This is a genomic window from Streptomyces sp. LaPpAH-108 (assembly GCF_000373625.1).
Classification (GTDB): domain Bacteria; phylum Actinomycetota; class Actinomycetes; order Streptomycetales; family Streptomycetaceae; genus Streptomyces.
Map to the genome: position 1 here is coordinate 169,923 of NZ_KB891993.1, position 224,569 is coordinate 394,491.

General features: G+C 71.7%; 212 protein-coding genes, 6 pseudogenes and 2 riboswitches (1 of these 220 running past the window's edge). Of the genes and pseudogenes, 120 read left to right on the forward strand and 98 right to left on the reverse strand.

The genetic code is table 11. The features are described 5' to 3' along the window. Positions 1 to 272, forward strand: the 3' portion of a protein-coding gene (locus B079_RS0112185) for a mycothiol transferase (RefSeq protein ID WP_018546083.1). The gene continues 244 nt to the left of window position 1, outside the view; 272 of the gene's 516 nt are visible here — the last part of the coding sequence; the start codon falls outside the window, past its left edge; its stop codon occupies positions 270 to 272. Here the strand turns inward: B079_RS0112185 and B079_RS0112190 are convergent. Both B079_RS0112190 and B079_RS0112195 read right to left on the reverse strand, forming a co-directional pair. Beyond that, positions 236 to 1,324, reverse strand: coding sequence for an adenosine deaminase (locus tag B079_RS0112190; RefSeq protein ID WP_018546084.1), 1,089 nt, complete (start codon positions 1,322 to 1,324; stop codon positions 236 to 238). The two genes, B079_RS0112185 and B079_RS0112190, sit on opposite strands and share 37 nt — an antisense overlap. Before the next feature lie 46 nt (positions 1,325 to 1,370). Further along, positions 1,371 to 1,763, reverse strand: a complete 393-nt coding sequence (locus tag B079_RS0112195; protein ID WP_018546085.1) for a VOC family protein — start codon at positions 1,761 to 1,763, stop codon at positions 1,371 to 1,373. A 139-nt stretch (positions 1,764 to 1,902) separates the two neighbouring features. Here B079_RS0112195 and B079_RS0112200 point away from each other — a divergent pair, with 139 nt between their 5' ends. Together B079_RS0112200 and B079_RS0112205 are read left to right on the forward strand one after the other, a co-directional pair. Then, positions 1,903 to 2,823 carry an aldo/keto reductase gene (locus tag B079_RS0112200; protein WP_018546086.1) on the forward strand — a complete coding sequence of 307 codons (921 nt, stop codon included), beginning with the start codon at positions 1,903 to 1,905 and terminating at the stop codon, positions 2,821 to 2,823. Between the two features lie 11 nt (positions 2,824 to 2,834). After that, on the forward strand, positions 2,835 to 3,866 hold the full coding sequence (locus B079_RS0112205; protein ID WP_018546087.1) for an acyl-CoA dehydrogenase family protein: 1,032 nt from the start codon (positions 2,835 to 2,837) through the stop codon (positions 3,864 to 3,866). 13 nt (positions 3,867 to 3,879) lie between these two features. Here the strand turns inward: B079_RS0112205 and B079_RS0112210 are convergent, their stop codons facing one another. From B079_RS0112210 to B079_RS0112220, 3 genes are all read right to left on the reverse strand, one after another. Next, positions 3,880 to 4,398, reverse strand: coding sequence for a DUF3291 domain-containing protein (locus B079_RS0112210; RefSeq protein ID WP_018546088.1), 519 nt, complete (start codon positions 4,396 to 4,398; stop codon positions 3,880 to 3,882). Positions 4,399 to 4,726: 328 nt separating this feature from the next. Then, positions 4,727 to 4,930 (reverse strand): hypothetical protein, encoded by a 204-nt coding sequence (locus tag B079_RS0112215; protein WP_018546089.1) that lies wholly within the window; start codon positions 4,928 to 4,930, stop codon positions 4,727 to 4,729. A gap of 101 nt (positions 4,931 to 5,031) precedes the next feature. After that, positions 5,032 to 6,024, reverse strand: a complete 993-nt coding sequence (locus tag B079_RS0112220; RefSeq protein WP_018546090.1) for an ArsR/SmtB family transcription factor — start codon at positions 6,022 to 6,024, stop codon at positions 5,032 to 5,034. A 69-nt stretch (positions 6,025 to 6,093) separates the two neighbouring features. Here B079_RS0112220 and B079_RS0112225 point away from each other — a divergent pair, with 69 nt between their 5' ends. Then, complete coding sequence (locus B079_RS0112225; protein WP_018546091.1) at positions 6,094 to 6,993, forward strand: aldo/keto reductase; 900 nt, start codon at positions 6,094 to 6,096, stop codon at positions 6,991 to 6,993. 38 nt (positions 6,994 to 7,031) lie between these two features. Here the strand turns inward: B079_RS0112225 and B079_RS35505 are convergent, their stop codons facing one another. Next, complete coding sequence (locus B079_RS35505; protein ID WP_018546092.1) at positions 7,032 to 7,199, reverse strand: hypothetical protein; 168 nt, start codon at positions 7,197 to 7,199, stop codon at positions 7,032 to 7,034. A gap of 291 nt (positions 7,200 to 7,490) precedes the next feature. Here B079_RS35505 and B079_RS31805 point away from each other — a divergent pair, with 291 nt between their 5' ends. Continuing rightward, positions 7,491 to 9,047, forward strand: coding sequence for an SDR family oxidoreductase (locus B079_RS31805; RefSeq protein ID WP_018546093.1), 1,557 nt, complete (start codon positions 7,491 to 7,493; stop codon positions 9,045 to 9,047). Between the two features lie 128 nt (positions 9,048 to 9,175). Beyond that, complete coding sequence (locus tag B079_RS0112240; RefSeq protein ID WP_018546094.1) at positions 9,176 to 10,549, forward strand: cryptochrome/photolyase family protein; 1,374 nt, start codon at positions 9,176 to 9,178, stop codon at positions 10,547 to 10,549. A 29-nt stretch (positions 10,550 to 10,578) separates the two neighbouring features. Here B079_RS0112240 and B079_RS0112245 read toward each other — a convergent pair whose 3' ends face one another. Then, a complete protein-coding gene (locus tag B079_RS0112245) occupies positions 10,579 to 11,604 on the reverse strand; it encodes a MerR family transcriptional regulator (protein WP_018546095.1) in 1,026 nt (341 codons plus the stop codon). 94 nt (positions 11,605 to 11,698) lie between these two features. Between B079_RS0112245 and B079_RS31810 the strand changes: the two genes are divergently transcribed. Together B079_RS31810 and B079_RS0112255 are read left to right on the forward strand one after the other, a co-directional pair. Then, the gene (locus B079_RS31810; protein ID WP_018546096.1) at positions 11,699 to 12,355 is read left to right on the forward strand and encodes a sigma-70 family RNA polymerase sigma factor; all 657 of its coding nucleotides are present in this window, start codon (positions 11,699 to 11,701) and stop codon (positions 12,353 to 12,355) included. A gap of 315 nt (positions 12,356 to 12,670) precedes the next feature. Beyond that, positions 12,671 to 12,934, forward strand: a complete 264-nt coding sequence (locus B079_RS0112255; protein WP_018546097.1) for a GlsB/YeaQ/YmgE family stress response membrane protein — start codon at positions 12,671 to 12,673, stop codon at positions 12,932 to 12,934. An 83-nt stretch (positions 12,935 to 13,017) separates the two neighbouring features. Here the strand turns inward: B079_RS0112255 and B079_RS0112260 are convergent, their stop codons facing one another. The 3 genes from B079_RS0112260 to B079_RS36440 all read right to left on the reverse strand — a co-directional run bounded on the left by B079_RS0112260 (position 13,018) and on the right by B079_RS36440 (position 15,714). Then, positions 13,018 to 13,794 carry a GNAT family N-acetyltransferase gene (locus tag B079_RS0112260; protein ID WP_018546098.1) on the reverse strand — a complete coding sequence of 259 codons (777 nt, stop codon included), beginning with the start codon at positions 13,792 to 13,794 and terminating at the stop codon, positions 13,018 to 13,020. 72 nt (positions 13,795 to 13,866) lie between these two features. Continuing rightward, on the reverse strand, positions 13,867 to 14,721 hold the full coding sequence (locus B079_RS0112265) for a GNAT family N-acetyltransferase (RefSeq protein WP_018546099.1): 855 nt from the start codon (positions 14,719 to 14,721) through the stop codon (positions 13,867 to 13,869). Between the two features lie 273 nt (positions 14,722 to 14,994). After that, the gene (locus B079_RS36440) at positions 14,995 to 15,714 is read right to left on the reverse strand and encodes a chaplin (protein ID WP_018546100.1); all 720 of its coding nucleotides are present in this window, start codon (positions 15,712 to 15,714) and stop codon (positions 14,995 to 14,997) included. A gap of 364 nt (positions 15,715 to 16,078) precedes the next feature. Between B079_RS36440 and B079_RS0112275 the strand changes: the two genes are divergently transcribed. The 3 genes from B079_RS0112275 (at position 16,079) to B079_RS0112285 (ending at position 20,069) form a co-directional block, all read left to right on the forward strand. Further along, positions 16,079 to 17,755: an alpha/beta hydrolase gene (locus B079_RS0112275; protein WP_018546101.1), complete on the forward strand. Its 1,677-nt coding sequence runs from the start codon at positions 16,079 to 16,081 to the stop codon at positions 17,753 to 17,755. A gap of 146 nt (positions 17,756 to 17,901) precedes the next feature. After that, on the forward strand, positions 17,902 to 18,417 hold the full coding sequence (locus B079_RS0112280) for a DUF4232 domain-containing protein (protein ID WP_026248619.1): 516 nt from the start codon (positions 17,902 to 17,904) through the stop codon (positions 18,415 to 18,417). Between the two features lie 302 nt (positions 18,418 to 18,719). Continuing rightward, positions 18,720 to 20,069, forward strand: coding sequence for a PP2C family protein-serine/threonine phosphatase (locus tag B079_RS0112285; RefSeq protein WP_018546103.1), 1,350 nt, complete (start codon positions 18,720 to 18,722; stop codon positions 20,067 to 20,069). Between the two features lie 9 nt (positions 20,070 to 20,078). On the opposite strand, the gene B079_RS0112290 is transcribed toward B079_RS0112285, so the two are convergent. Further along, a complete protein-coding gene (locus tag B079_RS0112290; protein WP_018546104.1) occupies positions 20,079 to 21,563 on the reverse strand; it encodes a hypothetical protein in 1,485 nt (494 codons plus the stop codon). 257 nt (positions 21,564 to 21,820) lie between these two features. Here B079_RS0112290 and B079_RS0112295 point away from each other — a divergent pair, with 257 nt between their 5' ends. Further along, positions 21,821 to 22,957, forward strand: a complete 1,137-nt coding sequence (locus B079_RS0112295) for an aminoglycoside phosphotransferase family protein (RefSeq protein ID WP_026248620.1) — start codon at positions 21,821 to 21,823, stop codon at positions 22,955 to 22,957. 246 nt (positions 22,958 to 23,203) lie between these two features. Then, the gene (locus B079_RS0112300; RefSeq protein ID WP_018546106.1) at positions 23,204 to 25,177 is read left to right on the forward strand and encodes an N-acetylmuramoyl-L-alanine amidase; all 1,974 of its coding nucleotides are present in this window, start codon (positions 23,204 to 23,206) and stop codon (positions 25,175 to 25,177) included. Positions 25,178 to 25,186: 9 nt separating this feature from the next. On the opposite strand, the gene B079_RS0112305 is transcribed toward B079_RS0112300, so the two are convergent. From B079_RS0112305 to B079_RS0112315, 3 genes are all read right to left on the reverse strand, one after another. Continuing rightward, positions 25,187 to 25,684, reverse strand: coding sequence for a hypothetical protein (locus tag B079_RS0112305; RefSeq protein ID WP_018546107.1), 498 nt, complete (start codon positions 25,682 to 25,684; stop codon positions 25,187 to 25,189). A gap of 108 nt (positions 25,685 to 25,792) precedes the next feature. Then, positions 25,793 to 26,692, reverse strand: a complete 900-nt coding sequence (locus B079_RS0112310) for a universal stress protein (RefSeq protein WP_018546108.1) — start codon at positions 26,690 to 26,692, stop codon at positions 25,793 to 25,795. A gap of 144 nt (positions 26,693 to 26,836) precedes the next feature. Next, positions 26,837 to 27,079, reverse strand: a complete 243-nt coding sequence (locus B079_RS0112315) for a DUF397 domain-containing protein (protein ID WP_018546109.1) — start codon at positions 27,077 to 27,079, stop codon at positions 26,837 to 26,839. Positions 27,080 to 27,322: 243 nt separating this feature from the next. Between B079_RS0112315 and paaK the strand changes: the two genes are divergently transcribed. Further along, positions 27,323 to 28,618: a phenylacetate--CoA ligase PaaK gene (gene paaK, locus B079_RS0112320; protein ID WP_018546110.1), complete on the forward strand. Its 1,296-nt coding sequence runs from the start codon at positions 27,323 to 27,325 to the stop codon at positions 28,616 to 28,618. A 31-nt stretch (positions 28,619 to 28,649) separates the two neighbouring features. Here paaK and B079_RS0112325 read toward each other — a convergent pair whose 3' ends face one another. The 3 genes from B079_RS0112325 to B079_RS0112335 form a co-directional block, all read right to left on the reverse strand. After that, positions 28,650 to 30,146, reverse strand: coding sequence for an acyl-CoA synthetase (locus B079_RS0112325; protein ID WP_018546111.1), 1,497 nt, complete (start codon positions 30,144 to 30,146; stop codon positions 28,650 to 28,652). A 102-nt stretch (positions 30,147 to 30,248) separates the two neighbouring features. Further along, positions 30,249 to 31,808 carry a phytoene desaturase family protein gene (locus B079_RS0112330; RefSeq protein WP_026248621.1) on the reverse strand — a complete coding sequence of 520 codons (1,560 nt, stop codon included), beginning with the start codon at positions 31,806 to 31,808 and terminating at the stop codon, positions 30,249 to 30,251. An 83-nt stretch (positions 31,809 to 31,891) separates the two neighbouring features. Continuing rightward, positions 31,892 to 32,269 carry a hypothetical protein gene (locus B079_RS0112335; protein ID WP_026248622.1) on the reverse strand — a complete coding sequence of 126 codons (378 nt, stop codon included), beginning with the start codon at positions 32,267 to 32,269 and terminating at the stop codon, positions 31,892 to 31,894. A gap of 133 nt (positions 32,270 to 32,402) precedes the next feature. On the opposite strand from B079_RS0112335, the gene B079_RS0112340 reads away from it, so the two are divergent. After that, on the forward strand, positions 32,403 to 32,768 hold the full coding sequence (locus B079_RS0112340) for a DUF6479 family protein (protein ID WP_026248623.1): 366 nt from the start codon (positions 32,403 to 32,405) through the stop codon (positions 32,766 to 32,768). A gap of 110 nt (positions 32,769 to 32,878) precedes the next feature. Here B079_RS0112340 and B079_RS31815 read toward each other — a convergent pair whose 3' ends face one another. Continuing rightward, positions 32,879 to 33,142, reverse strand: a complete 264-nt coding sequence (locus B079_RS31815) for a DUF6479 family protein (RefSeq protein WP_018546115.1) — start codon at positions 33,140 to 33,142, stop codon at positions 32,879 to 32,881. Between the two features lie 131 nt (positions 33,143 to 33,273). Between B079_RS31815 and B079_RS0112350 the strand changes: the two genes are divergently transcribed. Beyond that, the gene (locus B079_RS0112350) at positions 33,274 to 33,939 is read left to right on the forward strand and encodes a phosphoribosyltransferase (RefSeq protein WP_018546116.1); all 666 of its coding nucleotides are present in this window, start codon (positions 33,274 to 33,276) and stop codon (positions 33,937 to 33,939) included. Positions 33,940 to 34,245: 306 nt separating this feature from the next. Then, positions 34,246 to 35,109, forward strand: coding sequence for a helix-turn-helix domain-containing protein (locus B079_RS0112355; RefSeq protein WP_018546117.1), 864 nt, complete (start codon positions 34,246 to 34,248; stop codon positions 35,107 to 35,109). Positions 35,110 to 35,129: 20 nt separating this feature from the next. On the opposite strand, the gene B079_RS0112360 is transcribed toward B079_RS0112355, so the two are convergent. Both B079_RS0112360 and B079_RS0112365 read right to left on the reverse strand, forming a co-directional pair. Continuing rightward, positions 35,130 to 35,969, reverse strand: a complete 840-nt coding sequence (locus tag B079_RS0112360; RefSeq protein ID WP_018546118.1) for an SAM-dependent methyltransferase — start codon at positions 35,967 to 35,969, stop codon at positions 35,130 to 35,132. A 241-nt stretch (positions 35,970 to 36,210) separates the two neighbouring features. Continuing rightward, positions 36,211 to 36,432 (reverse strand): DUF397 domain-containing protein, encoded by a 222-nt coding sequence (locus B079_RS0112365; RefSeq protein WP_234016782.1) that lies wholly within the window; start codon positions 36,430 to 36,432, stop codon positions 36,211 to 36,213. Between the two features lie 567 nt (positions 36,433 to 36,999). Between B079_RS0112365 and B079_RS0112370 the strand changes: the two genes are divergently transcribed. The 4 genes from B079_RS0112370 (at position 37,000) to B079_RS31830 (ending at position 39,645) form a co-directional block, all read left to right on the forward strand. Next, a complete protein-coding gene (locus B079_RS0112370) occupies positions 37,000 to 37,305 on the forward strand; it encodes a hypothetical protein (protein ID WP_158684973.1) in 306 nt (101 codons plus the stop codon). A gap of 43 nt (positions 37,306 to 37,348) precedes the next feature. Next, entirely contained in the window at positions 37,349 to 37,576 is a 228-nt protein-coding gene (locus B079_RS31820) for a helix-turn-helix domain-containing protein (RefSeq protein WP_018546121.1), read from the forward strand. An 855-nt stretch (positions 37,577 to 38,431) separates the two neighbouring features. Further along, positions 38,432 to 38,683, forward strand: a complete 252-nt coding sequence (locus tag B079_RS31825) for a hypothetical protein (protein WP_051095117.1) — start codon at positions 38,432 to 38,434, stop codon at positions 38,681 to 38,683. A 74-nt stretch (positions 38,684 to 38,757) separates the two neighbouring features. After that, positions 38,758 to 39,645 carry a helix-turn-helix domain-containing protein gene (locus tag B079_RS31830; RefSeq protein ID WP_051095069.1) on the forward strand — a complete coding sequence of 296 codons (888 nt, stop codon included), beginning with the start codon at positions 38,758 to 38,760 and terminating at the stop codon, positions 39,643 to 39,645. Between the two features lie 247 nt (positions 39,646 to 39,892). Here the strand turns inward: B079_RS31830 and B079_RS31835 are convergent, their stop codons facing one another. Continuing rightward, positions 39,893 to 40,696, reverse strand: a complete 804-nt coding sequence (locus tag B079_RS31835) for a glycosyltransferase family 2 protein (protein WP_018546126.1) — start codon at positions 40,694 to 40,696, stop codon at positions 39,893 to 39,895. An 83-nt stretch (positions 40,697 to 40,779) separates the two neighbouring features. Between B079_RS31835 and B079_RS0112400 the strand changes: the two genes are divergently transcribed. Further along, a complete protein-coding gene (locus B079_RS0112400; RefSeq protein ID WP_018546127.1) occupies positions 40,780 to 41,760 on the forward strand; it encodes an NAD(P)H-quinone oxidoreductase in 981 nt (326 codons plus the stop codon). 106 nt (positions 41,761 to 41,866) lie between these two features. Continuing rightward, positions 41,867 to 43,027 (forward strand): NAD-dependent formate dehydrogenase, encoded by a 1,161-nt coding sequence (locus B079_RS0112405; protein WP_018546128.1) that lies wholly within the window; start codon positions 41,867 to 41,869, stop codon positions 43,025 to 43,027. Positions 43,028 to 43,048: 21 nt separating this feature from the next. Here B079_RS0112405 and B079_RS0112410 read toward each other — a convergent pair whose 3' ends face one another. Then, complete coding sequence (locus B079_RS0112410) at positions 43,049 to 43,747, reverse strand: type 1 glutamine amidotransferase domain-containing protein (RefSeq protein ID WP_026248625.1); 699 nt, start codon at positions 43,745 to 43,747, stop codon at positions 43,049 to 43,051. Between the two features lie 21 nt (positions 43,748 to 43,768). Then, positions 43,769 to 44,788, reverse strand: coding sequence for an LLM class flavin-dependent oxidoreductase (locus B079_RS0112415; RefSeq protein WP_018546130.1), 1,020 nt, complete (start codon positions 44,786 to 44,788; stop codon positions 43,769 to 43,771). Between the two features lie 184 nt (positions 44,789 to 44,972). On the opposite strand from B079_RS0112415, the gene B079_RS0112420 reads away from it, so the two are divergent. Next, a complete protein-coding gene (locus B079_RS0112420; protein WP_026248626.1) occupies positions 44,973 to 45,914 on the forward strand; it encodes a quinone oxidoreductase family protein in 942 nt (313 codons plus the stop codon). Positions 45,915 to 45,939: 25 nt separating this feature from the next. Here B079_RS0112420 and B079_RS0112425 read toward each other — a convergent pair whose 3' ends face one another. Beyond that, positions 45,940 to 46,407, reverse strand: a complete 468-nt coding sequence (locus B079_RS0112425; protein WP_018546132.1) for a hypothetical protein — start codon at positions 46,405 to 46,407, stop codon at positions 45,940 to 45,942. Between the two features lie 208 nt (positions 46,408 to 46,615). On the opposite strand from B079_RS0112425, the gene B079_RS0112430 reads away from it, so the two are divergent. The 5 genes from B079_RS0112430 (at position 46,616) to B079_RS31840 (ending at position 49,734) form a co-directional block, all read left to right on the forward strand. Then, on the forward strand, positions 46,616 to 47,431 hold the full coding sequence (locus B079_RS0112430) for a DUF427 domain-containing protein (RefSeq protein WP_018546133.1): 816 nt from the start codon (positions 46,616 to 46,618) through the stop codon (positions 47,429 to 47,431). A 143-nt stretch (positions 47,432 to 47,574) separates the two neighbouring features. Continuing rightward, positions 47,575 to 48,000, forward strand: a complete 426-nt coding sequence (locus tag B079_RS0112435) for a hypothetical protein (RefSeq protein ID WP_018546134.1) — start codon at positions 47,575 to 47,577, stop codon at positions 47,998 to 48,000. Further along, the gene (locus tag B079_RS0112440; protein WP_018546135.1) at positions 47,997 to 48,617 is read left to right on the forward strand and encodes a class F sortase; all 621 of its coding nucleotides are present in this window, start codon (positions 47,997 to 47,999) and stop codon (positions 48,615 to 48,617) included. The genes B079_RS0112435 and B079_RS0112440 overlap by 4 nt, the downstream gene beginning before the upstream one ends. A gap of 120 nt (positions 48,618 to 48,737) precedes the next feature. After that, positions 48,738 to 49,229, forward strand: a complete 492-nt coding sequence (locus tag B079_RS0112445; RefSeq protein ID WP_018546136.1) for an RNA polymerase sigma factor — start codon at positions 48,738 to 48,740, stop codon at positions 49,227 to 49,229. Next, positions 49,213 to 49,734, forward strand: a complete 522-nt coding sequence (locus tag B079_RS31840; RefSeq protein ID WP_018546137.1) for a hypothetical protein — start codon at positions 49,213 to 49,215, stop codon at positions 49,732 to 49,734. Before B079_RS0112445 ends, B079_RS31840 begins: the two co-directional genes overlap by 17 nt. 103 nt (positions 49,735 to 49,837) lie before the next feature. On the opposite strand, the gene B079_RS0112455 is transcribed toward B079_RS31840, so the two are convergent. Next, a complete protein-coding gene (locus tag B079_RS0112455; RefSeq protein ID WP_018546138.1) occupies positions 49,838 to 51,277 on the reverse strand; it encodes a short-chain fatty acyl-CoA regulator family protein in 1,440 nt (479 codons plus the stop codon). 384 nt (positions 51,278 to 51,661) lie between these two features. Between B079_RS0112455 and aceA the strand changes: the two genes are divergently transcribed. From aceA to thiI, 7 genes are all read left to right on the forward strand, one after another. Then, positions 51,662 to 52,945, forward strand: coding sequence for an isocitrate lyase (gene aceA, locus B079_RS0112460; protein ID WP_018546139.1), 1,284 nt, complete (start codon positions 51,662 to 51,664; stop codon positions 52,943 to 52,945). Positions 52,946 to 53,026: 81 nt separating this feature from the next. After that, a complete protein-coding gene (gene aceB / locus B079_RS0112465; RefSeq protein ID WP_018546140.1) occupies positions 53,027 to 54,619 on the forward strand; it encodes a malate synthase A in 1,593 nt (530 codons plus the stop codon). Further along, complete coding sequence (locus B079_RS0112470; RefSeq protein ID WP_018546141.1) at positions 54,616 to 55,485, forward strand: 3-hydroxybutyryl-CoA dehydrogenase; 870 nt, start codon at positions 54,616 to 54,618, stop codon at positions 55,483 to 55,485. Before aceB ends, B079_RS0112470 begins: the two co-directional genes overlap by 4 nt. A gap of 190 nt (positions 55,486 to 55,675) precedes the next feature. Continuing rightward, positions 55,676 to 55,900, forward strand: a riboswitch (cobalamin riboswitch). 170 nt (positions 55,901 to 56,070) lie between these two features. Then, on the forward strand, positions 56,071 to 56,499 hold the full coding sequence (nrdI, locus tag B079_RS31845; protein ID WP_018546142.1) for a class Ib ribonucleoside-diphosphate reductase assembly flavoprotein NrdI: 429 nt from the start codon (positions 56,071 to 56,073) through the stop codon (positions 56,497 to 56,499). Next, entirely contained in the window at positions 56,496 to 58,673 is a 2,178-nt protein-coding gene (gene nrdE / locus B079_RS0112480; RefSeq protein WP_037801543.1) for a class 1b ribonucleoside-diphosphate reductase subunit alpha, read from the forward strand. Before nrdI ends, nrdE begins: the two co-directional genes overlap by 4 nt. A 32-nt stretch (positions 58,674 to 58,705) precedes the next feature. Then, positions 58,706 to 59,728 carry a class 1b ribonucleoside-diphosphate reductase subunit beta gene (gene nrdF, locus B079_RS31850; RefSeq protein ID WP_078495953.1) on the forward strand — a complete coding sequence of 341 codons (1,023 nt, stop codon included), beginning with the start codon at positions 58,706 to 58,708 and terminating at the stop codon, positions 59,726 to 59,728. Positions 59,729 to 59,737: 9 nt separating this feature from the next. Continuing rightward, positions 59,738 to 60,988 (forward strand): tRNA uracil 4-sulfurtransferase ThiI, encoded by a 1,251-nt coding sequence (gene thiI / locus B079_RS0112490; RefSeq protein WP_051095073.1) that lies wholly within the window; start codon positions 59,738 to 59,740, stop codon positions 60,986 to 60,988. On the opposite strand, the gene B079_RS0112495 is transcribed toward thiI, so the two are convergent. Genes B079_RS0112495 through B079_RS0112505 form a run of 3 tightly spaced genes read right to left on the reverse strand, consistent with a single transcriptional unit; the run spans position 60,985 to position 64,568 of the window. Then, positions 60,985 to 62,121 carry a bifunctional 2-methylcitrate synthase/citrate synthase gene (locus B079_RS0112495; protein WP_018546146.1) on the reverse strand — a complete coding sequence of 379 codons (1,137 nt, stop codon included), beginning with the start codon at positions 62,119 to 62,121 and terminating at the stop codon, positions 60,985 to 60,987. The two genes, thiI and B079_RS0112495, sit on opposite strands and share 4 nt — an antisense overlap. Positions 62,122 to 62,154: 33 nt before the next feature. Next, on the reverse strand, positions 62,155 to 63,060 hold the full coding sequence (gene prpB / locus B079_RS0112500; RefSeq protein ID WP_018546147.1) for a methylisocitrate lyase: 906 nt from the start codon (positions 63,058 to 63,060) through the stop codon (positions 62,155 to 62,157). Continuing rightward, positions 63,060 to 64,568: an MmgE/PrpD family protein gene (locus tag B079_RS0112505; protein ID WP_018546148.1), complete on the reverse strand. Its 1,509-nt coding sequence runs from the start codon at positions 64,566 to 64,568 to the stop codon at positions 63,060 to 63,062. Before B079_RS0112505 ends, prpB begins: the two co-directional genes overlap by 1 nt. Before the next feature lie 204 nt (positions 64,569 to 64,772). Between B079_RS0112505 and B079_RS0112510 the strand changes: the two genes are divergently transcribed. After that, positions 64,773 to 66,215 (forward strand): short-chain fatty acyl-CoA regulator family protein, encoded by a 1,443-nt coding sequence (locus B079_RS0112510; RefSeq protein ID WP_018546149.1) that lies wholly within the window; start codon positions 64,773 to 64,775, stop codon positions 66,213 to 66,215. A 33-nt stretch (positions 66,216 to 66,248) separates the two neighbouring features. Here B079_RS0112510 and B079_RS0112515 read toward each other — a convergent pair whose 3' ends face one another. From B079_RS0112515 to B079_RS35820, 6 genes and pseudogenes are all read right to left on the reverse strand, one after another. Continuing rightward, positions 66,249 to 67,028 (reverse strand): enoyl-CoA hydratase, encoded by a 780-nt coding sequence (locus B079_RS0112515; RefSeq protein ID WP_018546150.1) that lies wholly within the window; start codon positions 67,026 to 67,028, stop codon positions 66,249 to 66,251. Next, complete coding sequence (gene mmsB, locus B079_RS0112520) at positions 67,025 to 67,921, reverse strand: 3-hydroxyisobutyrate dehydrogenase (RefSeq protein WP_026248627.1); 897 nt, start codon at positions 67,919 to 67,921, stop codon at positions 67,025 to 67,027. Before mmsB ends, B079_RS0112515 begins: the two co-directional genes overlap by 4 nt. Beyond that, a complete protein-coding gene (locus tag B079_RS0112525; protein ID WP_018546152.1) occupies positions 67,918 to 68,982 on the reverse strand; it encodes an enoyl-CoA hydratase/isomerase family protein in 1,065 nt (354 codons plus the stop codon). The genes mmsB and B079_RS0112525 overlap by 4 nt, the downstream gene beginning before the upstream one ends. Continuing rightward, positions 68,979 to 70,127, reverse strand: a complete 1,149-nt coding sequence (locus tag B079_RS0112530; protein WP_018546153.1) for an acyl-CoA dehydrogenase family protein — start codon at positions 70,125 to 70,127, stop codon at positions 68,979 to 68,981. The genes B079_RS0112525 and B079_RS0112530 overlap by 4 nt, the downstream gene beginning before the upstream one ends. Before the next feature lie 6 nt (positions 70,128 to 70,133). After that, complete coding sequence (locus B079_RS0112535; RefSeq protein WP_018546154.1) at positions 70,134 to 71,657, reverse strand: CoA-acylating methylmalonate-semialdehyde dehydrogenase; 1,524 nt, start codon at positions 71,655 to 71,657, stop codon at positions 70,134 to 70,136. A 232-nt stretch (positions 71,658 to 71,889) separates the two neighbouring features. Then, positions 71,890 to 72,071: riboswitch (cobalamin riboswitch) on the reverse strand. A 186-nt stretch (positions 72,072 to 72,257) separates the two neighbouring features. Beyond that, positions 72,258 to 72,404 (reverse strand): annotated as a pseudogene (locus B079_RS35820) (peptidase C39 family protein); the annotation flags it as partial. 846 nt (positions 72,405 to 73,250) lie between these two features. Between B079_RS35820 and B079_RS0112540 the strand changes: the two are divergent. Beyond that, positions 73,251 to 74,282, forward strand: a complete 1,032-nt coding sequence (locus B079_RS0112540) for an NAD-dependent epimerase/dehydratase family protein (RefSeq protein WP_018546155.1) — start codon at positions 73,251 to 73,253, stop codon at positions 74,280 to 74,282. A 3-nt stretch (positions 74,283 to 74,285) separates the two neighbouring features. Here B079_RS0112540 and B079_RS0112545 read toward each other — a convergent pair whose 3' ends face one another. Beyond that, positions 74,286 to 75,692 (reverse strand): tetratricopeptide repeat protein, encoded by a 1,407-nt coding sequence (locus B079_RS0112545; RefSeq protein ID WP_018546156.1) that lies wholly within the window; start codon positions 75,690 to 75,692, stop codon positions 74,286 to 74,288. Positions 75,693 to 75,922: 230 nt separating this feature from the next. Between B079_RS0112545 and B079_RS0112550 the strand changes: the two genes are divergently transcribed. The 13 genes from B079_RS0112550 (at position 75,923) to B079_RS0112615 (ending at position 89,690) form a co-directional block, all read left to right on the forward strand. Beyond that, positions 75,923 to 76,399 (forward strand): ATP-binding protein, encoded by a 477-nt coding sequence (locus B079_RS0112550; protein ID WP_018546157.1) that lies wholly within the window; start codon positions 75,923 to 75,925, stop codon positions 76,397 to 76,399. Next, positions 76,357 to 76,890, forward strand: a complete 534-nt coding sequence (locus B079_RS0112555; protein WP_158684974.1) for a hypothetical protein — start codon at positions 76,357 to 76,359, stop codon at positions 76,888 to 76,890. The genes B079_RS0112550 and B079_RS0112555 overlap by 43 nt, the downstream gene beginning before the upstream one ends. 361 nt (positions 76,891 to 77,251) lie before the next feature. After that, positions 77,252 to 78,493, forward strand: a complete 1,242-nt coding sequence (locus tag B079_RS31860) for a GntR family transcriptional regulator (RefSeq protein WP_018546160.1) — start codon at positions 77,252 to 77,254, stop codon at positions 78,491 to 78,493. 27 nt (positions 78,494 to 78,520) lie between these two features. Continuing rightward, positions 78,521 to 78,970 carry a DUF6082 family protein gene (locus tag B079_RS0112570; protein ID WP_018546161.1) on the forward strand — a complete coding sequence of 150 codons (450 nt, stop codon included), beginning with the start codon at positions 78,521 to 78,523 and terminating at the stop codon, positions 78,968 to 78,970. Between the two features lie 162 nt (positions 78,971 to 79,132). Continuing rightward, positions 79,133 to 80,197: a radical SAM protein gene (locus B079_RS0112575; protein ID WP_018546162.1), complete on the forward strand. Its 1,065-nt coding sequence runs from the start codon at positions 79,133 to 79,135 to the stop codon at positions 80,195 to 80,197. Beyond that, positions 80,197 to 81,360, forward strand: coding sequence for an enolase C-terminal domain-like protein (locus B079_RS0112580; RefSeq protein ID WP_018546163.1), 1,164 nt, complete (start codon positions 80,197 to 80,199; stop codon positions 81,358 to 81,360). The genes B079_RS0112575 and B079_RS0112580 overlap by 1 nt, the downstream gene beginning before the upstream one ends. Further along, entirely contained in the window at positions 81,357 to 82,067 is a 711-nt protein-coding gene (locus tag B079_RS0112585) for an HAD family hydrolase (protein ID WP_026248631.1), read from the forward strand. Before B079_RS0112580 ends, B079_RS0112585 begins: the two co-directional genes overlap by 4 nt. Further along, complete coding sequence (locus B079_RS0112590; RefSeq protein ID WP_018546165.1) at positions 82,067 to 83,224, forward strand: hypothetical protein; 1,158 nt, start codon at positions 82,067 to 82,069, stop codon at positions 83,222 to 83,224. Before B079_RS0112585 ends, B079_RS0112590 begins: the two co-directional genes overlap by 1 nt. Position 83,225: 1 nt before the next feature. After that, positions 83,226 to 84,776, forward strand: coding sequence for a hypothetical protein (locus B079_RS0112595; RefSeq protein ID WP_018546166.1), 1,551 nt, complete (start codon positions 83,226 to 83,228; stop codon positions 84,774 to 84,776). Further along, positions 84,773 to 85,624 (forward strand): phytanoyl-CoA dioxygenase family protein, encoded by an 852-nt coding sequence (locus B079_RS0112600; RefSeq protein WP_018546167.1) that lies wholly within the window; start codon positions 84,773 to 84,775, stop codon positions 85,622 to 85,624. The genes B079_RS0112595 and B079_RS0112600 overlap by 4 nt, the downstream gene beginning before the upstream one ends. Before the next feature lie 44 nt (positions 85,625 to 85,668). Beyond that, positions 85,669 to 86,475 (forward strand): class I SAM-dependent methyltransferase, encoded by an 807-nt coding sequence (locus B079_RS0112605; RefSeq protein WP_018546168.1) that lies wholly within the window; start codon positions 85,669 to 85,671, stop codon positions 86,473 to 86,475. 178 nt (positions 86,476 to 86,653) lie between these two features. Next, positions 86,654 to 87,427 (forward strand): hypothetical protein, encoded by a 774-nt coding sequence (locus tag B079_RS33240; protein WP_158684975.1) that lies wholly within the window; start codon positions 86,654 to 86,656, stop codon positions 87,425 to 87,427. 193 nt (positions 87,428 to 87,620) lie between these two features. Continuing rightward, positions 87,621 to 89,690 carry a toll/interleukin-1 receptor domain-containing protein gene (locus B079_RS0112615; protein WP_018546170.1) on the forward strand — a complete coding sequence of 690 codons (2,070 nt, stop codon included), beginning with the start codon at positions 87,621 to 87,623 and terminating at the stop codon, positions 89,688 to 89,690. Between the two features lie 233 nt (positions 89,691 to 89,923). Here B079_RS0112615 and B079_RS0112620 read toward each other — a convergent pair. Beyond that, positions 89,924 to 90,469 (reverse strand): annotated as a pseudogene (locus B079_RS0112620) (superoxide dismutase); the annotation flags it as partial. A 77-nt stretch (positions 90,470 to 90,546) separates the two neighbouring features. Here B079_RS0112620 and B079_RS0112625 point away from each other — a divergent pair. Both B079_RS0112625 and tsaD read left to right on the forward strand, forming a co-directional pair. Continuing rightward, on the forward strand, positions 90,547 to 90,987 hold the full coding sequence (locus tag B079_RS0112625) for a Fur family transcriptional regulator (RefSeq protein WP_018546172.1): 441 nt from the start codon (positions 90,547 to 90,549) through the stop codon (positions 90,985 to 90,987). A 116-nt stretch (positions 90,988 to 91,103) separates the two neighbouring features. After that, positions 91,104 to 92,156 (forward strand): tRNA (adenosine(37)-N6)-threonylcarbamoyltransferase complex transferase subunit TsaD, encoded by a 1,053-nt coding sequence (gene tsaD, locus B079_RS0112630; RefSeq protein ID WP_018546173.1) that lies wholly within the window; start codon positions 91,104 to 91,106, stop codon positions 92,154 to 92,156. A gap of 92 nt (positions 92,157 to 92,248) precedes the next feature. Here the strand turns inward: tsaD and B079_RS31870 are convergent, their stop codons facing one another. Genes B079_RS31870 through B079_RS0112645 form a run of 3 tightly spaced genes read right to left on the reverse strand, consistent with a single transcriptional unit; the run spans position 92,249 to position 94,265 of the window. Next, complete coding sequence (locus tag B079_RS31870; RefSeq protein WP_018546174.1) at positions 92,249 to 92,950, reverse strand: phosphatase PAP2 family protein; 702 nt, start codon at positions 92,948 to 92,950, stop codon at positions 92,249 to 92,251. An 11-nt stretch (positions 92,951 to 92,961) separates the two neighbouring features. After that, positions 92,962 to 93,588, reverse strand: a complete 627-nt coding sequence (locus B079_RS0112640) for a phosphatase PAP2 family protein (protein WP_018546175.1) — start codon at positions 93,586 to 93,588, stop codon at positions 92,962 to 92,964. Continuing rightward, entirely contained in the window at positions 93,588 to 94,265 is a 678-nt protein-coding gene (locus tag B079_RS0112645) for a DedA family protein (RefSeq protein ID WP_018546176.1), read from the reverse strand. The genes B079_RS0112640 and B079_RS0112645 overlap by 1 nt, the downstream gene beginning before the upstream one ends. Before the next feature lie 163 nt (positions 94,266 to 94,428). On the opposite strand from B079_RS0112645, the gene B079_RS0112650 reads away from it, so the two are divergent. The 5 genes and pseudogenes from B079_RS0112650 to B079_RS0112670 all read left to right on the forward strand — a co-directional run bounded on the left by B079_RS0112650 (position 94,429) and on the right by B079_RS0112670 (position 98,572). Continuing rightward, complete coding sequence (locus B079_RS0112650; protein ID WP_018546177.1) at positions 94,429 to 94,800, forward strand: BlaI/MecI/CopY family transcriptional regulator; 372 nt, start codon at positions 94,429 to 94,431, stop codon at positions 94,798 to 94,800. After that, complete coding sequence (locus B079_RS0112655) at positions 94,797 to 95,738, forward strand: M48 family metalloprotease (RefSeq protein WP_018546178.1); 942 nt, start codon at positions 94,797 to 94,799, stop codon at positions 95,736 to 95,738. Before B079_RS0112650 ends, B079_RS0112655 begins: the two co-directional genes overlap by 4 nt. Positions 95,739 to 95,937: 199 nt before the next feature. Beyond that, positions 95,938 to 96,726, forward strand: a pseudogene (locus B079_RS31875) (ABC transporter permease); the annotation flags it as partial. Between the two features lie 170 nt (positions 96,727 to 96,896). Then, on the forward strand, positions 96,897 to 97,541 hold the full coding sequence (locus B079_RS31880) for a hypothetical protein (protein ID WP_037801486.1): 645 nt from the start codon (positions 96,897 to 96,899) through the stop codon (positions 97,539 to 97,541). 14 nt (positions 97,542 to 97,555) lie between these two features. Next, complete coding sequence (locus B079_RS0112670; RefSeq protein WP_037801487.1) at positions 97,556 to 98,572, forward strand: iron-siderophore ABC transporter substrate-binding protein; 1,017 nt, start codon at positions 97,556 to 97,558, stop codon at positions 98,570 to 98,572. A 71-nt stretch (positions 98,573 to 98,643) separates the two neighbouring features. Here B079_RS0112670 and B079_RS0112675 read toward each other — a convergent pair whose 3' ends face one another. Together B079_RS0112675 and B079_RS0112680 are read right to left on the reverse strand one after the other, a co-directional pair. Next, positions 98,644 to 100,125, reverse strand: coding sequence for a hypothetical protein (locus B079_RS0112675; RefSeq protein WP_018546182.1), 1,482 nt, complete (start codon positions 100,123 to 100,125; stop codon positions 98,644 to 98,646). A 44-nt stretch (positions 100,126 to 100,169) separates the two neighbouring features. Beyond that, on the reverse strand, positions 100,170 to 101,459 hold the full coding sequence (locus tag B079_RS0112680) for a glycosyltransferase family 4 protein (protein WP_051095075.1): 1,290 nt from the start codon (positions 101,457 to 101,459) through the stop codon (positions 100,170 to 100,172). A gap of 242 nt (positions 101,460 to 101,701) precedes the next feature. On the opposite strand from B079_RS0112680, the gene B079_RS0112685 reads away from it, so the two are divergent. The 7 genes from B079_RS0112685 to B079_RS35830 all read left to right on the forward strand — a co-directional run bounded on the left by B079_RS0112685 (position 101,702) and on the right by B079_RS35830 (position 107,503). Beyond that, a complete protein-coding gene (locus tag B079_RS0112685) occupies positions 101,702 to 102,679 on the forward strand; it encodes an ATP-binding cassette domain-containing protein (protein ID WP_018546184.1) in 978 nt (325 codons plus the stop codon). Further along, complete coding sequence (locus tag B079_RS0112690) at positions 102,676 to 103,515, forward strand: ABC transporter permease (protein ID WP_018546185.1); 840 nt, start codon at positions 102,676 to 102,678, stop codon at positions 103,513 to 103,515. The genes B079_RS0112685 and B079_RS0112690 overlap by 4 nt, the downstream gene beginning before the upstream one ends. A 19-nt stretch (positions 103,516 to 103,534) precedes the next feature. Next, the gene (locus B079_RS0112695; RefSeq protein WP_018546186.1) at positions 103,535 to 104,845 is read left to right on the forward strand and encodes a sensor histidine kinase; all 1,311 of its coding nucleotides are present in this window, start codon (positions 103,535 to 103,537) and stop codon (positions 104,843 to 104,845) included. 168 nt (positions 104,846 to 105,013) lie between these two features. Beyond that, positions 105,014 to 105,838 carry a membrane protein gene (locus B079_RS31885; RefSeq protein WP_037801555.1) on the forward strand — a complete coding sequence of 275 codons (825 nt, stop codon included), beginning with the start codon at positions 105,014 to 105,016 and terminating at the stop codon, positions 105,836 to 105,838. A 30-nt stretch (positions 105,839 to 105,868) separates the two neighbouring features. Further along, positions 105,869 to 106,708, forward strand: a complete 840-nt coding sequence (locus B079_RS0112705) for a membrane protein (RefSeq protein WP_018546188.1) — start codon at positions 105,869 to 105,871, stop codon at positions 106,706 to 106,708. Between the two features lie 157 nt (positions 106,709 to 106,865). Then, positions 106,866 to 107,138 (forward strand): hypothetical protein, encoded by a 273-nt coding sequence (locus tag B079_RS35825; protein ID WP_234016783.1) that lies wholly within the window; start codon positions 106,866 to 106,868, stop codon positions 107,136 to 107,138. A gap of 5 nt (positions 107,139 to 107,143) precedes the next feature. Further along, the gene (locus B079_RS35830) at positions 107,144 to 107,503 is read left to right on the forward strand and encodes a hypothetical protein (protein ID WP_234016784.1); all 360 of its coding nucleotides are present in this window, start codon (positions 107,144 to 107,146) and stop codon (positions 107,501 to 107,503) included. On the opposite strand, the gene B079_RS0112715 is transcribed toward B079_RS35830, so the two are convergent. The 6 genes from B079_RS0112715 to B079_RS0112740 form a co-directional block, all read right to left on the reverse strand. Next, positions 107,484 to 108,848, reverse strand: coding sequence for a sensor histidine kinase (locus tag B079_RS0112715; RefSeq protein WP_018546189.1), 1,365 nt, complete (start codon positions 108,846 to 108,848; stop codon positions 107,484 to 107,486). The genes B079_RS35830 and B079_RS0112715 overlap by 20 nt on opposite strands. Then, the gene (locus B079_RS0112720; RefSeq protein WP_018546190.1) at positions 108,845 to 109,507 is read right to left on the reverse strand and encodes a response regulator transcription factor; all 663 of its coding nucleotides are present in this window, start codon (positions 109,505 to 109,507) and stop codon (positions 108,845 to 108,847) included. The genes B079_RS0112715 and B079_RS0112720 overlap by 4 nt, the downstream gene beginning before the upstream one ends. A 199-nt stretch (positions 109,508 to 109,706) precedes the next feature. Then, a complete protein-coding gene (locus tag B079_RS0112725; protein WP_018546191.1) occupies positions 109,707 to 111,197 on the reverse strand; it encodes an ABC transporter ATP-binding protein in 1,491 nt (496 codons plus the stop codon). Then, entirely contained in the window at positions 111,194 to 112,039 is an 846-nt protein-coding gene (locus B079_RS0112730; RefSeq protein ID WP_018546192.1) for an ABC transporter permease, read from the reverse strand. Before B079_RS0112730 ends, B079_RS0112725 begins: the two co-directional genes overlap by 4 nt. Then, on the reverse strand, positions 112,036 to 113,043 hold the full coding sequence (locus B079_RS0112735) for an ABC transporter permease (RefSeq protein ID WP_018546193.1): 1,008 nt from the start codon (positions 113,041 to 113,043) through the stop codon (positions 112,036 to 112,038). The genes B079_RS0112730 and B079_RS0112735 overlap by 4 nt, the downstream gene beginning before the upstream one ends. After that, complete coding sequence (locus B079_RS0112740) at positions 113,040 to 114,599, reverse strand: ABC transporter substrate-binding protein (protein ID WP_026248635.1); 1,560 nt, start codon at positions 114,597 to 114,599, stop codon at positions 113,040 to 113,042. Before B079_RS0112740 ends, B079_RS0112735 begins: the two co-directional genes overlap by 4 nt. 376 nt (positions 114,600 to 114,975) lie before the next feature. On the opposite strand from B079_RS0112740, the gene B079_RS0112745 reads away from it, so the two are divergent. The 5 genes from B079_RS0112745 to B079_RS31895 are packed head-to-tail and all read left to right on the forward strand — an operon-like array spanning position 114,976 to position 120,826. Continuing rightward, positions 114,976 to 115,965, forward strand: coding sequence for a TauD/TfdA family dioxygenase (locus B079_RS0112745; RefSeq protein WP_018546195.1), 990 nt, complete (start codon positions 114,976 to 114,978; stop codon positions 115,963 to 115,965). A gap of 26 nt (positions 115,966 to 115,991) precedes the next feature. After that, positions 115,992 to 116,987 (forward strand): ornithine cyclodeaminase, encoded by a 996-nt coding sequence (locus tag B079_RS0112750; RefSeq protein WP_018546196.1) that lies wholly within the window; start codon positions 115,992 to 115,994, stop codon positions 116,985 to 116,987. Beyond that, on the forward strand, positions 116,984 to 118,348 hold the full coding sequence (locus B079_RS0112755; protein ID WP_018546197.1) for a hypothetical protein: 1,365 nt from the start codon (positions 116,984 to 116,986) through the stop codon (positions 118,346 to 118,348). The genes B079_RS0112750 and B079_RS0112755 overlap by 4 nt, the downstream gene beginning before the upstream one ends. Positions 118,349 to 118,394: 46 nt before the next feature. Next, positions 118,395 to 119,426: a cysteine synthase family protein gene (locus tag B079_RS0112760; RefSeq protein ID WP_018546198.1), complete on the forward strand. Its 1,032-nt coding sequence runs from the start codon at positions 118,395 to 118,397 to the stop codon at positions 119,424 to 119,426. A 5-nt stretch (positions 119,427 to 119,431) separates the two neighbouring features. Beyond that, positions 119,432 to 120,826, forward strand: coding sequence for an MATE family efflux transporter (locus B079_RS31895; RefSeq protein ID WP_018546199.1), 1,395 nt, complete (start codon positions 119,432 to 119,434; stop codon positions 120,824 to 120,826). Positions 120,827 to 120,877: 51 nt separating this feature from the next. Here B079_RS31895 and B079_RS0112770 read toward each other — a convergent pair whose 3' ends face one another. The 4 genes from B079_RS0112770 to rpmB form a co-directional block, all read right to left on the reverse strand. Then, positions 120,878 to 121,822 carry a M56 family metallopeptidase gene (locus tag B079_RS0112770; protein ID WP_018546200.1) on the reverse strand — a complete coding sequence of 315 codons (945 nt, stop codon included), beginning with the start codon at positions 121,820 to 121,822 and terminating at the stop codon, positions 120,878 to 120,880. Continuing rightward, complete coding sequence (locus tag B079_RS0112775) at positions 121,819 to 122,202, reverse strand: BlaI/MecI/CopY family transcriptional regulator (RefSeq protein WP_018546201.1); 384 nt, start codon at positions 122,200 to 122,202, stop codon at positions 121,819 to 121,821. The genes B079_RS0112770 and B079_RS0112775 overlap by 4 nt, the downstream gene beginning before the upstream one ends. A gap of 369 nt (positions 122,203 to 122,571) precedes the next feature. Beyond that, entirely contained in the window at positions 122,572 to 122,877 is a 306-nt protein-coding gene (rpsN, locus tag B079_RS0112780) for a 30S ribosomal protein S14 (protein WP_018546202.1), read from the reverse strand. After that, entirely contained in the window at positions 122,877 to 123,113 is a 237-nt protein-coding gene (gene rpmB, locus B079_RS0112785; RefSeq protein ID WP_018546203.1) for a 50S ribosomal protein L28, read from the reverse strand. Before rpmB ends, rpsN begins: the two co-directional genes overlap by 1 nt. Before the next feature lie 68 nt (positions 123,114 to 123,181). Here rpmB and rpmG point away from each other — a divergent pair, with 68 nt between their 5' ends. The 5 genes from rpmG (at position 123,182) to B079_RS35510 (ending at position 125,645) form a co-directional block, all read left to right on the forward strand. Then, positions 123,182 to 123,346: a 50S ribosomal protein L33 gene (gene rpmG, locus B079_RS0112790; protein WP_018546204.1), complete on the forward strand. Its 165-nt coding sequence runs from the start codon at positions 123,182 to 123,184 to the stop codon at positions 123,344 to 123,346. Positions 123,347 to 123,375: 29 nt separating this feature from the next. Continuing rightward, positions 123,376 to 123,630 (forward strand): type B 50S ribosomal protein L31, encoded by a 255-nt coding sequence (locus tag B079_RS0112795; protein WP_018546205.1) that lies wholly within the window; start codon positions 123,376 to 123,378, stop codon positions 123,628 to 123,630. Further along, on the forward strand, positions 123,630 to 124,781 hold the full coding sequence (locus B079_RS0112800) for a CobW family GTP-binding protein (RefSeq protein ID WP_018546206.1): 1,152 nt from the start codon (positions 123,630 to 123,632) through the stop codon (positions 124,779 to 124,781). The genes B079_RS0112795 and B079_RS0112800 overlap by 1 nt, the downstream gene beginning before the upstream one ends. Before the next feature lie 37 nt (positions 124,782 to 124,818). Further along, complete coding sequence (gene rpsR, locus B079_RS0112805; protein ID WP_018546207.1) at positions 124,819 to 125,055, forward strand: 30S ribosomal protein S18; 237 nt, start codon at positions 124,819 to 124,821, stop codon at positions 125,053 to 125,055. A gap of 191 nt (positions 125,056 to 125,246) precedes the next feature. Continuing rightward, positions 125,247 to 125,645, forward strand: a complete 399-nt coding sequence (locus B079_RS35510; RefSeq protein WP_018546208.1) for a hypothetical protein — start codon at positions 125,247 to 125,249, stop codon at positions 125,643 to 125,645. A gap of 331 nt (positions 125,646 to 125,976) precedes the next feature. Here B079_RS35510 and B079_RS35840 read toward each other — a convergent pair whose 3' ends face one another. Continuing rightward, positions 125,977 to 126,606, reverse strand: a complete 630-nt coding sequence (locus B079_RS35840) for a GTP-binding protein (protein ID WP_026248638.1) — start codon at positions 126,604 to 126,606, stop codon at positions 125,977 to 125,979. Between the two features lie 412 nt (positions 126,607 to 127,018). On the opposite strand from B079_RS35840, the gene B079_RS0112825 reads away from it, so the two are divergent. The 8 genes from B079_RS0112825 to B079_RS0112860 all read left to right on the forward strand — a co-directional run bounded on the left by B079_RS0112825 (position 127,019) and on the right by B079_RS0112860 (position 135,569). Continuing rightward, complete coding sequence (locus B079_RS0112825; protein WP_018546210.1) at positions 127,019 to 127,672, forward strand: choice-of-anchor M domain-containing protein; 654 nt, start codon at positions 127,019 to 127,021, stop codon at positions 127,670 to 127,672. A 14-nt stretch (positions 127,673 to 127,686) separates the two neighbouring features. Beyond that, entirely contained in the window at positions 127,687 to 128,334 is a 648-nt protein-coding gene (locus tag B079_RS0112830) for a choice-of-anchor M domain-containing protein (protein ID WP_026248639.1), read from the forward strand. Between the two features lie 181 nt (positions 128,335 to 128,515). After that, complete coding sequence (locus B079_RS0112835) at positions 128,516 to 130,018, forward strand: Y4yA family PLP-dependent enzyme (protein WP_018546212.1); 1,503 nt, start codon at positions 128,516 to 128,518, stop codon at positions 130,016 to 130,018. Beyond that, positions 130,015 to 131,352: a pyridoxal-phosphate dependent enzyme gene (locus tag B079_RS0112840; RefSeq protein WP_018546213.1), complete on the forward strand. Its 1,338-nt coding sequence runs from the start codon at positions 130,015 to 130,017 to the stop codon at positions 131,350 to 131,352. The genes B079_RS0112835 and B079_RS0112840 overlap by 4 nt, the downstream gene beginning before the upstream one ends. 56 nt (positions 131,353 to 131,408) lie before the next feature. Beyond that, positions 131,409 to 132,572 carry an aminotransferase class V-fold PLP-dependent enzyme gene (locus B079_RS0112845; RefSeq protein ID WP_051095120.1) on the forward strand — a complete coding sequence of 388 codons (1,164 nt, stop codon included), beginning with the start codon at positions 131,409 to 131,411 and terminating at the stop codon, positions 132,570 to 132,572. Positions 132,573 to 132,652: 80 nt separating this feature from the next. Further along, the gene (locus B079_RS0112850; protein WP_018546215.1) at positions 132,653 to 133,414 is read left to right on the forward strand and encodes a class I SAM-dependent methyltransferase; all 762 of its coding nucleotides are present in this window, start codon (positions 132,653 to 132,655) and stop codon (positions 133,412 to 133,414) included. Between the two features lie 514 nt (positions 133,415 to 133,928). Continuing rightward, positions 133,929 to 134,657: a hypothetical protein gene (locus B079_RS33255; protein ID WP_051095078.1), complete on the forward strand. Its 729-nt coding sequence runs from the start codon at positions 133,929 to 133,931 to the stop codon at positions 134,655 to 134,657. 261 nt (positions 134,658 to 134,918) lie between these two features. Beyond that, positions 134,919 to 135,569, forward strand: a complete 651-nt coding sequence (locus tag B079_RS0112860) for a GNAT family N-acetyltransferase (RefSeq protein ID WP_026248640.1) — start codon at positions 134,919 to 134,921, stop codon at positions 135,567 to 135,569. A 152-nt stretch (positions 135,570 to 135,721) separates the two neighbouring features. Here the strand turns inward: B079_RS0112860 and B079_RS0112865 are convergent, their stop codons facing one another. The 7 genes from B079_RS0112865 to B079_RS33260 all read right to left on the reverse strand — a co-directional run bounded on the left by B079_RS0112865 (position 135,722) and on the right by B079_RS33260 (position 143,756). After that, complete coding sequence (locus B079_RS0112865) at positions 135,722 to 136,282, reverse strand: GNAT family N-acetyltransferase (protein WP_018546217.1); 561 nt, start codon at positions 136,280 to 136,282, stop codon at positions 135,722 to 135,724. Between the two features lie 35 nt (positions 136,283 to 136,317). After that, positions 136,318 to 137,265 (reverse strand): anchored repeat-type ABC transporter permease subunit, encoded by a 948-nt coding sequence (locus tag B079_RS0112870; protein ID WP_018546218.1) that lies wholly within the window; start codon positions 137,263 to 137,265, stop codon positions 136,318 to 136,320. Beyond that, entirely contained in the window at positions 137,262 to 138,017 is a 756-nt protein-coding gene (locus B079_RS0112875) for an anchored repeat-type ABC transporter ATP-binding subunit (RefSeq protein WP_018546219.1), read from the reverse strand. The genes B079_RS0112870 and B079_RS0112875 overlap by 4 nt, the downstream gene beginning before the upstream one ends. After that, entirely contained in the window at positions 138,014 to 138,949 is a 936-nt protein-coding gene (locus B079_RS0112880; protein WP_018546220.1) for a TIGR03773 family transporter-associated surface protein, read from the reverse strand. The genes B079_RS0112875 and B079_RS0112880 overlap by 4 nt, the downstream gene beginning before the upstream one ends. Then, positions 138,946 to 140,517: an anchored repeat ABC transporter, substrate-binding protein gene (locus tag B079_RS0112885; protein WP_018546221.1), complete on the reverse strand. Its 1,572-nt coding sequence runs from the start codon at positions 140,515 to 140,517 to the stop codon at positions 138,946 to 138,948. The genes B079_RS0112880 and B079_RS0112885 overlap by 4 nt, the downstream gene beginning before the upstream one ends. Before the next feature lie 105 nt (positions 140,518 to 140,622). Then, positions 140,623 to 142,383 (reverse strand): TIGR03773 family transporter-associated surface protein, encoded by a 1,761-nt coding sequence (locus tag B079_RS0112890; protein ID WP_106432296.1) that lies wholly within the window; start codon positions 142,381 to 142,383, stop codon positions 140,623 to 140,625. A 134-nt stretch (positions 142,384 to 142,517) separates the two neighbouring features. Further along, positions 142,518 to 143,756: a choice-of-anchor M domain-containing protein gene (locus tag B079_RS33260; protein ID WP_158684976.1), complete on the reverse strand. Its 1,239-nt coding sequence runs from the start codon at positions 143,754 to 143,756 to the stop codon at positions 142,518 to 142,520. Between the two features lie 402 nt (positions 143,757 to 144,158). On the opposite strand from B079_RS33260, the gene rpmF reads away from it, so the two are divergent. From rpmF to B079_RS0112930, 7 genes are all read left to right on the forward strand, one after another. After that, the gene (rpmF, locus tag B079_RS0112900; RefSeq protein ID WP_018546223.1) at positions 144,159 to 144,329 is read left to right on the forward strand and encodes a 50S ribosomal protein L32; all 171 of its coding nucleotides are present in this window, start codon (positions 144,159 to 144,161) and stop codon (positions 144,327 to 144,329) included. A 6-nt stretch (positions 144,330 to 144,335) separates the two neighbouring features. After that, entirely contained in the window at positions 144,336 to 145,508 is a 1,173-nt protein-coding gene (locus tag B079_RS0112905) for a GTP-binding protein (protein ID WP_018546224.1), read from the forward strand. 152 nt (positions 145,509 to 145,660) lie between these two features. Then, entirely contained in the window at positions 145,661 to 146,098 is a 438-nt protein-coding gene (locus B079_RS31915; RefSeq protein WP_018546225.1) for a Fur family transcriptional regulator, read from the forward strand. 151 nt (positions 146,099 to 146,249) lie between these two features. Beyond that, on the forward strand, positions 146,250 to 147,182 hold the full coding sequence (locus tag B079_RS0112915; RefSeq protein ID WP_018546226.1) for a metal ABC transporter solute-binding protein, Zn/Mn family: 933 nt from the start codon (positions 146,250 to 146,252) through the stop codon (positions 147,180 to 147,182). A gap of 44 nt (positions 147,183 to 147,226) precedes the next feature. Further along, complete coding sequence (locus tag B079_RS0112920) at positions 147,227 to 148,075, forward strand: metal ABC transporter ATP-binding protein (protein ID WP_018546227.1); 849 nt, start codon at positions 147,227 to 147,229, stop codon at positions 148,073 to 148,075. Continuing rightward, positions 148,072 to 148,953 (forward strand): metal ABC transporter permease, encoded by an 882-nt coding sequence (locus tag B079_RS0112925; RefSeq protein WP_018546228.1) that lies wholly within the window; start codon positions 148,072 to 148,074, stop codon positions 148,951 to 148,953. The genes B079_RS0112920 and B079_RS0112925 overlap by 4 nt, the downstream gene beginning before the upstream one ends. A 49-nt stretch (positions 148,954 to 149,002) precedes the next feature. Further along, positions 149,003 to 150,301 (forward strand): YibE/F family protein, encoded by a 1,299-nt coding sequence (locus B079_RS0112930; RefSeq protein WP_018546229.1) that lies wholly within the window; start codon positions 149,003 to 149,005, stop codon positions 150,299 to 150,301. Positions 150,302 to 150,357: 56 nt separating this feature from the next. Here B079_RS0112930 and B079_RS0112935 read toward each other — a convergent pair whose 3' ends face one another. Then, positions 150,358 to 151,488, reverse strand: a complete 1,131-nt coding sequence (locus B079_RS0112935; protein ID WP_018546230.1) for a PP2C family protein-serine/threonine phosphatase — start codon at positions 151,486 to 151,488, stop codon at positions 150,358 to 150,360. Positions 151,489 to 152,088: 600 nt separating this feature from the next. Here B079_RS0112935 and dhaK point away from each other — a divergent pair. The 3 genes from dhaK (at position 152,089) to B079_RS0112950 (ending at position 154,210) form a co-directional block, all read left to right on the forward strand. Continuing rightward, positions 152,089 to 153,081, forward strand: a complete 993-nt coding sequence (gene dhaK, locus B079_RS0112940; RefSeq protein ID WP_018546231.1) for a dihydroxyacetone kinase subunit DhaK — start codon at positions 152,089 to 152,091, stop codon at positions 153,079 to 153,081. Between the two features lie 117 nt (positions 153,082 to 153,198). Continuing rightward, positions 153,199 to 153,807, forward strand: a complete 609-nt coding sequence (dhaL, locus tag B079_RS0112945; RefSeq protein ID WP_018546232.1) for a dihydroxyacetone kinase subunit DhaL — start codon at positions 153,199 to 153,201, stop codon at positions 153,805 to 153,807. After that, positions 153,800 to 154,210: a PTS-dependent dihydroxyacetone kinase phosphotransferase subunit DhaM gene (locus B079_RS0112950; protein ID WP_018546233.1), complete on the forward strand. Its 411-nt coding sequence runs from the start codon at positions 153,800 to 153,802 to the stop codon at positions 154,208 to 154,210. Before dhaL ends, B079_RS0112950 begins: the two co-directional genes overlap by 8 nt. Before the next feature lie 123 nt (positions 154,211 to 154,333). Here the strand turns inward: B079_RS0112950 and B079_RS0112955 are convergent, their stop codons facing one another. After that, the gene (locus tag B079_RS0112955; protein ID WP_018546234.1) at positions 154,334 to 155,035 is read right to left on the reverse strand and encodes a glycoside hydrolase family 75 protein; all 702 of its coding nucleotides are present in this window, start codon (positions 155,033 to 155,035) and stop codon (positions 154,334 to 154,336) included. A 368-nt stretch (positions 155,036 to 155,403) separates the two neighbouring features. Here B079_RS0112955 and B079_RS0112960 point away from each other — a divergent pair, with 368 nt between their 5' ends. Together B079_RS0112960 and B079_RS31920 are read left to right on the forward strand one after the other, a co-directional pair. After that, a complete protein-coding gene (locus B079_RS0112960) occupies positions 155,404 to 156,384 on the forward strand; it encodes a fibronectin type III domain-containing protein (protein WP_018546235.1) in 981 nt (326 codons plus the stop codon). 190 nt (positions 156,385 to 156,574) lie between these two features. Next, positions 156,575 to 157,252 carry a hypothetical protein gene (locus B079_RS31920; protein ID WP_037801488.1) on the forward strand — a complete coding sequence of 226 codons (678 nt, stop codon included), beginning with the start codon at positions 156,575 to 156,577 and terminating at the stop codon, positions 157,250 to 157,252. 59 nt (positions 157,253 to 157,311) lie between these two features. Here the strand turns inward: B079_RS31920 and B079_RS0112975 are convergent, their stop codons facing one another. Together B079_RS0112975 and B079_RS0112980 are read right to left on the reverse strand one after the other, a co-directional pair. Next, on the reverse strand, positions 157,312 to 157,875 hold the full coding sequence (locus B079_RS0112975) for a PadR family transcriptional regulator (RefSeq protein ID WP_018546238.1): 564 nt from the start codon (positions 157,873 to 157,875) through the stop codon (positions 157,312 to 157,314). A gap of 25 nt (positions 157,876 to 157,900) precedes the next feature. Then, positions 157,901 to 159,916 carry an NADPH-dependent 2,4-dienoyl-CoA reductase gene (locus tag B079_RS0112980; RefSeq protein ID WP_018546239.1) on the reverse strand — a complete coding sequence of 672 codons (2,016 nt, stop codon included), beginning with the start codon at positions 159,914 to 159,916 and terminating at the stop codon, positions 157,901 to 157,903. A 152-nt stretch (positions 159,917 to 160,068) separates the two neighbouring features. On the opposite strand from B079_RS0112980, the gene B079_RS0112985 reads away from it, so the two are divergent. After that, positions 160,069 to 160,461 carry a tautomerase family protein gene (locus tag B079_RS0112985; RefSeq protein ID WP_018546240.1) on the forward strand — a complete coding sequence of 131 codons (393 nt, stop codon included), beginning with the start codon at positions 160,069 to 160,071 and terminating at the stop codon, positions 160,459 to 160,461. A gap of 33 nt (positions 160,462 to 160,494) precedes the next feature. On the opposite strand, the gene B079_RS0112990 is transcribed toward B079_RS0112985, so the two are convergent. Together B079_RS0112990 and B079_RS0112995 are read right to left on the reverse strand one after the other, a co-directional pair. After that, entirely contained in the window at positions 160,495 to 160,866 is a 372-nt protein-coding gene (locus tag B079_RS0112990; RefSeq protein WP_018546241.1) for a hypothetical protein, read from the reverse strand. Between the two features lie 152 nt (positions 160,867 to 161,018). Then, positions 161,019 to 161,897 carry a hypothetical protein gene (locus B079_RS0112995; protein WP_018546242.1) on the reverse strand — a complete coding sequence of 293 codons (879 nt, stop codon included), beginning with the start codon at positions 161,895 to 161,897 and terminating at the stop codon, positions 161,019 to 161,021. 325 nt (positions 161,898 to 162,222) lie between these two features. Between B079_RS0112995 and B079_RS0113000 the strand changes: the two genes are divergently transcribed. Next, the gene (locus tag B079_RS0113000; protein ID WP_018546243.1) at positions 162,223 to 164,301 is read left to right on the forward strand and encodes a SpoIIE family protein phosphatase; all 2,079 of its coding nucleotides are present in this window, start codon (positions 162,223 to 162,225) and stop codon (positions 164,299 to 164,301) included. Between the two features lie 58 nt (positions 164,302 to 164,359). Here the strand turns inward: B079_RS0113000 and B079_RS0113005 are convergent, their stop codons facing one another. Next, positions 164,360 to 165,439, reverse strand: a complete 1,080-nt coding sequence (locus tag B079_RS0113005) for a hypothetical protein (RefSeq protein ID WP_018546244.1) — start codon at positions 165,437 to 165,439, stop codon at positions 164,360 to 164,362. A gap of 96 nt (positions 165,440 to 165,535) precedes the next feature. Here B079_RS0113005 and B079_RS0113010 point away from each other — a divergent pair, with 96 nt between their 5' ends. After that, the gene (locus tag B079_RS0113010; RefSeq protein WP_018546245.1) at positions 165,536 to 165,976 is read left to right on the forward strand and encodes a MarR family winged helix-turn-helix transcriptional regulator; all 441 of its coding nucleotides are present in this window, start codon (positions 165,536 to 165,538) and stop codon (positions 165,974 to 165,976) included. A gap of 87 nt (positions 165,977 to 166,063) precedes the next feature. Here the strand turns inward: B079_RS0113010 and B079_RS0113015 are convergent, their stop codons facing one another. Beyond that, complete coding sequence (locus B079_RS0113015; protein ID WP_018546246.1) at positions 166,064 to 166,864, reverse strand: GNAT family N-acetyltransferase; 801 nt, start codon at positions 166,862 to 166,864, stop codon at positions 166,064 to 166,066. A 357-nt stretch (positions 166,865 to 167,221) separates the two neighbouring features. Here B079_RS0113015 and B079_RS0113020 point away from each other — a divergent pair, with 357 nt between their 5' ends. After that, the gene (locus tag B079_RS0113020; protein WP_018546247.1) at positions 167,222 to 167,806 is read left to right on the forward strand and encodes a DUF3592 domain-containing protein; all 585 of its coding nucleotides are present in this window, start codon (positions 167,222 to 167,224) and stop codon (positions 167,804 to 167,806) included. Between the two features lie 57 nt (positions 167,807 to 167,863). Here the strand turns inward: B079_RS0113020 and B079_RS0113025 are convergent, their stop codons facing one another. Further along, entirely contained in the window at positions 167,864 to 169,393 is a 1,530-nt protein-coding gene (locus B079_RS0113025; protein ID WP_018546248.1) for an FAD-dependent oxidoreductase, read from the reverse strand. A gap of 83 nt (positions 169,394 to 169,476) precedes the next feature. On the opposite strand from B079_RS0113025, the gene B079_RS0113030 reads away from it, so the two are divergent. Both B079_RS0113030 and B079_RS0113035 read left to right on the forward strand, forming a co-directional pair. After that, positions 169,477 to 170,118: a TetR/AcrR family transcriptional regulator gene (locus B079_RS0113030; protein ID WP_018546249.1), complete on the forward strand. Its 642-nt coding sequence runs from the start codon at positions 169,477 to 169,479 to the stop codon at positions 170,116 to 170,118. A gap of 138 nt (positions 170,119 to 170,256) precedes the next feature. Next, on the forward strand, positions 170,257 to 171,000 hold the full coding sequence (locus tag B079_RS0113035) for a GntR family transcriptional regulator (RefSeq protein ID WP_018546250.1): 744 nt from the start codon (positions 170,257 to 170,259) through the stop codon (positions 170,998 to 171,000). Here the strand turns inward: B079_RS0113035 and B079_RS0113040 are convergent. Both B079_RS0113040 and B079_RS0113045 read right to left on the reverse strand, forming a co-directional pair. Then, positions 170,978 to 171,730, reverse strand: a complete 753-nt coding sequence (locus tag B079_RS0113040) for a class I SAM-dependent methyltransferase (RefSeq protein WP_018546251.1) — start codon at positions 171,728 to 171,730, stop codon at positions 170,978 to 170,980. The genes B079_RS0113035 and B079_RS0113040 overlap by 23 nt on opposite strands. A gap of 33 nt (positions 171,731 to 171,763) precedes the next feature. Beyond that, a complete protein-coding gene (locus B079_RS0113045) occupies positions 171,764 to 172,669 on the reverse strand; it encodes a hypothetical protein (protein ID WP_234016785.1) in 906 nt (301 codons plus the stop codon). A 257-nt stretch (positions 172,670 to 172,926) separates the two neighbouring features. Between B079_RS0113045 and B079_RS31925 the strand changes: the two genes are divergently transcribed. Further along, entirely contained in the window at positions 172,927 to 174,111 is a 1,185-nt protein-coding gene (locus B079_RS31925; protein ID WP_037801489.1) for a D-alanyl-D-alanine carboxypeptidase family protein, read from the forward strand. 57 nt (positions 174,112 to 174,168) lie between these two features. Here the strand turns inward: B079_RS31925 and B079_RS0113055 are convergent, their stop codons facing one another. The 4 genes from B079_RS0113055 to B079_RS0113070 all read right to left on the reverse strand — a co-directional run bounded on the left by B079_RS0113055 (position 174,169) and on the right by B079_RS0113070 (position 177,500). Then, complete coding sequence (locus tag B079_RS0113055; RefSeq protein ID WP_018546254.1) at positions 174,169 to 175,185, reverse strand: asparaginase; 1,017 nt, start codon at positions 175,183 to 175,185, stop codon at positions 174,169 to 174,171. A 41-nt stretch (positions 175,186 to 175,226) separates the two neighbouring features. Continuing rightward, entirely contained in the window at positions 175,227 to 175,883 is a 657-nt protein-coding gene (locus tag B079_RS0113060) for a FadR/GntR family transcriptional regulator (protein ID WP_018546255.1), read from the reverse strand. 173 nt (positions 175,884 to 176,056) lie between these two features. Next, positions 176,057 to 176,893 carry an undecaprenyl-diphosphate phosphatase gene (locus B079_RS0113065; RefSeq protein WP_018546256.1) on the reverse strand — a complete coding sequence of 279 codons (837 nt, stop codon included), beginning with the start codon at positions 176,891 to 176,893 and terminating at the stop codon, positions 176,057 to 176,059. A gap of 316 nt (positions 176,894 to 177,209) precedes the next feature. Next, positions 177,210 to 177,500: a hypothetical protein gene (locus B079_RS0113070; protein WP_018546257.1), complete on the reverse strand. Its 291-nt coding sequence runs from the start codon at positions 177,498 to 177,500 to the stop codon at positions 177,210 to 177,212. Positions 177,501 to 177,731: 231 nt separating this feature from the next. On the opposite strand from B079_RS0113070, the gene B079_RS0113075 reads away from it, so the two are divergent. After that, positions 177,732 to 178,127, forward strand: coding sequence for a MarR family winged helix-turn-helix transcriptional regulator (locus B079_RS0113075; RefSeq protein ID WP_018546258.1), 396 nt, complete (start codon positions 177,732 to 177,734; stop codon positions 178,125 to 178,127). 190 nt (positions 178,128 to 178,317) lie between these two features. On the opposite strand, the gene B079_RS0113080 is transcribed toward B079_RS0113075, so the two are convergent. The 5 genes and pseudogenes from B079_RS0113080 to B079_RS36545 form a co-directional block, all read right to left on the reverse strand. Continuing rightward, positions 178,318 to 178,716: an SseB family protein gene (locus B079_RS0113080; RefSeq protein ID WP_018546259.1), complete on the reverse strand. Its 399-nt coding sequence runs from the start codon at positions 178,714 to 178,716 to the stop codon at positions 178,318 to 178,320. Between the two features lie 149 nt (positions 178,717 to 178,865). Beyond that, positions 178,866 to 179,445, reverse strand: a pseudogene (locus B079_RS33905) (cysteine hydrolase family protein). Continuing rightward, positions 179,442 to 180,941, reverse strand: coding sequence for a purine-cytosine permease family protein (locus B079_RS0113090; protein ID WP_018546261.1), 1,500 nt, complete (start codon positions 180,939 to 180,941; stop codon positions 179,442 to 179,444). Before B079_RS0113090 ends, B079_RS33905 begins: the two are co-directional and overlap by 4 nt. Positions 180,942 to 181,059: 118 nt before the next feature. Next, positions 181,060 to 182,459: pseudogene (locus B079_RS31930) on the reverse strand (purine-cytosine permease family protein); the annotation flags it as partial. Further along, positions 182,453 to 182,602 (reverse strand): hypothetical protein, encoded by a 150-nt coding sequence (locus B079_RS36545; RefSeq protein WP_420705770.1) that lies wholly within the window; start codon positions 182,600 to 182,602, stop codon positions 182,453 to 182,455. The gene B079_RS36545 and the pseudogene B079_RS31930, both read right to left, overlap by 7 nt. A 19-nt stretch (positions 182,603 to 182,621) precedes the next feature. Between B079_RS36545 and B079_RS0113100 the strand changes: the two genes are divergently transcribed. Then, a complete protein-coding gene (locus tag B079_RS0113100) occupies positions 182,622 to 183,083 on the forward strand; it encodes a MarR family winged helix-turn-helix transcriptional regulator (RefSeq protein ID WP_026248644.1) in 462 nt (153 codons plus the stop codon). Between the two features lie 81 nt (positions 183,084 to 183,164). Then, on the forward strand, positions 183,165 to 184,886 hold the full coding sequence (locus tag B079_RS0113105; RefSeq protein ID WP_018546263.1) for an MFS transporter: 1,722 nt from the start codon (positions 183,165 to 183,167) through the stop codon (positions 184,884 to 184,886). A gap of 81 nt (positions 184,887 to 184,967) precedes the next feature. Here the strand turns inward: B079_RS0113105 and B079_RS0113110 are convergent, their stop codons facing one another. Beyond that, positions 184,968 to 185,675, reverse strand: coding sequence for an FAD binding domain-containing protein (locus B079_RS0113110; protein ID WP_018546264.1), 708 nt, complete (start codon positions 185,673 to 185,675; stop codon positions 184,968 to 184,970). 325 nt (positions 185,676 to 186,000) lie between these two features. On the opposite strand from B079_RS0113110, the pseudogene B079_RS31935 reads away from it, so the two are divergent. Continuing rightward, positions 186,001 to 186,462 (forward strand): annotated as a pseudogene (locus B079_RS31935) (GNAT family N-acetyltransferase). 66 nt (positions 186,463 to 186,528) lie between these two features. Here the strand turns inward: B079_RS31935 and B079_RS0113120 are convergent. The 4 genes from B079_RS0113120 to B079_RS31940 all read right to left on the reverse strand — a co-directional run bounded on the left by B079_RS0113120 (position 186,529) and on the right by B079_RS31940 (position 191,167). Beyond that, positions 186,529 to 188,595 (reverse strand): iron ABC transporter permease, encoded by a 2,067-nt coding sequence (locus tag B079_RS0113120; protein ID WP_026248645.1) that lies wholly within the window; start codon positions 188,593 to 188,595, stop codon positions 186,529 to 186,531. Between the two features lie 4 nt (positions 188,596 to 188,599). Beyond that, positions 188,600 to 189,577 (reverse strand): ABC transporter substrate-binding protein, encoded by a 978-nt coding sequence (locus tag B079_RS0113125; RefSeq protein ID WP_018546268.1) that lies wholly within the window; start codon positions 189,575 to 189,577, stop codon positions 188,600 to 188,602. Then, positions 189,574 to 190,512 (reverse strand): ABC transporter ATP-binding protein, encoded by a 939-nt coding sequence (locus tag B079_RS0113130; protein WP_026248646.1) that lies wholly within the window; start codon positions 190,510 to 190,512, stop codon positions 189,574 to 189,576. Before B079_RS0113130 ends, B079_RS0113125 begins: the two co-directional genes overlap by 4 nt. 64 nt (positions 190,513 to 190,576) lie before the next feature. After that, a complete protein-coding gene (locus B079_RS31940; protein ID WP_018546270.1) occupies positions 190,577 to 191,167 on the reverse strand; it encodes an MSMEG_1061 family FMN-dependent PPOX-type flavoprotein in 591 nt (196 codons plus the stop codon). 128 nt (positions 191,168 to 191,295) lie between these two features. Between B079_RS31940 and B079_RS31945 the strand changes: the two genes are divergently transcribed. Further along, complete coding sequence (locus B079_RS31945; protein WP_158684977.1) at positions 191,296 to 192,087, forward strand: winged helix DNA-binding domain-containing protein; 792 nt, start codon at positions 191,296 to 191,298, stop codon at positions 192,085 to 192,087. Here B079_RS31945 and B079_RS0113145 read toward each other — a convergent pair. Further along, on the reverse strand, positions 192,041 to 192,445 hold the full coding sequence (locus B079_RS0113145) for a winged helix-turn-helix transcriptional regulator (protein WP_018546272.1): 405 nt from the start codon (positions 192,443 to 192,445) through the stop codon (positions 192,041 to 192,043). The genes B079_RS31945 and B079_RS0113145 overlap by 47 nt on opposite strands. 107 nt (positions 192,446 to 192,552) lie before the next feature. Here B079_RS0113145 and B079_RS0113150 point away from each other — a divergent pair, with 107 nt between their 5' ends. After that, complete coding sequence (locus B079_RS0113150; protein WP_018546273.1) at positions 192,553 to 193,197, forward strand: NAD(P)-dependent oxidoreductase; 645 nt, start codon at positions 192,553 to 192,555, stop codon at positions 193,195 to 193,197. Positions 193,198 to 193,205: 8 nt separating this feature from the next. On the opposite strand, the gene B079_RS0113155 is transcribed toward B079_RS0113150, so the two are convergent. Then, a complete protein-coding gene (locus tag B079_RS0113155) occupies positions 193,206 to 193,589 on the reverse strand; it encodes a hypothetical protein (RefSeq protein ID WP_018546274.1) in 384 nt (127 codons plus the stop codon). Positions 193,590 to 193,681: 92 nt separating this feature from the next. Here B079_RS0113155 and sigJ point away from each other — a divergent pair, with 92 nt between their 5' ends. Continuing rightward, on the forward strand, positions 193,682 to 194,581 hold the full coding sequence (gene sigJ / locus B079_RS0113160; RefSeq protein WP_018546275.1) for an RNA polymerase sigma factor SigJ: 900 nt from the start codon (positions 193,682 to 193,684) through the stop codon (positions 194,579 to 194,581). A 38-nt stretch (positions 194,582 to 194,619) separates the two neighbouring features. Here sigJ and B079_RS0113165 read toward each other — a convergent pair whose 3' ends face one another. Next, complete coding sequence (locus tag B079_RS0113165; RefSeq protein WP_018546276.1) at positions 194,620 to 195,408, reverse strand: SAM-dependent methyltransferase; 789 nt, start codon at positions 195,406 to 195,408, stop codon at positions 194,620 to 194,622. A 433-nt stretch (positions 195,409 to 195,841) separates the two neighbouring features. Between B079_RS0113165 and B079_RS31950 the strand changes: the two genes are divergently transcribed. From B079_RS31950 to B079_RS0113180, 3 genes are all read left to right on the forward strand, one after another. After that, positions 195,842 to 198,322, forward strand: a complete 2,481-nt coding sequence (locus B079_RS31950) for a transglycosylase domain-containing protein (RefSeq protein WP_018546277.1) — start codon at positions 195,842 to 195,844, stop codon at positions 198,320 to 198,322. Positions 198,323 to 198,394: 72 nt separating this feature from the next. Further along, positions 198,395 to 199,663: a hypothetical protein gene (locus tag B079_RS0113175; protein WP_018546278.1), complete on the forward strand. Its 1,269-nt coding sequence runs from the start codon at positions 198,395 to 198,397 to the stop codon at positions 199,661 to 199,663. 196 nt (positions 199,664 to 199,859) lie between these two features. Continuing rightward, positions 199,860 to 200,975 (forward strand): amidase domain-containing protein, encoded by a 1,116-nt coding sequence (locus B079_RS0113180; protein WP_018546279.1) that lies wholly within the window; start codon positions 199,860 to 199,862, stop codon positions 200,973 to 200,975. Between the two features lie 131 nt (positions 200,976 to 201,106). Here B079_RS0113180 and B079_RS0113185 read toward each other — a convergent pair whose 3' ends face one another. Both B079_RS0113185 and B079_RS0113190 read right to left on the reverse strand, forming a co-directional pair. Continuing rightward, positions 201,107 to 201,868 (reverse strand): IclR family transcriptional regulator, encoded by a 762-nt coding sequence (locus B079_RS0113185; RefSeq protein WP_234016786.1) that lies wholly within the window; start codon positions 201,866 to 201,868, stop codon positions 201,107 to 201,109. Between the two features lie 91 nt (positions 201,869 to 201,959). Next, complete coding sequence (locus B079_RS0113190; RefSeq protein WP_051095082.1) at positions 201,960 to 203,285, reverse strand: MFS transporter; 1,326 nt, start codon at positions 203,283 to 203,285, stop codon at positions 201,960 to 201,962. Between the two features lie 74 nt (positions 203,286 to 203,359). On the opposite strand from B079_RS0113190, the gene B079_RS0113195 reads away from it, so the two are divergent. The 6 genes from B079_RS0113195 (at position 203,360) to B079_RS0113220 (ending at position 211,283) form a co-directional block, all read left to right on the forward strand. Beyond that, positions 203,360 to 204,310, forward strand: a complete 951-nt coding sequence (locus tag B079_RS0113195) for a 2-hydroxyacid dehydrogenase (RefSeq protein WP_234016787.1) — start codon at positions 203,360 to 203,362, stop codon at positions 204,308 to 204,310. 313 nt (positions 204,311 to 204,623) lie between these two features. Further along, the gene (locus B079_RS0113200; RefSeq protein WP_018546283.1) at positions 204,624 to 206,861 is read left to right on the forward strand and encodes a catalase; all 2,238 of its coding nucleotides are present in this window, start codon (positions 204,624 to 204,626) and stop codon (positions 206,859 to 206,861) included. A 99-nt stretch (positions 206,862 to 206,960) separates the two neighbouring features. Then, a complete protein-coding gene (locus B079_RS0113205; protein WP_018546284.1) occupies positions 206,961 to 207,932 on the forward strand; it encodes an LLM class F420-dependent oxidoreductase in 972 nt (323 codons plus the stop codon). Between the two features lie 140 nt (positions 207,933 to 208,072). Next, entirely contained in the window at positions 208,073 to 208,573 is a 501-nt protein-coding gene (locus B079_RS0113210; protein WP_018546285.1) for an SRPBCC family protein, read from the forward strand. Next, positions 208,566 to 210,173: a phytoene desaturase family protein gene (locus B079_RS0113215; RefSeq protein ID WP_018546286.1), complete on the forward strand. Its 1,608-nt coding sequence runs from the start codon at positions 208,566 to 208,568 to the stop codon at positions 210,171 to 210,173. Before B079_RS0113210 ends, B079_RS0113215 begins: the two co-directional genes overlap by 8 nt. A 129-nt stretch (positions 210,174 to 210,302) precedes the next feature. Beyond that, positions 210,303 to 211,283, forward strand: a complete 981-nt coding sequence (locus tag B079_RS0113220; protein ID WP_018546287.1) for a Dyp-type peroxidase — start codon at positions 210,303 to 210,305, stop codon at positions 211,281 to 211,283. On the opposite strand, the gene B079_RS0113225 is transcribed toward B079_RS0113220, so the two are convergent. Beyond that, on the reverse strand, positions 211,264 to 212,220 hold the full coding sequence (locus B079_RS0113225; RefSeq protein ID WP_037801491.1) for an EamA family transporter: 957 nt from the start codon (positions 212,218 to 212,220) through the stop codon (positions 211,264 to 211,266). The two genes, B079_RS0113220 and B079_RS0113225, sit on opposite strands and share 20 nt — an antisense overlap. Before the next feature lie 39 nt (positions 212,221 to 212,259). Here B079_RS0113225 and B079_RS0113230 point away from each other — a divergent pair, with 39 nt between their 5' ends. Further along, positions 212,260 to 212,772, forward strand: a complete 513-nt coding sequence (locus B079_RS0113230; RefSeq protein ID WP_018546289.1) for a MarR family winged helix-turn-helix transcriptional regulator — start codon at positions 212,260 to 212,262, stop codon at positions 212,770 to 212,772. Positions 212,773 to 212,774: 2 nt separating this feature from the next. Here the strand turns inward: B079_RS0113230 and B079_RS0113235 are convergent, their stop codons facing one another. The 8 genes from B079_RS0113235 to B079_RS0113270 all read right to left on the reverse strand — a co-directional run bounded on the left by B079_RS0113235 (position 212,775) and on the right by B079_RS0113270 (position 222,424). Next, complete coding sequence (locus B079_RS0113235; protein WP_018546290.1) at positions 212,775 to 213,902, reverse strand: WxL protein peptidoglycan domain-containing protein; 1,128 nt, start codon at positions 213,900 to 213,902, stop codon at positions 212,775 to 212,777. 142 nt (positions 213,903 to 214,044) lie between these two features. After that, positions 214,045 to 215,472 (reverse strand): HtaA domain-containing protein, encoded by a 1,428-nt coding sequence (locus tag B079_RS33265; RefSeq protein WP_018546291.1) that lies wholly within the window; start codon positions 215,470 to 215,472, stop codon positions 214,045 to 214,047. Positions 215,473 to 215,613: 141 nt separating this feature from the next. Continuing rightward, the gene (locus B079_RS33270) at positions 215,614 to 217,458 is read right to left on the reverse strand and encodes an HtaA domain-containing protein (protein ID WP_018546292.1); all 1,845 of its coding nucleotides are present in this window, start codon (positions 217,456 to 217,458) and stop codon (positions 215,614 to 215,616) included. Then, positions 217,455 to 218,396 (reverse strand): hypothetical protein, encoded by a 942-nt coding sequence (locus B079_RS33275; protein ID WP_018546293.1) that lies wholly within the window; start codon positions 218,394 to 218,396, stop codon positions 217,455 to 217,457. The genes B079_RS33270 and B079_RS33275 overlap by 4 nt, the downstream gene beginning before the upstream one ends. Next, on the reverse strand, positions 218,393 to 219,256 hold the full coding sequence (locus tag B079_RS0113255) for a heme ABC transporter ATP-binding protein (protein WP_018546294.1): 864 nt from the start codon (positions 219,254 to 219,256) through the stop codon (positions 218,393 to 218,395). Before B079_RS0113255 ends, B079_RS33275 begins: the two co-directional genes overlap by 4 nt. Then, entirely contained in the window at positions 219,253 to 220,380 is a 1,128-nt protein-coding gene (locus B079_RS0113260; RefSeq protein WP_018546295.1) for a FecCD family ABC transporter permease, read from the reverse strand. Before B079_RS0113260 ends, B079_RS0113255 begins: the two co-directional genes overlap by 4 nt. Then, positions 220,377 to 221,585, reverse strand: a complete 1,209-nt coding sequence (locus tag B079_RS0113265) for a heme/hemin ABC transporter substrate-binding protein (RefSeq protein WP_018546296.1) — start codon at positions 221,583 to 221,585, stop codon at positions 220,377 to 220,379. The genes B079_RS0113260 and B079_RS0113265 overlap by 4 nt, the downstream gene beginning before the upstream one ends. A 185-nt stretch (positions 221,586 to 221,770) precedes the next feature. Then, positions 221,771 to 222,424: a heme oxygenase (biliverdin-producing) gene (locus tag B079_RS0113270; RefSeq protein WP_026248649.1), complete on the reverse strand. Its 654-nt coding sequence runs from the start codon at positions 222,422 to 222,424 to the stop codon at positions 221,771 to 221,773. A 194-nt stretch (positions 222,425 to 222,618) separates the two neighbouring features. Between B079_RS0113270 and B079_RS0113275 the strand changes: the two genes are divergently transcribed. After that, complete coding sequence (locus tag B079_RS0113275) at positions 222,619 to 224,553, forward strand: hypothetical protein (RefSeq protein WP_018546298.1); 1,935 nt, start codon at positions 222,619 to 222,621, stop codon at positions 224,551 to 224,553. Positions 224,554 to 224,569 lie beyond the last annotated feature (16 nt).

The window sequence follows — 224,569 nt, forward strand, 5'->3', positions numbered from 1 at the left end:
ACGACACCGGCTACGGGCACTCCCCGGCGCAGGTCGCCAAGGTCCGGGTGGACTCGGCGGACCTGCTGACCGGGTACTACGACGCGGTGCACGAGCAGAGCCTGAAGGCGCTGCGCTCGGTCACGGCGGGCGACCTGGAGCGGGTGGTGGACGAGCGCTGGAGCCCGCCGGTCACGCTCGGGGTGCGCCTGGTGAGCGTCCTGTCCGACGATCTCCAGCACGTCGGACAGGCCGCCTACGCACGCGGGCTGCTGCAGACGGCGTCCGCGTAGCCCGGCAGGATCACGTCCTCGAGGAGGGCCTTGCGCTCGTCGAACGGGATGAACGCGCTCTTGACGGCGTTCACCGTGACCGTGCGCAGGTCCTCGGCCGTCCAGCCCGCCTCCTCGACGAGCAGGGACATCTCGCGGGTCATCGTGGTGCCGGAGACCAGCCGGTTGTCGGTGTTGAGGGTGACCCGGAAGCCGAGGTCCTTCAGCGCGGTGACGGGGTGCTCGGCGATGGAGGTTGCGCAGCCCGTCTGGAGGTTGGAGGTGGGGCACATCTCCAGGGCGATACGGCGGTCGCGCACCCACCCGGCGAGGCGGCCGAGCTTGCCGTCCACGATGTCCTCGGTGAGGCGGACGCCGTGGCCGATGCGCTGGGCGCCGCACACCTGGAGGGCCTGGTGGACGCTGGGCAGGCCGTACGCCTCGCCCGCGTGGATGGTGAACGGCACGCTCTCGCGGCGCAGCAGTTCGAAGGCGGCGAGGTGGTCGGCGGGCGGGAAGCCGTCCTCGGCGCCCGCGATGTCGAAGCCGACGACGCCCGCGTCCCGGTAGGCGACGGCCAGCTCGGCGGCCTCCTGAACGCGGTCGAACATCCGCATCCCGCACAGCAGGGTGCCCACGCGCACGGGCGTCCCGGCGGCTGCCGCCTTGGCCATACCGGAGGCAAGGCCCTCCTGCACGGTCTCCACGACCTCGCGCATCGTGAGCCCGCCCTGGGTGTTCAGTTCCGGGGCGTAGCGCACCTCGCCGTAGACCACGCCGTCGGCGGCGAGGTCGAGGACGTACTCCTCGGCGACGCGCAGCAGGCCCTCACGGTTCTGCAGGACGGCGAGGGTGTGCTCGAAGGTGCCTATGTAGCGCACCAGGTCGCCGGAGTTGGCGGCCTCCACGTACCAGGCGGCCAGCTCGTCGGGGTCGGTGGTGGGCAGGGTGTGGCCCACCGAGGCCGCGAGGTCGACGAGCGTGGCGGGGCGCAGACCGCCGTCGAGGTGGTCGTGCAGCACGGCCTTGGGGAGCCGGCGGAGGGTGTCGGTGTCGATGCGGGGCGCGGTCATGGCGTGCTTCCTCGGCGGATCGTGCGGGGGTGCGGGATGCGGGGGTTCAGGCGGCGGGCTGGAGGAGGTCCCAGCGGTTGCCGTAGAGGTCCTGGAAGACGGCGACGGAGCCGTAGGACTCGTGGCGGGGCTCCTCCAGGAAGGTCACCCCGGCGGCGGTCATGCGCGCGTGGTCGCGGGCGAAGTCGTCGGTGTGCAGGAAGAAGCCGACCCGGCCGCCGGTCTGGTCACCGACGCGGGCGCGCTGGGCGTCGTCCTTGGCGCGGGCGAGCAGCAGTCCGGTGCCGTCGTCGCCCTCGCCGGGTACGACCACGACCCAGCGGGCGCCGTCGGGGCGGGGCTCGTCCTCGGCGAGGCGGAAGCCCAGGGCCTCGGTGTAGAAGCGGATGGCCTCGTCGTAGTCGTCCACGACAAGGGTGACCAGGGCAACGCGTCGCATCGGGGCCTTCCGGTGAGGGTGGTTAGCGGGAGAGGTTATACGTAAAACCTGACGTGCGCCAGTCACCTCCGGCGGGAAGCGCGGGACGCCCCGGGGGAAACCCCGCGTCCCGTCCGCTCCGCTGTGGCACACTCCGCCGATGACCGCCGAAACGATCACCGCCGCCGCGTCGGGCACCTTCCGGCTCGGCGACTTCCCCGTCCACCGCACCGGCTTCGGCACCATGCGCCTGACGGGCAGCTCCGCCTTCCACGAGGGCACCCCGAGCGACCGGGCGCGTTCGATCGCCGTGCTGCGCCGGGCCCGCGAACTCGGGGTGAACCACATCGACACGGCCGCGTTCTACTTCTCCGCGCTCCGCTCGGCCAACGAACTGCTCAACACCGCGCTGGCCCCGTACCCCGACGATCTGCTCATCGCCACCAAGGTCGGCCCGTTCCGCGAGCAGGACGGCGGGTGGGGCACCTCCGCGCGCCCGGACCAGCTGCGCGGCCAGGTCGAGGAGAACCTGCGCCAGCTCGGCCGCGACCATCTCGACCTCGTCTACCTGCGCCGGATGCGGCAGGACTCCATAGCCGAGCACTTCGGCGCGCTCGCCGAGCTGCGCGAGGCGGGCCTGATCCGGCACCTCGGGATCTCCGCCGTGCGGCCACGGCACCTCACCGAGGCACTGGAGATCGCCCCCGTCGTCTCCGTGCAGCAGCGGTACGCGCTCGACCTGCCCGATCCCGGCACCGACACGCTCCTGGAGATGTGCCGGGAGCGCGGGATCGCCTTCGTGCCGTACTACGCCGTCGCGGGCGAGGGCGGTGAGCACGGTGCCGTCGCCGCGCGGGCCGAGGCCGAGGTGGCGGAGACCGCCCGCGCGCACGGGGTGCGCCCGGCCCAGATCCGTACCGCCTGGACCCTGCACCAGGGCCCGCACGTCCTCGCGATCACCGGCACCGGCAACCCGGACCACCTGGTCGAGAACATCGCGGCGGGCGCCCTGAGGCTGACCGCGGAGGAACTGACCCGGCTGAACGCCCTGCACCGCGAAGCGAGCCGCCCCGCCGGGTGAGAATCGTCGGTATGACGATCACCACGCATCCGCTCGTCGCCCGCGCCCGGCACCTCGCCGACTCGCTGCTGGAACCCGAGGCCGCCCGGGTGGATCAGGAGGGGGTGCCCGCCGGTCACATCGAGGCGGTCAAACGGTCGGGGCTGCTGGGGGTGACGGCGCCGGTCGAGTACGGCGGCGCGGGGGCGCCTGCGGCCGTGCTGCGGGAGACGGCGGAGATCCTGGCCGGGGCGTGCTGCTCGACGTGGTTCGTGCAGACGCAGCACCACACGCCGGTGCAGACCCTGGTCCGGGGTGAACCGGCCGCGCGGGAGCGGCTGTTGGGCCCGTTGTCGCGCGGGGAGCTGCTGTCCGGGGTGGCGTACGCGCATCTGCGGGCCTATCCGAGGACTCCGGTGCGGGTACGGCGGCAGGACGGCTGGTGGCGGTTCGACGGCAGCGTGCCCTGGTTCACGGGGTGGGGTCTGAACGACCTGATGCTGCTGGCCGGGGTGACCGAGGACGACGAGGTCCTGTTCGCCTTCGTCGAGGCCCGTGAGCAGCCCGGGCTCCGGGCCTCGGCACCGATGCGGCTCGCGGCGCTCTCCGCCGCCCGTACGGTGTCGCTGGAGCTGGACGGCCTCCGGGTGCCCGAGGACGCGGTGGCCCTGCGCATCCCGTACGCCCAGTGGGCCCCCGCCGACCGCGCCAAGACCCTGAACACCAACCCGGCGGTCTTCGGCCTCGCCTCCGCCGCGCTGTCCCTCCTGGACAACCGTACGGCCGCCCCGCTCCGCGCCCGCCTCGCCGAACTCCGCCACCGCGCCTACGCCTTGGCCGACCACCCCGAGCCACTGGAACGCGCCGAGGAACGGCTCGCCGTACGCGCCGAGGCGTACGCCGCCCTCACCGAGGCGACCACGGCGGCGGTCGTGACCGGCGGCGGCCGAGCCATGTCCCTCACCTCCCGCGCCCAACGCCTCGCCCGCGAGGGGCTGTTCCTCCTGGTCCAGGGCCAGACGGCGGAGACCCGGGAGGCGCATCTGCGGGCGCTGGCGGGCTGAGGGCCGCCCTTCCTCAGCGGTCGGCTCCGTCCGGGCCGAACGCGTCGTGGAAGGTGAAGGCGTGCGGTGCGGGGCCGTGGTCGTGGAGGTGTTCCAGCCGGGAGACCCCGTCGCGCCAGGTGGGGGTCACATCGTCGGCGACCCACCAGAAGACGTAATTCGGATGTGCTGTCCGCTCGAACCAGTCGTACCGCCTGGCCATCGCCTCGCGGTGCAGGCCGGTATAGACGGCGTCGAAGGCGGGGCGCAGGTCGGTCCAGAGGGAGAGGGAAGCGGCCAGGGCGGTGGTGTCCGCCGTACGGCCCTTGCCGTACCAGGCCGGTACGGCGAACTCGCCCCACGCACCCCAGTCCGCCTCGAAGAGCCCGCCCCGGTCGCCGTCCGCCGCTTCGGCGTGCGCGAGATATCCGGGGTGCCGGCTGATCTCCGGGTAGACGGCCGCACCGATGTCGTAGAACTCGCGGGTGAGCGGCGAGGGATCGGCGAGCGGTGACTTCAGGACACCGAAGGTGTACAGCGCGAGATGGGGCATGCGTGTCTCCCGGGGGCAAGGGTGCGTGGGGCGTGACCGGCTCGTCCCGTCACGGGCGGCTCAGCCTGAAGGAACTCCTGGGCGACCGGGACCGGTTGCCGAGGACCAGGTGAAGGTAGCCGCCTCCGCGGGCCCTGTCGAAGTTGCGTTTTCCCTCGCCAAATGGCCTCTCGCAGGGGCCACTTGCGGGCGGGCGCACAGGTGGTGCTCACCCACCTCGGCAGTCAGAGCGCGTAGGGCCAGACCGTGACACGGCCCCGGCCCATACGGACCGGGTCTCGACGGAGTCGGCTCTACCGCCTCTACTCTGACCAGCACCCCGCCCCGTTCATCGGCCCTCCTCCGGCGCCGACCGCCGGTCGGCAAGGCGCTCCTGGTCGGCGGCGTTCCCGGTGCGGGCCTCGGTGCGGTGACCCCGTTCCAGATAGTCCCGGACGATCAGTTCGACCGCGTCCTGCGGACTCCTCGTACCGGCCAGCAGCATGACCTCGATGGCCAGATCGCTGTCCAGACTGATGGTGACCTTCGCCATGACCCCTCCTGACAGGATTCCTGTTCAGCCTATCCACGATCAGCGGCCGTCAGTCGGTCATGGGGAGGCGGCGGCACCCAGGTCAGCGGAACAGGGCGCCGTCAGCCCGACACCGCGTCGAGCAGGCTCTCCGCGACAGCCGTACGGGCGTACAGCACAGAGCGTCCCGCTCGATGAGCGCTCACCAGACCCGCGTCGCGCAGCGCGGTGAGGTACTGGGACACCCCCGCCGGGGAGAGCCCCGTGCGGTGGGCGAGTTCGGTGGTGGAGGCCGGGGTGTCCAGTTCGGTCAGCAACAGGGTGCGGGAGCGGCCGAGGACGGGGGTGAGGGCGCGGCTGCCGGTGGTGGGCCGCGTCTGCCACAGGGCGCCGACGCCCCGGGCCGGGTAGGCGAGTTGGGGCGGGTCCGGTGGGCTGACCTGGGTGCGCAGGCCGGGGCCGGTGAAGGCGGAGGGGATCAGCAGCAGTCCCGAACCCACGGACGGGCGCGGCATGTTCCGTTTCCGGCGGACCAGTCTGAGCGCGTTGTCGTCCCAACTCATCGTGGGATGCAGGTCGTTGAAGAGGCGACCCGCGCCGTGCTCGGCGACCGTACGGGCCCGGTGGAAGACATCGGCGTCCAGTACGGCCCTGATCCGCGCCCAGTAGGGGGCGAGTGCCAGTTCCCAGTACGTCTCGATCTCCTGGACGACCTTGGCCAGGCGGCCTGCCGGGTCGGCGCGCAGGCTCGACAGCCGTGGGCCGAGATGCCCCTGGTGGCGGGCGAGATGGTCGAGGTCCCGCCGTACCCGGTCGGGAGACGACGCCCGGATCGCGTCCCACTCCGCCGCCGGGGCGGGGGCCGGAAGCGCGGGCGCCGGGGTGAGGAAGTCGGGCACATAGCCGGACGGTCCGATCAGCTCGGCGAGCCATCCCCGGTCCAGACCGGCGGCCAGCACCCGCGACCGCGTCTGCTCGATCCACGGCCGGTGCACCGGGTGCGCGGTGTTCGAGGTCAGCAGCCGGAAGCTGGGTGCGACCTCCCACATGGGCGAGACGGCGAACCGTACGTTCGCCAGGTCGTTCGCCGAGAACGCCAGCTCCGCCACGACCATCACCCCCCGAGGATTCACACATCTCTTAATCAATGGCCCGTCAGACTACCCCGCGCCGATCATCCCGCCATGACCTCACAGACGATCACCGCGGCGGCATCGGGCACCTGGAAGCTCGGCGACCGCACGGTCCACCGGCTCGGCTTCGGCACGATGCGCCTCCCCCAGTACGGCGAAGCGCTCGTCCCCGACGCCGTCCCGCGCGACCGCGACCAGGCGCTCCAGGTGCTGCGCCGGGCGGTCGAACTCGGCGTGAACCACATCGACACCGCCGCGTTCTACTTCTCCCCCCTGCGCTCCGCCAACGAGCTGATCGACCGCGCCCTCGCGCCCTACCCGGACGACCTCGTCATCGCCACCAAGGTCGGCCCCGGCCGCGACCTCTCGGGCGACTGGCTGCCCCACGCCACACCGGCACAGCTGCGCGGCCAGGTGGAGGAGAACCTGCGCCAGCTCGGCCGCGACCACCTCGACGTCGTCAACCTGCGCATCGTCGGCACCGACTCCCTCGCCGACCGCTTCGGCACGCTCGCGGACCTCCGCCAGGCCGGACTCATCCGCCACCTCGGCCTGTCCAACATCCGCCCCCACCACCTCACCGAGGCCCAGGCCATCGCACCGGTGGTCTGCGTCCAGAACATGTACGGCATCGGCGCGTCACCCGAACAGGAAGAACTCCTGCGGATCTGCGGCGAACAGGGCATCGCGTTCGTGCCGTTCTACTCGATCGCGGGCACCGGACGCACGACCGGCGCCCCCGCACGGGACAGCGACCGGGTGCACGCCGTCGCCCGTGCCCACGGGGTGAGCACCGCCCAGGTCCGGCTGGCGTGGACACTCCACCAGGGCCCGCACGTCCTGGCCATCCCCGGCACCGGCGACCTCGGCCACCTCGCCGAGAACGTGGCGGCAGGCTCCCTGCGCCTCACCGAGGACGAACTGACCGACCTCCGCCACGGCACCGCCTGAGACACCGCCGAAGCCGGTGAGCCCACCGCGCCCTCGGCTCAGTCCTCGCCCCGCTTCTCCAGGACCACGAGGAAACTGTCCGACTCCAGGTCCATCACCACGGTCACGGGACGGCCCTCCGCGCGGCGGGCCGCGGCGTACTCCTCCGCGGGCCAGGATCCACGGGGCGAGCCTGCGGGGAACCGCTCCAGCACCTTCGCGACCATGGCGGCGGACACCTCCGGAGAACGAGGGGACGTACGACGGGACCGTACGACGTGTACTCCCCCGTCTGCCCCGGAAAGCGACGGCCACGCACCGTACGCCGGTCGGTCCCGGACCGCGACTTCGACAGGCGCCGTCCGCGCGGCGCGGGCACGCTGGGCGGAGGGCGCCACTCGTCCGGACGGAGCACGCATCCGGAGAACGCCGCCGAAAAGAAGCACAAGAGGGCGGGGGACGAGAAGGGGCGGGGACAACGCCACGGCAGATCACACCGACGCGGAGGACCCGGCACGATGAACGACGACCACGCCACGGGCGACGCCCCGCTCTGCCTCGTGACCGGTGCCACCGGCTACATCGGCGGCCGTCTGGTGCCGGAGCTGCTGGCGGCCGGGTACCGAGTGCGCTGTCTCGCCCGCACCCCGCGCAAGCTGCGCGACCATCCGTGGGCCGGGCAGGTGGAGATCGTCCAGGGCGATGTCACCGACCCGGAGTCGACGGCCGAGGCGATGCGGGGCGTCGACGTGGCGTACTACCTGGTGCACGCGCTCGGCACCGGCGACGACTTCGAGGCGACCGATCGCCGCGCGGCCCGTACCTTCGGCAAGGAGGCCAAGGCCGCCGGGGTGCGCCGGATCGTCTATCTCGGCGGGCTCACCCCGGCCGACGTGCCCGAGGGCGAACTCTCCCCGCACCTCAGGTCGCGGGCCGAGGTGGGCCGCATCCTGCTGTCCTCGGGCGTGCCGACGGCCGTACTGCGCGCGGCGGTGATCATCGGCTCGGGCTCGGCCTCCTTCGAGATGCTGCGCTATCTCACCGAGCGGCTGCCCGTGATGGTCACCCCGAGCTGGGTGCACACCCGTATCCAGCCGATCGGTGTGGAGGACGTGCTGCGGCTGCTGGTCGGCTGCGCGAGCCTGCCCCCGGACGTCAGCCGCGCCTTCGACATCGGGGGCCCGGACGTGCTCACGTACCGCGAGATGATGCTGCGGTACGCGCAGGTCGCGCACCTCCCCCACCGGCTCATCCTGTCGGTGCCGATGCTGACACCGGGCCTGTCCAGCCACTGGGTCGGGCTCGTGACGCCGGTGCCCGCGTCCATCGCCCGGCCGCTGACCGAGTCGCTGCGGCACGAGGTGGTGTGCCGGGAGCACGACATCCGCCGGTATCTGCCCGAGCCGCCGGGGCATCCGTACGGCTTCGACGCGGCGGTGCGGCTCGCGCTGCGCCGGGTGCGGGAGGCCAAGGTGGACACGCGCTGGTCGTCGGCGGCCGTGCCGGGCGCCCCGAGCGAGCCGCTGCCCACCGACCCCGACTGGGCGGGCGGCAGCCTCTACTCCGACGAGCGCGAGACGGTGGTCGATGCCCCGGTGCGCGCCCTGTGGCGGGTGATCGAGGGCGTGGGCGGCGACAACGGCTGGTACTCCTTCCCGCTGGCCTGGAGCCTGCGGGGCTGGCTGGACCGCGCGATGGGCGGGGTCGGGCTGCGCCGGGGCCGCCGGGACGCCGAGCGGCTGCGGGTGGGCGACTCGCTGGACTTCTGGCGGGTGGAGGAGGTCGAGCCGGAGCATCTGCTGCGGCTGCGGGCCGAGATGCGGCTGCCGGGTCTCGCCTGGCTGGAGATGTACTCCTTCCCGGACGGCGACGGCCGCAGCCGCTACCGCCAGCGCGCCCTGTTCCATCCGCGCGGGCTGCTCGGCCAGGCGTACTGGTGGGCGGTCTCGCCGTTCCACGCGCTCGTGTTCGGCGGCATGGTCCGCAACATCGCGCGCGCCGCGTGCCGGGAGCCCGAGGACCGCGCGAAGTCACCGGCCCTGCGGCGGCGTAGGAGCCCGGCCGGGCGGCGCTGAACGGGCGCCCGCCGAAGGAACCCTCCCCCGGGTGCGTCCGCCGGGCGCCCCCGGCCGGAAGAGTCAGCGTCCGTACCCGCTCGTCCGAACCGCCTGTTCGCCCGAACCGCCTGCTCCGGAGCCGCCCGATGAACACCTCGGTCGTCCTGTTCACCGCCGACCTGCGTCTGCACGACCATCCGCCGCTGCGCGCGGCCCTGGACGGCTCGCGTCAGGTCGTCCCCCTCTTCGTGCGCGACCCGGCCATGGCCGCCGCGCACGACGCGCCCAACCGGCAGGCGTTCCTCGCCGACTGTCTGCGCGACCTGGACGCCGGGCTGCGCGAGCGCGGCGGACGGCTCGTGGTGCGCTCGGGCGACGTGGTGGAGCAGGTATGCAAGGTGGTCGCGGAGGCCGACGCCGACGAGGTGCATCTGTCGGCCGACGTGAGCGCGTACGCCCAGCGGCGCGAGCAGCGGCTGCGCGACGCGCTGGAGGCGGACGGGCGCAGGCTGCACGTGCACGAGACGGTGACGGGGGCGGTGGCGCCCGGCGCGGTGACCCCGGCGTCCTCGGACCACTTCGCGGTGTTCACGCCGTACTTCCGCCAGTGGTCGGGCGAGCGGCTGCGGGACGCGGTGGCCGCGCCGCGCGTGGTGCGGGTGCCGGAGCACGTCGGTTCCGAGGAGCCGCCGTCCCGGTCCGCCGTCGCGGGCGTCTCCCCCGGGCTGGCGGAGGGCGGCGAGACGGAGGGCCGCAGGCGGCTGACCGCGTGGCTGCGCTCGGGGGTCGGCGCGTACGAGGACCGGCACGACGACCTGGCGGGCGACGCCACGTCCCGGCTTTCCCCGCATCTGCACTTCGGCACGTTGTCCGCGATCGAGCTGGTGCACCGGGCACGGAAGGCGGGCGGCGCGGGCGCGGAGGCGTTCGTACGGCAGCTCGCCTGGCGGGACTTCCACCGCCAGGTGCTGGCCGCCCGCCCGGCCGCCTCGCACGCCGACTACCGCACCAAGCACGACCGTTGGCGCTCGGGCAGCGCGGCCGAGGCCGACATCGAGGCATGGCGCGAGGGCCGCACCGGCTACCCGGTGGTGGACGCGGCGATGCGCCAACTGCGGTACGAGGGCTGGATGCACAACCGGGGACGGCTGCTGACGGCGAGCTTCCTGGCCAAGACCTTGTACGTCGACTGGCGGGTGGGCGCCCGGCACTTCCTCGATCTGCTGGTCGACGGCGACATCGCCAACAACCAGCTCAACTGGCAGTGGATGGCGGGCACCGGCACGGACACCCGCCCCAACCGCGTCCTCAACCCGGTCACGCAAGCCAGGCGATACGACCCCGACGGCGCGTATGTACGGCGCTGGGTCGAGGAGTTGGCGGAGATCGAGGGCCCTGCGGTGCACGAGCCGTGGAAGCTGAGCGACCCGGACCGGGCGGCCGTCGGCAACTACCCGGACCCGATCGTGGAACTCCCCGACGGGCTGGCCCGGTTCAAGCACGCGCGGGGACGTGACTGAGCGTCAGGAAGGATCAACAGGCCCTCGGATCATCCCTGTTGATCGATTCCGTACGCCGTCGTCAGGGTGGTCAGCGCGTCGGCGAGACCGGTCGGGCGGACCATGCCCCGGGTGGGACGACCGCTCCAGCCGGGTCCGCCGAGCAGGACCCGAGGCTGGGCGCGGGCGCCGCGTACGCCCCACGCGGTGGCCGCGATGTGCCGGGCGAGCTGCGGGGCCGCCGTGGCACGGGCCTGGGCCCACAGCACGACCGCCGCCGGGCCGAGCCGTCGTACGGCCGCGCCGAGCGCGTCGGCCGGGACGGCGGCGCCGAACATGCGGGTGGGGATGGCACTTTGGGCGAGCGACGCGTTGAGCGCTTCCAGCGGGAGGGTGTGCTGTTCGTCGGGGACGCAGGCCAGCAGGACCGGGGCGACGGACGCGCCCACGGGAGCGGTGTGATGGCGCAGCGCGGTGGAGACGTGCCAGGACAGCAGGTGTTCCACCTCGACGTAACGGTCCCCGGAGGACGCCCACTTGCGGCCTACGGCGTGCAACGCGGGCGCCATCACGTCCTGCCAGGCAGCGGTGAGGCCGAACTCGGTGATGGCGCGGTCCAGTTGCCGCGCGACAGCGGGGGCGTCCAGGCGGACGGCCGCGCGGGCGAGCCCCCGGCACTCCTGGCGTACGTCGCCGAGGGGCAGCGCACCGGCGGCCCGGGAACGCGGGGCACTCCGCGCCACGGACGACGCGACGGCCGGGGCGTTCGCGTGCGCCCGGTCCCTGGCGGCGCGGGCCGCCTCGGCGGGCGGCACGCCGGACGCGGTGAGGCGGCACATCGCCTCCAGGACGGCCACGTCGTCCGGGGCCCAGCGCCGGTGGCGGCCGTCGGCGCGGGCGGCCGGGCCGATGCCGTAGCGCCGGTCCCAGGAGCGCAGCGTGGTGGGCGAGACGCCGAGCCTGCGGGCGAGGGCGCCGGTGGTCAGGCCCGCGTCGGCGGACGCGGGGCGCGCTGACGGCGGCGGCCCGGCGTCCAGGTCCAGGTCCGGTCCGGTGCGCACCGGTTTGTCGTCCATACGGCGACTATACGACGCAGAATCGATGCGAGTTGTGGGTGCCCGCGCCCGGCTCACACGATGGCGGAACCGTCGTCCGTGAGGAGCCGAGGTCATGTCCCCGTATCCGGCCGCGCCCGCCGCCGCCCCAGCCGTTCCCGCCGCCTCCCGGTGGGCCGCGGCCGAGGAGTCGTACGGCGACCAGGAGATCGCGCGGGGCCTGGTGGCGGGCGACGAGCGCTGTCTGGCCGCCGCCTATCACCGCTGGTCGCCGCTGGTGTACACGCTGGCGCGGCGGGCGCTCGGGAACGCCGGGGAGGCGGAGGACGTGACCCAGCAGGTGTTCCTCGGTGTGTGGCGGGGCCGGGCGGGCTACCGCCCGGAGCGGGGGCCGCTGCCCGGCTGGATCGTCGGCATCACCCGGCGCAAGATCGCCGACGCGCTGGCCGCGCGCACCCGGCGCGGCGAGCTGGTCACGGCGGCGGGGACGACGCTGCCGGGCCCCACGGCCGCCCCGGAGCCGGAGTCGGCGCTGGACCGGGTGCTGGTCCGGCGGGAGCTGGGGCGCCTCCCGGCGGCGCAGCGGCGCGTGCTGTACCTGGCGTTCTACGAGGACCTCACCCAGCCGCAGATCGCGGCCCGCACGGGGTGGCCGCTGGGCACGGTGAAGAGCCACGCGCGCCGGGGTCTGCACCGGCTGCGGTGCGGGATCGAGCGGCCGGAACCGGCTTCCGCAGACAATCCCGCCCACCCCCTACACACAGGGCCATAAAAGGCGCAAAATATGAGGAACAGCGGTGCTGCACCGCTCACCCCACCAGCGCGGTCCAGCCCCGCACTACGCGAGGGAAGGGAGCACACGCTGATATCGCAGGACAACGAAGGACGCGAGGCCGGTTCGCCCGGGCGGACCGGCCTCCCCCATGCCCTGCGGACCGGCCTCCCTCCTGCCCTGCGGAAGGCGCCGCCCCCGCCCTGCGGCGGACGCCGATGATCCGATTCCGGCCGGAGCCCGCTCCGGGGGACTGCCTCCGGTTACAGCGGGCACATGCCAAGGCAGCGAGGGCCCGGACCCGGAGGGGTGGATATGGAAATCTCAGGCATCATCAGCGCCATAATCATCGGCATCATCATCGGCGTGCTCGGCAGGCTGGTCGTACCCGGCCGCCAGCACATCGGCATTCTGCTGACCATCGTCGTCGGCATCGTGGCCGCCCTGCTGGGCTCCGCGATCGCGGCCGGGCTCGGGGTGGCGGACACCGACGGGCCCGACTGGATCGAATGGCTGATCCAGATCGCCCTGGCGGCAGCGGGTGTCGCGGCGCTCGACCGGTCGCGGAGTCGCCGCTGACCGAACCGGCGTCACGTCCCTTGAGAGATGACGAGAGCTGACGACGACGGGGCGTGACGTCCCACTGGTCCACCGACGGGACGTCACGCCCCGTACAGATAGGGGGTCGTGGTGGTCAGCGCCCGGAAGCCGAGCCGCCGCAGGACGGGGCGGCTCATGTCCGAGGCGTCGACCTGGAGATAGCGGCAGCCGTGCGCTGCGGCGGTACGGGCGCGGTGGGCGACCAGGGTGCGGTAGATGCCCCGGCCGCGCCACCGCGTCACCGTGCCGCCGCCCCACAGTCCCGCGAACGAGGTCCCCGGCACGATCTCCAGGCGGGCCGCGGAGACCGGTTCGTCCCCGGCGAGCGCGACCACCGCGAGAACGGTTCCGGGGTCGGCGGCGTGCTGTGCGAGCAGCTGGTGCCGCAGCCGGGTGCCGTCGGTCCCGAACGCCTCCTCGTGCACGCGCACGACGAGTTCGATCCCGGCCTCGTCGGTGGCCCGGACGACCCGCACCCCGGCGGGCGGTTCGGTGTCCTGGGCCACGCGGGCGGTCTCGGCGACCATCACGGTCTCCTCGTCCTCGGCCCGGAACCCGGCGGCCCTGAGCCGCTCGCCGAGATCGGCCGGCCGGTCGTGGCCGTAGAGCTTCCACTCGAATTCCTGGCCGAGGCCGGTGAAGCGGGCGATCTGCTCCTCGATGGCCCGGTGCGCGCCCGCCGCGTCGAGTCCCGACCAGAGGACGGCGTTCCACCCGCCCGCCTCGGACACCTGGCGCACCACGGCGCCGGTCCGCTCGATCCGCGCACCCGGCCCGTCGGCCCGCGCGCCCTCACGCATCTCCCGGTCGTACGCGGCCAGTACCGCTGTGTCGTCCATGGGCTCACTCCAGCAGCCGACTCCCGCGCGGGCAACGGAAATTCGCCCGCGCGGGAAGACGCCTCGGAGCGGTCAGCCGAGTTCGAGCGTCGCGACGCCGAAGACCCGGTCCAGGGCGTGCTCGCGGACCGGTCCGGTGTACATGCGGGCGGTCTCGAAGGAGGGGGTCAGGCCCAGGTCGAGCGCCAGGGCGACGGCCGCCTTGTTCGGTTCGGGGACGTCGACGGCGATCTGCTCTCCGGCGGCCTCGGCCGCGAGCGCGGTCAGCAGGGCGCGGGCGTCGTCGGCGGTGTCCGCGAAGAGCGGGCCGACGCGCGGGCAGTCGTGCCCGGGCCGGATCACGCCGTAGCCGGTGAGGCGCCCGGCGTCCTCGCGGACAAAGGCACGGTGGCCGGGCAGGGTCAGCCACTCGGCGAGGAAGCGGGGGCGGTCGGCCGGGGTGCAGGCGCTGTCGTAGGCGCTGACGGCGGCGAGGTCGGCGGCCTCGGCGGGGCGTACGCCCTCGGGGACGGCGCCGGTGGGGGCGGGCCCGGTGTAGCGGGCGGTGCGGTGGGCGAGTTCGAAGCCGGAGCGACGGTAGTTGTCCTGCTGGGCGACCACGCCGTCCAGGCCGACGGTGCGGGTGCCCGCGTGCGCGAGGGCGGTCTTCCAGGTGGCGAGCCCGTGTCCCTGGCCGCGCAGGTCGGGGCGGACGAGGTAGCAGCCGAGGAAGGCGTAGTCGGCGCCGTAGTTGACCACGGAGACGGCCGAGACCGGCTCGCCGTCGATCCGGCCGAGGAAGAAGCCCTCGGGGTCCTGGGCGAAGAAGGCGGGTCCGTCGGACAGGCCCGGGTTCCAGCCCTCCGCCGCGGCCCACGCGCTGATCACCGGCCAGTCGGCGAGGGTGGCCTGGGTGACGACGAGATCCTGGGGGGCCGGTGACGTCATCGGTGCGCTCCATTTCTGGGGGCGCGCGGATCGTCCCGGCGTACGGGCGCGCTCCGCGCGGGTGGGACCACGGACGGTGCGACGGCGCGTCGCACCCGCCGCATCCTTCCCGATCCCGCGTGCGCACGCCACGCCGGTTTTCGCGCATGACCGAAGTCAACGGGTCAGCTGTGTGCGGTTGTTGAGGGCACGTCCGGCGGGCCCGGCTCCGCCGTCCATGTCAAAGGCCCCACCGAGGCCGGTCGCGTCCGGTGGGGCCGTGCGCCGGCCCGGTCAGCCGACGCGGGTCGGCCGGAAGCGGCGGTACAGGGCCGCTCCGGCGACGATGAACGCCGCGCTGCCCGCGAGCGCCGGGGCCGTCGCGTCCGTACCCGTGTGCGCGAGGGTGCCCTCGGGCGGGGCCGCGGGGGTGTGCGGCTTGGGGTGGGACTTCGGCGGGGCCGGGGGTTCCGGCGTGGCCGGGGGCTCGGTGGGGGGCGGGGTGACCGGCGGGGTCACCGGCGGGGGCGTGGTCTCCACCGGACCGTTCTGGCAGTGGTTGCCGAAGGCCGGGTTGGCCACTCCCACGACGTCGACACTGTTGCCGCACGCGTTCACCGGCACGTCCACGGGCAGCTGGATGCCATTGCCCGAGAGCACGCCGGGCGAGCCGTGCGTGACGCTGTGCGCCGAGGAACCGGACGTGGCCGTGCCGACACCGGCATGGGCGGAACCGCCCGAGGTGCCGGAGCCGGAGCCGCTGCCGTCGCTTTCGGAGTCAGCACCGGTGTTCGCGCAGGAGTTGCCCATCGCCGGGTTGAGAAGCCCGACCACGTTCACCGTGTTGCCGCACGCGTTCACCGGCACGCTCACCGGGAGCTGGACGGTGTTGCCGGAGAGCACACCGGGCGAGCCCACCGCAGCGCCGTCGGCAGAGGCGCCGCCGGCCGCGAAGGCGGCGGACACCGGCATCGCCATGGCCATCGCGCCGGAAGCGGCGGCCACACCGATCACACCGTTACGGGTAGCCCGTTTCATAGGTTTGCCTGCCTTCCAGAGATCGTCGCGGGCAGTCGCCCGCACCACATAGAACGCGGCCGGACCATCCGAGTTATGGCTATTCCTGCTTTCACCCCATCGAGTGGCCCGGTCCATCGAATGGCTTGACGCCGCCCGAACGGGGCAAAAGCGCGCCTTCAACCGCCACGATCCGGTCATGAACGCGTCCAAAATCGAGCAGGCCGCCGGGCGCGGGACAGGCAGGGTACGGCCCCCGGCAGCCCCGCGCCCGCCGGGAGGCGGCGGTCGCGGGGCCCGCTTATCGTGAGGACGGCGCGGCTCCAGATCCCCCGGTCGGCCGCGTCCCGGGAGGCGATCGATGCCGGCGAAGCTGACCAGACGACCCGCCCTGCGACGCGGCGCGAGCGCCGGAGTCCTCACCCTCGCGCTGCTCGGCGCCGGGCTGCCCGTCGCGGCGGCCGACACGAAGGCCGACACTCCCGCGCCCGGGCTGTCCCGCTTCTACGAGCAGAAGGTGGCCTGGGGCGCCTGCGAGGGCCCGGACATGCCCCGGGACCTCCAGTGCGGCAAGGTCACCGTCCCGCTCGACTACGCCCACCCCGGCGGCGCCACCCTCGATCTGGCGCTGGCCCGCTACCGGGCGACCGGGAAACAGCACGGCTCGCTGCTGCTGAACTTCGGCGGCCCGGGGGCACCGGGCGTCGCCCAGCTCGCCGTGAGCGGCAAGGCCTTCATGGACCTGACCAACGGGTACGACGTGGTCACCTTCGACCCGCGCGGCGTCGGCCGCTCCTCCCCCGTCAGCTGCGGCGCGGGCCAGGACCCGGCGGCGGACGCGGCGGCCTCCGACTCCGACCTGGACATCCGCCGCCCGCAGACGCTGCTGACCCGGCTGCGGCAGTCCGCCGAGCTGTGCGCCAAGTACTCCGGACCGGTCCTCAAGCACATGGGCACCGTCGACGCGGCCCGCGACATGGACGTGATCCGCCAGGCGCTGGGCCGCAAGAAGCTGGACTACCTGGGCTTCTCGTACGGCACCCGGCTCGGCGCGGTCTACGCGGCCCAGTTCCCGCACAAGGTCGGGCACATCGCCCTGGACGGCGTGGACACGCTCACCGAGCCGCTGTCCGAGCAGGGCAGGGCCGGTGCCGAGGGGCAGCAGACGGCGCTGGACTCCTTCGTGGACTGGTGCACGGACGACGTGGGCTGTCCCTTCGGGCAGGACCCGCGGGCGGCCCGCGACCAGGTGGTGCAGCTGGTGCGCTCGCTCGACGCGAACCCGGTCCCCACGGACTTCGGCGGCACCTTCTCGGGCCAGGACCTGGTGGGCGCGATCGGGCAGGGCCTGTACAGCAAGCAGCTCTGGCCGTCGCTGGAGCGCGCGCTGGCCTCCCTGGTCGAGGACGGCGACACCCGCCGCGTCCTCAGCTTCGCCACCGGCGGGATCACCGCGTCACCGCGCACCGACGGCGGCGCGAACGGGAACGGGAACGGGAACGGCAGCGGAAGCGGCGGCAAGGGCGGACAGCACACCGGTCTGGTGAACCCCCAGGACGTGCCGGTCGACAACCTGCCCGCCGCGCTGCTGGCGATCAACTGTGCCGACGACCCCGACCGCCCCTCGGAGGCCCGCGTCACCAAGGACCTCAAGGACCTGCGCTCCTCCTACGACGAGGCGTCCCCGGTCTTCGGCCGCTACCGCCTCACCCAGCTGCTGATGTGCTACGGCCGCCCCAAGGGCACGGACTACATCCGCGACGAGGTGAAGGACGTGCCGTCCGCCCGGATGCTGCTGATCGGCACGCGCGGCGACCCGGCGACGCCGTACCGCTGGACCGTGGAGACGGCGAAGCGGCTGGGCGACGCGGCCGTGGTGCTCGACAACAAGGGCGACGGCCACACCGGTTACGCCTCCTCCAAGTGTGTGCACCGCAAGGTCGACGACTTCCTGCTGTACGGCTCGCTGCCGCCGAACGGCAGTTCCTGCCCGGCGGACGGGAACTCCTGGAGTTCGCCCGTGGAGGGCGACGAGTGAGCCGCGCCGGGAAGGGTGACAGGTGTAGCGCAATCGGGTCACAGTGCCGATTCCGGTACAACCTCTCAGGCCGGACCGCCGTCCTACCGGTCGGGCGGACCGTGGTCCGCCAGGCCGTGCCGTCGACCGTGATCAGGGAGTCCGTCATGCGTATCCGAGCCCTCGCCGCCGCTTCCGCCGTCCTCGCCTCCGGGGCCGTGCTGCTGACCGCACCGGCCGGGCACGCGGCCCCCGCCCGGGTCGCCCCGTGCACCCAGGGTGAACTGACCGTGCGGGCCGCGGCGGTGGCCGCCGAGCGCACCGTGGTCCGGTTCTCGGTGACCAACCGGGGCGGTCGCGCCTGCACCGTGGAGCGGGTGCCCGTGATCAGCTTCGGCGGTCTGGACGGGGCCGCGCTGCCGGTGCCGGACGGCGGTTCGGGCACGTACCGGATCGGCGCCCGGGAGACCGCGTACGGGGCCGTGCGGACCATCGGCGATCCGGCGGACCCGGAGGCGCGCCGGGCGGACTCGGTCTATGTGGCCGACGCGTCCGGGCGCTGGGGCGGTGTGTTCTCCGCCGGGCGGCTGGGCACCGGTACCCGGGTCCTGGTGTGGGAGCCGGTGACGACGTGGTGGCAGCCGAGCAGCGCGGCGGCGGACCAGGCGATTGGTCTCGGCTGACGGTCGGTCCCGGCCGGCCGCGAGACACCCCCTTTCACTCCCGAACACACGACCACCGAACGCGCGGCCGGACACCCGGCCGCGCCACTCTCCGGTGGGTCAAATGCCTTAGCTCTCCTACGACTTGATACCCCCGGCCCGTACACCCGAACCCCCCGAGGACCACGCCGGGAAGACTCTGACATATGCCAGAAGCACCCTCGCATCAGGTGTTGCCAAATCCCTTACGGCCGGTCGCGGGCTGTGCGACAGTCGTAGCGGTTCCACCGTTCTCGGCCGTACCGTTCCCATCGGAGTGCGTCATGCCGTCCCCTGTCTCCGCGGACCGCCCAGCCGCCCAGCCGCCCGGACGCGGCTCGGTCGAGGCGCTCATCTCGCAGACGCGGCGGCTCAAGGGCGACATGGCCGCCGTACGACGCGGCACCCCGGCCGACGGATCGGACCCGCAGGAACGCTGGCAGCGCGCCCTGTACGAACTGGCCCTGCACCAACTCGACGACCTCGACGCCCACTTGGCCCAGCTCCGGGACGGCCCGGACCCGCGACGCCCCGAGAGCGACGGTGACTCGCTGCTCGGCCGGGTCGGCAGCGCGGAGTGGAACCTCCTGACGGACGCGGCGAGTTGGTCGGCCGAGCTGTACGGCATCCTCGGGCTCGACCCGGCCGTCCCCGCCCTCACCCTGGACGAACTCCCGTCCCTGGTGCACGAGGAGGACCGGCCCCGGCTCACCGCGATGGTGACGGCCTGCCTGGTGGACGCCAAGCCGATCGACGGCGAGTTCCGTGTCGTACGGCCCGACGCCTCCGTGCGCACCGTGCACATGATGGGCGAGCCCGTGCTGGACGCGGGCGGCGGCACCGTCTCGATGTGGGCCGTGGTCCGCGACGTCAGCGAACTGCGGCGCCGGGGACGGACGGTGCGCGAGACCGGCGACTCCTTACGCCTGCGCCAACGACCCCCGGCCCCGTCAGGCGAAACCTTGCTGCCGCCGTGGAGCGAACCCGCCCACCACGGCACGGGCCCGCTCGACATCGCCGCCCGGCACCTGCCCTCCGAGTCGGTCGCCACGGCGGGCGGCGACTGGTGCGACGCCCTCGAACTACCGGACGGCGCCTCCCTGTTGAGCGCCGGTGACCTCACCGGACAGCACGGCAGCCCGGTCCCGGCCGTGGCCGTCCTGCTCGGTGCCGTACGCGGCATGGCCCTGTCCGGCACCGGCCCCGGCCCCCTGCTCACCGTGCTCGACCAGGTGCTCGGCGCCTCCGCGCCGCCCGCCACGCTCAGCGGCGCCGTCTGCTGCCACTACGCGCCCGGGAACCGCACCCTCACTTGGGCGCGCACCGGCCACCCCGCCCCGCTGCTGTTCCGCGACGGGACGGGGCACGTGCTGACCGCACCGGACGACGCGCCCGGGACCGCCGGAGGGCAGGCCGAAGTCACCCTGGAACAGGGCGATCTGCTCCTGCTGCACACCGAGGGACTGCTCCTCGGCGCCGGTGGGCCCACGGCACTGGACCGGCTGCTCGGACTCGGCCCGCTCCTGGCCGCGGCGTCCACCGCGCCGGAGTGCGCGCGGATCGTCGCCGAGGCGTTCGGCACGACGGGACGGGCCTACGACGCCTGCCTGCTGGTGGCCAGGGTCACCGCCTAGCGGCCGGTCTCAGGTCTCCGCGCTCCTCCCCCGCTGCTTGGGCAGCGCCATTCTGATCTCCTCCCGCAGTTCGTGGATCCTCGGGTAGCCCGCGTACTCCGCGCTGAGCCGGTACATCTGACGCAGCCGGTCCCAGGTGCGGCGCGAGGAGTTGGCGCCCATCGCCATGAGGGCGAGCCGGGCGTACCGGTCGGCCTGCTCGGGGTCGTCGGCGATGAAGCAGGCCGAGGCCATGGAGAGATGGTCGAAGATCTTCGACCGCTCCCGTCCGTCGACCCTCAGCGCCAGGGCCTTCTCGGCGTAGTACTGGGCGTGTACGGCGGCGCCCGGGTCGAACTCGGCCAGCGTGCGGTAGGCCAGGGCCTGCATCCCGTACAGATCCTCGTCCTTGAAGGTCTGCATCCAGTCGGGCTGGCCCTCGTCCCGGCGGTCGGAGATGAAGAGGTCCTCCGCCTGGCCGAGCGTGCGCCGCATCGCCTGGCCCTTGCCCATCGCGGCCTGCGCCCACGCCTCGATGGTGTGGAACATCGCCTTCGTACGCGGCTGGAGTCGTTCCCCCGAGCCGGAGTGGGCGAGCTTCATCAGATCCAGGGCGTCGTCGGGCCGGCCCAGGTGCACCATCTGGCGGGCGGCCCGGGACAGGGCCTCCCCGGCGCGCGGCCGGTCACCGCCCTCGTGCGCGGCGTGCGCGGCGATGACGAAGTACTTCTGTGCCGTGGGTTCCAGGCCCACGTCGTGCGACATCCAGCCCGCGAGGACCGCGAGGTTGGCCGCGACGCCCCACAGGCGCCGCTGGAGTTGGGGTGGGTGATGGTAGGCGAGCATGCCGCCCACCTCGTTGAGCTGGCCCACGACCGCCTTGCGCTGGAGGCCGCCGCCGCGTGCCGCGTCCCAGGCGCGGAACACCGTGACGGAGTTCTCCAGTTCCTCGACCTCCTGCGTCCCGATGGGGGCGGCCTCGTAGCGGTCGAACCCGGCGGGGTCGGCGTGCAGGGGATCGTCGAAGACGGGGGCGTCGGCCTTCAGGGCAGGGTCGGTGTGCAGCCAGTCACGCATGGAACTGCTGAGTGTGGCTCCCGCGGTGAGCACGGCACCCGCGCCCACCAAGCCGCGTCGGTTGAGCATGAGGTCCATTCCCGTGAATTCGGTGAGGACCGCGGCGGTCCGTCCGGGCGTCCACAGCACGCCGTCGGGATGATCCGAGTTCCCGTCGCCCTGCCGTTTCCCCGCACGCCCGTGCCGTACCAGACCGAGGTCCTCGATGGTCACGACACGGCCGAGTCGCTCGGTGAACAGAGCCGCCAGCACCCTCGGCACCGGATCGCGCGGGATCTCTCCCATGTCGATCCAACGCCGCACCCGCGAGGTGTCGGTCGACAGCTGGGGGTGGCCCATGGCCGCCGCCTGCCGGTTGACCAGTCTCGCGAGTTCGCCCTTCGACCAGCCGGCCAGGCCGAACAGGTCAGCGAAGCGGGTGTTGGGTTGTCCGCTCACGTCAAGCCCCCAGGTTCTCGGCTGAGTTGACAGTAGCCCCGTGCCGGTTGCCGGGCGACTATTCGCCAGGGTTCGCCAGGGTGCGCCAGATGGTGTGCCAGTGGACATCGGGTGTCAGGTAGGAAAGCGCCACCCCGACCCGGTCACCCCGGGACATTCCCCAGGGTGTTCCGGAAGGCCGGGCCGGGCGGCGCGCGTACCCAGTTCATGGACTACAGGACAGGCACCGCAGGCACACGAAGGGATCTGTATCTCCCATGTACGCAGCATCGTCCTCCGTGTCCGCCCCGCCCCGGCCCCCGCGTCCCCGCCCGGCGGGCGGCGGACCGTATCTCGACCCGGCGGCGCGGCCCGGAACATCCGTGCCGGTCGTGGGCCGCGCAGCGCGCATCCCGGGCCAGCCCGGCGCGCAGCCGCTCAGCGGCAGACTGGACCTGTCCGGCCCCCAGGGGGCCCAACTGCGCGGCGCCATCAACGCCGTGCACCGCATCTGCCCGGAGTTCGCCCCGGTGCAGGTACTGCGCCGCACCGGACGCTCCGTCACCCTCGTGGGGACGGCGGGCCGCAGCACGGCCGTGGCGAAGTGTCTGCTGGACCACGCGCCCTCCTGGGCCGAGCGCGTCCGGCACGAGATAGCGGCATACCGCTCGTTCGTCCGGCACCGCCCCCCGGTGCGGGTGCCGAGGCTGATCGCGGCGGACCCGGACAACTGCACACTGGTGATCGAGCGGGTGCCCGGCCGGGTGGCCTCGCTCCAGCGCCACCCGATGGACGCCCCGGCCCGCCCGGACATCCGGACCGCGCTCGGCGCCGTCTGCCGGCTCAACGCCTGGCGCCCCCCGGCGGGCACCTTCGACGCCCCCCTGGACTACGCGGACCGCATCAACCGCTACCACGAGCTGGGGCTGCTCACCGACCGCGACCTGGGCGACCTCCAGAAGCTGCTGCACGGCATCGCGCACTCGTCGGGACGCCAGGGCATGGGCCAGTTCTGCCACGGCAACGCCCTGCTGTCGAACATCCTGCTCTCCCCGACGGGCCCGGTCCTGGTCGACTGGGAGCACGCGGGCTGGTACCTGCCGGGGTACGACCTGGCCACTCTGTGGCTCGCCCTCGGCAGTGCCCCGGACGCCCGGCGGCACATCAGCCAGATCGCCCAGCTCGGCGGCCCCGCCTCGCGCGACGCCTTCCTGGTGAACCTGATGCTGGTGCTGACCCGGGAGATCCGCACCTACGAGACGGCCCTGCAGCGTTCGATGCACGAGACGGCTCCGGCCGCGGCCCGGGTGGGCGGCGTGCCGAGCGGGGAGGAACAGCGGCTGCTGCTGCGGCGCCTGCACGACGACTGCCATATGGCCCGGCAGGCCGTGCGGGCGGCGGTGGGCACCCGCTGACACGGACTCCGCGGTGCGCCCGGAGCGGCGGCGCACCGCGGATCCTCCCTTCCGGGGCGGCCACTGGTCTACTCCACTGACGCCCCGCAGGCCCGCCACCCACCATCGCGAAACTCGCCGGACCCAGCTGTGACATGGGAAATCGCCTTCCCGAGGGCATGATTGACGGATCGTCGGCCAGCCGGTACCACTGACCCAGCTCGGCGCCGCCCGCCCCGCCACGCCCGCCCGTCACAGGAGGCCGCATTGCGAGGATTCGCCACCGACCCGACGTCCGCACCCGGCCGCAGACGGCTGAACCGCACCACCGGCGCCCTCGCGGGCGCCGTCCTGCTGTTGCCGCTGCTCGGCGCGGCCCCGTCCTCCGGCGCGGCCCCCGCGCCGTCGGACGGTGATCTCCAGCGTGCCTTCGCCGCCGCCTCGGCCGAGTACCACGTGCCGCAGAGCCTGCTGCTGGCCGTCTCCTACCTCCAGTCCCGCTGGGACACCCACGCCGGTGCCCCCAGCGTGAGCGGCGGGTACGGCCCGATGCATCTGACCGATGCCCGTACGGCGCTCGACGCCACCGAGCACTACGCCGAGGGCGCCGAGGACCCGCGCGGCGACAGCGCCCGCGCTCCCCTGCACCCGCGCGCCGAGGCGCCGCCCGCCTCGGCGCTCCCGGCCCGTCTGACCACGCTGCGCCGCGCGGCGGAGCTGACCGGCCTGCCCGCCGCCGAGCTGCGCACCGACCCGGCGGCCAACATCGCCGGGGGCGCCGCCCTGCTCGCGGCCGAGCAGAAGCAGCTGGGCCAGAAGTCCGGTGCCGATCCGGCCGCGTGGTACGGCGCGGTGGCCCGCTTCTCCGGCGCCGACGACTCGGCGACGGCTGCCGCGTACGCGAACGACGTGTTCGATGTGCTGCGCACCGGCGAGTCCCGCACCACCGACGACGGCCAGCGGGTCACCCTGAAGGCCGCCCCCGGGGTGCGCGGCGACACCGCCCAGCTGAAGCGGACCGGTCTGCGCGCACCGAAGACCGACGGCGTGGAGTGCCCGGCCTCGGTGTCCTGTGTGTCGGTCCCGGCGCCGTACGAGCAGTTCGGGGACGACGACTACGGCAACCACGACCTGGGCGACCGCCCGGCCTCGCAGCGGATCAAGTACATCGTCATCCATGACACCGAGGGCGGCTGGGACGGGGTGATGAACCTGATCCAGGACCCCACCTATGTGTCCTGGAACTACACGATCCGCTCCACCGATGGTCTGATCGCCCAGCATGTGAAGGCGAAGGACGTGGCCTGGCACGCGGGCAACTGGGACGTCAACGCCCGGTCCGTCGGCATCGAGCACGAGGGCTTCCTGACCGCGCCGGACGCCTGGTACACGGAGGCGATGTACCGCTCCTCGGCCCGTCTGGTGCGCTATCTGTCGCGGACGTACGGCATCCCGCTGGACCGGCAGCACATCCTCGGCCACGACAACGTGCCGGGGCCGACCGCCTCGACGGTGCCCGGGATGCACACCGACCCGGGCCCGTACTGGGACTGGCGGCACTACTTCCAGCTGCTCGGCCACCCGTTCAGGGCGACGGGCACCGCCCGCTCCGGACTGGTGACGATCCGGCCGGACTACGCGGCCAACCAGCCGGTGTACACGGGCTGCGACACGGCCGCCGCCTCCTGCCCGGCACACGGCTCCGGCGAGGTGCGGCTGTACACGGACCACGACGTGAACGCCCCGCTGGTCAAGGACGTGGGCCTCGGCACCGCGCCGACGACCGGGGTGAACGATCTGTCCTCACGGGTCTCCACCGGCCAGCAGTACGCGGTCGCGGACCGCTGGGGCGACTGGACGGCGATCTGGTACCTCGGCCAGAAGGCGTGGTTCCAGAACCCGAAGCGGCACGCGACGGCGGTCCCCGCGTCCGGGTTCACGATCACCCCGAAGGACGGCCTCACGAGTGTCCCGGTGTACGGCCGGGCGTACCCGGAGAAGGAGGCGTACCCGGCGGGCGTCCCGGCCCAGTCCGTGGTGACGCTGCCGTACACGATCCCGGCCGGGCAGAAGTACGTCGTCGGTGACGAGATGCCGGGCGAGTACTACTACGCGGTCACCTTCACCGAGGACTCCCACCAGGTGGTCGTCGGCAAGGACCTGTACTACGAGATCCAGTACGGCCACCGGGTGGGGTTCGTCCGCACGGCCGATGTGACACTGGCGGCCACGCGCCGCTGAGGCCGGGCCTCAGCCCTGCTGGAACAGCTCCGCCGGGAGCGGTTTCAGCAGGGCGTACAGGTCGTCGGTGATGGGCCGGTCCCAGGCGGCGATCGTGACGAGCACGCCGTCGCTGCGGTCGAACTGCACGCAGGAGATACGGCTCTCGGAGAGCTTGAGGCGGCGCACGATCAGCAGGTTGTCGCCCTGGAGGACGGGGGTGTCCTCGGTGCCGACGACGGTGACCTCCTCGTCGTTCTCCAGCGCGAGCAGCAGCTGGGCGACCTCGAAGGGAATCTCGCCCTCGGCGGTCTCGCGGGCCGGGGAGCCCTCGGGAAGGTTGCCGATGATCATGGCCGGGCCGCGCCCGCCGAACAGGTCGTAGCGCAGGAAGACACCCTGGCAGGTGCCGTCGGGAGCGGGCAGCAGGCCCGCGCCGAGGTTGCCCGGCCAGTCGCCCGGGTCCATGGCCAGCACGTCGAAATCGGGGCCGGCGGGGGTTGCGCTGCGGCGGCGGAGGAACGACATGCGGCAATGGTACGTGCCCGGGAGCGCGCGGCGGCGTGCGGGCGCCCTCCCGGAACGGCCGCGTGTGGCGGGGCTCGCGGACTCCGCGTCGTCCGTGGCCCCTGCGGGTCACTCGTCCGTGGGAACGGGCGGTACGACGGCGACCGGGCAGGCCGCGTGGAGCAGCACGGCGTGGGTGACCGAGCCGAGCATGGGGGCGGGGGCGAGCGGGCGGCGCCGGTGGCGGCCGACGACCACCAGATCGGCTCCGGCGGAGGCGCCGACGAGCAGTCCGGCGGCGCCGCCGGGCAGTGCCTCGGTGTCGGTGCGCACGCCGGGGTGGCGCTCGCGGTAGGGCGCGAGACAGGTGTCGGCGAGCGCGCGGGTCTCGGTCTCGACGGCGGCCTGGTCGACGGCCGGGGGCACCAGTTGGCCGGGCGCGGACCAGGACTGCACCGGCCACGGGTAGGCGGCGATCACCTGCACGCGGGCGTCGCGCAGCTCGGCCGCGGCGAACGCGAAGTCGAGGGACGCCTCGTCGGGGTGGTCGACATGCAGTCCGACGACCACGCGGGGGCCGGGCTCGGCCGGTTCGGCGTCCACCTCGCGGCCGGGCCGGGGCACGACGACCACGGGGCAGGGGGCGTCGCGGGCGGCGGCCACGCCGTTGGAGCCGAGCAGCAGTCCGGTGAAGCCGCCCCGGCCGCGTGAGCCGAGGACGAGCAGCTGGGCGTCGGCGCCGAGTTCGGGCAGGACGGCGGCGGGGGCGCCCTCGACGGTCACGTACTCGGTCTCGGGGACGTCCTCGCGGTCGCGCAGCAGGGTGCGCACCTCGTCGAGGACGGGATCGCCGTCCTGCTCGGTGTCGTCGGCGACCAGCACATCCTCCTGGCCCCAGGGGGCGTACTGGCGTACGTGCACGATCCGCAGCGGTGCCGCGCGGCGGCGGGCGTCGTCCAGCGCCCACTCCAGTGCGCGCACGCTGTCCTCGGAACCGTCCACCGCCGCGATGACCGGCGCAGCGCTCATCGTCCTCACCTCCGGAACACGACCTACCCCTGTCGGGGCCAGCGTGGCTCAGCCGCCCGCTGCGGCGGCCCGCCCCTGCTCGCGTGTCCGGAAATCGGGCGCGAACACCCCCGGTTCGGCTCCGGGCGTCCCGGCGAGAGGCGCTCAGGTCAGGTCGAACTCCCCGGCGCGGGCGCCGGAGACGAAGGCGCCCCATTCGGCGGGGGTGAAGATCAGGGAGGGGCTTTCCGTGCGGTGGCTGTTGCGCATCGCGACGAAGCCCTCCACGAAGGCGATCTCGACGTCCCCCAGGCCGCGGCTGCCGGAGCGCCACTGCGCCTCGCTGAGATCCAGGTCCGGCTTGTCCCAGTCCGCGAGCGGCTGCCGCTGGGTGATGCTCTCGGCCACGTCCGTGCTCCTCCCGGTTCGTCGTCCGCGAGTCAGCCTAGCGACCGGTCCGGGTGGCGGACAGGCCACGTGAGGGGGACGTTCGGGCGGCGCGCGCCGCCTGGCGCGCGCCCCTGGGAAAAATCCGGGTCTCTGCCTCTTGCCTCGGACCCGCTGGCCTGAATTACTTGCCTCGAAGGAAACGACCGAATGATCGGTCGTCCGTAATGCGTATGTGCGTGGCGTGTGAGGGGGCCTTTTCCGATGACGGACACGGCGGATCTGCTCGACGCGGGCGAACGGCTCGGACTCGACGAGCTGCGCGCCCTCCAGCTGGAGCGCCTGCGCGCCACGCTGCGGCACGCCTACGAGCACGTGCCCTTCTACCGGGAGTCCTTCGACAAGGCCGGGGTCCGTCCGGAGGACTGCCGCTCGCTGGCCGACCTCGCGCGTTTCCCGTTCACCGTCAAGAGCGACCTGAGAGAGAACTACCCGTACGGCATGTTCGCCGTCCCCCGCGAGCGCATCCGCCGTCTGCACGCCTCCAGCGGCACCACGGGCCTGCCCACGGTGGTGGGCTACACCGAGGGCGACCTCTCCCTGTGGGCCGACCTGGTGGCGCGCTCGATCCGCGCGGCGGGCGGCCGTCCCGGAGACGTGGTCCATGTGGCGTACGGCTACGGCCTGTTCACCGGCGGCCTCGGCGCGCACTACGGCGCCGAGCGCCTGGGCTGTACGGTCGTGCCCGCCTCCGGGGGCATGACGGCGCGGCAGGTGCGGCTGATCCAGGACCTGGAACCCCGCGTCATCATGGTCACGCCGTCGTACATGCTCACGCTGCTCGACGAGTTCGAGCGCCAGGGCGTGGACCCGCGCGGCACCTCGCTGCGGGTCGGGATCTTCGGGGCCGAGCCGTGGACGGAGGAGATGCGGCGGGAGATCGAGGAGCGGTTCGCGATCGACGCCGTGGACATCTACGGCCTGTCGGAGGTGATCGGTCCCGGCGTGGCCCAGGAGTGCGCCGAGACCAAGGACGGTCTCCATGTGTGGGAGGACCACTTCTATCCGGAGGTCGTCGACCCGGTCACCGGTGAGGTGCTGCCGGAGGGCGAGCCGGGCGAGCTGGTGTTCACCTCGCTGACGAAGGAGGCGATGCCGATCGTCCGGTACCGCACCCGGGATCTGACCCGGCTGCTGCCGGGCACGGCGCGGGCGTTCCGCCGGATGGAGAAGATCACCGGCCGCAGCGACGACATGGTGATCCTGCGCGGGGTCAATGTGTTCCCGACCCAGTTCGAGGAGATCGTGCTGCGCACGCCCGGGGTCGCGCCGCACTTCCAGCTCCGGCTGACCCGCGAGGGGCGGCTCGACGCGCTCACCGTGCGCGCCGAAGCCCGGCCCGGTGCCACCCCCGAGGCGCGGGAGGCGGCGGCCCGGTCGATCGCCGCCGCGGCGAAGGACGGCATCGGGGTGTCGGTGGCCGTGGAGATCGTGGAACCGGAGTCCCTGGAGCGCTCGGTGGGGAAAATACGCCGGATCGTGGATCTGCGACCGCGCTAGCGCCGGGCCGCCGTTCGGTCCCGGCCGCCGTTCAGTCGCCGAACCTGTCCCGCAGCTCCCGCTTGAGGATCTTGCCGCTGGCGTTGCGGGGCAGCTCGGTGACGAAGAGGACCCGCTTGGGCGCCTTGAACGCGGGCAGTGTCTCGCGGACATGGGCGACGAGCTGGTCCTCGGTGACCTCGCCGCGCGGGACGACGACCGCGGTGACGGCCTCGATCCACCGCTCGTCGGGCAGCCCGATCACGGCGGCCTCGGCCACGCCCTCGTGGGTGTAGAGGGCGTCCTCGACCTGGCGGGAGGCGACCAGGACGCCACCGGAGTTGATGACGTCCTTCACCCGGTCGACGATCGTGAAGTAGCCGTGCGCGTCCCGGACCGCGAGGTCCCCGGAGTGGAACCAGCCGTCACGGAAGGCGGCGGCGGTCTCCTCGGGCTTGTCCCAGTAGCCCTCGCACAGCTGCGGGGAGCGGTAGACGATCTCGCCGGGCGTCCCGTCGGGCACGTCTTCGCCGTCCTCGTCCACCACCCGGGCGTCCACGAACAGCACGGTACGGCCGCAGGAGTCGAGCCTGCCCTTGTGCTCGGTGGGCGCCAGCACGGTGGCGAGCGGGCCGATCTCGCTCTGCCCGAAGCAGTTGTAGAGCGCGAGCTTCGGCAGGCGTTCGCGCAGCCGCTCCAGGACGGGCACCGGCATGATCGAGGCGCCGTAGTACGCCTTGCGCAGACCGGTGAGATCGCGGTCGGCGAAGTCGGGCCGGTTGGTCAGCGCGATCCACACGGTGGGCGGGGCGAAGAGACTGTCGGCGCGGCCCTCCTCGATCAGGTCGAAGAGGCGGTCACCGTCGGGCGTGTCCAGGACGATGTTGGTCGCACCCACCGCGAGATAGGGCAGCAGGAAGACGTGCAGCTGCGCCGAGTGGTAGAGCGGCAGCGCGTGCACGGGCAGGTCACCGGCGCTCAGGTCCAGGGCGGTGATCGCGCTCAGGTACTCGTGGACCAGCGCCCGGTGGGTCATCATCGCGCCCTTGGGCAGCGCGGTGGTCCCGGAGGTGTAGAGCAGCTGCACCAGATCCTCGGTGCGCGGCTCGGGCCCGTCGTAGGGCTCGGTGCCGGGCAGCCGGGCGAGGAGGGAGTCGTCGGCGTCACGCAGGGGCAGCTGCCGTACGTCCGGCGGGAGTTGCGCGGCGAGGGCCGGGTCGGTGAGCACCAGGGCGCTGTCCGACTGGCCGAGGATGTAGGCGAGGTCGTCGCCGGTCAGGTGCTGGTTGACGGGCACATGGACCAGGCCCGCGCGGGCGCAGGCGAGGAAGGTGATCAGGTAGGCGTCGGAGTTGTGGCCGTAGGCGGCCACCCGGTCACCGGGGACAAGACCCTCGGCGAGCAGCAGGGCGGCGGCGCGGGAGACGGCGTCGTCCAGTTCCGCGTACGTCCAGGTCCGTTCCCCGTACTCCAGCGCGACGCGCGCCGGGACGCGTCGGGCGCTGCGCCGCAGCACCCCGTCGACCGTGCTGCCCTGTCCCTGTGTCATGTCAGCCGATCCTGGGGCCGACCGGCCCCGAGGTCAAGATCCTCGGGGCCCGGCCGGGCGGTCGCCGGGGTGTCGCCCGGCCCGTCGCCCAGGATGGTGCTCCTACTCCCCCAGGACGGCCATCGCCGCGTTGTGCCCGGGTACGCCGCTGACCCCGCCGCCGCGCACCGCGCCCGCGCCGCACAGCAGGACGTTGGCGTGCCGGGTCTCCACGCCCCAGCGGCCGGTGTCCTCCTGGGCGTAGGGCCAGGACAGGGCGCGGTGGAAGATGTTGCCGCCGGGCAGCCCGAGGTCGCGTTCGAGGTCGAGCGGGGTCTTCGCCTCGATGCAGGGGCGGCCTTCGGCGTCGGTGGCGAGGCAGTCCGCGAGGGGTTCGGCGAGGTGGGCGTCGAGCTGGGCGAGGGTGGCCTTGAGCAGTTCGTCGCGTACGGCGTCGTTGTCGTCGGCGAAGAGCCGGGCCGGGGTGTGCAGGCCGAAGAGGGTGAGGGTCTGGTAGCCGCGTGCGGCGAGGTCCGGGCCAAGGATGCTCGGGTCGGTCAGGGAGTGGCAGTAGATCTCCGAGGGCGGCGCGGCCGGGAGTTCACCGGCAGCGGCCTGGGCGTGGGCGGTGGCGAGCTGGCCGTAGCCCTCGGCGATGTGGAAGGTCCCGGCGAAGGCCTCGCGGGGGTCGACCGCGCTGTCGCGGAGCCTGGGCAGCCGCTTGAGCAGCATGTTCACCTTGAGCTGGGCGCCCTCGGCGGGTTCGGGGGCGGTGTCCCCGGTGAGCGCGGCCAGCTCGCGTGGGGAGGCGTTGACCAGGACGTGCCGGGCGACGGCGGTGCCTTCTCCGTCGGCGGTGCGGTAGGTGATCTCGGCGGTCTGCCCGTCGGTGTCGATGCGGACGGCCTCGTGCCCGGTGGCGATGACGGCTCCGGCGGTGCGGGCCGCGTCGGCGAGGGTGTCGGTGAGCGCGCCCATGCCGCCGACGGGCACGTCCCAGGCTCCGGTTCCGCCGCCGATGACGTGGTAGAGGAAGCAGCGGTTCTGGGCGAGGGAGGTGTCGTGGGCGTCCGCGAAGGTGCCGATCAGGGCGTCGGTGAGGACGACGCCCCGGACCAGGTCGTCGCCGAAGTTCTCCTCGATCGTGACGCCGATCGGCTCCTCGAACAGGGCCCGCCAGGCGGTCTCGTCGTCCACCCGGCGGCGCAACTCCTCGCGGGTGGGCAGCGGTTCGGTGAGCGTGGGGAAGACGCGTTCGGCGAGCTGTCCCGTCATGCCGTAGAAGCGCTGCCAGGCGGCGTACTCGCGCTCGCCGCCGGTCAGCGCGGCGAACGCCTCGCGCGTGCGCTCCTCCCCGCCGCCGACGAGCAGCCCGGTGGCGCGTCCGCCGCGCTCGGCCGGTGTGTACGAGGAGATGGTCCGGCCCTGGATGCGGAAGTCCAGGCCGAGATCGCGCACGATCTTGTCCGGCAGCAGGCTGACCAGGTAGGAGTAGCGCGACAGCCGGGCGTCGACCCCGGCGAACGGGCGGGTGGAGACGGCGGCTCCGCCGGTGTGGTCCAGCCGCTCAAGCACCAGTACGGAGCGGCCGGCCCGGGCCAGATAGGCGGCGGCGACCAGGCCGTTGTGTCCGCCGCCGACGATCACGGCGTCGTACGTCCGGGTTCCCTCGTGTGCAGGCATGGTTCTTGGTAACACGGGATGATCTTCGGCGGATAGGGGTGCGGTGGCGGAGTGCGTGCGAGACCCGGATCGCGCGGGGCGCGTCAGTCGAGGGCGGCCATGAAGGCCGTGCACGCCTCGGCGCAGGTGCGGCACGCCGACGCGGCGGCCTCGGCGCCGGTCAGCCCCTCGAAGGCGTGGACCCCCTCCAGGCAGACGGAGCGGCACCACTCCAGCTGGAGCCTGATCCGGGTCTCGGTGCCGTCGACCTCCACGCTGCCGTCCTCGGACAGCAGATGGCAGGTCGTGTCGCAGACCTCCGCGCACATGATCCCGATCCGCCGCGCGGAGCCGTACGCGCCCACGAGGCTCGCGCGCACCGCGCACTCACGGGCGCACTCGGCACACGCCTGCGCACAGGCGAAGCGGTCCTCCAGGAACTGGTAGGGCGCGTCTCGCGGGGGCGGCGGCGGTGTCGTCACAAGGGGTCGGGTAGCCGTGGCGAGGCGGCGTAAACGCGTCGCCGCGCTGCCGGGCGGGACCGTCACGGTGGGGAGGTGATCCGCCACCCATAGCGTCATGTTCATACCGATTTGTACGGGGTATTCCGGTCGTATGAGTACTCCAATGGTCCAGCTGGCTGCGCCGAGCGGCCTGCTGAGTCTCGTACTGTTCGTGATCGCCGTCGCACTGCTCGCGCTACTGGGCGGCGGCTTCTGGATCACCTCCCGCATCAAGCAGAGCGAGCCGCCCCGGCCACGTCCGGAGGAACAGCCCCATCTGCCACCGGAAGGTGCCGTTCGGGAGGTTCAGGAGAACCGAGAGCCGGACGAGGTCCCGCAGACGCCCAAGGGCGGGCGCCCGCTGACCCCGTACGAGCTGTCCAACATGCACACGAGGCCCAGCACGGCGAAGGAGCGCCCGCGCTGGAGCAAGGGTTCGAGCGGTTCCTTCGGGGGCGGGGGGCTGGGCGCCCACTGAGGGCACGTCCGGCGGCCGGTCTGGGGGCGAGAGCCCGATGACGGCGGTGGAGCGGGGTACGCCCCGCTCCACCGCCGATCCGTTGTGTGCGCGGCAGATCGTGTACGCGATCAGTCCTGCGCGCGCTGGTCCTGCACGTCGTTCTCGGCCTGGTTCCGGGCGTCCGGGGTGCTCCAGCCGGCGCCCTCGCGGCTCTCGATGCCGCCCCGGCGCGCCTGGGAGCCGGGGGCCGGTGTCGACACACGGCGCTCGCGCGCCCGTCGGCTGCCGAGCCAGAAGCCGCCGATCAATACCACGGCGACGAGCACCCCCGCCACGAGGAACCACAGCGAGCCGTCCCCGGACAGTGCGATGTATTCGGCGGAGTTGTTCATGGGATGCCGGTTACCCCGGCGCACGCCGATCATCCCGCCGGGCCGTCCGACCGGGGGCGGGTTTGGCGCCCGCCCTACGGGAAACCCCGGACATGCGTCCGCAGGAGTCGCCGGAAGGCAGGTGACCGCCCATGCGATTCCCCGACCGCCGCCGCGCCGGCCAGGAACTGGGCGTCCGGCTGACGGAGTGGGCCGCCGAAGGCGACCTGGTCGAGCCCGTCGTCCTGGCGCTGCCCCGGGGCGGTGTCCCGGTGGCGGCCGAGGTCGCCCGGGCCCTCGGAGCCCCGCTCGACATCCTGGTGGCCCGCAAGATCGGCGTACCGGGCCACCCGGAGACCGGCATCGGCGCGATCGTGGGCGACGGCCCCCCGCTGTTCGACCGCCGCGCACTGACGATGCTCGGCCTCGGCGAGGGCGAACTCGCCCCGGACGTGGCCCGCGAACGCACCGAACTCCACCGCCGGGAGCGCCTCTACCGCGGCGACCGTCCCCCGCCCGGCCTCTCCGGCCGCACCGTGATCCTCGTGGACGACGGCCTGGCCACCGGCGCCACCGCCCGCGCCGCCCTCCACCATCTGCGCACCCACTCCCCCGCCCGGCTGATCCTCGCCGTCCCCGTCGGCGCCCCCAGCGCGGTCACCGACCTCCGCCAGATCGCCGACGACGTCATCTGCCTCCACACACCCTCCGCCTTCCAGGCGGTCGGCCAGTGGTACGACGACTTCGACCAGGTCGGCGACGAGGAGGTCCTTCGGGCTCTGGAGGAGGCGTGGGCGGACAGCAGGTCGTCGGGGTGACGACTCGCCCGCATCGCGCCAACTCGCGCCACGGCGAGCCATGTTGACTCGTACCGCCCCGCCTCTCGACTCTGAGTAGTGGGCGCGGGTAACAGTCACGGGCTGGGTGAGTTCAGGCCGTACACCTGCGCATAATTGGACTTTTAGTCGATTCCCCCTCCAGCGAGGGCGACGACGGGCACTATGTGTGCCCTGGGCATCACAGTGAGTCCATGAAATCAAGGAGCACAGGTGGTCAAGCAGTTGCCCATCGCCGCCGGGGAGCCTGATGAGGGCTCCGGTCAGAAGGCAGGGCGTAGGGGAGCAGTGCGCTACCTTCAGAACGAGGCAGCGCCGTTCGCGGCACGCATGATGATGGGCAGCGCCCTGCGCCGTCATCGGGAGGCCGTTGGTCTGAGCGCGGGTGAGGTGGCCCGGCAGTTGGAGGGTTCACCCTCGAAGGTGAGCCGGATCGAATCCGGCACGATATCCCCCAAACAGCAGGACCTGTTGAAGTTCTTCTCGCTGTACAAGATCACGGACCCGGAAGAGCAGATGCGGCTGTTCGAGCTGGCCGTGGCCGCCCACAAGCCCGCCTGGTGGCAGTCCTGGTCGACGGTCGCGCCGAAGTATCTGCAAGCCGTGGTCAGCTTCGAGGACATGGCCACCCGGATCAGGTCCTTCGAACCCCTCTATCTGCACGGCCTGTTGCAGACCCCCGAATACGCCCGGGCGCTGATCGAGCGAGGTCGTGGGCCCAAGAGCGGGCACGACGAACTGGTCCGGTTTCGCGCTGAACGCCACGAGCGGTTCACTTCGGCGCCGGACAAGAAGCTGCTCTGCGTCGTGGACGAGGCCACGCTGGGACGCTACGTCGGATCGGCGGAGATCATGCGCGGACAGCTGAAGCACTTGATCGCACTGACACAAGATCCTCGCTTCCAGCTCCACCTCGCCCCGTCCCACGACTACAGCGTGCACGTCGAACTCGGCCCCACGACCATCTTCGACTTCGCGGGCCGTCTGCCCACGATCGCTTTCGCGGAGGGGTACGACGGGGGCCTGGTCATCGAGGACGAGCAGATGGTGGACCGCCGGGTGAAGGCGTTCGACGTGCTCGTCGCCCGCTCGCTCGCACCTCACGCGACGAGACGGCGGCTGCAGCACATCCTGGACACCAACCGCTACTGACGACCAAGGCCCCGGCGCCGTCAGAGCTTTCGCGCGACGCCGGCGTAAAGGGACACCAACTCGTCAGCGATGAAGCCCGGTTCGCTGTCGGCCTGCGGACGCCACTGGTGCGCCAGCACCACTTCGGGATCGACGAGTTCGAGACCGTCGAAGAAGCGCAGGACCTCCGCCCGGGTGCGCACCTGGGCGGGCGTTCCGCGTTGCGCGTAGGTGTCGATGATGGCCTGCCACGTCTCGGGGGCGAAGTCGCCCGTGCAGTGGGTCAGGCTCAGGTAGGAGCCGGGCACCAGCCGGTCCATGAAGCTGCGGACGACGTCGTACGGCCCCCGGTCATCGGGGATGAAGTGGAGCAGCGCGTGGAGGCTGAGGCCGACCGGCTGGCCGAAATCCACGATGTTCTCCGCCTCGACCGCGGCAAAGACCGCCTCGGGACCGGTGGCGTCCGCCTGGACGAAACAGGTTCGGCCCTCCGATGTGCCGGTGAGCAGTTCGTCCGCGTAGACGAGGACGATCGGGTCGTTGTCGATGTAGACGACCCGGCACTCCGGGGCGACGTCCTGGACCACTTCGTGCAGATTGGGAGCCGTGGGGATTCCCGTCCCGACATCGATGAACTGCCGCACTCCTTGCTCCGCCAAGTACCGCGCGGCGCGGTGCATGTAAGCGCGGTTCACACGGGCTATGGTCTCGATCGCCGGAAACAGCCGGATCACCGCTTGGGCCGCCTCACGGTCCACGGCGTAGTTGGTCTTGCCGCCCAAGTAATAGTCGTACATCCGCGCACTGTGCGCCTGATCCTGCTTCAAGAACAGCTCGTTGTTGTCCCGCCCGTGCCCTTGCGCGGCGCGCTCCCCCACCATGCTCCTCCCCGGCATCCACGGCCACCCGTCCCCGCCGGGTGCGGAATGCACTTGCATTATCCCCATCCGTACCGGCCGTTCCGCAGAGATGTCCACAGCTGAACGATTTTCTCGACATCTCGAACACATGCCGTTGCCCAGGCGACGGTACGGACGAAACGAACGTGACCCCAGACAGAGGCCGCCGGGAAACACCGACCGCGAAGGCGGTCGGCATCTCCCAGCGGCCCGGTCGGCTGCCTCAGAGGTCGCCGCTGTCGACGGCGGTGACGAACGCGGCGGCCGTCCCCTTCGACACCGCCATCACCGGACCGCCCTGATCCTTGGAGTCGCGGAAGAGCACGTGGTCACCGCCCGGTTCGGCGACCTCCACGCACGACCCCTCCGGAAGGCTGTACGAACTCTTCCGCCATGCGACACCGGCCCACTCCGGGCTGCGCCGCTCCATACCCGTCGGTTTCATCACCGGACGACCTCCTGCGGTGAACGAACTCCCCGTTGCCGGGATGCAATTGCATCACGGCCCGACTTTGGGAGGATCACCGCTCCACACGCCATGTATGCATGGTTGAAGCAACAATGTCTCGAATCCGCTGGCCCACTCCTCATGCAAGTGCGCCCCATGGCCCCTCGACTTCGGGGCATCGTGGGCTCCACTGGCAAAATACTCTGGAATATGCGCCTGGCATAGGAAATGATCTAGGTGTTTCGTACGCCCTAAGAAAAGATGACGAGTTCCTCCGTGATGCCGGGGCTCTCAGCAGCAGAAGAAGGGGGCGCATAAAAGGGGCGCACGCTCCCGGGAAATCGAACGCGCCCTCCGGCTGCGGTCATGAATACGCCTCGCGGTCGAGTCACCGAAAGAACTGGCATTGCCATGTTCTGCCGCTCAAGTGGATTCCAAAAGGCGGGAGTTCGGCCTAGCGTCCGTCGTGCCCGGCGATGCGCCGAGCGGCACAGGGCCCCGGCTGATGACGGCGAATCACTGCACCGGGGCCCGGTGTCCACGATTCCTCCAAGGAGGCCCGCCATGACCCCCTCCCCTCGGCGACGACGCCGTAAACCGCGCCACGCCCGCCCACGTCGTATGCGCCTGAGCCGCCTGTGCCCGCTCTGCGTGATCGACGGGCTCGAAACCCTCACCGGCCCCGCCGGGCAGCTGCTCCTCACCCACGAGTCCGGGCACTGGACCAACACCGCGGTGAGCGCCGGCCTTCTCCTCCTGCGCTCGGTGGGGCGCCCCTGCCCCCACACGGCCGACACCCCCACCCGACCCGCACCCGACCCGGATCGTCCCCACGAATCCGGCGCCCGCGAGGCCCTCGATGTCACCTGATTCCAGCCACACATGGAGCAGCCCGGCCCACATCGGCCACGTCATGGACCGAGTCCGCAGGCAGGCCGCTCTCACCCCGGAAGTCCTCGCCCGCAAAACCGGCACGGCCCTCGACCACCTCGCCGGCATCCTCTCCGGCCACCACTTCCCCACCCGCCGCTTCACCCTCACCTACGCCAAAGCCTGCGGCGCCGACCCCCAAGTCCTCCTCCTGGTCTGGGAGAACGAACACGACCGCCGAAGCACGCCGTCCCACCCGGGGAGGAGCTAGTGCCCCCAGATCACAGTCAGCAGGACACCACGGCCCCCGTCGACGACAAGACGCGGGAGGGCTCGCCCGCGCACGAGGCGTCGAGGTCGACGCCCCGGTCTTCCGGGGCACCCCAGGCCATCTCCGATCGGGCCTGCCTCCTGGATGGCGCATCGGGCGCGCAATTCATTGGAACGCGTGCGAATGCTCTCAACAGAAAGCGACATAACGCCCATTACTGGAAGTGGACTCTCCATCTCGGCGGCAGGGCATATCGTCGTCCCTGCGATGTCGACTCACTCGATCGACAGGTGCAACTCACCGCATCGGCACATGAGTTCGTGGTCATGCCACACCCATCGATGCACAGGAGGACGCACGTGGACAACGGGGAGTCTCGCGGAAACGGTAGGGGGCCGACGAAGGTCTTACTCGCGTTCCTGTCAGCGCTGATCATCCGCTTCGCCGGAGACTGGTTCAGCGACTGGAGGAAGCGGCACGGCCTGTAGGTCGACCCCCGACCACCCTTCACTGACCGCCAACGCGGCCAGCGGGACGGGTCTCGCGAACCCGCCCACCTGGGGTCGCGCCTTGCCGGGCGCGGCCCCACACTCATGTCGACAGCCGCAATCTACGTTGATGCGTACCGCTGTTCAATCGGCGAGACGGTCAAGCCATGCCCCGCCCGCTCCAGCACCTTAGCGTCTCCCCGCACACGCGGGGGTGGGCTTCTCAGCAAGTCCTTCGCGCAAGTTCGCGCAAACTTCGCGCTACTGGCCTCAGGAAGCCGCAAGTATCCGCAAGCAGCTTGGCGTCACGGTGCGCGATCACTCACCCTCGTAGGGTCAAGACGTCCCCGGCCGCATGGAGGTTTTCGTGGCTCTGCACTTGCTGTGCAAGGACCCTGAGAGTCCGAACAATGGCAGTCCCACGCTCTACTACGACGACGAAACGGGCAGTTACCTGCTCCAGTCATGGAAGGTCAACGACCTCTCACGGTTGGCCTCCATGGCCGTTCCTGACCACGAGACGGTCGTCGAGTTCCCCGCAAGACTGCTCGCACTGTTCCCGAGCCACGACACCATGCCGCACAAATCCGCAAACAATCCCGGGAATAAGACGGGATGAATATCTAAAAGGCGGGGCAATCCGGGCATTCGTGCGGTTAGAGGCTGCGTGCGGGAACACTGCACACTGTCCGCATGCCTACCTCGTCAAGAGTCCGGGAAGCCCGACTCGCCCTGGGACAGCGGTTACGTGCGTTGCGGCAGAAGCACGACCTCACGTCACGTGAACTGGCGCGTCTGTGCGGGTGGCACGAGTCGAAGTGCAGCCGTATCGAGAACGGCCACACCGCCGCGTCCCTGGCGGACATCAGAGCGTGGGCACAGGCTTGCGGTGAAGACGCCGCTGCGGCTGAACTCATCGACATCGCCCGGGGCATCGACGGCATGTACGTCGAGTGGCGAGCCATGGAGCGTGCCGGACTGAAGGGCGCCCAGGAGAGCGTCCTCCCGCTCTGGGAGCAGACGCGCCGGTTCAAGGCGTACGCCCAGAATCTGATTCCGGGGCCGTTGCAGAGCCGCGCCTACACCCAGGCCGTTCTCTCCGGTATCCGAGAACGCCGTGGTCTGCCCGACGATGTGGAAGCCGCCGTCGTCACCCGCATGGACAAACAGAAGGTCCTCAGCGAAAGGGGAAAGCAGTTCGAGATCGTGCTGGAGGAGGCGGTCCTCTACCGGCGCGTAGGGCCTCAGGAGGTCATGATCGAGCAGCTGAGCCGCCTGTTGGAGGCCAGCGTGCTCCCTTCTGTCTCCCTTGGGATCATCCCGATGAACGCCAGCCGCAGCCTCATGCCGCCGGTCGAGGACTTCTGGGTGTTCGACGACCGCCAGGTGAACGTCGAACTTGTCTCCGCGTTCCTCACCATCAGGCATGGAAGTGAAGTCAGGCGCTATCTCGACGATTTCGCGCGCTTGACCGAGCTGGCATACCGAGGGGGGCCCGCCCTCACCCTCATAGCCGCAGCCATCAATTCCTACGCCCGCTCGCACGGGGAATCCCGAAGGGCGGGTCCTGTGGACGAATAGCAGAACGGAGAGCCAGAGTTGCAGCCCAGACGGCCGGGGCGCCATGACGACCGCTCCAGCATCTTCGACACCCGGGCGCACTTGTACGTCAGGGAGCACCCCTTCGCCGCCATCGGCACGGCCGCTCTGACCGTCGTCGGCCTCGCGCTGGTCGGCACCTTCACCAGCCCCACCGGCCGGCCGCCGGACGGTCCTGTCGCCTCGACACATACCGCGGCCGTGCACCACGGCCGCGCATCCGGCCACGTCAGACCACAGGCGGTCGCCCCGCCCGGGTCAGTCGCCAGACCGTCCGCCAGGACATCGGGCGCCGCTCACCGTGACCCCCGCGCAGCCCCTCCGCGAAGCCCTTGAGACAGACGGTCAGGTTTCCGGAGGTGCGCAGGCGCCACAGGGTGAGGGTGGTCCAAGTGGTGAGGTAGAGGGGGATCAAGGGGACGGGGAGGCGGCGCAGGGCGAGCCAGACTCGGTTGCGGGCGACCAGGCGGTAGTAGGGGGCGTGGCGGGCGGGGTTCGTCGCTGGGTGGTGGACCTCGATGTCGGCGGCGTACCAGCCGGTGCGGCCGAGGTTCCAGAGCCGCCAGGAGAGGTCGACGCCCTCGTGGAAGAGGAAGAAGTGGCCGGGCCAGCCGCCGACGGCGTCGAAGTCCGCCCGTCGTACGAGGACGACGCCCTCGGCCATGACGGTGACGACGCCGGAGCGTCGGGCGTCGCGTGAGCGTAGCCGGGGCACCCAGCGGCCCAGGGTCTCGCCGGTGGCGGGGTCGGCGATGCGGGGCTGGACGTAGGCGGCGTCCGGGTGCCGGTCGGACGCGGCGATCAGCCGGGTGAGGGTGTGCGGGTCGGGGAGGACCGCGTCGTTGTCGAAGAACAGCACGAATTCGGCACCACCGGCCGCCAGCGCGTCGGCTCCCACGTTGTGGCCCTCCGGGATACCCGTGTTCGCCACGAGCGCGACGCTCCGTACACCCTCGGGTACGTCGTCCGGTTCCACACCGTTCCCGACGATCACCACGCGCAGGTCCACGTCCTGCTGAGCGAGGACCGACACAGGTGGCGCAATTCGCGAACACGATCAACCGGGGCGAAACGGCCTCCCCGGGAGACGCCCCTCGCGGAGGTACCGTCGCCGCCATGCACGCGATCACGATTTCCGAACCCGGTGGGCCCGAGAAGCTGACCTGGACCGAGGTGCCCGATCCGGTGCCCGGTGAGGGCGAGGTGCTGGTCGATGTGGTGGCGGCGGCCGTCAACCGCGCCGACATCATGCAGCGCCAGGGGGTGTACGACCCGCCGCCCGGCGCTTCCGTCTACCCCGGTCTGGAGTGCTCCGGGAAGGTCGCCGCGCTCGGGCCCGGCGTCTCCGGCTGGTCCGTCGGCGACGAGGTGTGCGCACTGCTCACGGGTGGTGGCTACGCCCAGAAGGTCGCCGTTCCGGCCGGTCAGCTGCTTCCCGTGCCCAAGGGCGTCAGCCTGGTGCAGGCCGCCGCGCTGCCCGAAGTGGCGTGCACCGTCTGGTCCAACGTCTTCATGGTGGCCCATCTGCGCGCGGGCGAGGTGCTGCTGGTGCAGGGCGGCGCCGGTGGTATCGGGACGATGGCGATCCAGCTGGCCAAGGCCATCGGCGCCCGGGTCGCGGTGACGGCCGGTTCGAAGGCGAAGCTGGATTTCTGCGCCGAGCTGGGCGCGGACATCCTGATCGACTATCACGAGCAGGACTTCGTCACCGAGATCAAGCGGGCCACGGACGGCGCGGGCACCGATGTCATCCTCGACAACATGGGCGGCGGCGCGTACCTGGACCGCAACGTCCAGGCCCTCGCCGTCAACGGACGCCTCGCGATCATCGGCCTTCAGGGCGGCACCAAGGGTGAGCTGAACATCGCCGCCCTGCTGATGAGGGAGGGGACCGTCACCGCGACCTCGCTGCGGTCCCGGCCGCTGAAGGAGAAGGCCGCCATCGTCGCGGGCGTACGCGAGCACGTCTGGCCGCTGATCGCGTCGGGGAAGGTACGGCCCGTCATCGACCGCGAACTGCCGATGACCGACGCCGCCGAGGCACATCGCGTGATGGACGAGAGCCACATCGGCAAGGTGCTGCTCACCGCGCCGTAGCGGCTCGACGGTTTCTTCGACTTCTTCGACAGGCGCCCCCTTACGTGCACTGTTAGGGTCACGCCGAACACCCAGAGTAATCACCCTTACCGTGAAGGGTTCGCTGATGGCGACGGTTCTGTGCGTCCTTTATCCCGACCCCCAGTCCGGATATCCACCGGTCTACGCCCGGGACGAGATCCCGGAGGTCCCCTGGTACCCGAACGGCCGACCGGCACCCGCCCCGCAGGGTCCGCTGGGATTCAAGCCGGGGGAACTCGTCGGCTGCGTCTCGGGGGAACTCGGGCTGCGTGGTTACCTCGAAAAGCTCGGCCATGAATTCATCGTGACGAGCGACAAGGACGGTGAGCAGTCCGAGTTCGAGAAGTATCTTCCCGAGGCCGAGATCGTCATCTCGCAGCCGTTCTGGCCCGCGTATCTCACGAAGGAGCGCATCGCCAAGGCGTCGAAGCTGAAGCTGGCGCTCACGGCGGGGATCGGCTCCGATCACGTCGATCTGCGGGCCGCCGCGCAGGCGGGGGTGACCGTCGCCGAGGTCACGGGCTCGAACAGCATCAGCGTGGCCGAGCACGTCGTCATGATGATCCTGTCCCAGGTCCGCAACTACCTTCCGGCGCACACCATTTCGGCCGGTGGCGTCTGGAACATCGCGGACTGCGTGGAGCGCGGCTACGACGTGCAGGGCATGAAGTACGGGGCGGTCGGGGCGGGTCGGATCGGGCTGGCCGTGCTGGAGCGGCTGAAGCCGTTCGGTCTGGAGCTGCACTATCACCAGCGGCATCCGCTCGATCCGCAGACCGAGAAGGAGTTGGGCCTCACCTACCACGCCGATCTGGAGTCGATGATCCGCGACATCGACATCGTGAGCCTCCAATTGCCGCTGTATCCGTCGACGGAGAACATGCTGGACGCGGAGATGTTCGGCAAGATGAAGCGCGGGACGTACGTCATCAATTGCGGGCGTGCGCGGCTGGTGGACCGTGACGCCGTGGTCGACGCTCTCAAGTCCGGTCAGATCGCCGGTTATGCGGGGGACGTGTGGTATCCCGAGCCCGCGCCGCTCGATCACCCCTGGCGCACCATGCAGTTCAACGGAATGACACCGCACATCGCCGGAACGACGCTTTCCGCACAGGCGCGTTATGCCGCCGGAACCCTCGATATCCTGCAGTGCTATTTCGAGGGGCGTCCGATGTGCGAGGAATACCTCATCATCGACGGCGGAAATCTCGCGGGCGCGGGAGCCCAGTCGTACGAGCTGGGCTGATCGGCTCCCGCGCTCACGCTTTCAGTGGCTGTTGAGCATGGAGACGACCTTTTCGGCCAGCGGCCCGGCGGAGGCCGGGTTCTGGCCGGAGAGGAGGTTGCCGTCGACGATGACGTGCGGTGCCCAGGCCTTGACGTCCTCGACCGTGCCGCCGCGTGACCTGATCACGTTCTCCAGCAGCCAGGGGGCGAGTTCCGCGGTGCCGTTGAGTTTTTCCTCCTCGTTGCTGAACGCGGCCATGGTGCGGCCCTCGAAGAGCCAGCGGCCACCCGGCAGGCTCGCCGAGAGCAGCGCGGCCGGGCCGTGGCAGACCGGCGCGATGATCTTCTTGACGGCTTCGGCCTCCTGGAGGATCCGGCCCAGGTCGGGGTCGTAGGCCAGGTCTTCCATCGGGGTGTGGCCGCCGGGGATGAAGATCGCGTCGTACAGGTCGACGTCGACCTCGGACAGCGGCAGCGGGCTGGCGAGTTCCGCCGCGTGTTCCTCGATGTACGCGGCGTACCGGGGCGCCTCGGGGCCCGCGACCTCGGGCTTGAGGCTCACCGGGTCGGGGACGGGCTTGCCGCCGTCGGGGGCCGCGATGTCCACGGTGAATCCGGCCTCGGTGAGGATGCGGTGCGGGACCACGAACTCCTCGGCCCAGTAGCCGCTCGGGTGCTTCGTGCCGTTGGCGAGCGTCCAGTAGTCGACGCCCGACAGCACCATCAGGATCCTTGCCATGATCGCCGTCACTTCCTCGGGTCAGTCGGCGCGGTCCAGACCCCATGCCTCGGCGAGCAGCGCGAACGAACGCGACCGGTGCGCGGGGTCGTGCGTATAGGTGGTGATGATCAGCTCGTCCACCTCCAGGTCCGCGACGATCGCCGTCAGCTCGGCGACGACCGTCTCCGGCGACCCGACCGCGCGCACCTGCTGGAAGTCGTCGACGAAGTGCGCGACCTCGTGGCTGAGCACGGCCGCCAGGTCCTCGACCGGGGGTTGCAGCGGGCCGCGTCGGCCGGTGTAGATGCCCGCGGCCATCTGCTGGGCCGTGGTGAACAGGAAGCGCGCCTCGTCGTCGGTCGGCGCGACGAGCACGTTGACGCCCGCCATGGCGTACGGCCGCTTGATCTCGGCGGTGCTGAAGTCCGTCGAGAAGCGTGACCGGTACAGCGCCAGCGCCTGGTGCCGCAGCTGGGGCGCGAAGTGCGAGGCGAAGGCGTACGGCAGGCCCAGGTAGGCGGCGACGGCGGCGCCGTCGAGGCTCGATCCGAGCATCCAGAGCGGGACCTCGGTGCCCCGGCCGGGCAGCGCCTTCACCGCTCCCGGGGCCGCGTCGCGGGAGCCGAGATAGCGGTGCAGTTCCACGACGTCCTCGACGAACGTGTCGGTGGCGGCGGCGCCCCGGCGCAGGGCGGCGGCCGTGGTCGGGTCCGTGCCGGGGGCACGGCCGAGTCCGAGGTCGATGCGGTCGCCGTACATCTCGGCGAGCGTGCCGTAGTACTCCGCCACCATCAGGGGGCTGTGGTTGGGCAGCATCACGCCGCCCGAGCCCAGCCGGATGCGTTCGGTGTGCTCGGCGGCGCGGCCGATGAGCAGCGAGGTCGCGGAGGAGGCGAACGTGACGACGTTGTGGTGCTCGGCGTACCAGTAGCGGTGATAGCCGAGCGAGTCGGCGAGGCGGGCCAGTTCCACGGACTGGTTCAGCGCGGTGGTCGTGTCGGTGCCGGAGGCGACGGGCACGAGGTCGAGGATCGACAGCGGAACGCGCGAGGTTGTCATACCGGCTCGGTCCTTCGTGGCTGTTTCGATGCACGCCCTGCGGACAGACCACGGACAGCGCTCGATCGGAATGCCCGTGCTCGGATTCGGCGCCACAATCTTCGGAAGGGAGTCCCTTCACTGCGAAGGTGTCACACGCCGGACCGGCGCGCAAACAGAGCCTGCGAAGGCACGGAGGTGGGCAGTGCGAGCAGTCGTGATGAAGCGGTACGGAGGGCCTGAGGTCCTAAAGGTCGAGGACGTTCCGGAGCCGGGCGTCGAACCGGAGCACCGGCGCATCGAGGTGACCCGCTCGGGGGTCAACTTCGCGGATCTGCTGGTCCGGGAGGACGACTATCTCACCAGTGTGCCGTTGCCCTTCGTCCCGGGGAACGAGGTCGTCGGCCGCTCGGACGGGGAACGCGTGGCCGCGCTGATGCGGGGCGGGGGCTACGCGCAGGTCTCCCGGGCGCGGCTCGCCACCACGTTCCCGGTCCCGGACGACATCGACGACGAGACGGCGCTGGCGCTCACCCTCCAGGGACAGAGCGCCTGGCACCTGCTGCACACGGTGCTGCGGGTGCGGTCCGGGGAGACCGTGATCGTCCCGGCGGCGGCCGGAGGCGTCGGCTCGCTCGCCGTCCAGCTCGCCAAGCGGGCGGGGGCGCGGGTGGTGGCGATGGCGGGGACACCGGAGAAGCGGGCGTTCGCCGCGGAGCTGGGGGCGGACGCCGTCGTGGACAGCCGGTCCGGCACCCTCGCCGACGATCTCGCCGAGGCGGCGGACGGCGGCGCGGACGCCGCGCTGGAGATGACCGGCGGCGACACCTTCCGCGCCACGATGGACGCCCTCGCTCCCCTGGGCCGCCTGGCCGTGTACGGCGGCGCCGCCACCATGGAGACCACCATCGACACCCGGGAACTCATGTCCACCGGCAAGTCCGTCCAGGGCTTCTGGCTCCCCCTCCTCTACGACAACCGCCACACCCTGACCGAGGCGGCGCACGACCTCTTCGCGGCGGTCCGGTCCGGGGAGCTACGAGTTCCCCCTGTCACCGTCTATCCACTGACCGAGGCGGCCCGGGCCCAGGAGGATCTGCGGGCGCGGCGGACGGTGGGGAAGGTGGCGTTGGATCCGGGGCGGTGAGAACGGGGCTTGCGGGTCCGGCGCCTCAGCTGTGCCGCTTGAGGGTCGCGAGGTCGCAGCTGTCGGGGTCACCGACGAATTCGTAGAGGTGTGGGTTGTCTCGGCTGCCGCCGATGTAGAGACCGTTTCCGTAGGAGCCGCCCTCGGCATCGCTGTCCCGGTAGCCGCTGATCTTGTGAAAGCTGAAGGAGACGGGCCAGTCGGTGTCGTGGGCGGGAGTCAGCTCCCAGGTTCCGCTTCCGGTCCTGCTCCAGGGGTCGCCGTCGGCGTCGTCGAGATCTGTGGGCCAGCCGACCGTCGTGAAGGTTCCGTCGGCGCGGAGAGTCAGCCGTGAGGCGGAGTTCTTATAGGTGCCGACCAGGTCCCGCGTGTTCAGTCCCCTGGGTCTCTGGTCCGCCCCCGGGCATGAGGAGGATCGGCCTGAGCATCCGATCGTGCTCACCGATGCTGCCAGGATCAGCGTGCACGCGAGGCCGAACAGCCTGCGGTTCATATCTGCCCCCACCCATGAGACTCGATTCGATCAGTGTCGCAGTGCGGCGGCGGGTGTCCGGCGGCAGGCCAGGACGTCGGGCAGGCGGGGAAGACGACGTCGGGTGATGGTCTGATGGACTCGACGGACGAAGGGCGCGGCGGGGCGCGGGAGCCGCGCCGCTGGTGTCGTCCGGTCACCGTGTGAGCCAGTCGAAGGAGTTCCGGTCATGACCGCGTTCCCCAGCGTTCCGAGCGTCAGGTCCACCCCCGAAGGCATCCGGTGGGTGCCCTCCGAGCGCTGGGTGCGCGGCCGGGCGGGCGGCAGCATGGTCGTGGACAGCAGGCGTCCCGTCCTCGTGTGGGAGCCCGGAACGCCGGTGCCGCTGTACGCGTTCCCGCGCGAGGAGGTCCGGGAGGATCTGCTCCGCCCGGCGAAGAACCCGCCGCCGCAGGGCACGCACAGCGGATCGCGGGTCTTCTACGACCTGGCGGCCGACGGCGGCCTGCGGGAGAACGCCGCCTGGACCTTCCCGTCCGAGGACCTGGCCGGGTACATCGCCTTCGAGTGGTTCGCTCGGGTGGGCCGGGGCCTGGACCACTGGTACGAGGAGGAAGAGGAGATCTTCGTCCACCCCCGCGACCCGTACAAGCGGGTGGACGCCATCCAGAGCAGCCGCCACGTCCAGGTCGCGATCGACGGCACGGTCGTCGCCGACACCCGCCGCCTGGTGCTGCTCTTCGAGACCGGCCTGCCGACGCGGTACTACATTCCGCGCGAGGACGTACGCCTGGACCTGTTCGAGCCCACCGACCACAGCACCGCGTGCCCGTACAAGGGCACCGCCGCGTACTGGTCCTGGCGGGGTGAGGGCGATGTCCCGCCGAATGTCCTCTGGAGCTACCCCCACCCGCTGCCCGCCGTCGGCGCCGTCCAGGACCTCCTCGCCTTCTACAACGAGGCGGTCGACATCACCGTGGACGGCGAGCCCCTGGAGCGCCCCGTCACCCCCTTCACCAGGCGGTCGCCGGGCGCGGATTCCTGAACCCGCCGCGCCGGATGAGGGTCACCTCCGGCGACTTTGCCAACCCTTTACAACCCAGGCCGCCCCTGTCTCGTCTCTCCGCTCGATCCATCACGCAGCCGCCCCGGCCACCCGCCGGGCCGGCCGACGAAAGAGAGCGATTCATGCGCCGAACAGTCCTCAGCGCCACGGCGGCGGCCTGCGTCGCCGTGCTGGCGAGCACGGTGCCCGCGTTCGCCCACGGGGCGACCCCGACCGCCCGCCCCTCCGTACCGTCCACCTCCGTCCCCTCGGCGCGGCCGAGCGCTCCCGGCGGCGACGAGCCGAGCGCGGTCCCGACCCGGGTGCCGAGCGCGGTCCCCAGCCAAAAGCCGGGCGCGGCGCCGACCCCCGTGCCGTCCGTCGCGCCCGGCAAGGGCCGCGGTCAGGTCGCCGTCGTGCCCAGCGGCGCTCCCGACACCGGTGTGACCACCGGATCGACCGGCTCCGACCGGAGCACCACGCTGATCGGTGGCGGTACCGCCGGTGCCCTCGCGGTGGGCGGCGCGGCCGTCTTCCTCGTGCGCCGCCGACGGGCGACCGGGGCATGACCCGCTTCTCCAGGCGCGCGTTCGTCGTGGCCGCGCTGGTCCCCCTGCTCGCGAGCTGCGTCGGCCACGACGGCACCGGAGTCTCCGCCGGGCGCCCCGTGGACACGCACGCGACCGCACCGTCCTCCGCCGGTACGTCGAACTCCCCTGAGGAGAGCGGCCGTTCGGTACCCGCGCGGCTGCGGATCCCCGGGATCGGCGTCGACACCCCGGTCATGCGGCTCGGGCTGGACCAGGACGGCGGCGTGCAGGTGCCGCCGATCACCGCGCACGACCGGGCGGGCTGGTACGAGAACTCCCCGACGCCCGGCCGGACCGGTCCGTCGGTGATCCTCGGCCATGTCACGGTCGGCGCGTACGGCGACGGCGTCTTCCGCCACCTCGACCGGCTGCACCGGGGCGACGGGATCACGGTGCGCCTGGAGAACGGCACGTCGGCCCGGTTCACGGTCACTTCCGTACAGACCGTCGCCAAGGCCGACTTCCCCACGAAGGCGGTCTACGGCGACGTCGACCGGCCCGAGTTGCGGCTCATCACGTGCGGCGGACCCCGTACCGGCGACGGCTATCGCGACAACGTGATCGTCTTCGCCGCGTCGAGCACCGCGCACCGCTGACCGGTCGCCGCCCGCACGGTCCCGGGCCGACGGAACGTACGCCGTCGGCCCGGGGTCCTACTCGTGGGTGCCCCGGACCCGCCCGGCCCGGAAAAGCGCCCGATCCCCCCATGGAGAACGTTGAAACGGTCCCGAGAGAAGGCGGCGGCAGAGCTGTTCGCCGCCCTCTACCCGCGCCTGGCCGGCTGGTGCCGTCGTCTGGTCGACGACGACGAGACGGCCCACGAGATCGCCTCGGAGGCGTTCACCCGCCTCTGGGCCCGCTGGACGTCCGTGGCGGAGCCCCGGGGCTTCCTCTACGTCACGGCCGCCAACCTCGTCCGGGACCACTGGCGCCGCATGGAGCGCGAGCGCAGGGCCATGCGCCGCGCCACCGTGGAGGCGTCCGTCCAGCCGCCCGCCGAACAGGCCGACCCCTCGGTCCGCCTGCTCGTCCAGGCGCTCCCCGAACGGCTGCGCATACCGACCCTGCTGCACTACTACGCTGACGTGCCGATCCGGGAGGTGGCCGTGCTGACCGGGCGCAAGGAAGGGACCGTCAAGGCCGACCTGCACGCGGCCCGTGAACTGCTCCGCGCCCATCTGAGGAGAAGCCTTGACCACATTCAGTGACGACGGTCCGGACTTCGGCCCCGAGGACCCCCTCGCCGTCATCATGCGCCCGCCCGCCGCGCACCTCGCGCCTCCCCCGGGCCGGTACGAGGAGATCCGCCGGGGCGCGGCCCGCCGCCGCATCCTGCGCACCGCCGTCGGCGCGGGCGCGGCCTGCGCGGTCGCCGCTCTGCTCGCCGTACCGCTGCTGCGTACGGCCCACGAGGCCCCCGCGACCCCGACGGTCCCGCTGGCCCCGCCGCCCGCGAGCAGCCCCACGACGGTGCCGAGCCCGGCCGTGCCGAGCCCGGCCCGGTCGGCTCCCCCGGACGCCGCCCCCGGCTCCGCCACGCAGACGCCGACGGTTCCCACGCGCCGTACGGCTGCCACCGTCTCCCCCTCCGCCGTGCCGTCGGGGCGCCCTGTGTCGGCCCCGGCGGCACGCTCGCGCGGGGCCGTGCCGTCGACGGACCCCGCGCGGCCCGGGGGTGCCGTGACGGCTTCGCCTTCGCGCGGGAGTGGCTGAAGTCCCGGACGAGCGTGGCGCTTTCGGGCGGCGGCTGGTGTCGCTTCCGCTGTCGCGTTGATCAACGGGCCCGCTGGACCGGCGGGTTGAGCTGTCGGACGCCTCATCTCATGGCGGAATCTGGTGCGTTGACGGGCGCCGTCGCGTCGTCCTCGGCCGGATACGGCACGAAGGTGCTGCTGTTCTGGTCGATGCGCAGGGGACGCCCCAGGGGTGGCGCCGCCCGCTGGGAGCAGTCGAGTCGTTCGCAGACGCGGCAGCCCATGCCGATCGGGGTGGCCGCGGAGGTGCGGGACAGGTCGAGGCCGTCGGAGTAGACGAGCCGGTGGGCGTGGCGGATCTCGCAGCCGAGTCCGACGGCGAAGGTCTTGCCGGGTTCGCCCCAGCCGCCGCCGTGCCGGGTGATGGCCCGCGCGGTCCACAAGTACCGCTGTCCGTCGGGCATTTCGGCGACCTGGACGTGGATGCGGCGGGGGGCGGCGAACGCGTCGTAGACGTTCCACAGGGGACAGGTGCCGCCGGCCCGGGAGAAGTGGAAGCCGGTGGCGGACTGCCGTTTGGACATGTTGCCCGCCCGGTCGACCCGGACGAAGGAGAAGGGAACCCCGCGCAGGCGCGGGCGTTGGAGGGTGCTGAGCCGGTGGCAGACGGTCTCGTAGCCGACGCCGTGGTGGTCGGTGAGGCGTTCGATGTCGTAGCGCGCGTCCTCGGCGGCGGCGTGGAACGCGGTGTACGGCAGGATCAGCGCGGCGGCGAAGTAATGGGCGATGCCGATGCGGGCCAGGGCGTGCGTGGGTGAGCCGGGCTCGAAGTCCTCGGCGGCCAGCAGGGCGAGGTCGTCACCGTGTTCCAGCAGGGCCAGTTGGGTCGCCATGCGGAAGGCGCGCTGACCGGGGCGCAGCCGTGCGGACAGGTGGAGGGTGCGGCTCTTGTCGTCGTAGCGGTGCAGGCGTTCGCCGGGCTCGGCCGTGAGCCGGACCCCGTGGACCTCGGCAAGTCGCTTGGTCAGGGCGCCCGTCACCTCGCCGGGCCGGACGCCGATCTCCTCGGCCAGGCGCTCGGCGGTGAGGTCGGTGTCGTGGAGGTAGTTCTGGCGGCGGTAGAAGAAGTCCCGGATCTCCTCGTGGGGTGAGGACGCGGTCGCCCCGTCTCCGGCCCGGCCGTCCGCGGCTCCGGCCAGGCGCTCGGACAGCCGCTGGTTGCGGCGGCCGAGGTCGACCAGGACCTGGGCGATGCCGGGCAGCCGGGTGGCGAGGTCCGTGAGGTCGGCGGCGGAGACACGGGACTCGGCGATCTCCCCGGCCAGTGCCTCGCGCAGGTCGGCCACCAGCCGGGTCGCGTCCCGCTCGGAGAAGAAGCCGGGGTCGACGCCGAAGGTCTCGGTCAGCCGCAGCAGGACGGGGACGGTGAGCGGCCGGGAGTCGTGCTCCATCTGGTTGAGATAGCTCGGCGAGATGCCCAGCACCCGGGCCAGTTCGGCCTGGCTCATCCGGCGCTCCTCGCGCAGCCGCCGCAGCCGCGCCCCCGCGTACGTCTTGCCCACCGAACGCTCCTCCGTACCGGGGACTGGATCTGGTCAGCGTACGGCACCAGTGCCCTGTTCACCCCTTCGCAAGCTTGGCAAAAAGCGGCGAGAAGATTCGCAGAAGTTGGCATTGATCCCCGCTTGATGGCACTCGGTGCCAGTGTCAGAGTCGGAGTACGGCCCGCCGGAACCCAGGGGTCACCGCCCGGAACCGGGGTGCGATTCACTGCCCTGACGTCGGATATCCCGGCAGTGGCGGGGGCTTGTACCGCAGCATCGCTCAGTTTCACCTTCCGGGGCCCCGGCGGGCCGTACCCCAGCAAGACGACACACAGTGCCACCCTCCGTTCCGCCGGATGGCGGGATTGGCAGCAGGCACAGACCGAGGAGACGGTGACTGTCATGGCAGAAGCGAGGACGCGGGCGGCCGAGGAGCTGGCGCGGCGGTGGGCCACCGACCCGAGGTGGCGGGGCGTCGAGCGCACGTACACCGCCGAGGACGTGATCAGGCTCTCCGGCAGCGTCCGCGAGGAGCACACCCTGGCCCGGCGCGGTGCCGAGCGGCTGTGGCGGCAGCTCCACGAGCTGGACTACGTGCACGCCCTGGGCGCGCTGACCGGCGGTCAGGCCGTCCAGCAGGTCAAGGCGGGTCTTCAGGCCGTCTATCTGTCCGGCTGGCAGGTGGCCGCCGACGCCAACCAGGCGGGTCACACCTACCCGGACCAGAGCCTGTACCCGGTCAACTCCGTTCCCCAGGTGGTGCGTCGGATCAACAACGCGCTGCTGCGCGCCGACGAGATCGCCACCGCCGAGGACGCGGGCGACACCACCGACTGGCTGGTGCCGATCGTCGCCGACGCGGAGGCCGGGTTCGGCGGCCCGCTGAACGCGTTCGAGCTGACCAAGGCACTGATCGCGGCGGGCGCGGCCGGTATCCACTACGAGGACCAGCTCGCCTCCGAGAAGAAGTGCGGCCATCTGGGCGGCAAGGTCCTGGTGCCGACCTCGCAGCACATCCGCACCCTGAACGCGGCCCGTCTCGCGGCCGACATCGCGGACGTGCCGACCGTGATCGTCGCCCGCACCGACGCCCTGGCCGCCAACCTGCTCACCAGTGATGTCGATGAGCGCGACGCCGAGTTCGTGACGGGTGAGCGTACGGCGGAAGGCTTCTACCGCGTCCGAGGCGGCATGGCCCCGGTCATCGCGCGCGGCCTCGCCTACGCGCCGTACGCCGACCTCCTCTGGGTCGAGACCGGCACCCCGGACCTGGCGCAGGCCCGCGAGTTCGCGGAGGCGGTCCACGCCCGGTACCCGGACCAGCTGCTGGCCTACAACTGCTCGCCGTCCTTCAACTGGAAGGCCGCGCTGGACGACGACCAGATCGCCAAGTTCCAGCGCGAACTCGGCGCCATGGGCTACGCGTTCCAGTTCATCACCCTCGCGGGCTTCCACTCGCTCAACCACGGCATGTTCGACCTCGCGCGCGGCTACGCCGAGCACGGCATGACCGCCTATGTCGACCTCCAGGAACGGGAGTTCGCCGCGCAGGAACACGGGTTCACCGCCGTGAAGCACCAACGCGAGGTCGGCACCGGCTACTTCGACCTGGTGTCCACCGCCGTCAACCCCGACTCCTCCACGACCGCGCTGTCCGGGTCCACCGAGCAGGAGCAGTTCCACTAGGACGCCCGGGCACCGCCCTCGGCCGAGCGGAGGGGGACGACCGTCTCCGTCCCCCTCCGCTCCCACCCCTCAGGAGATCCGATGTCCACCACCACGTTCACCCGGCAGATCCGTGTCCTGGCGGCGCCCGGCCACCGGCACGACGAGATCCTCACGCCCGCCGCCCTGGACTTCGTCGGCCGTCTGGCCGACGAGTTCGCGCCGCGTCGGCGGGATCTGATGAAGGAGCGCCGCCGGCAGGTGCTCCGACTGGCGTCGGGCTCCCCGCTCGGCTTCCCCCTCGTCACCGCCGCCCTCCGTGACGATCCGGGCTGGCGGGTCGCGCCGCCCGCGCCTGGGCTCACCGACCGGCGCGTGGAGATCACCGGACCGCCCGACCGCCGGATGACCGTCAACGCCCTCAACTCCGGTGCCAAGGTGTGGATGGCGGACTTCGAGGACGCCACCGCGCCGCTGTGGGACAACGTGATCGGCGGCCAGCTCAATCTGCTGGACGCCATCGAGCGGCGCATCGACTTCACCACCGCCGAGGGCAAGGAGTACCGGCTCGGCGAACACCTCGCCACCATCGTCGTACGGCCGCGCGGCTGGCACCTGGACGAGGAGCATCTGGAGTACGACGGGCGGCCCGTGCCCGCCGCACTCGTCGACTTCGGGCTGTACTTCTTCCACTGCGCGCAGCGCCAGATCGACGCCGGGTACGGCCCGTACTTCTATCTCCCCAAGCTGGAGAACCGGTACGAGGCCCGGCTGTGGAACGACATCTTCATCGCCGCCCAGGACCTGCTCGGCATCCCGCGCGGCACCGTCCGCGCCACCGTGCTCATCGAGACGATCACCGCCGCGTTCGAGATGGAGGAGATCCTTTACGAGCTGCGCGAGCACAGCGCGGGCCTGAACGCCGGGCGTTGGGACTACCTCTTCAGCGTCATCAAGACCTTCGGCCACCGCACGGACTTCCTCCTCCCCGACCGGGCCAAGGTCACGATGACCGCACCGTTCATGCGGGCGTACACCGAACTCGTCGTCCGCACCTGCCACAAGCGCGGTGCGCACGCCATCGGCGGCATGGCCGCGCAGGTCCCGAGCAAGGACCCGGCCGCGAACGAGGCCGCGCTGGCCAAGGTGCGCCTTGACAAGGAGCGGGAGGCGGAGGACGGCTTCGACGGGTCCTGGGTGGCCCATCCCGCGCTCGTCCCCGTGTGCCGCGAGGTGTTCGACGGCGTCCTCGGCGACCGGGCACACCAGATCGACCGTACGCGCGACGACGTGGCGGTGACACCGGCCGACCTGCTGTCGGTGCGGCGGATCAGCGGGCCGCCGTCCCCCGAGGGCGTGCGCACCAACGTCTCCGTCGCGCTGCGCTACTTCGCGGCCTGGCTGCGCGGGCAGGGAGCGGTCGCGCTGGACGGCCTGATGGAGGACGCGGCCACCGCCGAGATCGCCCGGGTGCAGATCTGGCAGTGGCTGCGGCACCAGGTCGTCGACCGGCGGACCGTGGAGCGGATCCTCGACGACGAGATCGTCGCGCTCGGCGCCGCGTACCCCTGGGCACCCGTCGACGACATCCGCGCCCTCTTCGAACGGACCGCCATGAGCGGTGAGTTGCCGCTGTTCTTCACTCCGGACGCCTACAGCCACCACCTCGTGCGCCGGACGGAGGCCGACGCGTGAGCGCGGCCGTCGCACGCGTCGGTGTCGTCGGCGGCGGGCAGATGGGTGCGGGCATCGCGGAGGTGTGCGCGCGGGCAGGGCTGGACACCGTGGTCTGCGAGGTGGACGCGGTCGCCGCCCGTGCGGCACGCGACCGGGTCGCCGCATCGCTCGACCGGGCGGTACGGCGCGGAAAGCTGGAGCGGGCGGCGGCGCGGGACGCGCTCGCCCGGACGGTGTTCACCGGCAGCCTGGACGACCTGGCCGACCGGCAGCTGGTCGTCGAGGCCATCGTGGAGAACCCGGATGCGAAGACGGAGGTCTTCGCCGCCCTCGACAAGATCGTCACGGATCCGGCGGCGGTCCTCGCGACCAACACCTCCTCCCTCCCGGTCATGCGGCTCGGCATGGCCACCAGCCGCGCGGACCGGGTCGTGGGCCTGCACTTCTTCAATCCCGTCCCCGTCCTTCCCCTCGTCGAGGTGGTCAGCTCCCTGCACACCTCGGCCGAGACGACCCTTGCCGTGGAGGACTTCGCCACGCGCGCGCTGGGCAAGACGGTGATCCGCTCGCAGGACCGCGCCGGCTTCGTCGTCAACGCCCTGCTCATCCCCTACCTGCTCGCCGCCGTCCGGATGGCGGAGTCCGGCTTCGCCACCGCCGCCGGCATCGACGCCGGGATGGAGCTGGGCTGCGCCCACCCGATGGGCCCGCTCAAGCTGGCCGACCTCATCGGCCTGGACACCGTCGCCTCGATCGCGGAGTCGCTGTACGACGAGTTCCGCGAACCCCTCTACGCCCCTCCCCCGCTGCTCCAGCGCATGGTGGAGGCCGGACTCCTCGGCCGGAAGACCGGGCGCGGGTTCCACGTCTATGCCCAGGGGTGAGGGCCGGCAGAACGTCGCGCGGGGCACTGGTATCCAGTGCCCCGCGCGACGTTCTGCGTCCTGGACGGTTCCGTCGGCCGCCGAGCGGGTCCACAACGAGACGTGCGGCTCCACAGCAGGACTTAGGTATACCTAAGTTTTTTCGGCAACACAACATCTGGCTTGCACCCGCACGCCGAGATCTAGATGTAGTGTTGGCGGTGCTGGTGGTTCGCCAGACACGGCTGTGTCTGGCGTCGCAAGAGGGAACCCGGTGGGAATCCGGGACTGCCCCGCAGCGGTGAGCGGGAACGACCGCCGTCATGAGCACTGGACCCGGGAAACGGGTCCGGGAAGCGACGGCCAGTAGGTGTCCTCCGAGACGAGGAGGACGTGCCCGCGAGTCCGAAGACCTGCCACCGGCGCGTACGCCGGTCCGCGGTGTGCGCGCTCCGAGGCCCCGAGGGAGGGCCAGGTGGCAGACGCTCGGATCCGGGTGAGGTGGTTCTCCGCCGCCCCGGCGTCCCGCCGTACGCGCCGCGCCGCTCCTCCCCGCCCCCAGGTCCTCGGACCAGGACGGGAACGAGCGAGAGGAGACGGCGGTCGATGAGCGGTCTCGTGTATTTCTCCAGCGTCTCGGAGAACACCCGGCGCTTCGTGGAGAAACTGGGCCTGCCCGCCACACGGATCCCCCTGCACCCCCACCGCGAGGGCCTGCCGCGGGTGACCGAGCCCTATGTGCTGATCGTGCCGACCTACGGCGGCGGCGAGCGTGCCGGGGCGGTTCCCAAGCAGGTGATCCGCTTTCTGAACATCGAGGCCAACCGCACCTTGCTGCGTGGGGTGATCGCCTCCGGCAACACCAACTTCGGCGTGGACTACTGCCTGGCGGGCCGGGTCATCTCGGCCAAGTGCGGTGTCCCCGAGCTGTACCGATTCGAACTGCTGGGCACGGACCGCGATGTCCGTGCCGTGAGGGAAGGACTTCAGACGTTTTGGACACGACACTCGGCGCAGCGGCGGTCGGCGGCATGACCACTCCTGTCGTCAGCACCCCCGCCGTCGACGCGACGGCACTCCCCCGCGAGTCGGTCGGCGCGCGCAAGGACTACCACGCACTGAACGCCATGCTGAACATGTACGACTGCGACGGCCGCATCCAGTTCGGCAAGGACCGCGAGGCCGTCCGCCAGTACTTCCTCCAGCACGTGAACCCGAACACGGTGGTCTTCCCCACGCTGGAGGAGAAGATCGACTATCTGATCGAGAACGACTACTACGAGGCCGCGCCGATCCGGCGCTACCCGTGGGAGTTCGTCAAGGGCCTGTACCGGCAGGCGTACGCCCACGAGCACCGGTTCCGCACCTTCCTCGGCGCGTTCAAGTACTACACCTCGTACACGCTGAAGACGTTCGACAACTCCCGCTACCTGGAGCGGTACGAGGACCGGGTCGTCGCAACCGCCCTGTATCTCGGCGCCGGAGACGAGGAGTTGGCGTCCCGGCTGGTGGACGAGATGCTGACCGGCCGCTTCCAGCCCGCCACCCCGACCTTCCTCAACGCGGGCAAGGCGCAGCGCGGCGAACTGGTCTCCTGCTTCCTGCTGCGCGTCGAGGACAACCTGGAGTCGATCGGCCGGGGCGTCAACTCCGCGCTCCAGCTGTCCAAGCGGGGCGGCGGTGTCGCCCTGCTGCTGACCAACCTGCGGGAGCGCGGCGCCCCGATCAAGAAGATCGAGAACCAGTCCTCGGGCGTGGTCCCGGTGATGAAGCTGCTGGAGGACTCCTTCTCGTACGCCAACCAGCTCGGCGCGCGGCAGGGCGCGGGCGCGGTGTATCTGCACGCCCACCACCCGGACATCATGCGGTTCCTGGACACCAAGCGGGAGAACGCGGATGAGAAGATCCGCATCAAGACCCTCTCGCTCGGCGTGGTCGTCCCGGACATCACCTTCGAACTGGCCAAGCGCAACGAGGACATGCATCTGTTCTCGCCGTACGACGTGGAGCGCGAGTACGGCAAGCCGCTGTCGGACCTGTCGGTGAGCGAGCACTACGACGACCTGGTCGCCAACCCCCGCATCCGCAAGACCACGTTGAGTGCCCGCGAGTTCTTCAAGACCGTCGCGGAGCTGCAGTTCGAGTCCGGCTATCCGTATCTGCTGTTCGAGGACACGGTGAACCGGGCGAACCCGATCCCCGGCTGGATCAACATGTCCAACCTGTGCTCGGAGATCCTTCAGGTCAACACGCCCAGTACTTATGACACTTCACTGGGGTACGAGACCGTCGGCCGGGACATCTCCTGCAACCTGGGCTCGCTGAACATCGCCGCCGCCATGGCCTCCCCCGATCTCGGCGCCACGGTGGAGACGGCGGTGCGCGGACTCACCTCGGTCTCCGACCAGTCGCACATCGACGCCGTGCCGTCCGTGGCCCGCGGCAACGAGCTGTCGCACGCCATCGGCCTCGGCCAGATGAACCTGCACGGCTATCTCGCCTCGCGGCACATCCACTACGGCAGCGAGGAGGGCGTCGACTTCACGAACCTGTACTTCTACGCGGTCGCCTATCACGCGCTGCGCGCCTCGAACCGGATCGCGATCGAGCGCGGCACCGCCTTCGACGGCTTCGAGCGGTCCGCGTACGCCGACGGCTCCTACTTCGACAAGTACACCGAGCGGGCGTGGGAACCGGCCACCGAGCGGGTGCGGGCCCTGTTCGCGGAGGCCGGGGTGCGGCTGCCGGACCAGGACGACTGGCGGGAGCTGCGCGCTTCCGTCATGGAGCACGGCATCTACAACCAGTACCTCCAGGCCGTCCCGCCCACCGGCTCCATCAGCTACATCAACGACGCGACCGCCTCCATCCACCCGGTCGCCGCCAAGGTGGAGATCCGCAAGGAGGGCCGGCTGGGCCGCGTCTACTACCCGGCGCCGCACATGGACGACGACAACCTGGAGTACTTCCAGGACGCGTACGAGATCGGCTACGAGAAGATCATCGACACTTACGCAGCCGCCACCCAGCACGTGGACCAGGGGCTGAGCTGCACGCTCTTCTTCCGGGACACGGCGACCACCCGTGACCTGAACAAGGCCCAGATCCACGCCTGGCGCAAGGGCATCAAGACCCTCTACTACATCCGGCTGCGCCAGGAGGCGCTGGAGGGCACCGAGATCGAGAACTGCCTCTCCTGCACCCTGTGACCCTGCCCGACCCGCTCGTGAAAGCACCGACGATGACCACCACCCCCGCCCCGCTGACCGACCTGTCGGTCACGCCCCCGTCCTACCGGCACGACCCCGCCGCCCGGCTCCGCCCGGTCAACTGGAACCGGGTCACCGACGAGAAGGACCTGGAGGTCTGGAACCGCCTGACCTCGAACTTCTGGCTGCCCGAGAAGGTCCCGCTCTCCGGTGACCTCTCCGCCTGGCAGCAGCGGCTCTCCCCCGAGGAACGCACCCTCACCATGCGGGTGTTCACCGGTCTGACCATGCTCGACACGGTGCAGGCCACCGTGGGCGAGATCGTGCAGATCCAGGACGCGCGCACCGAGCACGAGGAGGCGGTGTACACCAACATCGCCTTCATGCAGGCCGTGCACGCCCGCAGCTACTCCTCGGTCTTCTCCACGCTCGCGAACACCCCCGAGATCGACGACGCCTACCGCTGGGCGGTCGGCAACGACGTCCTCCAGCGGCGCTGCAAGACGGTTCTGAAGTACTACTACGGCGACGACCCGCTGAAGCGGAAGGTCGCCTCCACCCTGCTGTCGTCGCTGCTGCTGTACGCGGGCTTCTATCTCCCGCTGCACTTCTCGACCCACGCGCTGCTCACCAACACCGCCGACATGATCCGGCTGATCCTGCGGGACAAGGCGGTGCACGGCTACTACTCGGGCTACAAGTACCAGCGCGGCCTGGAGAAGCTGAGCCCGGCCGGCCAGGAGGAGATGCGCGCCTTCACGTTCGCCCTGCTGGAGGAGCTGTACGAGCTGGAACTCCGGTACTCCGGTGAGCTGTACGAGCCGCTGGGGCTGATGGACGACGTGGCCGTCTTCGTCCGGTACAACGCCGACAAGGCGCTGATGAACCTCGGTTACGACGCCCGCTTCGGCGCCGCCGGGACCGAGGTCAACCCGGAGATCCTGGCCGCGCTGTCCCCGGGCGCGGACGAGAACCACGACTTCTTCTCCGGCTCCGGCTCGTCCTATGTGATGGGCAAGGCCGAGGACACGGCCGACGACGACTGGGACTTCTGAGGAATGACCATGTCCGGTGAATCCCAGTCGTCCGCTCCCGGCCCCTGCGTGCTGCTCAAGCACGGCGAGGTCTTCCTCAAGGGACGCAACCGCCATCTGTTCGTGGAGCGGCTGCACGACAACCTCCGCGTCGCCCTGCGCGGCGTCGGCGGCTCCACGTGGATCAAGACCGCCCAGAACGTCACCGTGCTGGGCGGCCAGGTCCCCGTGGCCACGCTGGTGGAGCGGGCCCGGCGGGTGATCGGGTTCAACTCCGTCGCACCGGCCGTGCGGGTACCGAGCACGCTGGAAGCCGTCACGGCCGCGGCCGTCGACGCGCTCGCCGGGGTGCTCGCCGAACGGCCGGTGCGCGGTTTCGCCGTCCGGGTGAAGCAGCGGGACAAACAGTTCCCGCTGACCTCGTCCCGGATGGAGGCGCACCTCGGCGGACAGCTCCTGCGGGCGCTGGCGGTGAACCTCAGCATGCCCGATGTCACGCTCACGGTGGAGATCGACCGCAAGGAGACGTACCTCTCCTGGGAGCGCCACCCGGGGCTGAGCGGTCTGCCGGTGGGGTCCAGCGGACGCGCCCTGGTGCTGCTGTCCGGTGGCTACGACTCCCCGGTGGCCGCGCACCGCGCCATGCGGCGGGGACTGGCCTGCGACTTCGTGCACTTCAACGGGGCGCCGTACACCAACCCGTCCTCGGTGTACAAGGCGTACGCCCTGGCACGCGAGCTGAACCGCTGTCAGCCGCCCGGCGCCCTGCACGTCATCGCGCTCGGCAAGGCGCAGAAGCAGCTGGCCGTGGCGGGCGCGGGGCGGCTCCAGGTGGTCGCCCAGCGTCGGCTGATGGTGCGCACCGCCTCGGCGCTGGCCGCCCGCATCGGAGCCCAGGCGCTGGTCACCGGGGACAGTCTGGGCCAGGTGGCGAGCCAGACGCTGGCCAATCTGGCCGCGGTGGACGAGGCGGCGTCCCTGCCGGTCCTGCGCCCGCTGATCGGCTGGGTGAAGCAGGAGATCATCGACGAGGCCCGCACGATCGGCACCGCCGACATCTCCGTGCTCCCCGACGAGGACTGCTGCACCCTGCTCGCTCCGCCCCGGGTCACCACCCGGGCCCGGTTGCCCCAGGTGCGGGCGGTGGAACGGCGCCTGGAGCTGGACGAGTTGATCGAGTCGCTGCTGGCCGGTGCCCAGGTGCTGCGGCCCGGGGAGGAGGCGCAGACACCGGAGGCAGAGGTGCCGGTGGGGGAGGCGAGCTGCCCGGTGGCCGGTTAGGGGGCCGTCGGGACCGGGCGCCGGCCGGGACCGTCGTACGAGGCCAGCGGGCGGATCAGCGCGTTGTGCGCGAGCTGTTCGGTGATGTGGGCGGTCCAGCCGGTGATCCGGCTCATCACGAAGATCGGGGTGAAGGTGGGGGTGTCGAAGCCCATCAGGTGGTAGGCGAGCCCGGCCGGATAGTCGAGGTTGGGGTGGATGCCCTTGCGGGTGAGCATGGCGTGCCGCAGGGCCGCGTGCAGGGTGGCCAGCCGGGTCGTCTCGGGGTCGGCGGCGCGGGCGACCAGGCGGTCCAGGGCACCCTGCATGATCGGGACGCGGGAGTCGCCGTGCTTGTAGACGCGGTGGCCGAAGCCCATGATCTTCCGTTTGTCGGCCAGCGCCGCATCCAGCCACGCCTCGGCCCCGGCCGGGTCGGGTATCTCGGCGAGCATGTGCATCACCGCTTCGTTGGCACCGCCGTGCAGCGGGCCCTTGAGGGCGCCGATGGCGGCGGTGACCGCGCTGTACAGGTCGGAGAGCGTGGAGGTGACGACCCGGGCGGTGAACGTCGAGGCGTTGAAGCTGTGTTCGGCGTACAGCGTGAGCGAGATCTCGAAGCAGCGCACCACGTCCGGGTCGGGCACCGTGCCGAAGCACATGTGGAAGAAGTTCTCCGCGTACCCGAGGTCGGGGTGGGGCGGGATCGGGGCGAGCCCGCGGCGGCGGCGCTGGTCGGCGGCGACCACGGTCGGCAGTTTCGCCAGCAGGGCGAGGGACTTGGCGCGATGGGCGGTCGGGCTGCCGTCGTCCTCCGTGGGGTCCTCGGCGCCGAAGAAGCTGACGGCGGTGCGCAGCACGTCCATCGGGTGGCAGGTGGTGGGCAGGCGGGCGAGCAGTTCCGCGGTGGTGCGGTCCAGGGGGCGCAGGGCACGTTCGCGGGCCTGGAACTCGCGCAGCTGGACGGGGTCGGGGAGTTCGCCGTACCAGAGCAGATAGGCGACCTCCTCGAAGGAGCGGTGGGCGGCCAGGTCCTGGACCGCGTAGCCCCGGTAGGTGAGGGAGTTGGTCTCCTGGAGGACGGTGGAGATCTCGGTGGTGTCGACGACGACACCGGCGAGACCGCGGTGGATCTCGGGTGCGGTGGTGGTCATGGGGTGCCTGCCTTCGGGGGTCAGGTGCCGGGTCTAGTTCCCGGGCGGGAGGGTGAAGTCGAAGACGGCCGAGTCGAAGGCCGAGTAGTCCTCGTAGCCGAGGAGTTCGTAGAGGCGGGAGCGGGTCTGCATGCGGGGCAGCAGGGACTGCTGGGTGCCCTCGGCGGCGAGGGTGCGCAGGCCGTCCTCGACGGCGCCCATGGCCAGGCGGAGCAGGGTGACCGGGTAGAGGGCGATGTCGTAGCCGAGGTCGTCCAGCGTGCGCGCGTCCAGGAGGGGGCCCTTGCCGAACTCGGTCATGTTGGCGAGCAGGGGGACCGGGACGGCCTTGCGGAACGCCTCGAACTCGGCCTCGTCCGCGAGGGCTTCGGGGAAGATCGCGTCGGCGCCCGCGTCCACGTACGCCTTAGCGCGGTCGACGGCCGCGTCCAGTCCTTCGACGGCGCGGGCGTCGGTGCGGGCCATGAGCAGGAAGTCCGGGTCGCGGCGGGCGTCCACGGCGGCGCGGATGCGGCGGGTCATCTCCTCGCGGGGTACGACGGACTTGCCGTCGAGATGGCCGCAGCGCTTGGGGTTGACCTGGTCCTCCAGGTGCAGTCCCGCGAGTCCCGCGTCCTCCATGAGCTGGACGGTGCGGGCGGCGTTCATCGGCTCGCCGAAGCCGGTGTCGGCGTCGATGAGGACGGGCAGATCGGTCACCCGGGTCGTCTGCTGGGCGCGGGCGGCGACCTCGGTGGCGGTGGTCAGGCCGATGTCGGGCAGGCCCAGGTCGGCGGCGAGAACGGCGCCGGAGAGGTAAGCCGCCTCGAAGCCGGTGTCCTGGATGAGCCGGGCGGAGAGCGGGTTCAGAGCGCCGGGCATGACGAGCAGGCGGTTCTCGGTGAGCCGTTCCCTCAGGGCGCGGCGGCGTCCGGCGGGGGTGGTGCGGGTGTGCAGCATCAGAACAGGCCCTTCGGCAGGGTCGCGTCGTGGTCGGCCACGGCGTCGGTGTCGACGGCCGGGAACAGTCCGGCGAGGCCGTCGGCGGTCAGGCCGGGCAGGCGCTCGGCGGCGGCCAGGAACCGGTCCTGGTCGGCCGGGGCGACGATGCCCTCGGTGAGGGTGCGGAACTTGCTCGCGTAGGCCGGGCGGTCGAAGGGGCGGGCCCCGGCGGGGTGGGCGTCGGCGACGGCCAGCTCGTCCTCGATCACGGAGCCGTCCTCCAGCGTGATCACGGCGCGACCGCCGAAGGCGCGGCGCTCCGGGTCGGGGTCGTGGTAGCGGCGGGTCCACTCGGGGTCCTCGACCGTGGTGATCTTCCGCCAGAGCGCGACGGTCTCGGGGCGCCGGGCGCGCTCGGGGGCGTAGGAACGCTCGTGGTGCCAGGTGCCGTCCTCCAGGGCGACGGCGAAGATGTACGGCACCGAGTGGTCGAGGGTCTCGCGGCTGGCCGTCGGGTCGTACTTCTGCGGATCGTTCGCGCCGGAGCCGATCACGTTGTGGGTGTGGTGGCTGGTGTGCAGGACGACCGAGCGGACCTTCTCCAGCGGGCCGGTCTTCTCGCGCAGCCGCCGGGCCAGGTCGATGATCGCCTGGGCCTGGTACTCGGCGGAGTGCTCCTTGGTGTAGGTGTCGAGGATCGCGCGGCGGGGCTCGCCGGGTTCCGGGAGCAGGACCGTGTAGTCCGACTCCGGGCCGTCGAGCATCCAGGCCAGGAAGCCGTCCTCGCCCTCGTAGAGGGGGGACGGGGAGGTCTCGCCGCGCATCGCGCGGTCCACGGCCTCGATGGCGGCCTTTCCGGCGAAGGCGGGGGCGTACGCCTTCCAGCTGGAGATCTCGCCCTTGCGGGACTGCCGGGTCGCGGTGGTGGTGTGCACCGCCTGCTGCACGGCCTGGTACACCATCTCGGTGGGCAGCCGCAGCAGGGCGCCGAGGCCGCCCGCGGTGGCGGCGCTGAGGTGGGCCACGTGGTCGATGCGGTGCGCGTGCAGGCAGATGCCCTTGACCAGGGCGACGTGGATCTCGTAGGCGGCGACGATGCCGCGCAGCAGGTCGGCGCCGGTGCGGCCGGTGTGCTGGGCGACGGCGAGCAGGGGCGGGATGTTGTCGCCGGGGTGGGAGTAGTCGGCGGCCAGGTAGGTGTCGTGGAAGTCGAGTTCGCGGACCGCCGTGCCGTTGGCCCAGGCGGCCCACTCGGGGGAGACGCGGGTGCGGGTGCCGAAGACGGAGGCGCCGGGGGTGCTCGCGCCGTGCGCGGTGGCCTGGGCCCGGGCGACGGCGACGGGGCGGCGCAGCAGCGAGGCGACGGCGACCGAGGCGTTGTCGATCACCCGGTTGACGGCCATGGCCGTGCTGTCGGCGTCCGGCTCCTCGGTGGCGGTGGCCACGGCGGCGAGCTTCCAGGCGAGCTGGTCCTCGCGCGGCAGGCGGTCGGCGCTGGGGTGGACTCGGACGTGGTGCTCGATCACGGGACTCCTCGCGAGGGCGGTCGGACGGGTCTGACGTGATCGAGAGTGCCCGGTGGAGAGGCGCCGGACCACCCCTGTGGCCTGCGGAATCCGTACATGGCGGGCCTGTGGAACTGCGAAATCTGCGAATTGTGCGGATGCTATGTTCGCAAGCAGGCCGCCCCCGGCACCGACGCCCGCGGCCCGTGAGAGGAGGCGGTGACGATGGTCCGGCGCACGGACGTCCGCAAGATCTACGCCCACGCCAGACTGCGCCGCCTGCGCCGTGAGCAGGGCATGAACCAGGTCGACATGGCCCGTGCCCTGGGCATCTCCACCAGCTACGCCAATCAGATCGAGCAGGGCCAGCGCCCGCTGACCGCGCCGGTGCTGCGGCGGATCGCGGAGGTGTTCGGCGTCGACGCGGAGTACTTCTCCGAGGCCGCCGAGGACCGGCTCGCCGCCGATCTGCGCGACGCGCTGTCCGACGAGGCGTGCGGGGCCACGCCGCCCGCCGCCGAGGAGATCACCGAGGCCGCCCGCGACCACCCGGAGGTGGCCCGCGCGCTGGTCGCCCTGCACCGGCGCTACCGCGACGCCGCCGAGCAGGCCGCCGCCCTCGCCTCACCGGGCTCCGACGCCGCCCCGCCGCTCCCGGGCGAACCCCATGACGAGGTCCGGGACTTCTTCTACGCCCACCACAACCACTTCGACCCCCTCGACACCGAGGCCGAGCGCGCGGCCGGTGTCATGGAGCTGCGCCCCGGCCGCACCGCCGACCCGCTCGCCGCGCGCCTCGCCGCACGGCACGGCGTCACGGTGGTCCAGGCCGCTCCGGGCCACTCCCCCGACGCCCGCCGCTTCGACCGGGAGGCCGGGCTGCTCTTCCTCTCCCCCTGGCTCAGCGACGGCCAGCGTGCCTTCCAGCTCGCCACCCAACTGGCCCTGCTGGAGCACGGTCCGCTGCTCGACGGCCTCGCCACCAGCGCCCCCGAGCTGACCTCGCCCGACTCCACGGCTCTGGCCCGCATCGGCCTGGCCAACTATTTCGCGGGCGCCCTCCTGCTGCCGTACACCGCCTTCCACGCGACCGCCGAGGAGATGGGCTACGACATCGAGCTGCTGTCCGCCCGCTTCGGAGTCGGCTTCGAGACGGTCTGCCACCGGCTGAGCACCCTTCAGCGCACCGGTCACCGGGGCGTGCCGTTCTCCTTCCTGCGGGTCGACCGGGCGGGCAACATCTCCAAGCGGCAGTCCGCGACCGACTTCCACTTCTCCCGCCTGGGCGGCACCTGCCCGCTGTGGACGGTGTACGAGGCGTTCTCCGCGCCGGGGCGGATACTCACCCAGGTCGCGGAAATGCCGGACGGCAAGCGGTACTTCTGGATCGCCCGCACCGTCACCCGGGGCGGCCTCGGCCATCACGCCCCGCGCGCCGAGTTCGCCGTCGCCCTCGGCTGTGAACTGCGGCACGCCCAGCGGCTGGTGTACGCCGAGGGCGTCGCCCTGGACGACCCGCGCTCCGCGACCCCGATCGGTCTGGGCTGCCGTATCTGCGAGCGCCGCGACTGCGCGCAGCGGGCCCGTCCACCGGCGGGCGGGCGGCTGACGATCGATCCCGACCGGCGTACGTATGTGCCGTATCCGGTGGAGTCCGGGCGTCCTTGAGCCGGAGGGGCGGCCCTCCGGCTCAAGGGAGGATCACCGGTGCCGGAACTCGGGCGCCCGCTTGCCGACGAAGGCGCCCATGCCCTCCTTCTGGTCGGCGGTCGCGAACACCGCGTGGAACAGACGGCGTTCGAAGCGGACGCCTTCCGCGAGGGTGGTCTCGAAGGCGCGGGCGACCGCTTCCTTCGCCATCATCGCGACCGGCAGGGACATCCCGGCGACGGTCTCGGCGACCGCGAGCGCTTCACCGAGGAGGTCGGCGGCGGGCACGACCCGCGACACCAGCCCACTGCGCTCGGCCTCGGCGGCGTCCATGGTGCGCCCGGTCAGACACATGTCCATGGCCTTGGCCTTGCCCACGGCCCGGGTCAGCCGCTGAGAGCCGCCGATACCGGGGATCACCCCGAGTTTGATCTCGGGCTGGCCGAACACGGCGGTGTCGGCGGCGAGCAGGATGTCGCAGAGCATGGCGAGTTCGCAGCCACCGCCGAGGGCGTAACCGGCGACGGCCGCGACGGTCGGGGTGCGCAGTTGCCCGAGCCGGTCCCAGGCCGCGAACCAGTCGGCGAGGTACATGTCCATGTACCCCTGCGGCTGCATCTCCTTGATGTCGGCACCGGCCGCGAACGCCTTGTCCGAGCCGGTGATGACGATGCAGCCGCAGTCCGGATCGCGGTCCAGGGCCTCGGTCGCGGCGACCACCTCGTTCATCACCTGGAGGTTGAGCGCGTTGAGGGCTTTGGGCCGGTTGAGGGTGAGCAGGGCGGTACGGCCCTTGCGTTCGACCAGGACGGTCTCGTACTCGGTGGTCACGTGGCTTCTCCGCTCTGGTCCCTGATGGTGCGGACGATGCCCGAGAAGTCCTCGGAGTCACCGACGCGTTCGGCGTAGGCCGCGTACAACTCGGCCGCCTTGCGGCCGAGTTCCGCGTGGACACCGCCCTCACGGAGGGCGTTGGCGGCCAGGCCCAGGTCCTTGGCCATGAGGGAGGCCGCGAAACCGGGACGGTAGTCGCGATTGGCCGGGCTGGTCGGAACCGGGCCGGGGACGGGGCAGTTGACGCTGAGCGCCCAGCACTGTCCGGAGGCCATGGAGGCCACCTCGTACAGCGCCTGGTGGGACAGGCCCAGGCTCTCGCCCAGGACGAACGCCTCGCTGACCGCGATCATGGAGACGCCGAGGATCATGTTGTTGCAGATCTTGGCGGCCTGTCCGGCGCCCGGGCCGCCGCAGTGCACGGCCTTCTTGCCCATGATGTCCAGCAAGGGACGTGCCTCGGCGAACTCGTCCTCGCCCCCACCGGCCATGAAGGTCAGCGTGGCGGCCTCGGCGCCGACCACCCCGCCGGACACGGGTGCGTCCAGGGCGCGCATCCCGGCGGCGCGGGCCCGCTCGTGAGCCGTTCGCGCGTCGGCGACGTCGATGGTCGAGCAGTCCACGAAGAGGGTGCCGGGCCGGGCGGCGGTGAGGATGTCGTCGTAGAGGGCGAGGACGTGCCGTCCGGCGGGCAGCATGGTGACGACGATCTCGGCGTCCGCCACGGCGTCGGGCGCCGAGGCGGCGCGCTCGGCTCCGGCCGTGACCGCGCCGTCCAGCGCGGCGGGCACCAGGTCGTAGGCCCGTACCCGGTGTCCGGCCTTGACGAGGTTGGCGGCCATGGGCAGGCCCATGTGCCCGAGGCCGAGGAATGCGACAGTGCGGCTCACCAGGCCACCTCCACAGGGGTACCGGGTCCGGCGAGGCCGAGTTCGCGCTCGCCGAGAGGTGCGAAGAAGCGCGCCACGTCGGCATCGGTGACCTCGGCCAGGGTCTCCGGGGTCCAGCGCGGGTCACGGTCCTTGTCGATGATCTGGGCGCGGACACCTTCCAGCAGATCGGGGCTGGTCAGGGCCGCGCAGGAGACGCGGTACTCCTGGTCGAGCACCGCCTCCAGCGGGCCGAGCCGCCGGGCCCGGCGCAGGGACTCCAGGGTGACCTTCAAGGCGGTGGGCGACTTGGTGAGCAGGCCGTGCGCCGCCTCCTTCGCGGCGGGGTCGTCGTGCGCGAGCAGCCGGTGCAGGATCAGCTCGACCGAATCAGCGGCGTAGCAGGCGTCGATCCACCCCCGCCGGGCGGCCAGTTCGGCGGGCGGGGGCGGCTGGACGTACCGGGCGACGGCGTCCCGTACGGGAAGTGCGGCGAGGTCGTCCAGGAACGCCGGGAGCGATCCGGACGGCAGGTGGTGATCGGCCAGTCCGCACAGCAGGGCGTCGCCCGCGCCGATCGGGGTTCCGGTCAGGGCGAGATGTGTGCCCAGTTCGCCGGGGGCGAGGGCGAGGAGGTAGGTGCCGCCCACGTCCGGGACGAAGCCGATGCCGGTCTCCGGCATGGCGATCCGGGACCGTTCGGTGACGACCCGGACGCTGCCATGTGCGGAGATCCCGACGCCGCCGCCCATGACGATGCCGTCCATGACGGCGACGTACGGCTTCGGGTAGCGGGCGATGCGGGCGTTGAGCCGGTACTCGTCCCGCCAGAACGCGGCCGAGGCGGCACCGTCACCGTCCCGGGCGTCGTCGTGGATGGCGCGGATGTCACCGCCCGCGCACAGGCCGCGTTCGCCCGCGCCGGTGATGACGACGGTCTCGACGGCCGGATCGTGTTCCCACTCCGTGAGCGCTTCGTCGATGCGGAGCACCATCTCGTGGGTGAGGGAGTTCAGCGCCTCGGGGCGGTCGAGGACGATGTGGGCGGCATGACCCTGCGTACGGAACAGGATGTCGCTCATCCGAACGCCTCCGTCAGACCTCGGGCCACGATGACGCGCATGATCTCGTTGGTTCCTTCCAGGATCTGATGGACGCGCAGGTCACGGACGATCTTCTCGATGCCGTACTCGCTGAGGTAGCCGTAGCCGCCGTGGAGCTGGAGCGCGCGGTCGGCGACCGAGTAGCCGGTGTCGGTGGCGAACCGCTTCGCCATCGCGCACAGGTACGGCGCCTGCGGATCGCGCCGGTCCAGTGCCTGCGCGGCCTGCTGGACCAGGGCGCGGGCCGCGGCGAGTTCGGTCGCCATGTCGGCGAGGCGGAAACGCAGGGCCTGGGCGTCGAGGAGGCGCTGTCCGAAGGCTTCGCGGTCGGCGAGGTGGGCCAGGCTGCGGTCGAGTGCGCTGCGGGCACCGCCCAGGGAGCAGGCGGCGATGCCGAGTCGGCCGCCGTTGAGGCCGCTCATGGCGATGCGGAAGCCGTCTCCCTCGCGGCCGAGGAGCCGGTCGGCGGGCAGTCGGACGCCATCCAGGACGACCTGGCGGGTGGGCTGGGCGTTCCAGCCCATCTTGCGCTCGTCGGGGCCGAAGGCGAGGCCGGGGTCGTCCTTGTCGACGACGAACGCGGAGACGCCGTCCGGTCCCGGTCCGCCGGTGCGGGCCATGACGACATAGAGCTGGGAGGCGCCCGCGCCGGAGATGAACTGCTTGACGCCGGTGAGCACCCAGTGGTCGCCGTCGCGGACGGCGCGGGTGGTGAGCGCGGCGGCGTCCGAGCCCGCGCCCGGCTCGGTCAGGCAGTAGCTGGCGAGGTCGTCCATCGCGCACAGCCGGGGCAGCCATTGCTCGCGCTGGACCGGGTCGCCGTAGGTGTCGATCATCCAGGCGACCATGTTGTGGATGGAGAGGTAGCCCGCGATGGAGGGGCAGCCGGAGGCCAGGCTCTCGAAGACGAGGACGCCGTCGGAGCGGGTGAGGCCGGAGCCGCCGTACTCCTCACGGACGTAGACGCCGCCGAGGCCGAGCCCTGCGGCCTTGCGCAGGACGTCCACGGGGAAGTGCTTGTCGCGGTCCCATTCCAGGGCGTGCGGGGCCAGATGGTCCTGGGCGAAGTCGAGGGTGGCCTCGACGAGGGCCTGCTGTTCCTCGGTCAGAAGGGTGCTGGTCATGGCCGCTCACCCCATCGTGGGGAGGGTGAAGCTCGCACCCTCGCGCAGGCCGGAGGGCCAGCGGGAGGTGACGGTCTTCGTACGGGTGCAGAAGCGGACGGCGTCCAGGCCGTGCTGGTTGAGATCACCGAAGCCGGACCGTTTCCAGCCGCCGAACGTGTGATAGGCGACCGGCACCGGGATGGGCACGTTGACGCCGACCATGCCGACGCCGACCCGCCGGGTGAAGTCGCGGGCGGTGTCGCCGTCGCGGGTGAAGACGGCCACGCCGTTGCCGTAGGGGTGCTCGGTGGGCAGGCGCAGGGCCTCCTCGTAGTCGGCGGCGCGGACGACGCAGACGACGGGGCCGAAGATCTCCTCCTGGTAGATGCGCATCGCGGGGGTGACCCGGTCGAAGAGGCAGGCCCCGGTGAAGAAGCCCTCCTCGTGGCCGGGGAGGACGAAGTCCCGTCCGTCCACGACGAGTTCGGCGCCCTCTTCGACGCCGAGGTCGACGTAGGAGCGGACCCGGTCCACGGCGTCGCGGCCGACCAGTGGTCCGAAGTCGGCCTCGGGGTCGTCGCTGCGGCCGATGCGCAGGGCACCGATGCGTTCCTTGAGCCGGGCCACGAGGGCGTCGGCGGTCTCCTCACCGACGGGGACGGCGACCGAGATCGCCATGCAGCGTTCGCCCGCCGAGCCGTACCCGGCGCCGATCAGGGCGTCGACGGCCTGGTCCAGGTCGGCGTCCGGCATGACGATCATGTGGTTCTTGGCGCCGCCGAAGCACTGGGCGCGCTTGCCGTGGGCGGCGGCGGTGGCGTAGATGTGCGCGGCGATCGGGGTGGAGCCGACGAAGCCGAGGGCGGCGACGCGCGGGTCCTCCAGCAGGGTGTCGACCGCTTCCCGGGCTCCGTTGACGACGTTGAACACGCCGGGCGGCAGACCGGCCTCCAGGAAGAGTTCCGCGAGCCGCAGCGGTACGGACGGGTCGCGTTCGGAGGGCTTGAGGACGAAGGCGTTGCCGCAGGCCAGGGCGGGTGCGGCCTGCCACAGCGGGATCATCGCGGGGAAGTTGAACGGCGTGATGCCCGCGATGACCCCGAGGGGCGAGCGCAGCGAGTGGACGTCGATGCCGGTGCCCGCGTTGTCGGTGAACTCGCCCTTGAGCAGATGTGGGATGCCCGCGGCGAACTCCACGACTTCCAGGCCGCGTTGGAGGTCGCCGTGGGCGTCGGGGATCGTCTTGCCGTGCTCGGAGGACAGCAGCCGGGCCAGCGTGTCCTTCTCGCGTTCGGCGAGGTCGAGGAAGCGCAGCAGGACGCGGGCGCGGCGCTGCGGGTTCCACTCGGCCCACTCACGCTGGGCCTCGGCCGCCACGGTGATCGCGGCCTCGGTCTCTGCCCGGCTCGCCAGGGGGACGAGGGCCTGGATCTCGCCGGTGTCGGGGCGGTACACGTCGCCGTAGGTTCCCGAGGTTCCGGGGAGGTGCTTGCCGCCGACGAAGTGGGTGAGTTCGCGCGTCTCGGTGCGCGCGGTGGTGCGGACCATGGGTGCCTGCTCTCGTCAGGTGGGGTCCGGGGACGGCGCGCGGACCGGTCGCACACGGACACGGTGGCGTGCGGGTGCGCGGGCCGCGCGGGATGCGTGAATGGCGTGGGGGCCGTCAGGGCGTGACGGCGGAGACGGGCCGGACTCCTGGGCGTACCGCTGCTGTTGAGGCAGGTCGGCCGGGATCGTGGACGCACACCGGTGCCATGCGTGTCAGCTCCATCCTCGTGGACCACACGGAACATCCCGCGGCCGGTATCCTGACTTCCGGATCAGCGCGCGCCGTCCGCCTTCCCGACATCCAGCTCGTCAGTGGCGTCCTGCTCGACGGCGTACTCCCCGGTCACAGTGGCGGGACCGTGCCGGAATCACACCGGCTTCCCTGCACCGCGGGCCTTGCTCGCGACTATATAGTTGGACGTCCTAGTAAATCCAGCCCCTGGTGGAGCGCATTCGGGTGACACCGGGTTCGGGGGGCCGCCCTCGGTTTCCCGCGCCGCCGCGAACCGCACCGGCGCCCGGAATCGCGCCGCCCGCCCGACCATGGCCAGAAAAAGGCGACCACCCCGAGAAAGGTGGCCGCCTTCGACGAACCCTCGCTCAGCGAACCCCGACCTCAGCGAGCGGCCGCCGCTGACGCGGTGTCGGGTCAGCCGGGAAGTACAAGTAGCACACGCCACCAGCCCGCGATGCGACCTACCCCGAGGCGTTGCACCACTTCGTCCGCAGCCAGATACTCTCGAACTGATTCGACAGGCATTATCAGTTCCACCACAGCACATCAAATGAGCAGGTCAGACCCCATGGGGCCGATGCAAGTTGTCGGGCCCCACGGGACCTCATGCTGACTTCGTGCTGACTTCCAGTGCCGTCCCTTCCGGACCATTCGTGCCCGCGTGCTGGATCGGCGCTGACCCGGCGGCCAGCAGAGTTCACGATCCCAGCCGACAACAACCGAGTCCCCGGCCGGGGTCTTCCCGACGAGGACAATCACGCGCTGTGAACGCTTCCTCCGTTTGGTGTGGCCGAATCATGCAGCTACCGTCCTGCTCCAGCTTGACCTATGAGAAATGGACGGACGAACTGTGTGGGACGTCAAGGAGCTTGCCCGCTATCTCTGCAATCCTCCCTCTTGGATATACGACAACCACGCCAAGGAGGGCATCCCGAGCTTCCGGGTAGGCCAACAGCTTCGATTCACTCTCCATGAAGCGGAACACTCCCGCACCTGCGGGGGTGTTCCGGTGTCCCAGTCGTTGCCGATGCGGGCTTTGCGGTCCTCCCCGCAGGCGCGGGGGTGTTCCGCTCCTCGCGGACCCGCTGAAGGTCACCGTCGACGGCGTAGTGACCATGGATCTCCAAGAGAACCTGCGTGGGATCGAGCGGCAGATTTGAACAGGTTCGGCAAGCTCCTGCCCTGGACGACCCCGACGGCGACCCGGAGGGCGACGGCGAGCTACTCGTCCAAGCCTGGTTGACCCCTACCCGCCACTATCGGTAGAGACGACACGTCAGCACGCTCCAGCTTGTCGGGCAGCGCGGGACACACCGGGGTGGTGGCACGGAGGGCAAGCGGCGGGCAGGATCAGCGGCATGAAGATTCTGGTGCTTGGCGGAACCTGGTTTCTCGGGCGAGCGGTTGCCCAGGCCGCACTCGATCGAGGGTGGTCGGTGGACGCCTTCAACAGGGGAAGGTCCGGCTCCGCGCCGGACGGAACGCGCGAGATTCACGGAGATCGCACCGTACGCGAGGATCTGGTGCGCTTGGCGCTGCAGGGGCCTTGGGATGCCGTGGTCGACACCTCGGCCTCCGAGCTTGCCCCGCGCGACGTGCTGGCGGGAGCACGGGCGCTCGAACCCGTCGCGCGGAAGTACGTCTATATCTCGACCGTGAACGCCTATCGGGGATGGCCGAACGAGCCGCTCACGGAATCCTCGGAGCTGCTCGGCGCACCCGCTGATGCCGACGTGAACTATGGTCGGCTTCCGGCTAACTGGGACGGACCGGACTGGTACTACGGTCGACAGAAGGCTGGCGCCGAGCGTGCGGCGAAGGAGGCGTTCGGCGCTTCCCGTGTCTCGATCCTGCGGCCTGGCGTAATCCTGGGGCCCGGAGAATACGTGGGCCGACTTCCTTGGTGGCTGCAGCGGGCTTCAAAGGGCGGAGCGATCCTTGCTCCGGGCGTCCCGAACAAGGCGATCCAACCGGTGGATGTACGCGACGTGGCAGCGTTCGCGCTCGACCAGGCTGCTTCGTCAAGCGGTGGTGAGTTCAACGTGACCGCGCCGTTGGACCACGAGACCATGAGCGGCTTCCTCGGCGCCTGCGTCGATGCGACCGGGGGTGCCGGCGAGCTTGTCTGGGCACCCGACGATCTCCTCGTGGCGCACGGCGTGCAGCAGTGGACCGAGCTGCCGCTCTGGCGTACCCACGCGGGCGTGTGGAACGTCGATTCTTCGGGCGCGCAGGCGGCCGGTCTCCGATGCCGGCCTCTTGCGGAGACCGTTCGCGATACGTGGGAGTGGATGCAGTCTGGTGGAGTGCCCGTCGAGCATCCTCGTTGGGCCGAGCATGGGATCTCTCCGGAGAAGGAGGCGGCGATCCTTGCCGAGTTGGGCTTCTGAAGGTCAGCCCTCGACGGCCAGGGGAGTCGTGGCTCCGAGCCTGTTCGCTGATGCTTCCCTGGTGAAGTCCTCGATGCGCTCACCGAGTTGAACTGCTTCGGGGGCACCCCGGAATTCAGCTCGGCTCAGACCGCCCCGGATTGCGGCCATGCGTTCAAGAGTCCCAGCTCCACGCCATTCGGTCGGCACGGAGAAGGTGGGCTCAAGGGCGGCTTGAACCCCATCCAGCTCACCTCGAAGGAGCCGCGCTCGGGCAAGGTCCACGCGCGCCTGGGTCGAGATGAGTAGCGGACGCTGGTCTTCGGGCTTGACGCCGAGGAGTTGGAGGGCGCTCTCCGCAGCCTCCTCGGCGCCGTCTGCATCACCGAGCAAGAGGTAGGTCGTGGCATTGCTCATGGCTACGCGGTCGCTCGGAAAGCCGAACTCCCCACCAATGTCGTCGTGCAGCTCGTCCCGTGTACCGGTGTTCTGGTCGAGCGCGCTCCGCACCGCCCTCTCGGCGGCGACCTGGTTGCCCAGATGCCCGTAGGCGCGCCCCTCGATCACGAGCAGACGCGTCATGGCGGTGTCACCGAGCCCACCGAACTGCTGTGCTGTCCGGACGAGGCGGACTGCCTCCGCCGGGCGACCGCCCCAGAAGGCCAGGAACGCGAGCGCACCATGGGCGTACGCCTGGAGCGGACCGTGCTCGATCACCTGACCGTACAGCGCCGCGGTACGGGACAGGGAGACAGCCGCTGGAAGAGACCCCAGGTCAAACGAGATGGCGGACAGAATGGCAGCCGACTGACCGGCTGCCAGGTACCCCCGCGCCCGCTGACGGGGCACCTGCGTTCGTTCGAGCATCGACTGCGCGATGTCCAGCAGCTCTTTCGACCTGCGGTAGACCTCTACGGGCGACGTCCGGTTGTACCGGCGAGCAAGGGCGACGACGTCGTCGTCAAGCTGGTCGAGGGTCATGTCCGGCACGCTGAGGGAGGCGGCGTCCCCAGCGTGCGCGGCGGCGTCCCGAGCAGTCATTGCTAGATCACTCTCATTGATCGTAGGTGCGTACTTCCCCGCGACGTCCGGCGGCAGGTCGTTCGGCGGGCTGAGCAGATCGCGGACGGTATAGCCGAACATGTACTCAAGGACGGCCGGTGCCGGATGGTTGGGTAACCCCTTCACGCGCCCTGCCGTCCACCGGCGGAATGTCTGTTCCTCCACCGTCGCCGTTGAAGGAGGTTCGCCGGCCGCGGCAGCTAGCTCCCGTGCCGCCTTCTCGTACTCCCGTTTGAACCTGTCGTACGTCCAGCCGCGTTCCCAGACCAGCAGTTGGAGCAGCGTCCGCGCCCGCGCTCTCATCTCCACGACTTCCTTCCAGCTGGAGGTAACGAAGGAGGCCCGTTCGGCCTGGATAAGCCCTGCCATCCCACTATCGCCGAACTTCGGCCAGGGGTTGAGATCTTGGGGGCAAGTGGGGTCCAGATGACATGTCGGTGATACCTGCGTCACCTGGCGTGGCTCAGGTGATACCTCGCGTGACATGGCGGGACCGGCTCCTCAGGGGAAACCTTGGTCTCCCCTCACCGGCTCCGGGTCGCGAGTCCCGGAGACGGTGAGGTCCGGTTTGTCGTCCCCACGAAGCCGAGGCCACCACCATGAGCCAGAGCACCGCCACCCTGGAGCTGGAGCGCACAGAGCCCGTGTGCCCCCGTCCCGCCGCTCGACGCGCAGAGGCGGACGTGCCGCTGGAAGAGCACGTTTTTCAAGCGGTGTTCCGGCCTCATCTGTCCATGGTCGCGGACATGCGGCTGTCTACGGCGGCCGTCTTGCGGCGGGCGGGGTTGCCGCGCTTGCTGATCGGCAACGTGGTCCTGTCGGTGTCGGAACTCGTGACCAACGCGATTGAGCATGGTCGCGGCGTCGTCAAGTTAGTGATCAATGTCAACGACGACATCGTCCGGGTCTCGGTGATCGGCAAGAACCCGGCTCCGGCGGTACTGAGGCAGGCCCGACTTGATGACACCTCTGGCCGCGGGCTCCTCCTTGTTCAAGAGCTGGCCGACGCTTGGGGCAGCGAGGGGCAGGAAACGTGGTGCGAATTCCGCCGCTCTCGGAAGGGCAGCGCGGCATGAACTCAACGCCGGTCCGGTTGCCTGACGAGGAATTCGCTTGCGGGGCGGCTCAGTTGCTCGCTTCGCTACGTGCCTCGTTCCTTCATGACGAGGACCTGGAGAATGATCTCGACGCGGTCCTCGGTGCTACCGCCGGCCCGATGAGCGTGGCTGGTGCCAGGCGCCAGCGTGTACGTCGTAAGAGCCTGTTTCGCCGCCGTGTCCGCGCGGCTGGCGAGATGCTGCCGCCGCCCGACAAGGCAGCGGTGTACGAGTTGGGGTGCGCCGTAACCCGCCTGGACCAAACGCTGGGTCAACTCGTCAACATCGCGAAGAGCCGTCTGGAACCGCCGCCGAGCCTGGGCGACCTGGCCGTCCGGCGCGCGAACGACGTGCGCAGCGCACAGCCGTGCCCCGTGGGCGAGTTCAAGGACGATCTCGCGCATCTGCGCCGATTGGCGATGGCGGCCTCCGACCTCCTCGACCTGCTGAGCGATGAGGAGGACCGCTAGTGAACCTGCCACGTCGGTTCTGGTGCCACATCGACACGTCCGTGGAAACGCTGCCCGACAACCAGATCGTGGAGACGTCGGAGGACGCAGTCCACTGGGTCCGCGAGTCCGTCCGGGGCGTCTTCCTCTCCTTTGACCGTCGCGTGTTCCACCGGACGTGGGGGTGGCTCGGAGATCACCGGGCCATGGATGCCGGAGTCATCAGCCTTCAGGGGGGACGACCGTACGAGTTCGCCGTGAAGGTTCAAATGGGCAGTTGGCTATGGAGCGCGCACCCGGTTCGGGTACTCCCGCTCGCCACCCCGTGCGGGAGTCCGGCCAGCACCAGCTCCAGTAGGCCCCCCATCGCGTCGGAGGCGTCATGACATTCGAGTTCGACGCGACCTACAAGGACCTCCGCCGCGGTCTCTCCCAACTCGCCAAACTGGGAGACAAGTCCAGTGATCTTGCTGGCGCGACCGCTGAACGGCAACAGGCCCAGGACCTGGTGGACTTGTGGCTGCCGCACGCCGAGACCCGTCTGCGCGAGGCCGCCGAATCGCCGTCGGATCAGGCGCGCTGGCGCCAGACGATCCAGGGCGTGGTGCCTCCCGAGAAGCCAGAAGCCGAGGGGGTGGAAGCCGAATCGGACTTCGTGGCCTTCCTCAGCGGCGCGCGTGTCCTGCTGCACTGTCTGCTGGAGGCGGAGCGGCCCGGCCCGCAGGTCGTCGCCATCGCCGACCGCGTGCGGAAGTCGATCAAGGATGGTGAGTACCCCCCGGGGTCATGGCTGAATGTCGGTCGTATCGCCACCGAGGCCGGATGCATGCAGGCATCGGTCGAGCGTGCACGCCTTGCTCTCCGCGACCTTGAAGCTGAGGGACTCGTCATCTTCCACCCATGGTCCGGTCGGCCGCGTGTCGCGGGAGAAGCCAAAAAACCCGACCGGCCGACCCGGATCGCGGGTTGGCTTCGCGTGCTCATAGCGGAGGGCGTATATCCCCCGTATTCCAACCTTCCTACGGGCCAGCAGCTGGCGCACGCTCTGCTCGCGCAGTCTTCGGACGTCACAGCGGCGATGCGCATCCTGGCCGCCGAGAAGATCCTGAACTACCGCCCCGGGATGCGCCTGCTGAGGAAGCCCTGGCCGCCGCCCACCGACATCGCGCCGCCCCCGGAGATCGCGGATCTGGCGCAGAAGTTGCGCGGCCTCGTGACTGAGGACCAGGACCTCAGTTCCTCGAACATCCGAATCACCTGCCAGCGCGCGAGGAACTGGTGGAGGTGCCGGAGCACCCCTCCCGCCGACCAGCTGGAGGACACCTTCCGCACGCTGGTCGCTGCGGCCTCGCACCTCTTCACACTCTTGGAGACGCGGCCCGCGTGCCAGGACACGGACACGCTGCTGCGGCGCACCGCCATCACCGCCCTCGCGGAGCTACCAGATGACTCACAAGAGCGCGTGTGGCGCACCGCGTGCCTAGCCGTCGCGGTTCTCGAACTCCAGCAAGCCGCAACCGCATTGGCGAGGCGCAGGGAGTGCATCCGCCAGGCGGTGGGTCCGGACCGAGGCGCTACCGGGGATTGCATCTTTCCCATCTCAGACGCCCATCAACGAACCTGAAAGAAAGGGAATTTCACAATGAATGGCATGATGTCCGTCCTGCTGGCCGGTCTGACCATCGCCGGAGTCGGCGTTCTCCGCATCGCGCAGGCGGAGAGACACCAGCGGCAGCGGAACATCCTGGCGATGACCCAGATGGACCAGGAGTGGCGACGCCACCTGGAGAGCGACCCCGAATTGCTGAAGCTCTGGGCCCCCGAAGGCGATGACGCTATGGGCCTCGGCCAGTACGCCCGAATCCTGAGCGCCAACCAGCTCGTCTGCGCCCTCGCCACACGCTACAAGGTGGGCCTCCTGGACGCGGCCACGCTGCGCGTTCAGGCCCGCTGGTTGATGTCCCGTTCGATCGGCCGCGACTACTGGTACGAGTGCAGGGCGCTCCGCGACGACGAGGCCCGCGACCGGTTTGATCGCAGCTTCAACCGGATCTTGAACGACGAGTTCGTCCCTCGTTCGACGGCCGACACCGTTGCTTGAGACATCCCGGTTGCGGTGCTGAACACCACCTCTGATCTCCGCGCGGGGGCCACTGCCACGCGCGGGCACTCCCCCTGCCGCCGAGCGACCATCCCTACATCGGCCTCGGCGCCAGGGGTACCACCTGGCCACCCGTAGCAGACCCACCCCTGGGAGAACGCAATGCTCAAGTCCGTCCGCCACCTGGAAGAGGTGGCCCGCGAGTGGAAGATCAACCGCGAGGACGTCCTGCTGATCGCGCTGAACAGCTGTGGAGCGCGCTCGCCGTTGGACAAGCCGCGCATGAGGTTCCAGCTGGCGCTCGACTCCCGGCCGGCCGACCCGTCGTACCTGATCCTCTCCCTGGGGCGCGAGGACTCGCCCTTCGAGGTCGACGAGCACGAGCTGCGACTGCACGGTGAGCGGGTCGGCTCGATCAGCGGCATCGAGGACGATGACGCCGTGCTGGGCTACTGGCGCAACGGCACGAAGATGCTCACGTTGAACTCGAACCAGCGCTCCCAGTGCACCGGCTGCACGTTCTGCCCGAACACGCTGGAGGGGGCCTCGGACCCGGCGATCCCCGAACTCGACATGCCCGGCTACTTCGCCACGCTCGCGGCGAACTCGGGGATGGCGGATCTGTCAGGGGTGGAGACCGTGACGGTGTGCACGGGCTGCTTCCTCTACGAGCATCTGGCGCTGGAGCACCTGGAGGGCGTGCGCGCCGCCATGCGGAGCACTGACTGCGAGGGCACGCTGCACTTCCTGTCGTCGGTCCTCATCACCGCCGAGGGCTTGGACCGGGCCGCCGATGTCGGACCGTTCCATCTGACGCTGACGGTGGAGTGCTTCACCAACAGGGCCAAGATCCTGAAGCAGTCCAAGGCCGCGCTGAGCGTCGACCAGATGGTCGAGACGCTGGGGGCGGCGAAGGAGCGGGGCATCACCACGGACTTCACCTACATCGTCGGCCTGGACCCGATCGAGGAGGCGCTGGAGAACCTGAAGCGGCTGGTACCCGTGACCACGACGTTCCCGCGTTTCCAGACGTATCAGGCGCACAACCCGTACATGGACGTCTACCGCACGCCCGGCTCGGACACGATCGACTGGAACCTCTCGATGCGCCGCACGGTCGAGGAGCTGTTCTTGGACACCGGCCTGCGCCCGCAGTGGTGGCAGAACTACCGCTCCCCGTGGGCCTACACCTTCGGCCAGGAGCCGCTGACCGGGGCACGGATCTGATGGCCGGGTCAATCAACTGCACCGGCTCGGTCGTGCGGGCGGTGCGCGTGTGGCCGGTGGCGGGACAGACCGCCGGGCTGCCTGACTCGCTGCCTGATCCGATCGCCGCGGTCGCGGTGCCCCCGGCGGGGCCGTCGTGGCCGGAGCACCGGACCAGGTTCGCGGTCGAGGTGGTCGGCGACGGGGCGTCGGGCTGGCACGCTCCCGTGGGTGAGGCCGTGGCGCGGCTCGTCGTGGACACCCTCGCCGACGGGGTGGTGGGGCACGACGCGGCGGCACCACGCAAGCTCGCCTACCGGCCGCGAGCGAGCCGGCACCAACAGGGAGCGCACGCGCGCCAGGCCGTGTCGGCCGTCGAGCTGGCGTGCTGGGACCTTGCCTCCCGGATCTCGGGACGTACAGTGCCGGAGCTGCTGGGCGGCAGGGTGCGGGCGCACGTGCCGGTATACGCGTCCGCGCTCGGTTTGGACCCGGCCCACCCTGAGGCGGTGAAAGCGGCGGCGTGGATCTCCGAGCAGGGGTTCTGGGGTCAGAAGTGGCCGCTCACTGCGGAGTTGCTGCGTCAGGGGCCGCGGGCCGTCGCACGGGTGCTCGAGACCTTACGGGAGGCAGCGGGCGAGGGCCGGTTCATGGTCGACGGGCTCAGACGCTGTCGGCTGGACCAGGCACTCGCTCTGCTGCCGGTCCTCGCGGACCTCCGCGTCGCCTTCGCAGAGGAGCTGCTGGAGCCAGGCGGCTTCGCCTGGGCCCGGATGCGGGCGGCTGGGGCCGGGGTGCCTATGGCGGCCGGCGAGCATGCGGTCGATGAGCACGAGCAGACTCGGCTCCTGGCCAGCGGTGCGGTGGACGTGTGGCAGACCGACCCGGGGTGGTCGGGCGGTCTGGCCCGTTCCCTGCACACCGTCGAGGTCGCCGCCGACCTGGGGATGCCGACGTTCCCGCACGGCGACCGGCTGTGGGCGGCGCTCGCGCTGGCCGGTGCGTGCTGCCGGGACAAGATCCCTGCGGTGGAGTGGCACCTGACGCTGGAGCCGCTGCGGCAGCAGGTGTTCACCGATCCGGCCGCCATCGAGGCGGGGATGCTGCCGTCCAGGCCCGGGATCGGGATCGCCCCGACCCCGGTCACCACGTCGCCCCTTCCGGCGTGGACGGTCGGGTCATGACCGGCTCAGTGACATGGCCCGGGGTGCGGGCGGTCTGCTTCGACCTGGGCGGCACGCTGGTGCGGCCCGAGCTGGTGGCGACGACCGGCCAGGTCGCGGAAGTGCTGGGCGTCTCCTTGGAGGACGCGCGCGCCCTGATGGGCAAGGGCGCCAAACGGCGCCCGGTCAGCCCGCAGGACCTGGCCCACGAACTCGCGGCCCACTTCGGCCACAGCGCGTTGTCCGGTCCGCTCTCCGAGGTGTTGGAGCGGGCCCGGTGCCGGGCCGAAGACCCGCAGCTCTACCCGGATGTGCCGGACACGCTGGCTGTGCTACGGGAGCGGGGCTTCGCCCTGTTCGCCCTGACCAACGCGCTCGGCTCATCGGTGCCCGAGCATGACCCGGAAGTCTTCCGCACGCTGCTGGACGGCGTCTTCTACTCGGCGCGCACCGGCGCGATCAAGCCCGAGCGTGAAGCGTTCGCCGCCGTCGAGCGCGCCAGCGGGCTGCGGCCGGAAGAGCTGCTGCACGTCGGTGACTCGGTGAACGCCGACGTGCGGGGAGCCTCGTCGGCCGGGTGGCAGACGGCGTGGCTGGACCGGCACCGCCCGCCCGAAGGGCTGGTGCCCGCTGCGAGCACGCTGCGCCTGCACTCCCTCGATTCCCTTCCCCCGCTCCTGCCCGCCCGTTCGGGCAGGAGCACGATCGCACCGGAGGTGGCCGACTGATGGAGCCGTCCCGTACACCCCGTTCGGCAACGCCCTCCGTCCACACCCCGCTCACGCCGTCCGTGCCGCTGTTCGATGCGAGCCAGCTTCCGCTGCGCACCTGGTGCGAGGGCAGCCGCGAGGACGCTGTCACCGGTCTGGTCGCGTTCCCCGACTTCCACAGCCACATCCCGCGTTGCCTGGCCGCAGCCCTTGACAGCGGGCGCCTGGTCGCTCTGGCGATCGGGGATGTCGACGGACTGAAGGACCACGTGGAGCGGACGAACTCCACCAACCCCGCCTCCTACGGGCACCTGGCCGGTAACGAGGTCATGGCGACCGTGGGGGCTACGACTCGCGCCTGGTTCCACGAGCAGCCCTTCGACTCCGGGTGCGCGGCGACGTTCGGCGGGGACGAGGTCATCCTCGCGGCAGTCGTGGAAGACGCCGACCAGTTCCACCAGGCCCTCGGCACGCTGCGTGACCGGCTCGGTGCCGCGCTCCCGGTGACCGTCTCCTTCGCCCTCGCGTTCGTCGTCGCCAGCGACCTGCCGCACGAGCGGGATCGCGGCTGGAATCACCGCTTCACCAACGTGCTGCTGGCGACGGTTGACCGGACGTTGTTCACGCACAAGGCGGCACGCCGCGCCGTCGGCAGCGACGGCGGCATCATCGCCGTCACCCGGCCGCCACAGCCTCGAGAACCTGAGGAGACGGGAACCGGCCCCTCACCGCTCCTCCCGATGCCGGTCGGCACCGAGATCATGCGCGTCATGGCCCGCCCGGCCCGGGTCGGCGGCAGGGACTTCCTGCTGCTGCCCTGCCGCGGGCCGGTCGGCCAGCGCGGTACCCGGCTCCGCGTCACCTTCTCCACCGGCACTTCCAAGACCGTCGTCGCCTACGCGCTGCGTGGCCAGGCCGCGGTGCCGTACACCGCCGTCGCCACCGGTGTGACAAGAGTGCCGCTGACGGTGCAGGCGGTACGGGACCGCACGCCCCGCAGTGTGCCCCTGGACCTGGCGGCCACGCTGGAGCGGGCCGGGCTGGACTGGACGGCGGTGCCCGCCCACGAGCAGGCACAGATTCTCCAACTGATCACGGAGGCCGGAACGTCGGAGATCCGAACTGGACGGATCACCGCTGCCGTGGATGCGATCGCCGCTCGGAAGGGCCGCTGAAGTGACGGATACCGTACTGCCTCCCGGCCTCGCAGTCGCGGGGCCCGAGGGCTTCCCCGACTGGAGCCAGGCCGTCCGGCACGCGACGGACCGCGTGCCGGGCGACGCCGTCAACTCCGCCTGGCGGGCACTGAATTACCTGTGTGCCGCACAGCTCTACCTGCGCGACAACGTCCTGCCAGTCCGCGCCCTCCGAAAGGACGATGTGAAGGAGTGCCCGAGCGGACACTGGGGTGTGTGTCCTCCGGTCAACTGGATGCTCGCCCATCTCGGACCGATCACCGCCTGGCGACCGCCCGGCAGCGAAGTGCTGACCGTCCACGGTGCCGGGCACGCCGGCCCTTCCGCACTCGCCCACGCCTACCTCACCAAAACCGTCGCCCTGACCGGCAACGGCCCGAGCTGGTCGGCAGCGGAGCTGCAAGCGCTGGCCGCAGACTTCCCGCACACGCGGAGCTACGGCGGGGAGATCACCCCGCTCATCCCCGGCGTGCGCTACACCGGTGGTCAGCTCGGTCCGGCGCTCGCCGTCGCGCAAGGAATGGTCCTCGATGCCCCACACCGGCTCGTGGTGGCGCTCCTCGGCGACGGAGAGCTGGAGACCGGCGCGGCTTCGGCCGCGTGGATGGCCCGGCGCGCGCTGATCGGATCGGGCCTGCACGGCGCGGTGCTGCCCGTCGTGCTCGCCAACGGCCTGCGGATGGGCGCCCCCTCGGTGCTGGCCGGTCTCAACGAGGACGAAGTGCGCGCGTACTTCACGGGCCTGGGGTACGAGCCGTTCCTTCACGACGGTTCCGATGTGCGCGGCTTCCGAAGGGTCCTCGCCCAGGCACTCGCCCGACTGCGCCCCCTCGGGCTCGCCGGTCCGCAGCCGGTGCTCGTCCTGACCATGCCCAAGGGGGCGACCGGGCCCGAGCAGGTCTCCGGGCACCGGATCGCCGGAACTCCTGCCGTTCACAAGACCCCGCTGAAGGACCCCCGGCACGACCGGGAGGAATTCGAGGCCCTCAAGGCATGGCTTGCGTCGTACGAGCCGTCGGAACTGTTCACCGAGGACGGCCGGCCCTGCGGGCTCGTCCGACAGGCACTCCCCCACCCGGTGCCCCGGTCCCATCCGGCGCCGCCGGTCGCACCGCTCACGGTCCGGGGCTTCGCTGAATGGCCGCTGATCAGCGCCGTGATCCGCGAGCGCGTGGCGGCGGGTGGCTTTCGGCTGTTCAGCCCGGACGAGGCCGCCTCGAACCGGCTGCACCTGGCCACCGACGGCCGTGGAACACCGCAATGGGCGAACGAGATCCTCAACGAGGAGATCTGTCACGCCTGGCTCCAGGGCTACACCGAGACCGGCCGGGACGCACTGCTGGCCACCGTCACGCAGGCCCCAGCTGTACGGGCGCTGCTCGCCGCCCGCGGTGAAACCGCCCGGTTCCGCGTGGTCGGCTACCGCGACCCCGGCCGCCCTCTGTCCCCGACCGACCTGCTGGAGCACTGCGGCATGTCTGCCGCCCAGCTCGCCGCCCAGGCGACCTCGATACTCAAGGAGCCACGATGACCACCACCCCGGCCGTTCCCGATCCCGCGCAGCTGGCCGCGTTCGACCGCGACGGCTTCCTCATCCTGCGGGACGCTCTCACCCCCGATGACCGCGACCACGCCGCCGACGCCGCCGCGCATCTCCTGAACGGTGACCGGATGGTGTGCCGCGACCGCTCAGACGACGGCAAGGACGGCTTCCGCGGGGTCGTCGCCCTGGACGACGCCTTCCTCCCGCTCGTCACCAACCCAGGCGTCCTGCCCACGGTCGTGGCGCTGCTCAGCCCCAACATCCACCTGATGTCGAGCAACCTGATCGCCATGCCGTCCCTGCCGGACGAGGAGCGCACCATCCGCGTGCCCGCCCGGCACGGCTGGCACCGCGACATGTCCTCCACCCTGGCCGACCTCGGCATCGAAGGCACCCCCCGCCTCGCGATCAAGGTCGCGTACTTCCTCACCGACCCCGGACGGGATGCCGGCTTCACCATGTTCGTGCCTGGCAGCCACACCCGCACCGGGCCTGTCACCGTGCCCCCGGGCGACATCGACCCACCCGGCGCCCTCACCCCGGACATCGGCCGGTACGACGTAGTCCTCTTCGAGAACCGCACCTGGCACGCCGGCGGCCTCAACCGCTCCGGCCACACCCGGCTGGCCGTGATGATGCAGTACGGCTACCGGTGGCTCAACGCCGTCGACGACCCCTCCCCCGCTCTGCTGGACCGCGAGGACCTCGGGGCCGTCGAACGGCAGCTCCTCGGTGCGCGGGACCGCAACCCCGACGGCTCCGTCGCCCGCGAAGGATCCGGCGGACACCCCCTGACCGACTGGTGGCAGCACCTGAACACCACCCCGGCCCGCTGACCGATCTCCGACGCCCGACCGCACCACCACGAGAGACTGGAACCGTGACCTCCTCCCCCTACACGCCCGAAGAACTGTTCGCGTCCACCGCGCCGTACTACGCCCGCCACCGCCCCGGCTACGCCCCGGAGTTCTACGAACTCCTCACCGAGCGCTTCCACCTGGACGGCACCCAGCGCGCCCTCGACCTCGGATCCGGACCCGGCATCCTCGCCCTGGAACTCGCGCCCCTCCTCGGCAAGGTCGTCGCGGTCGACCCCGAGAAGGGAATGCTCGAAGAGGGCCGCCGCCTGGCCGCCGAGCGCGGCATCACCAACATCGACTGGCGCGAGGGCGACTCCACCACCCTCCCGACCATGTCCATCGAACCCGTACTGCTGACCGTCATGGGCGCCGCGTACCACTGGATGGACCGCGAACAGGTCCCCCGCGACCTGGACCACATCATCGAGCCCGGCGGCGCGATCGTCCTCGCCTCCGGCGGCGCCCCCGGCGACCTCGCCCCCGCACCGTGGCGAGGGGTGGTCGACCGGGTACGTACGCGCTACCTCGGCCCCGAACGCCGGGCAGGCAAGGGCACCTACTCCCACCCCAAGGACCGCCACCAGGACGTCCTCGCCCGCAGCCCGTTCTCCCGGATCGAAATCGACCGGTGGGACCACACCCTCACCCGCACCGTCGACGAAGTCATCGGCTGGGTCTTCAGCCTCTCGTACTCGAGCCCCGCCCAACTCGGCAACAAGAAGGACGCCTTCGAGGAAGACCTGCGCAAGGCACTGCTCGACTTCGCCCCCTCCGGACGGTTCGACGAGACCATCCGCACGGAGGCCGTGATCGCGACCAGGCCCTGATCGAAAGCGGCCCGCCGGTCACACCACTCTCGACCGGTCACACACGAAGACGCGCAGCCCTCCTGATTCCGGCCGGAACTCCTTCTCGCCGGAGACGGGCCGGATGCGCCAAGGCACCTGAACCGATAGGTTTTTCGAGGGAGTTACTGTTGTCAAGCTGTCAGGGAGTGAGCGCAGCGTGGCGGGACGCCGAAGGTGGTCGGCCGAGGTGATCGCGCGGACGACGGGGCGGGCACTGGCGATGGGAGCCATCGGTTCGGTCGTCGGTGTCGCCGCCTACTCCATCAGCCAGACCGGCGGTCAGTGGCTGTCTGTTGTCGTGGGCGGCGTGGCCGGCGCGGCGATCGCTCTCGGTGCCGATCTGTACCGCAGGTCTGTGCAGCTGACCGAGGTGCGACTCGTCCTGCCCGGCAGCGAGATGACGTTCAAGGCGAATACCGACATGCGGCAAGCCGCCCTGCGCATGTTCTTCCAGGCCGCGACCCGGGTGGCCACGCGCCCTCTGGACGACGACAGCGGAAATCTGCGTGAGGCGCTCACCTCTCTCAAGTCGCTGTTCGACCTGTATCGCGAACCCCTGGAGTCGGGTGCCGCCCCGCCGCCCCCAGCCGAGGGCGACTCCGTTCACGAACTCGTCCTGGACATCCTCAACTTCGAGCTCGGGCCGTTCCTGGCGCACTGGCATCCCCGTCTGCTGGAGTTCGAGCAGTCCCACCCTGGGCGTCCCGAGACGGAGTGGGTGGACAACGCCTCGTTCCGGCAGGCCCTGCGCGCGCTGCAGCAGCGGCTGCGGCCCTACGTCATCGGGCTCGGTTCGATCGCCGGGCTCCGTGACCCCGAGCGCCACCTGCGCCGCTCTGCCTGGCACTCCGCCCACCGTACCGACACAGTCCCGCCCCGGAGCGGCGAGGACTCCCGCGAAAGCCCTGCGGAACCACCAACACCGGCGTGACGCATGATGGAGGTGTGAGGAACTTCCCCGACCGGCTGTGCACCATCCGCCGCACCTGTCCGCAGACATCGCGGCCTGCCGCTCTGGCCATAGCGTCGCGACCCTGCTCAGCAACGCCCCCCCCCCCGCTGTTTTTGGGGTTGACGCGATCCTGGGACCATCAGACGCTTGATCGCTCCCGCCGAGGTACCTCATGAGTTCCGCCCCGGACGCACCGCACGCCCAGTGGGACGTCTTCGTCAGCTACAGCCGGTCCGACACCGACACGGCCGAGCCCATCGTGGCCTCCCTGCGTGAGCGGGGACTGCGCGTCTTCGTCGACAACACGGCGGTGGGCGAATTCGCGTCGATCACCAACACCATCGCCCTGGCGCTCGCTCGGTCGCGAGTACTGCTCGCCCTCTACTCGCGAGACTACCCCCGCCGTCGTGCCTGTCAGTGGGAGCTGACCTACGCCTATATCGCCGGCCAGCGCGAGGGTGACCCGCGGCACCGGGTTCTTGTGATCAACCCTGAGCCGACCACCGACCACATCCAGCCCGTGGAGCTTCGCGACGCTCGTTACTGGCCCTGGCCCCGTACGCCAGAGGCCGCCGCGCGGCTCGCCGACAGCGTCGCCGCACACGCAGGTCGCCTGGAGCGCGCCATGGGCGAGTGCACCGGCGCCGCACCCGTTCGCTGGCTCCCCGCTCCCGCACGGACCGGTTCCGCCCACTTCGGCGGCCGACTCGCCGAGCAGTGGCACATCCACACCGCTCTGCACCGACACCGCGCACCCCTCGTCTCGCAGAACGGAACCGGCCGCACCGCCCAGGTACGCGGTATGCCCGGTATCGGCAAGTCGCTGCTCGCCCAGGAGTACGCCTTGCATTTCGGCCCGGCGTTTCCCGGGGGTGTCTTCTGGTACGACCTCCACACGCGCCAGAAGACGGAGAGCGAGGACCCGCTCACCCGCTACGCCGCCCAGGTCGCGACCGCTGCCGTTGCCCTGGGGATCGATCCGGACGGCCCGCTGCCCCGCCTTTTGAGCCGCCTCGCCGTCGCCCTCGGCGAACGGGACGCGCCTTGTCTATGGGTGGTCGACGGTGTCCCCGACGGACTGACCGAGGAGGAGCTGCACCTGCTGCGCGGCCCGCATCTGCTGGCCTCCACTCTGATCACCACCCGCTCACTGCGCTACTCGGCCTTCGCGGAAGCGGTGGACGTCCCTCCACTGCCCGACGCCGACGGCCTGCGCCTGCTCACCTCGCGTCGCGAGCCGGCCACCGACCAGGAGCGTGCCGCCGCGCTCGCCCTCGTCCACGACGTGGGCGGCCACCCGTACGCCCTTGGCCTGCTGGCCGACCTCGCGGCGGCGAGCGACTTCCCTCACCTGCGCGACCGGTTCCACTCCCCCGTCATCGACGTACTGGACCACAGGGGCCGAGCGCCCGAACAGACATCGTTCAGCGCCCAGCTGCTGCCTCAAAGCCTCTCCGAGGCCGAGCCCGTGTCCGATGTGCTGCGCCTGTTCGCGCTGGCCTGCCCCGCGCCGCTCACCCGCGACGAACTGGAAACCGCCCTGGCCTCCCTCGCCCTCTACGATCCCTGGGAGGCACAGCACCTGGCCATGGATGCCGTCGAGACGCTCCTCGGCACCGGCACCCTCATACCCTCCCGACACACGGGGAATTCCTGGACGGTGCATCCACTGCTGGCCCGTGCCGTCAGACGCGGAGGAGCCGGGAGCGCTCGCCAGGAGGACCTTCGGCGCGCTCTCCTGCACGCCCTTGCCCTCCCCACAGGAACCACCGCCGCAGCGTCCGCCCCACAGCCCACCGCCATCACAGTCTCCACGACCCCGGGTGCCGCTGAACGCGCCGCCGCCTTCGACCTGCAGATCGAGCTCATCACCAGAGTGGGCGTCCAGCCACTGGCCCCCGACCAGGGCTCCCTCCGCGAGGCACTGACCTCCCTGCACTCGCTCTTCGCCACGGCCCGCGACGTACTCCACCGGGTCGCAAGCGAACCCACAACAAGCGCCCTCCCCCGCATCACCGCCACCCTCCTCAACACCCACCTCCGCCCGTTCCTGTCCACATGGCACCCCCTCCTCCAAGACCACGAAGCAAACCGCCCGCCGCACACGAGCCCCACCGAACACGAACGCCTGTGGCCGCATGCCGCCGAGATGCGTCAGCAGCTCGACGCCCTGCGCATGCCCCTCACCGCCACGGCCCGCTCCCTCGGCGAACTCTGCGGCACGGACCTGACCTCTGTCTGACGGCCGCGCAGTCCCGTCAACCCCCATAGGGACTGGTCGGACTCGTTCACTGCCAGGTGCGTTGCCATACCAAAAACCGACTGCCCTTCCGAGGACTCCCCCCTCGGACAGCCAGTCTCCAAGTAGGAAGGGCTGCGCATGGGATCGATGTCCCTGCGCAGCCCTTTCCGCTTCGCCTGCCGGTGTCGGGTGAGAAGACGATCACGAGCAGGACGCTTGTGTGTGCCGTGCCGTCAGTGCTGCGGCAGCAGCATGGCGTCGCCGCGCTCTTTGGCCGCGTTGTACCGGGTGGACACGTCCTGCCAGTTGACGACCTGCCACATGGCCTCGATGAAGTCGACCTTCTGGTTCTTGTACTGGAGGTAGAAGGCGTGCTCCCAGGCCTCGAAGACCAGGATCGGGGTCGAGCCCTGGCCGACGTTGCCCTGGTGGTCGTAGATCTGCTCGACGATCAGGCGGCCGCTGAGCGGCTCGTAGGCCAGTACGCCCCAGCCCGAGCCCTGCGTCGTCGCGGACGCCTTCGAGAGCTGGGTCTTGAAGTTCTGGAACGAGCCGAAGGACTCGGTGATCGCGTCCGCGAGGTCGCCGACACCGTCCTGCGCGAGCGGCTCGCCGCCGCCCTCGCCCGTCATGTTGTGCCAGTGGATCGAGTGCAGGATGTGGCCCGACAGGTGGAAGGCCAGGTTCTTCTCCAGGCCGTTGATCGAGCCCCAGGACTCCTTGTCCCGCGCCTCCGCCAACTGCTCCAGGGTGTCGTTCGCGCCCTTGACGTACGCCGCCCGTCCGATACGGCGTTAGTCCTAGGACCTGAGGCCCTGTCGCCATCACCCACGACGGTCCCCGGAAAGGCAGCACGGTGAGCAATGTCTCGCAGTCACGGCACGACGACGCAGCGGCCGATCCGGAACCCCGCCGCCTGCCGCACCGCAGCGAACTGCGCTGCACCTCCGGCCGTATGCGGGTACTGACCCTGCCCCTCGATTCGGGCCGCCACGTCACGCCCTCGAAGGTCTGCGAAGAGCTGGGCAGTTCCGGAACGTCGATCCACCCCACGACGGCCTATCGGAACCTGGAGGGGCTGACAGCCGTCGGCCTGGCGCACGCGGTGCACGGCCCCGGGCCGACGCGCTACGACATCAGCGGGGAACCACACCACCACAGCGTGTGCCGGCGGTGCGGCCACGTCGACGGCCTGGTCATCCCCCACCTGACAGAAGCGGCGGAGCGCAGCGGACTGCTGCCCGACTCCTCGGGATCTCTCCTGGTCTACGGGATCTGCGCGAGGTGCGGGGGCTGACGGCCGGGCCGCCTGCTCCCGCATGAACCGGCGCTCACCGAGATTCGGGTTCACACCCGGCCCAGACTTATTGCACACTACTTGCAATAACTCATATAGTGCAGAAAGGACCGGACGTGGGTTCTCCGATCGTGCTCGGGATCGAGTCGTCGTGCGACGAGACCGGTGCCGGTCTCGTCCGTGAGGGGCGGCTGCTGGGTCACGCGGTGGCGTCGAGCATGGACGAGCACGCCCGTTATGGAGGCGTGGTCCCGGAGATCGCCTCCCGCGCGCACCTCCACTCACTGCGGGCGGTCGTCCGGCAGGCGCTGGACGAGGCCGGGCTGGAGCCGGGCGACCTCGGCGCGGTCGCGGTCACCACCGGTCCGGGGCTGTCCGGCGCCCTTCAGGTGGGCGTGGCCGGGGCGAAGGGCATCGCGTACGCGCTCGGGGTTCCCCTCCACGGGGTGCACCATCTCGCCGGGCACGTGGCCGCCGACACCCTGGAGCACGGTCCGTTGCCGAACCCCTGCATGGTGCTGATCGTCTCGGGCGGCCACACCTCGCTCCTGCTCGTACGCGACCTGGCGCGCGACCCGATCCTGCATCTGGGAGACACCCTGGACGACGCGGCGGGCGAGTGCTTCGACAAGGTCGCCCGCGTCTTCGGGCTGCCGTACCCCGGTGGTCCGGCCGTCGACCGGGTGGCCCGCACCGGCGATCCCCGTGCCGTGGCCTTCCCGCGCCCGCTGCCCGGCTCGTACGACTTCTCCTTCTCCGGGCTCAAGACGGCGGCGGCGCGCTGGGCGGAGAGCCACGCGGGCCGTGAGCTTCCGGTGGCCGACGGCGCGGCCTCGCTCCAGGAGGCCGTCGCCGACGTCCTGACCTGCAAGGCGGTCGCGGCGTGTGCCGAGTACGGCGTCGGCACGCTGGTCGTGGTGGGCGGGGTCGCCGCCAACTCGCGTGTGCGCGCGCTCGCGGAGGAGCGCTGCCGGGCGGCCGGGATCGAGCTGCGCGTGCCGCCGCTGCGGCTGTGCACGGACAACGGCGCGATGATCGCCGCCGTCGGCGACCTCCTCGTACGGGCCGGGGCACGGCCCGCGCCGCTGGACCTGTCGATCGACCCGTCGGCTCCGCTGGAGTACGCGGCTCTGCACCCCGGCACGTCCCTGGCGGGGGCAGGGCGATGAGCATCCAGGCACGTGGCGGGCCTGAGCTGCCGGTACGGAGCGCGTCGTGCCGAGTGCCCCGCTGCCGACCCCCGACCGGCGCAGCGCCGGGTTCAGGCAGCCCCGTCCGGCCGTGGCGCCGTGACACGTGCCGCGACCACCACCGCCATCAGCGTCCAGGCCGTGGCGAGCAGCCAGCCCGCGACCACATCGCTGGCCCAGTGGACCCCCAGCCACACCCGGCCCACTCCCACGGCGACCGCCCATACGACGGTCAGGGCCGTCCACAGCCGGTACGCGGGTGGGCGGCGGACGAGCAGAGCGAGGACGAGGAGACCGGCGGTCATCGCCGAGGTGGTGGTGTGGCCGGAGGGGAACGACCAGCGCGAGGCGTGGGTGAGCCAGTCCTCCGCCGGGGGCCGCGGGCGGGCGATCGCCGTCATGAGGGCGAAGCGCAGCGCCTGCCCCAGGGCCAGCCATGCGGCGAACACGAGGGCGGGCAGGGCGAACCGGATCGCGGTGTGCCGGTCTCGCACGGCGTCGAGAGCGGGCGCGGCGATCAGTCCGGCGGAAAGCGCCACGGCATAGGGGGTGATGCCGGTGCCCGTGGTCGTCACGGCGCGCAGCACCGTGACGACCGGGGCCGGGCGGTTCTCCCGTGCCCCTCGGCGGAGAGCCGCGTCGGAGGCGATCGGCCCGCCGTCCACGGCGAGCACGGCCGCCGTCAGCCCCGCGAACGCGGCGGCGGCACACACGCACCACCACACCGCGCGGTCCCGCCCGAAGGACACACCGGCGGCCGGGGAACCGGGCACGTCGGCAGGGTTCACGCCGCGACCAGCGGACGCAGCCGTGTCCGGCCGAAGAGCCCGGCCAGGGCCTGCGCGTGCCGGGACAACGGCAGGGCCAGCAGGAGAGCGACCAGCGCACCGACGGCGAGACCGGCGACGATGTCGTGCGGGTAGTGGGCGCCGACCCACACCCGGGAGGCCGCCATCGCCAGCGCGCCGATCGCGGCGAGCACGCCGAGGCGGACCGAGACGAACCACAGGGCGACCGCCGCCGCGGCGGCCAGCGTGGCGTGGTTGCTGGGGAACGACCAATCGCCGGGTGCCGGGCAGGCCTCCAGCGTGATCACGTGCAGGGACTGGCAGGGTCGGTTCTCGTGCACCGCTTGCTTCAGTACGGTGCTGACGACGAAGGCGAGCACGGTCAGCACGGGAGCGGCCAGGGCCTTCACCGCCTGCGGCGCGTCCTGGTGACGGGCCTGCCACCAGCCGATCAGCATCAGGACGCCGAACAGGGCGAGCCCGTAGGTGGAGTACGCCGAGACGAGGCCGTCCAGCCAGGACGGTGCGCGGTGTGCGGCATCGACCACGTCCACGTACGCGCTGCCGTCGATGCCCGAACCGTCGTATCCCCGCGCGAGGGGCGTCAGTGTCACCGTGTGCATCAGGCACGGCCTCCGTCCGTGCCGTGCGACCGCCGGGAGCGGATCACTTCCAGAGCGACCGGGATGAGCGAGACGACGACGATGACGGCGATGATCGGCAGAAGGTAGCGGTCGACGTTGGGGACCGAGGCGCCCAGCGCGTATCCGGCGAGCACCAGGCCCACGGTCCACACCAGTCCGCCGAGCACCTGCCAGAGGGTGAAGGTGCGCGCGGGGACGGCGAGGGCGCCCGCGAGCGGGTTCAGGACGGTCCGCACGACCGGCAGGAAGCGGGCCAGCACGATCGCCTTGGCGTGCCCGTACCGCTCCAGAATGTCCGAGGCGCGGGCGGCGCCCTCACTGATCTTGCGGGACTTGGTGCGGGCGAGCAGGGCCGGTCCGGCACGGCGGCCGAGCAGATATCCGGTCTGGGCTCCGGCCAGCGCGCCCACGACAGCGGCGATGAGCACCCAGGTGAGGGACAAGTGCCCCGGCCTGGTCGCCGACCCTCCGGCGCACAGCAGCCCTGCGGTGAACAGCAGCGAGTCACCGGGCAGGAAGAACCCGATGAGCAGGCCGGTCTCGGCGAACAGGACGGCGGCGATGCCGAGCGTGCCGAAGGTGGCGAGCAGCGACTGCGCGTCGAGGAGGTTCACGGCGAGCTGGAGCGGGGGTGCGGCTTGGTGCGCGAATGTCATCGGCGCTGGCCCCTTCGATGATGGGCGGTCGGAAACGGGCTGCCGGATGTACCGGACACGGACAGGAGCGCTGACGAGGACGCGCGGGCGGGTAACCTCTTACGTCTACAACGCAGTAGTCGGTCTACAACACTGTAGACGATGTGACGGAGAGGGCGGTTCCATGAGCGACACGGCGGGCGAACGCAGGCCCTCGGGCGAGCTGGAGGCCAGCGTGCTGGCGGCACTGTGCGCGGCGGGCCGGGCGCGGACGGCGGCCGAGGTGCGGGCCGCGATACCGCAGGAGCTGGCCCGCACCACCGTGGCGACCCTCCTGGCACGCCTGCACGAGAAGGGGGCGGTGGACCGCATGCCGGGCCGCCGGGGCTTCCTGTACTTCGCGGTGGAGGACTCTCACGGTCTGACCGCGCGGCGGATGCATCAGGAGCTGAGGCAGGACGACGACCGCGGTCTGGTGCTGGCCCGGTTCGTCGAGGGACTGGACCCCGCCGACGAGGCGGAGCTGAAGCGCCTGCTGGAAGGAGACGGCCGTTGATCGCCCTGCTGCTGATGCCTCTGCTGCTGCCCTGGGCCCTGGCCCCGCTGGCCCGGCGCACCGCCGGGACGGTGCGGCCCGAGATCGCCCTGTGGGCGATCACCTGCGCCACGGCCGCGCTCGCGGTCGGCGTCGTGGCATCCCTGGGAGCCCTGCTGCTGCCGCTCGCCCTCACCCTCCCGCCGGTGAGCGCGCTCGCGGAGCTGGTGCGCCCCCTCGCCGTGGGGCCCCCGTCGCTCGTCCTGGGCACCTCCGCGCTCGCGACCGGCGCGCTCGCCCTGGCCGCGCACCGCGTCCTGCGCAAGGCGGCGCGGGAAGTGACGCGTCTGCGGGCCGTACAGGCACGCGTCGCCCAACTGCCGGACGCGGGAGGGCTGTGCGTGCTGGACGATCCGCGCCCCGACGCCTACGCGCTGCCGGGCGGCCCGCGCCGACCGGACCGGATCGTGGTGACGTCCGGCATGCTGCGCGCCCTGGGACCGGTCGAACGTGAGGCGCTGCTCGCCCACGAGCGGGCCCATCTCGCCGCGAAGCACCATGTGTTCCTCTCCGCCGCGCAGCTGGCCGGATGGTGCCATCCGGCGCTGGCCGCCGTCGCCGCCCATGTCTCGTTCGCCGCCGAGCGGGCGGCCGACGAGGCCGCCGCACGCCGCTGCGGCGACCGCACCCTCACCGCCCACGCCGTGGGGCGGGCCGCACTCGCCGTGAGCCGCACGGCCGGGGAGGCCGGTGCGCCCGCCCTGGCACCGGGAGCCGCCGGTGGGCCCGTCCCGGCACGCGTCCGGGCCCTCCTCGCCCCCGCGCCCGTCCGACGCGTGGTTCCGGCGCTGCTGGCGATGGCTCTGCTGTGCACGGCGGCCGGCACCTCGGCCCTGGGCGGAGCCGTCTGGCTGCATCGCGGCGTCGAGACCGCTCAGGGTGAACACCCCTCGGACTGACGCCCGTCCACGGCGAGATGAGGGCCGCCTGTTCTCGGCGACTACATTTACGTAGACTCAGCTGCGCCCGCGTCGTGACGCTCGCGCCCGGCCATGCCGTCCGGGCACTACCAGGCCGTCCGGGCACCACCAGGCCGTCCCGCGGCGATCGGATGTCTGGTGACACACCCCCAGACGCCCTCCACCGATGGTGATGCCCATGAACTCCGCCACGGCCGCCCTGCTGCCGGTCGACGCCGTGCTCGGCTGGGTCCTGGCCGTGTTCCTGGCCGCCGCTGTCGCGGTCACGGCCGTGGCGCGGCTGTCGCCGGAGCAACGCTTCGGCCGCGCGCGTGAGGTGCTGACCGCCGGGGTGCGGGCCGCCCTTCAACTGGCGGCCGTCTCCGCCGTCATCGGCTGGGTCGTCCATTCCGGGACGGGGCTGCTCGCCTTCGTGCTGCTGATGTACGCCGTGGCCGTCCGCACCGCGGGACGCCGGATCACCTCCGACGGCTCGTGGTGGTGGACGGCTCTGCCGATCGCGGCCGGTGTCGTTCCGGCGGTCGCGCTCCTGCTGGCCACGGGGCTGCTGCCGGTGCGTGGCATCGCGCTCATCCCGGTGACGGGCATCCTGATCGGCGGCGCGCTCACCGCGACCGTACTGGCCGGCCGCCAGAGCCTCGCCGCGCTCGAACAGCGGCACGGCGAAGTCGAGGCCGGTCTCGCCCTCGGACTCACCGCACGGGACGCCCGGATCGAGATCGCCCGCCCCGCCGCCTCCGACGCCCTGGTCCCCGGCCTGGACCAGACCCGCACCGTCGGGCTCGTGACGCTGCCCGGCGCGTTCGTCGGCATGCTCCTGGGCGGAGCCGACGCGCTCACCGCCGGTGCCGTACAACTCTTCGTCCTCGTCGCCCTGATGGCCGTCCAGGCCGTCTCGGTCGCCGTCACCCTCGAACTGGTCGCCCGCTCGCGCCTCACCGCGCCCCGTCGCGGCGGCCACGTCCCCGCGGTGGACGGTGGCCGCCCTGCGCACGCGCCGCGCCCCTCGGAGCGCCGCCGCCCCGGAAAGCCCCGCGCCATGACAGGACGCACGTCGACCCCCACGAACTCCAGCACGACGGCCCGGACTTCGGGCCGCCGTCGATCCGCGGCCACGCCCGCCCAGGGAGGAGGATGATGCCCGAGAGCCGAAGGCCTGATGCCGAATCGGTGCGGAACGCGCTGCCACAGGCCGAGCGGGTGATGGCCTGGCTGGCGGCCCGCGAAGAGGTCGGACGAACGCTGCGTCTCCCCCTGGGCGGCCTGCCGAGCGAACGGGACGAACGTCTCGCGCACATGGCCGACGTCCTCCAGGCCACGGCACAGGGACTCGGGCCGAAGGCCGCCGCCGTGTGGGCGGGCATACCCGAGCATCTGCTGCGGCAGTGGCTGGAGAACGACCGGGACTTCGCCTCCGCCGTGCGAGCCGCCTCGTCTCTGGCCTCGGCACACGGACTTGAGCCCGGTGCGCGGACTCCGGCGGTGATCCGGGTCGTGCTGCTCGCCCTGAGCGACGGCATGCCCTGGGGAACCGCCGCCGCCGTGGCGGGCCTCAGCGGCCACCGGCTCCGTCAGCTGTGGAGGGCGTCCCCGACGCTGGTCGCCCTGGTGGACCTGGCGCGACGGGCCCGCCCACGCGGACCGAGGACGTACGTCCCGCTCCACCGCCGCCCCCGCACGCCCGGCCGCAAGCCGACCGGCCAGGGGGCCGGTTACCGGCTCGTCCAGCGCGAGAGCCGTGACACCGACCGCGGCAGCCGTGACACCGACCCGAAAACTTAGGCTAACCTAACCTCATGTTCAAGCGTTCGATTCTCCCTCTACGCGCCCGGCGACTCGTGGTCGGTGCCGTGGCCGTTGCCGCAAGCCTCGTGATGGCAGGCTGCTCGTCAGATTCCGCCGACACCGGCAGCGCCGCCCCCGGCACGGTGGCGAAGGGGAACTTCCCCGCCAAGGTCGCCACCAAGTTCGGCGAGATCACCGTCAAGAAGCAGCCGAAGCGTGTGGTCGCCCTCGGCTGGGGCGACGCGGAGACGGCACTCGCCCTGGGCGTGCAGCCCATCGCCGCCAGCGACTGGCTCGCCTTCGGCGGCGACGGCGTGGGCCCCTGGGCCAAGGGCCTGTACAAGGAGAAGCCCAAGGAGATCGGCACCCTGGAGCCCTCGTACGAGAAGATCGCGGCTCTCCAGCCCGACCTGATCCTCGACACCAAGTCCAGCGGCGACCAGAAGCGTTACGACACGCTCAGCAAGATCGCCCCCACGGTCGGGGTGCCCAAGGGCGGCGACCAGTACCTCACCGACTGGCAGAAGCAGACCGAGATGGTCGCCGACGCCCTGGGCCTGCACGCCAAGGGCCAGAAGCTCATCGCCGACACCAAGGCCAAGTTCAGCGCCGTGGCCAAGGCCCACCCCGAGTTCAAGGGCAAGACGGTGACGTCCGGCTCGCGGACCTCCGAGGGCTTCGGCGCCTACGTCCGCGGCAGCGGCCGTGTCGACTTCCTGGAGCGGCTCGGCTTCAAGAACAACCCCTGGGTCGACCAGCAGGGCGGCAGCAGCTTCTTCATCAGCGTCTCCCGCGAGAACGTGAACAAGCTCGACGCGGACCTGATCGTGATGGAGCCCATCGGCCTGGCGGCCTCCGAGATCTCCAACGACGCGCTCTACAAGAAGGTGCCCGCCGTACACGCCGGTCACGATGTGGTGTTCGACCTCGACTCCCCCTTGGCCAAGGCATTCGCCACCGACTCGGTCCTCTCGGTGAACTACGCCCTGGACAAGGTCGTCCCCCTGTTCGCCAAGGCCCTGAAGTAGCGGAGCCGTCAGGTTCCGGATCGGACGGCGCGGGCCCGGTGAGTCCTCTCACGGGCCCGCGCCGAGTCGTCTCACGGGCCCGTGCCGGGCGCCAGGAAGGCCGTGAGTCCGGTCCCCGGCATGGCCAGGCGCCGCCAGTGGCGCGCGTAGGCCGGAGCGCGGGCGCCCTCCGTGACCAGCACCGCGACGGGCTCCCGCGTCGCCCGCTCCCGCAGGGCGGACAGCGTGATGGAGCGGTTGTTGCCCGCGAGGTTGGCCGAGGCGCAGCGGGCGGCGTAGCCGACGGGCGGCGCTTGGACACCGGTGACGAGACACGGTTCCCGCAGGCCGCTCTTCCCGAGCTGGGCTGCGGCCAGGAGATAGCGGCGCGTGGTGCGCTCGGCCCCGCGCAGGTTGTGCGCGAAGACCGCGAACTGCTCCCCCAGGTGCGCGCCGAGCAGAAGGCCGAGCACGGTGAGCGTGAGGCAGCGCCGTACGCGGCCGGGGCGCCTGCGGGCGCGGCCCACGAGGTCGGCCAGCAGCCCGGCCACGGGCAGCGCGGCCAGTGCGTAGGCCGGCAGCAGGAAGCGGGGCGCGGCGTACGGCAGCGTGAAGAGGTAGGGCACGCTCAGGCCCACGGCGCAGACCGTCGGAAGCCAGGTGGCGGTACGCCGCGACGGTGGAGCGGTGAGGCACGCCGCCGTCAGGAGCAGGGGCAGCGCGAGCCACCACCAGGTCAGTGCGGGATCGCGCAGCGGGACCGTGCAGGGTCGGCACAGCAGAGGTCCGTTGAGGCTGCGCCAGACGGCACCCCCGGCCCAGCGGAGGGTCATCCCGCCTTCGGTCGCGCTCGACACGTCGAGCCGGTGCAGCACCCCGCCCCAGCGCACGTACGCCTCCACGACCCACTGGAGGGCACCCGCCGCGAGCCCGGCGGCCACCGAGGCGACGAGCGGCAGACGGCGCAAGGGGCGGTGCCAGAGGCACGCGGCGAGCAGGGGCAGCGCGAGCCAGACGCCGTCGGACAGCCGCATCAGCGTGGCGACGGCCACGGCCAGGAAGACCCCGGCCGCAAGGCGCCGTTCGCCGAGGGCCGCGCGCTGGAGGCAGGCCACGGCCGCCACGGCGCACAGGCCCGCCCAGAGATTGGGCATCGCCTGGGAGCCGTAGAGCTGGGTCGTCCACAGTCCGGCGAACAGCGCGGCGGCCAGGGCGCAGCGGGTAGGGCCGATCAGTGGACGCCAGAGGGCGAAGGCGCCGTACACAGCCGCCGCCGACAGAAGCGCGAGCCAGGCGCGCAGGACGGGTACGGAGTCGGTGACGGCCAGGACGGGCGCGGCCAGGAAGCTGATGCCCCGGGAGCGTGGGGCGCTGAAGTAGGCGGCCGGGTGACGCGGGTCCACCTGTGAGGCGTAGACCGACTCGTCCCAGCCGAGGTTCAACCTGGGCAGTACGCCGACGAGTTGGACGAGCAGATAGACCAGGACGACCAGCAGGAGCCAGGGCGGCCGACGGGGTGCGGGCGCGGCGGGGACGCCGTGGACGGTTCCGGCGGGCTGGACGCGCAGGGTCATCCGGGCCTCCTCTCCCTGGCGGTGCGCCGACGCACGCGGCGGCCTCAGGACCGTCGGCCCGGTCCGTTCCGCGCGCCGGAGCCATCGTCCGCCGGTTCGGCCTTCGCCGCGCGCGGGCGTACTCCCATGCGGCGGAGCACCCTGGCGGCCCGGCCGCGCCACAGGGCCCGTCGGCGCTCGCGGGCCCGGGGGCGGCGGGTGACGTTCAGTTCGTCGAAGAGGGCTTCGTAGGCCCCGGCGACGACCGCGGGCTCGTACTGCTCGGCGGAGCGCAGGGCGGCGGCGCCCATGCGGCGCCGCAGGTCCGGGTTCTCCACCAGTTCGAGGAGCGCGGCGGCCAGGGCGTCGCGGTCGCCGACGGGAACGAGGCGGCCGTCGACGCCGTCCGTGATGATCTCGCCGGGGCCCAGGGGGCAGTCCGTGCTGACGACCGGGACGCCGCAGCGCATGGCCTCGACGATCGTCATGCCGAACGACTCCGCCTCGGAGGCGACCGCGACGACGGACGCCGCCGCGAACTCCTTCTCGATGGGGGCGTGGAACCCCATGAGACGGGCCCGGCCGCCGAGACCGTGCTGCTCGATGAGCTGCTGGAGGTGTGTCTCCTCCCGGCCGTGGCCGTAGATGCGCAGGCTCCAGTCGGGGTGCTTCGCGGCCACGACCGTGAACGCCTCGATGAGCAGGTCGAATCGTTTCGCCTTGACGAGGCGCCCGGCCGTGGCGATGACCTTCGCCTGCCCGTTCGCGGGTTCCACGGCCGACCGTGGCACACCGTTGGGGACGGACGTGACGCGGACTCCGGGAAGACGCATGCGCTGCTCGTAGACGCGCGCGTCGGCTTTTGTGGTGGTCACGACGGCGTCGAGGGCGCGGTAGTGGCGGCCCAGGACAGCCCGCAGCCTTCTGCTGTGGGCGTCGTGGGTGAGGTGTTCCTGGGCGATGCGCAGTGCCTTCGGTGAGCCGAACTCCCGCAGGTAGACATTGATCCCGGGGCGGGTTCCGATGATCACGTCGGCATCGCAGGTCCGCAGGAACCGCTCGGCGCGCAGATCGGTCAGGCGGCTGTACTGCTGGTGGCGCTTCTCCTCCTTCGGGAACACCACGGCGGGCTGGTTCATCAGTGGGTCACGCGTGTCGTCGGAGTCCGGGCGCAGGTCGACCAGGGGGGTCAGCGTGATGCGGGGATCGACGGCGAAGCGCGGGTTCGTGCGGTGGCGCAGCATGGAGACGATCTCCACGTCATGGCGGTCGGCGAGTGCCGTGGCGAGATTCAGCGTGGTGCGGATGGTTCCGCCCACGCCGTAAATGTTGTGTATGAGAAAGGTAATTTTCATCGTCTTCCCGCGCTCTTCCCGGTCGGCCGTCCGCGGTGGGGCCGACTCGAATTCGTCTACGGGAATGTAGACGTCATTCGGGTGTATCGCGTTGCCCGGGCGGGTGAATTCGGAACAGCTTCCGGTGTGATGTACCGCATTCGGATCACCGTCCTGACAGCAACCTGAATGCCTCGACGGAAATCCTCGTCACGCGGGTAGATCCGGTGATAGGCGCGGCAATTCCCGAGAGGAAAAGACCCATGATCGACGCACGGCGACTGACCAAGAGGTACGGCGAGAAGACCGCCGTCGACGGCCTGGAATTCGCCGTGCTGCCGGGCACCGTGACCGGGTTCCTGGGCCCCAACGGAGCGGGGAAGTCCACGACGATGCGCATGATCGTGGGGCTGGACGCCCCCACGAGCGGCTCCGTCACGGTGAACGGGCGCCACTACACCCGTCACCGGGCGCCGCTCCAAGAGGTCGGCACCCTTCTGGAGGCCGGGTCGATCCACCCGGGCCGCTCGGCGTACCACCACCTCAGGGCGCTGGCGCTGACCCACGGGATCCCGCGCCGTCGTGTCGACGAGGTCATCGGCCTCACCGGGCTGGGCAGCGTGGCCGGGAAACGGGCGGGCGCCTTCTCGCTGGGGATGGGACAGCGGCTCGGCATCGCCGCCGCGCTGCTGGGCGACCCGCGGACGGTGATGCTGGACGAGCCCGTCAACGGGCTGGACCCCGAGGGGGTGCTCTGGATCCGCACGCTGCTGACCTCGCTCGCGGCGGAGGGGCGCACGGTGTTCGTGTCGTCCCACCTGATGAGCGAAGTGGCGCTGGTGGCGGACCACTTGATCGTCATCGGGCGGGGCCGCCTGCTGGCCGACACGACCGTGCGGGATCTCGTGCGCGAGGCGGGCGGGAACACCGTGCGGGTGGCCACCCAGGATCCCGCGCGGCTGCGGGACGTGCTGGCGGGACCGGGCGTGGAGATCACCGGGCACCCCGGTGCGGAGGAGCTTCAGGTGACCGGGCTGTCCGCGCGGGACATCGGGCTGAGAGCGGCCGAGCACGGGATCGCCCTGTTCGAACTGCACACCCGTCAGGTCTCGCTGGAGGAGGCGTTCATGGAGCTGACCAGGGACGCCGTCGAATATCACGGAGCCCCGGCCGGTACCGGTACCGGTACGGACGACGGTGCCGGTGTCGAGGCCGTAGCGTCCGCCGGGAGGCAGGCATGAACACCCTCACCACGGCCACCGAAGCGCCGCCCACCGCGACCGGGCGGCCGGTCTACCGGGTGACCGGACGACGGGTCCTGGCCTCCGAGTGGGCCAAGCTCTGGTCGCTGCGTTCTTCCTGGATCATCCTCGGACTGAGCCTGCTGTTCCTCGTCGGCTTCGGGCTGATCGCCTCGGCCCGCTACCGGTCCGGGATCGGCTCCGGGCACATGAACCCGGAGTTCGCCCGGCAGAACGCCGTGGGCCTGTCGCTCTTCGGCGTGAACTTCACCCAGCTGGCCCTGGGCGTCCTCGGGGTGCTGGTCACGGCCGGGGAGTACTCGACGGGCCTGATCCGCTCGACGCTGGCGGCCGTACCACGTCGGCTTCCCGTGCTGTGGTCCAAGGCGGCCGTGACCGGGCTGGTCTCGCTGGCCGTCGCGACGACCGGGGCGTTCGTGGCCTTCCTGTTCGGCAGCCGGATCGCCGCCGGTACGCCCGGGGCCATGGGTTTCTCGCACACCGGCGTCGTACGGAGCCTGCTGGGCGCCGGGCTCTATCTGTGCCTGGTCGGGGTGATCGGGACGGCGCTGGGTGCGCTGCTGCGCTCCGTGGCCGGGGGCATCGCGGTCCTGGTCGCCGCCCTGATGCTGATTCCGGGGCTGGTCACCCTGCTCCCCGCTTCCTGGCGCGACGACATCAGCCCCTGTCTGCCCAGCAACGCGGGCGAGTCGATGTTCGCCGTGACCCATGACGCCGCCGCCCTGACGCCCGGCGCCGGTCTCCTGGTCCTCCTCGGCTGGACCGCGCTCGCGCTGGCCGGTGCCGCGTACCGCCTGATGCGCCGCGACGCCTGACACCCCGTGGGATGAGCGGATGACCCTCGTGACACGCGCGGCCCGCCCGGGGCCCGGACCCGGCGAGGCGAGCGGCGGCCCGGAGCCGCTGGTCGCCCGGTTCTCCCGGGCCGGACAACGCCTGCGCCGGGCCGACCGGGCACATCCCTGGGTGCTGGACACCGCGGTGGTGCTGCTGGTCGTCGGGATGTTCTGCCTGCCCGACCTGCTGCACGGCGACGGGAAGCACGGCCGGTTCCTGCTCGCGTCCACTCCCCTGCCGCTGCCCGTGACGCTGGCGCTGCAGGCCGGACTCGTCCTGCCCCTGCTGTGGCGCCGACGCCGACCCGCCCTCGCCTTCGGCGTCATCGCGGCCGTCTTCGTCCTGCACTGGTCCCTGGGGATCGCGCTGCGTGCGGACATCGCGCTGTTCGTCGCCCTGTACAGCCTCGCCTTGCACGCGCGGACACGGCAACTGCCCTGGGCCTGCGGGATCACGGCGGGTGCGCTGGTACCGGCCGCGCTGCGGGTGTCGGACGCGGTGTCCGTCTGGATCGCGCTGTTCTTCCTGCTGAGCACCGCGACCGCTGCCGTCGCCCTCGGTCTGACGGTACGCATCCGGCGTTCCCAGCTCAGCGGGCTGCGGGAGCGGGCCGCCCGCCTGGAGACCGAACGCGACCAGCGCAGCCGGCTCGCCGCCGTGGCGGAACGCGCCCGGGTGGCCCGGGACATGCACGACGTCGTCGGGCACAACCTGACCGTCCTCATCGCGCTGGCCGAAGCCGGGGCCCGGGTGGACGGCGCCGCGCGGCACCCTCACCCGGAAGTCCTCCGTCTCATCGCCGGGACGGGGCGGCAGGCACTGGGCGAACTGAGGCGGGTGCTCGGCGTTCTGGGCGAGACGTCGAGTACCCGTGGCGACACACTCGAGCCGGTTCCCCGGCCCTGCCTCGCGGACGTCGACGCGCTGTGCGCGGGGATGCGGGCCGCCGGTCTCGACGTCGTCCACCGGACGGTCGGTGCCTTCGACGCCCTCGACAGCGAGGTGCAGCTGACGGCCTACCGGATCGTCCAGGAGGCCCTGGCGAACGCGTTGAGACACGCCGGGGCCGGTGCCCGGGTGAAGCTGGTCGTCGCCGTCACGGGCGCCCGGCTGACCGTCCGCGTCCAGGACAACGGCCCGGCCCGCACCACACCCGGCTCACGTGGTGCGGCGCCCGGAGAAGGGCACGGGGAAGGGCACGGTCTGGTGGGGATGCGGGAACGGACCGCTCTGCACGGCGGCCGGTTCCGGGCCGGTCCCACCGACCGGGGCTGGCTGGTCGAGGCCGTCCTCCACGGGAAGGGCTGAAATCCCCTTTCCTACCAGCCATTTCCCGGCGGCGGCCAGAATTCCCGTCCTCCCTTTCAGGTTGTGGTCAGGTTCGCGCGCACCCATGCCAACACCTCCACCGGAAGCCCCAAAACAACGGCAAAGGAGCCTGGGGAGAACACGGTTGAGCGTGCGAAGGTGCGGATCATGAGCACAGATCATGTCCTCGGCCACCGGCCCTCTTCCCGGTCGCGCGTCCGCATCCGTGAGAGCGCGAACAAAGTGCCCGAGGTGACCGTCTATTTCTGGGTCGTCAAGGTCCTCACCACCGGCATGGGCGAAACCGCGTCCGACTTTCTGGCCCGTCTGCTCGGACCGGTTCCGGCCGTGGCCCTGGGCGGCCTCGCCTTCATCGCCTCACTCGCCCTGCAGTTCGCCGTACGGCGGTACGTGGCCTGGATCTACTGGACGGCGATCGTGATGGTCAGCGTGTTCGGCACGATGGCCGCCGACATCCTCCACGTCGCCCTCGGTGTCCCCTACGACCTGTCGACGCCGCTGCTCGTCATAGCCCTGGCCGCCGTCTTCGCCCTCTGGTACGCGAGCGAGCGGACCCTGTCGATCCATGCCGTCCGGACCCGTCGCCGCGAGGCCTTCTACTGGGCGGCCGTCCTCGCCACGTTCGCCCTGGGCACCGCGGCCGGAGACCTCACGGCCTCCTCGGGCCTGGGCTATCCGGGCTCGATCGCCCTGTTCGCCGTGGCGATCGCGCTCCCGGCCGTCGCCCACCGCACGGGCCTCCTCGGCGCGGTGGCCGCGTTCTGGGCCGCGTACGTCCTGACCCGGCCCCTCGGTGCCTCGCTCGCCGACTGGATGGCCGCGTCCCCCGTGCACGGCGGGCTCGGCTGGGGCGTGGGCCCGGTCACGCTGTCCTGGACCGTGGCGATCCTCGGCTTCGTGGGCTATCTGGCGGTGTCGCGCCGGGACACCGGCACGCGGCGGACGGACGGGTTCCCCCGGCAGTCAGGATGAGTTCAGTCGCGCGGCGGCACGGTGGGGCTCATGACGCAAGAGCATTCCGAGATCTCCCGCACGCCGGCCGACGGCTCGGTGGTGCCGCCTCCCGCACGGCGGTCCCGCTGGAACAAGGTTCCCGAGGTCACCTTCTATTTCTGGATCATCAAGGTGCTGTGCACCACGGTCGGTGAGACGGCGGCCGACCTGCTGAACGAAAAGGCGGGTCTGGGCCTGACCGGGGTGTCGCTGCTGATGAGCGCGCTGCTGGCCGTCGTGCTCGTCGCGCAGTTCCGCACCCGTGCCTACCGCGCGGGCCTGTACTGGCTCGCGGTGGCCCTGATCAGCGTCGTCGGCACGCTGATCAGCGACAATCTCACCGACAACATGGGGGTTCCGCTGGAAGCGAGCACAACGGTGTTCGCCGTCGCCCTCGCGATCGTGTTCGGGGTCTGGTACCGGCGTGAGCGGACCCTGTCGATCCATCACATCGACACCCCGGGGCGTGAGTCCTTCTACTGGCTCGCGGTCCTGTTCACCTTCGCGCTGGGCACGGCGGCCGGTGACCTGGTCTCCGAGCGTATGGCCCTCGGCTACTGGCTCTCCGCCCTGCTGTTCGCCCTGGCCATCGCCGCTGTCGCCGTCGCCCGCCTCAGCCTGGGCCTGAACGCGGTGTGGGCCTTCTGGATCGCCTACATCCTGACCCGCCCGCTCGGCGCGTCGATCGGCGACTACCTCTCCCAGCCGTCCGGCGACGGCGGCCTGGGGCTGGGCACCGTGGTGACCAGCGCGCTGTTCCTGCTGGTGATCCTGGCTCTGGTGACCTACCTGGCCGTCACACGCAAGGACGTCACCGACACGGAACGGGGCGCCCGGCACGCGGCCTGAGCAGCCGCTCGGTGAACGTGTTCAGGCAGCGTTCAGACCCGTCGTGGCACGGTCGGTGATCCGGTCCGCCGTCGTCGGCCGGCTCATCCGGGCAGGGCGCTCGTCCGCTGTGCGGGGGCGGGCGCCCTGCCGTTCCCTCGCACGGGAGCAGGTCCCCATGGAGAAGCCCCAGGTCCTCACCGGTCCCGACGTGCCGAGCGCGTCGGGGACGACCAGGTCGGTGATGAAGAAGCTGCCCGAGGTCACACTGGCCTTCTGGATCATGAAGATCGCCGCGACGACCCTCGGGGAAACGGCGGGCGACCTCTTCTCGCAGACCCTGAAGCTCGGTTACTTCCTCACCACCGTCGTGCTGTTCGCGGTGTTCGTGGTGACCCTGGCGGTCCAGCTGCGGTCCGCCGCTACAACCCGTTCTTCTACTGGACCGTGATCCTGGTGTCCAACACGCTCGGCACCTCGATGGGCGACTTCCTCTCCGACAGCTCCGGCCTCGGTTACGCCGGTGGCGCGCTCCTGGTGACCGGGCTGCTCGCGGTGCTCGTCGCGCTGATGAAGGCGCCCATGGTGTCGAACGTGCTGCTCTTCTGGATCGCCTTCGTCCTCACCCGCCCGCTGGGCGCGACCGCGGGCGACTTCCTCACCAAGCCGGTCGCCAAGGGCGGCCTGGATCTCGGCACGGCGGGTTCCTCCGCCGTACTCCTCACTCTCCTGTTCGGGCTGATGGCCTGGGCCCAGAGGCGCGAGCGCGGCACGCGGGGCGTCGAGCGGGAGCCGGTCACCCCGCGGGCAGACTGACCGTGAAAGCGGCCCCGGTCGTGCGGCCCGGGGCGTAGGTGACCTCGCCGCCGACGGCTCGGGCCAGGCGGCGGGCGAGTGGCAGGCCCAGGCCCGCGCCGTCGTGTCCGTCGTCCGGGTCGGCGCGCTGCCCGGGCTGGAACAGCTCGCCGAGGAACGTCCCGGGTACGCCGGGGCCGTCGTCCACGACCTCGATCCGTACGGCGCCGGGTGCGCGAGCGGCGGACACGGTCACCTCGGTGCGGGCGTAGCGGGCGGCGTTGGCCAGCAGCGGGCTGACGATGCGTTCGAGGAGGGCGGGCGCGACTCCCGCGTGGAGTTCCGGGTCGGTGACGTCCAGCTCGCTCTTGACCCCCTCCGGCGGATCGAGGCGCCGGAGCAGGCCCTCCAGGACGGAGACGACGTCGGTCGTGCCGGGCACCGTCGTCGGGGCGAGCGCGCTCTCCCGGGCGTCCCGCAGGAGCGTGTCGCAGATCGTCCGCATGGACCGGGCCGCGTCGAAGACCGCTTCGTGGGTGGCCCGGGTCTCCTCGGCGGTGCGGGGGCGGGCCCGCCACCAGTCGAGTTCGATGATGATCCGGGTGAGCGGCGTGCGCAGCTCGTGCGACAGCTCGCCGGTCAGCTGCCGCTCGTGCCGCAGCAGGGTCCGTATGCGGTCCAGGAGGGCGTCCAACGAGGCGCCCAGGAGGGCCAGTTCGGCGGGCTGGTTGTCATCGCCGAAGCGGTCGGCGGAGCCGGTGGCACTGCGCTGGGTGGCCTGGTCCGTCATCGTCCGCACCGGGCGGAGGGCCCGGCCGACGGCCAGGCGGGTGAGCACATAGGTGCACAGGAGCATCACGCCGTCCAGCAGCAGTGACCCCAGCAGCAGCGTGTCGGCGGAGTTCCGGTACGGGCCCAGGTCCAGAGCGGTGACGACCGTGACGGTCGTACCGGCCACGGCCAGCGCACACAGCCGGACGGGCCGGGGGCCGGGGGCGGTCGCGCAGGTGGTCGCCCGCCGCAGGGCCAGCCGGTGGGCGACGCGCGTCAGCGGACCGTTCACGGAGACGCCCGGTTCCTTGTCCAGGAGCCGTCCGCCCGCGTAGATCCATGCGTTGGTGTCGAGAAGCCGGTCGTTGGCGGTCTCGATGACGCGTACGCGGGAGCCGCTGGTGTCGACGGTCGCGGCCACGGCGGCGGCGCGGCCGTGGAGTTCGTCGTCCGCCTGGTGTCGAAGGTGCCGGTCCGTCACCGCGTTGAAGGCCACGGTCAGGACCGTGACCACCAGGGCGGCGGCGGTCAGGGCCGCCAGGGAGAGCCGCCCCCGCAGGGTGCGGGGAGCCAGGCGTCGCGTGACCCGGTTCATGACAGACGGTGTCCGACACCGCGCGCGGTACCGATCGTCAGACGGCTGCCCGCCTCGCGCAGCTTGCGGCGCAGCCGGGTCAGATACTGGTCCAGGGTGTTGTCGCTCACCTGTGCCCCCTCGGGCCACCCGGCCCGGACCAGGTCACGGCGGCGCACCAGGGTTCCGTCCGCCGCGACGAGGGTGGCAAGGAGCCGGAATTCGGTGGGAGACAGGGCGACGGGGATGTCTCGGACGGTCATGTGGTGGTTCACGGCGTCCAGGACCAGGTCACCGGCCGCGGCGGTGACCGGTGGCGCGCTCCGGTGGAGTGCCGCGCGCAGCCGGGCGACGAGTTCGGCCAGATGGAACGGTTTGGGGAGGTAGTCGTCGCCTCCGGCCGAGAACCCCGACAGCCGGTCGGTGAGCTGGTGCCGGGCGGTGAGGAACATCACCGGAGCGCGGAATCCGTTGGCGCGCAGGGCGTGACACACGTCCCGCCCGTCCGCGTCGGGCAGCCCGATGTCCAGGACGGCCGCCGCGACGTCGGCGGTGGCCAGCCGCAGGGCGGTCGCGCCGTCGGCGGCGGTCACGGTCGCGAAGCCCTCGTCGACCAGCCCACGGCGCAGCACGTCCCGCAGCGCGTGGTTGTCTTCGACGATCAGGATCTTGGGGCGCATGGCCTCATTCGCCCCTCGGCGGCCCGGGTGGGCACAGCCGCCTTGATGCCGCCATTTCGGAGGAACCCTTCGCACGATCGACAGAACTGAGCGGGAGACGGAGATCCCGCCGCCGAGGTCTACAAGAATGTAGACGCTCTGAAACTGTAGACGACCGATCGCCGGAGAAGGTTCCTCGGCCGCCCGGGAAGGCGGTCGCCTACGCGGGCAGCAGGCGGGCGGTCGGACCGCTGTCCGTGATGCGTCCCGCGTCGAGGAAGTGGACCGTGTCGGTGTGCCGGGCGACCACGTCGCGTTCATGGGAGACGACGACCAGGGCGGTCCGGTGCTCTCTGCGCAGGCGGGTGAGGAGTTCCATGATGCCGGTGGCCGTGTCGGCGTCGAGGGCGGAGGTCACCTCGTCGCAGAGCAGGATGTCGGGGCCTGCGGCCAGTGCGCGGGCGATGGAGACGCGCTGGCGCTGTCCGCCCGACAGCTCTTCGGGGTAGCGGTCGGCGTGGTCGGCGGGGAGGTCGACCTGGGCCAGGAGTTCGGTGACCCGCTCGGCGTGGGCGCTCTTGGGCAGGTCGGTGTGCAGGCGCAGGGGGCGGGTGAGCTGCTGGCCGACGGTGTGGCGGGGGTTGAGCGCGGCCAGCGGATTCTGCGGCACGAGCTGGATACGGCGCTGCTGCTCCCGGGTACGGCACTGCACACGGGAGGCCAGGGGGCGGCCGTCGAGGGTGAGGTGCCCGGTGTGGGCGGGGTGGAGTCCGGCCATCACGCGCAGCAGGGTGGTCTTGCCGGAGCCGGAGGGCCCGATGAGGGCCGTGGCCGCACCGGGTGCCGCGCTGAACGCGACGTCGGTGAGGACGGGGCTGCGGCGTCGGCCGCTGCGGAAGAAGGCGTCGATCGCGTGGGCGGCGAGACCGCCGTCGCCCGGGAGGCTGTCGTCGCCGGTGGCCGGGGGCGTGGGCTCGGCCACGCGCGCGCGAGGGACGGGCGGGGTCTTCGGGGTCAGCCGGATGGTGTGGTCCGCGCAGGTCTCCACGAGGTGCGCGTCGTGGGTGGCGATGACGACGGCGAGGTCGCGGCGGGTGGCGAGGTCGCGCAGCAGGTGGGCGATGTCGTCGCGCACCGCGGAGTCGAGTCCGGCGGTGGGCTCGTCCAGGAGGAGGATCCTGGGGGTGCGGGCCAGTGCGCGGGCGAGTGCGACGCGCCGCTGCTGGCCGCCGGAGAGGGCGGGGGGCCTGCGCCCGGCGATCCCCGTGTCCACTGGCAGGCGGCACTCGGCGAGCAGTTCCAGGACCGTTTCCTCGCGCGGGTCGGTGGCGAGTTCGGCGACCAGGCGGCGCGCGGTCATGCGCGGGTCGAGGGCGGAGCCGGGGTCCTGGCCGACGTAGGCGACGGTGGTGCGGCGCAGCGTGCGCAGTTCCCCGGCGGGCAGCTGGTGCGGGGTGCGGCCGAGCACGTCGAGGCTTCCGGTGGCGGTGGCGCCTGCCGGGAGGTGGCCGATCAGCGCGCGCAGCAGGGTGGTCTTGCCGGAGCCGGAGGCGCCCACGAGGGCGGTGACCTGTCCGGCGTGGATCTGGGCCGTCGTCTCGGGCAGGAGGACGGGGCCGTCGGGCACCACGCGTACGGAGAAGCCGGACACGGAGGCGACCGGCGTGCGGACAACGGCGGTCGAGGCGGGAGCAGGGGCGCGGTCGCTCATGAGCGGGTCACCGTCTTCGCTGTGATGTCGGGGGCCAGGGAGAGCGTGACCAGGTTGACGGTGATCGCCACCAGGGCGATGGCCAGGCTGGGGGCGATCACGGCCCAGGGGTTGAGGAGGATGCCGGAGGCGTTCTCACGGACCATCAGCGACCAGTCGGAGGCGGGCGGCTGGGGCCCGATCTGGAGGAACCCGGCCATGGAGATGACGTAGACGGCTTCGACGAACCGGAGTCCGAACAGGGTGAGGACGGTGGCGCGGAGGTTCGGCAGGATCTCGCGCAGCGCGATGTACGGGGTGGACTCGCCGCGTGCCAGGGCGGCTTCGACGTAGCCGGCCGTGGCGAGCGGGGACGCGGCGGCGGCGACGACCCGTACCGCGTACGGCACGCCGAGGAGGACGGCCGCGGCGATCACCGCCCAGCGTCCGCCGCCGGGCCAGGCCAGCGCGATGAGCATGATGCCGAGCAGGGGCGGCAGCAGGATCGCGACGTCCGCGCTGCGTTCGACCGCATGGCCCAGCCCGGGCCGCAGCACGGCGAGGCAGCCGATCAGCACGGCGGCGACGGTGGTGACGACGGCGACGAGCAGGGCCCCGAGAATGAGCGGGGTGCCGCCGTGCAGGACGCGGCTGAGCACGTCGCGGCCGAGCTGGTCGCCGCCCAGCGCGGCTCCGTCGCCGGGGGTGGCGAACGGTGCGGTGACGGGGGTGTCGACGCTGTGCGGGGCGATCAGCGGCCCGGCGAGGGAGAGCAGCAGCGGCAGTACGGCGACGGCCACGAGCACGGTGGTTCTCGCCCGGCGGGAGGGCCGCCGGGCGGCCACGGGCAGGGCGGCGGTCATGCGCGGACTCCCAGGGTGGCGTAACGGATGAGGTCGGCGGCCAGGAGCACGAGGCTGATGACGGCTCCGGCGCACATGACGACTCCGGCGATCAGCGGGGTGTCGCGAGCCGCGACCGCTCCGGCCAGGACGCTGCCGATGCCGGGGTAGTTGAACAGGGTCTCCACCACGACCGCGCCGCCGAACAGCAGGCCGGTGGAGGTGGCGAGGCCGGTGGCGACGGCCGGGATCGCGCCGGGCAGTTGGTGGCGCAGCAGGACCCGGTGCGGTGGCAGGCCGTCGAAGCGGGCGGCCTCGACGTGCGGGGTGGCGGCCTGGTCGGCCAGGGCCCCGCGTACGACACGGGTGTTCCAGCCGGTCTGCGGGACGACCAGGGCGAGGACCGGCATGATCAGCATGGTCCAGGTGGCGGGCCTGCCGTCGCCGCCGGTCACGGTGACGGCGGGGAGCCAGCCCGTCCACTGGGACAGCACCAGCAGCAGGACGGCCGAGACCACGAACTCGGGCAGCGCGAAGGCGGCGGTCGAGGTAGGGGAGATGACACGGTCGGTGAGGCGGCCGGGGCGCGCTGCGGCCCAGCAGCCCAGCAGCAGGGAGAGCACCACGGTGATGACGAACGCGCTCACGGCGAGGACGAGCGTGTGGGGCAGCGGGTCGGCGAGGAGGCCGGTGACCTTCTGGCCGCGGGCGGAGGTGCCGAGGTCGCCGGTGGGCAGCGCGGTCATCCAGTCGGCGAACCGCTCCCACACCGGCCGGTCCAGGCCCAGCAGATGACGGCGCGCGGCGAGGTCGGCCGCGCTCTCCCCGCGCTCGGACGCGGCACCGGCCGCGTCCCCCGGCAGCAGCTCGACGGCCGCGAACACCAGCGCGAGCAGCACGATCAGCATCACGAGGCGGCGTGCGACCGTTCCCGCGATGCGCACGGCGATGTTCCCGGCCCGGCGCCCGGTGACCACCCTCGTGATGCGGGCGGTCACCGGGCCGGTCTTGGCCGACTGGCTCAACGCAGCCACACGCCTTCGAGCTGGACGCGGCCGTAGCCGGGCAGCTTGGGCAGGTTCCGCACCTTGGACGCGGCCAGGTCGATGCCGTCGGCCATGCCCCACAGCAGGTAGCCGGAGCGGTCGTGCTCGATCTGCTGGAGTTCCTTCAGCGCGGCGGCGCGCTTCTTCGGGTCGCTGCTGCCGATGACCTTGCGGTAGGCGGCGTCGAACCCGGCGTCGTCCCAGTCGGCCTCGTTCTGGCCCGCCTCGCTGACCATGGTCTTGGAGGCGAAGAAGACCACCGAGTCGTTGGTGCCCCAGTAACTGGTGTAGAAGTCGCCGGACTTCCAGGTCTTCTCCCAGAAGGCGCCGGACTCCTGCTTGACGACCTTGATCTTGATACCGGCCTCGCGGGCCTGGTTCGCGAACAGCGTCGCCGAGTCGGCCAGGCCGGAGATGTCCTCGGTGGTGACCAGTTCGTAGGTCTTGGACAGGTCGAAACCCGCGTCTCTCAGCAACCGCTTGGCCTTGGCCAGGTCACGCTTACGCTGCGGGATGTCCTTGGCGTAGTCCGGGTCGCCGGTGCCGAGGATGTCGTTGGCGACGGTGCCGTAACCGGACAGGACCTGCTTGACCATCGCCTCGCGGTCCACGACCAGGCGCATCGCCTCGCGCACCCGCTCGTCGGCGAAGGGGCTGCCCTTCGCGGTGCGCATGACGATGGGCATCGCCATGTCGTTGGGGCGGCGCAGCACCTGAACGTCCTTACGGGACGCGGCGGTTCGGGCGGCGACGGCACCGGCGTTGGAGGCGAGGTCGATCTGTCCGGCGAGCAGGGCGTTCGCCATCGCCTGCGGGGTCTCGAACATGGTGACCTCGATCGCGTCGAGGTGCACGGCGGGGCCGTACCACTGGTCGTTGCGCACCAGGCGGGCGTTGCCGCCCCGGAACCAGTCCAGCTTGAACGGGCCGGTGCCGGGCGCCTTCGCGATGTCCGCGTCCTTGGTGCCCTTCTTCAGCACGAAGGAGGAGAAGCGGGTCATGAGGGGGAAGTCGGCGTTGGCGTAGTCGGAGACGAGGACCACCGTGTCCGTGCCCTCGGCGCTGATGTTCTTCGCCTGGATGCCGGGCAGGCGTGCCGCGCCGGAGGGGGTGCCGCGCAGCCGCTTCAGCGACCACACCACGTCGTCGGCGGTCACCGGGGTGCCGTCGTGGAACACGGCACCCTTGGCTATCCGGAACTTCCACGTCTTCAGATCCGCCGAGGGCTCCCACGAAGTGGCCAGGCGTGGGGCGGTGTTGGCCTTCGCGCCGGGAACGGTGAGCGTGTCGAAGACCAGAGCGATGACGAGGTAGTCGCTCTCGTTGGCCTGGGTGCCGTGCGGGTCACGGGTGATCGCGCTCGCGTGTCCCAGCGCCCCCACCCTCAGGGTGCCTCCGGCACGCGGCTTCCCGGCCTCCGCTCCGGAGGTCGCGGCACCCTTGGAATCCGCACCGCCACCGCTGCAGGCCGCGAGAATTCCGGCCGCTCCGATGCCGGTTCCGGCCCACAGCAGCTGTCGTCTGGTGACGCTCACGTCTGGTCCTCGTCTCAGGTTCGCACTGGTCGTTCTTAGGGTCACCTAACCGAAGCCGTCCGGACTTCGCAAGCGACCCCACCCCCGCACCGGCGACCGCCAGCCCGGGTCCATGACACATCAAATTGCCTGCTCAGCAGCAGTTTTGACGCTGCGTCAGGTCACTGTCGGGCTGCCGAAAAATCGACTACCTTGATGTAGTCAATCACATCGCTTAGGGTTGCCTTACCTGAGCGGCGTTGTTACGTTCCTGGCGTCCGGCGACGCCCCGAGCCGCGCTGCGCCAGACCCTTTCGCGTTCCCCCCTCACTCACGAGCCGGTACGGCGCTGCCCCATGCCCGCGCCTCGGTCCGTCCTGCCCTGGAAGGTGCCACCGTGCCCACCTGCCCTGCCCCGGTACGCCCTCTCGACGCCACCGCCGCAGCCGAACTGACCGCCGTCGCCGCCGGACTTCTCGCCGAGCACGGCTCCGCCACCTCGCCCGCGCTTCTCGCCGCCCTCCCCAAGGCGTGCGCAGGGCTCGGGCACACGGTGCGTCAGGCGCTGCGCCCCGTGGACACCGCCGACGGCCTCTTCGTACTGCGCGGGCTGACCCCCGACGACAGCGGGCTCGGCCCGACCCCGGGCCACTGGTCCACGGCCGGTGAGTCCGGCGCGCTGTGGGACGTGGTCCTGCTGCTCGTCTCCACCCTGATGGGCACTCCGATCGCCTGGGAGGGCCAGCAGGACGGCAGGTTCGTGCACAACATCGTCCCCTCACCCGGGCACGAGGGCGAGCAGACCGGTGCCTCCAGCTCCGTGCTGCTCACCCCGCACACCGAGGACGCCTTCCACCCCGGCCGCGCCCACCTGCTCGTGCTGTGCTGCATGCGCAACCACGACGACATCGCCACGACGGCGGCCAGCATCCGCCGTACCGCCCTGTCCACGGAGGACATCGCCCAGCTCGAGCGGCCGGTGGTGCCGATCCTGCCCGACGACGCCTACGAGCGGGCCCAGCGGTTCCCCGGACGCCCCGCCCCGGTCCCGACGCTCTTCGACACCGCCGAGGGACTGACCCTGCGCTTCGACCCCGCCTACACCCCGCTGGACGAGGCGGACGCGGCATGGCGGCAGGCGTACCGGCGGCTGGAGGACGAACTGGCCCGCGTCTCCGTGGCGGTGAGCCTGCGGCCCGGTGACGTCCTGGTGGTCGACAACGACATCGTCGTCCACGGACGCGTCCCGTTCCGGGCCCGCTACGACGGCACCGACCGCTGGCTCAAGCGTGCCTCGGTCCGCGTGCCCGGCCGCCGGACCCGCCCCGAGGCGGAGGCCGACGAGCACGGCTACGGCCAGACGGCCCTCGAAGCACACACCAGCTGACGCGCCACCCCCTCCGGAGGAACCCCGTGACCGAGATCGCCCCCGACCGCCGTCTGCGCGTCCTGTCCACCAGCGACCTGGCCGGCATCGACATATCCCTCGGCGACGTGCTCGCCACCGTCGAAGGCGCCTACCGCACCCTGGCGGCCGGCCTGTCGGACAATCCCCGCAAGCTCACCGTCAAGCCCGCCGACGAACACTCCGTCTCCTACGCGATGCTGGGCCGGGACGGCACCCGCGAGATCGTCGCCGTCAAGACCTCGTACAAGCACGGCCTGGACAAGGGCCGCGAGGAGCAGCACTACTACACGACGCTGACCCTCTACGACGACGTCACCGGGCTGCCGGTCGCGATGATGGACTGCTCCCGGATCGGTTCCCTGCGCACCCCCGCCGTCTCCGCGCTCCTGGCCCGCGAGTGCGCCACCCCTGACGCCTCGACCGCGCTGGTCATCGGCACCGGCACCCAGGGCCGTCTCGCGCTGCCCTTCCTGCTGACGGCCCTGCCCCAGCTGGACCGTCTGCTGCTTTCGGGCACTCACCCCGAGGGCATCGCCGCTGTCCGCGCCGAACTCGCCCGTCACTTCCCCGGCCGTGAGGTGGACGTGGTCAGTGATCTGAAGGCCGCCGCCCGCGAAGCCGACGTGATCGTGGCGACCGCCGGTGCCCACACGCCCGCCGCCGTCGAAGCCGCCTGGCTCAAGCCCGGCGCGACGACGATCCTCGTCGGCCACGGCCTGGCCCCCTCCACCCTGCACCGAGCCGACCGGGTGATCGCCACCAGCGAGGCCCAGATGCGGGTGACCGGCACGGACATGGCCGACGCCGACGGCAGCCTGCCCGCCGTGGACCTGGAGCTTCCCGCCGTCGTCTCCGGCGTCTCCAAGGCCCGCACCACGGCCGAGCAGCGCATCTTCGCCTACAACAGCGGCCTGGTCGTCACCGACATCGCCCTGGGCCACCGCTTCGCCCAGCTGGCCCTGGCCGCCGGCCTCGGCACGGAGGTGGCGCTGTGGCAGTGAGCACCGGGGACTGGCCCGTCCTGCCGGTCCTGCCGGACGCCGCCACCGACGCGGTGGTGACGTCCGGGCTGCTGCGTGAACTGGCCTACGCGTTCGGCGGACCGTTCCACTTCCTGCTGCCCGACGCCTTCACCGCCAACCTCCGCGCCATGCGGCAGACCCTGGACGCGGCCGACGTGGACGGCTTCCTCTACTACGCGAAGAAGGCCAACAAGGCGGCCGTCTTCGTCGAGCGGGCCGCCGCGCACGGGGCGGGCGTGGACGTCGCCTCCGCCGCCGAACTGCGCGAAGCGCTCGGCCACGGCGTACGCGGTGAGCACCTGGTGGTCACCGGCCCGGCCAAGGACCCGGCGCTGCTGCGCCTGGCGGTAACGCACGGCGCCCTGATCGCCGTCGACGCTCTCGGCGAACTCGACGCGGTGATCACCACCGCACTGGCCGGGCCGGTCCGCCCGGCCCGGGTCCTGCTGCGCGTCCTGCCCCCGGTGCAGCCGCACAGCCGCTTCGGCCTGACCGAGGACGAACTCGCCCTCGCCCTGGAGCGCTGCGTGGAGGCGAGGCAGGCCCTGCGGATGGAGGGGTTCAGCTTCCATCTGTCCGGCTACGCCCTCCAGCCCCGCGCCGACCTGGCCGCCCGCCTGACCGAGCTGTGCCTCAAGGCACGGGTGGCGGGCCTTCAGGCCGACCGTCTTTCCATCGGCGGCGGGCTGCCCGTCAGTTACACGGACGCGGACAGCTGGCACGCCTTCCTCGCGACCCAGTGCCCCGCGCACTATCACGCCGAAAAGACCTTCGCGAGCGGGGACTTCTACCCGTACCACTCACCGGTGTCCGGGGCCCGCGCCCTGGCCGCTCTGCTGGAGACGCGGCCCGACGGAGCGGACCGCACGCTCGCCCGGACCCTCACCGAGGCCGGGGTGACGCTTCTCCTCGAGCCGGGCCGCGCCCTCCTGGACCGCGCCGGTGCCACCGTGTTCACCGTCCAGGGGGTCAAGGACCGCGACGGCTACCAGCTGCTGACGGTCGACGGCACCAGCCTGAGCCTGTCCGAGCAGTGGTTCAACAGCGAGTACGCCCCCGACCCGCGGCTGATCCCCCGTCGACCGGACGCACCGGCCGGGGTGTTCCCGGCGAGCGTCGGCGCCGCCACCTGCCTGGAGTCGGACCTGCTCACCTGGCGCAAGATCGCCTTCCCCCACCGGCCCCGCGCCGGGGACCTGCTGCTCTACCCCAACACGGCCGGCTACCAGATGGACTCCAACGAGTCCCCCTTCCACGACCTGCCGCTGCCGCCCAAGGTCGTCGTCGACCGCACCGACCGTCCCCGGCCGCGCTGGCGGCTGGACCGCCACTTCATCTGACCGCCCTGGCACCCGCCCCGAAATCCCCCCTCACAGGAGTCTTCCGATGCCCGGAGTCCTTCAGCGGCCCGCCGTGGTCTCCCGCGTGTCCGACCTGATCGGCCGCACCCCTCTGCTGGAACTGGCCGCCACCGAGACCGGCAGCCGTCTGCTGCTGAAGCTGGAGATGTTCAATCCCACCGGCACCGCGAAGATCCGTATGGCCCGCGCCATGGTCGACGCCGCCGAAGCCGCCGGAGAGCTTCGCTCCGGAGGACGGATCGTCGAATCCACCTCCGGCAACACCGGGCTCGGCCTGTCCGTGATCGCCGCGGAGCGCGGCTACACCTTCACCGCCGTCGTGGACAATCACGCCGCCGCCGACAAACTGCGCGCCATGAAGGCGCTCGGCGCCGAACTCGTCCACGTCGATGCCGACAGCGACGGCGACGAGCTGCACACCGCCGCCCGCGAAGAACTCGCCGAGAACATGGCACGCGGCCAGGACAACACCGTCTTCACCGAGCAGCACAACAACCCCGCCAACGGCGTCGGTTACTTCCCCGTCGCCCACGAGCTGGCCGAAGCTCTCGACGGTGACATCGACATCCTCATCGGCGCGGTCGGCACCGGCGGCGCCCTGTGCGGCACCGGTCGCGAACTGGCGCGGCTTGTCCCCGAGTTCACCGTCATCGGGGTCGAGCCCAAGGGCTCCATCGCCTTCGGCGGCCCCGCCCACGACTACTACCAGTCCGGCACCGGCACCCCCGAGGGCGCGGAGATCGGCGCGCTGGTCGACTTCGGCCTCATCGACGAGGGCGTCAAGGTCGGTGACGTCGAAGCCTTCGCCACCTGCCGCGCCGTGGCGCGTACCGGGCTGCTCATCGGCGGCTCCGCCGGGGGCGTCGTCCACGAGGCCCTGCACCGCCTGCCCTCCCTGCCGCCGGGCACCACCATGGTCGCGCTGATCAACGACGGAGGGGAGAAGTACCTGGACACCGTCTTCAACGACGACTGGATGGCCGAGCGCGCTCTCCTCAGCCCCGAGACCGAACGTTCAGTGGAAGAACAGCTCACCAAGCTCCGCGGGAACCGGTGACCCCCATGCCGACCACCTTCCTCCGCGACGGCCGCGCGCTCGGCGCCCTCGCCGTCCCCCTCGTCCTCACCCAGCTCGCGCAGGTCGCCCTGACGACCACCGACACGGTGATGATGGGGCTGCTGGGCACCACCGAACTCGCGGCGGGCGGCCTCGCCATCGTCGTCTTCAACCAGATCCGCACCATGGGCGTCGGCCTGGTCACCTCCGTCGGCAACCAGATCGCCGCCGCGGCTGCCCGGGCCGAGCGAGGCGGCACGGACGGTGCCGGGACGCAGGAGGAGGCGCGGGACGAAATCCGGGGCATCGTCCGGGCCAGTCTCGCCGTCGCCACCCTGGCCGGAGCCGTCGGCGCCCTCGTCATGATCCTCATCGGGCAGGCCCTGATCGGGCTCGGGCAGGACGCCGGTGTCGTCGGACTCACCCGGACGATGCTCTACGCCCTCGCACCCGGCCTGCTGCCCTGTCTGTGGTTCCAGGCGATACGCCAGTTCACGGTCGGCATGCGCCGCCCCCAGGCCCTCCTCCGGATCACCCTGGCCTCCATCGCCGTGAACGCCGGACTCAACTGGGTGCTGATCCACGGCACCTTCGGGCTGCCCCGGCTCGGCCTGACCGGCGTCGGCATCGCCACCTCCACCGTCTATCTGCTGTCCTTCGCCGCCCTTCACCTGGCCGCGCGGAGGGACAGCGAGCTGGCACCCCTCCTCACCCTCGACATCACCCGCGCGGACGCGGCCACCGTCAAACGCCTCCTCGGCCTGGGTGTCCCGATCGCGGCCACCTACGGCTCCGAAGCCGGGTTCTTCTCCGTCACCGCGCTGATGGCGGGCTCCTTCGGCCCCGCCGCCCTCGCCGCGCACACCGCCGTCAACCAGCTCGTCTACATCGTCTTCCAGGTCGCCGTCGGGCTCTCCCACGCCGCGTCCATCAACGTCAGCCGCGAACTCGCCCTCGGCCATCACGACGGCGCCCGGCGCGTCAAGAACACCGCCCTCGCCTGCGCCGCCGTCGTCATGACCGTCGTCGGCGTGGTCTACCTCACCCTGCCGCGCCTCGTCCTGGCCCCGTTCCTGGAGCAGGGCTCCGCCCAGGCCCTCACCATCGCCACCCATCTGCTGATGGTCACGGCCTTCCTCCAGTTCTTCGACTGCGCGCAGAACATCGGCGTCGGTCTCCTGCGCGGTCTGGACGACACCAAGGGCGGCTTCCGCATCACCCTGATCGGCTACTGGGCCGTCGGACTGCCCGTCGCCTGGCTCCTCGCCTACGCCCTGCACCTGGACACGGTGGGAATCTGGCTCGGCCTCCTCACCGGCCTCGCCGCCACGGCCCTGCTCCTGCTGCGCCGCTACGACACCACGCTCGCGGCGACCCGGCCCGCGCCCACCATGGCCTGACCCCACGCGGCGCGTACGGCCGAGCGGCGCGCGCGGCCACCTTGAGCGGCCCTACCGCGCGCCGACCAGCTGCCGTGCCGCGTACTCCACATATTCGTGCAATCCATAGGCCAGCCCGAGGGCCGTCACCGCCGTGACCACCACCGTCCCCGCCAGGGCGACGGCCCCGGCTCGCCGGGCACCCCCGCGCGGGGCCGTCGGCTCGGGCTGGAGCAGGGCCGCGACCCGCCGTGGCACCGGCCCGCTCGCCGCCGCCAACCGGGGGTACGTGCCGCCACGGCCGTGGGACGATCCGGCCAGGGCCGCCCGTGCGATGGCCGCGGCTGCCATCCGCCGGTCGCCCACGACCGTGGCCGCCGCCTCGTCCGCCCACCGCTCCAGGTGGAAGGCCAACGATTCACGCAGCCCCCGAAGGGCGGGATGGACGACGGCGGCAAGATCGACCACCGCCGACAACAGGTGATGGCGCCCGGCCAGATGAGCCCGCTCGTGGGCGAGCAGCACCTCGCGCTCGCTCGCCTTCAGCGCCCGCACCATCCCGGAGGTCACCACGACCCGGCCGGGGCGCCCCCTATATCCGGGAAGCGCGAAGGCGTCCACGTCGGCCGCCGGGATCACCAGCAGATCCCCGTCACCGGTTCCCGCACCGGCCGTCCGCCAGGCGCGCTCGAGCAGCGAACGGTGCCGCGCCCATCGCCGGAGCAGCAGCACGAGCTGGACGAGCATCACCGCGCCCGCCGCACCGGCGAACGGGACCGCGGCCGGCCACACCTCCAGCACCCGGGGCAGGGACACCCGCTCCAGCGAGGCGAGGAACGGTACGTGGAACAGACCGATCAGCGCCGCGATCGTGCCGCCCGCCAGAAGGACGGCCGCGCCCGTCAGCGCCCAGCACGCCTCGCGCGGCGGAAGCACCAGGGCCAGGCGCCGGGCGACCAGGGCCGCGCCCCACGGAAACACGAGGGCCAGCATGACCAGGACCAGGACATAGGTCACTCGGGGTCGTCCTCGGCTTCGAGCAGCAGGCGGCGCAGGGTCTCCTCGTCGTCCTCGGACAGAGCGGACACGAACCGTTTGAGCACCAGGTCGCGCTCGGGCTCGCTCTCCAGCTCACGACGCATGCGGTCGGCGACCAGCCCCGCCGCGTCCTCCACCGGCTCGTACGCGAAACCGCGCCCGGCGGGGATACGGCGCAAGGTGCCCTTCTCATAGAGGCGGACCAGGGTGGTGGCCATCGTCGTCCTGGCCAGCCCCTTGCCGAGCGCGGCGTTGACCTCGTGCGCGGTCATCGGCCTCCCCGCCTGCCACAGCACCGCCAGCACATCCGCGACCAGCTCGCCGTGCGCGCGCCTCTCGTCCTGCCGCTTGTCCGACATTCTCTCCCGTCCTCCCACACCCCAGGACGCCGCGCGGAGTCCGGTGCGATTTCACCTGCCGATCGTCTACATTCCTGTAGCCGATCGACGCGGACGGTCCTGAGGTGCGGCCAATCTATCGTCCCTCGCGCCCGGCGCTTCACATGCTGCGCACCCGCACATCCGCGCCGGAGCCGATGCTCACACCTCTGCAGCATGCGCCATCGCGACGCGACCGGTCGCCAGGGCGGGCAGCTCTCGGCCGGTCAAAACGGCGACGCGTGGCAGGCGTCCTCCGTCCCGCTCGCCCGAGAGAGCCCTGCGGGCCGTGGCTCCGCCGGAAGCCACGGCCCGCAGGGTCAGCGCGCGCTGATTACGGCACTCGCGCGATCACCAGGACGACTTGGTGACGCCAGGGAGGAAGCCCGCGTGGGCCTGCTCGCGCATCCGGACCCGGGAGAGGCCGAAGGTGCGCAGGTATCCGCGCGGCCGGCCGTCGACGCTGTCGCGGTTGCGCACCCTGGTGGCGCTGGCGTTGCGGGGCTGGCGGCGCAACTCCTCGGCTGCGGAACGGCGTTCGGCGTCGGTGGAGGACGGGCGGCGGATGATCTCCTTCAGTTCGGCCCGTCGAGCCGCGTACCGCTCGACGATCACCTTGCGCTTCTCGTTCTGCGCGATCTTGCTCTTCTTCGCCATCAGACCTTCCCTCCCCTGGCACGGATCCTCGCGACGGCGGCCTCGATGCCGATGGTGTCGATCGTCTTGATCGCCTTGGTGCTCAGCGTCAGGCGCACATGCCGTCCCTCACTGGGGAGCCAGTACCGCTTGCGCTGGATGTTGGGGTCGAAGCGGCGCGAGGTGCGCCGATGCGAGTGGGAGATGTTGTTGCCGAAGCCCGGCTGGGCGCCGGTCAGTTGGCAGTGGGCGGACACGGAGTTACCTGCCTCTCGTCGTACGACTGGTTTTGGTAATGGAAACCATATTCAATATAGTAGCGGTCATGGCACGCACCGACGCACGTCCGGTCATCAAGCTCCGCTCCACCGCGGGCACCGGCTACACCTACGTCACCCGCAAGAACCGCCGGAACGATCCGGACCGCCTGGTTCTGCGCAAGTACGACCCCATCGCCCGCAAGCACGTCGACTTCCGCGAGGAACGCTGACCCCCGCCCAGCCCCTGAAGGAGCACGTCATGAAACCCGGAATCCACCCCGCGTACGGCCCTGTCGTCTTCCGCGACAAGGCGGCCGACCACGCCTTCCTCACCCGCTCCACCGCGACCAGCGACAAGACGATCGAGTGGGAGGACGGCAACACCTACCCCGTCGTCGACGTCGAGATCTCCCACGTGAGCCACCCCTTCTACACGGGCACCGCCCGCGTTCTCGACACCGCGGGCCGCGTCGAACGGTTCGAGCGCCGCTACGGCCGGCCCGAGGCGAAGTGATGCGGGACTCCCGGCTGCCCGTCGTCATCGTCGGAGGGCTCCACTCCGATGCGCGCAAGGAGGTCGTCGACCGCCTGCTGCGGGCCGTCCCCGGCAGCGTCGCCCTCCATCACAACCTGGCCGGCGCAAAAGAAGGCACCGTGCGGCGCACGGTCCGGGACGCTTCGGGCGAGCTGTCCCGAGGTGAGGCCCCGCTCGTCAACGACTGCGCCTGCTGCGCGCTCCGCGAAGACCTCGTCCCCGAGTTGGAGCGGCTGGCGGAGAGCGGGCTGACCCGGCTCGCGATCGTCGAGCTGTGGGACTCGGTCGAGCCCAAGCCCATGGCCGAGGTCGTGGTCGCGCACGGAGGTGACGTACTGGACCTCACCAACGTGATCACGGCGGTCGACCCCGCTCTCGTCCTGCCCTACCTCGGCAACGGCGACGACCTGGCCGAGACCGGTCTCGCGGCCGCCGCCACCGACCAGCGCACCGTCGGCGACACGTGGGCCCGGCAGCTGGAGTACGCGCCCGTCCTCGCACTCGTCGATAGCGAGGAAGCGGACGACGAGGACCGCGCACTCCTCGCCCAACTCCACCCGACCGCCCGCAGGGTGGCCGTCGGCTCCGGCGAACTCGCGCAGGCCGCCTTCGCCGGTTTCGACGTCGAGTCGGCGGCCGACGCCCAGCATCCGGCCTGCGCCCTGCTCCCCCAGGAGGCCGACGAGGCGGGAGTCACCACCCTCGTCTGGCGCCGTCACCGCCCCTTCCACCCAGGACGTCTCTACCAGGCGCTGGAAGACCTGTGCTGTGCGGCTGCCCGCAGCCGGGGCCGGTTCTGGCTCGCCGACCGCCCCGACACCCTGCTCGCCTGGGACGCGGCCGGGGGCGCGCTGTGTGTGGAGAACGCCGGTCCCTGGCTCGCCTCGCTGCCGGACGCCGCCTGGGAGATGGTGTCGCCCGTACGCCGGGCGGCAGCGGCCCTCGACTGGCACCCCGAGCACGGTGACCGCTGCCAGCACCTTGTGTTCACCTCTCCCGGCCTCGACCGCGACGGCCTGGAACGGCTCCTCGAGTCCTGCCTCCTCACCGATGCGGAGTACGCCGGAGGGCGCGAGGCGTGGCAGTACCTTCCCAGCGCGTTCGACTCCCTCCTCGATCCCGTCCCCTAGGCCCCCAGCCGATTCGATCCCAACCCAAGGAAATCCCATGGCCCGCCGCCCCGACGCCCGCAAGCCCCTGAAGCCCCGGCGCAATCCCCTGGACGCCGCTGGAATCACCTACATCGACTACAAGGACACCGACCTGCTGCGAAAGTTCATCTCCGACCGCGGCAAGATCCGCAGCCGCCGGGTCACCCGCATCACCGCCCAGCAGCAGCGGCAGATCGCCACGGCCATCAAGAACGCCCGGGAGATGGCCCTGCTGCCCTACGCGAGCCGCTAGCGACACCCGCTCCGCCCGCCATTCCGGGGTCGCCCTGCTTGCTCCGCGCCCTTGCGGGTTCATGCCGCAGGGCGACCCCGGACGGCCCGACGGCGACGTCCGCCCGAGTGCCCAGTCCCCCACCCGCCGGAGTGCGCTCGCCGCTGCCGTCACGACGGATACCGGCCTTCTCAGCAGGGGTGAAGGAGACGATGCACCCGCACGCGCGGCGTCAGTTCGTCGACATCGCCCGGCACAAGGCCGTCTTCGACAAACTCGTCGAGTTGGACGCGCCCTGCTTCGCGCTGAAGACGGACAGGGCGCCTTTCGACGACCCGGACGCGGCGATGGCCGTGAAACTCCTCGTGGACCGGGAGCGGCTGGTGGTGGTCAACAGGCCACCGGAGTCGCACTTCACCGATGTGCTGTCCAAGGGCACCGTCACCAACCGCACCCTGGCCGGGCTGCTGCGGCAGGGCGGCGTGTTCCTCGACGCCGACCACATGTACGACGAGTCGGCACCCCGCCTCGACGCCGCCATGAGCGCCCTGCTCTCCCGGCGCCGGGAACGGCAGCGGAGCGAGGGCGCCCTCGACTGGGCCGACTGGTAGAGCAACGTCGCCGACGATCCCGCTCTCGCCGAAGCTGCGGCCCGCCCCGTTTCGCCCTGCTGGGCGACCCCCGCGCGCCCCGGCCCGCGGATGTACGGCGCGACCACCCCACGGCCACCGGCTGGCATCTCACCGCCCTTCGAGAACAGGGCTTAGCCGAGGCACGACAGGTCATCGGAAGCCGGTGCTGTCGATGAGCGGATCGGTGAAGGATGTCCAGCCGTCACGGCCGAGCGACAGTTCGGCATCGCTGAGCAGGGCCGCGTCGAGCGCGGCGCGGATCCGCCCGGCGTCGATGCCGACGCCGGTGAAGACGATCTCGTTGCGGTGCTCACCGTAGTAGTCGTGCCAGAACCAAGAGGCGAGTGTCCGCCGCCGGGGCGAGACCGCGGTCCAGGGCCTGCGGGTCGTCGGCTTCCAGCCACCGGCCCGCCTCCGCCAGCTCCAGATGGGCTCCGGCCGTACGCCAGGTGACGACGGAGTCCGGTCGGCCGGGCAGCCAGAGGTGGCCACGGCTGCGCACCACACCGCGCACCACACCGCGCACCACGTCGGCGAGCGCCGCGGAAAGCCGCTCGGGGTGCAGGGGCCGACGGGCCCTCCACAGGACGGACTCCACACCCTGGTCGGGTCCGCGTCCGAGGCGCGGCATGGTCACCGGGTCCAGTCGCGCCCGCCATTCCTCGCTCGCACCTGGAAGCCCGGCCCGGACCAGGGCCGGTGGAAAACCGTCCTCGTGGGCCGTGTCGACGGCCGGTGCGAGGAGCACCGCGCGGGGGTTGAGCCGGCCCACCAAGGCGGCCCCGGGAGCCTGCCCGGCACCGTCCTCCGCCTCGGGAACGAGCAGCACGTCGGCCGCTTCCACCTGCCGGGCAGCGGCTTCGGCCAGGGTCACCCGTTCGCCGGGGTCCTGCCCGCCCCAGAGTCGTACGGCTCGGTGGACGCAGCCGATGTCGCTCACGCAGGAGGTCCAGGTTCTCGGGGCAGGACGAGGACGACGTGGGACCGCTCCGTCGTACGCCACAGGGTGTGGAGATCCTGACGGAGGATCACCGCGGGATCACCCGTCGCACCGTGCGCCACGGCGTCCCGGAAACCCGCGTCGACGCCGGACACGAAACGCTGGACGACCGGAAGGGCCGCGTCCCTGTCGTGGATCGCCACGCACGGCCGCGACCACGACACCGAGTGCTGCACGCAGCAGACGGTCCACAGCCGCACCCCGGACTTCCGGGGTGTTCCCCGCGACCGCCACCCCGCCGCCAAGACCGCCCACGCGAACGGAAGTTGAACCCGCACACCATTGCGAGACGCGTGAAAATGATTACCATCTTCATGCGTGGCCCAGAAGGGGCCACCGAAAGGAGCCTTCCGTGCGCCATCCCGTCCGCCTGCTGATGGCCGCAGGCGTCATGGTCGGAACTCTCATCACCGCCACACCGGTTCAGGCAGCCGACCAGGTGGTTCTGAGCAAGGGCCACGTCGACGTCGTCGGCGTGGGGTACGAGGACGGAGAGCTGCAGCTCGCCGTTCACGACGAGAGCTCGGGCGACGAGGTCGAGTACGCCCCGGAGAGCGTCCGGCTCCACGCGCTGCCCGCCGCCAGGACCACCGTGCCCGACGACCCGGCGTACGCCTTCCTGGGTGACGCGGGCGACAAGGTCTGGATACTGCCCGAGACCCAGAACCCGGACCTCCTGTGGGCCGGATTCGGCGCCGAGGAGCTGGAGTCCGGCGTCCTGCGGGACGACACCGTCGACGCCGAGTTCCTGTCCCTCCAGGGCCCCGGGAAGCTCGCCGTCTACACCGACGACGTGTTCGGCTCCCCCGGATCCGTGCTGGTCGACAGCGGCGACGGCCTGCCCGACACCGTCACCCTGCACGCGGGCGACCACACCCACGCGAACTGGGCCTTCACCGCAGCCGGCACCTACAAGATCCGCGTCAAGCTCTGCGGCCACCTCGCCGCGAACGGTCAGCCCGTGCACTCCCGCACGGCGACCTACACCTTCAAGGTCCTGAACTAGAAGGAGCAGCAACCATGCATTCCGCCCTCAGACTTGTGGGCCCGCTCGCCACCGCGGTCGCCCTGCTGGGACTGGTGGCCTCACCGGCCCAGGCCGCCACGGTGCTCACCAGCGGCCACGTCGATGTCGTGGACGTCGACTACGCCGACGGCGCCCTGTCCGTGAACGTGCTGGACGGCACCGGTTCCACCAGCGTCGAACGCCCGCCCGGCGACGTGACGTTCCGGGTTCCGCTGGCCGCCAAGCACACCAACGTGCCCGCCACACCGGCCTGGTCCTTCCTCGGCACCGGCGGCACGGCGTGGATCCTTCCGCAGAGCCAGGCTTCCGGCCTCCTGTGGGCGGGCTGGAACACCACGGAGGTCCCGTCCGGGGTCTTCCGGAACAACCGCGTGTCCTTCCGGCTCACCGACGTCAGCGGCCCCGCCGGGTTCAGCGTCTACACCGCCGCCGGGTCCACGCCCACCGTGCTGTTCGACAGCGGCGACGGCCTGCCCGACACCCTCGACGTCAACGCGGGCGCCCACACCCACGCGAACTGGGGCTTCGACGCGCCGGGCACCTACACGGTCACGTTCGACGTCACGGGTGTGCTCAGTTCCACCGGGGCCACGGTCTCCTCCGGGCCGAAGCAGTTCACCTTCGAGGTTCTCGACAGCTGACCCCGTGCCCGACCGGCGGGCCGGAGCACCTCCCCCAGGTCTCCGGCCCGCCTCCGCGGTGGCGGCGGCCGGATACGGCCCGACAACTCGTACTGTTTCCCGTTCAGTTGGGCTTAGCAATGCTTGTACCTGGAAACGACTACTCCCGAACAGCAGCCGGGCACAGCAGGGAGGGGTCCTCATGGAAGCGCCGCTGTACCTGCGACCGCGCGTGGAACCGCCACTCGGCGCGTTACTGGACGACGGACCCTTCCTGCACTCGCTCGTCGCGGCGCTCGGGTCACCCTTGAACGTGCTGCTCCCGCAGACGATCGCGGAGAACCTGGCACGTTTCCGGGCCGTGTACCGGAGCCACCACTTGACCGGGCGCGTGTTCTTCGCGCACAAGGCGAACCGTTCCAGCGCCCTGGTCCGCAGGCTGGCGGCCGAGGACCCGGCCGCCGTCGGCATCGACGTCGCCTCCCTGGGGGAGCTGCGGCACGCGCTGGGCAGCGGGTTCACCGGCGACCGGATCATGGCCACGGGCCCCAAGAACCCGGAGTTCCTGTGGCTGGCCGCCCGGGTGGGCGCGACCGTCGCTCTGGATTCCCTCGGCGAACTGGAGCAGTTGGCCGGTCTGGTCCGGACGTACGGCCTTCCCCGGGTGGACGTGCTGGCGCGGCTGTCCGGGTTCGAGGCGGCCACCGGGCCGGGGCGGCCCGCGACACGCGTGCTCTCACGGCGCAGCCGCTTCGGTGTCCCGGTGCGGGAGGCCGGGGAACTGTGGCAGGCGCTGGAGCGGCACCAGGACGCCGTCGAACCGACGGGTCTCGCCTACCACTTGGACACCACCGGCGCGGAGGAGAAGATCCGGGCCCTGGAGCAGTGTGTGCTGCTCATGGACGAGGCCCGGAGCAGGGGACTGTCCCCCCGCGCTCTCGACATCGGCGGGGGTTTCGGAGTCGGCTACCTCGCCGACGCCGCCCAGTGGGAGCGCTGGACGACGGCGCTCAACGAGGCGGTGCTGGGCATCCGTCCGCCCCTGACCTGGGGCGGCCACGGCTACGGGTTGCGCAACGAGGGCGGGACCTTGCGCGGGGCCGCGGCCCTGTACCCCGCTCATCGCGGCAGTGCCGGGCCGGGTTATCTGGACGGGCTGCTGTCCGCGTCCGGCCCGGTCCTCGGACGGCCGTTGTCCACTCTTCTGCTGGAACACCTGCACGACCTCCATGTCGAGCCCGGCCGTTCGCTCGTCGACCAGTGCGGGCTGACCCTGGCCCGCGTGGCGGAGGTGCGCCGCCTGGACGCGGACCACGGACCGTATCTGGTGCGCCTGGAGATGAACGCGGGCGACATGAGCCTGGAGGAGCACGGAGTCCTGGTCGACCCCGTGCTGCTGCCCCACGGCGCCGGGGCGGACACGGCGCGCGGACCGGAGCCGGTCGGCGTGCACCTCGTCGGCAATCTCTGTCTGGAGGCGGACCTGATCACCCGTCGGCTCGTCCACCTCCCACGGCTCCCCCGCGTCGGCGACGTACTCGCCTTCGTCAACACCGCCGGGTACGCGATGGACTTCCGCGCCACCCGGGCGCAGCGCCGGCCGGTCGCGCGTACGGTCGCGGTGGAGCGTACGGAGGGCTCCTGGCGCTGGTGCCCGGACGAGGACTACTGGCCGATCACCCACCCCGAGGGAGCGCCGTCATGAGGTACGACAGCATCACCGAGGCCATCGGCAACACCCCGCTGGTGCGCATCGACGCGGACGTGCACGGGCTGGGCAACATCGATCTCTACGCCAAGCTCGAACTGCTCAACCCCTTCGGCTCGGTGAAGGACCGGCCCGCCTGGCACATGGCGCGCCCGCTCCTGGAGGCCGCCGCCGACGGGGACGGGACGGTGGTGGAACTCTCCAGCGGCAACACGGCCAAGGCGCTCGCCCTGCTGGCGGGCATGCACGGGCTGAGGTTCAAGAGCGTCACCAACCGCATGCGGGTGCCCGAGATCAAGGAGCTGCTGCTGCTCCTGGGAGCGGAGATCGAGGAACTTCCCGGCCGGAGCGAGTGTCTTGATCCGACCGACACCGACGATCCGCTGACCCGGTTCCATCAGGCGCTCGCCGAGCCCGGCAACGCCTACCTCCACACCGACCAGTACTTCAATCCGCGCAACGCCGAGGCCCACGCCATGGGCACGGGGCCCGAGATCGTCAAAGACCTGGACGGACGGGCGCCCGACTGGTTCATCGCCTGTGTGGGCACCGCCGGTTCGTCCACCGGCGTCGCCCGGGCGCTGCGCGAGCACCATCCGCGGGTGGGGGTCGTGGGGCTGGTGGCGCACAAGTCCGACTTCATCCCCGGCATCCGGACGATGGACGAGGTCCAGCAGGTCGGTCTGTTCGATCCGGCGACGTACGACACCATCGAATCGGTGACCTCCCAGGAGGCCATCGACGGGATGATCACCCTCATCCGCCGGTGCGGTGTGCTCTCGGGCCCCACCGGGGGTGCCGCCTACCACGGTGCGGTACGCCGTCTGCGGGCCGTCGACGCCCGGCTGGCGCAGACCGGCGAGCGTCAGACCGCCGTCTTCATCGTGTGCGACCGGGCCGAGAGCTACCTCAGCTATGTGCGGGAGCGGCGCCCCGAGGTGCTGGGCCGCCCGGCCCGCGGTCACTCGGTGGCCTCCCTCACGGAGGCCGAAGTCCAGGAGAGGGGAAAGGTGTTGGCCGTCGCCGACGCACGGAGCTGGACGGCGACGGCAGATCCGCGCCCGCTGGTGGTCGATCTGCGCGGCCCGCACGCCTACGCCGCCCTGCACATCGAGGGGTCGATCAACATCGTCGACGAGCTGTTCGAGGAACTCGTCCGTACCGGGCTGCCGTTCAGCAAGCGGACGCCTCTCCTGCTGGTCTGTCCGGTCGGCGAGAAGTCGTTGCGCTTCGCCGCGCTGCTGACCCGCATGGGGCATCCGGACGTCCGCAGTCTGGCGGGCGGTGTCGTCGCCTGGCGGGACGCGGGCGCGCCGTTGGTGCGGGAGTGAACGCCGTGCCCCCTTCCGGCGGAACGCGTCACGATGCCGTGCTCTGGCAGCGGCGCATGCGGGAGCAGTTCCCCATCGTCACCGCCCACCCCGACGTGTCCTATCTCGACAGCGCGGCGACGTCCCAGAAGCCCCGAGCGGTCCTGGACGCGGTCCACACCTATCTCACGACCGTCAACGCCAATGCGGGACGCGGCACTTACCCCTGGGCCAACCGGACCACGGAGCTGGTCGAACGTACCCGCGCCCGCGTCAAGGAGTTCCTGGGAGACCCCGCCCCGGACGGTTCCTCCGTTCATTTCACCAGCGGCACCAGCGAGGGGCTGCGTGCCGTGGCCCGCGACTGGCTCGTCCCCCTGCTCGAGGACGGCGACGAGATCGTCGTCCCCTTCGCCGATCATCGCGCCAATCTGGAGCCGTGGCTCGAAGCGGAGCGGCTGCTGGCCGAACGCGGCGTGCGGGTCCGCGTACGGGCCCTGCCGTGCCAGGACGTCTCCGGGGACTACGACCACCGCGCCTTCGCGGAGGTCATCGGCCCGCGGACCCGGTTCGTCGCGGCCACCCACGTCCACCATGTGTACGGCGGCGACATGAACGTCCACCGCATCCGGGCCGCCGTCGGTCCGCACGTGCCGATCTGTCTGGACGCGGCGCAGAGCATCGGGCACTCCCCTGTGCGGGTCGGTCCGGACGGACTCGACGTCGACTTCGTCGTGTTCTCGGGTCACAAGGCGATGGCTCTGCCCGGCTCCGGCGCGGTGTGGGCCCGCGACGTCCGGGGGCCCGCCTTCCGGCCGGGCGGCTGGCAGGGCACGCCGAACACCGTGGGCATCGTCTCGCTGCTCGCCGCGCTCGACTGGCTCGACGAAGCGGGCGTGGAGCGGATCGAACGCTGGACGGCCGCTCTGGCCACCCGGCTGACCGACCGGCTGCGGCACCTCGACGCGTACGACATCCTCGGCTGCCCCACCAGTCTGGCCGCGGACGCCTCGGTCCCCCCGGCTCAGCGGCGTCTCGGCATCGTCAGTTTCCGGCACCGTGACATCCCGTCCGACGACCTCGGTTTCATCCTCTACAGCCACGGCTTCATGGTGCGGGCCGACAGCCTGTGCCAGGCCGGTGCGAAGGAGAGCGACGGTGTGGTCCGGGTGAGCCTCCATGTCTACAACACGGAGGAGGAGGTCGACCGCCTGCTGACCGTGCTTGTGTCATTGGCATGAATGGCAATTGATAACCGTTTCCAGCTGTAGATTGCTCGGTACCACAAGAGGTGAGCGACGGAAAGAGGTGGCGCGATCCGATGGGCGTGAGCATGGCTGCGGCCAAGGACTGGGTGGAGCGCTGGGAACGGCAGCAGCAGCGCTACGCGGTGGACCGCGAGGAACGGTTCACGGTCATCGCGGACGTGGTCGAGCACGTGGTCACCGGCCGCTCCCGGCCGCTCCTGCTCGATCTGGGCTGCGGACCGGGCTCCCTGTCGGCCCGGCTCGCCGCACGCCTGCGGGACGCCGAGATCATCGCCGTCGACATGGATCCCCTGCTGCTGGAACTGGCGCGCACCCACCACGCGGACGCCGCCCGCTATGTCGAAGCGCTGATCGGCACGGACGGCTGGACCGACGCCCTGGAGGCCGACCGCCCGGTGGACGCCGCGGTCTCGACCACGGCTCTGCACTACCTGGCCGAGCCCGCCCTGCTGGACACCTACCGCACTCTGGCGGGCCTGCTGCGGCCGGGCGGCGTGCTCGTCAACGGGGACCACTTCCCGCCCGCCGACGGGGCGTGCGGAGGCGTCACCGCGCACGTGGGACGCCGCCGGGCCGAGCGAACGGACGCCCACGCCACCGAGGACTGGCAGTCCTGGTGGGCGGCGGCGGCCCAGGACCCCGAACTGGCCGACCTGTTCGACGCACGGCGGCGTGTCTCCGCGTGCGGCGGAAACGGCAGCGGTCACTTTTCGGCGGCCCACCACACAGAACTGCTGCTGCGGGCAGGCTTCGCACACGTGGCACCGGTCTGGCAGTACGGGGACAGCTGCGTGCTGGTGGCGGTCAAGGGCTGAGTTCCCGGTGCCGTAGGCGGGTGTTCAGTATCGAAGAGAGTGACGTCGTAGCCAACTCGATTGGCGTCGTTCACTCGGGATGTCGTCGGCTGCCGGAAGTTCTACCGCTGGGCGGGTAAGCGCTACGGGGTCTTGGATCCGTTCGACGAGATGGAGTACGGCCGCGGTCGGCGGCAGGAGAACGTGAAGTGTCTCGATCCGGCGGCGATCCGGCGGTGGCGGGATCTGGGGGTACGCGGCCGAGGGCTGGACGGCCGGGTGGACCGCCAGTGGCGGGGCCGCAATGACCAGCGGGACGGCGCCTTCGTCGACGGGCTCTACGGCACGGGCCTGCGGCTGTCGTCACTTCACGTGCTCGCTGGCCGATCAGTGCGCCAAGGGCGGTTACGGCTACACCTACTGGATGCCGCGGGCGGTGGCGTCGTGAGTGCACGCCTACCGTGAGGGTGCGCGGGCCCGGGCGGTTCGGCGGCCCCAGGAGGCAGGTCGCTACGAGTCGGTCCACGGGCTGAGAGTGGTGCGCCTGTCCGGCAAGGGACGGAGGGTCGGAATCCCCGATGGGAGGGGCGGCACGGCCGAGCACACGTGGAATGACCTGTCCCCGCAGGTCAGGAAGCGTTTGTTCGGGGAGGGGCCGCAGGGTCTGGAGCCGTTGTGGCTGTGGCTGAACGAGGACGGGATGCCGCGGGACGCGTACGGCTGGCATCACACGTTCGACGCGGCCAACGCACGTATCGTCGGCCTGGGGCTGGAGCACTTCAGCCGCACGGCCCATATGCACCGCCGCTCCTTCGCCTTGAAGTGGTTCTCGGTCGCCGAGCTCGTCTTCGCACAGCGGCTCGGGCACCTGTCGCAGGAGGAGATGCGCGACTTTCGTGAGCAGTTCGGCGACCACTGGCACCTGGTGCAGACGATGCTCGGCCACCGGCGGGTGGAGACCAGGAAAGAGGTCTGCCTCGAGCCGTTTCGCAACCTGCAGGTCGAGCTGCTGCTCGCGCACGCGGACGGCTACGTCGACAGCCGTAAGGACAAGGTCGCCCGGGCCGGAGACGAACTGACGGACCTCAAGCGGCTGCTGAAGCCGGGACCGGCGGGTGCCGGGTGGGAAGACGATCACTCTCCAGGAAGGACACGCCGACGGACGGAAGGCGCTCAGACACCGAAGACGGACGGGCCGACCCCGCCACAGATCATGCTGATGCAGCCCAATCATTGTTGCAATCTCTTCGCAATAGAGGCATAGGCTGTCCCCTGCCGATCACTCACCCGAAAAGGGGGCGTGCCTGATGGGCATCTACGCGCTTCCCGACCTGCCCTACGACTACGCCACGCTGGAGCCGGCCATCACGGGGCAGATCCTGGAACGGCGCCCTCGCCGACGCCATCGACGAACACTTCGGCGGCTTCGAACAGTTCAAGAAGCAGCTCACCGTCGGCAACACCACCGATGTTCTTCGTGCAATAGATACATTCCAGTCAGCCGTTACCTGCGCCGGGGGGCGTTTTGTCTTTCACGAACACGGCCGAGGCCATACGAGCGTGGGTCCACGGCTGGACCGTTTCACGCGGCGCAGCCGACCCCACCCCCACTTCCTGGGGCTTCAGCGTTGACGTCGGCCTCCCCGGGCATGTCGTGCGCCACGTCCTGTCAGCTGCGGACGAAGCGACCGTCCGCAAGATCACCGAGAACCCAACCGCACCCGGCGTATGGCTGAAAACGCCCGCATCGCCGGAAATGCTCGAACAGTGGCTCGGGCCCGGCTGGTCCCTCGCCGGCGGACCCGGCTTCCTGATGTCCGCCCCACCGCACGCCGCCCATACCGAGGCCGCACCGACAACCGCCGATGGCTACCGGCTGGACACCTGGACCCGGGCCGGCGTCGCCCGCACTCTGGTGCGCACCACCGACGGCGCGTTCGCCGCACGTGGCCAGGTTGCCATCACCGGCCGGGCCTTCGTCGTCGACCAAGTCGAGACCGATCCCGCCCACCAACGCCGCGGTCTGGGGCGCCTGGTGATGCACACGCTCGCCAACATCGCAGCCGGACAAGGGGCCACGGCAGGTGTTCTGGTCGCGACACCGGAAGGCCGAGCCTTGTACGAGACGGTGGGATGGCACGTGCTGGCTCCGCTGGCCAGCGCCATGCGGAGCTGAGACCCGCTCGATACCGATCGAGATGTTGCTTCCTGACGCCCTTCGGATGTGGTCCTGGCCTGTGAACAAGGCACCCTGACGAAGTAGGTCGACAACAGGCGAAAGAAGCGAGATAACCGCTGTGCGGGGGTACGCCGGGCATGGAGCCGGGCTCACAGTGCGAGGCTCATCAGGATCTCGTCGCGGTCGTCATCGGGCCCGACCCGCAGGGTCTTCGGCCAGCGGCCGACCTCCGTCCAGCCCGCCTTCCGGTAGAAGTCCTCCAGCCCCAGGCCGTCTCTGACGCCGAGCTTCAGCCGCTCCAGGCCCATGTCGTCCCGGGCGGTGCTCGCGGCGTGACGCATCAGGGCGGCCCCGATGCCCCGTTTCCGGAAGCCGGGGTGGGTCTGCACATGGTTCACCACTCCGCAGTGCGCCTCGAGCGGATGGGTCTGGCGGCCGAGGACCAGCCAGCCCGCGAGGGCACCGGCGACGGTCGCGACGAGAAGAGTGCTCCGGCGCGGAGCCAGCCCCTGGACGACGCGGGCGGTCGCCGGGGCGAGCCCCGCCGCCGTCACCGGCGCGGGCGGGCAGTCGGGCGGGATCACCGCTCCGCCACCGTTGATCACCGCTGCCCAGCAGTCGGCGAGCGCGTGCTCCAGGGCGGCGGAGACGTCCTGGGGACGGGTGATCCGCGCGAGCGAGAGCGCGGACGTGGTCTCTGAGGTCGTCACGTCCAGCAGCTTGCCAGACCCCGCCGCCCTTCCGGTCAGGTCTCCGCCCGCCGCGCCTCAGGGCGTGGCGGCACCGCGCCGGTCCCGGTGGCGGGCTCCCCGGTCCCCGGTTCCCGCGCCGGGGAGGCGCCGCCGTCCCGACGCCGTCCGGCCGTCAGCAGTCCGTGCCGCGGGGCGAACAGCCAGCACAGGACGAACACCGCCGTGACGACCAGGACGATCAGGCCGCCCGCCGCGAGGTTGTACGTGTAGGAGAGGTACAGGCCCACCACGGCCGACCCGGCACCGATCGCGGGCGCCAGGGCCATCATGGCGCCGATGCGGTCGGTGAGCAGCCGTGCGCAGGCGGCGGGAGTGATGAGCAGGGCCAGGACGAGGATGTTGCCGACGGCCTGCAAGGAGATCACCACGGTCACGGTGACCAGCGCGTAGAGCACGATGTCCAGGGCGAACACGGGCAGCCCCGCGGCCCGCGCGGTTTCGCGGTCCAGGCTGACGGTGACCAGCTCCTTGTGCACGGCCGCGGCCACCAGGAGCAGCAGCAGGCTCATCACCGCGACGGTGACGACGTCGCCGTCGCTGATGCCGAGAATCTGTCCGAACAGGAAGGACTCCAGGGATCCGCTGTATCCGGGTGCCGTACTGAGGATGACGATGCCCAGACCGAAGGCCGCGGCGAAGAACACGCCGATGACGCTGTCCTCCTTCAGTCTCCGGTTCTGCGAGAACACCGCGACCGCCAGTGCGGTGAGCAGACCGGCGACGGCGCCGCCCAGGACCAGGTTGAACTGGAAGACGAAGGCGATCGCCACCCCGGGGAAGACGGAGTGGGAGACCGCGTCGCCGATGAAGGCCATGCCGCGCAGGACGACGTGCGCGCCGATCACCCCGGAGACGATGCCGCACAGGACCGCGACGGCGAGCGCCCGCCGCATGAACAGGTGCTCCCACGGACCGGTGAGGAAGTCCAGCGCCGTGCTCATCGGGTGACCCCCAGGGATGTCAGCAGTTGTGCGGAGCTGGCCACGCCGAACGCGCGCAGCCACACCTCCGGATCCCTCAGGCTCGCGGGCGGGCCGTCCGCGATCACGGTTCTGTTCAGCAGGCACAGCCGGGTGGCCATGTCGGCGGCGGCCGGAAGATCATGAGTGGTCATCAGGAGTGCCTTGTCCTCCTGCCGCAGTTCGCGGAAGAGAGCCGTGAGCAGTTCCTGGGTGGGGACGTCCAGCCCGGTGAACGGCTCGTCGAGCAGAAGCAGTGCCGGGCGCAGGGCCAAGGCCCGTGCCACCAGGACGCGTTGGCGCTGCCCCCCGGACAACTCCCCGATGGGGCGGTGCCGGAGGTCCGTCATGCCGACGCGGTCCAGCGCGTCGCAGACCGCTTCGCGGTCGTCGCGGCCGGGGCGGCGCAGCCAACCGACGGCGCGGGTACGCCCGGTGAGCACGGCCTTCTCCACCGACAGGGGGAAGTCCCAGGCGAACTCGTGGCGTTGGGGAACGTACCCGATGACCCCCCGGGCGCGGTCGACGGGCCGGTCCTGAAGGCGCACGGCCCCGCTGTGGGGGCTGAGCAGGCCGAGGACGGTCCGCAGGAGAGTGGTCTTGCCTGCTCCGTTGGGCCCGACGAGCGCGACGAGTTCGCCGGTGCGCACCGTCAGGTCGATGTCGTGGAGGGCCAGGCGTCCGCCCAGTTCCACCGCGAGCGAGCGCACCTCCAGTACGGGACTCGTCGTCATTCACTGTTCCTCTCCGTCGTGCTCCGGTTCACCGCGGGCCCGTCGCCTTCCGTGCGGGGGCGGCGCCGCAGGACCACCACGACCGCCGCCAGCGCCGCGACCACGGCGGCGCCGGTCCCCCACCACAACGGCGCCGCGGATTCACGGTCGGCCGGAGCCTGCTTCGGGGGCTCCGGGGACGCGGTGGACGCGCCTGCGGCGAACGCCTTGCGCGGGTCCTGCGGACCGACGGAGAACCGAAGGGTCCTGGTGTCGGTGTGGCCGGTGCCGTCCTTGGTCTTCGCGCTCATCCGGATCCGCAGGAGGTAGGTGCCGGGACGGGTGAAGGCCCAGTTGCCGTGGACGTGGCTGTTGACCTCGATCCCCGTCTCCTGGGGGAGCTTCTTGCGCGCGTCGAAGACGACGGTGGGGGTGCCGAAGCTGCCGTTGAGGAAGAGGAGGAAGTCGCCCGGGCCTTCCGCTCCGAGCAGCTGCCAGGTCACCTCGCGGTCCACGGTGGCGGCGACCTCGGGGTCCTGACTGTTCCAGCCCGGCCACAGCACGCCTTCCTGCTGCACCTGGGGCAGCAGCCAGACACGGCTGCCCGGAGCGCCCAGGAAGCCGAACGCCCTGTCCTCGGGCACCACGACCCTGGCGCGGTCCTTGACCTGGAGGACGACGTCCTCGGTGTCGCGCCACACGGCCGGTCGCCCCGTGTCGTCGCGGATCTGCACCGTCCAGCGGCCGTGGTCGAAACGGGGGCCCATGTCGATGTGGCCGTCGCCGATGACGGTACGGCCCCGGCCGGTCTCGGTGGCCGCGTCGGACTCGGCGCCGGGTGTGGGGGACGCGGCGGGGACCGCGACGGCGGCGGGCGGACTCGCCACGGTCAGCAGGGCGGCGCCCGCCACGAGGAGCGCGCCGGTACGGCGTCGGGAACGGGTGCTGTTCACTTCTTGTTGCCTCCGAGGCAGGAGCGCAGCTCATCGGCGTTGTGCCGCATCATGTCGGTGTAGTGCCGGACGTGGTCGTCGAAGGCGTCGCCGTAGAGCGTGCACACCTTGACGTGCTGGTCCTCGGCGACCTGGGTGAGCACCCCGGCGCGCTGGACCAGATTGGGTTCCATGAACACGGCCGGAACTCGGAGGTTCCTGATCGTGCGGGAGAGCTTGCGGACGTCCTCCGCGCCGGGTTCCTGGGCGGGGTTGGGGACGACGAAGCCCGCGACGGTCATGCCGTAGGCATCCGCGAGATATCCGAAGGCGTCATGGGTGGTGATCAACTGCCGCCTGTCGGCGGGGATTTCGGCGATCCGGGTGCGCACGTACCGGTCGAGGGCATCGAGCCTGCTCTCGTACGTCCGGCTGTTCGCGTCGTAGGCCGCGGCGCCCCGGGGATCCCGCTTCTTCAGCGTGTCCCGGATCAGCTGGACGTACGACTTCGTGTTCTGCACGTCCTGCCACAGGTGGGGGTCGATCTCACCGTGCACATGCTTGCCGAGCACGGCCTGGGGGAGCTGGTAGATCTCGGTACCGGGGCGGCCGAGGAAGGCGAACCGCTTTCCCGGGGGGACCTTGTCCAGGGCCCGGTTGGGGACGTCGATGACCACGTCACCGGGCGGTATCTCCTCCTGGGTCCTGCCCTTGGTCCGCAGATCGGTGAAGGCGGACATCCGGCCGGTGTCGATGTTGACGGTGAGATCGGTGTGGCCGTCGTCCAGGACGGTGTCCCCGGGCCCCGCCACGGTGTGCGGGTCGACGCCGACGGCGAAGGTGAACGTGCCCTTGCCCACCGGCCGGGGCGTGCCTCCGGGGTTCCTCAGCCTGGCTTCCAGCGTGAGCCGGTACACCCCGGGCTCGGTGAACGCCCAGTTCAGGTGGGTGTGCGCGGCCGGTGGCAGGGTGGTGGTGTCCTTGGCGTCGAAGCCGTCGGCGGAGTCGAAGTAGATGTCCGGCTGTCCCAGGGACTCCGTCAGATAGGCCACCAGGTCGCCGGGCCCCTTGATGTCGGTCGCCGAGAGCAGGATGTCGGAGGAGCGCGTCGCCCCCCGCTCCTCGCCCTCGCCGCGCACCCGCAGCCCCAGCCAGAGCACGTCCAGGCCGATGTTCTCGACCAGGGGGATGACGTGCGCGCCGTAGGTCTCCGACGCCTCGGCGAGAGAGACGTTGGGAGTTCCCTTGCGGGCGTTGGAGTCCACGGTCTTGATCAGGGCGTGCTCCTCCAGGAGCAGATGGTTGGTGAAGGTGACGTCCGCCCTGGCCACCGCGTCGGCGTCCCTGGGCGTGGGCTCGTAGGAGTGCGGGTCGCCACCGGGCGGCACGATCGAGTCGACCTGGACCCGGTCGCCGCCGACCTGGCGGACGAGGTCGGCCAGGATCTCCGTGGTGGTCACCACCCGCAGGGCCGCGTCGGGACGGTCCGCCTCGGCGGCGGGCCGGGCATGTCCCTTGCAACCGGTCAGCGTGGCGCCGAGGACGACCGCGGCGGCCAGCGCCCGGATCATCGGGCGGGGCAGAGGCATGAGAAGTGAACTCCCTGGAAGGGGGCGGCGCCGGACTGCCGAGCAGCCCGGCGCCGCCCGTGGAGAGGTGCCCGCCGGTGGGACGGGCATCCGTGAACGGCCGGATCAGTCGCCGTGCCGGGCGGCCGGGGTGCGCCGCCGTGCTGCCCGGCTCATACCGACGGCGGCGGCACCGCCCAGGACGAGCGCCCCGGCCGCACCGGCCAGCGCTTCGGCCGGGACGCTGCCGGTGTGCGCGAGGCTGCCGCCGGTACCGCCGCCGCCCGTAGCGCCGCTGGAGGAGCCCGAACCGCCCGTGGACGTTCCGTTCGAGGAGCCGCCGTCCGTGGCTCCGCCGGTCGATCCGCCGGTGCCCCCACCGGAGCCTCCGTCGCCGCTGCCGCCCGGGGTGACCTCGGCGGGGTCGACATCGCCCACGGCGAAGGTGTAGGTGCGGGTGTCCGTGGCGGTCCTGCCGGACGGCAGTGTGCCGCTGAGCTGGAAGGTCAGCTTGTAGACGCCCTGCTCGCCGAAGCCCCAGTTGGCGTGCGCGTGCACGCCCAGGCCGACCTTCTGGGAGTCGGGCAGGCTGTCCCCGCTGTTGTAGAGGACCTGTGCTCCGCCGAGTCCGGCGGTCTCCCAGACGGCCACCGGTCCGGGCCCGCTGACCTTGGTCAGCTTCATGTCGAGCGGCCCCTTGAGGTCCCCGCCGCCCAGTGCCTCGGTGTTCCATCCGGCCCACACCACGCCCTGCTTCTGGACCTGGGGAATCAGCCAGAAGTCGCTTCCGGGCTTGCCGAGGAAGGCGTACGTACCGGAGTCGGGCACCTTCTCCTTGGCCTGTGGCTTGACGTGGACGACCACGGAGGACGGTTCCCGCCAGACGATGTCGCCGGGATTGCGGCTGTCCTTGAACAGGGCCCGCAGCTTTCCGTCCACCATCTTGCCCGCGATCGCGTCCACATGGCCGTCGTCGATGACGACGTGCTGTGTGGCGATGCCGTCGCTCTTGTCCGGCTGTGCCGCCGCGACGAGCGGCCGGAGGGCGCTCTTGGCGGTGCCCTCGGCGTTCCCGCCGCCGCGTCCGGCACCGGTGGCGGCGGGCGACGGCGTCACGGAGGCGGCACCGGACCGCGACGGTGCCGGGGAGCCGGAAGGCGTCGACGCCGTGCCGGTGTCGGTGTCGGTGTCGTCGGTGACGCGGACCGTCCATCGCCGGGTGGCCGTCGTCGTCCGGCCGTCGGCGAGCCGGGCCGTGGCCCGCGAGGTGAGGCGGTACCTGCCCGGCCGGGTGAAGGCCCAGGCTACGTCACCCGTCCCGCCGGCCGGCAGCGCCTGGGCGTCGGGCAGGTCGTCGGCGCTGTCGAACAGTACCTCCGGGGCCGTGGCGGCCGGGTCGGCGGTGGTCCGCGGGTGCGGTGCGAACACGATGACGTCACCGGGTCCTTCGACGCCGGTGAACTCCCACTCGACCTTGCCGTCGGCGAGTTCGTCCGCGGGGACTCCCGTGGTGTCCCACTGGGGGATCTCGTCGCGGCGGCCCGGGCCGGAGGAGGAGCCGTCCAGCATCCACACCGGGTCGCCGGTGCTGCCGAGGAAGGCGTACCGGTCGCCCTGCGGCACCACCGTCTTCGCCTCCGGTCCGAGTTCGAGGTCCACCGCGCCGGGCGTGCCGGACGACCCGGGTCCGGCGTCCGCGCCGTCGTCCAGCGACAGGGAGAGCGCGTCGGCGTCCAGACTCACGACGACCCGGGGTACGGCGGCACCCGGCGTCCGGCCGGTTCCGCCGGGAGTACCGGCGAAGGCCACCGGCGACAGCACGGCGGTCAGCACGACGGAACCTATGGCTCCGGCGGCGACTCCGCGCGGATTTCTGGCTGTTGCCATGAGGTGAGTTCTCCTCGGTCGTGCGACGGCGCGCCCGGCGACCGTCGCGACAGCTCGTTGAAGGAAGGGAGGGGGAGACTCGGCCCGGGCTCGTCCGGGGCGAGGCGGGCAGCCGTCCTGTCCCGTGCCTCGGGTCAGGACGCGTTCGCGCCCGGCGTCGTCCCTGATGTCCCGCGTGACTTGCGGCGGTACAGATACATCGAGGTGCCCGCGCCCACTCCCAAGAGGGCCGCTCCCCCCACGCCGAGCGGGATCGCCATCCCGGCTCCCGTGTCCGCGAGCTTGCCTCCCGCCGGACCACCGGTCGTCGTGCCGCCGGTGGAACCGCCAGCCGTGGAACCGCCGGTGCCGGAACCGCCACTTGTGGAATCGCCTGCCGTGGAACCGCCGCCCGTGGAACCGCCGTCGGCCGAACCTCCGTCGGCGGCGCCCCCGTCCATCGAACCGCCGTCCGTTGTCCCGCCGGTCGTGGAGCCACCGTCGGCGGAGCCGCCACTGGTGGCACCGCCACTCGTGGAACCTCCGGCCGCCGTACCGCCGCCGTCCGCAGCACCCCCACTTGCCGGGCCACCGCTCGTGGAACCGCCGCCCGTCGAACCCCCGTCGGCCGAGCCACCGTTCGAGGAGTCGCCCCCTGTCGATCCGCCCTCCGACGAACCGCCGTCGGTGGAACCGCCGGTCGTGGAGCCACCGTCCGCCGAACCGCCCCCGGTCGCCCCACCGACCGTCGAACCGCCGTCGCCGGGAAGCGACACCTCGTCCAGGTCGACGTCTCCGACCGCCATGGTGAAGACCTGGCTGTCGGAGACCTCCTCGCCGGAACCGAGCGTCGCCTTGTAGGTGAACGTCATCCGGTAGACGCCGTCCTGGGTGAAGACCCAGTTGGCGTGCTCGTGCGTGCGGGCCGGGACCTCATAGGTGTCGGGCAGGCCGTCCCGGGTGTCGAAGCGCATCATCGGCTCCCCGAAGGGAGTCCACTCGAAGATCAGCAACTCGCCGGGGCCCTCCACCTTGTCCAGCGACATGGTGAAGTTCCCCTGGATGTCGGTGCTCTGGAACGCTTCGGTGCTCCAGCCCGCCCAGAGCAACGCCGGATCCTGTGTCTGGGGGATCGAGTAGAAGACGTCACCGGGCGCGCCGATGAAGGACAGGCCGTCCGCCGGGTCGGGGATCGTCTGCCTCCCCTTCGCCGTCAGGTGCATGATGACGGAGCCCGGCTCGCGCCAGACGACGTCGGATGTCCTGCTGTCCTTGAACAGGGTGCGGAACGCGCCGTTCACCAGGCGCGGCGCGACGGCGTCGACATGCCCGACGTCGATCACGGTGCGCTCGTCCGCCACCTCGCTCGCCGCCGGTTCCGGCGCGTACGCCACGGGGACGGCGTACGCCGCGGCCCCTCCCCCGTCGGCCGACGCCACCGAGACGATTCCCGCCGCAGTGAGCGCCAGTACCCCCATCACACACGCGGACCGCGTAGTCGATCTCATCGCCCCTCATCTGCTCACGAGCCGCGCCGGTCGAGCGCGCGGCGGAATCGGGCTCCGGGCCCTTGAGAAGTGCGCGCGGCCCCCAACTCCCTGGCGGGAGAGGGAAATCTGGTCCGTGCGACCGCATCAGAGCATAAGCATGATGGTAATCATTTTCAATAACCTGCCAGGACCCGGCGGGGGCCGCGCACACCGCACCCCGGCTGCCCGGCCAGATTGTTGCACATGAGATTCGTTTTCATATAGCGTGAGCGTCACCTTCCCGACCTCACCCGAGGAGAAACCCACATGGCCGTTCCCAAGCGGAAGATGTCCCGCAGCAACACCCGCCACCGGCGCGCCCAGTGGAAGGCGTCCACGCCGACGCTCGTCCCGGTCACCGTGGACGGCGTCTCGTACCTGGTGCCGCAGCGGCTGGTGAAGGCGTATCAGCGCGGCCTGCTGCGCCCCGAGGACTGACACCGGATGCCGAACCGCCGACTGCCCGTCACCGTCCTGTCCGGCTTCCTCGGAGCGGGCAAGACCACCCTGCTCAACCATGTGCTCGGCAACCGCGAGGGCCTGCGGGTCGCCGTCATCGTCAACGACATGAGCGAGATCAACATCGACGCGGCGCTGGTGCGCGGCGGCGAGGCCGCTCTGTCGCGGACCGAGGAACGGCTGGTCGAGATGACCAACGGCTGCATCTGCTGCACACTCCGCGACGACCTGCTGGAGGAGGTGGACCGGCTGGCCCGGGAGGACCGCTTCGACTACCTCCTGATCGAGTCGAGCGGCATCTCCGAGCCCATGCCGGTCGCGGCCACCTTCACCTTCGCCCGGGGCGACGGCGCCACCCTCGGCGATCTCGCCCGCCTCGACACCATGGTCACGGTCGTCGACGCCGCCAACTTCCTGGCCGAACTCGCGGGCGGCGACGACCTCGTGGCGCGGGGCCTCGATCAGTACGAGGACGACGAACGCACCGTCAGCGATCTCCTGATGGACCAGGTCGAGTTCGCCGACGTCATCGTGCTCAACAAGCTCGACCTCGTCACCGAGGAGGACGCTGAACGACTCCGGGCCGCTCTCGGCCGTCTCAACCCCCTGGCCCGGATCGTGCCCGCCGTCCACGGGCGGGTACCCCTCGATGTCGTCCTCGGCACCCGGCTGTTCGACCTGGAACGGGCCCAGCGGGCTCCCGGCTGGGTCGCGGAACTCAACGGCGACCACGTCCCGGAGACCGAGGAGTACGGCGTCTCCTCGATCGTCTTCCGCTCCTCGCGGCTCTTCCACCCCGAGCGGCTGTGGCGGTTCGTCACCGAGCGGCTGGACAGCGGCGCCTACGGCCGCGTCCTCCGCTCGAAGGGCTTCTTCGTCCTGGCCGGCCGCCCGCACGTCACCGGGCTGTGGTCGCAGGCGGGTTCGGTCGCCCGCTTCGAGCCCTCCGCCGCCCGGGACACCGGCGAGGCGACGGGTCAGGAACTGGTCTTCATCGGCACGGACCTGCGCGCCGACGAGCTGCGCTCCGCCCTCACCGGCTGCCTGCTGACGGACGGTGAGAGCCCGCCGCCGCACGACCCGTTCCCCGTGTGGGACACCTACGGCATCGACGACACGTGCGCCCATGAGGACCCGGCCCTCGTGACGCACTCCTGAAAACTCCGGTCCGGACGGTGGTCGCAGCCACGGCACCGTCCGGACCGGCCCCGCACGACGCACGCGCCGCCGCTGCGGCGGCGCGGCGACGCGATGCGGGTGGCCCGAGCCTGTCGGACGGACACCTCGATCGGCACAGGAGGCCCGACGCCATGAAAGACGCCCTGGCCAAGGAGCAGGCGCCGAGCTGGCGGTCCACCCGGCAGCGGGCCGCGACACTGCGGGCGCTGCGCGACGCGACCGGCTTCGTCTCGGCGACCGAGCTGCACGCGGCCCTGACCGCCGACGGCGTCACCATCGGGCTGACCACGGTGTACCGGACACTGCGCGTGCTGGAGCGGACCGGCCACGTCGACGTGGTGCGGGAGAAGACCGGCGAGCGCCTCTACCGGCCGCGACCCGCGGACGGGCACCGCCACTACCTGGTCTGCCGGCACTGCGGCCACAGCCGCCCCGTCGACGCGGACAGCGTGGAGCGGTGGGCGGAGAGTCTGACCGCGTCCACCGGGTTCACCGCCGTCGAACACACCCTGGAACTCACCGGCGTCTGCGGGCCCTGCCGGTCGGGCCCGGCGCCGTCACCCAGGTAGCCGATACGTCAAGTATCGGCAACGATTGTCATATCGGACAGCTCGATCATAGTTTTGACATCCGTTTTCATCTAGCGTGGACGACACGGACCCCGTCCCTGTCGATCCCATCGCCTCACCCCCGTTCACCACGCACTGCGGAGGATCTTCCATGTCTACGTTCTCGTCCCGTCACGTCACCCTTCTCGTGGGTGCGTCCCTTGTCCTGGTGGCGGGTTGCGGCAGCTCCTCGGACGCCAAGGACGACGGGAACGCGACCGCCCCCGCGGCTTCCTCCAAGGTCACGGTGGTCGCCTCGACGAACGTCTACGGGGACATCGCCCGGCAGATAGGCGGCGACAAGGTCACCGTCGCCTCGATCATCAGCGATCCCGACCAGGACCCGCACTCCTACGAGGCCAGCACCCGGAACCAGCTGGCGCTGTCCAAGGCGAAGCTCGTCATCGAGAACGGCGGCGGCTACGACGACTTCATCGACCGCATGCTCAAGAGCAGCAAGTCCTCCGCCGAGGTCGTCAACGCGGTCGACGTCTCCGGCAAGACCGCTCCCGAGGGCGGAGAACTCAACGAGCACGTCTGGTACGACTTCCCCACCACCGCCAAGATCGCCGACCGCATCGCCGCGGCCCTGGGCAAGGCCGCCCCCGTCGACGCCCCCGCCTTCACCGAGAACGCCAAGGCGTTCAAGGCGAAGCTCCAGCCGCTCGAGGCGAAGGAGGCGGAGATCAAGAAGGCCCACGGGGGCGAGGGCATCGCCATCACCGAGCCCGTGCCGCTGTATCTGACCGGGGCCTCCGGGCTGGTGAACAAGACGCCCGAGGAGTTCAGCGAGGCCGTCGAAGAGGGCGACGACGTGTCCCCGAAGGTCCTCCACGACACCCTGGCGTTGTTCACCGGCAAGAAGGTCAAGGCGCTGGTCTACAACGAGCAGACCTCCGGACCCGAGACCGAGAAGGTCAAGGCGGCTGCCGAGAAGGCAGGCATCGCCGTCGTTCCCGTCACCGAGACGCTGCCCGAGGGCAAGGACTACGTCGGCTGGATGACCTCCAACGTCGACGCCCTGGCCCACGCCTTGGACAAGTGAGCGAGCCGGACGTGATATCCGTACCCCGGGCCCGGGGAAGCAGGGTGACGGCCGCCGCCGACGGTGACGGCCGCCCTGTGATCAGCCTCGACGAGGCCGCCGTCTCCTACGGCACTCGTACGGTGTGGCGCGACCTGAACCTGGAGGTGCGGCCCGGGGAGTTCGTCGCGGTACTCGGGCCGAACGGGTCGGGCAAGACGAGCCTCATGAAGGCCCTGCTCGGCAGGCAGCCGCTGTCCCACGGCACGCTGACCGTCCTCGGCCGCCCGCCGCGCGACGCCGGACGGCACATCGGGTACATCCCGCAGCAGGCGTCGCTGTCCGCGCAGACGATGCTGCGGGCACGCGACCTGGTGCGTTTCGGGATCGACGGCCATCGCTTCGGACTCCGGCTGCGGACCAACGGCACCCGGCGCCGGGTCGACGAGATCCTGGAGCAGGTCGGCGCCTCGGCCTACGCGGACGTCCCGGTGAACCTCCTCTCCGGTGGCGAGCGCCAACGCGTCCGTGTCGCCCAGGCGTTGGCCACCGATCCACGCCTCCTGCTGTGCGACGAACCGCTGCTCTCCCTGGACCTCAACCATCAGCGCGCGGTCACCCGGCTCATCGACGCCCGCCGCCGTTCCCACCGGACGGCCGTGGTCTTCGTGACCCACGAGATCAACCCCGTGCTCGACCTGGTGGACCGGGTGCTGTATCTGGCCCCCGGCGGCCATCGCGTCGGCACACCGGAGGAGGTGCTGACCTCCGAGTCCCTGTCCGGTCTCTACGGCACGCGGGTCGACGTCGTCCGTGTGCACGGCCGGATCGTGGTGGTCGGCGTACCCGACGGAGCGGCGGCCCCGCCGCACCACAGTCCCGCACCCCGCACGTCCGACGGAGCCCGGTCATGACCCTCGCCGACGGGATCTGGCAGCAGATCTTCACCTTCGACCACTACGGCGAACTGCTCGTCCTGGTCCGCAACTCGCTGATCGCCGGTGCCGCCCTCGGCCTGATCGGCGGGCTGGCCGGGATCTTCGTCATCATGCGGGACCTCCCCTTCGCCGTGCACGGGATCAGCGAGCTGTCCTTCGCGGGCGCCTCGGCCGCGCTGCTGCTGGGGGCGAACGTCGTGGCGGGGTCCATCGTCGGCTCTCTCGTCGCGGCGGGCGCGATCGGGCTCCTCGGGGCCCGGGCCCGCGGCCACAACTCGGCGATCGGCATCCTCATGCCGTTCGGCCTGGGCCTGGGCGTCCTGTTCCTCGCGCTCTACAAGGGCCGGGCCGCCAACAAGTTCGGCCTGCTCACGGGGCAGATCGTGGCCGTCGACACCCCGCAGACGACCTGGCTGCTCGGCACCTCCGCCGTGGTGCTGATCGCGCTCGCGGTGATGTGGCGACCGCTCACCTTCGCCAGCGCCGATCCGGACGTGGCCGAGGCCCGGGGTGTCCCCGTACGCGGGCTCTCCCTGGCCTTCATGATCGTGCTGGGACTGGCCGTCGCCCTGTCCGTCCAGGTCGTCGGCGCGCTGCTGGTCCTCGCACTCGTCGTCACCCCTGCCGCGGCGGCTGCTCGCGTCACCGCCTCACCCGTCCTGCTGCCCCTGCTCAGCACGGTCTTCGCGGTGATCTCCATCGAGGGCGGCATCCTCCTCGCCCTGGGCAGCAGCATCCCCATCAGCCCGTACGTCACGACGATCTCCTTCACCGTCTACGTCGTCTGCCGCCTGGTCGGCAGTCGCCGGACCCGGCGTCTCGGCGCCCGCAGGGCGGTACCGCAGCCGGTCTGAGGAAGGGGCCCACGATCCCGACACGACGAGCAGAAGGCCGGGGCGCACGATGAACGGCACCGAGCACGACGCGGAGCACGGTCCCGCGGCTGACGTCCGAGGCCACGCGCACGGTCACAGCCACCGGCGCCCCATTCCCGTCTCGCGGCGTCTGCGCGGAGTCGTCGCGGCGATCCTGGTCCCCTTCGCTTCCGCCGTCGTGGTGGGACTCGTCGTCCTCTGGCCCGGTGGTTCGCCCGCGCATCACCACACCGGAGTCGGCTTCGACCGCCAGACACGGCAGGCCACGGTCATCAAGCTGCTCAGGGTGAGCTGCGAGTCGGTGAACGACTCCGGGGACACGCCGACAGGCGACACCTCGACCGCCGAGGGCTCCTCCGCGGTGCAGCAGGCGTACGGCACCTGCCACGTCGCCACGATCCGCGTCGACACCGGCGACCACGAAGGCCGTACTTTCACCGAGATCGTGCAGCCCGACCAGCCGCGGCAGCTCCGCCAGGGGGAGAAGGTCGTGGTCGCCTACGAGCCCTCGGCACCCGAGGGGCTGCGGTACACGGTCACCGACGTCGACCGCCGGTTCCCCATGGGCCTGCTGGCCGGTGTCTTCGCGCTCGCCGTGGTGACGGTGGGACGGCTGCGCGGGGTGACGGCGCTCGCGGCGCTGGCCATCAGCTTCCTGGTGCTGGACCTCTTCGTCCTGCCCGCGATCCTGCGGGGCGCGAACCCGCTGCTCGTGGCCGTGGTCGGATCGAGTGCGATCATGCTGATCGCCCTGTACCTGTGCCACGGCCTGTCGGCACGCACGTCGGTGGCCGTCCTGGGCACCCTGATCTCTCTCGCTCTGATCGGCGTCCTCGGTGCGGAGTTCATCGGCTGGGCCGCGCTCACCGGCGACACCGACGACGACACCGGGCTGATCCACGGCCTCTACCCGTCGATCGACATGAGCGGCCTTCTGCTGGCGGGCGTCATCATCGGTTCGCTCGGTGTGCTGGACGACGTGACGGTGACCCAGACCTCGGCCGTCTGGGAGCTGCACGAGGCCAACCCCACGATGGGCTGGCGGGGTCTGTACCGGGCGGGCATCCGTATCGGCCGCGACCACATCGCCTCCGTGGTCAACACCCTCGTCCTCGCCTACGCGGGCGCCGCGCTCCCCCTGCTGCTGCTCTTCTCGCTCGCGCGGAGCGGTGTCGGTACGGTGGCCGACAGCGAGCTGGTCGCCGAGGAGATCATCCGCACCCTGGTCGGGTCGATCGGTCTGGTGGCGTCGGTGCCGGTCACCACGCTCCTCGCCGCCCTGGTCGTCTCGGCGGACCGGCCACGTCACCTCGGGCCGGGCCGATGACGCGCCCGTGCGACGCCCCGCTCCTGCCGTCCCGACCCCGGCTTGTCCCGGTGATCTCACCGAGACAAGCTGCGTGAGGGGGGCGAGGGGCCCGCGGCCGGTTGCCGGGCGACGGCGAGGATGGCCATGTCGTCCTGCTGCCCGCCTCCCGTCCAGCGGTGGACGTCCGCGGTGAGGGCGCGGACCAGGGACTCGGGACTGTCGAAACTGCGCCCGGCGAGACAGGACGAGCAGGGGTCGTAGAAGACGCCCTCGCGGTTGCGCGCCTCGGTGACGCCGTCGGTGACCAGGAGCAGCAGGGCGCCGACCGGCAGCGGCAGGACGTCGACCTGCGCGGCGTCCGGGCCGGGGGCGAGTCCCCTCAGTCCCATGCCCAGGGGCAGCTGCGGAACGCTCGCGTCGAGCCGGGTCAGCCGTCCTTCGTACACCAAGTACGGTGCGGGATGACCGCGGTTGAGCAGTCGCACGACGTCGCCCCGCGCGGAGACCTCCGCCAGCAGGGCCGTGGCGAAGTCCTCGGTGGCGATGTCCTGGGCCAGGCCCCGGCCGGCCTCCCTGGCCAGTGCGTCGTCGAGCCGTTCCGCCAGGGCGGCCAGATCGGGGGCGTACTCGGCCTCCTGACGGAACGCGCCGATCGCCACGGAAACCGCGGCGACGGCCTGAAGCCCCTTGCCGCGCACATCCCCGATGATCATACGGATGCCGAACGGGGTGTCCTGCACCGCGAACAAGTCCCCACCGATCCGCGCCTCGGCCTGGGCCGCGGTATAGCCGGAAGCGACAGCCAGGGGCCCCACGTGGACCGGGGGTTGCGGCAGCACGGCCCGCTGGACGGCCTCCGCGATGCCCCGGGCCTGTGCGAGATCACGCCGTTGGCTCTCCACCAGGGCATTCACCGCCAGGGCCAAGGCGCCGACCAGGCCGATCACGGCCAGATCCACCCAGAGCGCTGACGCCGGGCGCCCCCGGTAGAGGTCAAGGCCCACCGAGGCGGCGACCGCTACACACGCGAAGCACAGAGCCGTCCGGAACGACAGCATCGCCCCGGCCATCAGCGGCGACGCCGCCAGCAGGGGAAGCCCCACGTACGGGCGCGGCGCGAAAGCAGTGAGCAGCCCACCGACCACGAGCACGCATGCCGCCAGGGCCCAGGGGAACTTACCGGACGCGCGCCGCAGCCTCTCCACCAATGCCTCCTAGCCTGACATATGACCTAAAGAGGCATACTTCCGGATTCTCCTGCGGATCACTCGACGAGACCGGCGGTTTCTCCGGGTACGGCACCACCCCCAGCGCATGGATACGAGTCCGCCGCCGGAACCCCGCCCGTCACCCCAAGGCTGTTCGAACCTGCGACACCGCCCCGTCCGGCGGCGCGCTATCTCGGTCACCCGCCGAGGCCACCCATATGGCTGATGCGCGGCTCCCTGAACATCGAGCCGATTCCGCCGGCCATCCGTTCCGACGGCATGACCGGCGCACACCACGCTTCTACAGGCCGAGCACGCCGGCAGAGACGCCCCAATGCTTGTACTGACCGCTGCGTGCGCGCCGGGGTCGGTACAAGCACCTTCCGCACTCCACGTGACCTTCGCTGCCGCAAGGTCGATACTGCCCACAGTAGGGCTGCTCCCGCAGCCGAACCGGCCACCGACAGTCATCTGAAGTCCCGCCAGAACCCGCTCCCGACCACCATGGACCACCAAGATCAAAACCCGGCCTCACCCGGAATGACCAGCAAAAACGCTGCACAGCGGCCCGTCTGCTAGCTTCCCCAGGAGATACCGATGAAGATGTTGATCAACGTCCCGGAGACCGTGGTGGCGGATGCGCTGCGGGGTATGGCAGCCGCGTATCCGGATCTGAACGTGGACGTGGAGAACCGGATCGTCGTGCGGCGGGACGCGCCTGTCGAGGGGCAGGTGGGGCTGGTGTCGGGCGGCGGGTCGGGGCACGAGCCGTTGCACGGGGGGTTCGTCGGGCCGGGGATGCTGTCCGCAGCGTGCCCGGGTGAGGTGTTCACCTCGCCGGTGCCGGATCAGATGGCCCGGGCGGCGGCGGCCGTGGACAGCGGGGCCGGGGTGCTGTTCATCGTGAAGAACTACACCGGTGACGTGCTGAACTTCGACATGGCCGCCGAGCTGGCCGAGGACGAGGGCATCCAGGTCGGCAAGGTGCTGGTGAACGACGACGTGGCGGTGACCGACAGCCTGTACACCGCCGGGCGGCGCGGTACCGGCGCGACGCTGTTCGTCGAGAAGATCGCCGGAGCCGCGGCGGCCGAGGGGCAGCCGCTGGAGCGGGTGGAGGCGATCGGGCGCCAGGTGAACGAGAACGCGCGCAGTTTCGGTGTCGCGCTGAGTGCCGTCACCACCCCCGCCAAGGGGTCGCCGACCTTCGATCTGCCGCCCGGCGAGCTGGAGTTGGGCATCGGCATCCACGGTGAGCCGGGCCGCGAGCGGCGGCCGATGATGACCTCCGGGGAGATCGCGGACTTCGCGGTGAACGCCATCCTGGAGGACATGCCGCCGCGCAACCCCGTGCTGCTGCTGGTCAACGGCATGGGCGGCACCCCGCTCCTCGAGCTGTTCGGCTTCAACGCCGAGGTGCAGCGGGTGCTCGCGGAACGCGGTGTGGCGGTGGCCCGTACCCTCGTCGGCAACTACGTCACCTCCCTCGACATGGCGGGCGCCTCCGTGACCCTGTGCCAGGCCGACGAGGAGCTGCTGCGGCTGTGGGACGCGCCGGTGAAGACCCCGGCGCTGCGCTGGGGGATGTGACCCGGCGCGCCCCCGTGCCCGTGCGGCCCAGCACTCAAGTGCCCGCGAGCCCGGTGGCCCGACTTGACCGTCCGCACCGTCCGCATCGTCCAAGGCTTGACCGTCCAAGGAGGCCCAGTGCTCGACGCCGATTTCTTCCGCCGCTGGATGACGGCGGCTGCCTCGTCGATCGACCAGGAGGCGAGCCGGCTCACCGCTCTCGACTCGGCCATCGGTGACGCCGACCACGGCAGCAACATGCAGCGCGGCTTCGCGGCTGTGGTCACCGCCCTGGAGAAGGAGGCGCCGGACACCCCGGGCGGGGTGCTGACCCTGGCCGGGCGCAAGCTGATATCGACGGTCGGCGGCGCCTCCGGACCGCTCTACGGCACGCTGCTGCGCCGCGCGGGCAAGGCCCTCGGCGACGACGTCCAGGTGAGCGAGGCCCAGCTCGCCGAGGCGCTCAGGGCCGGGGTGGACGGCGTGAGGGCGCTCGGCGGCGCGGCGCCCGGCGACAAGACCATGCTCGACGCCCTGATCCCGGCCGTGGACGCGCTCGGCGACGGTTTCCCGGCCGCGCGCGCGGCGGCCGAGGAGGGCGCCGTGGCCACCACCCCGCTGCTCGCCCGCAAGGGGCGGGCCAGTTATCTGGGCGAACGCAGCATCGGCCACCAGGACCCCGGCGCCACGTCGTCGGCCCTGCTGATCGCGGCGCTCGCGAAGACGGCGGAGGTGTCCGGTGAGTGACAACGGACTGGTCGGGATCGTGCTGGTGTCGCACAGCGCCGGGGTCGCGGAGTCGGTCGCGGAGCTGGCGAAGGGGCTCGCGGGCGGGGCCGAGTCGGTGCCGGTCGCGGCGGCGGGCGGCACCGAGGGCGGCGGACTCGGGACGAGCGCCGAGCTGATCGGCGCCGCTGCCGCCGCCGTGGACCAGGGCGCCGGGGTCGCCGTCCTCACCGACCTCGGCAGCGCGGTCCTCACCGTGAAGGCGCTCCTCGCGGAGGGCGACGAACTCCCCGAGAACACCCGCCTGGTGGACGCCCCGTTCCTGGAGGGCGCGGTGGCCGCGGTGGTGACGGCGGGCACCGGCGCGGACCTGGCCGCGGTGGCGGCGGCGGCCGAGGAGGCGTACGGCTACCGGAAGGTGTGAGCGCCCCAGCGCACGGACGGTACGACGGTTCGGGCGCGGCCGGTGCGGCGGTTCGGCGCGGCTGGTACGGCGGCCCCGTGCGGCCACCGCGCCGCGCCTCGCGCCGTCCCGGCCGTCCGCGTGTCAGCCCACGTGCCGTACGAGACGCCGCGCCAGCCGCTTCCCCAGGGCCGTCGTCTGCGCGCGGTCCTCGATGTGCCGGGCCCGCGCGTCCTTGAAGACGATGTACGTGACACCCGAAGGGGCGCCCCCGTAGCGGGGGTCGGGGTCGATCCCGAGGGCGCGGGCAGTGGCGTAGGACGCCTCGCCGATGACGTCCCGGGGGCCGGTGTCGCCGACGACGGCGTACACGACCCGGTCCCGGTACAGCACGGCGGCGACCGAGCCGCCCTTGATGCCGTGGGCGCGGTGGCTCCAGCGGGGGCCTGCGGGCGGGACGACGATGTAGGGCAGCTTCTCGGCGTTCAGCATCCGGCCGTCGGACTGCCGGAAGGCGGTGGTCGCGGCGAAGGTGGGGTCGGTGCGGTGATTGCAGTGGGCGGTGGGTCGTCCGTCGCAGTCGATGTCCAGGTCCGCCTTCCAGTGGACCGCCTCGCGGGTGCCGCAGATCCGGACCCGGGCGGGGGTTCCGGCGTCCAGGCGGTACCGGCCGCGTGAGATCGGGTCGCATCCGCCGACCGCGCGCCGCAGCTGGGCGGCGCTCACGGCGCGCTCGCCATGGAACACGATGCGCTTCGGGTACGGCACGGATGCGGCGGCGGGGTTCGCGGTCGGGGCAAGAAGGGCAACGCCGGTGGCGGCCAGCGTCAGCGTCCGGACACGCACTCTGTGGACCCTTTCGTGGGGGACGTTCCGGCCCACCATGCACAATCGACGCGTGGACGCGTGCGCTCGGCCGCCTGGTTGGGGCCGGATGGAGCAGCGTCCTGACACTCGGTGAGAAACCGGCGGGGGCCGGGGTCCGAGCCTTCTCGGCTCGCCCCGGCCGCCCGCGTCGGCGCGGCTCCGGCGACGACAGCGTGTCCGCGCCCCAGTGAACTCCGCTCGTTTCCGGGGGAGTTCAGCCACAGGGTGCCCACAGCATACGTAACTCCCGCACACGCTCACCACCGCGCCCCCCTTGCCGTGACCTGCCCCGCCGTGCATATTGGTCCGGACTTTTGCCGTGACGCCGTCCCCCGGGAGGCAGCACCGTGCGATGCGTTCCGTTCCGTTCCCTGTCGGCCTGTACGGCGCTGCTGCTGCTCGTGTCCTGCGGCAGCGCGGCCGGTGGTGACGGCGACGACGGCCGGGCCCCGGGTGCCCCGACGGGTGTCACGGCCATGGCGGGCAGCGCCACCAGCGTGCATGTCATGTGGAACGCCTTCACGGAGCGCGCCGGTGTGCACACCTACGAGGTGTATCGCGGCACCACAAAAGTCATGGAAGTACCGGGTGCGCAGCACATGGTGGACGTCACCAGGCTCAAGCCGTCCACCACCTATGTCTTCACCGTGCGGGCACGGGACGCCGAGGGCCGGGTCGGGCCGCCGAGCCGCCGGGTCCGGGCGCGGACGCCGGTCGAGACGGCTGCCGACGACGCGCCGCCGACCCGGCCGGGGCACATGGCGGGGGAACCGGTCGGCAGCAAGGCGGTCCGGCTGTCCTGGTCGGCCGCGCGGGACGACCGGGGTGTGCGGTCGTACGCCGTCCTCCAGGGCGGCACCGAGATCCACACGGTGGCCGGGGACCGGACCTCGGCCGTGGTGACGGGTCTGCGGCCGGGCACCCGGTACACGTTCACCGTCCGGGCCCGGGACGCGGCGGGCAACCTCTCCCCCGCGGGCACCCCGGTCCGGCTGACCACCCCGGGCACCGACGACGGCCGGGGCACGGCGCCGACGGACTTCACCGCGGGGACACACCGGTCCGGCACCGCGTACTACATCGACCTGGCCTGGAACCCGCCCCGCGTCGACGGGGTGATCACCGAGTACGACATCCGGCTCGACGGGAAGGCGGCCACCTCGCTGGTGTGGGGCGGCGAACCGCCGCACGGCCGGGCGCGCTACAGCTTCTACGCCGGGCAGGAGGCGGGCACCGAGCACCGGGTACGGCTGCGGGCGAGGCTGCCGGACGGCACCTGGGGCGGGCTGTCGGCGGAGCGGACCGTGACGACCGGCGCGAAGGGCTGACCGACCGGTCTCCCCGAGAGGGGGTCGGCGGGGAACTCCCGCACCGGACGGCCCAGTCCGTCACCTGTGCGGGCGCGCTGCGGGTGCGGCGCGGTCCGGGGCCGCGTTTGCTGCCGTTGAGGCAGCACGGACGTTTCCGATCTCGGCGGCGCACGGGACGTACCGCCGAGATCGCCGCCGGAGGCCAGCCATGCGCAATCCGCGACCCCTGCTCCGCACCGGTCTGTCCCTGGCGGGCGCCGCCGCGCTGCCGGTGCTGTGCGCCGGTCCGTCCGCCGCCGTATCGGGCATCTCCGTGAGCGCCAACGGCTCCATAGTCTCGGTGGTCACCAGCGCCTGCGCCCAGACCAACGGCAGTTGGGGCACGGCCTCGCTGCTCGTCAGGGGGCAGACGAGTTTCGACCAGGGGGTGCGGTCGGCGCTGTCGGGCACGGCCACCAGCCAGTCCGCGGCCTGGTCGGGGGTCGGCCCGGGGACGTACACGGTGATGGTGATCTGCTCCAGCGGGGCGGCTGCGGGCACCCAGACCATCACGGTGGGGGCGGCGTCCGCACCCACGATCTCCGCGACCTCCCGGCCCTCGGCAACGCCGTCCCGGAGTACGGCGACCCCTTCGCGCACGGCGGCAACTCCCTCCCGCAGCGCGGCGACGCCGTCCGGCGGCACGTCAACTCCCGCGCGCGGTACGGCGACACCCTCCCGCGCCGCTGTGACGCCCTCCCGTGGAGTGGCGGGCGGACTCGGCGGTGCGGTGAGCGACTACGGCCCCGTCACCCTGGGCATCGGCGCGGGCCTCGCGGGCTCGGGGATCATCGCGGCGGCCTGGTTCCTGCGCCGCCCGAAGCCGCGTCGGCGGTACTGGTACTGACCGGACGGCCCGGAGACAGCCCGAGGACGACCCGGAGATGTCCCGGGGACACCGCACCCTCAGTCCGCCGCATCCCCCGCCCGCTCGCCCGACAGCGCCGCGACCTCCTCCAGCGCCCCGGAGAGCCACCCGGTCCAGAAGGTCTCCAGGTCGATCCCCGCGCGCAGCACCAGATGCCGCAGCCGGTCCTCGGGGGTGTCCCGGCCCGGCGGGAAATCGCGCCGTTCGATCTCCTCGTACTCCGCCAACTGCCGCCGGTGCAGCTCCAGATGGCGGTGCAGGTCGGCTTCGAGGCCCGCTGTGCCGACGACCGCCGCCGCCCGGAGCCGCAGCAGCAGGGTGTCCCGCAGGGGCTTCGGGTCCTGGGCGGCGGCGGTCCAGCGGGCGAGTTCTCCGCGGCCCGCGGGCAGGACCTCGTAGCTCTTCTTCTGCCCACGGGCCGGCTGCGCGGCGGGCAGCTCGCGGATGAACCCCTCGGCCTCCAGTTTGCCCAGCTCACGGTAGATCTGCTGATGCGTCGCGGACCAGAAGTAGCCGATCGACTTGTCGAAGCGGCGGGTCAGTTCCAGGCCGGACGACGGCTTCTCCAGCAGGGCGGTGAGGATGGCGTGCGGGAGTGACATGGGGCTCATCCTAGGGAGACACCCCCTACAGGCTCGCCGCCAGCTCGGTGCCCTGCTTGATGGCGCGCTTGGCGTCCAGTTCGGCCGCGACGTCGGCGCCGCCGATGAGGTGCGCGCTCCGCCCGGCGGCGATCAGCGTGTCGTAGAGGTCGCGGCGGGGTTCCTGCCCGGTGCACAGCACCACGGTGTCCACCTCCAGGACCGTGCTCTCGCCGTCGACGGTGATGTGGAGCCCGGCGTCGTCGATGCGGTCGTAGCGCACGCCGGGGACCATGGTGACGCCCCGGTGTTTCAGCTCGGTGCGGTGGATCCAGCCGGTGGTCTTGCCGAGTCCGGCGCCGACCTTGCTGGTCTTGCGCTGGAGGAGGTGGACGGTGCGCGGGGGCGCGGGGCGGCTGGGCGCGGCGAGGCCGCCGGGTGCGGCGTAGTCGGTGTCGACGCCCCAGTGCCGGAAGTACGTCGCGGGGTCCTCGCTCGCCTTGTGGCCGCCGTCGGTGAGGAACTCGGCGACGTCGAAGCCGATGCCGCCCGCGCCGAGCACGGCCACGCGGTCGCCGACGGGGGCGCCGTCGCGCAGCACGTCGAGGTAGCCGAGGACGCGCGGGTGGTCGGCGCCGGGGATGTCGGGGGTGCGCGGGGTGACGCCGGTGGCGACCACGATCTCGTCGTAGCCGGTGAGGTCGTCGGCGCCGACGCGGGTGTTCAGGCGTACGTCGACGTCGTGGGCGGCGAGCTGGTGGCGGAAGTAGCGCAGGGTCTCGTCGAACTCCTGCTTGCCGGGGACCTTGCGGGCGACGTTGAGCTGGCCGCCGATCTCGCTCGCGGCGTCGAACAGGGTGACGGCGTGGCCGCGTTCGGCGGCGGTGACGGCGCAGGCGAGCCCGGCCGGACCGGCGCCGACGACGGCGACGCGCCTGCGCAGCCGGGTCGGGGAGAGCACGAGTTCGGTCTCGTGGCAGGCGCGCGGGTTGACCAGGCAGGAGGTGATCTTGCCGCTGAACGTGTGGTCCAGGCACGCCTGGTTGCAGCCGATGCAGGTGTTGATGGCCTCCGGGGTGCCTGCGGCGGCCTTGGCGACGAAGTCGGGGTCCGCCAGCATCGGCCGGGCCACGGAGACCATGTCGGCGACGCCGTCCGCGAGCAACTGCTCGGCGAGGTCGGGGGTGTTGATGCGGTTGGTGGTCACCAGCGGGACGGACACCTCGCCCATGAGCTTCTTGGTGACCCAGGTGTAGGCGCCGCGCGGCACGGAGGTGGCGATGGTGGGGATGCGCGCCTCGTGCCAGCCGATGCCGGTGTTGATGATCGTGGCCCCGGCCGCCTCGACGGCCTTGGCGAGGGTGACGACCTCGGGCAGCGTGGAGCCGCCGGGGACCAGGTCCAGCATGGAGAGCCGGTAGACGATGACGAAGTCCTCGCCGACGGCCTCGCGGACGCGGCGGACGATCTCGACGGGGAACCGCATCCGGTTCTCGTACGAGCCGCCCCAGCGGTCGGTGCGGTGGTTGGTGCCGGACGCGATGAACTCGTTGATCAGGTAGCCCTCGGAGCCCATGATCTCGACGCCGTCGTATCCGGCGTGCCGGGCGAGGCGGGCGGCGCGGACGTAGTCGTCGATGGTCCGCTCCACGTCCGCGTCGGTGAGTTCGCGCGGGACGAAGGGGCTGATCGGGGCCTGGAGGGGGCTCGGGGCGGCCAGGTCGCGGTGGTAGGCGTAGCGGCCGAAGTGCAGGATCTGCATCGCGATCCGGCCGCCCTCGCGGTGGACGGCGTCGGTGACGACCCGGTGCCGCTCGGCCTCCGCCTCGGTGGTGAGCCTGGCACCGCCCTCGTAGGGGCGCCCCTCGTCGTTGGGGGCGATGCCGCCGGTGACGATCAGGCCCACTCCCCCGCGCGCACGGGCCGCGTAGAACGCCGCCATCCGCTCGAACCCGCGCTCGGCCTCCTCCAGGCCCACGTGCATGGAGCCCATGAGCACGCGGTTGGGGAGTGTGGTGAATCCCAGGTCGAGCGGGGACATCAGGTGCGGGTAACGGCTCATCGGGCCCTCCGTGCGAAATGCGGTCGACCTTTGTTGTAGAGCAACCTCCCGGGTTTGTGCAACTAGTTGCACAAAGAGCGGCCCGCTTCTGTAACTACTAGTATGTACACTCACGGAGCAAGAAGATCGCGGCAGCAACGGAAGGAACTCCCATGCCCTTCGTCCGTATCGACACGCTCGGCGTCGACCCCGGCCGTCTGGACGCGCTCGGCCGCGCGGTGCAGGAGGCCCTGGTGGAGACGCTGGGCGTGCCGCCCGACGACCGCTTCCAGGTGCTCACCGGTCACGACGGCACGCACGGCACCCTGCGCTACGACGACTTCCTGGGCATCCACCGGGACGAGGGGATCGTCTTCGTGGCGATCACGATGCGCTCGGGCCGGACCCCCGGCCAGAAGCGCGCCCTCTACCGCCGGATCGCCGAGCTGGCACAGGCGTACGCGGGCACCGAGCCGCGCAACGTGCTGATCACCGTGACCGAGAGCGAGCCGGTGGACTGGTCGTTCGGGAACGGCGAGGCGCAGTTCGCCCCGGCCGGTATGTGAACCGGCCGGGGCGTACGGGGGCTTCGGTCCGCGTCAGCGGCTTTCCAGGCGCAGATGGAGTTCGCGTTCCTGGTCGCCGGAGGCGGTGCCGGTCTCGTGGACGGTGAAGATGTCGTCGAGGGTGTGGCGGAACCGGTCCACCGCCCAGTAGCCGCCCTGCACGTCCGCGAGGACGGACGCGTCGAGCCGGGCGGGCTCGCAGCCCTCGCGGGCCTCGGTGACGACATAGGTGCCGAGCCACACCATCGGGCGGGTCTCGTGCAGTTGCTGCGGGACCTCGCCCGTGTCCCGGTCGGAGGCGAAGCAGGCGCTCAGTACGTCGAAGACCACCCGGGCGTCCTCCTTGGAGCATCCGCTGATCTCCACCGAGACGCTTTCCGGGTGCGACGGCTCCGGATTGCTCATGACCGCTCCTTTCCCTGGCCGTGCCGCCGGACGGGTACCCCGGGGGACGCGGCCCACGCACGGGAGACGGGCGACGGAAGGGCACGGCCGCCTCGCCCCGTCCGGGGGAGGCGGCCGTGCCCGGTGCGGCCGTCAGCCGCGTGGGAGCACGGTCAGCCGCGCGTGAACTTGTACGTCTTGCTGTCCGTCAGCACGCAGAACCCGGGCGACATCACGATCACCCGCAGGGTGCCGGTGCGGCGGTCGTAGTCGATGCCCTCGGCCTCGAAGTTCCCGGAGCAGGAGCTGCGCAGGGGCAGCTGGCGCAGGGCCGTGACGTGCCCGGAGACATTGCCGCTGCCGCTGGGCTGCGCCGACAGGTCGATCTGGAGCAGCGGCTTGGTCATGCCGAACAGCGAGCCCTCCGGATCGTCGGAGGAGCACAGCAGCGTGGTCGGGCCCGAGAAGTCGCAGCCCTGCACGTCACGCACCGGGTGGTCCAGCTGGACCGTGGAGGCGAGCGGCAGGTCGGCCGAGGGCGAGGTGGAGGCGTTGATGCCGGGGGTGGGGAAGACCAGGAGGCGGTTCATCGTGCCCCACTCCCCCGAGAGCATCCACTGGCCGTCGGGCGAGATGGCGTCCCAGGAGTTGTTGATGGCCTCGCCGGGGGCCAGCGTGTGGACGTACTCCGACCAGGCGCCGCCGGGTGCCTGCACCCGGTACATCTTGGAGTTGCCGGAGTCCCGCTGGTAGGGCTCGATGGAGTAGCCGTTGTACGAGGCGTCCGGGTCGCCGACGTGGTTCCAGCCCCGGGTCGACAGACCCAGCGGGATGGTGCCGATGCCGGTGTAGTGGTTGGGGCTGTTCGCCGGGACCTCGACGGAGGTCAGACCCTGGCTCTCGGTCAGCGGGTCGGCGCGGTCGGAACCGGTCTCGGTCCAGGTGTCCGCCGCCGAGGCGGGGGTGGCGCCGAGGGTCATGACGGCGGCGGTGGCGAGGGTGACGAGGCCGGTGACTAACGCTTGACAGCGCAGCCGGGCGGGCGCGGGCATGGGCCGACTCCTTGAAAAAATAAGGGGGGTGGGACATTCGGTCGGCGGACAGTCTGGCCCGGCCGCACGGGCATGTACATACCAATCAGGGAACGTGGTGTGAACAACGGGGTGTGACATACGTCGCCACGGGAGACGATCGCGGTCCGCCGTGTCCCGGCCGCGGTGGCGCCGGTGTCCGGGGCGCCGACGTTCGCGCGGCCCCGTGTTGAGGGATGGTGGAGTCAGAACGGCCACGGCGGCGGAGAGTCGATGTGCACGGTGGAGCATGGGGAGCCGGCCCGGTGACGGCGTGCCGGGCGGACGGGCGAAGGCGGTGCGTGGGATGAGTACGGCCGGGACCGGCGCGCTGGACGGCGGCGAGCCCGAGCGGGGCCCCGAGCGCCCCGGCGGGCTCCTCGACGTGCTCGGCGTGGCCTCGGTGGTCCTGGACCCCAGCGGGCGGATCGTGCTGTGGAGCCCGCAGGCGGAAGCGCTGTTCGGCTACACGGCGCACGAGGCGCTGGGCCAGTACGCGGCCCGCCTGATGGTGCACGAACGCCATCTGGAACTGGTCATCGAGCTGTTCGCCACCGTGATGAGCACCGGGCAGAGCTGGGCGGGCGGCTTCCCGATCCGCCACAAGGACGGCAGCACCCGGCTGGTGGAGTTCCGCAACATGCGGCTCCTCAATGACCGGGGCGATGTGTACGCGCTGGGGCTGGCCGCCGATCAGTCGACCGTACGGCGCCTCGAACAGGACGTGGCGCTCTCCGAGCGGATGGTGCACCAGTCGCCGATCGGGCTCGCCGTACTGGACACGGGGCTGCGGTTCGTCTCGGTCAACCCGTCCTTCGCTCAGCTCAGCGGCCTCGCGGCCGAGCGCCACAAGGGGCGTACGCCGCGCGAGGTGCTGCCGCTGCTGGACCCCGAGACCCTGGAGGAGACGGCACGCGGGGTGCTCGGCACGGGCGAGCCGGTGATCGACCGCAGCGTCATCGGCCGCACCCCGGCCGACCCGGACGCGGACCACACCTGGGCCCTGTCGCTGTACCGCCTGGAGGACTCCAGCGGCAATGTCCTCGGCGTCGCCCTCTCCCTGGACGACATCACCGCGCAGCATCGCGCGTTCGTGCAGGTGGAGGCGGCGCGGCGCAGGCTCGCGGTGATCGCGGACGCGACCTCCCGGATCGGTACGACGCTGGAGCTGGAGCGCACGGCCTGCGAGCTGGCGGAGGTCGCGGTGCCGGTGCTGGCCGACGTGGCCGCCGTCGACCTGCTGGACGCGGTGCTCGACGGACGCCGCAGCACGCTCACCCCCACCCAGACGGCCGTGATCCGGGCCCTCGCGTTGCGCCCGGAGGACGGCGGCGACGCGGTACGGGCCGCCGACACCCCGGGCGGGATCGCCCGGTACGCGCCGGACCGGCTGGTCACCGAGTGCGTCCGCACCGGCGAGGTGGTGCTGGTGCGGGCCGTGACCGAGGAGGACCTGCCGCGCATCGCCCGTTCGGCCGAAGCGGCCGGGCTGCTGCGGCGGGCGGGGCTGCACTCGTATCTCGCGGTGCCGCTGATCGCCCGGGGCGAGGTGCTGGGCGCGCTGGATCTGAAGCGCACGAGCAATCCGGTGCCGTTCGACGAGGACGACGTGCTGCTGGCCCGGGAGCTGGCGGCGCGGGCCGCGGTGCAGATCGACAACGCCCGCTGGTACCAGAACGCCCGCAACACCGCGCTCGCCCTCCAGCGCAGCCTGCTGCCGAGCAGCCCGCCGGAGACGACCGGCCTGGCGGTGGCCTCGCGCTACCAGCCCGCGGGCGCGGCCGGGGAGGTCGGCGGCGACTGGTTCGACGTCATCCCGGTGGCGGGCGGCAAGACCGCGCTGGTCGTCGGTGACGTGATGGGCAGCGGCATCAACGCCGCCGCCACCATGGGCCTGCTGCGCACCGCGACGATCACGCTGGCCTCCCTGGACCTGGACCCGGCGGCCCTGCTGGAGCGCCTGGACAAGGCCACCTCGGCGCTGGACGACTCCATCGCCACCTGCGTGTACGCCGTCTACGACCCGAAGCTGCGCCAGTGCCGGATCGCCTCCGCGGGGCATCTGCCCCCGGTGCGGGTACGGCCCGGACACCCGCCGGAACTGCTCCGCCTGCCCACGGGGGTGCCGCTCGGGGTCGGCGACGTGGGCTTCTCCGCCGTGACGGTCTCCTTCGAGCCCGGGGACGAGCTGGTCCTCTACACCGACGGCCTGGTGGAGACCCGCGCCCACTCCCTGGACGAACGGCTCGACCTGCTGCTCTCCCTGCTGGACACCCCGGGCCGCCCCCTGGAGGAGGTCTGCGATCTCCTCCTGGACCGGTTGTACGACGCGGAGAGCCACGACGATGTGGCGGTGCTGATCGCCCGGGCGGCGGAGCTGCCGTGAGGGGGCGCAGGGGGGTGAGGGTGCCGGTGCCGGTGCCGGTGCGGGTGGCCGGGGTGGCTCAGACGGCCACCGTCTCCTCGGTCTCTTCCTCGGCCTCCTGGTCGGCCGTCCGCTCGGCCTTCTCCGGGGCGGCGGGGGCGGTGCGCGGCTCGGTGGCCGGGGTCAGGGCGGCACGGGAGCGTTCCCAGGCGCCCGCGATCGCGGTGACGGCGAGGCCGACGGCGAGCCAGGCCACGAGGGTCCACACGGTGCGGCCGAGGCCGTCGTCGCCGAAGTAGAGCAGCGAGCGGACGCCCTCCACGAACCCGGCGCCGTTCCAGAAGGCGTGCAGGGAGCCGAAGAAGCCGTTCTGCAGCTCGGGCCGGAAGAGACCGCCGGAGCTGGTGAAGTTCAGCATCACGAACAGCACCATCATGGTCAGCGTGGTCCAGCGCTTGAGGAAGGTGTGCAGGCCGACGCCGATCAGCAGGATGCCCGCCGAGTAGAGCCAGGCCAGCCCCCACACCGCGCCGAGCGCGTGATGGGCGAGGTGGAAGACCGGCCCGGCGAGCAGGGCGCCGATCCCGGCGACCACGGCGGACACCCCGACCGCGAGCAGCGCGCGTATCCGCATCGGCAGCGCGGCACCGGCGGCGCCGATGGCGGCGACCGAGGCGTAGGAGCCGATGCTGACCGCGATCAGCAGGAAGAACAGGCCCTGTCCGGTGGGGTCGTCCTGGACGGGCGGGGCCACGTCGGTGACCTTGAGCGGGGCGCCTTCCTGGGCGGCGACCGGCGTGAAGACCTTTTCCACAGCGGTGGCACCCATGTCGGAGGCGGCGCTCGCCACCAGCAGCTCGGGGGTATGTGCGCTGGGCACATAGGCGCCGGTGACATGCCGGGACGTCAGCAGGGAGACGGCGGTGGCGCGGTCGGGAACGGTGCGCACATCGAGCTTGTCCCCCGCGGCGTCCTTGACCGTCTGGGCGAACACGGCGGTGCGCGGCCCCGTCCCGACCACGGCGACCGGCAGATGGTGCGGCTCCGGGGTGACGAACGCACCCATGTAGGCCAGCCCCATGCCCAGGCACATCAGCAGGGGGGTGAGCAGATGTGTGAGCACATGGCGCAGGGCCGGTGACATCACCGGGGACTTCATCGGGTACGACCTCCGACAGTTGGCTTATACAACCTTCGATTCAAGTTGTACTATACAACGAGATGGCGTGGAAGGCATTCGGCGGAGGTGGACCCCATGACGGCGGCGGAGACGGCGATGGAGACGATCCATCGCGAGATGACGGCGTTCGCCCGTCGGGCCCGGGCATCGGCGGGCCGGATGCACCCCGAGCTGTCCCTCGTGTCGTACACCCTGCTCGGGCATCTGGAGGAGCGTGACGGCTGCCGGGCGACCGATCTGGCCGCGCACTACGCCCTGGACAAGTCGACGGTGAGCCGTCAGGTCGCGGCGCTGGAGCGGGCCGGGCTGATCGAGCGGCGCCACGATCCCGAGGACAACCGGGTGCAGGTGCTGCATCTGACCGACGCGGGCCGGGAGATCCTGGCCCAGGTCACGAGCAGCCGCCGGGCCGCGTTCCGGGCCCGCCTCGCGGACTGGCCGGAGGACGACCTGATCCGCTTCGCGGCCTATCTGGAGCGGTACAACGCCGGGGCCTCGGGGGCCGGGACCGGCTGAGGGCGGCCCCGGCGGAGGAGGCGGGGGGGGGCGGCCACGGCGGCTGCTGTCGGCTGTCGGCCGTACCGTTGGTGCCGCCGGTACCCGCTAGGCCACCGGAACCCTCCGGTGCCCGGGCGCGCGGGCCGCACCGAACGTGGTGTGCAGGCGCAGCCGGAAGCCCAGGGACTCGTAGAGCCGGATGGCGGTCGTGTTCGCGGCGCCGGTGTGCAGGAAGGGCGTCTCGCCGCGGGCGCGGATGCCGTGCGCCACGGCGAGGATCAGCCGGGTGGCCAGGCCCTCGCCCCGGTGGGCCGGGTCGGTGCAGACCGCGCTGATCTCGGTCCAGCCCGGCGGGTGCAGCCGCTCCCCCGCCATGGCGATCAGCCTGCCGTCGCGGCGGATGCCCAGATAGGTGCCGAGTTCGATGGTGCGGGGCAGGAAGGGGCCGGGGCGGGTGCGCTCGACGAGGTCCAGCATCTCGGGCACGTCGGCCGGGCCGAGCCGTATCGCCTCGGGTTCGGGCGCGGTGACGAGCCCGTCGTCCACCAGCTGGACGCCCTCGATCCGGAAGGTGACCTCCCAGTCCTCCGGCACCTGGCCGCGGAAGCCGAGCAGCGGCACCTCCGTGCCGGGTCCGGTCAGGGCGGCGGCGTCGGCCCAGTCGTCCGCGTCGGGTTCGTCGGGGAGCGCGAGCCACGGGGAGACGTCCGCCGGGTAGCGCAGGACCCGGCCGCGCCGCTCGGCGAAGTGGGCGTGCGGGCCGGTCAGGGCGGCGAGGGCGGGATGGTCGAGGACGCGCGGATCGCTGCCGGGCAGCGGGCCGGGGACCGGCTCCGGCCGGTCCGGACCGGCCGTCACCTCGGTCTCCCGGTCGCCGTGCCGCGTGGAGACGTACGCCTCGGGCATCCTCTGTCCTCGCTTCCCTCGCACCGTGTCCGGCGCGACGGCGCCGGTAATCGCCCCAAGTGTGAACACCGGTGTCGCTATTCCCGTGGCCGCCCCGAGTTCACGGGACCGCAATGATCGGGGCGTGGGGCGAACGATCGGCCCGGGGCGGAGGGCGACGGGTGGGCCGAACGGGGAAGGCCGAACGGCCCGTCTTCCGTGCGGACGGGAAGTCGCGACGCGCACGAGGAGCGAGGTGCGCCGTTCGGGGTACGAAACGGGTGGGAACGCTCGTGTGCGTACGCGGGCGGTGGCCGGCCGGTCCCCCGGCGCTCTCCGGGTCTCCGGCCGCGGCCCCGTCGCGGCGAGGAGGTGGACATGCGTACCCGGGTGCGCGGTTGGCGGTGGCGGCGCAATCCGCTGCGGCGCCGGTCGGACGTGGTGGAGGCGTGGACGGTGCTGCTGGTCGCCGTCCTGCTGTGCGTGGTGGCGCCCCTGGCCGGAGTGGTCGCGGGCCTGCACGCCCACGACCTGGCCCAGTCCCGCGCCACCGCGCAGCGTGCCGAGCGGCACCAGGTGAGCGCCCAGGTGGTCGGGCCGGTCACCGACCGCTCGCCGCTGGTCCACCGTGACCGGGGACACACCTACAGCGCCGAGGTCCGCTGGACCGACCCGGAGGGCACGACCCGTACCGCTCAGGCCAGGGTGCCCGCCGGGACGCGCACCGAGGACAAGGTGACGGTGTGGTTCGACCGCCAGGGCCGCAGCGTGGCACCTCCGGCGAACGACGTGGCCGTCTGGCAGCACACCGTCACCGTGGGCCTGTGCGCTGCGGGCGGCACGATCGCCGTCGCCCTCCTGGCCCGCACCGTGGAGCGCCGCGTCGCCCTGCGGCGCCGTCTGGCCGAGTGGGACCGCGACTGGGCGCGCACGGGTCCGGAGTGGAGCCGGTTCCGGGCCTGAGATCCGGTCCCCGGGCGGGAAGGCGCCCGCGCTCGAGACCTCTCCCCGGGCCCGGGATCAGGCCACGGCCCCGTCCCGCGCGCCCCCAAGGCACTCGGCGATCACGTCGGAGAGGTCCGCGCCGGGGCCGGGTGCGCCGTCGGTGGCCCAACCGGCGTAGCCGTCGGGCCGGATGAGCAGGGCGGTGGCACCCAGGTCCTCGGCGGACGTGGCGCGGACGAGGTCGACGCGGGGCGGGAGCCGGAGACCGGCCGGGACGATGCCGCCCAGGTCGAGCAGGACCGCGTGGCCCGTGGCGAGGAGCGCCGACAGCCGGACGGGACCGCCCTCGGTGACCAGGTCGGCGTCGGGCACGCGCCCACCGGTGAGCGGGTGGTCGCCGGGCAGGTCGTAGCGCAGCGAGAGGCCGGACATCAGGCCCGCGACGTGGCGGTTGGTGTCGGGCAGGCGCAGCAGATCGGTGACGATGTCGCGCAGGGCGGCCACGTCCTCGCCGGGGTTCGGGTCGGCGAGGACGCGCTGGGCGGAGGTGTGGTGCAGGACCTGGGCGCCGACCGGGTGGCGTTCGGCGTGGTAGCTGTCCAACAGGTCGCTCGGTGCCCGGTCCTGGAGGACGGCGGCGAGTTTCCAGCCGAGGTTGAAGGCGTCCTGCATCCCGAGGTTGAGGCCCTGGCCGCCCAGGGGCGGGTGGATGTGCGCGGCGTCGCCCGCGAACAGGACGCGGCCCACCCGGTAGTTCTCGACCTGGCGGGTGGCGTCGGTGAACCGGGAGGCGTTGTCCACGGCGCCGAGGGTGGTCTCGGGGCCGTACACGGCCCGCAGGGCGGTGGTGATCTCCTCGGGGCCGACGGGGGTGTCGCGGGAGGTGTCGGCCTCGCCCGCGCGTCCGAAGGTGATCCGGTACCGGTCGCCGCCGAGCGGGGCCAGCATGGCCCAGTAGCCGCCGCCCTGCCGGGTGAGGGTGCTCATATGCCCCAACTGCCGTGGCACCAGCGCCGATACGGCGCTCAGGTGGATGTCGGCCAGCACGGCCTGGTGCGTCCCGGGTCGGCCGGGGAACGGCACGCCGAGCAGTTTGCGCACGGTGCTGTGGCCGCCGTCGCACGCGACCAGATACCGCGCCCGCACGCGCGCGGCGTCCGCGTCCGTGCCCCCGTCCGTCGTCACGAGCACGCCGTCGTCGTCCTGCTCGACCCCGGTGACGGCGGTACCGCGCAGCACCCGTGCCCCGGCGGCGGTCGCCCGCTCTTCGAGTACGCCCTCGATCTCGCCCTGGGAGATGGCGACCGGGTAGGGGTGCCGGGTGTTCCAGGGGGTGCAGTCCAGCGGCACGGGGAGCGTCGCGAAATGGCCGCCCACCTGTTCGCGCGGCGTGGCGCGCTTCAGCAGCGGCTCCAACAGGCCGCGGTTCTCCAGCAGTTCGGCCGTGCGGGGCTGCACTCCGCCGCCCTTCACCTGGTCGACGCGCCGCGGCAGCTTCTCCAGCACCAGGGTCTGGACCCCGGCGAGGGCCAGTTCGTACGCCAGCGTCAGTCCGGTGGGGCCCGCGCCCGCGACGACGACCTGGGTCTCGGTCTCGGTCGGCATCTTCAGTCCAATCTCTCGCCTGAGGTTAAATGTATACCAGGTGCAGAAATCCTCTCGGGGCAACTCTCTGTTACGGTGGCGCCGTGGACGGCAAGCCAGGACTGCGGGAACGGAAGAAGCAGCGGACGCGTGAGGCGATCTCCGACGCCGCGATCTCGCTGTTCCTGGAGCACGGCTTCAACCAGGTCTCGGTGGCCCAGGTGGCCGAGGCGGCCGAGGTGTCCAAGCGGACGCTCTTCGCGTACTTCCCGACCAAGGAAGACCTCGTCGTCCACAGGCTCGCCGACCATGAGACCGAGCTGGCTCGTGTGGTGCGGACCCGTGTGCCCGGCACCGACCCATTGAGCGCGGTGCGCGAGCACTTCCTGAGGGGGCTGCGCGAGCGCGACCCGATCACCGGGCTCAACGACCTCCCCCCGGTGCGCAGGCTGCACCGGATGATCGTCGACGCGCCCTCCCTGGTGTCCCGGATGGAACGGTTCAAGACCGTCGCCGAACGCGCCCTCGCCGAGGCCCTGCGGGAGACGGCGGACACTCCGGAACTCACCGCGCGTCTCGCGGCGGTGCAGATCGTCGGCGTGCACTGGGCGCTGGCGCAGGACAACGCCGACCGGCTGACGGCCGGGGAGTCCGCGGACGAGCGGTACGCGGGCGCGGCGGCCGACGCGGAGCACGCCTTCGCGCTGCTCGCGAACGGCCTGGGCGACCTGGCGTCCCGGCGGTAACCCCTCAACTCCCGCTGCGCACCGAAGGATTTCGGCCGAACACCAGGAATCCCCTTCCCAAGTGGTTTAGACCAATGCTAGATACGGTGGCGCAATGAGCCCGCGCGGCTACGTCTTGTCACCGACAGGAGGGGCGGCATGTCCCGCACCACCCCGCACGAATCCCGGCAGAGCGACGAGCAGACCCTGTATCAGCGGGTCGCCTCCCGGTTGCTCGACGAGCTGCGCGACGGGACGATCCCACCGGGTGAACGGCTGCCGGGGGAACGACATCTCGCGCGGCACTTCGGGGTCAGCAGGGCGACCGTCCGGCAGGCACTGGACGTGCTGCGGCGCGGCGGAATGCTGAGCACCGACCGGCGGGGCAGTCATGCCACGCTGCCCGGGCGCCCGGTCGAGGAGCCGGTGTCGCTGACCTTCCCGGTGGGGACGGTGCCCGCCGGTCCCGGGGCGGTCGACCGGGCGACCGTGACCTGGGAGGCGCCGCCGCCGGAGCACGCACGGGCGCTGGGCCTCTCCCCGCACCGGCCGACGCTGGTCCACCGCTATCTGTCGGCGGGGCCCGACGGCCGCTCGCTGCGCACGGCGGTGACCTCGTTCTCGGCGGTGGCGCTGGCCGAGGTCGCGGAGCTGGGGCGCTATCGCGAGCGGGCCGACGGGGCGACCCCGGCGGAACTGGGCCGCGCCTACGACTGGATGCGCAAGGCGGGGCTGACCCTGCACCACCGGGACTCCATCAGCCAGGTGGGCGACGCCTCTTCGGTGCGGGTGACCCGGCGCGTGCGCGACCAGTACGCGCGCCCGCTGGAGATCACGGACCTGGTGGTGAACGCCGAAGAGGACACGCTGGTCTACGAGTTCACGCTTCCGGCGGCGGGCTGACCTCCGCCGCGCGCCGGGCGACGAGGAGCCGGGCGCGCGGAGCGCCGTCGTCGCGCCGCCCGAACTCGGGCAGGTCGCGCAGCTCGACGGCGAAGCCGGTGCGGGTCAACTCCCGGGTGACGTCGCCGAGTCGGAAGGGGCGGTAGTACATGACGAACGGCGGGCGCCACACGGAGTTGCGCACCCGCATCGCCGCGTCGAAGCCGAGCAGCGCCCAGTAGGCGCGGCTCGTCGGGCGGGGCGGCGCGAGCACCGGGAAGGCGAAAGTGCCGCCCGGACGCAGGGAGTTGTGGACCTGTCCGAACAGCCCCGGCAGTTCCGCGGGCAGGAAGTGCCCGAACGCCCCGAAGCTGACGACGAGATCGAAGGCCGCCGTGAAGGGCAGCGCGCGGGCGTCCGCACGCACCCACGCGACGGACGGCTCCCCGGGCCCGGCGGCGCGCTGCCGGGCGACGTCGAGCATCCCGGCGCTGAAGTCGACCCCGGTGACACTGCGGCGGCACAGCCCGGTCAGCACGTCGAGTCCGGCGCCGGTGCCGCAGCACAGGTCCAGGCCGTCGTCGTACGGGCCGAGCGGGCCGAGCGCCTTCGCGACCGCCTCCAGGACCGGGTCCGGCGTCCGGAAGGGGGTGTGGTCGAACTTCGGCGCGAGCAGGTCGTAGCCGCGCTCCACGGACGACAGGGCCTGCACGGCGAGTTCGCGCAGGGTGGGGCCTTCGGGGCTGAACATGCCCTCAGCCTAGGGCGCGCGGCCGGGGCCCGCTCAGTCCTTGAGGCGCTTCAGGGTGGCCTTCGTGTCGGTCTTCAGCCAGTCGGTGACGTCGTCGAGCGCGGGCGGCTTCTTGTCGCTGGCGTAGGAGGTGAGGTAGACGCTGTAGCCCATGATGTACGTCGTCCAGCCGTCCCGTACCGCCAGGGTCGCGAAGCGGGAGCCGCTGGAGGAGCCGCTGGTGGTGTCCCGGCTCACCAGGTACGCCTCGTCGCCGATGCCCGCGACGGATCGGACGTCGTAACCCGTGTGGCTGTCGTCGTAGTTCTTCCAGGTGGCGGTGAACTCCGGTGCGGGGTCGGTCTTGCGGTGCAGGTCCAGTTGCAGGGAGAGGTAGGCGTCGGCGTAGGAGGAGCCGGGCTTCTTCAGGCCGAGGCTGCAGTAACTCTCGTGCAGGGCAGGGTCCTTGAGGGAGCTGTGCGTCGGGGAGGAGTCGGCCGAGGGGTACTCGTCCTGGAAGGCCGAGTAGTCGGCACGCGCGCACAGGTCGGCGGGGGCCGAGTAGCCGCGCAGGTCCGCGTCGCCCGGGGCACCGATCAGGAACACTCCGGCCGCCCACGCGGCGGACGCCACGACGGCGCCGACCACGGCCCACAGCACGGCTCGTCCGGCGGCCGTTCCCCCGCCGCCGGAGGGCGCACCGGGCGGCGGTCCCGGTGGTGGGCCGAACTGGGCGGGCGCCCCGTAGGGCTGGGCGTAGGGGTTGGCCTGCGGGGGCGACTGCGGATTCGGGTAGGAGTAGGCCGTCGGCTGCGGCGGCACCGTGGGCTGCGGCGCGGGCGGGCCGGGCTGTGCCGGGGATGGTCCCGGCTGCGGTGCGGGCTGGGCGGGCGGCTGGGGAGGCGGTCCAGGCTGTCCGGGCGGCTGAGGAGGCTGCGAGGGCTGCGGTGGCGTGGACATGTCGTCACGGTAGTGCGGAGCGGCGGCTCAAGTCCCCGTACGTCCGGGATCGTTACGGTCCGGGGACGTCCGGCGCGAGGTCGTGACGGCGTACGCCCGCCGGGCGCCGGTCCGGGGCTCCGGCTGTCTTGGGGCACACGCTGCCGGGGGCTGCGGCTGGGCCGGGTGGGTTCCCGCGTGCGGCATCCGGGTTGCTCCGCTGGGCCGTCCGGCGCGGGTGGCTCGCCGCGCCCCCCTCTCGTTCCTACGTTGATCATATGAGCACCGGATTCTCTCGTCGGGCGACCGTGTCGATCTGTTCCCTGTGTGCGGCGGGGGTGCTGGCCCTCGCACCGGCCGCCTCCGCCCTCGGACACGACGCGGGGGAACCCGCACCCCCGGCCCCCCGCGCGGCCGTCCCCCGACCCTCCCTGCTCTACGGCTCAGGACCCCAGGTGCGGCCCCTGCGCGGTGCGCCCGAGCTGCCGGAGCTCTCGGCCCTGTCCTGGCTGGTCGCCGACGCGGACACCGGCGAGGTCCTGGCGGCGGACGGCGCCCACCGCAAGCTGCCCCCGGCGAGCACCTTGAAGACACTGTTCGCTCTCACCGTCATGCCGACGCTGCCCGCGGCGGAGAAGCACACCGTCCGCTACGAGGAGCTGGCCGACGTCGGCGAGGGCAGCAGCCTGGTCGGTGTGGAGGAGGGCCACACCTATCAGGTGTCCGACCTGTGGCGCGGAGTGTTCCTCAGCTCCGGCAACGACGCCGTCCATGTGCTCGCCGCACTGGACGGCGGGGTGCCGCGGACGGTGAGCCGCATGCAGACCAAGGCGCACGCACTGGGCGCCCTGGACACCCATGTGGTCTCCCCCGACGGCTACGACGCGCCGGGGCAGGTGTCCTCCGCGTTCGACCTCGCGGTCTTCGGGCGGGAGGGGCTGCGCAACCCCGACTTCGCCCGCTACTGCTCCACCGCGCAGGCCGAGTTCCCCGGGGACGGTCTGCCCTTCGGCATCGAGAACACCAACCGGCTGCTGACCGGCGAGGACGGGGTGGGCCGCTATCCGGGGCTGATCGGCATCAAGAACGGCTACACCAGCAACGCGGGCAACACCCTGGTCGCCGCCGCGCGCCAAGGCGGCCACACCCTGGTGGTGACGGTGATGAACCCTCAGGAGGGCGGCGGCCTCGCGGTCTACGAGGAGGCGCGGTCCCTGCTCGACTGGGGGTTCGCGGCGAGGGGCCGGGTGGACCCGGTCGGCTCCCTGGACGGCTTGCGCACCGTCCCCGCGCCGAAGCCGACGCACTCGGCCGTACCGGTCGCCGCGGCCACCTCCCCGGCACCGTCCGACGACACGGACTGGGCGGGAACCGTCACGGTCGCGGGCATCTCGGTGCTGGGCGCGGCGGTGGTGGCCCTGATCCTGCGGTCGAAGGGGACGGCCCGCTCGAAGGACGTCTGACCGGCCGGAACGTCGCGGCCCGGCCGGTCGGACGCCCCGCGTCTCACGCCCCGCGCCTCACGCGCAGGGCGTCAGCGGGGCCTCGGTCAGCTCGGGCACCGGACGGACCCGGCCCACCGGGCGTCCGCCGCCGAGGAGGGCCTGGCCCTCGAAGGCGGTGAGCAGGGCCGGGTCGACCCCGGCGCGGGCCAGGGCCGCCGCCGCGACGGGCACACGGGCCCGGTCGGCGCCGTCGGCGATCTTGACGGCGACGGCGCGGCCGTCGGGCAGCGCGGCCACCTGGACGCCCTCGAAGCCGTCCTTGGCGAGCAGTCCGGGCACCGCCCGCATGAGCGCGGCCACGTCCCGGCGGGTGCCGGAGGCCGTCTCGGCGTGCTCGCGCATGGCGTCGGCCACCCGTGCCCCGGGCGTGCCGGGCGCGGCCGTGGTGATGCGGGCGGCGGCGCGGGCCAGGCCGTGCAGGGAGACGGCGAAGAGCGGTGCCCCGCAGCCGTCGACGGTGACGTGGGCGACGGGCTGCCCGGTCAGCTCCTCCACGGTGCGGGCGACGGCCTGCTGGAGGGGGTGGGCCGGGTCGAGGTAGTCGGGCAGGGACCAGCCGTTGACGCGTGCGGTCCACAGCATGGCGGCGTGCTTGCCGGAGCAGTTCTGGGCGAGCCGGGAGGGGGCGCGTCCGGCGGCGATCCACTCGTCCCGGACGACCGGGTCGTACGGCAGGTCGGGGATGTTGCGCAGGTCGGCCTCGGTGAGCCCGCCGAGATCAAGGAGGCGCCGGGTGGCCGCGAGGTGGCTCTCCTCGCCGGAGTGGCTGGCGGCGGCCAGCGAGAGCAGCTCGCCGTCGAGCGGCAGCCCGGCCCGGAGCATGGCGACGGCCTGGACGGGCTTGAGCGCCGAGCGCGGGTAGAAGGCGGCCTCGATGTCGCCGAGGGCGAACTCGACCCGGCCGTCGGCGGCGAGCACGACGACGGAGCCGTGGTGGACGCCTTCGACGATCCCTCCGCGGACGAGGTGGGCGACGGGCACATGGCGGGGTGCGCGGACGACGGGGGCGTCGGTGGGGAAGCTGCTGTACATCTCTGCCTGCATCACGGGTCGGAACGGGCCGGGGGCGCGGGTCACGCGTCGGCGGGGGTGGGCGGACGGACGATGCCGTCGAGGCTGGTGGCGACGCGGTCGAGGTGGTGGCTCATGGCCTCGGCGGCGTCGGGTCCGGAGCCGTCGAGCAGCGCCTCGACGATGGCCCGGTGCTCCCGGTTGGACTGCTCGCGGCGGCCTGCCAGCTCGGTGAGGAAGGCCGACTGGCGGGCCAGGGCGTCCCGGATCTCCTCGATCACCTTGCGGAAGACCGGGTTCTGCGCGGCCTCGGCGACGGACAGATGGAAGAGGGTGTCCATGGCGACCCAGGCGGTGGTGTCCGTCTCCCGGTCCATGCGGTCCAGCAGTCCGGTCAGCCGGTCCAGGTCCTCCGGGGTCCGGCGCTCGGCCGCGTAGCCCGCGACCGGGACCTCTATATGGCGGCGCACCTCAAGGAGATGGCCGGCCGTGTAGTCGCCGAACGTGGGGTCCGCCACCGTGGTGGCGACGACGAAGGTGCCCTTGCCGGTCCGGGAGACGGTGAGACCCATCGTCTGGAGCGCGCGCAGGGCCTCGCGGAGCACGGGCCGCGAGACCTCGAGGGTGCGGCACAGCTCGGCCTCGGAGGGCAGCTTGTCGCCGATCGCGTAGGTGCCGCGTTCGATCGCGCCGCGCAGATGCCCGAGGACCGCCTCCATGGCGCTGACGCGCCGGGGAGCCGGGACAGTTGTCTGGCTGTCTGACAGGTTCACGGAGGCGATCCTGCGGTGTGCGGGGAAACCATGTCAAGACGCCCTCCGCAAAAGCGCGCACGGGGTGCGGAAACCCACATATGGGCTCCGCACCCCGTGCGCGACGAAAGGGTGTGGGATCAGCTGGCCAGCACACCGGTGGCGAGCAGGCCGAACAGCAGCGCGCCGATCACGATGCGGTAGATCACGAAGGCGTTGAAGGAGTGCTTGGCGACGAACTTGAGCAGCCAGGCGATGGAGGCGTAGGCGACGACGAAGGAGACACCCGTGCCGACGGCCAGCGGGGCAGCGCCCACCCCGGCGCCGAGGGCGTCCTTCAGCTCGTAGATACCGGCGCCGGTCAGGGCCGGGATGCCGAGGAAGAAGGAGAGGCGGGTGGCGGCGACCCGGTCGAGGTCCAGGATGAGCGCGGTCGACATGGTGGCGCCGGAGCGGGAGAAGCCGGGGAAGAGCAGGGCCAGGATCTGCGAGCAGCCGACCAGCATCGCGTCCTTGAAGGAGGTGTCGTCCTCACCGCGCTTGTGGCGGCCCATCTGGTCCGCGCACCACATGACGACCGAGCCGCCGATCAGCGAACCGGCGACCACCCACAGCGAGGCGAGCGGGCCGTCGATCAGCGGCTTGGCGGCCAGACCCACCACCACGATCGGGATGGTCGCCGCGATGACCCACCACGCGAACTTGTAGTCGTGGCGGTAGCGCTCCTGGGGACGGACCAGACCGGTGAACCAGGCGGTCATGATCCGCTTGATGTCCTTGAAGAAGTACACGAGCACGGCGGCGATGGCGCCGACCTGGATGACGGCGGAGAAGCCGACCACGGACTTGTCGTCGACCGGGATGTGCATGAGCCCCTCGGCGATCTTGAGGTGGCCGGTGGAGGACACGGGAAGGAACTCGGTCACCCCCTCGACTACTCCGAGGACGACGGCTTGACCGACGGAGATGGCGCTCATGGAATCCAGTTCTGGGAAGAGGAGGTCGACAGTGCTGTAGTCAGTCTTACTATGCCCGGCCGCGCACGGCCCCGGTGCTGGCGGCAGCGTAGAGCCACCCGCTCGCGCGAGGGTGTCCGGGGGGCCGCCGAGCGAGTCGCACCTGCCGACGACGGGGACGGACGCGGTGCGGACGGGGCGCCCTCCCGGCCGCCGCCCGTCCCCGCCCCGTCCCCGCTCCCCCGCCGTTTCACAACGACTTCTTACCGCGCGGGTCCGCTTTGTCCGAGCCGGTGTGGCGTGGGGCGATGGTGCGGACGGGTCGGCGCGCGGCCGTTCACCAGCCCTTCTCGAAGAGCTGGGCGACCTCGGCGATGCGGAGTTCGTCGCGGCGGTAGTGGACGCGCAGACGCCGCCGTCGCGTGCGCAGCAGACCGAGGCCGGTGAGGAAGTCGAGGTGGGCGGCGACGGTCCGGCGGGGCAGCCCGAGATGGTCGGCGACGGCGCGCGCGGTGACGCCGGTACCGGCGGGGTCGCGGTGCCGGCGTGCCTCGGGGAAGTGGGCCGCCGGGTCCTTGAGCAGTTCCAGGACCGTCTGCCGTACGCGGCCCGAGGGCCTCCCCATCATGTGTCCGCCTCCGCTCCCGGGCTCCTCGTGCGCCGAGTCCCACTGTGGCGCAGGCGGCGCTGCCGTGTCCGCGTCTCGGTGTCCGTTGTCCGGTACCGGCCCCTGCGGACGGCCGGTGGCCGGTCCCGGGCGACGGGGCGGGGAAAGGGGGTACGGCGGGGCCGCGCGGGGCCTCGAACCGGTACTACTTGCACACTCAAGGAGTGGCTGGATCGGTGCTACGGTGCGGGTATGGCAGTCAAGACGGCCGACGCCCGGCTGGAAGAACAGTGGCGGGACATCCTCGCGATCCACGCGCGCACCCTGTGCGAGATCGATCGCGTCCTGCATCCGCACGGGCTCGGTGCCAGCGACTTCGAAGTGCTGGACATCCTGGCCGCCGAGTCGCCCGCCGAGGGGGATCAGTGCCGGGTGCAGAACCTGGTCGGCCGGGTCCATCTGAGCCAGTCCGCGCTGTCCCGGCTGATCGGCCGCCTGGAGAAGGAGGGCCTGGTCAAGCGCTCGGTGTGCGTGGAGGACCGGCGCGGGGTGTGGGTCGCGCTCACCCGCAAGGGCCGCGAACTGTACGCCGAGGTACGTCCCCTGCAGCGCGCCGTGCTGGAGAAGATGCTGGCCGGGGAGGACTGAGCCGCCCGGCCTCCGGGCGAGACGCTTCGTCTATGGAGCGGTGCCCTATGTGGGACTGGCCCATGTGGGAGTGGTCCGTGTGGGACTGGCTCATGTGGCGCCGACATATGTGTGCGCACCCCACAGGCGCGCACCCCTCCCCCGAAGCGGAGCCGCCCACGTGGCACGACTCCGCCTCCAGGTGGGCCGCTCATCGTGCGAGCAGCGTCCGCACTCCCTGCGAGGTGAGCGTCAGTCCGTGTTCGGAGCTGCCGTCGATCGTGAGCGAGAGTTCCTCCTCCGGCCACTGGGCGGCGAGGGCGCCGAGCTGGATCAGCCGGTAGCGGGAGATGGAGGGCAGCAGCCCGGCCATCTCGATCTCCGAGGTGAAGACGGGGACGACCTGCTCGCCTCCGGGCTGTTCCAGGACGGGCAGGGCGACCGTCGAGGAGTCGGCGCCCTCCATCTCGGCCGCGTCGTCCGGCATCGGGACGAGCACGTCGCTGTGCGCGAGGGTGTCCAGTGCCGCCTCGTCGGCGGTGTTGACGGCCAGCACGTCGAGAGCCTGCTGAGCCGGCGTCTGGTGGTCGTCGTGAGCGGGTGTCTCCATGGCACATCCCCAGGTAGAGCGGTCGTACGGCCACGCGCGCGGACGGGAGCCCGGCGCGCTCCCGCGCCGCGTACCCCGTCGGGCGCGGACCATGCATCCGATTCCCCGGACGGCCGAGCGCACCGCCGCGCACCCGGCCGTGCCCGGTGTCAGGGCTGGTTGCGCGCGCCCAGTTCCCCGGTGGTGACGACGCGGACGAGGGGGCCGTACAGCTCCAGCAGGCGCAGGGTCTCGCGGTGGGCGCGGTCGTCCACGCCCGCGCAGGCGTCCGCGACGACCAGGACCTCGGTGCCCGCGTCGGCGGCGGCCAGCGCGGTGGTCAGGACGCAGCACTCGGTGCTGACGCCCGCGAGGACCAGCGGCTCGCCCGGGCCCAGCCGGGCGGCGAGCCCCGGAGTCCACTTGCCGAAGGTCTCGGTGTCCAGGGTCGGCCCCGCGCGGTCCGCGAACCCCGCGACGTCACCGGCCAGCCGCCACAGCGGGGCCTGCGGCGGCTGGAGCGCGAAGGGCCAGCGGGCGTAGTAGGCACGCCAGGCCCCGGTCGGCAGCGACGGGGCGAGGAAGCGGGTGAAGACGGTGCGGCCGGTGTAGGCGGGCAGCAGGCGCCGTACGCCCGCCGCCGCGTCCGCGAAGCGGGGTACCCCCCCAGGGGCTGTCCGGGTCGGCGAAGACGTGCTGCATGTCGATGACGGCGAGCAGACCGGGGGGCGCAGACGCGGGGGCGGTCATATGGCGGGGCTCCCCTCGTACGGCGGGCTCGGCGGCGCCGTCTCCTGGGCGCGCACCCGGCCCCGGCCGAGCAGCAGGGTGCCGAGGAAGGAGAGCGCGAGGGCGACGAGGACGCCGAGGTTGGCGTACGCCCACGGGCCCGACTTGCCGCCGAGGCCGAGCGGGCCGAGCAGATAGCCCTGCCAGGTGAGCCAGCTCGCGGCGGTGTTGGTGACCAGGCCCCAGCCGACGGCGGTGGCGCCGGTGGTGAGGACGAGGGGCAGGACGGGCGCGTCGCCGTAGCGGCCGTCGGGGCGGTAGAGGTCGCCCTCGTCGTAGTCGCGGTGGCGCAGGGCGAGGTCGGCGAGCATCACGCCGCACCACGCGGCGATGGGCACGCCGAGGGTGGTGAGGAAGCCCATGAACTCGCCGAGGAAGGCCCCGCCGAAGAACACGATGTAGATGGAACCGGCGATCATCAGGACGCCGTCGACGAACGCGGCCAGATAGCGGGGCACCCGTAGTCCGGCGGAGAGCAGGGCGAGGCCGGAGGAGTAGATGTCGAGGACGGCGCCGCCGACCAGGCCGAGGACGGCGACGAGCGCGAAGGGGACCAGGAACCAGGTGGGCAGGATGGTGGTCAGGGCGCCGATGGGGTCGGCGGCGATGGCCTCGCTCAGTGTGCCGGAGGAGCCCGCGAGCAGCAGGCCGAAGACGAGCAGGAGCAGCGGGGCCGCCGAGGCGCCGAAGGCGGTCCAGCCGATGACGCCCCGGCTGGAGGAGGCGCGGGGCAGATAACGGGAGTAGTCGGCGGCTGCGTTGACCCAGCCGAGGCCGAAGCCGGTCATCACGAACACCAGCGCGCCGATGAACTGCTGGGCGGAGCCCGCCGGGATGGCGCTGACGGTGTCCCAGTCGACGTGGTCGGCGACCAGGGCGATGTAGATGACGGTGAGCACGCCGGTGATCAGGGTGATCACCGTCTGGATCCGCATGATGAGGTCGAAGCCCATGACGCCGCCGACCACGGTGAGGGCGGCCACCACGAGGAGGGCGACGGCCTTGGTCTCGGTGCCGCCGCCCCAGCCGAGCCGGGCGAAGACGGTGGCGGTGGCGAGCGTCGCGAGGGTGGCGAGGGCGGTCTCCCAGCCGACGGTGAGTATCCAGGAGACGACGGACGGCAGCCGGTTGCCGCGTACGCCGTAGGCGGCGCGGCTGAGGACCATGGTGGGGGCCGAGCCGCGTTTGCCCGCGACCGCGATGAGGCCGCAGAGCAGGAAGGAGGCGATGATGCCGAGCACTCCGGCGACGAGGGCCTGCCAGAAGGAGATGCCGAAGCCGAGCGCGAAGGCGCCGTAGCTGAGCCCGAGGACGGAGACGTTGGCACCGAACCAGGGCCAGAACAGGGTGCTCGGGGTGCCCTTGCGATCGGCGTCGCCGATCACGTCGAGGCCCTGGGTCTCCAGATGGATCTGGCGGTCGGCTCCGCCGTGGCGGGGGTCCTGCGGCTGCGTCATCGTCGACCTACCTGTCCTGACGTGTCGAGCCAGAGGCTAAGCGCGGGGGCCAGGGGATACAAGGAATGACCCGGACCCGCCGCGTCCTGAGGGCGGGTCCGGGCGGTCCGGTTGCCCGTCAGTCCTGCTCCAGGGCGCGCAGGGTGGGGGCGGCGAGTTCCACGGGGCCGCCCGTCCCCTCGCTCTTGCACCTGTCGTGGCAATCCTTCTCCAGGCTGCAGCACAGGGAGCAGACCGTGCCCTGGTGGAAGGGGCAGTGGGCCATGTCGGGGCGCTCGAAGGCGGTGTCGCACACGGTGCAGTCGAGCGTTATGGGTGTGTCGGACATGTGGGGCTCGCCCATGTGCACCTCAGCCATGTGCGCCGCGACCATGTGCGACTCGCCCAGGTCATCCACCCGCGCTATGTAGTACCGCCCCTTCGTCACCACCGCGAACAGCGGCGACAGCACCATGGCCAGCACCAGCGCCACGAACGGCGAGAACGCCTTGCCATACGCGCCGAAGGCCCCGAAGTACGCGGCGATGGACACCGCCGAGGCGATCAGCATCGAGCCGAAGCCGACCGGGTTGAAGTGATGGAGGTGGGCCCGCTTGAACTCGATGTACGACGGGCTCAGTCCGAGCGGCTTGTTGACGACCAGGTCCGCGACGACCGCGCCGATCCAGGCGATGGCCACGTTGGAGTAGAACCCGAGCACGGTGTTGAGGAGGCCGAAGACGCCGAACTCCATGAGGGCGAGCGCGATGCCGACGTTGAGGAAGATGTAGACGACCCGCCCGGGGTGACGGTGCGTCAGCCGGGAGAGGAAGTTGGACCAGGACAGCGAACCGGAGTACGCGTTCGTGGAGTTGATCTTTATCTGGGAGAGGATCACGAAGAACGTGGCCAGCCCCAGGGGAAGGCGCCGCCGATCTGCTTGAGCGCGCCGAGGACGACCCAGCCGGGTCCGGCGCTGAGGACGGCGGCCCACCACTGCCTGCCGTTGGCCGCCGTCTTGTCGGGCATGAAGCGCAGATAGTCCACCTGCTCCCCGATCTGCGCGATCAAGGAGAGGGCCACACCCGCGCCCACTCCGACGCCGATCATGCTGAGGCTGGAGCCGGTGGGCGAGTTCCCGGCGAAGTGGGTGAACCGGCCGAACTTCTCCGGCTCCTGGACGGCGATGGAGACGAACGGCGCGACCATCAGCACCAGCCAGACCGGCTGGGTCCACACCTGCATCCGGGAGAGCGCGGTCATGCCGTGGACGACGAGCGGCAGGACGACCAGGGAGCAGATGACGTAGCCGAGGGCGAGCGGGATGTGCAGGCCGAGTTCGAGGGCCTGCGCCATGATCGAGCCTTCGAGCGCGAAGAAGATGAAGGTGAAGCTGGCGTAGATGACCGAGGTGAGGGTCGAGCCGAGGTAGCCGAAGCCCGCGCCCCGGGTCAGCAGGTCCATGTCGATCGAGTACTTCGCGGAGGAGTACGAGATCGGGATGCCGGTGAGGAAGATGACGACGGCCGCCGTCAGGACTTCGGCGCGTAGCGCAGGGAGTAGTCCTCCAGGGTGTCGTTGCGGGCCCACTCGGTGGAGGTCCGGCTGCTGGGCGGGGGCGGTTTCCCGGCGTAAATCCTGGTCAGGGCAGGGCCGGGGATCGATGTTGCTTCACGGTACACGCATCTGCATAATGGAGTTATGCATAAGCGGGTTATGGACTCCGGCGGACCGCGCCCCGACACGTCGGCCGAAGATCTGCTGATCGCCGTGGAGCACCTGGTGCGCCACATGCGCCGCAGCGCCACGGCGGGCGGCCTGAGCGTCGCCGCCTCCTCCGCGCTCGGCCGGGTGGTCCGCGAGGGTCCGCAGCGGCTGACCGAGCTGGCCCGGGCCGAGAACGCCACCCAGCCCAACATGACCCAGCTCGTCACCCGTATGGAGCGTGCGGGCCTGGTGCGGCGCACCGCCGACCGCACCGACGGCCGGGGGGTGCTGGTCGAGGCCACCGAGACCGGTCTCGAGGTGTTCCGGCGGCGCCGGGCCGAACGCTCGGAGGCGCTGGGCCTGCTCCTGGACCGGATGCCCGAGGAGGAGCGGGCGGCGGTCCGTACGGCACTCCCGGCGCTGACCCGCGCGATCGAGGAGGAGGGCGCGCACTAGCACCGGCGCCTCCAACTCCCCCTCTGTTCCGTCCCGTCGAGATCTCTGTCCCCGTCACTTCATGACTGGAGAGAAGCGGTAATGACTGCACCGCATGGAAAGGCCGCCAGCCCGTTCAGGCAGCCGAAGGCCGTCTGGGCCGTCGCGTTCGCCTGTGTCATCTCGTTCATGGGCATCGGTCTGGTGGACCCGATCCTGCCCGCGCTGGCCAAGAATCTGCACGCCACCCCCAGCCAGGTCTCGCTGCTGTTCAGCAGCTATCTGATCGTCACCGCGGTCGCGATGCTGGTCGTCGGCTGGTTCTCCGGCCGGTTCGGCGCCAAGCGCACGCTGGTCATCGGGCTGGCCATCATCGTCGTCTTCGCCGCCCTCGCCGGGTGCAGCGGTTCCATCAACGGCATCGTCGGCTTCCGGGCGGGCTGGGGGCTGGGCAACGCGCTGTTCATCGCCACCTCGCTGGCCGTCATCGTGGCCTCCGCGAGCGGCGGTTTCGGCGGCGCGATCATCCTCTACGAGACCGCGCTCGGCCTCGGGATAGCCGTCGGACCGCTGCTGGGCGGCGAGTTGGGGGCGATCAGCTGGCGCGGACCGTTCTTCGGGGTCGCCGTGCTGATGGCGATCGCCCTGGTCGCCACGCTCGTCTTCGTCCCGTCGCTGCCGAAGCCCGCCCGGCCCACCTCACCGCTCGCCCCGCTCAAGGCCCTGCGCCACCGGGGCCTGTTGACCATGGGCATCATGGCGCTGCTCTACAACTGGGGCTTCTTCACCATGCTCGGCTACGCGCCGTACCCCATGGAACTGGACGCGCACCAGCTCGGGTTGGTCTTCACCGGCTGGGGTCTGCTGGTCGCGGCGTTCAGCGTGTTCTTCGCCCCGCGTCTGCAGGCGCGCTTCGGTACGGCGCCGGTGCTGTACGTCAATCTCTTCTGCCTCAGCGTCGTGATGGCGGTCATCGCGGCCGGGGTGGACAGCCCGGCCGTGGTGATCACGGCGGTCGTCGTCTCCGGTGCCTTCATCGGCATCAACAACACGCTGACCACGCAGGCCGTCATGCTGGTCTCCCCCGTGGAGCGCCCGGTGGCCTCCTCGTCCTACGGCTTCCTGCGGTTCATCGGCGGCGGTCTCGCGCCGTACGTGGCGGGCAAGCTGGCCGACGCGACCGACCTCAGCGTGCCGTTCTACCTGGGCGCCGCCACCTTCCTGCTGGCGATTCCGGTGCTGGCCGGTGGACACCGGCTGCTGCGTCAGGCCGAGGAACGCCCGGAGGAGGGTGCGCCGTTGACGCCGTCGCTCACCGCCGTGGGCGCTCCGGCCACGACGGACGTACCGCCGGTGGTCGTCGCGGTGGGGGCGTACGAGGGGGCCGACGCGGTCGTGGACGCGGCGGCCAGGCTGGCCCGGGAGTCCGGCAGCCCGCTGGAGGTGGTGCATGTGCAGGAGACCGCCGTGGTGGAGGAGCAGGCGGCGGAGACGGAGAGCGCCGAGGCGGCGCGGGCGGCCGTCACCGCGCATCTCGACCGGCTCGCCGCGCACGGCATCGCCGCCACCGGCCAGATCCTGACCAGCGTGGGCGACCACGCGACCGCGGGCCGGGTGCTGGCCGAGCACGCCGCCCGGGTGGGTGCCCGCGCTGTTGCGGTGGGCCGCTCGCCGCGCGGGGCACTCGCGCAGTTCGCGGACGGCAGCCTGACCGCCGCGCTGGCGCACGGCGCGTCCTGCGACGTGGTGCTGGTGGAGGACGGCGGGCCGTCCCGGCAGCTGACGACGGCGACGCTGGCGGAGCTGCGCGACAGCGCGGTCTGACACGGCACGCCATGGGCCGAGCCCCGGTGCGCGGGACGCATCGGGGCCCGACTCATGTGCCACGCAAGGGAATTGACCGGCTCAACGACCCGTCAGCTCGACCACCTGCGACCGTACGGTCTCCCACGCCCCGGCCACCTCGCCGACCGGCGTCGCCCGCAGCGCGCGCAGGGGTTCACGGGGGTCGGCGCCGCACTCGGTGGACTCGCTCAGGACCTCGTAGCCGTCGCGGACGGCGACGCAGAGCCGGTAGCGGTCGCCGCCGAGGGCGTGCAGGGCGGAGGCGACGACGAGCGGCGGGGGTCCGCCGGGCTCGCCGGGGAGCTTGCGGTAGGCGCTCGCGACCGGCGTGCGCCAGCGCAGGCTGAGCAACACCGGGCGCTTGGCGAGGACTTCGGCGAAGTCGGTCTCGTAGACCCCGTCGGCGGTGAGCACCGTGGCGCGGGCCTCCAGGACGAGCGCGGCCGGAAGCAGACAGCGCAGGCTGCTGCCCGCGAGGTTGCCGCCGACGGTGGCCGCACGGCGCACGGCACCGGTGCCGACCGAGCCCGCGGCCTGGCGCAGCACCTCGGGGACACGCTCGTCTATGCGGTGCAGGACGACGGCGCCGCCCAGTTCCTCACGGCCGAGGACGTTGGCCTCGGGGAGTTCGCGCAGCGACATGGCCTGCGCGGGGAATCCGTCGCGCTGCCAGGTGGCCCAGACGAGCGTCGCCCCGCCTATCGGGACGGCTCCTTCGGCGAGGTGTCCCCGAGCTTCGGACACGGACGTGGGCAGACGCAGCAGCACGTGGCCAACCTGCCTTCCTGGGAAGCCGGGCGGCCGTGGAACGGCCGTTCGCTTTCGATACGGCGCATTCTCGCCGTACCTCAGGGGGCGCGTCCAGGGCTCATACAAACAGGGCGTGCGCCCCTTTGTCGCTGCGCACGCCCTGCGTTGACGTGCCGTCGGTCCGCGTTCGCGATCTTCCCAAGGGGCCGGGGCCGAAAGTGGCTGGCGGTGACAGAGCGGCCCGTGTTCCTCTTCCGGAGTGAGCATCGACGACTCCGGGGTGCCCGGCGTGAGGCCGAGCCGCCGCGTCCGGCAGCGGGCCGACGGCGATGTCGAGGAATGTGTGCGGGTCCTCGCGGAGGTCCATCGGCTGGACGGCTACCCGGTGAACTGGCCTGATCAGCCGGGCGAGTGGCTGTCGCACGGTCCCCTGCTGGGCTCCTAGGTCGCCGAACTCGACGGCCGTCTGACGGGGCATGTCGGTCTGTCGCGAGGCGACGAAGGCGACCTGGCACCGGGGGTGTGGAGCGAGCGGAACGGGGCGAGGCGGGACGAGACCGCCGTGGTCGCCCGGTTGTTCGTCGCCCCGCGGGCGCGGGGACAGGGGATCGGCGCGCTGCTGATCGGCCGGGCGGTGGCGGAGGCGCGGCGCCGTGGCCTGCATCCGGTGCTCGACGTCGTCGCCACCGACACCGCCGCGGCAGCCTTGTACGAGCGGCTGGGCTGGACGCTGCTGGCCGCGGTCGAGCAGCGGTGGAGCCCGCGGCAGACGGTGACCGTCCTCTGTTACGCGGCGCCGTCGTGACGTGGCCGGTCACGGCCACGCGTCTGACGGCCGCGACCAGGACGGTCACCGTCTTCGGCACGGGTCCTAACGCCGGGAGCGGACGAGCAGGTACAGGAAGTACGGCGTGCCGATCGCGGCCGTCATCAGTCCGGCGCCGAGCTGGGCCGGGGCGATGACGGTGCGGCCGAGGAGGTCGGCGGTGCCGACCAGGACGGCGCCCAGGAGGAGCGCGACGGGGATGACGCGCGCGTGTCTGCGGCCGACCAGGGCGCGGGCGGCGTGCGGGGCGACCAGGCCGACGAAGCCGATGGTTCCGGCGGCGGCGACGGCGGTGGCGCTGAGGAGGACGGCGACCACGAGCAGCCCGAAGCGGGCCGGTGCGGTGCGCAGGCCGAGCAGCCGGGGCGTGTCGTCGTCCAGCGCGACCAGGTCGAGTTCGGTGCGCCGTACGACGGCGACGACGGTGCCGAGCACCAGCGCGCCGGCGACGGGCAGGGCGTCGGGCAGCGTACGGCCGTAGGTGGAGCCGGACAGCCAGGTGAGCGCCTTGGTCGCGTTGAACGGGTCGGTGAGCACGATGAGCAGGCTGATGAGCGCGATGGCGGCGGTGGACACACCGATGCCGACGAGGACGAGCCTGCTCTGCCCGAAGCCGCCGCGTGCCGCGAGCCCGAAGACGAGCAGGGAGGCGAGCGCGGCGCCCGCGAAGGCCGCCCCGGCGATGCCCCAGGACCCCGCGACCGGGACGGTCGTCACGAGCAGGACCGCGCCGAGGGCCGCGCCGCCGGAGACGCCGAGGATGCCGGGTTCGGCGAGCGGGTTGCGGGTGACGGCCTGCACAAGGGTGCCCGAGAGGGCGAGGGCGGCGCCCGCGAGGAGGGCCGCGACGACCCTCGGCACCCGGGTGTCGAGGACGAAGCCGACGGCCTGACCCGCTTGTCCCTGGGCCCAGTTGGCGACGTCGCCGAGGAGGAGCTTGGTGTCGCCGAGGAGGACTCCGGCGACGGCCACGCCGACAAGGGCCGCGACGAGGACAGCGACCGTCGCGAGGAAGACGGCGCGGCTCGGGATGCGCAGCCGTTCGGGCGCGGCGGCGCTGGTGGTGTCCCGCACGCGCAGGGCCATGCCGACGAGGAACACGGCACCGAGGAGGCTGGTGACGACGCCGGTGGGGACGGCGACGGAGAGTTCCGTCGACATGCTCGCGCGCAGCAGCACGTCGGCGCCGAGCACGAGGGCCGCACCGGCGAGACCGGCCACGGGCAGGTTGACCCGGACGCGGACGAACGGCCTGAGCCTGCGGGCCAGGGGCCGTACCAGGGCGGGGGCGCACAGGCCGACGAAGCCGACCGGGCCGGTCAGGGTGACGGCCGCCGCCGAGAGCAGCGCGGCGCACACCACCACGGTGATCCGGGTGGCGCGGACCGGGACGCCGATGCCGCGCGCGGCCTCGTCGCCGAGGGCGAGGGCGTCGAGGCGGCGGGCGACGAGGAGGAGTCCGAGGAGTCCTGCGGCGGCGACGGGGGCCATCTGGAGGACGCCGTCGAAGCCGTTCTGGCTGATGCTGCCCTGGTTCCACAGGTAGAGGCCGTGGGTGCGCTCGGGGAAGAGCAGCAGCAGGGCGTCGGTGACGGCGGACAGGCCGAGCGAGAGGGCGCTGCCCGCGAGGACGAGCCGTACGGTGCCCGCGCCGGGTCCGGCCAGCGAGAGGACGACGGCCGCGGCGGCGAGTCCGCCGGTGAAGGCCACGCCGGAGGAGGCGAACAGGGGGAGCGTGGCTCCGCTCACGCTGAGCACGCCGAGGCCGAGGTAGGAACCGGCGTTGACGGCGAGGGTGTCCGGGGAGGCCAGCACGTTGCGGCTGACGGTCTGCAGGGCGGACCCGGCCATGCCGAGGGCGGCCCCGGCCAGCAGTCCGGCGGCGGCGCGGGGCAGCCGGGAGGCGATGACCACGGAGGCGTCGGCCTCGTCGGCGCGGCCGGTGAGGGCCTTCCAGACCTCGGACGCGCCGACGGAGGAGGTGCCCTGGGTGATGTCGAGGACCGCGAGGACGGCGACCAGGCACACGAGCAGGGCCGCCACCGCGACCGCGCCCGTCCTGGAGTTCTCTGCCGGTGCCACGGCGGCGGGGGCTGTTGCGGTGGCGGCCATGGTGCTACTTCGTCAGGGCGGCGACGACGGCGTCGACGTACGCCTGCATGGACCGCGGGCCGCCGAACATCCAGATGCCGTCGGGCAGCTGGTGCACATCGCCCTTCTTCACGAAGGGCAGCGACTTCCAGGCGGCGTTCTTGGCGAGGTCCTTCTTGAACGGGTCGGTCCCCTCGCTCTCGTTGCCGATGTAGGCGAAGTGGGCGTCGCCGACGGCGGACAGGCCCTCGACGTCGGTGGAGGCGAGGCCGTAGGCGGGGTCGCCCTTGAGCTTCCAGGCGTTCTTCAGGCCGAGGCGTTCGTTGACGGTGCCGATGAGCGAACCGCTGGTGTAGGGGCGGATGGAGACCTGGTGGGAGGCGACGTAGCCGTCCGCGAAGGCGATGGGGTCACCGGCGTGCCCGGCGGCGGCGAGCTTCTTCTTGCCCTCGGCGAGCTTGGCGTCGAACGCCTTGTTCACCTCGGTGGCCTTGGCGGTGGTGCCGGTGGCGCGCGCGATCAGGTCCAGGTTGGTCTTCATCTGCCCGATCTGGTCGGCCGCCTTCGCCGAGCGGACCTCCAGCACCGGGGCTATCTTGCGCAGTTGCTTGACGGCGGCGGCCGGCAGGTCGGTGGTGGCCACGATCAGGTCGGGCGAGAGCGAGGCGATGGTGTCCATGCTGGGCTCGCCCCGGGTGCCGATGTCCTTGGGCGCGTTCTTCAGGGGGGCGGCGGTGTCCCACGTCCCGTAGCCCTTGACGTCGGCGACGCCGACGGGGTCGACGCCGAGCGAGACGAGGCTCTCCACGACGTTCCACTCGGTGCCGACGACCTTCTTGGCGGGGCCGTCGAGCTTGACCTCGGCACCGGTGGCGTCGGTCAGGGTGATGCTCTTGGCGGCGGTCTTGCCGGAGTCCTTGGCGGCGGGTTCGGTGGTGCCGCAGCCGGTCAGGGCGACGGCGGTCGCGGACAGGGCGGCGAGGGCGATGAGGTGGCGTCTCATGAGGTGGTGCTGAGCCTTCCGGTGCGTGCGTGGTGGCGGCCGACGGCGCGGGTGCGCAGGCGGCCGGTCAGGGGGTCGGGGTCGACATCGATACGGATGCCGTAGATCTCGGTCAGGCGCTCGGACGTGAGGACGTCCTCGGGGCGGCCGTCGGCGACGACGCGGCCCGCGCTGAGCAGGGTGACGCGGTCGGCGACGGCGGCGGCCTGGTCCAGGTCGTGCAGGACGGCGCCGACGGCGATGCCGTGGTCGTCCGCCAGGTCCCGCATCAGGTCGAGCAGTTCGACCTGGTAGCGCAGGTCGAGATAGGTGGTGGGTTCGTCGAGGAGAAGGACGCCGGTGTCCTGGGCGAGGCAGCTCGCGAGCCAGACGCGCTGGAGCTGGCCGCCGGAGAGGTGCTCGGCGCCCCGGTCCGCGAGCCCTTCGAGGTCGGTGAGGGCGAGCGCGCGGCGTACGGCGTCGGCGCCCTGCGGGTCGGCCCGGGACCAGCGGCCCCGGTGCGGGTAGCGGCCGAACTCGACGATGTCCCGCACGGTCAGCCCGCTCGGGGTGGGACGGCCCTGGGTCAGCAGGGCCACGCGGCGGGCGAAGTCACGGGCGGTCAGGGCGAGGCCGTCCAGTGGCTGCCGATCCTGACCGACGCCGATTCCTTCGCCGCCGCCTTCGCCACTGTCGACACTGTCGCCGCCGTCGCCACCCTCGCCGCCGAGCGTGAGCGTGGCGGAGCGGGGGCGCTGGAGGCGGGCCAGGGTGCGCAGCAGCGTCGACTTGCCGCTGCCGTTGGGGCCGACCAGGACCGTGACCTCGCCGGGGCGCAGCGTGATTGCCGCGCCGTGCACCACGTCCGTGCCGCCGTAGGCCACGGTCACGTCGTGCGCGGCCAGTTCATGGCCACGCATACGGGGGGCCTCGGGTTTCTCTTCACCGGAACTCACGAAGGAAGGTTAGCCTATCCTTACTCGTGCTGGTCAGCCCCGGTGCGGCACCGCTCCCCCGGCCTCAGCGTGCGGGCCAGGTGTCCGGGTTCCACAGGCCCGAGCGGCGCAGCGACTGCGGGCAGTGCAGATAGATCTCGTCGATGTCGAGCACGAGCGCGAGCAGCGGGCGTCGTCCGTCGCGGGTCATCGCGTCGAAGAACGGCGCGTCGGTCAGGATGCGGGCGCGTCCGTTGACGCGGAGCACGTCCGTGCCGCCGGGGACGAGGTAGAGCAGTCCGGCGTGCGGGTTCTCCAGGATGTTGTGGAAGCTGTCGGCCCGCCGGTTGCCGAGCCGGTCGGGGAGGGCGAGGGTCGAAGGCCCGAGGATGTGCGTGAAGCCCGGTCCGTCCCCGCGCGGTGAGACGTCACAGTTGCCCCGGCTGTCGGAGGTGGAGAGCAGACAGAAGGGTGAGCGGGCGAGGATGTCCCGGTCCTGGTCGTCGAGTTGGCTGTGCACCTTGTCGATGACGAGCGGGAACGGCTCACCGAGCAGGGTCCGCAGCTCTTCTTTGGAGCGCAGCTCCACATACCCGTCGGTGTCGGCGGGGCGGGGCGCGGTCGTGTCGATGGTCTGGGACAAGCGGACTCCCGGGATCGGTGCGGTGAGCTGCATGTTATCCGACATTAGGTTTGGCTTACCTAAGTTGAAACCGGCCCGAAGGATGCGCGGGGGCCGGTGGGATGACGCGGCCTGTGATGGGATGACCGCGAAGACCGTTCCACCGTGGCGCACGGAAGGAAGTGGGGCAAGGCGATGGCCGCGAGGTGGTGCGGGCCACCCTGCTCCGGGCCACGCTCCAGGTGATGACGGCAGGGCAACGCCCGTACGCGCTCGGCGAGCTGGGCGAGGCCCTGCTGAAGTCGTTCCCCGACCGCGACGCCGCCGCGCTCGCCTACATCGCGCTGCGCTGCGAACTGCCCGTGGTGCAGCGACCGCCGGGCGGCACCTGGGGGTCGGGGTCGAGCGCCGTCTATGTGACGGCGGACGCGTGGCTGGGCGGACCCTGTCACGACGCGGACGAACCGGCGGAGTTGGTGCGTCGCTACCTCGCGGCGTTCGGTCCGGCCACCGCCAAGGACCTCCAGGTGTGGTCCGGACTCACGGGCATGGCCGCGGTTCTCAAGCGGCTGCGCGGCGAGTTGGCGGTCCTGCGGGACGAGAACGGCACGGAGCTGTTCGACCTGCCCGGCGCCTCCGTCCCCGACGGGGACACCCCCGCCCCGGTACGGCTGCTCCCCGAGTACGACAACCTGCTGCTCTCCCACCACGACCGCACCCGCGTCATCCCGGACGCGTACCGCCCCCGCGTCTTCCGTCCCGGCGGCCGTGTTCTGCCGACGGTGCTGCTCGACGGCTTCGTGGCCGGAGTGTGGAAGACGGAGCGGCAGCGTGCGACGACCCGTCTGACGGTGACCTTGTTCGAGGACGCGTCCCGGCAGGACAAGGAGGCGGTGGCCGAGGAGGCCGCACGGCTGCTGGAGTTCATCACCGGGGAGCCGGGCCGTCCGGTGGAGCTGGTGACCGCGAGCTGATCCTCAACCCCTCCCGCGCGTCCAGCAGTTCGTCCAGATGAGCCTCCGCCCACTCCCGCGCCGCGTCCAGCAGGGGCAGCAGGCTCCGCCCGAGCGGGGTCAGGGCGTACCGCACGTCCCGGGCGGGTTCGACATGGACGGTACGGACCACGAATCCGTCCCGCTCCAGCGCCCGCAGCGACCGCGTGAGCACCTTGGCCGTGATGTCCCGCAGCGGCACCCGGAGTTCGGAGAAGCGCCGGGGCCCGCCCTCCAGACACCTGACGATCATCCCGGCCCACTTGTCCCCCACCCGGAACGGCATCAGCCCGGAGGGACAGAGCGGGTCGAACATCTCCGGGTCCAGGGGGTCGGTCACGGGGCCACGGTAGCGCCGGACGAGGTGTCCCGGAGGTAACCAGGGGGCCGACTACCGTGCCGGGGCACCCCGCAGAGCGCGGTGGGCGAGGACGCGAGGAGTCGGACATGAGCGGGGTCATCGTCTTCGGGGCGGGTGGACGGATCGGCCGAGCGGCCGTGGACGAGGCGTTGCGCAGGGGGTACGACGTCACGGCGGTCGTCCGAAACCCGGACCGGCATGGGGACTTGAGGGTGGCGGGGGCGCGGCTGCGCGGGGGCGATGTCACCGACCCGGGCTCGGTGGCGCACCTCGCCGCCGGTCACGACGCCGCGATCCATGCCGCGTACGACGCCGGTTCCCCTCCTGACGTCTTCTTCCCGGCCGCCGCCCGCGCCCTCGTCAAGGGCCTGGCACAAGCGGGAGTGGGCCGCCTGGTCGCCGTCGGCCTGTCAGCCCTGCTCGAAACCCCGGACGGCACAAGGCTGTTGGACACCCCGGTCTTCCCCGCGCACCACCGCTCCTTCGCCCTCGCCCACGCCGCCGGAGCGGCCGTACTCCACGACACGTCCGCCGCCCCGCCGGACTGGCTGATCGTCAGCCCGGCGGGCGACTTCGCCCCCGACAGCCCCCGCTCCGGCGGCTACCGCCTCTCCCTCGCCGACCCGACCACCTCCCTCACACCCGAGGACTTCGCCCTCGCCCTCCTCGACGAGATCGACACCCCGAGCCGTCACCGCGTACAGATCGGCGTGGCCCCGCAAGGGAACTAGCGAGGGAACTAGCGCCGGACCAGTGCCACCAGGCTCAGCCCGAACATCAGGACGCCCAGCGGGAGATGGACCGACGGGACGTGGGCGATGCCGAGGACGACCTGGATCGAGGCGAGGGCGAGGAAGCCGGACGCCTGCCAGACGGGGCGGAGGGAGCCGCCGCCCGGCTTCCAGGCGAGGACCGCCGCGAGGACGTAGAGCATGGCGGCGGCGTACATCACGCGGGCGCCGACGCTGTGCAGGGTCTCGCCGTAGGACGTGGTGAGCAGCAGGCCGGCGGAGATCGCCTGGAGGAAGATGGTCAGGGTCTGCAGGGCGATCGCGGTGCGCAGGAACGAGGTGGTGCGCTGTGTGGTGCGCTGTGCGGTGGGTGTCGTCGTGTCGGTGGCCATGGCACGGTCCCCCTCGGGCAGTGGATCGATAAGGTCTCACCGGTCCGACGACACGGGCCCGCGAAAGGTAAGGCGAGGGGGCTGCCACCAGCATGGGGCGTATCGGGGGACATGAGGACGGGACGGTCGGCGAGCGGCGTCAACTGATCAATGTCGCCTACCGGTTGCTCGGTTCGGTGAGCGAGGCCGAGGACGCCGTGCAGGACGCCTACGCCCGCTGGTACGGGCTGCCGCCGGGCCGCCAGGAGGAGATCCTGTCCCCCGGCGCGTGGCTGACGACGGTGACCGGCCGCATCTGTCTGGACCTGCTCGGCTCCGCGCGGGCCCGTCGTGAGCGCTATGTCGGCGCGTGGCTGCCCGAGCCGGTGCCGGACCGCGCCGAGTGGGCCGGGACGGGCGCCGCCGACCCGGCCGACCAGATCGTCCTGGACGAGTCGGTGGCCATGGCCTTCCTCGTCGTCCTGGAGTCGATGACGCCCGCCGAGCGGGTGGCGTTCGTCCTGCACGACGTCTTCCGCTATCCCTTCGCCGAGATAGCGGGCGTGCTCGGCCGCACCCCCGCCGCCTGCAAGCAGCTCGCCGCCTCCGCACGGCGGAGGGTGGGCGCGACACACGCTCCGGCGCCGTCGAGCGACCGGGCCGAGGTGGTCCGGCGGGTCAAAGAGGCATGGGAGGCGAAGGACATCACGGCCCTCGTCGGCCTGCTCGACCCCGGCGCCGTGATGACGGCCGACGGCGGCGGCCTGGCCGGTGCCGTCCTGCACCCGGTGGAGGGGGCCGCGCGCATCGCCCGGTACATGGTCGCCATCGCCGACAGGGCTCCGGGACTCGAACTCCTGGAACGGTCGGTCAACGGGATGCCGGGCCTGGTGGCCCGCCGGTCCGGCGCCGTCCTGACCGTGGCCTCCTTCGACATCGCCGAAGGAGGCGTCAGCCGGATCTGGGTGGTCCGCAATCCGGAGAAGCTGCGCCCCTGGACGCGGGAGGACTAGCCGGCCGCCACCACATGGTGCCGGAGCCCACCGTCGCCTCACGGCACCTGTGCCACCCCCACATAGATTCCGCTCCCCTCCTCCTCCGGGGCCGCAGCCCCCCGGTGCCACTCCGGCGCCGTCACCAGCCCCGGCTCCACCAGGTCCAGGCCGTCGAAGAAGCGCAGCACCTCGGCCCGGCTGCGGAAGGTGAGCCGGATGCCGCCCTTGGCGTACTCGTCCGTCACCTGGGCGGAGAGGTCCGGGTAGATGTCGGAGGAGGCGTGGGAGAGGACGAGGTGGCTGCCGGAGGGGAGGGCGGCGAGGAGGTCGCCCACCAGGGCGTAGGGCTTCTGGTCGTCGCCGAGGAAGTGCAGCAGGGCGATCAGGGAGAGGGCGACCGGACGGTCGAAGTCGAGAGTGCGCCGGGCGCGGTCGATGATCGCGTCGGTGTCGCGGACGTCGGCCTGGACGTAGTCGGTGGCGCCCTCGGGACGGCCGGTGAGCAGCGCCTCCGCGTGCCGGAGCACGAGGGGGTCGTTGTCGGTGTAGACGATTCGGGCGCCCGGGACGACGCGCTGCACGATCTGATGGAGGTTCGGCTCGGTGGGAATACCGCTGCCGATGTCCAGGAACTGGTCGACACCCTGTCCGGCGAGCCAGGCGACCGCACGGTGCATGAACGCGCGGTTCTGCCGGGCGCCGTCACGCGCTTCGGGCGGCAGCGTCTTTCCGACGGCTTCGTCCACCGGGTAGTTGTCCTTGCCACCCAGCAGCCAGTCGTACACGCGCGCCGGATGAGCCACGCCGGTGTCGATCTGCCGAGGGTCGGGGGTGCCGGTCGTCATGGCGGACTCCGTCGCGCGAAATTGGCCGGATGAATGCTGACGATCATCGAGTGTCGCACATCACCGGGCAAGCCCTGTACGGGAGTTGAGCATTCCGGATGTGACGGGGCGGTCGTCCGCGAGCGGGGGCGAACGCCGCCTTCCAGCGCTCTCGCGCAAAAGCCGGGGACAGATCGTTCACCCCTCACACATTCGCGGGTCATGCCCCTGCCAATTACATCCCGACCGTTTCGATCACATACCCGGCGCTGTTCGACGCGTAACAGACCCTGACCCCCTGGGCTCGAAAGTATGAGCTGATAATTTGTGAAGCTCGCGAGCAGATGTAGGACCAGGGGGAAAGAAAAAGGGCACCGGTGTCACCGTTACGGTCACCGTGTCCGCCCATGCGTCTGCCCACGCGAGCACCACCGAGCGGGGAGGAGACTCTGTCGTGACCGAGGCAGGGCAGGGGGCGGACGCCAGGGACGGCGGCCGGCGCGGACACGGACGGCGCGCGGCGTCGAAGCGGTCGTGGGGACGCAAGGGGCGGGACGCTGACCACGTCACCCCGGCGGACCAGGACGACACGCCGGTGTCCGGCGATGCCTCGGACGGTACGGACCCGGACGGCACGTATACGAACGGCACAGGTGGTGACGGCACCGCCAAGAGCGTGGCGGCCGGGAGCGGCTTCGAGCCCGAGGCCACCATGCAGCTGCGGGTCGCCTCGATCCGCCCGGACGAGACCATGCAGCTCAAGATCGTCGCGCCGCCGTCCGACGAAACGATGCAGCTGGCCCTCCCGCCCGTACCGAAAGACCGCGAAGGCCCCGAAGACCGCAAGACCGAGGCCGCCGCCGAGCCCGGCCGCCGTACCAAGAAGCCGACCGGCCGCCTCGCCGTCGTCACGGTCCCGGTCCTCGCCGCCCTCGCCCCCGCCGGACGCGCCCTGGCCCCCGTCGGCCGCGTCCTCGCCCCCTACGCCGAGAAGGCGGCCCCGTACGCCCGCAGGCTGCGCCCCGTCTACCCGCGCCCCGGCCGCGAGGACTGGCGGCGCTGGATACCCTCCTGGCGCCAGTGGCTCGCCGCCCTCCTCGGCACCGTCGGCCTCACCGGCCTCTTCCTCACCGTGGCCTACGCGACCACCGACATCCCGACCAACCTCAACTCGTACGCCACCCAGCAGGACAACGTCTACTTCTGGTCCGACGGCACCCCGATGGCCCGTACCGGCTGGGTGCGCCGCCAGGCGATGCCGCTGAAGGACATCCCCGAGGGCGTGCGCTGGGCGGTCCTCGCGGCGGAGAACGAGAGCTTCTACTCCGACCCCGGCATCTCGGTCAAGGGCATCAGCCGCGCCGTGTGGCGCACGGTCGGCCAGGGCGACACCGAGGGCGGCTCCACCATCACGCAGCAGTATGTGAAGAACGTCTACCTCACCCAGAACCAGACGGTCAGCCGCAAGATCACCGAGGCCATGATCGCGCTCAAGCTCGACAACCGGATGAGCAAGGACAAGATCCTCGAGGGCTATCTCAACACCAGCTGGTTCGGACGCGGCACCTACGGCATCCAGCGCGCCTCGCAGGCGTACTACGGCAAGGACGTCAGCAAGCTCAACCCGAGCGAGGCCGCGATGCTCGCCTCGCTGCTCAAGGGCGCGGGCCTGTACGACCCCACGCTGAGCAAGGCCAACCACCACCGGGCCGTGGAGCGCTGGAGCTGGATCCTCGACCGCATGGTCAAGATCGGCAAGCTCTCCCCCGCCGAGCGCGCCAAGTACACCGAGTTCCCCGAGCCGCTGAAGACCGCGCAGGTCTACGACACCGGTAAGCAGAGCGACTATCTGGTGGAGCTGGCCTCGCAGTACGCGAAGAAGTCCGCCCACCTCTCGGACCGGCAGTTCGACCTGGGCGGCTACCAGATCTACACCACCTTCGACCGCGAACGGGAGAGCAAGCTCACGGCCGCCGTCACCAAGGCCCGCGAGGAGGCGGTGAAGAAGGACCCCAAGGGCGCCAAGTCCGCGCACTACGGGGCCGCTTCGGTGGCCACCGACGGCCGGATCGTCGCCGTCTACGGCGGCCCCGACCACCGCAAGCAGGGCTACAACGAGTCCAACGCGACGACGGTGCCCGCCGGTTCGGCCTTCACCCCGTTCGTCTACGCGGCGGGCCTGGAGCACGGCGTGATGAAGACCCGCGAGGGCACCCGCACCCCGGTCGGCCCGGACTCGGTCTACAACGGCGACGACGGCGTGCCCGTCACCACGCCCGAGGGCCCGTACTGGGACCGCAGCGGGCGCAAGGTCGCCGCGCACAACGACGGCAACAAGTCCTACGGGCCGCTCAGCCTGCGCCAGGCGCTGGCCAAGTCGGTGGACACCCCGTTCATGCAGCTCGGCATGGACACCGGGCTGCGCCAGGTGACCTCGACCGCCGAGCGGTCCGGGCTGCTCGCCTCCAGCATCGGCCCCCAGGTGCCCGCGCTCTCGCTCGGCAACTCCACGCCCAGCGCCATCCGCATGGCCAGCGGGTACGCCACGTTCGCCGGGAACGGCGTGCACACCGAGCCGTACTCGGTGCGCCGCATCACCCGCAACGGCGCGGCGGTCGCGCTGACCGCCCCCGACCGGCGCCGGGCGGTACGGCCCGAGGTCGCCCAGCAGGTCGACGAGGCGCTCGCGGACAACTTCCGTGCCGCGCACCCCACGACGGCCGCCACCGCTCCGGCCGCGGGCAAGGACGGCACCACCGACAAGGACACCGCCCTGTGGTACACGGGCAGCCTGAAGTCGGTGTCCACGGCCGTCGTCGTCTACCGCATCGACCTGTCCGAGAGCCTGGAGCCGCTGCCGCTCGAAGGCGTGGCCGGTACCACCGCCGACAGCGTGCCGTTCGGCATCTGGTCGAGCGCCATGGGCACCGGCTGATCCCGAGGGCCGTCACCGGCCGCTTTCTCCCCCCGACTTGTCACCCGCACCCGCACCGGAGATTGAGTCCGTATGAAGTCGAGCTCAGGCCGCCGCCGCAAGGAACGCACCACCCCGCAACGCGCCGTGGGCCCCGGCGCCCTCGCCGTGGCCCTGCTGCTGGTGCTCGGCTCCACGGTCGGCGGGTATCTGCTGCTGACCCACGAGGACGGCACCGCCTCGGCCGTCTCCCCGGCCAAGCAGCCGGGCACGGCCAAGGAGCCGGAGTGGGACGGGAAGACGAAGGTGCTGGGGGACGGCTCCACGTCCTACACCGGCCCGCAGAAGGGGGAGTTGAAGCCGGTCCGGCTCAAACCCGGTGAGAAGCCGCCCCAGTTCGTCGTCTTCTCCTGGGACGGCGCGCTGGAGGGCAGCGACCATCTCTTCTCCCACTACCGGGAGCTGGCCAAGCAGTACAACGCCCATATGACGTTCTTCCTCACCGGCATCTATCTGCTGCCGAAGACGAAGAAGGACCTCTACCACCCGCCGCAGCACGGGGTGGGCGCCGCCGCCATCGACTACGCGACCGACGAGCACATACGCGAGACGCTGGAGCAGCTGCGCAAGGCGTACGAGGACGGCAACGAGATCGGCACGCACTTCAACGGGCACTTCTGCGGCGCCAAGGGCGGTGGCGACTGGAGCGTCAAGGAGTGGCGCAGCGAGATCGACCAGTTCTACTCCTTCGTGGAGAACTGGAAGACCAACACGGGCTACAAGGACATCCCGCCGCTGCCCTTCGACTTCAAGAAGGAGGTCACCGGTGGCCGCGCGCCCTGCCTGGAGGGCCAGGCGAACCTGCTGAAGGCCATCAAGCCGCTCGGCTGGCGCTACGACGCCAGCTCCGCAGGTGACTTCCAGATCTGGCCGACGAAGAAGAACGGCATCTGGGACTTCCCGCTGCAGATGCTGCCGTACGAGTCGGGCAAGTTCCAGGGCCTGTCGATGGACTTCAACTTCCTCTACAACCAGTCCAAGGGCGAGACCCAGGGCGACCCCGCCCAGTTCCCCAAGTGGGAGCAGCAGACGGTGGATTCGTACATGGCGGGCTTCAACCGCGTGTACTACGGCAGCCGTGCGCCGCTGTTCATCGGCAACCACTTCGAGGACTGGAACGGCGGCATCTACATGAAGTCGATCGACCAGGTCATCAAGAACGTCTGCACCAAGAAGGGCGTGAAGTGCGTGTCCTTCAAGGAGCTGGCGGACTGGATGGACGTGCAGACGCCCGAGACGCTGGCCGGGCTGCGCAGCCTGGACCCGGCGCAGTCGCCGGACTGGTCCGCGGTCGTCAAGTGACGTTTGAAACGGTCTGGTTCCACTTGTACACACCGTCTTCACACACGTCACATCCTTCATGCGAAGATGCGTTCGCCCGGTCTCTGTAACCGGAGTCCCGGTCTGTGTACCGGAGTAGAGGGGATCATCATTGAAGTCGAGAAAACTGAGCCGTAAGCGCAGTCGTGCCGCCATAGTGTCGGCCGCAGCTGCTTCGGTGGTCGCGGGCGTCGCGCTCGTGCCCAACTGGAGTGCGGGAGCGGCGGTCACCAACGACCCGACCGTGGACGCGGCCACCAAGGCGACCTTCCAGAAGCTGGCGGACGCGGTCTTCACCGACCGCACCCAGGCTCTGGTCGGTGGCACCACGCAGAGCGCACCGCAGCAGCGCACACACCGGTTCTCCGGCGACGTGCGGCTGTCGGGCACGCAGACGCGGCAGCAGAAGTCCGCACTGACCGAACTGCGCGGACGCAAGGACCGCCTGGCGAAGCTGGGCGAGCGGTACAGCGCGGGCAGCACCACGGTGAAGCTGGACGCCACACAGGTCAAGGGCCGCCGTGCCACGGTGGACGTCACCGAGACGACCTCCCTGACCTACAAGAAGGTCCGGGCCGACCAGCCCAGGACCACAGGGTTCCAGGCGCACCACGAGCTGACGTTCAAGGCGGACGGCAACGGTGACTGGCAGCTGACCGACGTCAAGGACACCGACGACGGTCTCGCGGTCAACCAGGTCGCCCAGCCGGAGGTCGCCAAGCCGGCCACCGCCGCCGACGACGACAACCCGCCGGAGGCGCCCAAGGCGGCCACCACGCGGCCCGCTCCGGCGAACCCGAAGAACATGACGGCGTCGGGCTATGACTACCAGGCCATGGTCACGTACGCCACGAAGTACTGGAGCACCTACAACACCGAGTACCCCGACTTCAACGGGGCCGGGGCCGGTGGCGACTGCACCAACTTCGTCAGCCAGTCCCTGAAGGCGGGCGGCTGGAAGCACGTCCCCGGGTACACGAACGACTTCCACAAGTGGTTCGGTACCAAGGACATCCAGTCGGACTCCTTCGTCGGTGTGAACGAGTTCTCCTGGTTCGCCCTGTCGTCCAAGCGCGTCACCCCGCTGGCCAATGTGTTCCAGGCCGACATCGGTGACGTGATCCAGATGGACTTCAACAAGGACGGGTCCAAGGACCACACGATGATCGTCACCAAGCGGGACGCCCAGGGCGTGCCGTACGTGACGTACCACTCCACCAACACCTACAACAGGTCGGTGGCGTCCCTCGTCGCGTCGTACCCGACGGCGGCGTTCTACGCCTACCGCACCTGATCGTCCGGTGTACTGGCCGGGAGCGGCGTCCTCGTGGGCGCCGGTCCCGGCCGTGACGAAGGCCCCCGCCTCGTGCGGGGGCCTTCGTGCGTCCGGGGTCCTGCGGGCCAGGGTGCCTGCGGTCGAGGCGGTCAGGGGGACATGCGGGCGGCGATGTCCTCGGCGCACTCCGTCAAGGCCGTTGCCTGGGCGCGCAGTTGGTCGGCCTCGGTGAGGATGACGGTGGCGGCGAGGGAGACGGCGAGCAGCGGGCCGCGCCGGGACGTGCCGGGCAGCGCGGCGGCCAGCGAGCGGACGCCGATCTCGTTCTCCTCGTCCACCTCGGCCCAGCCCCGCTCGCGCACGCGGTCGAGTTCGGCGCGCAGCAGCTCGGGGTCGGTGACGGTGCGGGGGGTGACGGGCGCGAGCGGTCCCTCGAGCAGTTCCTCGCGTTCGGCCTCGGGGAGCTGGGCGACCAGCGCCTTGCCGAGCGAAGTGGCGTGCCAGGGGTTGCGGGTGCCCTCGGCGCTGCGCAGCTGGAGGTGCTGGGTGCCCTGGACGGTGAGGACGAGCAGCACGTCGGCGCCGTCGAGGACGCCCGCGATGACGGGGAGTCCGGTACGGGCGGCCAGGCGCCCCATGGGTCCTGCGGCGGCCGAGTATCCGGCGGCCGAGCGCTGGAAGCCCCGGGAGAGTTCGAGGACGCGGGAGCCGAGCGCGTAGCGGCGGGCGTCCTCGTCGTAGGTGGCGAAGCGTTCCTCCACCAGGCGCCCGAGGATGCGGTGGGCGCTGCTGACGGGGAGCCGGGCGGCACGGGCGGCGGCGCTCACACCGAGTCCCGCCGGGTGCTCGGCGAGCACGCTCAGCAGGCGCAGCCCCCGGCCCAGCATGTCGTCGCCGGATGGTGTGGTCACCGTGTGGTCCTCCGTGGTGGGGCGGTTCTCTGGTGCGAGGCGGCTCTCGGGGCGGCGGCCGGAGCGGATGGTCCGGCCGCCGCTTGGATGATCACCGTACCGGGGCGGGCCGGGCGGCGGTCTTCGGCTCGGGCACGGCGAGGGTGAGGCCCGCCGCGATCAGGGAGCAGACGGCCATCAGGACGAAGGCGCCCGCGTCACCGAGCTGGGTGCCGCGCACCCAGCCGACCAGATAGGTCCCGGCGAAGGAGCCGAGCGCGCCGAAGGAGTTGACCAGGGCGACGGCGGCGCCCGCGACCCCGGGCGGGGCGAGCGTGGAGACGAGGGCGAAGTAGGGGCCGTAGGGGGCGTAGAGGCACAGGCCCGCGACGACGAGCAGGGTGAGGGCCAGGGGGAAGTTGCCGCCCGCCGCGTAGGAGGCGAGCAGGGCGAGGCCGCCGCCCGCGAGCCAGGGCCAGACGGCGGCGCGGCGGCGTCCGCTGCGGTCGGAGAGCCGGGAGTTGAAGAGCATCGCGACCGCCGCGCAGGCGTAGGGGATGGCGGTGAGCAGCCCGGTGGCGCCGATGCCCTCGCCGGAGCCCTTCTTGATGATGGCGGGCAGCCAGAAGACGAAGCCGTACATGCCGAAGGACCAGAAGAAGTACTGGGCGGCCATGAGGAGGACGCGGGGCGAGCGCGCGACGCTCGTGTACTGCTCGCGCAGCGTCCCGGCGACGGGCTGGGCGGTGGCCCGCTGGTCGGCCAAGTCGGCTTCGAGGTAACGGAGTTCAGCCTCGGGGAGCTTCGCCTGCTCGGGGTGGTCCTTGATGAGCCACAGGCAGGCCAGGCCCCACAGGATCGAGGGAATCCCCTCGGCGACGAACATGACCCGCCAGTCGGAGACCGACACCAGCCAGCCGGAGACGGCGGACAGCCACATCACGGTGACCGGATTGCCCAGGATGAGAACGGTGTTGGCGCGTCCGCGCTCGCCGCGCGTGAACCAGCGGCTGAGCAGCATCACCATCGACGGCAGCACCGCGCCCTCGACCACCCCGAGCGCGAAACGCACCGCGATCAGCTGCGCCGGGCTGCTCAACAGGCCCTGGATCACGGCGAGTACGCCCCAGGTCACGGTGGACCAGGCGACCAGTCGGCGGGCGCTGCGCTGCTCGGCGTAGATCGTGCCGGGTATCTGGAAGAAGAAGTAGCCGAGGAAGAAGGACGCGGCGATCAAGGAGTCGGTGCCTGCCGACAGATGCAGCTCGTCCGCCATGCCGCCCGCCGAGGCGATCGCGTAGTTCGACTTGTCGAGGTAGGCGAGCAAGTACGTGACGAAGGCGACCGGCATCAGATACCGGGCGCGCGCCGAACGCCAGAACCCGGTGGGCGCCGCCTCGGGCACCGCGGTCTCGGTGGCAGGTGACGTCGCTGTCATTCCTGACCCCCTGTTTTCCGTGAGGTGGAAAATGTTTCACTGGACGGGAAGAACCGTACGAGAAGGAGATCCCGTTGACCAGAGCTGTGCACGACTCCGCCCCCGACGTGCTTCTCCCCTGGCCCGGCCTGGACCGCGCTCACGGCGCCTGGCCCGAGGGCGTGCGGGTGCACGTCTGGGACGGGGTGACGCCGGACAGCGAGCCGGACGCCGACACGCTCGCTCGCGTCGGTCTGTGGGTCATGCCGTACGCGGTTCCCGACGCCGTACGGCTGCTGCCCCGGCTGACCGGGCTCAAGGCGGTGCAATCGCTGAGCGCGGGCGTCGAGAAGCTGCTCCCGCTGCTGCCGCCCGGTGTCGAGCTGCACAACGGGCGCGGGCTGCACGACGCCTCCACCGCCGAGCACGCGCTCGGGCTGATCCTCGCCGCGCAGCGCGACCTGCCGCAGTGGGTCGCCGACCAGGCGGCCGGACGCTGGGAGCCGCACTTCACCCGCTCCCTGGCGGACGCGCGGGTCACGATCGTCGGCTACGGCTCGATCGGCGCCGCTCTGGAGCAGCGGCTGCTGGCCTGCGAGGCCCAGGTCACCCGGGTCGCGCGGCGGGCGCGCCCGGAGCAGGACGTGCACCCGGTCCCGGAGCTGCCCGAACTGCTCCGCAGCACCGACATCGTCGTCCTGGTGCTGCCCGAAACCCCGGAGACGGAGGGGCTGTTGGGCGCGAAGGAGCTGGCCGCGCTGCCCGACGGGGCGCTGGTCGTCAACGTGGGGCGCGGACGCACGCTGGACACCGAGGCGCTGCTCGCGGAGACCGCCGGGGGCAGGCTGCGCGCGGCGCTGGACGTGACCGACCCGGAGCCGCTGCCCGCCGCCCACCCGCTGCGCCACGACCCGGGTGTGCTGATCACCCCGCATGTCGGGGGCGGTTCCGCCGCGTTCCGGCCGCGCGCCGAGCGGCTGATCGTGGAGCAGGTGCGCCGCTTCGCGGAGGGCCTGCCGCTGCTCAACCCCTTCGCGCGCGGCTGACGCGCCGTGCCGCGCGGCTGACGCCCGGCGTGCCGTGGCCCGTGCGACACGGGCCACGGCGTGCGCGCTCCCGGAATCGGGCGCGGGCGTGTGTGGGCGCCGGTCAGCTGGAAACCCGTAGGGGACGGCGGGAGCGGGCGCCGTGTGCGCACCGCTCACCGGCTTGACGGCATACGCGATCCTGTCGACGGGTGCGGCCCACCCCTGTGGCTCCCCGCCGACGGCGCGTGAACGGACTGAACGGACGCTTCACGACGCGGACGCTTCACGACGCGGACGCTTCACGACGCGGACGACGATCTGGGAGGCCGCGATGCAGGACCGGAACGACCAGCGGAACGACGGGCAGGAGAGCGGCGCTTCGAAGACGCCGCGGGAGCGGTCCCCCGAGTCCGTCGCCGATGTGCTGAGCGGACCGGGGGTGGACCGTCCCTCGTTCGCCGAGCCCACCGAGCCCACCGGACCGCCCCCTGCCCAGCCCGACCAGTCCGCTCCCGCCACGGTCGGTCCCACCGGCCGCCCGAGCGGCGCCGAGCGGGACCTCAGGGAGCAGGACGGCGCGTGGCTGACCACGGCCCAGGGCAATCGGCTGTACGACACCGATCACTCGCTGAAGGCGGGCGCGCGCGGCCCGGTGCTGCTCCAGGACCACCATCTGCGGGAGAAGATCACCCACTTCGACCATGAGCGGATCCCGGAACGTGTGGTGCACGCACGGGGTGCCGCAGCCCATGGTGTGTTCCAGGCCTATGGAAACGCCTCCGGGGTGACCCGGGCCGCCTTCCTCCAGGAGGGCGCCGAGACACCGGTGTTCGTGCGCTTCTCGACCGTGCTCGGCTCGCGCGGCTCGGCCGACACGGTGCGCGACACCCGCGGGTTCGCCACGAAGTTCTACACCAGCGAGGGCACGTTCGACCTGGTGGGCAACGACATCCCGGTGTTCTTCATCCAGGACGCGATCAAGTTCCCGGACGTGATCCACGCGGGCAAGCCGCAGCCGGACCGGGAGATCCCGCAGGCGCAGAGCGCCCACGACACCTTCTGGGACTTCGTCACCCTGCACACCGAGGCCACCCACCACACGATCTGGAACATGTCCGACCGGGGGCTGCCCAGGTCGCTGCGGACGATGGAGGGCTTCGGCATCCACACCTTCCGGCTGGTGAACGCCGACGGCGAGAGCACGCTCGTCAAGTTCCACTGGAAGCCCAAGCTCGGCGTGCACTCCCTGGTGTGGGAGGAGGCGCAGCTCATCTGCGGCATGGACCCGGACTTCCACCGGCGCGATCTGGCCGACGCCATCGAGGCGGGCGCGTATCCGCAGTGGGAGCTGGGCATCCAGACCTTCCCGGACACGCCCGACCAGACCTTCGACGGCATCGACCTGCTGGATCCGACGAACCTGGTGCCCGAGGAGCTGGCGCCCGTGCAGCCGATCGGGCTGCTCACCCTGAACGCCAACCCGGTCAACTACTTCGCCGAGACGGAGCAGGTCGCCTTCCACCCCGGGCATCTGGTGCCGGGCATCGACGTGACCGACGATCCGCTGCTGGCCGGGCGGCTGTTCTCCTATCTGGACACCCAGATCAGCCGCCTGGGCGGCCCCAACTTCGCGCAGATCCCGGTCAACCGGACCGAGGCGCCGGTCAACGACATGCTGCGCGACGGGATGCACCAGACCGCCGTGCACACGGGCGTGGCCGCCTACCGGCCCAACTCCCTGGACGGCGGCTGCCCGTTCCTGGCCGGACAGGCGCAGCACGCCTATGGGGAGACCCCGGTGACCGTGCCGGAGGGGCAGAAGGTGCGCGAGGCGCCGGAGACGTTCGCGGACCACTTCAGCCAGGCCCGCCGGTTCTGGCTGAGCATGAGCCCGGTCGAGAAGGAGCACATCGTCGCGGCGTACACCTTCGAGCTGGGCAAGTGCTACGAGAAGACCATCAAGGAGCGCGGCCTCCAGGTCCTCGCCAACATCGACCCGGAGCTGTGCGCGGGCGTCGCGGAGGGTCTGGGGCTGCCCGCCCCGGAGCCGACGGTGCCGCTGGCCGACGTGGCGCCCTCGCCCGCGCTGTCGCAGGTGGGGCGGGTCTGGCCGGTGGCGGGGCGGGTCATCGGGATCGTCGCCGGTGCCGGATCCGACCTGGACGCGGTGCGCGCGGTGCAGAAGGCGGCCCTGGCGGTGGACGTCGTCCCGCTGGTCGTCGCCCCGACCGGCGGCGAGCTGCCCGCCGACGGCGATCCGCTGACCGTGCAGCGCTCGTACGCCACGACGCGCTCGACCGAGTTCGACGCCGTGCTGCTGGCCGGGCCCGCGCCGGGCGGCGACGGCGGCGGCACCGACCCGCGTGTGGCCGTCCTGCTGGACGAGGCGTTCCGGCACGGCAAGGCGCTGGGCGGCTGGAACGGCGCCGAGGAGACCCTGCGCGCGGCGGGCGTTCCGCTGGACGCGCCCGGCGTGGTGACCGGCGAGAACGCGGTCGACGTACTGGAACAGGTGCTGACGCTGCTGGGCGGTCACCGGGTCTGGGAGCGGTTCACGCCCCGGGCGTGAGAGCGTCCCCCGCCGGAGCGGACCGAGGCGGAGCGGGCCGGGCCGATCCGGCCCGCTCCGGCCTGTTTTCCCGGAGCGAGGGCGGGGACTCGGGGACCTATGGTGCGAATCGGATACACGATGATGACCGAACAGGCCGGACCCCGGGAGCTGGTGGACCATGTGGTCCGCGCCGAGGAGGCGGGGTTCGACTTCTCCGTCACCTCCGACCACTACTTCCCCTGGCTGCGCGCGCAGGGCCACTCCCCCTACGCGTGGACGGTGCTCGGCGCGGCGGCCCAGGCGACCTCGCGGATCCCGCTGATGACGTACGTGACCTGTCCGACGGTCCGCTACCACCCGGTGGTCGTGGCGCAGAAGGCGGCCACGCTGCAACTCCTTGCCGAAGGCCGGTTCCGGCTGGGGCTCGGCGCGGGTGAGAACCTCAACGAGCATGTGACCGGCGGTGGTTGGCCCGCCGTGGACGTGCGGCACGAGATGCTGGAAGAGGCGGTGGACGTCATCCACGCGCTCTTCGAGGGCGGCCATGTCACCTACCACGGCACCTACTTCGACGTGGAGTCGGCGCGGCTGTGGGACCTGCCGGAGGTGACGCCGCCCATCGGCATCGCCGTCTCCGGCGAGCAGTCCTGCACGCTGGCCGGGCACCTCGGTGACCTCGTCATCGCCACGGAGCCGAAGAAGGAACTGCTGGACGCCTTCGACCGGCACGGCGGCGCGGGCAAGCCCCGCGTCGGGCAGCTCCCGGTGAGCTACGGCCCCGACCGCGAGGCGGCGATCGACCGGGCGCACGACCAGTTCCGCTGGTTCGGGCTCGGCTGGAAGGTCAACTCCGAGCTGCCGCACCCGGACTCCTTCGCCTCGGCGACCCGGTTCGTGACCCGGGAGGACGTCGCCGCGTCGATTCCGTGCGGCGACGACCCGGAGGCGTTCGTCGAGGCGGTACGACCGTACGTGGAAGCCGGGTTCACGGAGGTCGCCCTGGTGCAGATCGGCGGCGAGACCCAGCCGGACTTCATCGACTGGTCGCGCAAGACGCTGCTGTCCGCGCTGCGCGAGGCCTTCGGCTGAACCGTACGGCCCCGGGGCCCACGGTGTATGAGCCGGCGGCATGTGGGCCGTACCCATGGTGTGAGCCCGCGGTGTGTGAGCCGTACCCATGGGGTTACTCGGGTGGCCGGGAAAGCAGCGCCGTCCGCGAGGAGAAGACCGTGGCGATCCGGTACCAGCTCATCGAACGCGCGCCGGCCGATGTGTGGAGCGTGCTGGCGAACCCCTACCGCTACGCGGACTGGGTCGTCGGCACCGCCGAGACCGCTCCCCGCGAGGGCGACTGGCCCGAACTCGGCTCGTCCCTCTCGTACACGATCCCGCTCGGCCCCAGGACGGCCCGTGGGTACACGGTGGTGCGCCGCTACGATCCGCCGGAGCATCTGGAGCTGGAGGCGCGCAGCACGCTCGGCAGTGCGCGGATCGCCTTCGAGATCCGGCCCTGGGGCGAGAACACGCTCGTCATCGTGGACGAGCATCCGCTGAGCGGTCTGGGCGACCGGCTGCACAACACCCTTCTCGACGCGATGATCCAGCTGCGCCACCGGGGCATGCTCGCGCGGCTGGCCCGGGTGGTGGAGGAGACGCATCCGAGGACGCCGCCCGGGCGGACCGCGCCGTCCGCGCGGACCTCGGCGAGCGGGGAGACCGGTCATGACTGACGCGGTGGTGATCGGGTCGGGGCCCAACGGCCTGGTGGCGGCGAACATCCTCGCCGACCACGGCTGGAGCGTGACCGTGCTGGAGGCGGCGGACACGCCCGGCGGCGCGGTGCGCAGCGACCACGGGGTCCACCCCGACTTCGTCAACGACCTCTTCAGCTCCTTCTACCCGCTGGCCGCCGCCTCCCCGGTCGTCCAGGGGCTGCGGCTGGAGGAGGAGGGGCTGCGCTGGTCCCACGCGCCCGCCGTGCTGGCCCATCCGCTGCCCGACGGACGCTGCGCGGTCCTGGACCGCGACCGGCAGGCCACCGCCGCCAACCTGGACAGCTTCGCGGACGGCGACGGCCGGTCCTGGCAGGAGTTGTGCGCAACCTGGGACCGGGCGGGCAAGGACCTGCTCGGCGCCATCTTCGCGACCATGCCCCCGGTGAAACCGCTGGTCGCGCTGGGGCTGCGGATGCGGGCCCACGGCACCCTGCAGCTCGCGCGGAACATGCTGCTGCCCGTGCGCCGCTTCGGCGAGGAGGAGTTCGACAGCGAGGCCGCGCGCCTGCTGGTCGCGGGGACCGCCCTGCACGCCGACCTCGGCCCGGAGTCGGCGGGCGGCGGGGGCTTCGGCTGGATCATGACCATGCTCGGGCAGACGTACGGCTTCCCGGTGCCGGTCGGCGGCGCGGGCGCCCTGACCCGTGCGCTCCAGAGCAGGCTGGAGCGCCGGGGCGGCACCGTCCGCTGCGGCACCCGGGTGACCCGGGTGGTCGTCGACGGCGGCCGGGCCCTCGGGGTGCGGACGGCCGACGGCGACGCGCTCCCGGCCCGCCGGGCCGTCCTCGCCGACGTGTCGGCCCCCGAGCTGTACGGCGCTCTCGTGGCGCCTGAGCACCTGCCGGAGCGGGTCCGCTCGGACATGGAGCGGTTCCAGTGGGACTTCGCCACCTTCAAGGTGGACTGGGCGCTCAGCGGCCCGATCCCGTGGAAGGCCGAGGAGGCGGGCCGGGCGGGGACCGTGCACATCGCCGACAGCGTGGACGACCTGACCCGGTTCGCCGCGCAGATCGCCATGCGGCTCGTCCCGGACCGGCCCTTCCTGCTGCTCGGCCAGATGACCACCGCCGACCCCACCCGCTCGCCCGCGGGCACCGAGTCCGCCTGGGCGTACACCCATCTGCCCCGGGACATCAAGGGCGACGCGGTGGCGGGCGGCCCGCTCGACGGGACCTGGGACCGGGCGCAGTGCGAGGTCATGGCGGACCGCATCGAGCAGCGCCTCGAGGAGTACGCGCCGGGCTTCCGGGACCGCGTCCTGAACCGGCGCATCCTGGCGCCGCCCGCGCTCCAGGCGGCCGACGCCAATCTGAACGAGGGCGCGCTGAACGCCGGGACCACCAATCTGCACCAGCAGGCGGTCTTCCGCCCGATCCCGGGCGCCGGCCGCCCCGAGACGCCGGTACGGGGCCTGTATCTGGCCTCGGCCTCCGCGCCTCCCGGCGGCGGGGTGCACGGTGCGCCCGGCGCCAACGCGGCGCAGGCCGCCCTCGGCGCGCGCCGTCCCTTCGTGTGGACCGCGGCCGCGCTGCACCGCGCCCTTCAGGGGCGGTGACGGCCGGGAGGTGGCGAAGCGCCCTCGGGTGGCCGATGCTGGTCTGGCCGGACCGCCCCGTCACCAACGGCGTCGGGGTGACCACGAACAGCACCGTGACCGACGCACGACGCTCACCGGGAGAGGCCCATGGACTCCGCCTCGCAGAACGCGCGATCCGCCGCCGCCAAGCACGCCCTCGACACCGAGCCGCAGTACATCGACGCACCGCTCACCGCGGCGGCCGCGTTCCTGGTCCTGACGATCAACTCCGGCGAGCAGGCGATGGACAAGGCGCGCTCCGTGGTCGCGAGCACGGACGACCTCGTCAAGGACATCCGTATCCAGCAGGTCAATTCCTCGGTCTTCACCTGCAATGTCGGCATCTCCCACCACGCCTGGGAACCGCTGACCAAAAAGCCGCTGCCGAAGGAACTCAAGCCGTTCCAGGAGATCCGGGGCGCGCAGCACACGGCCGTCGCCACCGAAGGCGACTTGCTGTACCACATTCGCTGCGACTCGGTCGATCTCATCATCGAATTCGAGAAGATCCTCCTGGAGGCGTTCGGCGATTCGGTGACGGCCGTGGACGACGTCACCGGTTTCCGTTACTACAACGGCCGGGACCTTCTCGAATTCGTCGACGGCACGGCCAACCCCGACGGCCTGGACCTGCCGGAGGCCACCCTCGTCGGTGACGAGGACGCGCCCTACGCGGGCGGCAGTTACGTGGTCATCCAGAAGTATCTGCACAACCTGACCGCCTGGCGGTCGCAGACCACGGAGACCCAGGAAGCCGTCATCGGGCGCACCAAGTTCGACAACATCGAGCTGCCGGACGCGACGGAGGGCCAGAAGTCGCACAAGACCCTGTGCACCATCCAGGACGCCGAGGGCGAACACGACATCCTGCGCGACAACATGCCCTTCGCCAATCCCGGGCGGGGCGAGTACGGCACGTATTTCATCGGATACTCGCGACACCTGTGGGTCACCGAGAAAATGCTGGAGCGCATGTTCATCGGAGACCCGCCGCCGCTGCACGACCGCATTCTGGACTATTCGCGGGCCGTGACCGGCGTGACGTTCTTCGTCCCGGCCCGTAAATTCCTCAGCGATCTGGACGGCTGAGCCGCCGGGGGCGCCGCAGACTCCGTCCGGCGGGGCGGGACTTCGGCGCCCGGAGCAGCGCGGAGACGCGGGACCTGGGCGCCCGGTCCGTCGCACGGGAGGGGCGGCCGAGCAGCACTCCGGCCAGGACCAGCGCAAGGCCGCCCCACTGTCGTACGGTCAGCGCCTCGGCGGCGAGCACCGTGCCGAGCAGCACCCCCGCGACGGGGTTGAGCAGGCCCACCAGGCCGACCGTGCCCGCGGGCAGGTGCCGCAGTCCGGTGAACCAGGCGACGCAGGCCAGGGCGGTGGCGATCAGGGCGACATAGCCGAAGGCGAGCAGCGCCGGGACCGGGAGGGCGGGCGGTGGTCCCTCCACGAGGGCGGCGGCCGGGAGCAGCAGCAGCCCTCCGGCGGTGAGCTGCCAGGCGGTCGAGGCGAGGACGTCGGCGCCGGTGCCCCACCGCTTGGCCAGGATGTAGCCGAGGGACGACACCAGCAGGGCGGCGACGGAGGCCGCGACTCCGGGCAGGCTCACGGCCTCGGCGCCGGTGAGCAGCAGGAGGCACACCCCGGCGAGCCCGGTCAGGGCACCGGCCAGATGGGCACCCCGGGGCCGCTCCCCCACCAGGAGCCAGGCGATCAGCATCATCGTCAGGGGCGACACCGCCATGACGGTGGAAGCGACGCTCGTGGGCAGGAGTTGGGCGGCGACGTAGACGAGCACGAAGAACACGCTCACGTTGAGCAGGCCGAGGACGGCCGAGCGCCACCACCAGACGCCGTGCGGTCGCTTGCGGGCGAGGGCCAGCAGGACAAGACCGGCCGGGAGCGCCCGCAGCGCGGCCCCGTACAGCGGGCGGTCCGGCGGCAGGAACTCGTGCGTGACGAAGTAGTTGGTCCCCCATGCCACCGGCGCGACCGCCGTCAGTGCCACCCAGCGCCCATTAGCTTCCATGGAAGCCAATATAACTTCCCGGGAAGCTAAAGTGGAGGCATGGACAATCGGCACCCCGTGGACCGCGTGGCCCACATCCAGGAGGAGTGGCGCCGCGAGCGCCCCGACCTCGACGTCTCCCCGCAGGGCGTGATCGGCCGACTGCACCGGCTGGCGAACCGGCTCACCGAGGAACTGTGTCTGGTGTACCGCCACTACGGCCTCGGCGAGGGCGAGTTCGACGTGCTGTGCGCGCTGCGCCGCGCCGGTGCGCCCTACGAGCGGGCGCCCGGCGAGCTGGCCGCGCACACCATGGTGACCACGGGCGCGATGACGAAGCGGATCGACCGCCTGGAGCGGGCCGGACTCGTCACCCGGCGCCGCTCGGGCGACGACCAGCGCGGCCGGATCGTCGCCCTCACGGAGCCCGGACGCAAGCTGATCGACGAGGCGTTCACCGACCACATGCGCAACGAGCGCCAGCTGGTGGACCTGTTGAGCCCCGCCGAGGCCGAAGCGCTCGAAACCCTGCTGGGGACGTGGCTGTTGCGGCTGGACGAGCCGCGCGGCTGACCTCAGTCGCGCGAGGGGTCCGGCGCGGGATCGGGCGCGGGGTCCGGCGCGGGGTCCGGTGACGCGCCCTGCGGCGCGGCCTCTCGTGCGGTGTCCAGCGCCTTGGCCACGGCCGCGGAGACGGCCTGTTCCACCGTGCGCTTGCGGCGCCTGCGCAGGAGCACGTACCCGACCGCGAGGACGACGAGGGCGGCGAGCACGAGGAGTTGACCCCACGGCCACGCCCATACGGACCGGCTCGCGCTCGCCGGGGCGGCCCGCACCGGACCGCCTTCGCCGTCGGAGGCGACCGGCTCCAGGACCAGCCCGGCGTCCAGCCGGACGGCGGGCCAGACGCCCTGGACGGTGACGGTACGCGTCAGCGAGTCGCCGGGCAGGATCTCCGGCAGGTCACCGAGGGGCGCGCGCTGCTTGATCAGCCCGAACAACCCTTGGGACTGGACGATTTGACGGACTTTCAGCCGCACATTGCCCGTGTTGGTGACGGTGTAGGTGAGCCGCAGGCTGCCACCGCCGAGCGGGTCGAAGGTGCCGTCGTAGTCGGCGTGCAGCCGGCTCACCGCGAGGGCGGGCTTGAGCGGCCCGCTGACATGCAGATAGAGCCGCGCGCCGAGCCTGCGGTCGAGCCGTACGGTCCCGTCCTCGGACTTGGTGATCAGCGAGGTCACCACCCCGCCGGAGTGGTCGCCCGGGGTCGCGTCGGCGGGCACCTCGAGCGTGAAGGGCACGGTCGCGGACTGCTGGCTCTTCAGCCTGAGCGTGGTCGACTTCATGGTGATCCAGGAGCCGACGTCACGGGGCTTCTTGTCCCCGGCCAGCAGGTCGATGCCGCCGCTGGGCGTGGTGAACGCGTCGCTGGCGTAGACGCGGAGCCGGATCGTGCTGTCGCTGCGGTTCACCACGGAGAGGGCGTCGGTGACGCGGGAGCCGGGGGTGAGGGTGTAGACGAAGCGGCTGCGGCCCTTGCCGACGGGGGTGTCGGCGGGCGCCGCTCCCCAGGAGATCGAGCCGGGCGAACTCGATGGTGTGGCCCAGGAGTTGGTCGCCGTGCCCAGTAGGGCCGTGAGCGCCGTCAGCACGGCGGCGAGGAGGTGGAGCGGTGAGAGGGGTGGGGCGGATCTTCGGTTCATGGTTCTCTCCGTCGTCGAACGGCCGGCCGCGCCGTGGGGGGTGAGCCGGGTCCGGCCGCTCGCGACGTTGGTGCCGACCCGGCACGGGCGCCGTCTCTCAAGTCGGTTGCCCGTGCCGGGTGTGGTGCGGGTGTTACGGGTGTCAGCTGAGCGCGGTCAGCGTGAGGGTGGTGGTGTAGGTGCCGGACTCGGTGGTGGTGGGCAGCCGCAGGTCGAGCGCGGCACCGAGGGTCGCGGTGCCCTTGGCGTGCCCGGCGTCGGCGGAGCCGAGGACGGCGGACCCGGTCAGACCGGCGCCGCTGTCGATGCCCGAGGCCACGGCGGCACCGGCGTGCGCCCCGGCGCCCCCGGTGACCACCGAGGGGGTCCAGCCGAGGTACTTGCCGGACAGGCCGCCGGTGAAGTCGCCGGTCTGGCCGGAGACCGACCAGGCGGGGGCTCCGGCGCGGGTGTCGGTCACCTTGACCGGCTTCAGGTCACCGGTGGACTGGAGGTACGCGCCCTTGTTCACCGCGTCGGTCAGGGTCACGGCGTGGTCGCTGCCGTCGATGGTCCAGGTGAACTCACCGGCCTGCTCCGGCACGGTGGCCGTGATGGTCTGCTCCCCTTCCGAGGCCGCCGGGCCGTCACCGCCGTCGCCGTCGCCCCCGGCGGCAGCGGTGTACGCGACGCTCAGCGGCGTGGCGGGCTTGGCCGCGTCACGGGCTCCGCCGGAGGTGAACCAGTACGAGGACTGCCCCGTCAACTGCTGGAAGTCCACGAAGCTCTGCGGGAACGCACCCCAATACGCCTCGTTGGAGGCCGACTTGGCGGGCTGACCGGTCGTCCCGGAAGGAACCGACACCGACACGCCCAGGTAGTCCGGCGTCACCGTGAAGCCCGACTCCCCCAGCTCGACATGGCTCAGGTTGGCCAGGGTCACGGTCGTCGCGGGCAGCGGCACCCACTTGCCGGGGTCGTTCATGTCCGCGCCGTAGCCCGTCGCGGTCGCCGTCAACGTGCCCGTACCGTCGGCCTTCACCGTCAGTGTGGGGTCCGTGGCGGACCAGTAGGTCAGACCACCGTAGAAGACGGAGGTGAAGGAACCCTCCCAGTGGATCGTCGCCGTACCGGCCGAACGGTCCACCGTGCCGGTCCCGTTGTGGAACACCACCCGGTTCCGGGTCAGCGAGCTGGTCGAACCGGCGGACACGGCGGCGCCGTTGGGGTCCTGGCACTTCGTCGCCCAGGTCGGCTCCGACCACGCTCCGGCACTGTCCGGCTTCTCCACCGAGACGTCACCGTCGTGGGTCGCGTAGAACCCGTCCGACTGCGTCCACAGACGACTCGACCCGGTGTCCCCCGCCTTTCCGGCGGACAGGAAGTTGCACCCTCCGAAGAACGCGCCACCCCCCTGCTCACCGCTCAGACCCCACGCGAACGACGCGCCCGACACCTGCACGGAGGCGGCGGAGGCCGAGCCGGTGCCCGCGATCAGGCCGGACACGGCCAGGGCGCCGACGACCACGCCCGTGAGGGTGCGGCGGGTGTTCGCTCTCGCGCCGGTCCGGCGCGCAGTGATTCGATACATTTGCTTCTTCTCTCCCGTAGAGAAATCAGGTGGGACACGCGGTGTCCCACCGGTCGAGGGGCCGGGCGGGCAGGCCCGGCCCCTTCGGCTTGTGGTGGGGGGCTCGGCCGGTCGGCCGGTGCGACCGGCCGGTGGGGGGTCTCAGCGGTGCGCCCCGGCGGGCTGCCTGCGGCGCCGTACGACGACGACCAGCGCAAGCCCTGCGGCCACACAGGCGGCAGCGGCGGCGGAGGTGCCGAGGACAGGGGTGCCCGTGCCGGTGCTGGCCAGCGTGTCGCCCGGCCGGTACTTGAGGTCGGGCACGAGCGCGGAGTCGCCACCGGAGCCGCCGGAGTCACCGGCACCCGCGCCGCCCGTGGTCCCGCCGTCGGAGCCGCCGCCCGGCGCGGCCCCGCTGCCGGTGCAGCCGGACAGGAGCACGGTCGCGTCGTCGAGCTGCTGGCCCTTCTGGTAGAAGCTCGACCCCTGGAAGGTGAACGCCTTGGTGTCCAGGATCGCGGTGTGCATCGTGCGGGTGATGCCGGAGGCGCTGGTGCGCGGGACGGTGCCGGTCAGGTCGACGGAGGCCAGGGCGACGTCCTCGCGGGCGTCGGTCGTCGGCGTGCTCCCCGGGGCGCTGACGGTCAGGCTGACGTCGGCGTACAGCTTGCCGCTCTTGCCGTGCACGGTCAGCCGCGGGTCGGCGATCACGATCTTGAAGTAGTGGGCCGGGTAGGAGTACGTGACCTTGCCGCCGTACTGCACGGTGAAGTCGTCCGACGAGGTGTACGCGGAGCTGGACTCGAACGGCCACCGGTAGGTGCCGGTGCTGTCCTTGCCCGTGACGGCCAGGTCCTCGGAGAGGATCTTCAGTCCGTCGGCGGCGGTGATGCTGTTGCCCGCCGGACCGCCGACGTACGAACGGAAGCTCTTCTTGAATCCCCAGGTCAGACTGCCGCCCTTGACCCCGTCGGTCAGCTCGCAGGTGCCCCGCCCGGTCGCGGTGGCCGAGGGCGAGCCGGTCGGCTGGTGCGTCGGGGACGCGGTGGTGCTGGGCGTGGGCGAGGTGGTGGCCGGATCGCTCGGCGTGGGGTCGTCGGTGCCCCCGGCCGCGGTGTAGGACACGCTCAGCGGGGTGGCGGGCTTGGCCGCGTCACGGGCTCCGCCGGAGGTGAACCAGTACGAGGACTGCCCCGTCAGCTGCTGGAAGTCCACGAAGCTCTGCGGGAACGAGCCCCAATACGCCTCGTTGGAGGCCGACTTGGCGGGCTGCGCGGTCGTCCCGGAAGGGACCGACACCGGGACACCGAGATAGTCCGGGGTCACCGTGAAGCCCGAGGCCCCCAACTCGACATGGCTCAGGTTGGCCAGAGTCACCGTCGACGCGGGCAGCGGCACCCACTTGCCGGGGTCGTTCATGTCCGCGCCGTAGCCGGTTGCCGTGGCGGTGAGTGTCGCCGTCCCGTCGGCCTTCACGGTCAGCGTCGGATCGGTGGCGGACCAGTAGGTGAGCCCGCCGTAGAAGACGGAGGTGAAGGAACCCTCCCAGTGGATCGTCGCCGTACCGGCCGAACGGTCCACCGTGCCCGTGCCGTTGTGGAACACCACCCGGTTCTGGGTCAACGAGGTCGTCGAACCGGCCGACACGGCCTTGCCGTTGGGATCCTGGCACTTGGTCGCCCAGGTGGGCTCGGACCAGGCGCCCGCGCTGTCCGGCTTCTCCACCGAGACGTCACCGTCGTGGGTCGCGTAGAACCCGTCCGACTGGGTCCACAGACGGCTCGACCCGGTGTCCCCCGCCTTTCCGGCGGACAGGAAGTTGCACCCTCCGAAGAACGCGCCACCTCCCTGCTCACCGCTCAGACCCCACGCGAACGACGCGTCCGAGACCTGTACCGGGGCGGCGGAGGCCGGACCGGCGCCGACGACGACGCCGGAGGCCAGCACCGCGCCCACGAGGGCGCAGCGGACCAGGGGACCACGGCGTCTGATGCTCTGGGTACTCACTTCTCTCCCGAATTCACGGACGTGCCACCGCGCTTGCGTCGGCGCAGCAGCCAGAGGGCGGACAGGATGGCGGCCACCGCCACGACGACGGCGCAGCCGGCCACGAGCAGGCCGGTGCCGGAGACGGAGGTGGCGCTCACGACCGGGTCCGCCGACACGGCGGGCGTCGGGGACGGGGTCGCGGCCGGGGCGGCCGGGGCGGAGGAGGTCTCCTCCGGGGGCGCCGAGGACGGGCTCGCGGTGGGCGTCCGCTGTGCCTTCTTCTTCGCGGACTCCGTGTCCTCGGCCTTCGGCGTACCGGGACGTGCCGACTTGGTCGCGGGCGCCTGACCGGCGCCGGGTGCGGCGAAGTCGATCGGGGTGAAGGTCTCGTTGCGGGGGTTCGCCACGCCGTGCGCGCCGATGGTGATCACTCCGCACTGGACCTTGCGGCAGTCGACCTGACGGATCGCGCCGTCGCGGCCCTTGGCCGGGAAGACGGCCCCGGGCACGACCAGGGTCGCGTCCCAGGTGCCGTCCGCGCGGACGGTTCCCCCGTTGGCGGCGTAGGCGGTGGGGTCGCCGGGGAAGGCGACGAACCGCTGGTAGCCGTGGTTGTCCTTGGTCTCGGAGTCCTGGACGTAGACGTAGTCGACGCCGCTGGTGCCGCCCTGGCTGGGCCGCCAGGTGCCGCTGACGGTGCCGAACAGCACGTAGACGCCGCCGAATCCGTTCTTGACGGACTGGAAACCCGCGCCGTGCAGCCGGAGTTTCGTGGCGTAGTCGGGGTCGGCGGTGGCCGGGCTCGCGCTCACCCGGGCGGCTGCCATGGCGGGCGGTGCGGGGACGAGGACGGCGGCCAGGGTGAGGAAGGCGGCAGCCGCGAGGGAGGAGAACAGGCGAAGTCCCGTTCTCCGCCGTTCCGGTGGTACCGGTATGTGTTCGGTGGGCGTGGTCATGAGGAGGGCGTTCCTTTGCCGTTCCGTCGGGGGCCGACCAGCACCGAGCCGGTGACAGGGTGCCGGAGGACCTCGATGGGGAGCTGGTAGACCTCTTCGAGGAGAGGTTCGGTGAGTACGGACGCGGGCTCGCCCCGTTCGACCAGGCGGCCTGCGTGCAGGACGGCGATCTCGTCGGCGTAGGCGGCGGCGAGTTGCAGGTCGTGCAGGACGGCGAGCACGGCGTGTCCGGCGTCGGCACGTTCGCGGGCGGTGCGCATGAGCTGTTCCTGGTGGCGCAGGTCGAGTGCGGCGGTGGGTTCGTCGAGCAGCAGGACCGGGGTGCTCTGGGCGAGGACGCGGGCGAAGGAGGCGCGGGCCTGTTCGCCGCCGGAGAGCGTGGGGTAGCGGCGGTGCGCGAAGCCGGTCATGCCGGTGGCGGTCAGGGCCCGCTCGACGGCGGCCTCGTCGTCGTCCTCGGCGTCGGTTCCGGCCCAGGGCGAGCGGCCCATCGCGACCACGTCCGCCACGGTGAACGGGAAGGACAGCAGGGGGCGTTGGGGCAGGACGGCGCGGCGGCGCGCGAGGTCGGCGGGGTGTGTGACGGCGACGGGGAGGCCGTCGACGTGCACGGTCCCGGTGGTGGGCGGCTGGTCCCCGGCGAGCAGGGACAGCAGCGTGGACTTGCCCGCGCCGTTGGGTCCGACGACCGCGAGCAGGGTACCGGCGGCGAGGTCGAGGTCCACGTCCTTGAGCAGCCAGGTGCCGCTCACCCGCAGACCGAGGCCGCGCGCGGAGAGCAGCACGGTGCCGGGTTCGGGGGTGCGGGGCGGCCCGGGTCGGCGGCGGGCGAGGCGGGTCAGCGCGGTGCGGGCGTTCACGTCCAGCCTCCCGCCCGTGCGCGGGTGGTGCGCAGCAGCCAGAAGAAGAAGGGGCCGCCGACGAGGGCGGTGAGCATGCCGATCGGGAGGTCGGCGTAGGCGACGGCGGTCCGCGCGACGACGTCGGCGGCGGCGAGGAGCACCGCGCCGCCGATCATGCTGGCGGGGATGAGCACCCGGTGTCCGGGCCCGACGGCCATGCGCACCAGGTGCGGTACGACGAGCCCGACGAAGCCGATGACCCCGCTGAAGGCGACGGCCGCGGCGACCATGGTGGCGATCAGCACGATCGCGGTGACGCGGAGGCGTTCGACGTCGACCCCGAGGTGCCGGGCGGCCCGGTCGCCGAGGGCGAGCAGATCGAGGCGGCGGGCCAGCAGCACGGCACCGAGCAGTCCGATCACGGCGAACGGCGCGACGCTGCCGACGTAGGCCCAGCGGCTGCCGTTGAGGCTGCCCAGCTGCCAGAAGACGATCTGGTCGCGGGCGGTCTGGCTGCCGAAGAACATGCAGAAGGCGAGCCCGGCCCCGGCGACGGCGTTGATCGCGATCCCGGTGAGCACCAGGGTGACCACCTCGGTCCGCCCGCCCGCGCGGGAGAGCAGATAGACGAGGAGCACGGCCACGAGTCCGGTGACGAAGGCGGCCACCGGGACGGTGAACTGGCCGAGCACGTCGACCCCGGCGACGATCACGAAGGCGGCGCCGAGCGCGGAGCCGGAGGACACGCCCACGACCCCGGGTTCCGCGAGCGGGTTGCCGAACACGCCCTGCATCAGCGCGCCCGCGGTGGCCAGGACGGCGCCGACGAGGAGCGACATGACGACCCGGGGCATCCGGATCTCCCACAGCGCGGACTCCGCGAAGGAGTCGCCGACGGGGTGGCCGAGGCCGAGCGGCCCGGAGAGGCGGTGCAGTACGGAGTCGGCCACGTCCGTGAACCCGATGCCGTACTGGCCGACGGCGGCCGAGCCGAGGGAGACCAGGACCAGGGCGATGCCGAGCCCGGCGAACAGGGCGACGCGGGCGGTGCGGTGCGCGGGCCGCACCGGGTGCGGATCGGCCGACGGCTTCGGGGGCACGGGGGCGCTGCCGGTCTTCGAGGTGGTGTCCAGTGTGGTCACGGCTTCGCTCCGGCGGAGCTTCCGGGGACGGAGTCGGGCGCGTAGACGGCGCGGGCCAGCGCGTCCAGGACCTGGGCAGTGAGCGGTCCGAAGGACAGCACCTGGTAGTCGCTCATGTCGACGATGCGGTGGTGCCGCCCGGCCGGGGTCTGGGCGACGCCGGGGAGCTTCAGCGCCCCGTCCACGCCGCCGACGGAGCGCAGTCCCTCGCTCATCATCATGATGACGTCGGGTCTGGCCTTGGCCATGGCCTCGGCGTTGAGCGGGGTGAACCCGTTGATGCCGGAGTCGCTCGCCACGTCGACCGCGTGCAGTGCGGAGATGAGGGAGTCGGCGCCGGAGCCCTTGCCGAAGAGGTAGTAGACGCCCGCCTGTCCGCGTGCGTAGAGGAAGATGACGCGGGGGCGCCGGGCGGCGTCGGCGGGCACGATGTCGGCGATCTGCCGTTGTTCGGCGGCGAGTTCCTTGTCGAGCCGCGCACGCAGCTTCCGCCCCTCGGCCTTCACGCCGAGCCCGGCCGCGACCTCGTCCACGAGGGTGCCGACGGTGTCCAGCGAGCGCTTGGCGCCGACGACGACCACGGGCACGCCGGAGTCGCGCAGTTGGAGCACGGCGTCCCAGGGGCCGAGGGTGGTGTCGGTGATGAGCACGGTCGGGTGCAGGGCGAGGATCGCCTCGGCGTTGAGCTGGTGTCCGCCCCGGGTGACCAGCGGGAGCTTCTTGGCGGCGGGGAACCCGGTCGACTGGTCGCGGCCGACGAGGCGGTCCCCGAGGCCCAGTCCGTAGACGGTGGCGGCGAGGCTGCCGTACAGGTCGAGCGCGAGAATCCGGTCGGCGCTGCGGACGGTCACCTTGGTGCCCTGCGCGTCGGTGACGGTGGCCGGGAGGCGCGGGCGGGCGGCGCGGGTGACGGGGGTGATGCCGGGGTCCGCGACCCGGGCCGTGGTGGGGCCGTCGTAGGAGCGCGGGTCGGCCAGCGGCTTCACCTCGCTCCACGGGACGGTCCGGCTCGCCCCGGTCGCCTGCGCGCCGTGCGGGCCGCCCTCGCTCGCGCGGCAGCCGCTGAGGAGCAGGGGCACGACCACCAGGAGGGCGATGAGGGAGCGGGGGAACAGGGGGACGGCCGGGCGGGGCGGTCCCCCGCCGCGGGCGTGGGCCGACGGCGGTGAACTCGGGTGCGGGGCCTGTCTGTTGCTGCCCGTCACGGGGCTGCCTCCAGGTAGGACGGCGGGGCGTACGAGGGCACGGGCCGTGACGGCACCGGGTCGATTCCCCAGGTGAGACTTAGGTAAGGCTAACCTAATCGAACGACTCTCGCGTGTCACCGCCGGGCCCATGAAGACCCCTCAGACCCGCCCGGCCGCCTCAGCCTCCGAGCGGGTACGGCGCCTCAGGCTCCGAGCGGGAACAGCGCGTCGAGGTCCGCGAACACGGCGCTGTTCAGGGCGAAGGCATGGCGGCACTCCTCCACCACGCGCTGCTTCTCCAGCTCGTCCACCGGCAGGGCGTCGAGCATCTCCCGGTACTGCCGTTTGAAGGCGGCCGGGTTGTCGATGCCCTCGAAGACGTAGAAGCGCACGCCGTCGCCCTTGTGCTCCAGACCCCAGGTCCGCTCGGCGATGCTCCGGATGACCTGACCGCCCGACAGATCGCCGAGGTAGCGCGTGTAGTGGTGCGCCACATATCCGGCCGGCCACTCGGCGGCGACCTCCGCGACCCGCGCCACGTACCGCTCGGTCGCGGGCAGCGGCGCGATCCGCTCACGCCAGCCCTCTCCCAGCAGATGCCGCAGATCGCGCTCGACCTCCGCGACCCGCATCAGCTCCGGGCGCAGGAACGGCCCGGCGACCGGGTCCGCACGCAGCGATTCGGCGGCGCTCTCCAAGGCCCGGTACACGAAGAGCAGTTGCTCCGTGTAGCGGATGTAGGCGTCCACACCGAAACGGCCGCTGAGCAGGTTGTGCATGAACGGCGCGCTCTCGGCCTCGGTGTGCCGGTCCTGACTCGCCGCGCGAATGACCGTCGAGAAAAGGGGCGTTGACAACGATTCCTCCCAGGCAGGCTCGCAGTCATGCTGCAACTAAGGTTCCCCTAAGTCAACACCTTACCGACGCCTTGTCGGCATGAATTTTTAGGTTAGGCTCACCTAAGTTATCCGCTCGGCGCATGGTCTGGCGAGGGTTGCGACGGGCCATGCGCGCGCATCGGCCGCCCTCTCCTCGACGAACGGACGTCACCGTGTCCTCCAGACCGTTACCCGCACGACGCCTGACCCTCGGCCTCGCCGCAGCGGCGTCGGTACTCGCCCTGACCATCACCACACCGGCGCGGGCACAGCCCGACACGCGCGCCGCGCAAGGGACTTCCGGCACCGCGCACACCCTCCACCGCGTCCGCCACGCGAGCCTGGAGTGGGGCGTCAACGCCATCTACCAGGGCGGCAATCCGGCCAACGCGAACTGCAACTACTTCTCGGCCGGGACGCAGAAGGAGTTCCGCGCCGCCCGCGGGAACGTGCGCGTCGTCCACCGGATGCCCGACGGCACCGCCCAGGGCGTCTCGGACGCGACCAAGTGCGTACCGGGCGGCCCTGGAACCCGTCTGAACCAGCGCGTGCTGTTCACGAACGGCACCGGGAAGGCCGACGGCACCACCGGAAGCGCCACGATCCACTGGCGGGGCTCCTTCACCGCGAACGCGTACGGCGGCCTGGTCACCTGGTACCTCAAGAACCCCACCCTGAAGATCGCCCGCGACGGTTCGGGCACCCTCACCGCGACCGGCGGCGGCATGGGCGCCGACCGGGACGCCCCGGAGCGGCAGGCCGAGGTCCCGCCCCGCCGCGTCACCGTCGCGACCTTCGACCGGGTACGGCTCGACCGCACGGCGGGACGGGGCGGCGGCGCCCAGATCTCCCCGCGCTTCTCGGGCGTGGACTACTTCCCGCTGGTCGACGGGGTGCGTTCGACCACCTCCGCGATCCCCGACGCGGTCAAGAAGGCCGAGCCGGACTGGGGTTCCTGGCCCCGGTCGTTCGTGGACCTCCAGTACGAGACGGGCCTGTCCAGCTACTGGCACACCAGCGGCCTGAGCGCCGACCCGGACAAGCCGCCGTACGACCTCTCGGTACGGTTCGACTCCGCGCCCGAGATCCGCGACGTCCCCGTCATCCGCGCGAACCCCTCCACCACGGCCACCGCCCCGTACATCGAGGGCCGCGACCTCGTGATCAAGGCCGAGGCACAGCACGCCACCGGTTTCCAGTGGGAGCGCGCGGCCTCCGCGAGCGGCCCCTGGTCCCCCGTCGACGGCGCGAGCGGCGAGAGCCTGACCATCCGGTCCGTCGACTCCTCCTGGAACGGCACGTACGTACGCCTCGCGGCGACCAACGCCGAGGGCCGGGCCGTCTCGGCCGCGCTGCGCCTGACCACCGCGCCGTACGCGGCACCGACCTTCGCCGAGCAGCCCCGCGATCTGGCCGCCATCCAGGGCACGGACGCGACGGTCGCGTTCAAGCTGACCGGGAATCCGGCGATCGACCCCAAGGCCGTCGCACTGGAGCGCAGTTCGGACGGCGGGGCCACCTGGAAGCCCTGGACCGAGGCCCGATACGGGGGCGGCGCGGGCCAGTTCACCCTCCCGGCGATCCCGCTGACGGCCGACGGGACCATGGCACGCGTGCGGGCGGCGAACACGGAAGGCACGACGGTGACGTCGGCCCCCTTCGCCGTCCGCGTCTTCCCGGCGACCGGCAAGCCGCAGCTGGCGGTGATACCGGACCGACCCGTGGACCCGACGGTCGCGACCCGGCTGACCGTGCTCGGGGCGGGCTTCAACGTGCCGGACTGGGCGAGCCCCACGCTCACCTACTCGCTCGACCTCGGCCTCTTCGACGCCGAGGTCTGGCAGCCGGGACGGCAGGGCACGCGTGACTGGATCGCCACGTCCCCGCAGTCCAGCGGCGGTCAGCTCTATCACGACGCGCTGCGGGCGAGCGGGGGCGCGTTCACCGTCTCCCTGACCGTCCCGGCGGGCCGGCTGGTGCCCGGCCACGACTACGGGATCGGGGCGTTCCTGCGGCTCACCGACACCGTGACCTGGCGGGACACCTTCGAGAACCGGTCCCTGGACGCGTGGACGCCTCTTTCGGCGTCGCGGGAGGTGGTAGGTTAGGTGAGCCTAACCTAAG

Bases quoted from the DNA above. Each gene is read 5' to 3' on its own strand.
- B079_RS0112720 (WP_018546190.1), bottom strand. From the start codon at position 109,507: ATGCGCCCCAAGATCCTGATCGTCGAAGACAACCACGCGCTGCGGGAC.
- B079_RS31815 (WP_018546115.1), bottom strand. From the start codon at position 33,142: ATGAACAACTCCGCCGAATACATCGCACTGTCCGGGGACGGCTCGCTG.
- B079_RS0113035 (WP_018546250.1), top strand. From the start codon at position 170,257: ATGTCCCGCACCACCCCGCACGAATCCCGGCAGAGCGACGAGCAGACC.
- rpsN (WP_018546202.1), bottom strand. From the start codon at position 122,877: ATGGCGAAGAAGAGCAAGATCGCGCAGAACGAGAAGCGCAAGGTGATC.
- B079_RS0112195 (WP_018546085.1), bottom strand. From the start codon at position 1,763: ATGCGACGCGTTGCCCTGGTCACCCTTGTCGTGGACGACTACGACGAG.
- prpB (WP_018546147.1), bottom strand. From the start codon at position 63,060: ATGCTGCACACCCGCACCACCCCCGCCGGACGCCGCCGCGCCCTGAGG.
- B079_RS0113020 (WP_018546247.1), top strand. From the start codon at position 167,222: ATGCGTACCCGGGTGCGCGGTTGGCGGTGGCGGCGCAATCCGCTGCGG.
- B079_RS0112535 (WP_018546154.1), bottom strand. From the start codon at position 71,657: ATGGTCCGCACCACCGCGCGCACCGAGACGCGCGAACTCACCCACTTC.
- B079_RS0112360 (WP_018546118.1), bottom strand. From the start codon at position 35,969: ATGGTGGGGGAGCGCGCCGCGCAAGGGCACGGGCGGGACAACAACGAG.
- B079_RS0112255 (WP_018546097.1), top strand. From the start codon at position 12,671: ATGGAAATCTCAGGCATCATCAGCGCCATAATCATCGGCATCATCATC.
- B079_RS0112870 (WP_018546218.1), bottom strand. From the start codon at position 137,265: ATGAGCACGGCGCTGGACTTCCTCACCGGTCCGTGGGAGCACCTGTTC.
- B079_RS0112295 (WP_026248620.1), top strand. From the start codon at position 21,821: ATGTACGCAGCATCGTCCTCCGTGTCCGCCCCGCCCCGGCCCCCGCGT.
- B079_RS31805 (WP_018546093.1), top strand. From the start codon at position 7,491: ATGAACGACGACCACGCCACGGGCGACGCCCCGCTCTGCCTCGTGACC.
- B079_RS0113075 (WP_018546258.1), top strand. From the start codon at position 177,732: ATGGCAGTCAAGACGGCCGACGCCCGGCTGGAAGAACAGTGGCGGGAC.
- B079_RS0112525 (WP_018546152.1), bottom strand. From the start codon at position 68,982: ATGAGCGACATCCTGTTCCGTACGCAGGGTCATGCCGCCCACATCGTC.
- B079_RS0113215 (WP_018546286.1), top strand. From the start codon at position 208,566: ATGACTGACGCGGTGGTGATCGGGTCGGGGCCCAACGGCCTGGTGGCG.
- B079_RS0113105 (WP_018546263.1), top strand. From the start codon at position 183,165: ATGACTGCACCGCATGGAAAGGCCGCCAGCCCGTTCAGGCAGCCGAAG.
- B079_RS0112830 (WP_026248639.1), top strand. From the start codon at position 127,687: ATGCATTCCGCCCTCAGACTTGTGGGCCCGCTCGCCACCGCGGTCGCC.
- B079_RS0112365 (WP_234016782.1), bottom strand. From the start codon at position 36,432: ATGAAACCGACGGGTATGGAGCGGCGCAGCCCGGAGTGGGCCGGTGTC.
- B079_RS0112640 (WP_018546175.1), bottom strand. From the start codon at position 93,588: ATGCACACGGTGACACTGACGCCCCTCGCGCGGGGATACGACGGTTCG.
- B079_RS0112545 (WP_018546156.1), bottom strand. From the start codon at position 75,692: ATGGCAGGGCTTATCCAGGCCGAACGGGCCTCCTTCGTTACCTCCAGC.
- B079_RS0112405 (WP_018546128.1), top strand. From the start codon at position 41,867: ATGGCGACGGTTCTGTGCGTCCTTTATCCCGACCCCCAGTCCGGATAT.
- B079_RS0112875 (WP_018546219.1), bottom strand. From the start codon at position 138,017: ATGACGACGAGTCCCGTACTGGAGGTGCGCTCGCTCGCGGTGGAACTG.
- B079_RS0112285 (WP_018546103.1), top strand. From the start codon at position 18,720: ATGCCGTCCCCTGTCTCCGCGGACCGCCCAGCCGCCCAGCCGCCCGGA.
- B079_RS0112210 (WP_018546088.1), bottom strand. From the start codon at position 4,398: ATGCCCCATCTCGCGCTGTACACCTTCGGTGTCCTGAAGTCACCGCTC.
- B079_RS0113225 (WP_037801491.1), bottom strand. From the start codon at position 212,220: ATGGAAGCTAATGGGCGCTGGGTGGCACTGACGGCGGTCGCGCCGGTG.
- aceB (WP_018546140.1), top strand. From the start codon at position 53,027: ATGTCCACCACCACGTTCACCCGGCAGATCCGTGTCCTGGCGGCGCCC.
- B079_RS0112370 (WP_158684973.1), top strand. From the start codon at position 37,000: ATGACCCCCTCCCCTCGGCGACGACGCCGTAAACCGCGCCACGCCCGC.
- B079_RS0112435 (WP_018546134.1), top strand. From the start codon at position 47,575: ATGCGCCGAACAGTCCTCAGCGCCACGGCGGCGGCCTGCGTCGCCGTG.
- B079_RS0113010 (WP_018546245.1), top strand. From the start codon at position 165,536: ATGACGGCGGCGGAGACGGCGATGGAGACGATCCATCGCGAGATGACG.
- B079_RS0113000 (WP_018546243.1), top strand. From the start codon at position 162,223: ATGAGTACGGCCGGGACCGGCGCGCTGGACGGCGGCGAGCCCGAGCGG.
- B079_RS0112425 (WP_018546132.1), bottom strand. From the start codon at position 46,407: ATGAACCGCAGGCTGTTCGGCCTCGCGTGCACGCTGATCCTGGCAGCA.
- B079_RS0112550 (WP_018546157.1), top strand. From the start codon at position 75,923: ATGAGCCAGAGCACCGCCACCCTGGAGCTGGAGCGCACAGAGCCCGTG.
- B079_RS0112585 (WP_026248631.1), top strand. From the start codon at position 81,357: ATGACCGGCTCAGTGACATGGCCCGGGGTGCGGGCGGTCTGCTTCGAC.
- B079_RS0112590 (WP_018546165.1), top strand. From the start codon at position 82,067: ATGGAGCCGTCCCGTACACCCCGTTCGGCAACGCCCTCCGTCCACACC.
- B079_RS0112775 (WP_018546201.1), bottom strand. From the start codon at position 122,202: ATGTCGGACAAGCGGCAGGACGAGAGGCGCGCGCACGGCGAGCTGGTC.
- B079_RS0112850 (WP_018546215.1), top strand. From the start codon at position 132,653: ATGGGCGTGAGCATGGCTGCGGCCAAGGACTGGGTGGAGCGCTGGGAA.
- aceA (WP_018546139.1), top strand. From the start codon at position 51,662: ATGGCAGAAGCGAGGACGCGGGCGGCCGAGGAGCTGGCGCGGCGGTGG.
- B079_RS31820 (WP_018546121.1), top strand. From the start codon at position 37,349: ATGGACCGAGTCCGCAGGCAGGCCGCTCTCACCCCGGAAGTCCTCGCC.
- B079_RS0112725 (WP_018546191.1), bottom strand. From the start codon at position 111,197: ATGAGCGACCGCGCCCCTGCTCCCGCCTCGACCGCCGTTGTCCGCACG.
- B079_RS0112575 (WP_018546162.1), top strand. From the start codon at position 79,133: ATGCTCAAGTCCGTCCGCCACCTGGAAGAGGTGGCCCGCGAGTGGAAG.
- nrdE (WP_037801543.1), top strand. From the start codon at position 56,496: ATGACCACTCCTGTCGTCAGCACCCCCGCCGTCGACGCGACGGCACTC.
- B079_RS0112760 (WP_018546198.1), top strand. From the start codon at position 118,395: ATGCCCGGAGTCCTTCAGCGGCCCGCCGTGGTCTCCCGCGTGTCCGAC.
- B079_RS0112225 (WP_018546091.1), top strand. From the start codon at position 6,094: ATGACCTCACAGACGATCACCGCGGCGGCATCGGGCACCTGGAAGCTC.
- B079_RS0112800 (WP_018546206.1), top strand. From the start codon at position 123,630: ATGCGGGACTCCCGGCTGCCCGTCGTCATCGTCGGAGGGCTCCACTCC.
- B079_RS0112245 (WP_018546095.1), bottom strand. From the start codon at position 11,604: ATGGACGACAAACCGGTGCGCACCGGACCGGACCTGGACCTGGACGCC.
- dhaK (WP_018546231.1), top strand. From the start codon at position 152,089: ATGAAGATGTTGATCAACGTCCCGGAGACCGTGGTGGCGGATGCGCTG.
- B079_RS0113235 (WP_018546290.1), bottom strand. From the start codon at position 213,902: ATGAACCGAAGATCCGCCCCACCCCTCTCACCGCTCCACCTCCTCGCC.
- rpmF (WP_018546223.1), top strand. From the start codon at position 144,159: ATGGCCGTTCCCAAGCGGAAGATGTCCCGCAGCAACACCCGCCACCGG.
- B079_RS0112840 (WP_018546213.1), top strand. From the start codon at position 130,015: ATGAGGTACGACAGCATCACCGAGGCCATCGGCAACACCCCGCTGGTG.
- B079_RS0112930 (WP_018546229.1), top strand. From the start codon at position 149,003: ATGAACGGCACCGAGCACGACGCGGAGCACGGTCCCGCGGCTGACGTC.
- B079_RS0112845 (WP_051095120.1), top strand. From the start codon at position 131,409: ATGCGGGAGCAGTTCCCCATCGTCACCGCCCACCCCGACGTGTCCTAT.
- B079_RS0112190 (WP_018546084.1), bottom strand. From the start codon at position 1,324: ATGACCGCGCCCCGCATCGACACCGACACCCTCCGCCGGCTCCCCAAG.
- B079_RS0113205 (WP_018546284.1), top strand. From the start codon at position 206,961: ATGGTGCGAATCGGATACACGATGATGACCGAACAGGCCGGACCCCGG.
- B079_RS35505 (WP_018546092.1), bottom strand. From the start codon at position 7,199: ATGGTCGCGAAGGTGCTGGAGCGGTTCCCCGCAGGCTCGCCCCGTGGA.
- B079_RS0113025 (WP_018546248.1), bottom strand. From the start codon at position 169,393: ATGCCGACCGAGACCGAGACCCAGGTCGTCGTCGCGGGCGCGGGCCCC.
- B079_RS31860 (WP_018546160.1), top strand. From the start codon at position 77,252: ATGACATTCGAGTTCGACGCGACCTACAAGGACCTCCGCCGCGGTCTC.
- B079_RS0112795 (WP_018546205.1), top strand. From the start codon at position 123,376: ATGAAACCCGGAATCCACCCCGCGTACGGCCCTGTCGTCTTCCGCGAC.
- B079_RS0112715 (WP_018546189.1), bottom strand. From the start codon at position 108,848: ATGAACCGGGTCACGCGACGCCTGGCTCCCCGCACCCTGCGGGGGCGG.
- B079_RS0112330 (WP_026248621.1), bottom strand. From the start codon at position 31,808: ATGCCTGCACACGAGGGAACCCGGACGTACGACGCCGTGATCGTCGGC.
- B079_RS0112730 (WP_018546192.1), bottom strand. From the start codon at position 112,039: ATGACCGCCGCCCTGCCCGTGGCCGCCCGGCGGCCCTCCCGCCGGGCG.
- B079_RS0113055 (WP_018546254.1), bottom strand. From the start codon at position 175,185: ATGTACAGCAGCTTCCCCACCGACGCCCCCGTCGTCCGCGCACCCCGC.
- B079_RS0113005 (WP_018546244.1), bottom strand. From the start codon at position 165,439: ATGAAGTCCCCGGTGATGTCACCGGCCCTGCGCCATGTGCTCACACAT.
- B079_RS31925 (WP_037801489.1), top strand. From the start codon at position 172,927: ATGAGCACCGGATTCTCTCGTCGGGCGACCGTGTCGATCTGTTCCCTG.
- B079_RS0113230 (WP_018546289.1), top strand. From the start codon at position 212,260: ATGGACAATCGGCACCCCGTGGACCGCGTGGCCCACATCCAGGAGGAG.
- B079_RS0112685 (WP_018546184.1), top strand. From the start codon at position 101,702: ATGATCGACGCACGGCGACTGACCAAGAGGTACGGCGAGAAGACCGCC.
- B079_RS0113165 (WP_018546276.1), bottom strand. From the start codon at position 195,408: ATGACGACCGGCACCCCCGACCCTCGGCAGATCGACACCGGCGTGGCT.
- B079_RS0113150 (WP_018546273.1), top strand. From the start codon at position 192,553: ATGAGCGGGGTCATCGTCTTCGGGGCGGGTGGACGGATCGGCCGAGCG.
- B079_RS0112705 (WP_018546188.1), top strand. From the start codon at position 105,869: ATGACGCAAGAGCATTCCGAGATCTCCCGCACGCCGGCCGACGGCTCG.
- B079_RS0112495 (WP_018546146.1), bottom strand. From the start codon at position 62,121: ATGACCACCACCGCACCCGAGATCCACCGCGGTCTCGCCGGTGTCGTC.
- B079_RS33265 (WP_018546291.1), bottom strand. From the start codon at position 215,472: ATGTATCGAATCACTGCGCGCCGGACCGGCGCGAGAGCGAACACCCGC.
- B079_RS0113060 (WP_018546255.1), bottom strand. From the start codon at position 175,883: ATGGAGGCGGTCCTCGGGCATCTGCGCGGCGCGATCGAACGCGGCACC.
- B079_RS0112995 (WP_018546242.1), bottom strand. From the start codon at position 161,897: ATGCCCGCGCCCGCCCGGCTGCGCTGTCAAGCGTTAGTCACCGGCCTC.
- B079_RS35825 (WP_234016783.1), top strand. From the start codon at position 106,866: ATGGAGAAGCCCCAGGTCCTCACCGGTCCCGACGTGCCGAGCGCGTCG.
- B079_RS0112340 (WP_026248623.1), top strand. From the start codon at position 32,403: ATGAGTACTCCAATGGTCCAGCTGGCTGCGCCGAGCGGCCTGCTGAGT.
- B079_RS31830 (WP_051095069.1), top strand. From the start codon at position 38,758: ATGCCTACCTCGTCAAGAGTCCGGGAAGCCCGACTCGCCCTGGGACAG.
- B079_RS0112885 (WP_018546221.1), bottom strand. From the start codon at position 140,517: ATGCCTCTGCCCCGCCCGATGATCCGGGCGCTGGCCGCCGCGGTCGTC.
- B079_RS0112310 (WP_018546108.1), bottom strand. From the start codon at position 26,692: ATGAGCGCTGCGCCGGTCATCGCGGCGGTGGACGGTTCCGAGGACAGC.
- B079_RS0112835 (WP_018546212.1), top strand. From the start codon at position 128,516: ATGGAAGCGCCGCTGTACCTGCGACCGCGCGTGGAACCGCCACTCGGC.
- B079_RS0113045 (WP_234016785.1), bottom strand. From the start codon at position 172,669: ATGTCCACGCCACCGCAGCCCTCGCAGCCTCCTCAGCCGCCCGGACAG.
- B079_RS0112265 (WP_018546099.1), bottom strand. From the start codon at position 14,721: ATGACGTCACCGGCCCCCCAGGATCTCGTCGTCACCCAGGCCACCCTC.
- B079_RS0113090 (WP_018546261.1), bottom strand. From the start codon at position 180,941: ATGACGCAGCCGCAGGACCCCCGCCACGGCGGAGCCGACCGCCAGATC.
- B079_RS0112925 (WP_018546228.1), top strand. From the start codon at position 148,072: ATGACCCTCGCCGACGGGATCTGGCAGCAGATCTTCACCTTCGACCAC.
- B079_RS0112215 (WP_018546089.1), bottom strand. From the start codon at position 4,930: ATGGCGAAGGTCACCATCAGTCTGGACAGCGATCTGGCCATCGAGGTC.
- B079_RS0112540 (WP_018546155.1), top strand. From the start codon at position 73,251: ATGAAGATTCTGGTGCTTGGCGGAACCTGGTTTCTCGGGCGAGCGGTT.
- B079_RS0112985 (WP_018546240.1), top strand. From the start codon at position 160,069: ATGCCCTTCGTCCGTATCGACACGCTCGGCGTCGACCCCGGCCGTCTG.
- B079_RS0113220 (WP_018546287.1), top strand. From the start codon at position 210,303: ATGGACTCCGCCTCGCAGAACGCGCGATCCGCCGCCGCCAAGCACGCC.
- B079_RS0112980 (WP_018546239.1), bottom strand. From the start codon at position 159,916: ATGAGCCGTTACCCGCACCTGATGTCCCCGCTCGACCTGGGATTCACC.
- B079_RS0112650 (WP_018546177.1), top strand. From the start codon at position 94,429: ATGAGCGACACGGCGGGCGAACGCAGGCCCTCGGGCGAGCTGGAGGCC.
- paaK (WP_018546110.1), top strand. From the start codon at position 27,323: ATGACGGACACGGCGGATCTGCTCGACGCGGGCGAACGGCTCGGACTC.
- B079_RS0112645 (WP_018546176.1), bottom strand. From the start codon at position 94,265: ATGACATTCGCGCACCAAGCCGCACCCCCGCTCCAGCTCGCCGTGAAC.
- B079_RS0112975 (WP_018546238.1), bottom strand. From the start codon at position 157,875: ATGTCACTCCCGCACGCCATCCTCACCGCCCTGCTGGAGAAGCCGTCG.
- B079_RS0112695 (WP_018546186.1), top strand. From the start codon at position 103,535: ATGACCCTCGTGACACGCGCGGCCCGCCCGGGGCCCGGACCCGGCGAG.
- B079_RS0112205 (WP_018546087.1), top strand. From the start codon at position 2,835: ATGACGATCACCACGCATCCGCTCGTCGCCCGCGCCCGGCACCTCGCC.
- B079_RS0112675 (WP_018546182.1), bottom strand. From the start codon at position 100,125: ATGACCCTGCGCGTCCAGCCCGCCGGAACCGTCCACGGCGTCCCCGCC.
- B079_RS0113070 (WP_018546257.1), bottom strand. From the start codon at position 177,500: ATGATGGGGAGGCCCTCGGGCCGCGTACGGCAGACGGTCCTGGAACTG.
- B079_RS31915 (WP_018546225.1), top strand. From the start codon at position 145,661: ATGAAAGACGCCCTGGCCAAGGAGCAGGCGCCGAGCTGGCGGTCCACC.
- B079_RS0112670 (WP_037801487.1), top strand. From the start codon at position 97,556: ATGTTCAAGCGTTCGATTCTCCCTCTACGCGCCCGGCGACTCGTGGTC.
- B079_RS31920 (WP_037801488.1), top strand. From the start codon at position 156,575: ATGCGCAATCCGCGACCCCTGCTCCGCACCGGTCTGTCCCTGGCGGGC.
- B079_RS0112890 (WP_106432296.1), bottom strand. From the start codon at position 142,383: ATGGCAACAGCCAGAAATCCGCGCGGAGTCGCCGCCGGAGCCATAGGT.
- B079_RS33275 (WP_018546293.1), bottom strand. From the start codon at position 218,396: ATGACCACGCCCACCGAACACATACCGGTACCACCGGAACGGCGGAGA.
- B079_RS31885 (WP_037801555.1), top strand. From the start codon at position 105,014: ATGAGCACAGATCATGTCCTCGGCCACCGGCCCTCTTCCCGGTCGCGC.
- B079_RS35510 (WP_018546208.1), top strand. From the start codon at position 125,247: ATGCACCCGCACGCGCGGCGTCAGTTCGTCGACATCGCCCGGCACAAG.
- B079_RS0112570 (WP_018546161.1), top strand. From the start codon at position 78,521: ATGATGTCCGTCCTGCTGGCCGGTCTGACCATCGCCGGAGTCGGCGTT.
- B079_RS0112350 (WP_018546116.1), top strand. From the start codon at position 33,274: ATGCGATTCCCCGACCGCCGCCGCGCCGGCCAGGAACTGGGCGTCCGG.
- rpsR (WP_018546207.1), top strand. From the start codon at position 124,819: ATGGCCCGCCGCCCCGACGCCCGCAAGCCCCTGAAGCCCCGGCGCAAT.
- B079_RS0113065 (WP_018546256.1), bottom strand. From the start codon at position 176,893: ATGAGCGCCATCTCCGTCGGTCAAGCCGTCGTCCTCGGAGTAGTCGAG.
- sigJ (WP_018546275.1), top strand. From the start codon at position 193,682: ATGGGGCGTATCGGGGGACATGAGGACGGGACGGTCGGCGAGCGGCGT.
- B079_RS0112615 (WP_018546170.1), top strand. From the start codon at position 87,621: ATGAGTTCCGCCCCGGACGCACCGCACGCCCAGTGGGACGTCTTCGTC.
- rpmG (WP_018546204.1), top strand. From the start codon at position 123,182: ATGGCACGCACCGACGCACGTCCGGTCATCAAGCTCCGCTCCACCGCG.
- B079_RS0112430 (WP_018546133.1), top strand. From the start codon at position 46,616: ATGACCGCGTTCCCCAGCGTTCCGAGCGTCAGGTCCACCCCCGAAGGC.
- B079_RS0112530 (WP_018546153.1), bottom strand. From the start codon at position 70,127: ATGACCAGCACCCTTCTGACCGAGGAACAGCAGGCCCTCGTCGAGGCC.
- B079_RS31895 (WP_018546199.1), top strand. From the start codon at position 119,432: ATGCCGACCACCTTCCTCCGCGACGGCCGCGCGCTCGGCGCCCTCGCC.
- B079_RS0112690 (WP_018546185.1), top strand. From the start codon at position 102,676: ATGAACACCCTCACCACGGCCACCGAAGCGCCGCCCACCGCGACCGGG.
- B079_RS0112680 (WP_051095075.1), bottom strand. From the start codon at position 101,459: ATGAAAATTACCTTTCTCATACACAACATTTACGGCGTGGGCGGAACC.
- B079_RS0113200 (WP_018546283.1), top strand. From the start codon at position 204,624: ATGCAGGACCGGAACGACCAGCGGAACGACGGGCAGGAGAGCGGCGCT.
- B079_RS0112990 (WP_018546241.1), bottom strand. From the start codon at position 160,866: ATGAGCAATCCGGAGCCGTCGCACCCGGAAAGCGTCTCGGTGGAGATC.
- B079_RS0113190 (WP_051095082.1), bottom strand. From the start codon at position 203,285: ATGACAGCGACGTCACCTGCCACCGAGACCGCGGTGCCCGAGGCGGCG.
- B079_RS0112600 (WP_018546167.1), top strand. From the start codon at position 84,773: ATGACCACCACCCCGGCCGTTCCCGATCCCGCGCAGCTGGCCGCGTTC.
- B079_RS31810 (WP_018546096.1), top strand. From the start codon at position 11,699: ATGTCCCCGTATCCGGCCGCGCCCGCCGCCGCCCCAGCCGTTCCCGCC.
- B079_RS0113175 (WP_018546278.1), top strand. From the start codon at position 198,395: ATGAAGTCGAGCTCAGGCCGCCGCCGCAAGGAACGCACCACCCCGCAA.
- B079_RS0113125 (WP_018546268.1), bottom strand. From the start codon at position 189,577: ATGAGACGCCACCTCATCGCCCTCGCCGCCCTGTCCGCGACCGCCGTC.
- B079_RS0112200 (WP_018546086.1), top strand. From the start codon at position 1,903: ATGACCGCCGAAACGATCACCGCCGCCGCGTCGGGCACCTTCCGGCTC.
- B079_RS0112415 (WP_018546130.1), bottom strand. From the start codon at position 44,788: ATGACAACCTCGCGCGTTCCGCTGTCGATCCTCGACCTCGTGCCCGTC.
- B079_RS0112260 (WP_018546098.1), bottom strand. From the start codon at position 13,794: ATGGACGACACAGCGGTACTGGCCGCGTACGACCGGGAGATGCGTGAG.
- B079_RS0112440 (WP_018546135.1), top strand. From the start codon at position 47,997: ATGACCCGCTTCTCCAGGCGCGCGTTCGTCGTGGCCGCGCTGGTCCCC.
- B079_RS0112510 (WP_018546149.1), top strand. From the start codon at position 64,773: ATGGTCCGGCGCACGGACGTCCGCAAGATCTACGCCCACGCCAGACTG.
- B079_RS0112915 (WP_018546226.1), top strand. From the start codon at position 146,250: ATGTCTACGTTCTCGTCCCGTCACGTCACCCTTCTCGTGGGTGCGTCC.
- B079_RS31940 (WP_018546270.1), bottom strand. From the start codon at position 191,167: ATGCAGCTCACCGCACCGATCCCGGGAGTCCGCTTGTCCCAGACCATC.
- B079_RS0113120 (WP_026248645.1), bottom strand. From the start codon at position 188,595: ATGGCCGCCACCGCAACAGCCCCCGCCGCCGTGGCACCGGCAGAGAAC.
- B079_RS0112580 (WP_018546163.1), top strand. From the start codon at position 80,197: ATGGCCGGGTCAATCAACTGCACCGGCTCGGTCGTGCGGGCGGTGCGC.
- thiI (WP_051095073.1), top strand. From the start codon at position 59,738: ATGTCCGGTGAATCCCAGTCGTCCGCTCCCGGCCCCTGCGTGCTGCTC.
- B079_RS0112305 (WP_018546107.1), bottom strand. From the start codon at position 25,684: ATGTCGTTCCTCCGCCGCCGCAGCGCAACCCCCGCCGGCCCCGATTTC.
- B079_RS0113155 (WP_018546274.1), bottom strand. From the start codon at position 193,589: ATGGCCACCGACACGACGACACCCACCGCACAGCGCACCACACAGCGC.
- B079_RS31880 (WP_037801486.1), top strand. From the start codon at position 96,897: ATGCCCGAGAGCCGAAGGCCTGATGCCGAATCGGTGCGGAACGCGCTG.
- B079_RS0112280 (WP_026248619.1), top strand. From the start codon at position 17,902: ATGCGTATCCGAGCCCTCGCCGCCGCTTCCGCCGTCCTCGCCTCCGGG.
- B079_RS0112325 (WP_018546111.1), bottom strand. From the start codon at position 30,146: ATGACACAGGGACAGGGCAGCACGGTCGACGGGGTGCTGCGGCGCAGC.
- B079_RS0112905 (WP_018546224.1), top strand. From the start codon at position 144,336: ATGCCGAACCGCCGACTGCCCGTCACCGTCCTGTCCGGCTTCCTCGGA.
- B079_RS0113080 (WP_018546259.1), bottom strand. From the start codon at position 178,716: ATGGAGACACCCGCTCACGACGACCACCAGACGCCGGCTCAGCAGGCT.
- B079_RS0112240 (WP_018546094.1), top strand. From the start codon at position 9,176: ATGAACACCTCGGTCGTCCTGTTCACCGCCGACCTGCGTCTGCACGAC.
- B079_RS0112410 (WP_026248625.1), bottom strand. From the start codon at position 43,747: ATGGCAAGGATCCTGATGGTGCTGTCGGGCGTCGACTACTGGACGCTC.
- B079_RS0112220 (WP_018546090.1), bottom strand. From the start codon at position 6,024: ATGGTCGTGGCGGAGCTGGCGTTCTCGGCGAACGACCTGGCGAACGTA.
- nrdI (WP_018546142.1), top strand. From the start codon at position 56,071: ATGAGCGGTCTCGTGTATTTCTCCAGCGTCTCGGAGAACACCCGGCGC.
- B079_RS0113040 (WP_018546251.1), bottom strand. From the start codon at position 171,730: ATGTTCAGCCCCGAAGGCCCCACCCTGCGCGAACTCGCCGTGCAGGCC.
- nrdF (WP_078495953.1), top strand. From the start codon at position 58,706: ATGACCACCACCCCCGCCCCGCTGACCGACCTGTCGGTCACGCCCCCG.
- B079_RS0112400 (WP_018546127.1), top strand. From the start codon at position 40,780: ATGCACGCGATCACGATTTCCGAACCCGGTGGGCCCGAGAAGCTGACC.
- B079_RS0113015 (WP_018546246.1), bottom strand. From the start codon at position 166,864: ATGCCCGAGGCGTACGTCTCCACGCGGCACGGCGACCGGGAGACCGAG.
- B079_RS0113100 (WP_026248644.1), top strand. From the start codon at position 182,622: ATGCATAAGCGGGTTATGGACTCCGGCGGACCGCGCCCCGACACGTCG.
- B079_RS0112275 (WP_018546101.1), top strand. From the start codon at position 16,079: ATGCCGGCGAAGCTGACCAGACGACCCGCCCTGCGACGCGGCGCGAGC.